Origin of the sequence: Arthrobacter sp. Soc17.1.1.1, from assembly GCF_036867195.1 — a bacterium.
In the GTDB taxonomy this organism is placed as follows: Bacteria; Actinomycetota; Actinomycetes; order Actinomycetales; family Micrococcaceae; genus Arthrobacter_D.
Window position 1 is genome coordinate 1,198,453 of record NZ_JBAJII010000001.1, and the last position, 230,686, is coordinate 1,429,138.

At 70.8% G+C, this 230,686-nt stretch carries 203 protein-coding genes, 3 tRNA genes, 6 rRNA genes and 1 riboswitch (2 of these 213 running past the window's edge); of the genes, 166 read left to right on the forward strand and 46 right to left on the reverse strand.

What is annotated here, in order from left to right; all coding sequences use genetic code 11:
* The 7 genes from V6S67_RS05395 to V6S67_RS05425 form a co-directional block, all read left to right on the forward strand.
* Nucleotides 1–267: the 3' portion of a GNAT family N-acetyltransferase gene (locus V6S67_RS05395; RefSeq protein WP_334209273.1), read on the forward strand. The gene continues 255 nt to the left of window position 1, outside the view; the window shows 267 of its 522 coding nt (coding positions 256–522); its start codon lies beyond the left edge, outside the window; its stop codon occupies nt 265–267.
* Nucleotides 268–379: 112 nt separating this feature from the next.
* A complete protein-coding gene (gene gatC / locus V6S67_RS05400; RefSeq protein WP_334209274.1) occupies nt 380–676 on the forward strand; it encodes an Asp-tRNA(Asn)/Glu-tRNA(Gln) amidotransferase subunit GatC in 297 nt (98 codons plus the stop codon).
* Between the two features lie 3 nt (nt 677–679).
* On the forward strand, nt 680–2,194 hold the full coding sequence (gene gatA / locus V6S67_RS05405; protein WP_334209275.1) for an Asp-tRNA(Asn)/Glu-tRNA(Gln) amidotransferase subunit GatA: 1,515 nt from the start codon (nt 680–682) through the stop codon (nt 2,192–2,194).
* Nucleotides 2,194–3,708, forward strand: a complete 1,515-nt coding sequence (gene gatB / locus V6S67_RS05410; protein ID WP_334209276.1) for an Asp-tRNA(Asn)/Glu-tRNA(Gln) amidotransferase subunit GatB — start codon at nt 2,194–2,196, stop codon at nt 3,706–3,708. Before gatA ends, gatB begins: the two co-directional genes overlap by 1 nt.
* Nucleotides 3,709–3,730: 22 nt before the next feature.
* Nucleotides 3,731–4,630, forward strand: coding sequence for an aminoglycoside phosphotransferase family protein (locus V6S67_RS05415; RefSeq protein ID WP_334209277.1), 900 nt, complete (start codon nt 3,731–3,733; stop codon nt 4,628–4,630).
* Nucleotides 4,631–4,778: 148 nt separating this feature from the next.
* Nucleotides 4,779–5,822 carry an L-threonine 3-dehydrogenase gene (gene tdh / locus V6S67_RS05420; RefSeq protein ID WP_334209278.1) on the forward strand — a complete coding sequence of 348 codons (1,044 nt, stop codon included), beginning with the start codon at nt 4,779–4,781 and terminating at the stop codon, nt 5,820–5,822.
* A gap of 14 nt (nt 5,823–5,836) precedes the next feature.
* Nucleotides 5,837–7,102, forward strand: a complete 1,266-nt coding sequence (locus V6S67_RS05425; RefSeq protein ID WP_334209279.1) for a glycine C-acetyltransferase — start codon at nt 5,837–5,839, stop codon at nt 7,100–7,102.
* A gap of 31 nt (nt 7,103–7,133) precedes the next feature.
* Here the strand turns inward: V6S67_RS05425 and V6S67_RS05430 are convergent, their stop codons facing one another.
* Nucleotides 7,134–7,517 (reverse strand): YchJ family protein, encoded by a 384-nt coding sequence (locus V6S67_RS05430; RefSeq protein ID WP_334209280.1) that lies wholly within the window; start codon nt 7,515–7,517, stop codon nt 7,134–7,136.
* A gap of 34 nt (nt 7,518–7,551) precedes the next feature.
* Nucleotides 7,552–8,574 (reverse strand): NADPH:quinone reductase, encoded by a 1,023-nt coding sequence (locus V6S67_RS05435; protein WP_334209281.1) that lies wholly within the window; start codon nt 8,572–8,574, stop codon nt 7,552–7,554.
* Nucleotides 8,575–8,690: 116 nt separating this feature from the next.
* On the opposite strand from V6S67_RS05435, the gene V6S67_RS05440 reads away from it, so the two are divergent.
* From V6S67_RS05440 to V6S67_RS05455, 4 genes are all read left to right on the forward strand, one after another.
* Entirely contained in the window at nt 8,691–9,788 is a 1,098-nt protein-coding gene (locus tag V6S67_RS05440; protein ID WP_334209282.1) for an NAD(P)/FAD-dependent oxidoreductase, read from the forward strand.
* Between the two features lie 183 nt (nt 9,789–9,971).
* A complete protein-coding gene (locus V6S67_RS05445) occupies nt 9,972–10,946 on the forward strand; it encodes a cation diffusion facilitator family transporter (RefSeq protein WP_334209283.1) in 975 nt (324 codons plus the stop codon).
* Between the two features lie 24 nt (nt 10,947–10,970).
* Nucleotides 10,971–11,453 carry a cation:proton antiporter regulatory subunit gene (locus tag V6S67_RS05450; protein WP_307081777.1) on the forward strand — a complete coding sequence of 161 codons (483 nt, stop codon included), beginning with the start codon at nt 10,971–10,973 and terminating at the stop codon, nt 11,451–11,453.
* Between the two features lie 7 nt (nt 11,454–11,460).
* Nucleotides 11,461–12,663 (forward strand): cation:proton antiporter, encoded by a 1,203-nt coding sequence (locus V6S67_RS05455; protein ID WP_334209284.1) that lies wholly within the window; start codon nt 11,461–11,463, stop codon nt 12,661–12,663.
* Between the two features lie 17 nt (nt 12,664–12,680).
* On the opposite strand, the gene V6S67_RS05460 is transcribed toward V6S67_RS05455, so the two are convergent.
* A complete protein-coding gene (locus V6S67_RS05460) occupies nt 12,681–13,550 on the reverse strand; it encodes a siderophore-interacting protein (protein WP_334209285.1) in 870 nt (289 codons plus the stop codon).
* 44 nt (nt 13,551–13,594) lie between these two features.
* Entirely contained in the window at nt 13,595–15,172 is a 1,578-nt protein-coding gene (gene hutH, locus V6S67_RS05465) for a histidine ammonia-lyase (protein ID WP_334209286.1), read from the reverse strand.
* A gap of 102 nt (nt 15,173–15,274) precedes the next feature.
* Here hutH and V6S67_RS05470 point away from each other — a divergent pair, with 102 nt between their 5' ends.
* The 7 genes from V6S67_RS05470 to V6S67_RS05500 all read left to right on the forward strand — a co-directional run bounded on the left by V6S67_RS05470 (nt 15,275) and on the right by V6S67_RS05500 (nt 22,802).
* Entirely contained in the window at nt 15,275–15,955 is a 681-nt protein-coding gene (locus V6S67_RS05470; RefSeq protein WP_334209287.1) for an IclR family transcriptional regulator, read from the forward strand.
* On the forward strand, nt 15,952–17,628 hold the full coding sequence (gene hutU / locus V6S67_RS05475) for a urocanate hydratase (RefSeq protein WP_334209288.1): 1,677 nt from the start codon (nt 15,952–15,954) through the stop codon (nt 17,626–17,628). The genes V6S67_RS05470 and hutU overlap by 4 nt, the downstream gene beginning before the upstream one ends.
* 26 nt (nt 17,629–17,654) lie before the next feature.
* Nucleotides 17,655–18,872 carry an allantoate amidohydrolase gene (locus V6S67_RS05480; RefSeq protein WP_334209289.1) on the forward strand — a complete coding sequence of 406 codons (1,218 nt, stop codon included), beginning with the start codon at nt 17,655–17,657 and terminating at the stop codon, nt 18,870–18,872.
* The gene (locus tag V6S67_RS05485; RefSeq protein ID WP_334209290.1) at nt 18,869–20,311 is read left to right on the forward strand and encodes a formimidoylglutamate deiminase; all 1,443 of its coding nucleotides are present in this window, start codon (nt 18,869–18,871) and stop codon (nt 20,309–20,311) included. The genes V6S67_RS05480 and V6S67_RS05485 overlap by 4 nt, the downstream gene beginning before the upstream one ends.
* Complete coding sequence (locus V6S67_RS05490) at nt 20,311–21,513, forward strand: amidohydrolase family protein (protein WP_334209291.1); 1,203 nt, start codon at nt 20,311–20,313, stop codon at nt 21,511–21,513. The genes V6S67_RS05485 and V6S67_RS05490 overlap by 1 nt, the downstream gene beginning before the upstream one ends.
* A 59-nt stretch (nt 21,514–21,572) precedes the next feature.
* Nucleotides 21,573–22,376 carry a CPBP family intramembrane glutamic endopeptidase gene (locus tag V6S67_RS05495; protein ID WP_334209292.1) on the forward strand — a complete coding sequence of 268 codons (804 nt, stop codon included), beginning with the start codon at nt 21,573–21,575 and terminating at the stop codon, nt 22,374–22,376.
* A 138-nt stretch (nt 22,377–22,514) separates the two neighbouring features.
* Entirely contained in the window at nt 22,515–22,802 is a 288-nt protein-coding gene (locus V6S67_RS05500) for a DUF1540 domain-containing protein (protein ID WP_120148181.1), read from the forward strand.
* Nucleotides 22,803–22,894: 92 nt separating this feature from the next.
* Here V6S67_RS05500 and V6S67_RS05505 read toward each other — a convergent pair whose 3' ends face one another.
* On the reverse strand, nt 22,895–23,536 hold the full coding sequence (locus V6S67_RS05505) for a VOC family protein (RefSeq protein ID WP_334209293.1): 642 nt from the start codon (nt 23,534–23,536) through the stop codon (nt 22,895–22,897).
* A gap of 149 nt (nt 23,537–23,685) precedes the next feature.
* Nucleotides 23,686–23,802, forward strand: a riboswitch (SAM riboswitch).
* Nucleotides 23,803–23,883: 81 nt separating this feature from the next.
* Between V6S67_RS05505 and V6S67_RS05510 the strand changes: the two genes are divergently transcribed.
* From V6S67_RS05510 to V6S67_RS05520, 3 genes are all read left to right on the forward strand, one after another.
* Entirely contained in the window at nt 23,884–25,200 is a 1,317-nt protein-coding gene (locus V6S67_RS05510) for a bifunctional o-acetylhomoserine/o-acetylserine sulfhydrylase (RefSeq protein ID WP_334209294.1), read from the forward strand.
* 54 nt (nt 25,201–25,254) lie between these two features.
* Nucleotides 25,255–26,394: a homoserine O-acetyltransferase MetX gene (gene metX / locus V6S67_RS05515; RefSeq protein ID WP_334211531.1), complete on the forward strand. Its 1,140-nt coding sequence runs from the start codon at nt 25,255–25,257 to the stop codon at nt 26,392–26,394.
* Between the two features lie 81 nt (nt 26,395–26,475).
* A complete protein-coding gene (locus V6S67_RS05520; RefSeq protein WP_334209295.1) occupies nt 26,476–26,718 on the forward strand; it encodes a hypothetical protein in 243 nt (80 codons plus the stop codon).
* Between the two features lie 170 nt (nt 26,719–26,888).
* Here V6S67_RS05520 and V6S67_RS05525 read toward each other — a convergent pair whose 3' ends face one another.
* Entirely contained in the window at nt 26,889–27,707 is an 819-nt protein-coding gene (locus V6S67_RS05525) for an SGNH/GDSL hydrolase family protein (protein ID WP_334211532.1), read from the reverse strand.
* A 169-nt stretch (nt 27,708–27,876) separates the two neighbouring features.
* Here V6S67_RS05525 and V6S67_RS05530 point away from each other — a divergent pair, with 169 nt between their 5' ends.
* The gene (locus V6S67_RS05530) at nt 27,877–28,557 is read left to right on the forward strand and encodes an alpha/beta hydrolase (RefSeq protein WP_334209296.1); all 681 of its coding nucleotides are present in this window, start codon (nt 27,877–27,879) and stop codon (nt 28,555–28,557) included.
* A 31-nt stretch (nt 28,558–28,588) separates the two neighbouring features.
* On the opposite strand, the gene V6S67_RS05535 is transcribed toward V6S67_RS05530, so the two are convergent.
* Nucleotides 28,589–28,819: an RNA-binding S4 domain-containing protein gene (locus V6S67_RS05535; protein WP_334209297.1), complete on the reverse strand. Its 231-nt coding sequence runs from the start codon at nt 28,817–28,819 to the stop codon at nt 28,589–28,591.
* Nucleotides 28,820–28,859: 40 nt separating this feature from the next.
* Here V6S67_RS05535 and V6S67_RS05540 point away from each other — a divergent pair, with 40 nt between their 5' ends.
* From V6S67_RS05540 to V6S67_RS05550, 3 genes are all read left to right on the forward strand, one after another.
* The gene (locus V6S67_RS05540; RefSeq protein ID WP_334209298.1) at nt 28,860–29,819 is read left to right on the forward strand and encodes a DMT family transporter; all 960 of its coding nucleotides are present in this window, start codon (nt 28,860–28,862) and stop codon (nt 29,817–29,819) included.
* Between the two features lie 193 nt (nt 29,820–30,012).
* A complete protein-coding gene (locus tag V6S67_RS05545; protein WP_307081814.1) occupies nt 30,013–31,401 on the forward strand; it encodes a glycine--tRNA ligase in 1,389 nt (462 codons plus the stop codon).
* Nucleotides 31,401–32,312 (forward strand): GNAT family N-acetyltransferase, encoded by a 912-nt coding sequence (locus tag V6S67_RS05550; protein ID WP_334209299.1) that lies wholly within the window; start codon nt 31,401–31,403, stop codon nt 32,310–32,312. Before V6S67_RS05545 ends, V6S67_RS05550 begins: the two co-directional genes overlap by 1 nt.
* A 51-nt stretch (nt 32,313–32,363) precedes the next feature.
* Here the strand turns inward: V6S67_RS05550 and V6S67_RS05555 are convergent, their stop codons facing one another.
* Nucleotides 32,364–33,179, reverse strand: a complete 816-nt coding sequence (locus V6S67_RS05555) for a lysophospholipid acyltransferase family protein (RefSeq protein ID WP_334209300.1) — start codon at nt 33,177–33,179, stop codon at nt 32,364–32,366.
* Between the two features lie 317 nt (nt 33,180–33,496).
* On the opposite strand from V6S67_RS05555, the gene V6S67_RS05560 reads away from it, so the two are divergent.
* From V6S67_RS05560 to V6S67_RS05580, 5 genes are all read left to right on the forward strand, one after another.
* Entirely contained in the window at nt 33,497–34,864 is a 1,368-nt protein-coding gene (locus V6S67_RS05560) for a YibE/F family protein (protein WP_442884705.1), read from the forward strand.
* Nucleotides 34,865–35,076: 212 nt separating this feature from the next.
* Nucleotides 35,077–36,207 (forward strand): tRNA dihydrouridine synthase DusB, encoded by a 1,131-nt coding sequence (gene dusB / locus V6S67_RS05565; RefSeq protein WP_334211534.1) that lies wholly within the window; start codon nt 35,077–35,079, stop codon nt 36,205–36,207.
* A 109-nt stretch (nt 36,208–36,316) separates the two neighbouring features.
* The gene (locus tag V6S67_RS05570) at nt 36,317–37,600 is read left to right on the forward strand and encodes a deoxyguanosinetriphosphate triphosphohydrolase (protein ID WP_334209301.1); all 1,284 of its coding nucleotides are present in this window, start codon (nt 36,317–36,319) and stop codon (nt 37,598–37,600) included.
* 114 nt (nt 37,601–37,714) lie between these two features.
* Complete coding sequence (gene dnaG / locus V6S67_RS05575) at nt 37,715–39,700, forward strand: DNA primase (RefSeq protein WP_334209302.1); 1,986 nt, start codon at nt 37,715–37,717, stop codon at nt 39,698–39,700.
* Nucleotides 39,701–39,754: 54 nt separating this feature from the next.
* Nucleotides 39,755–39,830 (forward strand) — tRNA-Asn (locus V6S67_RS05580).
* An 83-nt stretch (nt 39,831–39,913) separates the two neighbouring features.
* Here V6S67_RS05580 and V6S67_RS05585 read toward each other — a convergent pair.
* A complete protein-coding gene (locus V6S67_RS05585; protein WP_334209303.1) occupies nt 39,914–40,552 on the reverse strand; it encodes an HIRAN domain-containing protein in 639 nt (212 codons plus the stop codon).
* Between the two features lie 128 nt (nt 40,553–40,680).
* On the opposite strand from V6S67_RS05585, the gene V6S67_RS05590 reads away from it, so the two are divergent.
* Both V6S67_RS05590 and V6S67_RS05595 read left to right on the forward strand, forming a co-directional pair.
* Complete coding sequence (locus V6S67_RS05590; RefSeq protein ID WP_334209304.1) at nt 40,681–40,812, forward strand: hypothetical protein; 132 nt, start codon at nt 40,681–40,683, stop codon at nt 40,810–40,812.
* A gap of 68 nt (nt 40,813–40,880) precedes the next feature.
* Nucleotides 40,881–42,419 carry an SDR family oxidoreductase gene (locus V6S67_RS05595; RefSeq protein WP_334209305.1) on the forward strand — a complete coding sequence of 513 codons (1,539 nt, stop codon included), beginning with the start codon at nt 40,881–40,883 and terminating at the stop codon, nt 42,417–42,419.
* Between the two features lie 204 nt (nt 42,420–42,623).
* Here the strand turns inward: V6S67_RS05595 and V6S67_RS05600 are convergent, their stop codons facing one another.
* Complete coding sequence (locus V6S67_RS05600; protein WP_334209306.1) at nt 42,624–43,853, reverse strand: multidrug effflux MFS transporter; 1,230 nt, start codon at nt 43,851–43,853, stop codon at nt 42,624–42,626.
* Nucleotides 43,854–44,124: 271 nt separating this feature from the next.
* On the opposite strand from V6S67_RS05600, the gene V6S67_RS05605 reads away from it, so the two are divergent.
* The 7 genes from V6S67_RS05605 to V6S67_RS05635 all read left to right on the forward strand — a co-directional run bounded on the left by V6S67_RS05605 (nt 44,125) and on the right by V6S67_RS05635 (nt 50,929).
* Nucleotides 44,125–45,558 carry a sugar porter family MFS transporter gene (locus V6S67_RS05605; protein ID WP_334209307.1) on the forward strand — a complete coding sequence of 478 codons (1,434 nt, stop codon included), beginning with the start codon at nt 44,125–44,127 and terminating at the stop codon, nt 45,556–45,558.
* Nucleotides 45,559–45,699: 141 nt separating this feature from the next.
* Nucleotides 45,700–46,506, forward strand: a complete 807-nt coding sequence (locus tag V6S67_RS05610; protein ID WP_334209308.1) for a phage holin family protein — start codon at nt 45,700–45,702, stop codon at nt 46,504–46,506.
* A 119-nt stretch (nt 46,507–46,625) separates the two neighbouring features.
* Nucleotides 46,626–47,249: a CDP-alcohol phosphatidyltransferase family protein gene (locus V6S67_RS05615; protein WP_334209309.1), complete on the forward strand. Its 624-nt coding sequence runs from the start codon at nt 46,626–46,628 to the stop codon at nt 47,247–47,249.
* On the forward strand, nt 47,237–48,112 hold the full coding sequence (locus V6S67_RS05620; RefSeq protein WP_334209310.1) for a DMT family transporter: 876 nt from the start codon (nt 47,237–47,239) through the stop codon (nt 48,110–48,112). Before V6S67_RS05615 ends, V6S67_RS05620 begins: the two co-directional genes overlap by 13 nt.
* Nucleotides 48,113–48,159: 47 nt before the next feature.
* Nucleotides 48,160–49,395, forward strand: a complete 1,236-nt coding sequence (locus tag V6S67_RS05625; protein ID WP_334209311.1) for a glycosyltransferase — start codon at nt 48,160–48,162, stop codon at nt 49,393–49,395.
* A gap of 74 nt (nt 49,396–49,469) precedes the next feature.
* Nucleotides 49,470–49,543: transfer RNA gene (locus V6S67_RS05630), tRNA-Ile, on the forward strand.
* Nucleotides 49,544–49,738: 195 nt separating this feature from the next.
* Complete coding sequence (locus V6S67_RS05635; protein WP_334209312.1) at nt 49,739–50,929, forward strand: acyl-CoA dehydrogenase family protein; 1,191 nt, start codon at nt 49,739–49,741, stop codon at nt 50,927–50,929.
* Here V6S67_RS05635 and V6S67_RS05640 read toward each other — a convergent pair.
* Nucleotides 50,926–51,591: a murein hydrolase activator EnvC family protein gene (locus V6S67_RS05640; protein ID WP_334209313.1), complete on the reverse strand. Its 666-nt coding sequence runs from the start codon at nt 51,589–51,591 to the stop codon at nt 50,926–50,928. The two genes, V6S67_RS05635 and V6S67_RS05640, sit on opposite strands and share 4 nt — an antisense overlap.
* Nucleotides 51,592–51,960: 369 nt before the next feature.
* Between V6S67_RS05640 and rpsB the strand changes: the two genes are divergently transcribed.
* From rpsB to V6S67_RS05670, 6 genes are all read left to right on the forward strand, one after another.
* Nucleotides 51,961–52,905, forward strand: coding sequence for a 30S ribosomal protein S2 (rpsB, locus tag V6S67_RS05645; protein ID WP_334209314.1), 945 nt, complete (start codon nt 51,961–51,963; stop codon nt 52,903–52,905).
* A 134-nt stretch (nt 52,906–53,039) separates the two neighbouring features.
* Nucleotides 53,040–53,876 (forward strand): translation elongation factor Ts, encoded by an 837-nt coding sequence (tsf, locus tag V6S67_RS05650; RefSeq protein WP_334209315.1) that lies wholly within the window; start codon nt 53,040–53,042, stop codon nt 53,874–53,876.
* A gap of 173 nt (nt 53,877–54,049) precedes the next feature.
* Nucleotides 54,050–54,790 (forward strand): UMP kinase, encoded by a 741-nt coding sequence (gene pyrH, locus V6S67_RS05655; RefSeq protein ID WP_334209316.1) that lies wholly within the window; start codon nt 54,050–54,052, stop codon nt 54,788–54,790.
* Nucleotides 54,791–54,922: 132 nt separating this feature from the next.
* Complete coding sequence (gene frr, locus V6S67_RS05660) at nt 54,923–55,480, forward strand: ribosome recycling factor (protein ID WP_104050822.1); 558 nt, start codon at nt 54,923–54,925, stop codon at nt 55,478–55,480.
* Complete coding sequence (locus V6S67_RS05665) at nt 55,480–56,514, forward strand: phosphatidate cytidylyltransferase (protein WP_334209317.1); 1,035 nt, start codon at nt 55,480–55,482, stop codon at nt 56,512–56,514. Before frr ends, V6S67_RS05665 begins: the two co-directional genes overlap by 1 nt.
* A gap of 75 nt (nt 56,515–56,589) precedes the next feature.
* Nucleotides 56,590–57,165 carry a DivIVA domain-containing protein gene (locus tag V6S67_RS05670; protein WP_334209318.1) on the forward strand — a complete coding sequence of 192 codons (576 nt, stop codon included), beginning with the start codon at nt 56,590–56,592 and terminating at the stop codon, nt 57,163–57,165.
* A gap of 16 nt (nt 57,166–57,181) precedes the next feature.
* On the opposite strand, the gene V6S67_RS05675 is transcribed toward V6S67_RS05670, so the two are convergent.
* The 4 genes from V6S67_RS05675 to V6S67_RS05690 all read right to left on the reverse strand — a co-directional run bounded on the left by V6S67_RS05675 (nt 57,182) and on the right by V6S67_RS05690 (nt 61,068).
* Nucleotides 57,182–58,642: a sodium/solute symporter gene (locus V6S67_RS05675; protein WP_334211535.1), complete on the reverse strand. Its 1,461-nt coding sequence runs from the start codon at nt 58,640–58,642 to the stop codon at nt 57,182–57,184.
* Nucleotides 58,643–58,739: 97 nt separating this feature from the next.
* On the reverse strand, nt 58,740–59,126 hold the full coding sequence (locus V6S67_RS05680; protein WP_334209319.1) for a hypothetical protein: 387 nt from the start codon (nt 59,124–59,126) through the stop codon (nt 58,740–58,742).
* A gap of 18 nt (nt 59,127–59,144) precedes the next feature.
* Nucleotides 59,145–59,864 carry a LytR/AlgR family response regulator transcription factor gene (locus tag V6S67_RS05685; RefSeq protein WP_334209320.1) on the reverse strand — a complete coding sequence of 240 codons (720 nt, stop codon included), beginning with the start codon at nt 59,862–59,864 and terminating at the stop codon, nt 59,145–59,147.
* A 19-nt stretch (nt 59,865–59,883) separates the two neighbouring features.
* Nucleotides 59,884–61,068: a histidine kinase gene (locus V6S67_RS05690; RefSeq protein WP_334209321.1), complete on the reverse strand. Its 1,185-nt coding sequence runs from the start codon at nt 61,066–61,068 to the stop codon at nt 59,884–59,886.
* Nucleotides 61,069–61,290: 222 nt separating this feature from the next.
* On the opposite strand from V6S67_RS05690, the gene V6S67_RS05695 reads away from it, so the two are divergent.
* On the forward strand, nt 61,291–61,674 hold the full coding sequence (locus V6S67_RS05695; RefSeq protein ID WP_334209322.1) for a DUF485 domain-containing protein: 384 nt from the start codon (nt 61,291–61,293) through the stop codon (nt 61,672–61,674).
* A gap of 23 nt (nt 61,675–61,697) precedes the next feature.
* A complete protein-coding gene (locus tag V6S67_RS05700; protein WP_334211536.1) occupies nt 61,698–63,305 on the forward strand; it encodes a solute symporter family protein in 1,608 nt (535 codons plus the stop codon).
* An 87-nt stretch (nt 63,306–63,392) separates the two neighbouring features.
* Here the strand turns inward: V6S67_RS05700 and V6S67_RS05705 are convergent, their stop codons facing one another.
* Together V6S67_RS05705 and V6S67_RS05710 are read right to left on the reverse strand one after the other, a co-directional pair.
* Nucleotides 63,393–63,965 (reverse strand): TetR/AcrR family transcriptional regulator, encoded by a 573-nt coding sequence (locus V6S67_RS05705; protein ID WP_334209323.1) that lies wholly within the window; start codon nt 63,963–63,965, stop codon nt 63,393–63,395.
* A 76-nt stretch (nt 63,966–64,041) separates the two neighbouring features.
* The gene (locus tag V6S67_RS05710; RefSeq protein WP_334209324.1) at nt 64,042–64,518 is read right to left on the reverse strand and encodes an Lrp/AsnC family transcriptional regulator; all 477 of its coding nucleotides are present in this window, start codon (nt 64,516–64,518) and stop codon (nt 64,042–64,044) included.
* 181 nt (nt 64,519–64,699) lie between these two features.
* Here V6S67_RS05710 and pdhA point away from each other — a divergent pair, with 181 nt between their 5' ends.
* The 3 genes from pdhA to V6S67_RS05725 are packed head-to-tail and all read left to right on the forward strand — an operon-like array spanning nt 64,700 to nt 68,333.
* The gene (pdhA, locus tag V6S67_RS05715) at nt 64,700–65,857 is read left to right on the forward strand and encodes a pyruvate dehydrogenase (acetyl-transferring) E1 component subunit alpha (RefSeq protein WP_334209325.1); all 1,158 of its coding nucleotides are present in this window, start codon (nt 64,700–64,702) and stop codon (nt 65,855–65,857) included.
* On the forward strand, nt 65,857–66,891 hold the full coding sequence (locus tag V6S67_RS05720) for an alpha-ketoacid dehydrogenase subunit beta (RefSeq protein ID WP_334209326.1): 1,035 nt from the start codon (nt 65,857–65,859) through the stop codon (nt 66,889–66,891). Before pdhA ends, V6S67_RS05720 begins: the two co-directional genes overlap by 1 nt.
* Before the next feature lie 17 nt (nt 66,892–66,908).
* Nucleotides 66,909–68,333: a dihydrolipoamide acetyltransferase family protein gene (locus V6S67_RS05725; RefSeq protein WP_334211537.1), complete on the forward strand. Its 1,425-nt coding sequence runs from the start codon at nt 66,909–66,911 to the stop codon at nt 68,331–68,333.
* An 11-nt stretch (nt 68,334–68,344) separates the two neighbouring features.
* On the opposite strand, the gene V6S67_RS05730 is transcribed toward V6S67_RS05725, so the two are convergent.
* The 3 genes from V6S67_RS05730 to V6S67_RS05740 all read right to left on the reverse strand — a co-directional run bounded on the left by V6S67_RS05730 (nt 68,345) and on the right by V6S67_RS05740 (nt 70,124).
* Nucleotides 68,345–68,890, reverse strand: a complete 546-nt coding sequence (locus tag V6S67_RS05730) for an SRPBCC domain-containing protein (RefSeq protein WP_334209327.1) — start codon at nt 68,888–68,890, stop codon at nt 68,345–68,347.
* Nucleotides 68,891–68,947: 57 nt separating this feature from the next.
* Complete coding sequence (locus V6S67_RS05735) at nt 68,948–69,415, reverse strand: GNAT family N-acetyltransferase (RefSeq protein ID WP_334209328.1); 468 nt, start codon at nt 69,413–69,415, stop codon at nt 68,948–68,950.
* A 97-nt stretch (nt 69,416–69,512) separates the two neighbouring features.
* A complete protein-coding gene (locus V6S67_RS05740) occupies nt 69,513–70,124 on the reverse strand; it encodes an SACE_7040 family transcriptional regulator (protein WP_334209329.1) in 612 nt (203 codons plus the stop codon).
* Nucleotides 70,125–70,243: 119 nt separating this feature from the next.
* Between V6S67_RS05740 and V6S67_RS05745 the strand changes: the two genes are divergently transcribed.
* The 8 genes from V6S67_RS05745 to V6S67_RS05780 are packed head-to-tail and all read left to right on the forward strand — an operon-like array spanning nt 70,244 to nt 78,677.
* Entirely contained in the window at nt 70,244–71,854 is a 1,611-nt protein-coding gene (locus V6S67_RS05745) for a carboxyl transferase domain-containing protein (protein ID WP_334209330.1), read from the forward strand.
* Nucleotides 71,855–71,858: 4 nt separating this feature from the next.
* Complete coding sequence (locus V6S67_RS05750; RefSeq protein ID WP_334209331.1) at nt 71,859–74,045, forward strand: ATP-binding protein; 2,187 nt, start codon at nt 71,859–71,861, stop codon at nt 74,043–74,045.
* Nucleotides 74,042–75,214: an acyl-CoA dehydrogenase family protein gene (locus tag V6S67_RS05755; protein WP_334209332.1), complete on the forward strand. Its 1,173-nt coding sequence runs from the start codon at nt 74,042–74,044 to the stop codon at nt 75,212–75,214. Before V6S67_RS05750 ends, V6S67_RS05755 begins: the two co-directional genes overlap by 4 nt.
* A 41-nt stretch (nt 75,215–75,255) precedes the next feature.
* Nucleotides 75,256–76,038, forward strand: coding sequence for a CoA transferase subunit A (locus tag V6S67_RS05760; RefSeq protein ID WP_334209333.1), 783 nt, complete (start codon nt 75,256–75,258; stop codon nt 76,036–76,038).
* 2 nt (nt 76,039–76,040) lie between these two features.
* On the forward strand, nt 76,041–76,691 hold the full coding sequence (locus V6S67_RS05765; protein WP_334209334.1) for a CoA transferase subunit B: 651 nt from the start codon (nt 76,041–76,043) through the stop codon (nt 76,689–76,691).
* A 26-nt stretch (nt 76,692–76,717) separates the two neighbouring features.
* Nucleotides 76,718–77,269: a MaoC family dehydratase gene (locus tag V6S67_RS05770; RefSeq protein WP_334211538.1), complete on the forward strand. Its 552-nt coding sequence runs from the start codon at nt 76,718–76,720 to the stop codon at nt 77,267–77,269.
* The gene (locus V6S67_RS05775; RefSeq protein WP_334209335.1) at nt 77,266–78,090 is read left to right on the forward strand and encodes an HpcH/HpaI aldolase/citrate lyase family protein; all 825 of its coding nucleotides are present in this window, start codon (nt 77,266–77,268) and stop codon (nt 78,088–78,090) included. The genes V6S67_RS05770 and V6S67_RS05775 overlap by 4 nt, the downstream gene beginning before the upstream one ends.
* Before the next feature lie 38 nt (nt 78,091–78,128).
* Nucleotides 78,129–78,677, forward strand: coding sequence for a dihydrofolate reductase family protein (locus V6S67_RS05780; protein WP_334209336.1), 549 nt, complete (start codon nt 78,129–78,131; stop codon nt 78,675–78,677).
* A 450-nt stretch (nt 78,678–79,127) separates the two neighbouring features.
* Here the strand turns inward: V6S67_RS05780 and V6S67_RS05785 are convergent, their stop codons facing one another.
* Nucleotides 79,128–80,684 carry an HNH endonuclease signature motif containing protein gene (locus V6S67_RS05785; protein WP_334209337.1) on the reverse strand — a complete coding sequence of 519 codons (1,557 nt, stop codon included), beginning with the start codon at nt 80,682–80,684 and terminating at the stop codon, nt 79,128–79,130.
* Between the two features lie 208 nt (nt 80,685–80,892).
* On the opposite strand from V6S67_RS05785, the gene dxr reads away from it, so the two are divergent.
* From dxr to V6S67_RS05830, 9 genes are all read left to right on the forward strand, one after another.
* A complete protein-coding gene (gene dxr / locus V6S67_RS05790; RefSeq protein ID WP_334209338.1) occupies nt 80,893–82,164 on the forward strand; it encodes a 1-deoxy-D-xylulose-5-phosphate reductoisomerase in 1,272 nt (423 codons plus the stop codon).
* Nucleotides 82,161–83,504 (forward strand): M50 family metallopeptidase, encoded by a 1,344-nt coding sequence (locus V6S67_RS05795; RefSeq protein WP_334209339.1) that lies wholly within the window; start codon nt 82,161–82,163, stop codon nt 83,502–83,504. The genes dxr and V6S67_RS05795 overlap by 4 nt, the downstream gene beginning before the upstream one ends.
* Before the next feature lie 39 nt (nt 83,505–83,543).
* On the forward strand, nt 83,544–84,152 hold the full coding sequence (locus V6S67_RS05800; RefSeq protein ID WP_334209340.1) for a MarR family transcriptional regulator: 609 nt from the start codon (nt 83,544–83,546) through the stop codon (nt 84,150–84,152).
* Between the two features lie 81 nt (nt 84,153–84,233).
* Nucleotides 84,234–84,674: a hypothetical protein gene (locus tag V6S67_RS05805; protein WP_334209341.1), complete on the forward strand. Its 441-nt coding sequence runs from the start codon at nt 84,234–84,236 to the stop codon at nt 84,672–84,674.
* Nucleotides 84,675–84,692: 18 nt separating this feature from the next.
* The gene (locus tag V6S67_RS05810; RefSeq protein WP_334209342.1) at nt 84,693–84,983 is read left to right on the forward strand and encodes a YciI family protein; all 291 of its coding nucleotides are present in this window, start codon (nt 84,693–84,695) and stop codon (nt 84,981–84,983) included.
* A 98-nt stretch (nt 84,984–85,081) separates the two neighbouring features.
* The gene (ispG, locus tag V6S67_RS05815) at nt 85,082–86,248 is read left to right on the forward strand and encodes a flavodoxin-dependent (E)-4-hydroxy-3-methylbut-2-enyl-diphosphate synthase (protein WP_334211539.1); all 1,167 of its coding nucleotides are present in this window, start codon (nt 85,082–85,084) and stop codon (nt 86,246–86,248) included.
* Nucleotides 86,223–87,104 carry a GNAT family N-acetyltransferase gene (locus tag V6S67_RS05820; RefSeq protein WP_334209343.1) on the forward strand — a complete coding sequence of 294 codons (882 nt, stop codon included), beginning with the start codon at nt 86,223–86,225 and terminating at the stop codon, nt 87,102–87,104. The genes ispG and V6S67_RS05820 overlap by 26 nt, the downstream gene beginning before the upstream one ends.
* 128 nt (nt 87,105–87,232) lie before the next feature.
* Nucleotides 87,233–89,032, forward strand: coding sequence for a proline--tRNA ligase (locus V6S67_RS05825; RefSeq protein WP_334209344.1), 1,800 nt, complete (start codon nt 87,233–87,235; stop codon nt 89,030–89,032).
* Between the two features lie 8 nt (nt 89,033–89,040).
* Nucleotides 89,041–89,856, forward strand: a complete 816-nt coding sequence (locus tag V6S67_RS05830) for a sulfite exporter TauE/SafE family protein (RefSeq protein WP_334209345.1) — start codon at nt 89,041–89,043, stop codon at nt 89,854–89,856.
* Here the strand turns inward: V6S67_RS05830 and V6S67_RS05835 are convergent.
* Together V6S67_RS05835 and V6S67_RS05840 are read right to left on the reverse strand one after the other, a co-directional pair.
* A complete protein-coding gene (locus V6S67_RS05835) occupies nt 89,842–90,975 on the reverse strand; it encodes an aminoglycoside phosphotransferase family protein (protein WP_334209346.1) in 1,134 nt (377 codons plus the stop codon). The genes V6S67_RS05830 and V6S67_RS05835 overlap by 15 nt on opposite strands.
* Nucleotides 90,968–92,302 (reverse strand): DUF4439 domain-containing protein, encoded by a 1,335-nt coding sequence (locus tag V6S67_RS05840; protein ID WP_334209347.1) that lies wholly within the window; start codon nt 92,300–92,302, stop codon nt 90,968–90,970. Before V6S67_RS05840 ends, V6S67_RS05835 begins: the two co-directional genes overlap by 8 nt.
* A 105-nt stretch (nt 92,303–92,407) precedes the next feature.
* On the opposite strand from V6S67_RS05840, the gene rimP reads away from it, so the two are divergent.
* From rimP to rbfA, 5 genes are all read left to right on the forward strand, one after another.
* Nucleotides 92,408–93,037, forward strand: coding sequence for a ribosome maturation factor RimP (gene rimP, locus V6S67_RS05845; protein WP_442884853.1), 630 nt, complete (start codon nt 92,408–92,410; stop codon nt 93,035–93,037).
* Nucleotides 93,038–93,047: 10 nt separating this feature from the next.
* Nucleotides 93,048–94,037 (forward strand): transcription termination factor NusA, encoded by a 990-nt coding sequence (gene nusA, locus V6S67_RS05850; RefSeq protein ID WP_334209349.1) that lies wholly within the window; start codon nt 93,048–93,050, stop codon nt 94,035–94,037.
* A gap of 146 nt (nt 94,038–94,183) precedes the next feature.
* Nucleotides 94,184–94,507 carry a YlxR family protein gene (locus V6S67_RS05855; RefSeq protein WP_334211540.1) on the forward strand — a complete coding sequence of 108 codons (324 nt, stop codon included), beginning with the start codon at nt 94,184–94,186 and terminating at the stop codon, nt 94,505–94,507.
* 121 nt (nt 94,508–94,628) lie between these two features.
* A complete protein-coding gene (gene infB / locus V6S67_RS05860) occupies nt 94,629–97,583 on the forward strand; it encodes a translation initiation factor IF-2 (RefSeq protein WP_334209350.1) in 2,955 nt (984 codons plus the stop codon).
* 96 nt (nt 97,584–97,679) lie between these two features.
* Nucleotides 97,680–98,117 (forward strand): 30S ribosome-binding factor RbfA, encoded by a 438-nt coding sequence (rbfA, locus tag V6S67_RS05865; protein WP_334209351.1) that lies wholly within the window; start codon nt 97,680–97,682, stop codon nt 98,115–98,117.
* 79 nt (nt 98,118–98,196) lie between these two features.
* Here the strand turns inward: rbfA and V6S67_RS05870 are convergent, their stop codons facing one another.
* On the reverse strand, nt 98,197–99,372 hold the full coding sequence (locus V6S67_RS05870) for a pyridoxal phosphate-dependent aminotransferase (RefSeq protein ID WP_334209352.1): 1,176 nt from the start codon (nt 99,370–99,372) through the stop codon (nt 98,197–98,199).
* A gap of 90 nt (nt 99,373–99,462) precedes the next feature.
* On the opposite strand from V6S67_RS05870, the gene truB reads away from it, so the two are divergent.
* From truB to V6S67_RS05910, 8 genes are all read left to right on the forward strand, one after another.
* Complete coding sequence (gene truB, locus V6S67_RS05875; RefSeq protein WP_334209353.1) at nt 99,463–100,365, forward strand: tRNA pseudouridine(55) synthase TruB; 903 nt, start codon at nt 99,463–99,465, stop codon at nt 100,363–100,365.
* Nucleotides 100,366–100,367: 2 nt separating this feature from the next.
* On the forward strand, nt 100,368–100,736 hold the full coding sequence (locus V6S67_RS05880) for a hypothetical protein (RefSeq protein ID WP_334209354.1): 369 nt from the start codon (nt 100,368–100,370) through the stop codon (nt 100,734–100,736).
* A gap of 26 nt (nt 100,737–100,762) precedes the next feature.
* On the forward strand, nt 100,763–101,179 hold the full coding sequence (locus V6S67_RS05885; protein WP_334209355.1) for a hypothetical protein: 417 nt from the start codon (nt 100,763–100,765) through the stop codon (nt 101,177–101,179).
* A gap of 106 nt (nt 101,180–101,285) precedes the next feature.
* The gene (locus V6S67_RS05890) at nt 101,286–101,966 is read left to right on the forward strand and encodes a DUF4345 domain-containing protein (protein ID WP_334209356.1); all 681 of its coding nucleotides are present in this window, start codon (nt 101,286–101,288) and stop codon (nt 101,964–101,966) included.
* 163 nt (nt 101,967–102,129) lie between these two features.
* Nucleotides 102,130–103,125: a bifunctional riboflavin kinase/FAD synthetase gene (locus V6S67_RS05895; protein ID WP_334209357.1), complete on the forward strand. Its 996-nt coding sequence runs from the start codon at nt 102,130–102,132 to the stop codon at nt 103,123–103,125.
* 103 nt (nt 103,126–103,228) lie between these two features.
* The gene (rpsO, locus tag V6S67_RS05900) at nt 103,229–103,498 is read left to right on the forward strand and encodes a 30S ribosomal protein S15 (RefSeq protein WP_087072138.1); all 270 of its coding nucleotides are present in this window, start codon (nt 103,229–103,231) and stop codon (nt 103,496–103,498) included.
* A gap of 307 nt (nt 103,499–103,805) precedes the next feature.
* Complete coding sequence (locus tag V6S67_RS05905; protein WP_334209358.1) at nt 103,806–106,061, forward strand: polyribonucleotide nucleotidyltransferase; 2,256 nt, start codon at nt 103,806–103,808, stop codon at nt 106,059–106,061.
* A gap of 103 nt (nt 106,062–106,164) precedes the next feature.
* The gene (locus V6S67_RS05910; RefSeq protein ID WP_334209359.1) at nt 106,165–107,535 is read left to right on the forward strand and encodes a M16 family metallopeptidase; all 1,371 of its coding nucleotides are present in this window, start codon (nt 106,165–106,167) and stop codon (nt 107,533–107,535) included.
* On the opposite strand, the gene V6S67_RS05915 is transcribed toward V6S67_RS05910, so the two are convergent.
* Both V6S67_RS05915 and moaA read right to left on the reverse strand, forming a co-directional pair.
* Entirely contained in the window at nt 107,532–107,783 is a 252-nt protein-coding gene (locus tag V6S67_RS05915) for a MoaD/ThiS family protein (RefSeq protein ID WP_334211541.1), read from the reverse strand. The two genes, V6S67_RS05910 and V6S67_RS05915, sit on opposite strands and share 4 nt — an antisense overlap.
* Nucleotide 107,784: 1 nt before the next feature.
* Nucleotides 107,785–108,852 (reverse strand): GTP 3',8-cyclase MoaA, encoded by a 1,068-nt coding sequence (gene moaA, locus V6S67_RS05920; RefSeq protein WP_334209360.1) that lies wholly within the window; start codon nt 108,850–108,852, stop codon nt 107,785–107,787.
* Between the two features lie 135 nt (nt 108,853–108,987).
* Here moaA and V6S67_RS05925 point away from each other — a divergent pair, with 135 nt between their 5' ends.
* The 7 genes from V6S67_RS05925 to V6S67_RS05955 are packed head-to-tail and all read left to right on the forward strand — an operon-like array spanning nt 108,988 to nt 114,555.
* Nucleotides 108,988–110,547 (forward strand): molybdopterin-dependent oxidoreductase, encoded by a 1,560-nt coding sequence (locus tag V6S67_RS05925; RefSeq protein ID WP_334209361.1) that lies wholly within the window; start codon nt 108,988–108,990, stop codon nt 110,545–110,547.
* Nucleotides 110,548–110,569: 22 nt separating this feature from the next.
* Complete coding sequence (locus tag V6S67_RS05930; RefSeq protein WP_334209362.1) at nt 110,570–111,874, forward strand: molybdopterin molybdotransferase MoeA; 1,305 nt, start codon at nt 110,570–110,572, stop codon at nt 111,872–111,874.
* Nucleotides 111,875–111,900: 26 nt separating this feature from the next.
* A complete protein-coding gene (gene moaC / locus V6S67_RS05935) occupies nt 111,901–112,395 on the forward strand; it encodes a cyclic pyranopterin monophosphate synthase MoaC (protein ID WP_334209363.1) in 495 nt (164 codons plus the stop codon).
* Complete coding sequence (locus V6S67_RS05940; RefSeq protein WP_334209364.1) at nt 112,392–112,877, forward strand: MogA/MoaB family molybdenum cofactor biosynthesis protein; 486 nt, start codon at nt 112,392–112,394, stop codon at nt 112,875–112,877. The genes moaC and V6S67_RS05940 overlap by 4 nt, the downstream gene beginning before the upstream one ends.
* Nucleotides 112,864–113,301: a molybdenum cofactor biosynthesis protein MoaE gene (locus V6S67_RS05945; RefSeq protein ID WP_334209365.1), complete on the forward strand. Its 438-nt coding sequence runs from the start codon at nt 112,864–112,866 to the stop codon at nt 113,299–113,301. The genes V6S67_RS05940 and V6S67_RS05945 overlap by 14 nt, the downstream gene beginning before the upstream one ends.
* Nucleotides 113,302–113,311: 10 nt before the next feature.
* Nucleotides 113,312–114,082, forward strand: coding sequence for a 4-hydroxy-tetrahydrodipicolinate reductase (gene dapB / locus V6S67_RS05950; RefSeq protein ID WP_334209366.1), 771 nt, complete (start codon nt 113,312–113,314; stop codon nt 114,080–114,082).
* Entirely contained in the window at nt 114,079–114,555 is a 477-nt protein-coding gene (locus V6S67_RS05955; RefSeq protein ID WP_334209367.1) for a hypothetical protein, read from the forward strand. Before dapB ends, V6S67_RS05955 begins: the two co-directional genes overlap by 4 nt.
* A 50-nt stretch (nt 114,556–114,605) precedes the next feature.
* Here the strand turns inward: V6S67_RS05955 and V6S67_RS05960 are convergent, their stop codons facing one another.
* Nucleotides 114,606–115,787, reverse strand: coding sequence for a heparan-alpha-glucosaminide N-acetyltransferase domain-containing protein (locus V6S67_RS05960; protein ID WP_334209368.1), 1,182 nt, complete (start codon nt 115,785–115,787; stop codon nt 114,606–114,608).
* Between the two features lie 132 nt (nt 115,788–115,919).
* On the opposite strand from V6S67_RS05960, the gene dapA reads away from it, so the two are divergent.
* The 6 genes from dapA (at nt 115,920) to V6S67_RS05990 (ending at nt 123,193) form a co-directional block, all read left to right on the forward strand.
* Nucleotides 115,920–116,849, forward strand: coding sequence for a 4-hydroxy-tetrahydrodipicolinate synthase (gene dapA / locus V6S67_RS05965; protein WP_334209369.1), 930 nt, complete (start codon nt 115,920–115,922; stop codon nt 116,847–116,849).
* Nucleotides 116,846–118,540 (forward strand): ribonuclease J, encoded by a 1,695-nt coding sequence (locus V6S67_RS05970; RefSeq protein WP_334209370.1) that lies wholly within the window; start codon nt 116,846–116,848, stop codon nt 118,538–118,540. Before dapA ends, V6S67_RS05970 begins: the two co-directional genes overlap by 4 nt.
* 120 nt (nt 118,541–118,660) lie before the next feature.
* Nucleotides 118,661–121,537: an FtsK/SpoIIIE family DNA translocase gene (locus V6S67_RS05975; protein ID WP_334209371.1), complete on the forward strand. Its 2,877-nt coding sequence runs from the start codon at nt 118,661–118,663 to the stop codon at nt 121,535–121,537.
* A 6-nt stretch (nt 121,538–121,543) separates the two neighbouring features.
* Nucleotides 121,544–122,134, forward strand: a complete 591-nt coding sequence (pgsA, locus tag V6S67_RS05980) for a CDP-diacylglycerol--glycerol-3-phosphate 3-phosphatidyltransferase (RefSeq protein WP_334209372.1) — start codon at nt 121,544–121,546, stop codon at nt 122,132–122,134.
* Nucleotides 122,131–122,628 carry a CinA family protein gene (locus tag V6S67_RS05985; protein WP_334209373.1) on the forward strand — a complete coding sequence of 166 codons (498 nt, stop codon included), beginning with the start codon at nt 122,131–122,133 and terminating at the stop codon, nt 122,626–122,628. Before pgsA ends, V6S67_RS05985 begins: the two co-directional genes overlap by 4 nt.
* A gap of 124 nt (nt 122,629–122,752) precedes the next feature.
* Nucleotides 122,753–123,193, forward strand: a complete 441-nt coding sequence (locus V6S67_RS05990; protein ID WP_104050765.1) for a helix-turn-helix domain-containing protein — start codon at nt 122,753–122,755, stop codon at nt 123,191–123,193.
* A gap of 78 nt (nt 123,194–123,271) precedes the next feature.
* On the opposite strand, the gene V6S67_RS05995 is transcribed toward V6S67_RS05990, so the two are convergent.
* On the reverse strand, nt 123,272–123,781 hold the full coding sequence (locus V6S67_RS05995) for a MarR family winged helix-turn-helix transcriptional regulator (RefSeq protein ID WP_334209374.1): 510 nt from the start codon (nt 123,779–123,781) through the stop codon (nt 123,272–123,274).
* Nucleotides 123,782–124,003: 222 nt separating this feature from the next.
* Between V6S67_RS05995 and V6S67_RS06000 the strand changes: the two genes are divergently transcribed.
* From V6S67_RS06000 to dapF, 6 genes are all read left to right on the forward strand, one after another.
* Nucleotides 124,004–124,222: a DUF3046 domain-containing protein gene (locus V6S67_RS06000; protein ID WP_334209375.1), complete on the forward strand. Its 219-nt coding sequence runs from the start codon at nt 124,004–124,006 to the stop codon at nt 124,220–124,222.
* A gap of 211 nt (nt 124,223–124,433) precedes the next feature.
* Entirely contained in the window at nt 124,434–125,483 is a 1,050-nt protein-coding gene (gene recA, locus V6S67_RS06005; RefSeq protein ID WP_334209376.1) for a recombinase RecA, read from the forward strand.
* Between the two features lie 5 nt (nt 125,484–125,488).
* Nucleotides 125,489–126,499 (forward strand): regulatory protein RecX, encoded by a 1,011-nt coding sequence (locus tag V6S67_RS06010; RefSeq protein WP_334209377.1) that lies wholly within the window; start codon nt 125,489–125,491, stop codon nt 126,497–126,499.
* A gap of 45 nt (nt 126,500–126,544) precedes the next feature.
* Nucleotides 126,545–128,095 carry a tRNA (N6-isopentenyl adenosine(37)-C2)-methylthiotransferase MiaB gene (gene miaB / locus V6S67_RS06015; protein WP_334209378.1) on the forward strand — a complete coding sequence of 517 codons (1,551 nt, stop codon included), beginning with the start codon at nt 126,545–126,547 and terminating at the stop codon, nt 128,093–128,095.
* Nucleotides 128,092–129,036 carry a tRNA (adenosine(37)-N6)-dimethylallyltransferase MiaA gene (gene miaA, locus V6S67_RS06020; protein WP_334209379.1) on the forward strand — a complete coding sequence of 315 codons (945 nt, stop codon included), beginning with the start codon at nt 128,092–128,094 and terminating at the stop codon, nt 129,034–129,036. The genes miaB and miaA overlap by 4 nt, the downstream gene beginning before the upstream one ends.
* Nucleotides 129,033–129,989, forward strand: a complete 957-nt coding sequence (gene dapF / locus V6S67_RS06025) for a diaminopimelate epimerase (RefSeq protein WP_334209380.1) — start codon at nt 129,033–129,035, stop codon at nt 129,987–129,989. The genes miaA and dapF overlap by 4 nt, the downstream gene beginning before the upstream one ends.
* Before the next feature lie 30 nt (nt 129,990–130,019).
* Here dapF and V6S67_RS06030 read toward each other — a convergent pair whose 3' ends face one another.
* Nucleotides 130,020–130,640: a class I SAM-dependent methyltransferase gene (locus V6S67_RS06030; RefSeq protein WP_334209381.1), complete on the reverse strand. Its 621-nt coding sequence runs from the start codon at nt 130,638–130,640 to the stop codon at nt 130,020–130,022.
* 170 nt (nt 130,641–130,810) lie between these two features.
* On the opposite strand from V6S67_RS06030, the gene hflX reads away from it, so the two are divergent.
* A complete protein-coding gene (gene hflX, locus V6S67_RS06035; RefSeq protein ID WP_334209382.1) occupies nt 130,811–132,391 on the forward strand; it encodes a GTPase HflX in 1,581 nt (526 codons plus the stop codon).
* Nucleotides 132,384–134,465: an ATP-dependent DNA helicase gene (locus tag V6S67_RS06040; RefSeq protein ID WP_334209383.1), complete on the forward strand. Its 2,082-nt coding sequence runs from the start codon at nt 132,384–132,386 to the stop codon at nt 134,463–134,465. Before hflX ends, V6S67_RS06040 begins: the two co-directional genes overlap by 8 nt.
* Before the next feature lie 78 nt (nt 134,466–134,543).
* On the opposite strand, the gene lexA is transcribed toward V6S67_RS06040, so the two are convergent.
* The gene (gene lexA, locus V6S67_RS06045) at nt 134,544–135,257 is read right to left on the reverse strand and encodes a transcriptional repressor LexA (RefSeq protein ID WP_442884855.1); all 714 of its coding nucleotides are present in this window, start codon (nt 135,255–135,257) and stop codon (nt 134,544–134,546) included.
* A 377-nt stretch (nt 135,258–135,634) separates the two neighbouring features.
* Here lexA and V6S67_RS06050 point away from each other — a divergent pair, with 377 nt between their 5' ends.
* The 8 genes from V6S67_RS06050 to V6S67_RS06085 all read left to right on the forward strand — a co-directional run bounded on the left by V6S67_RS06050 (nt 135,635) and on the right by V6S67_RS06085 (nt 141,979).
* Nucleotides 135,635–136,210 (forward strand): LysM peptidoglycan-binding domain-containing protein, encoded by a 576-nt coding sequence (locus tag V6S67_RS06050; RefSeq protein ID WP_334209384.1) that lies wholly within the window; start codon nt 135,635–135,637, stop codon nt 136,208–136,210.
* Between the two features lie 79 nt (nt 136,211–136,289).
* A complete protein-coding gene (locus V6S67_RS06055; RefSeq protein WP_334209385.1) occupies nt 136,290–137,384 on the forward strand; it encodes a histidinol-phosphate transaminase in 1,095 nt (364 codons plus the stop codon).
* Nucleotides 137,385–137,530: 146 nt separating this feature from the next.
* Nucleotides 137,531–138,148 carry an imidazoleglycerol-phosphate dehydratase HisB gene (gene hisB / locus V6S67_RS06060; protein ID WP_334209386.1) on the forward strand — a complete coding sequence of 206 codons (618 nt, stop codon included), beginning with the start codon at nt 137,531–137,533 and terminating at the stop codon, nt 138,146–138,148.
* The gene (gene hisH, locus V6S67_RS06065) at nt 138,145–138,783 is read left to right on the forward strand and encodes an imidazole glycerol phosphate synthase subunit HisH (RefSeq protein ID WP_334209387.1); all 639 of its coding nucleotides are present in this window, start codon (nt 138,145–138,147) and stop codon (nt 138,781–138,783) included. The genes hisB and hisH overlap by 4 nt, the downstream gene beginning before the upstream one ends.
* Nucleotides 138,784–138,787: 4 nt before the next feature.
* Nucleotides 138,788–138,946: a hypothetical protein gene (locus V6S67_RS06070; RefSeq protein ID WP_181036957.1), complete on the forward strand. Its 159-nt coding sequence runs from the start codon at nt 138,788–138,790 to the stop codon at nt 138,944–138,946.
* Nucleotides 138,947–139,003: 57 nt separating this feature from the next.
* Nucleotides 139,004–139,756, forward strand: coding sequence for a bifunctional 1-(5-phosphoribosyl)-5-((5-phosphoribosylamino)methylideneamino)imidazole-4-carboxamide isomerase/phosphoribosylanthranilate isomerase PriA (gene priA / locus V6S67_RS06075; protein WP_334209388.1), 753 nt, complete (start codon nt 139,004–139,006; stop codon nt 139,754–139,756).
* On the forward strand, nt 139,753–140,619 hold the full coding sequence (locus tag V6S67_RS06080; protein WP_334209389.1) for an SseB family protein: 867 nt from the start codon (nt 139,753–139,755) through the stop codon (nt 140,617–140,619). Before priA ends, V6S67_RS06080 begins: the two co-directional genes overlap by 4 nt.
* A 31-nt stretch (nt 140,620–140,650) precedes the next feature.
* The gene (locus V6S67_RS06085; protein WP_334209390.1) at nt 140,651–141,979 is read left to right on the forward strand and encodes an MFS transporter; all 1,329 of its coding nucleotides are present in this window, start codon (nt 140,651–140,653) and stop codon (nt 141,977–141,979) included.
* Nucleotides 141,980–141,996: 17 nt separating this feature from the next.
* On the opposite strand, the gene V6S67_RS06090 is transcribed toward V6S67_RS06085, so the two are convergent.
* Nucleotides 141,997–142,449 carry a DUF1844 domain-containing protein gene (locus tag V6S67_RS06090; protein WP_334209391.1) on the reverse strand — a complete coding sequence of 151 codons (453 nt, stop codon included), beginning with the start codon at nt 142,447–142,449 and terminating at the stop codon, nt 141,997–141,999.
* Nucleotides 142,450–142,784: 335 nt separating this feature from the next.
* On the opposite strand from V6S67_RS06090, the gene infC reads away from it, so the two are divergent.
* The 4 genes from infC to V6S67_RS06110 all read left to right on the forward strand — a co-directional run bounded on the left by infC (nt 142,785) and on the right by V6S67_RS06110 (nt 145,661).
* Nucleotides 142,785–143,897 (forward strand): translation initiation factor IF-3, encoded by a 1,113-nt coding sequence (gene infC / locus V6S67_RS06095; RefSeq protein WP_442884710.1) that lies wholly within the window; start codon nt 142,785–142,787, stop codon nt 143,895–143,897.
* 105 nt (nt 143,898–144,002) lie between these two features.
* Nucleotides 144,003–144,197: a 50S ribosomal protein L35 gene (rpmI, locus tag V6S67_RS06100; protein ID WP_104050748.1), complete on the forward strand. Its 195-nt coding sequence runs from the start codon at nt 144,003–144,005 to the stop codon at nt 144,195–144,197.
* A gap of 87 nt (nt 144,198–144,284) precedes the next feature.
* Entirely contained in the window at nt 144,285–144,674 is a 390-nt protein-coding gene (gene rplT / locus V6S67_RS06105; protein ID WP_055772447.1) for a 50S ribosomal protein L20, read from the forward strand.
* A gap of 45 nt (nt 144,675–144,719) precedes the next feature.
* Nucleotides 144,720–145,661 carry a TrmH family RNA methyltransferase gene (locus V6S67_RS06110; RefSeq protein ID WP_334209392.1) on the forward strand — a complete coding sequence of 314 codons (942 nt, stop codon included), beginning with the start codon at nt 144,720–144,722 and terminating at the stop codon, nt 145,659–145,661.
* A 33-nt stretch (nt 145,662–145,694) separates the two neighbouring features.
* On the opposite strand, the gene V6S67_RS06115 is transcribed toward V6S67_RS06110, so the two are convergent.
* Nucleotides 145,695–146,930, reverse strand: coding sequence for an MFS transporter (locus V6S67_RS06115; RefSeq protein ID WP_334209393.1), 1,236 nt, complete (start codon nt 146,928–146,930; stop codon nt 145,695–145,697).
* Between the two features lie 109 nt (nt 146,931–147,039).
* On the opposite strand from V6S67_RS06115, the gene V6S67_RS06120 reads away from it, so the two are divergent.
* From V6S67_RS06120 to V6S67_RS06130, 3 genes are all read left to right on the forward strand, one after another.
* Nucleotides 147,040–148,428 (forward strand): glutamate--cysteine ligase, encoded by a 1,389-nt coding sequence (locus tag V6S67_RS06120; protein ID WP_334209394.1) that lies wholly within the window; start codon nt 147,040–147,042, stop codon nt 148,426–148,428.
* Between the two features lie 79 nt (nt 148,429–148,507).
* On the forward strand, nt 148,508–148,756 hold the full coding sequence (locus V6S67_RS06125; protein ID WP_334209395.1) for a hypothetical protein: 249 nt from the start codon (nt 148,508–148,510) through the stop codon (nt 148,754–148,756).
* Between the two features lie 82 nt (nt 148,757–148,838).
* Nucleotides 148,839–149,321 (forward strand): (deoxy)nucleoside triphosphate pyrophosphohydrolase, encoded by a 483-nt coding sequence (locus V6S67_RS06130; RefSeq protein ID WP_334209396.1) that lies wholly within the window; start codon nt 148,839–148,841, stop codon nt 149,319–149,321.
* Here the strand turns inward: V6S67_RS06130 and V6S67_RS06135 are convergent.
* Nucleotides 149,293–150,339: an Rv2578c family radical SAM protein gene (locus tag V6S67_RS06135; RefSeq protein ID WP_334209397.1), complete on the reverse strand. Its 1,047-nt coding sequence runs from the start codon at nt 150,337–150,339 to the stop codon at nt 149,293–149,295. The two genes, V6S67_RS06130 and V6S67_RS06135, sit on opposite strands and share 29 nt — an antisense overlap.
* A 63-nt stretch (nt 150,340–150,402) precedes the next feature.
* Here V6S67_RS06135 and pcp point away from each other — a divergent pair, with 63 nt between their 5' ends.
* Nucleotides 150,403–151,041 carry a pyroglutamyl-peptidase I gene (pcp, locus tag V6S67_RS06140; protein WP_334209398.1) on the forward strand — a complete coding sequence of 213 codons (639 nt, stop codon included), beginning with the start codon at nt 150,403–150,405 and terminating at the stop codon, nt 151,039–151,041.
* Nucleotides 151,042–151,059: 18 nt separating this feature from the next.
* Here pcp and V6S67_RS06145 read toward each other — a convergent pair whose 3' ends face one another.
* Nucleotides 151,060–151,539, reverse strand: coding sequence for an eCIS core domain-containing protein (locus V6S67_RS06145; RefSeq protein WP_334209399.1), 480 nt, complete (start codon nt 151,537–151,539; stop codon nt 151,060–151,062).
* A 204-nt stretch (nt 151,540–151,743) separates the two neighbouring features.
* Between V6S67_RS06145 and pheS the strand changes: the two genes are divergently transcribed.
* Nucleotides 151,744–152,835 (forward strand): phenylalanine--tRNA ligase subunit alpha, encoded by a 1,092-nt coding sequence (gene pheS, locus V6S67_RS06150; RefSeq protein ID WP_334209400.1) that lies wholly within the window; start codon nt 151,744–151,746, stop codon nt 152,833–152,835.
* Nucleotides 152,836–155,379 (forward strand): phenylalanine--tRNA ligase subunit beta, encoded by a 2,544-nt coding sequence (gene pheT / locus V6S67_RS06155; protein ID WP_334209401.1) that lies wholly within the window; start codon nt 152,836–152,838, stop codon nt 155,377–155,379.
* Nucleotides 155,380–155,472: 93 nt separating this feature from the next.
* On the opposite strand, the gene V6S67_RS06160 is transcribed toward pheT, so the two are convergent.
* Nucleotides 155,473–156,438, reverse strand: a complete 966-nt coding sequence (locus V6S67_RS06160; RefSeq protein WP_334209402.1) for a quinone oxidoreductase family protein — start codon at nt 156,436–156,438, stop codon at nt 155,473–155,475.
* A 124-nt stretch (nt 156,439–156,562) separates the two neighbouring features.
* Between V6S67_RS06160 and argC the strand changes: the two genes are divergently transcribed.
* The 9 genes from argC to V6S67_RS06205 all read left to right on the forward strand — a co-directional run bounded on the left by argC (nt 156,563) and on the right by V6S67_RS06205 (nt 167,514).
* Complete coding sequence (argC, locus tag V6S67_RS06165) at nt 156,563–157,594, forward strand: N-acetyl-gamma-glutamyl-phosphate reductase (RefSeq protein ID WP_334209403.1); 1,032 nt, start codon at nt 156,563–156,565, stop codon at nt 157,592–157,594.
* Nucleotides 157,591–158,760, forward strand: a complete 1,170-nt coding sequence (argJ, locus tag V6S67_RS06170) for a bifunctional glutamate N-acetyltransferase/amino-acid acetyltransferase ArgJ (RefSeq protein ID WP_334209404.1) — start codon at nt 157,591–157,593, stop codon at nt 158,758–158,760. Before argC ends, argJ begins: the two co-directional genes overlap by 4 nt.
* An 11-nt stretch (nt 158,761–158,771) precedes the next feature.
* On the forward strand, nt 158,772–159,719 hold the full coding sequence (gene argB / locus V6S67_RS06175; RefSeq protein WP_334209405.1) for an acetylglutamate kinase: 948 nt from the start codon (nt 158,772–158,774) through the stop codon (nt 159,717–159,719).
* On the forward strand, nt 159,716–161,011 hold the full coding sequence (locus V6S67_RS06180; RefSeq protein ID WP_334209406.1) for an acetylornithine transaminase: 1,296 nt from the start codon (nt 159,716–159,718) through the stop codon (nt 161,009–161,011). Before argB ends, V6S67_RS06180 begins: the two co-directional genes overlap by 4 nt.
* On the forward strand, nt 161,008–161,991 hold the full coding sequence (argF, locus tag V6S67_RS06185; RefSeq protein ID WP_334209407.1) for an ornithine carbamoyltransferase: 984 nt from the start codon (nt 161,008–161,010) through the stop codon (nt 161,989–161,991). The genes V6S67_RS06180 and argF overlap by 4 nt, the downstream gene beginning before the upstream one ends.
* Nucleotides 161,988–162,527, forward strand: a complete 540-nt coding sequence (locus V6S67_RS06190; RefSeq protein WP_334209408.1) for an arginine repressor — start codon at nt 161,988–161,990, stop codon at nt 162,525–162,527. The genes argF and V6S67_RS06190 overlap by 4 nt, the downstream gene beginning before the upstream one ends.
* 134 nt (nt 162,528–162,661) lie before the next feature.
* Nucleotides 162,662–163,864 (forward strand): argininosuccinate synthase, encoded by a 1,203-nt coding sequence (locus V6S67_RS06195; protein WP_334209409.1) that lies wholly within the window; start codon nt 162,662–162,664, stop codon nt 163,862–163,864.
* 143 nt (nt 163,865–164,007) lie between these two features.
* Complete coding sequence (gene argH / locus V6S67_RS06200; protein ID WP_334209410.1) at nt 164,008–165,426, forward strand: argininosuccinate lyase; 1,419 nt, start codon at nt 164,008–164,010, stop codon at nt 165,424–165,426.
* A 123-nt stretch (nt 165,427–165,549) separates the two neighbouring features.
* Nucleotides 165,550–167,514, forward strand: coding sequence for an ABC transporter ATP-binding protein (locus tag V6S67_RS06205; RefSeq protein WP_334209411.1), 1,965 nt, complete (start codon nt 165,550–165,552; stop codon nt 167,512–167,514).
* 4 nt (nt 167,515–167,518) lie between these two features.
* Here the strand turns inward: V6S67_RS06205 and V6S67_RS06210 are convergent, their stop codons facing one another.
* Entirely contained in the window at nt 167,519–168,064 is a 546-nt protein-coding gene (locus tag V6S67_RS06210; RefSeq protein ID WP_334209412.1) for a methylated-DNA--[protein]-cysteine S-methyltransferase, read from the reverse strand.
* A gap of 42 nt (nt 168,065–168,106) precedes the next feature.
* The gene (locus V6S67_RS06215; RefSeq protein WP_334209413.1) at nt 168,107–169,690 is read right to left on the reverse strand and encodes a DNA-3-methyladenine glycosylase 2 family protein; all 1,584 of its coding nucleotides are present in this window, start codon (nt 169,688–169,690) and stop codon (nt 168,107–168,109) included.
* Between the two features lie 91 nt (nt 169,691–169,781).
* On the opposite strand from V6S67_RS06215, the gene V6S67_RS06220 reads away from it, so the two are divergent.
* The 7 genes from V6S67_RS06220 to rrf (V6S67_RS06250) all read left to right on the forward strand — a co-directional run bounded on the left by V6S67_RS06220 (nt 169,782) and on the right by rrf (V6S67_RS06250) (nt 180,974).
* Nucleotides 169,782–170,420, forward strand: a complete 639-nt coding sequence (locus V6S67_RS06220) for a DNA-3-methyladenine glycosylase (protein ID WP_334209414.1) — start codon at nt 169,782–169,784, stop codon at nt 170,418–170,420.
* Between the two features lie 80 nt (nt 170,421–170,500).
* A complete protein-coding gene (locus tag V6S67_RS06225; RefSeq protein ID WP_334211544.1) occupies nt 170,501–171,004 on the forward strand; it encodes an adenine phosphoribosyltransferase in 504 nt (167 codons plus the stop codon).
* 47 nt (nt 171,005–171,051) lie between these two features.
* Complete coding sequence (locus V6S67_RS06230) at nt 171,052–173,304, forward strand: HelD family protein (RefSeq protein WP_334209415.1); 2,253 nt, start codon at nt 171,052–171,054, stop codon at nt 173,302–173,304.
* Between the two features lie 12 nt (nt 173,305–173,316).
* Entirely contained in the window at nt 173,317–174,639 is a 1,323-nt protein-coding gene (gene tyrS, locus V6S67_RS06235) for a tyrosine--tRNA ligase (RefSeq protein ID WP_334209416.1), read from the forward strand.
* Nucleotides 174,640–175,186: 547 nt separating this feature from the next.
* Nucleotides 175,187–176,720, forward strand: a 16S ribosomal RNA gene (locus V6S67_RS06240).
* A 657-nt stretch (nt 176,721–177,377) separates the two neighbouring features.
* A 23S ribosomal RNA gene (locus V6S67_RS06245) occupies nt 177,378–180,533 on the forward strand.
* Between the two features lie 324 nt (nt 180,534–180,857).
* Nucleotides 180,858–180,974: ribosomal RNA gene (gene rrf / locus V6S67_RS06250) — 5S ribosomal RNA — on the forward strand.
* The 16S, 23S and 5S rRNA genes sit together here, the layout of an rRNA operon.
* A gap of 539 nt (nt 180,975–181,513) precedes the next feature.
* On the opposite strand, the gene V6S67_RS06255 is transcribed toward rrf (V6S67_RS06250), so the two are convergent.
* Nucleotides 181,514–182,797, reverse strand: a complete 1,284-nt coding sequence (locus tag V6S67_RS06255; protein ID WP_334209417.1) for a cyclopropane-fatty-acyl-phospholipid synthase family protein — start codon at nt 182,795–182,797, stop codon at nt 181,514–181,516.
* A gap of 733 nt (nt 182,798–183,530) precedes the next feature.
* On the opposite strand from V6S67_RS06255, the gene V6S67_RS06260 reads away from it, so the two are divergent.
* The 13 genes from V6S67_RS06260 to V6S67_RS06320 all read left to right on the forward strand — a co-directional run bounded on the left by V6S67_RS06260 (nt 183,531) and on the right by V6S67_RS06320 (nt 200,759).
* A 16S ribosomal RNA gene (locus V6S67_RS06260) occupies nt 183,531–185,064 on the forward strand.
* Nucleotides 185,065–185,721: 657 nt separating this feature from the next.
* Nucleotides 185,722–188,877, forward strand: a 23S ribosomal RNA gene (locus tag V6S67_RS06265).
* Between the two features lie 324 nt (nt 188,878–189,201).
* A 5S ribosomal RNA gene (gene rrf, locus V6S67_RS06270) occupies nt 189,202–189,318 on the forward strand.
* A 1,249-nt stretch (nt 189,319–190,567) separates the two neighbouring features.
* A complete protein-coding gene (locus V6S67_RS06275) occupies nt 190,568–192,061 on the forward strand; it encodes a hypothetical protein (protein WP_334209418.1) in 1,494 nt (497 codons plus the stop codon).
* Complete coding sequence (locus V6S67_RS06280) at nt 192,054–193,088, forward strand: HAD-IIA family hydrolase (RefSeq protein ID WP_334209419.1); 1,035 nt, start codon at nt 192,054–192,056, stop codon at nt 193,086–193,088. The genes V6S67_RS06275 and V6S67_RS06280 overlap by 8 nt, the downstream gene beginning before the upstream one ends.
* A gap of 46 nt (nt 193,089–193,134) precedes the next feature.
* Nucleotides 193,135–193,335 carry a hypothetical protein gene (locus V6S67_RS06285; RefSeq protein ID WP_334209420.1) on the forward strand — a complete coding sequence of 67 codons (201 nt, stop codon included), beginning with the start codon at nt 193,135–193,137 and terminating at the stop codon, nt 193,333–193,335.
* Nucleotides 193,322–194,173, forward strand: coding sequence for a TlyA family RNA methyltransferase (locus V6S67_RS06290; RefSeq protein WP_334209421.1), 852 nt, complete (start codon nt 193,322–193,324; stop codon nt 194,171–194,173). The genes V6S67_RS06285 and V6S67_RS06290 overlap by 14 nt, the downstream gene beginning before the upstream one ends.
* A complete protein-coding gene (locus tag V6S67_RS06295) occupies nt 194,166–195,092 on the forward strand; it encodes an NAD kinase (RefSeq protein WP_334209422.1) in 927 nt (308 codons plus the stop codon). Before V6S67_RS06290 ends, V6S67_RS06295 begins: the two co-directional genes overlap by 8 nt.
* Nucleotides 195,089–196,816, forward strand: a complete 1,728-nt coding sequence (gene recN / locus V6S67_RS06300; protein WP_334209423.1) for a DNA repair protein RecN — start codon at nt 195,089–195,091, stop codon at nt 196,814–196,816. The genes V6S67_RS06295 and recN overlap by 4 nt, the downstream gene beginning before the upstream one ends.
* Nucleotides 196,813–198,513: a CTP synthase gene (locus V6S67_RS06305; protein ID WP_334209424.1), complete on the forward strand. Its 1,701-nt coding sequence runs from the start codon at nt 196,813–196,815 to the stop codon at nt 198,511–198,513. The genes recN and V6S67_RS06305 overlap by 4 nt, the downstream gene beginning before the upstream one ends.
* Nucleotides 198,514–198,515: 2 nt before the next feature.
* Nucleotides 198,516–199,202 (forward strand): NUDIX hydrolase, encoded by a 687-nt coding sequence (locus V6S67_RS06310; RefSeq protein ID WP_334209425.1) that lies wholly within the window; start codon nt 198,516–198,518, stop codon nt 199,200–199,202.
* Nucleotides 199,199–200,164, forward strand: a complete 966-nt coding sequence (xerD, locus tag V6S67_RS06315) for a site-specific tyrosine recombinase XerD (RefSeq protein ID WP_442884856.1) — start codon at nt 199,199–199,201, stop codon at nt 200,162–200,164. Before V6S67_RS06310 ends, xerD begins: the two co-directional genes overlap by 4 nt.
* On the forward strand, nt 200,157–200,759 hold the full coding sequence (locus V6S67_RS06320) for an 8-oxo-dGTP diphosphatase (protein WP_334209427.1): 603 nt from the start codon (nt 200,157–200,159) through the stop codon (nt 200,757–200,759). The genes xerD and V6S67_RS06320 overlap by 8 nt, the downstream gene beginning before the upstream one ends.
* A 24-nt stretch (nt 200,760–200,783) precedes the next feature.
* Here V6S67_RS06320 and V6S67_RS06325 read toward each other — a convergent pair whose 3' ends face one another.
* Genes V6S67_RS06325 through V6S67_RS06340 form a run of 4 tightly spaced genes read right to left on the reverse strand, consistent with a single transcriptional unit; the run spans nt 200,784 to nt 205,096 of the window.
* Nucleotides 200,784–201,923: a bifunctional 2-methylcitrate synthase/citrate synthase gene (locus tag V6S67_RS06325; protein ID WP_334209428.1), complete on the reverse strand. Its 1,140-nt coding sequence runs from the start codon at nt 201,921–201,923 to the stop codon at nt 200,784–200,786.
* Complete coding sequence (gene prpB, locus V6S67_RS06330) at nt 201,920–202,885, reverse strand: methylisocitrate lyase (protein ID WP_334209429.1); 966 nt, start codon at nt 202,883–202,885, stop codon at nt 201,920–201,922. The genes V6S67_RS06325 and prpB overlap by 4 nt, the downstream gene beginning before the upstream one ends.
* An 8-nt stretch (nt 202,886–202,893) precedes the next feature.
* The gene (locus V6S67_RS06335) at nt 202,894–204,414 is read right to left on the reverse strand and encodes an MmgE/PrpD family protein (protein WP_334209430.1); all 1,521 of its coding nucleotides are present in this window, start codon (nt 204,412–204,414) and stop codon (nt 202,894–202,896) included.
* Nucleotides 204,407–205,096 carry a GntR family transcriptional regulator gene (locus V6S67_RS06340; RefSeq protein WP_334209431.1) on the reverse strand — a complete coding sequence of 230 codons (690 nt, stop codon included), beginning with the start codon at nt 205,094–205,096 and terminating at the stop codon, nt 204,407–204,409. Before V6S67_RS06340 ends, V6S67_RS06335 begins: the two co-directional genes overlap by 8 nt.
* A 179-nt stretch (nt 205,097–205,275) precedes the next feature.
* Here V6S67_RS06340 and V6S67_RS06345 point away from each other — a divergent pair, with 179 nt between their 5' ends.
* A complete protein-coding gene (locus V6S67_RS06345) occupies nt 205,276–207,219 on the forward strand; it encodes an AMP-binding protein (RefSeq protein WP_334209432.1) in 1,944 nt (647 codons plus the stop codon).
* Between the two features lie 6 nt (nt 207,220–207,225).
* Here the strand turns inward: V6S67_RS06345 and V6S67_RS06350 are convergent, their stop codons facing one another.
* Nucleotides 207,226–207,945, reverse strand: coding sequence for a response regulator (locus V6S67_RS06350; RefSeq protein ID WP_334209433.1), 720 nt, complete (start codon nt 207,943–207,945; stop codon nt 207,226–207,228).
* Nucleotides 207,942–209,672 carry a sensor histidine kinase gene (locus V6S67_RS06355; protein ID WP_334209434.1) on the reverse strand — a complete coding sequence of 577 codons (1,731 nt, stop codon included), beginning with the start codon at nt 209,670–209,672 and terminating at the stop codon, nt 207,942–207,944. The genes V6S67_RS06350 and V6S67_RS06355 overlap by 4 nt, the downstream gene beginning before the upstream one ends.
* A gap of 220 nt (nt 209,673–209,892) precedes the next feature.
* Between V6S67_RS06355 and V6S67_RS06360 the strand changes: the two genes are divergently transcribed.
* The 14 genes from V6S67_RS06360 to V6S67_RS06425 all read left to right on the forward strand — a co-directional run bounded on the left by V6S67_RS06360 (nt 209,893) and on the right by V6S67_RS06425 (nt 222,268).
* Nucleotides 209,893–211,296 carry a cation:dicarboxylate symporter family transporter gene (locus V6S67_RS06360; RefSeq protein ID WP_334209435.1) on the forward strand — a complete coding sequence of 468 codons (1,404 nt, stop codon included), beginning with the start codon at nt 209,893–209,895 and terminating at the stop codon, nt 211,294–211,296.
* Between the two features lie 291 nt (nt 211,297–211,587).
* The gene (locus V6S67_RS06365) at nt 211,588–212,475 is read left to right on the forward strand and encodes a ParA family protein (RefSeq protein WP_334209436.1); all 888 of its coding nucleotides are present in this window, start codon (nt 211,588–211,590) and stop codon (nt 212,473–212,475) included.
* Nucleotides 212,476–212,510: 35 nt separating this feature from the next.
* On the forward strand, nt 212,511–213,350 hold the full coding sequence (locus tag V6S67_RS06370) for a segregation and condensation protein A (protein WP_334209437.1): 840 nt from the start codon (nt 212,511–212,513) through the stop codon (nt 213,348–213,350).
* Nucleotides 213,343–213,993 carry an SMC-Scp complex subunit ScpB gene (gene scpB, locus V6S67_RS06375; RefSeq protein WP_334209438.1) on the forward strand — a complete coding sequence of 217 codons (651 nt, stop codon included), beginning with the start codon at nt 213,343–213,345 and terminating at the stop codon, nt 213,991–213,993. Before V6S67_RS06370 ends, scpB begins: the two co-directional genes overlap by 8 nt.
* 28 nt (nt 213,994–214,021) lie before the next feature.
* Nucleotides 214,022–215,365 (forward strand): pseudouridine synthase, encoded by a 1,344-nt coding sequence (locus V6S67_RS06380; RefSeq protein WP_334209439.1) that lies wholly within the window; start codon nt 214,022–214,024, stop codon nt 215,363–215,365.
* 3 nt (nt 215,366–215,368) lie between these two features.
* Complete coding sequence (locus V6S67_RS06385) at nt 215,369–216,496, forward strand: prephenate dehydrogenase (protein WP_334209440.1); 1,128 nt, start codon at nt 215,369–215,371, stop codon at nt 216,494–216,496.
* A 26-nt stretch (nt 216,497–216,522) separates the two neighbouring features.
* Nucleotides 216,523–217,242, forward strand: a complete 720-nt coding sequence (cmk, locus tag V6S67_RS06390) for a (d)CMP kinase (protein WP_334211545.1) — start codon at nt 216,523–216,525, stop codon at nt 217,240–217,242.
* Between the two features lie 118 nt (nt 217,243–217,360).
* Entirely contained in the window at nt 217,361–218,911 is a 1,551-nt protein-coding gene (gene der, locus V6S67_RS06395) for a ribosome biogenesis GTPase Der (RefSeq protein ID WP_334209441.1), read from the forward strand.
* Nucleotides 218,912–218,987: 76 nt separating this feature from the next.
* Nucleotides 218,988–219,061 (forward strand) — tRNA-Pro (locus tag V6S67_RS06400).
* 184 nt (nt 219,062–219,245) lie between these two features.
* Nucleotides 219,246–219,632: a glycine cleavage system protein GcvH gene (gene gcvH, locus V6S67_RS06405; RefSeq protein WP_334209442.1), complete on the forward strand. Its 387-nt coding sequence runs from the start codon at nt 219,246–219,248 to the stop codon at nt 219,630–219,632.
* 108 nt (nt 219,633–219,740) lie between these two features.
* Complete coding sequence (locus tag V6S67_RS06410) at nt 219,741–220,187, forward strand: FHA domain-containing protein (protein WP_334209443.1); 447 nt, start codon at nt 219,741–219,743, stop codon at nt 220,185–220,187.
* Between the two features lie 8 nt (nt 220,188–220,195).
* The gene (ftsR, locus tag V6S67_RS06415) at nt 220,196–220,945 is read left to right on the forward strand and encodes a transcriptional regulator FtsR (RefSeq protein ID WP_334209444.1); all 750 of its coding nucleotides are present in this window, start codon (nt 220,196–220,198) and stop codon (nt 220,943–220,945) included.
* A gap of 10 nt (nt 220,946–220,955) precedes the next feature.
* The gene (locus V6S67_RS06420) at nt 220,956–221,459 is read left to right on the forward strand and encodes a bifunctional nuclease family protein (protein WP_334209445.1); all 504 of its coding nucleotides are present in this window, start codon (nt 220,956–220,958) and stop codon (nt 221,457–221,459) included.
* Between the two features lie 221 nt (nt 221,460–221,680).
* On the forward strand, nt 221,681–222,268 hold the full coding sequence (locus V6S67_RS06425; RefSeq protein WP_334209446.1) for a MerR family transcriptional regulator: 588 nt from the start codon (nt 221,681–221,683) through the stop codon (nt 222,266–222,268).
* 102 nt (nt 222,269–222,370) lie between these two features.
* Here the strand turns inward: V6S67_RS06425 and V6S67_RS06430 are convergent, their stop codons facing one another.
* Nucleotides 222,371–223,192: a ParA family protein gene (locus V6S67_RS06430; protein ID WP_334209447.1), complete on the reverse strand. Its 822-nt coding sequence runs from the start codon at nt 223,190–223,192 to the stop codon at nt 222,371–222,373.
* Between the two features lie 220 nt (nt 223,193–223,412).
* Here V6S67_RS06430 and V6S67_RS06435 point away from each other — a divergent pair, with 220 nt between their 5' ends.
* Together V6S67_RS06435 and V6S67_RS06440 are read left to right on the forward strand one after the other, a co-directional pair.
* Complete coding sequence (locus V6S67_RS06435; RefSeq protein ID WP_334209448.1) at nt 223,413–226,835, forward strand: pyruvate carboxylase; 3,423 nt, start codon at nt 223,413–223,415, stop codon at nt 226,833–226,835.
* A gap of 148 nt (nt 226,836–226,983) precedes the next feature.
* Nucleotides 226,984–228,387, forward strand: a complete 1,404-nt coding sequence (locus V6S67_RS06440; RefSeq protein WP_334209449.1) for a mycothione reductase — start codon at nt 226,984–226,986, stop codon at nt 228,385–228,387.
* Between the two features lie 41 nt (nt 228,388–228,428).
* Here V6S67_RS06440 and V6S67_RS06445 read toward each other — a convergent pair whose 3' ends face one another.
* Nucleotides 228,429–230,237: an AMP-dependent synthetase/ligase gene (locus V6S67_RS06445; RefSeq protein ID WP_334209450.1), complete on the reverse strand. Its 1,809-nt coding sequence runs from the start codon at nt 230,235–230,237 to the stop codon at nt 228,429–228,431.
* 137 nt (nt 230,238–230,374) lie between these two features.
* Here V6S67_RS06445 and V6S67_RS06450 point away from each other — a divergent pair, with 137 nt between their 5' ends.
* On the forward strand, nt 230,375–230,686 hold the start of the coding sequence (locus V6S67_RS06450) for an ROK family glucokinase (RefSeq protein WP_334209451.1). Its footprint extends 774 nt past the window's final position; the window shows 312 of its 1,086 coding nt (coding positions 1–312); the start codon lies at nt 230,375–230,377; the stop codon falls past the right edge of the window.

Here is a 230,686-nt window from a genome sequence, read left to right on the forward strand (position 1 = left end):
ATCGCCGTCGAGGGCGAGCTCGAGTTCCGCATGCTCGCGGTGGATCCGGCCGTGCAGCGGGGCGGCGTGGGCCGGGCCATGGTGGAGCGCATCATCGAGCACGCCCGCAGCCTGCCCGGCATCGAGGCCGTCAGCCTGACGAGCGGATCGGACATGGTCCGCGCGCACCGCCTCTACGAATCGATGGGCTTCGTCCGCGTCCCCGAGCGCGACTGGGAGGTCCCGAACGAGGACATCCTGCTCTGGGTCTTCCGCCTTCCGCTCTGACGCGAGGCACCGGCCGGGAGCCGCCGGCGTCGGGCCCGCCCGATGCCGGGCGCCCGCCACGCCGCCACTAGACTGGAGGCAGACACCCACCTCCGACTTCCTTGGGAGATCCATGGCTGAGATCAACCGGGACGACGTCGCGCACCTCGCGCGGCTCGCCCACATCGACATGAACGACGACGAGCTCGACCGCATGGCCGGCGAGCTCGCCGTGATCGTCGATTCCATCAAGTCCGTGAGCGAGGTGGCGGGCGACGACGTCCCCGCGACCAGTCACCCCATCCCGCTGAGCAACGTGTTCCGCGACGACGTGGTGGGCGAGACGCTCAGCAACGACGAGGCCCTCCTCGGCGCGCCCGACAACGCCGACGGCCGCTTCAAGGTGCCGGCCATCCTGGACGGGGAGTAACCCATGACCGAGATCATCCACCTCTCAGCCGACACCCTCGCGCAGAAGCTCGCGGCGAAGGAGGTCTCCGCCGTCGAGGTGACGCAGGCCCACCTCGACCGCATCGGCGCTGTGGACGGCGCCATCAACGCGTTCCTGCACGTCAACACGGACGAGGCGCTGCTCGTCGCCGCCGGGGTCGACAAGGCCCGAGCCGACGGCGACACCCTGCACCCGCTCGCCGGCGTGCCCATCGCCGTGAAGGACCTCATCGTCACCAAGGGCCAGCCCACCACGGCCGGCTCGAAGATCCTCGAGGGCTGGCAGAGCCCCTACGACGCCACCGTGGTCCGCAGGCTCCGCGCCGCGAGGATGCCGATCCTCGGCAAGACCAACCTCGACGAGTTCGCCATGGGCTCCTCCACCGAGCACTCCGCGTTCGGTCCCACCCGCAACCCCTGGGACCTCGACCGCATCCCCGGCGGTTCCGGCGGCGGGTCCGCCGCGGCCGTCGCCGCCTTCGAGGCGCCCCTGGCCCTCGGCACCGACACCGGCGGCTCCATCCGCCAGCCCGGCGCCGTCACCGGGACCGTCGGCGTGAAGCCCACCTACGGCGGTGTGTCCCGCTACGGCGCGATCGCGATGGCGTCCTCGCTCGACCAGATCGGCCCCGTCTCCCGCACCGTCCTCGACAGCGCCCTGCTGCACGAGGTCATCGGCGGGCACGACCCGCACGACTCGACGTCGCTGACCGACCCCGTCGGCGCGCTCGTCGAGGCCGCGCGCCTCGGCCAGGTCGAGGGCATGCGGATCGGCGTCATCAAGGAACTGCAGGGCGAGGGCTACCAGGCCGGCGTCCTCACGCGCTTCTCCGAGTCGCTCGAGCTGCTGCGCTCGGCGGGCGCGGAGATCGTCGAGGTCTCCTGCCCGAACTTCCGGTACGCGCTCGGCGCCTACTACCTGATCATGCCGTCGGAGGCGTCCAGCAACCTCGCCAAGTACGACGGCGTGCGCTTCGGCCTGCGTGTGGTGCCCGAGGGCACCCCGACGATCGAGCGCGTCATGGGCGCCACGCGTGCCGCCGGGTTCGGCGACGAGGTCAAGCGGCGCATCATCCTCGGCACCTACGCCCTGAGCGCCGGGTACTACGACGCGTACTACGGCTCGGCGCAGAAGGTCCGCACGCTCATCCAGCGCGACTTCGCCGCCGCGTTCGAGCAGGCCGACGTGCTCGTCTCGCCGACCGCCCCGACCACGGCGTTCAGGCTGGGGGAGAAGCTCGACGACCCGCTGGCGATGTACCTCAACGACGTCGCCACCATCCCGGCGAACCTGGCCGGCGTCCCCGGTCTGTCGCTGCCCGGCGGCCTCGCGGACGAGGACGGACTGCCGGTCGGCATCCAGCTCCTCGCCCCCGCCCGCCAGGACGCACGCCTGTACCGCGTGGGCGCCGTCCTCGAATCACTGCTCGAAGCCGGCTGGGGCGGGCCCCTGCTGGCCCAGGCCCCGGAGATCACACAGAGTGCAGGTGGGAAGTAATGACCGCAGTAACCGATGAGATCCTGACCTTCGACGAGGCGATGGAGAAGTACGATCCCGTCCTCGGGTTCGAGGTCCACGTGGAGCTCAACACGAGGACCAAGATGTTCTCCTCCGCGCCCAACGCGTTCGGGGACGTGCCCAACACCAATGTCACGCCCGTGGACCTCGGCCTGCCCGGCGTGCTGCCGGTCGTCAACGGTGTGGCCGTGGAGTCCGCGATCAAGATCGGCCTCGCGCTGAACTGCAGGATCGCCGAGAAGTGCTACTTCGCGCGGAAGAACTACTTCTACCCGGACACCCCGAAGAACTTCCAGACCTCCCAGTTCGAGGACCCGATCGCGTACGACGGGCACATCGACATCGAGCTCGCCGACGGCACCGTGTTCCGCGTCGAGATCGAGCGCGCCCACATGGAGGAGGACGCCGGCAAGCTCACGCACATGGGAGGCTCCACGGGCCGCATCCAGGGCGCCGAGTTCTCCCTCGTGGACTACAACCGCGCGGGCGTCCCCCTGATCGAGATCGTGACCAAGCCCATCGAGGGCGCCGGTTCCCGGGCCCCCGAACTGGCCAAGGCCTACGTCGCCGCGATCCGCGAGATCGTCAAGAACCTCGGCGTCTCCGACGCCCGCATGGAGCGCGGCAACGTGCGCTGCGACGCGAACGTCTCCCTCCGCCCGCACGGCCAGGAGAAGTTCGGCACCCGCACAGAGACCAAGAACGTGAACTCCCTGCGCTCGGTCGAGCACGCCGTCCGCTACGAGATCCAGCGCCACGCCGCCGTCCTCGACTCCGGCACGCCCATCATCCAGGAGACGCGCCACTGGCACGAGGACACGCGCTCGACGACGTCCGGGCGCCCCAAGTCCGACGCCGACGACTACCGCTACTTCCCCGAGCCGGACCTCGTTCCTGTCGTGACGAACGAGGCCTGGATCGAGAAGCTCCGTGCCGAGCTGCCCGAGCCGCCCGCCGAGCGCCGCAAGCGCCTCCAGGCCGACTGGGGGTACTCCGACGCCGAGTTCCGCGACGTCGTCAACGCCGGCGTCATGTCCTCCATCGAGGACACGATCGCCGCCGGTGTGAGTGCCGCCGTCGCCCGCAAGTGGTGGATGGGCGAGATCTCCCGCCGCGCGAAGCTCGCCGACGTGGAGCCCGCGGAGCTCGGCGTCACGCCCGAGCTGATCGTGGAGCTCAACGCGCTCATCGAGTCCGGCAAGATCAACGACAAGCTCTCACGCGACGTGCTCGACGGCGTCCTCGCCGGTGAGGGCACGCCCGCGGAGGTCGTGGAGCAGCGCGGCCTGGCGGTCGTGTCCGACGACGGACCCCTCCTCGAGGCGATCGACGGCGCCCTCGCGGCCCAGCCGGACGTCGCCGAGAAGATCCGCGGCGGCAAGATCCAGGCCGTCGGGGCGATCGTGGGCGGCGTCATGAAGGCGACCCGCGGGCAGGCCGACGCGGGCCGTGTCCGCGAGCTCATCCTGCAGCGCCTCGGCGTCGAGGGGTAGCGCGGGTCAACAGGGGGTTCGGATGGCGATGATGCCGGCGGCGGAGTTCGACATCGAGGCTCCGCTCGTCGCCGCGCTGCTCGCTGCGCAGATGCCCGATCTCGCGCACCTGCCCGTCCGGGCCGTCGGCGGCGGATGGGACAACACGCTCTTCCGGCTGGGCGGGCACCTCGTGGTGCGGCTGCCGCGGCGCGCCGTCGCCGACGCCCTGATGGTCGCCGAGCAGCAGTGGCTCCCGGGCCTCGCGGCGTCCCTGTCCGTGCCGACGTCGGCGCCCGTGCGGGCCGGCGTGCCGGGCTGCGGCTACCCGTGGCACTGGTCCGTGTCCCGATGGATCCACGGGGTCGGCGGCCTGACCGTCCCGCGGTCCGGGCGCTCCTCGACGGCCGTCCCGCTTGCACGGTTCCTCGCCGCGTTCCAGCGTCCAGCCCCGCCGGACGCCCCCGTGAGTCCCGTGGGCCGCGGCGGTCCGCTGGCGGCGCGTGACGACGCCGTCCGGGCGCGGCTCGCGTCGCTGCCGGCGGCCCCCGGCGGATCCGCCGCGCCGCTGCTGGAGGTCTGGGAGGAGTCCCTCGCGGCACCGGTCTGGTCCGACGCGCCGCTGTGGCTGCACGGCGACCTGCACCCGGCCAACGTGGTCCTCGCCCCGGACGGCGCGCTGGCCGGCGTCGTGGACTTCGGCGACCTGTGCGCCGGGGACCCGGCGACGGACCTCGCCGCCGCCTGGCTGCACTTCGACGCCGCCGGCCGCGCCACGTTCCGCACGGCACTCGAGGCGCTGCGCCCCACCGACGCCGCGACCTGGGCCCGCGCGCGAGGCTGGGCGGTGAGCCTGGGCAGCGCCCTCGCGGCGGCGTCGGACGATGCCCCCGCCCTCCACGCACTCGGCGTCGGGGTCCTCGGAGCGGTGCTGGAGGACTGACCGGCGCCGTCTCGCGCCCGGCCGCCCGACGGGCCCCACGCCGGCGGCCGCTGGTAGTGTTGCCCCGGGCAATATCCCGCCCTGCACTCGAACCGCCAGGCCCAGCCCACCCCGCTGGAGGACCGGGCGGCCTGGAAGGAATCGTTCAGTGAAGGCGCTGTACAAATCCGGGGCTCATCCCGGCTTCGAACTCGTGGACCGGCCCGAACCCGACGCGGGGTGGGGCGAGGTCAAGATCCGGGTCATCACCACCGGCATCTGCGGGACGGACCTCCACATCGAGAGCTGGGACGCCTGGGCGCAGGGCATGATCTCGGCCCCTCTCATCCCCGGCCACGAGTTCTACGGCGAGGTCGTGGCCCTCGGGGACGGCGTCCGCGACATCCGCATCGGCGACCGCGTCTCCGGCGAGGGGCACATCGTCTGCGGGATCTGCCGCAACTGCCGGGCCGGCCGCCGCCAGATGTGCATCCACACCTCGAGCGTCGGCGTGCAGCGCGACGGCGCGTTCGCCGAGTTCGTCGTCGTCCCCGAGACCAACGTCTGGGTGCACGACGCGACCATCACCCCCGAGCTCGGCGCCGTCTTCGACCCCTTCGGCAACGCCGTCCACACCGCGCTCAGCTTCCCTCTCGTCGGCGAGGACGTCCTCATCACCGGGGCCGGCCCCATCGGGCTCATGGCCGTCGCCGTCGCCCGCCACGCCGGGGCCCGGAAGATCGCGATCACCGACGTCTCCGCCCCGCGCCTCGAGCTCGCCCGCGGCGTGGGCGCGGACATCGCCGTCGACGTCAGCCGCATGCGCGTCGCCGACGCCCAGCGCGAGCTCGGCATGAAGGAGGGCTTCGACATCGGGATGGAGATGTCCGGCCACGCGACCGCCCTGCCCGAGATGATCGACAACATGAACCACGGCGGGAAGATCGCCATGCTCGGTCTGCCGTCCGGCCCCATCTCCATCGACTGGGGCAAGGTGGTGACGCATATGCTCACCCTCAAGGGCATCTACGGACGGGAGATGTTCGAGACCTGGTACGCGATGAGCGCCATGCTGCAGTCCAACGGGACGCTGCGCGAGGCGGTCGCGTCCGTGGTCACCGACTGCCTGCCGGCGAGCCAGTGGCAGCAGGGCTTCACAACAGCGCGCGACGGCGCCAGCGGCAAAGTGGTCCTCGACTGGACCACCTTCTAGGAAGCAGGAACACCATGTACTCAGCAGTCCGCGACCAGCTCGCCGGTGAACTCGACGACATCCGCAGCGCCGGCCTCTTCAAGCACGAACGGCGCATCTCCTCGCCGCAGTCCAGCCACATCACGGCCGGAGCGCTCGACGCCGGGGACGCCGACGTCCTCAACTTCTGCGCCAACAACTACCTCGGCCTCGCCGACCACCCGGACATCATCGCCTCGGCCAAGACCGCCCTCGACGAGCGCGGGTTCGGCATGGCCTCGGTGCGCTTCATCTGCGGCACCCAGGACCTCCATCTCGACCTCGAGCGGCGCGTCTCGCAGTTCCTCGGCACCGAGGACACCATCCTCTTCTCCTCCTGCTTCGACGCGAACGGCGGGGTCTTCGAATCCCTGCTCGGCGCGGAGGACGCCGTGATCTCGGATGCGCTGAACCACGCGTCGATCATCGACGGCATCCGCCTGTCCAAGGCCCAGCGCTTCCGCTACGCGAACCGGGACATGGCGGACCTCGAGGCGAAGCTGCAGGACGCCTCGGGGGCCCGGCGCCGCCTGATCGTCACGGACGGCGTCTTCTCCATGGACGGCTACCTCGCACCGCTCGAGGCCATCTGCGACCTCGCCGAGCGGTACGACGCGATGGTCATGGTGGACGACTCCCACGCCGTCGGCTTCATGGGCGCGACCGGCGCCGGGACCCCGGAGCACGCGGGGGTCGCGAGCCGGGTGGACATCTTCACGGGGACCTTCGGCAAGGCGCTCGGCGGGGCGTCCGGCGGGTACGTCGCCGCCCGCGCCGAGATCGTCGCCCTGCTGCGGCAGCGGGCCCGCCCGTACCTGTTCTCCAACTCCCTCGCGCCCTCCATCGTCGCCGCGACACTGACGGCACTGGACCTCGTGCAGAACAGCGGGGAGCTCCGGGAGACCCTCACCCGCAACGCGGCCCTCTTCCGCCGCCGCATGACCGAGGAGGGGTTCGACCTCCTCGAGGGCGAGCACGCGATCATCCCGGTGATGTTCGGTGATGCCGTGCTCGCCGCCCGCACCGCCGACGCCATGCTCGCGCACGGCGTCTTCGTCACCGCGTTCAGCTACCCCGTGGTGCCGAAGGGCGCCGCCCGCATCCGCGTGCAGCTCTCCGCAGCGCACACCGGGGAGGACATCGAGGCGTGCGTGCAGGCGTTCGTCGCCGCGCGTGCCGAGGTGGACGCGGGCAGTCCGGGAGCGGATGGCGGGCAGGCGTCCGACGCCGGCGCGCCGGGCGCGCACGTGGGTGGCGCGTAATCCGGTACCACCTCGCGGGTTCCTGCAGGTCCTAGGGGAGCACGTCCCCGTCGACATACATCCAGCGCCCTTCCACCCGGACGAATCGGCTGCGCTCCTGCAGCAGCCCCGACCGCCCGGCCCTCCGGAACGACGCCCGGTACTCCACCACGCCGGCGTCGTCGCGGTCGCCGCCGAGGGCCGTGTCGACGATCTGCAGGCGCCGCCACTCGACGTCCCCGTCGAGATCGACGGTATCCGGACGTGTCGATGGGTCCCACGAATCGAGCAGGTACCTCTCGAGCCCGAGAGCGAACGCCGAGAACCGTGAGCGCATCAGTGCCAACGCCGTCGACGCTGCCCCTCCCCGGTGGAGCGGCCCGCAGCATTCCCCATACGGCAGAGCGGTTCCGCAGGGGCAGTCGTCGAGCGTCATACGATTCCTCTCCTGACCGGGAAGGGTCGATCGCTCAGGAGTTCTCGTCGGAGACGCGAATGATGACCTTGCCGGTCACACCGTTCTCGACGGCGTCGTGAGCGGCGCCGGTCTCCTCGAGCGGAAACCAGGAGAGGGGGAGTCCGGCAGCCTTCCCGACAGGCAATACCCCGCTGCTCAGCGCCGCCGTGATGTCCTCCGCCGCAGCGACGAGCGCATCCTGACCCACCGTGTAGAGCAGCAGGCCCTGCCAGCGGACGTTCTTCGCGAAACTCGCGATCACGGGGGCGGTGAAGTCGTCACCATTGTTGTTCGCGTAGTACGCGATGGAGCCATGGTTGGCGATCACCTCGACGTCGAGCGCGGCGTTTTGCCCGGGGGACACCTCCACGACATGGTCGACGCCGCCTGGAGCGACCTCGCGGATGCGTTGGGCGAGGGAATCGTCGGGGTAGCGGAGAACGTGGTGGGCCCCCGCGGCGCGACCGAGCTCGGCCTTCGCGTCGCTGCTGACCGTTGCGATGACGGTTGCGCCTGCCCAGACGGCGAGTTGAATCGCTGCGTGGCCTACGGCTCCGGCGCCGCCCTGGACGAGGACTGTGCGTCCCTCGAGGGCGCCGGGAGCGAGTCGCGACGGCCCCTGCTCGTGGACGGTCAGGGCGCGGTGCGCCGTCATCGCCGGTACACCCAGGCTGGCTGCCACCTCGAGATCGACGCCGTCCGGCAGGCGGACAGCCCGTTCGGCGGGAATCACGGTGAACTCCTGGGCGGTCCCCGTCGGGCGGCCGTGAGCAGCCAGGTAGATCCATACCCGGTCGCCTACCTGCGGCTCGGTGACGCCCTCCCCGACCGCGTCGACGACTCCGGCGCCGTCCTGGTTGGGGACCACCTCGGGGAACGGGAGGTCGCCGTCGGCGCGGGCCTTCCAATCCGTGGGATTCACGCCGGAGTTGACGATGCGGACTCGCACTTCGCCCGGACCGGGCGTCGCGACGTCGCGGTCGACGAGAGAGAGAACGGAGGAGGGACCGGTGGAGGAATAGACGATTGCTTTCACGACTAGCGGGAACCGTCAGTGCCCGGACGGTATTCCCCGGGCTCGGGGTCCGCCCGATCGACGGGGAGAGCACACCGGACGCCCCGGATGGGGGAGCGCCATCCTAGGATGACGGGATGAGCCCCCTCGAGTGCGACGTCCTGATCATCGGCGGCGGGATCGCCGGCCTCTCCCTCGCGTCCACCCTCGCTCCGTTCTCGAGCGTGGTCCTCGTCGAGGCGGAGGGCACGCTCGGGTACCACACGTCGTCGCGCTCGGCCCGGCAGCTCATCCCGAGCTACGGTCCCGCACCGGTGCGGGACCTCACCCGCCGAACCCTCGACCTCCTCTCCGGCGTCCAGTCCTCCACCGGCCTGTCACTGACCGTGCCGCGGTCCTTCCTGCTCATCGGCTCCGAGGCCGACGTCGCCGCGGGGGCGAGCGACTCGATGCGCCCCGTGTCCCACGCCGAGGCCCTCGAGCTGTGCCCGCAGCTGCGCCCCGAGGCCTTCGGTGCAGCAGCCCTCGACACGGACTGTGTCGGCACCGACACGGACCTCCTCCTCGAGTACCACCGTCGCCGCGCGAGCGACGACGGCGTGATCATCCTGACGGGTGCCGAGGTGACCTCGGCCCGCTACGACGGCGCCGGGTGGAGTGTCCGGGCGGGCTACCGGCCCATCACCGCGGAGGTCGTCGTCGACGCGGCCGGAGCCTGGGCCGACGGGGTCGCGGACGTGTGCGGCGTCGCGCCGCAGGGCCTCGTCCCACTCCGGCGGACCGCGGCGATCGGCACCGCCACCCACGCTCCGCCCGTCGGGACGCCCATGGTCGCGGCCGCGGACGAGTCGTTCTACTACCGGCCCGACGCCGAGGGCGTGCTCATCTCGCCGTGCGAGGCCGAGCCCGCCGAGCCGGGTGACGCCCAACCCCACCCCGGGGACGTCGAGCGCCTCGTGGAGCACCTCGCGACGGTCGCCGACCTGGGCATCACCGGTGTCACGCGGGCCTGGACCGGCCTGCGCACCCAGCGGGCGTCGGGCCTGCCCGTGGTCGGCTTCGATCCGGGGCACCCGGGTTTCTTCTGGCTCGCCGGGCAGGGAGGCTACGGGTTCCAGACGTCGTCGGGGATCGCCGAACTGGCGACCGTCCTGCTCACGGGCGCCGACCCGGCCGACCTCGGTGCCGATCCGGGCGGCATCGCGGCGGCCGCAGCAGCACTCCGGCCCGCCTGACCGGGTGCCGCAGCAGCGCCCGGGCCCATGCGCAACCGGCGTCCCCGCGCGGCGCCACCCGGCCGCGACCTGCGATGTCTCCGTAGAGTAGGGGCAGGAGGCAGCCCCGGTTCGTGCCGGCGGCGGGCCCGGTCATCGTCGGAACACCCGCCCCCGCGGCGGTCACACGGAACGGGAAGCATCATGTCGGCACACGGAGGCAACAGGGCGATCATCGCTGCCCTCGCCGCGAACCTCACCATCGCCGCGCTCAAATTCGTGGCCTTCGCGCTCACGCGCTCGTCGTCGATGCTCGCCGAGGGCATCCACTCCGTGGCGGACTCGGGCAACCAGGTCCTCCTGCTGGTCGGCGGCAAACGGTCCAGACGCCGTGCGAGTGCCGAGCACCCCTTCGGCTACGGACGCGAGCGCTACATCTACGCCTTCATCGTGTCGATCGTCCTGTTCAGCGTCGGCGGCCTGTTCGCGCTGTACGAGGCGTACCACAAGTACCAGGACCCGCACCCGATCGAGGGCGCGTTCTGGTGGGTCCCGCTCGCGGTCCTGATCGGCGCGATCATCGCCGAGTCCTTCTCGTTCCGCACGGCCATCAGGGAGTCCAACCAGGTGCGCGGCGGCATGGGCTGGGTGCGCTTCGTCCGTACCGCCAAGTCGCCCGAGCTGCCCGTGATCCTCCTCGAGGACTTCGGTGCCCTCATCGGCCTGATGTTCGCGCTGTTCGGCGTCTCCATGACCCTGCTCACGGACAACGGCCTCTGGGACGCGGCGGGCACCGCGATGATCGGCCTGCTGCTCGTGGCCATCGCCGCCGTCCTCGCCGTCGAGACCAAGAGCCTGCTGCTCGGCGAATCCGCCTCCGCGGCGGACGTCGCGAAGATCGAGGCGGCCATCGCCGGTGACGGTTCCACCCGGATCATCCACCTCAAGACCCTGCACCTCGGCCCCGACGAACTGCTAGTCGCCGCGAAGATCTCGGTCGGCAGCCGGGAGAGCGGCGCCCGCATCGCCGCCGACATCAACGGCGCCGAACAGCGCATCCGGGCCGCCGTCCCCATCGCCACGGCCATCTATCTCGAGCCCGATCTGTTCGACGCCGGGGCTTCCTCGACGCCCTCAGCGAACGGGAGCTCCACGGCCGCCGGACGCAGCGGCCAGTAGCCGCGGCGGGTCTAGGATGGGCGCATGAACGTCATCGAAACACGCCTGCCCGGCATCGGGGTGCGGCGGGAGATCGTCACGGGCTCCGGCCGCAGGGTGGGCATCGTCGCACAGCGCGACGGCGACCTCGACCTCATCATCTCGAAGGCGAGCGACCCGGACGCCTGCGTCGCCTCCATCCCGCTCACCCCCGACGAGGCCGCGACGATCGGCAACCTGCTCGGTTCGCGGCAGCTCGTGGCGCAGCTGACGGAGGAGCACCGCGACCTGCCGGGCGTCTCCACGCGGCAGTTCCTCATCGAGCGCGGTTCGCCCTTCGACGGGCGGCCCCTCGCGGACACGCGCATGCGCTCGCGCTCCGGCGCCTCGCTCGTCGCGGTCCTCCGCTCGGGCCAGGTGCAGGCCTCGCCGACACCCGATTTCACCCTCACCGCCGGCGACCTGCTGGTGGTGGTGGGCACCTCCGAGGGCCTCGACGCCGCGGCGGACATCCTGCGCAACGGCTGAGCCGCCTGTGCACACCACGGCCCTGACCCTGATCGAACTCGGCGCCATCCTCCTCTTCCTCGGGATCCTCGGGCGGCTCGCCGGCCGGATCGGGCTCTCGCCGATCCCGCTCTACCTCATCGGGGGCCTGTTCTTCGGGCAGGGCGGGTTCATCGAACTCGAAGGCGTCCTGGAGTTCAGCGAGGTCGCCAGCGAGATCGGCGTCGTCCTGCTGCTGCTCCTGCTCGGCCTCGAGTACACGGCGAAGGAACTCGTCACCGGCCTCCGCCAGTCCTGGCTCGCCGGGATCGTGGACTTCGTCCTCAACTTCACCCCCGGCGCGCTCGTCGCCGTGATCCTCGGCTGGGGTCCGGTCGCCGCCCTCGTCATGGGCGGCGTCACCTACATCTCCTCGTCGGGGATCGCCGCGAAGGTCATCGGCGATCTCGGCCGGCTCGGCAACCGGGAGACGCCCACGGTGCTCGCGATCCTCGTCTTCGAGGACCTCGCCATGGCCGTCTACCTCCCGGTGCTCACCGCGGTCCTCGCCGGGCTCAGCTTCGCCGGCGGGCTCGGCACCGTCGGGATCTCCCTGCTCGTGGTCACGCTCGTGCTGATCGTCGCCCTGCGCTGGGGCAACGTGGTCTCCGCCATCGTGGACAGCTCCGACCGCGAGGTGTTCCTCCTGACGCTCATCGGCGCGGCCCTGCTGGTCGCGGGTCTCGCGTCCGCCCTGCAGGTCTCGGCGGCCGTGGGCGCGTTCCTGCTCGGCATCGCGATCTCGGGGGCGACGGCGGAGAACGCCGCGCGGATCCTCGAACCCCTGCGGGACCTCTTCGCGGCCATCTTCTTCGTCGTGTTCGGGCTCAGTACCGATCCCTCGTCCATCCCGCCCGTGCTCGGCGTCGCGCTGCTCCTGGCCCTGGCGACCTCCGTCACGAAGATCGCGACCGGCTGGTGGGCCGCCGGCCGGCAGGGCATCGGGCGGATGGGGCGGGCGCGTGCCGGCACGGCGCTCGTGGCGCGCGGCGAGTTCTCGATCGTCATCGCGGGGCTCGCGGTGACCTCCGGGGCCGTGCTCCCGGAGCTGGCCGCCCTGGCCACCACCTACGTCCTGCTCATGGCCGTCCTCGGACCGGTGCTGGCACGCCTCGCCGAACCGGCCATGGAACTGACCGACCGCCTGCCGAAGCGGCGCCCGCGAGCGGTCCCCGCGAACGGGAGCACCTGAGCCGCGGGCGGCCGCCCCTAGTCGTCGAGGATCTTGCCGATCGGTTCCCGCTTCTCGGCCTGGAACGTGTCCTCCTCGCGCCCGTACGCCCAGTAGCCCGAGAGCGAGACCTGCGCGCGCGCCAGCCCCCTGTCCTTGAACAGGACGTCGCGCAGCGCCTTCATGGCCCCCCGCTCGCCGTGCACGAACGCGTCGACGCGCCCCTCGGGCCACGGGCCGGCCGCGACGGCGTCGGCGAGCAGCGTCGTCGTCCCCGCCGCCTGTCCGTCGCGCAGCAGCCAGTGCAGCTCCAGGCCTGCGGGCGCGGCGAGCGGGATGATCTCGGCGACGCTGTCCACCTCGAGGTACGCGTGCCCGACGGCGGCGGGGTGCAGCGCCTCGAGACCCGCGGCGATGGCGGGCAGGGCCGAGTCGTCACCGACGAAGAGGTGCCAGTCGGCGTCCTGGTCGGGTGACCACTTGCCGGAGGGGCCCATCAGCACGAGGAGATCCCCGGGCGCGGCGGCCGCGGCCCACGGTCCGGCGATCCCGGCGTCGCCGTGCACCACGAAGTCGATGGCGAGCCGGCGGGACGCGGCGTCGAGCCAGCGGATCGTGTAGGTGCGCTTCACGGGCCGGTCGCCGGCCGGGAGTTCGTCCTTCAGGGCCGCGAGGTCGTAGGGCGGCACCAGGCCGAGGTGCGGCTTCGCGAAGAGCAGCTTGGCGTAGCGGTCCGTCGCGTCGCAGTCCTGCAGGTCCGCGAAGCCCGGTCCGCCCGCCACCACGCGCACGAGGTGCGGGCTGAGCCACTGCTTCTCGAGCACGGTGAGGACCGCCTGCGGACGCGGCGGCTTGCGGGACGGTCCGGCGGCGGGAGTCGGCAGGGGCGAGGTCAGGGGGGACGACACGGGGGCGCTTCTTTCTGCAGGGGATGAGGCAACCCTAACAACGTTCACTGGAGCGTCGCTGGGAGCGCCCCCAGCGCCGCGGCGAGGAGCGAGCCGTCGTCCACGAGGAGGCGGGCGGCCTCGATCTCGGGGGCGAGGTAGCGGTCCGTGCCCGGGCCCGCGACGTCCCGGCGCAGGCGCTGCCGGACGGCCGTGATCGGGGCGGAGCTGCGGTAACCGGTCGCGGCGCCGCCGTCGCGCATGTCGAGGCCCCTCGCGGCGGTGAGGATCTCGATGGCGAGCACCCGGGTGAGGCCGTCGACGGCGCGGCGCAGCTTGAGACCGGCGGCCCAGCCCATGGACACGTGGTCCTCCTGCATCGCGGAGGAGGGGATGGAGTCCACGGACGCAGGGTTCGCGAGGCGTTTGAGCTCGGACACGATGCCCGCCTGCGTGTACTGCGCGATCATGTGCCCGGAGTCCACGCCGGGGTCGTGGGCGAGGAAGGCATTGAGCCCGTGGCTGCGGGCCTTGTCGAGGAAGCGGTCCGTGCGGCGTTCGCTCATGGAGGCGACATCGGCGACGGCGATCGCGAGGAAGTCGAGCACGTAGCCCACCGGGGCGCCGTGGAAGTTGCCGTTCGACTCGATGCGCCCGTCCGGGGTGATCACCGGGTTGTCGATCGCGGACCCCAGCTCCACCGCGGCGACCGCCTCGGCGTGGGCGAGGGTACCGCGCGCTGCGCCGTGCACCTGGGGCGCGCACCGCAGGGAGTAGGCGTCCTGCACGCGCGTGAACCGGTGCCGGCCGGTCTCGGACGTCAGCTGTTCGCCGACGAGCGGGGATCCCGCGAGCAGTGCCCGGATGTTCGCGGCCGAGGCCACCTGCCCGGGGTGGGGCCGCAGGGCGTGCAGGTCCTCGGCGAACACGGCGTCGGTGCCGAGGAGTCCCTCGACGCTCATCGCCGCGGCGAGATCCGCCGTCGTCAGGAGCCTGCGGAGGTCGGCGGCGGCGAGGATCAGCATGCCGAGCATGCCGTCCGTCCCGTTGATGAGCGCCAGGCCCTCCTTCTCGCGGAGTTCCACGGGGGTGATCCCGGCGGCGGCGAGGGCTTCGGCGGCCGGCACGAGCTGCCCACCGGCGTCGCGGACGTCACCCTCGCCCATGAGCGCGAGCGCCACGTGCGACAGCGGTGCGAGGTCGCCCGAGCAGCCGAGCGACCCGTACTCGCCGATCACGGGGGTGATGCCCGCATTGAGGAGCGCCGCGGACGTGGAGGCGACGAGGGGACGCACGCCGGTGCGGCCCGTCGCCAGGGTCGAGAGTCGCCCGAGCATGAGGCCGCGCACCACCTCGCGGTCCACCTCGGCGCCGGAGGACGCCGCGTGGCTGCGGATGAGGCTGCGCTGGAGCTGCGTGCGCTGGTCGAGCGGGATGTGCCGGGTGGCCAGGGCGCCGAAACCGGTGGAGACGCCGTAGTGCGGGGTGCCGTCGTCGACGAGCGACTCCACCACCGTGCGGGAGGCCGCCATCGCGGCCAGGGCCTCGGGGGCGAGCTCCACGGGGGCGTCGTGACGGGTGACGGCGACGACGTCGGCGGGGGACAGGGGGCCGGTGCCGACGATCACGGGGGGCTGGGACACGGTCCGCCTCGCTTCCTGCGGTCGCGACCGCTATTGCCATTGAGTGGAAAGGACGTTTCAATAAGTGAAAGCTACAGCGGGTATTAGCGCAAGGAGGCAGATATGGCGGAATCCTCGACCCGCACCGTGGAGCGCGCACTCGTCCTCCTCGGCGCGGTCTGCGACGCCGGGTCCCTCAGCCTCGCGGACGCCGCACGGGAGGCCGGGCTGTCGGCGTCGACGGCGCTGCGCCTGCTGCGCACGCTCGAGGGCACCGGCTTCGTGCGGCGCGACCCCGTCGGCGCGTACCGGCCGGGGCTCCGCGTGGTGCAGCTCGGTGCGCAGGCCCTCGGCCACGAATCGCTCGTCTCCCTCGCCGAGCCCGCCCTCGAACGGCTCGTGCGGCAGACGGGGGAGTCGGCGTACCTGAGCGTCCCCTCGCACGACGGCGAGGGCGTCTACCTCGCGATGCGCGAGGGCACCCACTCGGTCCGCCACGCCAGCTGGGTGGGCCGCAGCATCCCGCTGGAGGGCACCGCCGTGGGCGCGGTCCTCACGGGCGGACCGCCGCCCGGCGGGTTCGTCGTCGTGCGCGACGGCATCGAGGCCGACGTCACCGCTGTCGCCGCGCCCGTCACGCCCGGGGGCCGGCCCGCAGCGGCACTCAGCGTCGTCGTCCCCAGCTACCGCATCACCGACGCCGGGGCCCGCCGCATCGGGGTGCTCGTCGCGCAGGAGGCGGCGGCGCTCATGACCCGGGCGGAGGAATCCGCCGTCGACACCACCCGAGGAGAACCAGCATGACCGGCACCCCGACGTCCCGCCACGACCCCTCCCGCTCCATCCGCGCCGCCCGCGGCACCCGTCTCACGGCGAAGAGCTGGCAGACGGAGGCTCCGCTGCGCATGCTCATGAACAATCTCGACCCCGAGGTGGCCGAGCGCCCCGAGGACCTCGTGGTCTACGGCGGCACCGGCCGCGCGGCGCGCAGCTGGGAGGCGTACGACGCGATCGTCCGCACCCTGGAGACCCTCGAGGACGACGAGACGCTCCTCGTGCAGTCCGGCAAGCCCGTCGGCGTGTTCCGCACCCATGCGTGGGCGCCGCGGGTGCTGCTCGCCAACTCCAACCTCGTGGGAGACTGGGCCACCTGGCCCGAGTTCCGCCGCCTCGAGGCCGAGGGCCTCATGATGTACGGGCAGATGACGGCGGGCTCCTGGATCTACATCGGCACGCAGGGCATCCTCCAGGGCACGTTCGAGACCTTCGCGGCGGTCGCCCGCAAGCGGTTCGGCGGCACCCTCGCCGGCACCCTGACCCTCACCGCGGGCTGCGGCGGGATGGGCGGCGCGCAGCCGCTCGCCGTCACCCTGAACGGCGGCGCCGTCCTGATCGTCGACGTCAGCGAGGCGCGCCTGCGCCGCCGCGTGGCGAAGCGCTACCTGGACACCGTCGCGGAGACGCTGGACGACGCCGTGGCGCAGGTCCTCGCCGCCAGGCGCGACAGGCGCCCCCTGTCGGTCGGCGTGGTCGGCAACGCCGCGGCGGTCTTCCCGGAGCTGCTGAGGCGCGGGCTCGACGTCGACATCGTCACCGACCAGACCTCCGCCCACGACCCGCTCAGCTACCTGCCCGAGGGCATCGCCCCCGATGAGTGGGACCGGGAGGCCACCGCCGACCCCGAGGGCTTCACCAAGAAGGCGCAGGCGTCGATGGCCCTGCACGTCGAGGCGATGGTCGGCTTCCTCGACGCTGGCGCGGAGGTCTTCGACTACGGCAACTCCATCCGTGACGAGGCCCGCACAGGCGGCTACGGGCGCGCCTTCGACATCCCCGGGTTCGTCCCCGCGTACATCCGCCCGCTCTTCTGCGAGGGCCTCGGCCCGTTCCGCTGGGTGGCGCTCTCCGGCGATCCGGCGGACATCGCCGTCACGGACGCCGCCCTCAAGGAACTGTTCCCCGACAACGGCCACCTGCACCGCTGGCTCGACGCCGCCGCGGAGCACGTGGAGTTCGAAGGCCTGCCCGCGCGCATCTGCTGGCTCGGCTACGGGGACCGCGCGAAGGCGGGCCTCCTCTTCAACCGGCTCGTCGCGGAGGGCAAGGTGTCCGCGCCCATCGTGATCGGCCGCGACCACCTGGACTCCGGCTCCGTCGCCTCGCCCTACCGCGAGACGGAGGCCATGGCGGACGGCTCCGACGCCGTCGCCGACTGGCCCCTCCTGAACGCACTGCTGAACACCTCCTCGGGCGCCACCTGGGTCTCCATCCACCACGGTGGCGGCGTCGGGATCGGCCGGTCCATCCACTCCGGGCAGGTCTCGGTGGCCGACGGCACCGAACTCGCCGCGCAGAAGCTCGAACGCCTCCTGACGAACGATCCGGGCACGGGCGTCATGCGGCACGTCGACGCCGGCTACGAGCGGGCCCGCGAGGTCGCCGCCGAGCGCGGCGTGCGCATCCCCATGGAATCCTGAGTACACGACCCGTCGGAAGGTACCCCATGCAGACCGTCTCCTCAGTGCTCGACTCCATCAGCGACGTCGGCCGGGACGCCGCCCGCGGCGGCTACTCGCGCGGTGTGTTCACCCCCGCCGAGCAGTCGCTGCGCGAGTGGTTCTCCGCCGAGGCCGCCGCGCGCGGACTGTCCGTGGAGACCGACCGGAACGGCATCCTCTGGGCCTGGTGGGACGCGACGGACAGCCGCGACGGCGCCCTCGTCACCGGCAGCCACCTCGACTCCGTGCCCGGCGGCGGAGCGTTCGACGGTCCCCTCGGCGTCGCCTCCGCGCTCGTCGCCGTCGACCTGCTGCGCAGCCGCGGCATCCAGCCCAACCGCTCCCTGGCGGTCACCGTGTTCCCGGAGGAGGAGGGCTCACGCTTCGGTGTGTCCTGCCTCGGCTCCCGCCTGCTCACCGGGACCTTGGACCCGGACCACGTCCGGACCCTCACGGACGCCGAGGGCACCACGTTCGCCGACGCCTCCCGTGCCGCGGGCCTCGACCCGGCACACCTCGGCCGGGACGAGGAGGCGATCCGGCACATCGGCGACTTCGTGGAACTGCACGTGGAGCAGGGGCGCGGGCTGATCGACCTGGACTCCGCCGTCGCCATCGGGTCCACCATGCTGGGGCACGGCCGCTGGCGCCTGTCCATCACCGGCCAGGGCAACCACGCCGGCACCACCCTCATGGCCGACCGTGCCGACCCGATGATCGCCGCTGCCCAGGTGGTGCTCGCCGCCCGGAAGGCCGCAGCCGAGCAGGACGGCGCCCGCGCTACCGTGGGACGCCTGCAGCCCGTACCCGGCGGTACCAACGTCATCGCCTCCCGCGTGGACCTCTGGCTCGACGTCCGCCACGAGGAGGACGCCGTCACGGCATCACTGATCGAGAGGATCCACGGCCAGGCCCAGAAGATCTGCGCCTTCGAGGGCTGCCGCGCCACCCTGACCGAGGAGTCGCGCAGCGGCACGGTCCACTTCGACGGGGCACTGCAGCGCACGCTCGGTCTCGCGCTCGGCCGCTCCTTCCCGGGCGCACCCACGCTGCCGACCGGGGCGGGCCATGACGCCGGCATCCTGGGGACGATCGCGCCGACCGCCATGCTGTTCGTGCGCAACCCCACGGGCATCAGCCACTCGCCCGAGGAGTTCGTCGAGCGCGACGACGCCGACGCCGGCGCCACCGCGCTCGCCGACGTCCTCGAGGACCTGCTGTGACCCAGCCCTCCGCGGCGCGCGCCGTCTGGTGCGAGCACGCCTGGCTGGGGGCCGGGGGAGTGGCGGACGCCGTCCGGGTCGAGGTCGACGACGCCGGCCTGGTGGTGGACGTGCTGCCCGGCGTCCCCGCACGGGACGGCGACGTGGTGCTGCGCGGCGTGGCCTTCCCCGGCGCCGCGAACGCCCACTCCCACGCGTTCCACCGCGCCCTGCGCGGCCGCACCCACCACCGTGGCGGGACGTTCTGGACGTGGCGGGAGACCATGTACCGCGCGGCGAACGCCCTCACCCCGGAGCTCTACGAGGAGCTCGCGACCGCCGTGTACGCCGAGATGGTGGTGGCGGGCTGGACGAGCGTCGCCGAGTTCCACTACGTCCACCACCGGACGGACGGGACCCCGTACGGGCAGGGCGACGCTGCGGGTGAGCACGGTGCGCACGCCATGGAGCTGGCCCTCGCCCGCGCGGCCGTCCGGGCCGGGATCCGGCTGACGCTGCTCGACACCTGCTACCTCGCGGGCGGCTTCGGGCTCCCTCCCGAGGAGGGGCAGCGCCGGTTCTCCGACGGGACCGCCGAGCGCTGGCTCGAACGCCTCGCCTCCCTGCGCGCCGCCGTCGCCGCGCAGTATCCGGCCCACCGGGTGGCGGTGGGGGCCGCCCTCCATTCCGTGCGCGCCGTCCCCGAGCAGGACCTCGCCGTCGTCGCGCGGCACCTGCCGGCCGACCTGCCCCTGCACGTCCACCTGTCCGAGCAGCCCGCGGAGAACGAGGAGTGCCTGCGGGCCACGGGCCGCACCCCGACCGCGCTGCTCGACCGGCACGGGCTCGTGACCGGCCGCCTGTCCGCCGTGCACGCCGCCCACGTGAGCGGGCAGGACATCGCCGTGCTCGCCGACGCCGGGGCCGTGATCGTCCTGTGCCCCACCACCGAGGCGGATCTCGCGGACGGGATCGGACCGGCCGGCGACTTCCGGGAGGCGGGCGCCAGGCTCGCCCTCGGCACCGACCAGCACGCCGTCGTCGACCCCTGGCTGGAGATGCGGGCCCTCGAGCACGGCGAGCGGCTGCGCACCGGACGGCGCGGCCACTTCGATCCGGAGTCGCTGCACGGCATCGCGGCGCTCGGAGGGGCAGCGGCGCAGGGACGTCCCGGCGCGGGCTTCGCTCCTGGCCGTGCCGCCGACCTCATGGCCGTCGATCCGCGCAGCGCGCGCACCGCCGGGTCCGACCGGGACCAGCTCGCGTACACGGCGACGGCGCAGGACGTCACGGGCGTCGTCGTCGGCGGGGTCCTCGTGGCCCGGGACGGCGTCCATACGGCGCTCGGGGCTCCGGGGCCCCTGCTGGCCGCCGCGATCGCCCGCCTCGACGACGCCGCAGCCGCCACGGACGGGCCGGGCCGCCCGGTCGCGCCCCCTACGCAGCCCCGGGAGCGCTGATGTCCGTCCTGATCACGAACATCGGCGAACTCATGACGCAGGACACCGACGGCGCGGTCCTCCGGGACGCCGCCGTCGTCCTCGAGGGGGAACGCATCAGCTGGATCGGTCCGGCCGCACACGCACCCGCGGCTGACGAGGCGTACGACGCCGGCCACCGTGCCGGCCTGCCGGGCTGGGTCGACAGCCACACGCACCTCGTGTTCGCCGGCGACCGGACGGCGGAGTTCGAGGCGCGCATGGCAGGCCAGGCGTACGCGGCCGGCGGCATCGCCGTGACCGTCGGGGCGACACGCGCCACGGGGGACTACGACCTCACGCGGCTCCTGCTCGCCCGCGTCGCGGAGGCCGCGGCGGGCGGCACCACCTACCTCGAGACGAAGACGGGCTACGGCCTGGACGTCGGGCACGAGGCCCGCAGCGCGCGGATCGCCGCCGGCGTGGTGGACGAGGTCACCTACCTCGGCGCGCACCTCGTCCCGGACGGGCAGGACGCCGACGCGTACACCGACCTCGTGGCCGGCCCCATGCTCGAGGCCGTCCTGCCCCACGTGCGCTGGGCGGACGTCTTCTGCGAGAGGGGCGCCTTCACCGTGGACCAGGCGCGGCACGTGCTGGAGGCCTGCGCCGCTGCCGGCCTCGGCCTGCGCGTGCACGGCAACCAGCTCGGACCGGGCGACGGCGTCGCGCTCGCCGTGGAGCTCGGCGCCGCCAGCGTGGACCACGCCAACCACCTGACCGACACCGACGTCGCGGCGCTCGCGGGCACCTGGTCCGGCTTCGCCGACGGAGCGGCGCCCGGCACCGTCGCGACGTGCCTGCCGGCCTGCGACCTCTCCACCCGCCAGCCGTTCCCGCCCGCGCGGAGGCTGCTCGACGCCGGCGTGCAGCTCGCCCTGGCCAGCAACTGCAACCCCGGCACGTCCTACACGAGCTCCCTGGCCTTCTGCGTCGCCACCGCCGTGCTGCAGATGGGCCTGACCGTGCACGAGGCGGTCCGCGCCGCGACGTTCGGCGGGGCCCTCGCCCTGCGCCGCCACACGGGCCACGACGCCGACGGCCGCCGCGCCGTCGGCTCGCTCGCCGTCGGGCACCGCGCCGACCTGCAGCTGCTCGACGCCCCGTCCGCCACGCACCTCGCCTACCGGCCCGGGATGCCCCTCGTGCACGCCGTCTGGAAGGCCGGCCGCCGGGTGCGCTAGGACCCCCCGCGGCCGGCGTCCGGCTGGGAATCCCCGGCGGCCGCTGCGAGGATAGCGCCATGCCTGCCGAGCCCGCCCCCACCGCGCCGACCGCCGACCGCCCCCGCCCCGACGACGCGGCGCGCAGGCGGCGCATCACGGCCGAGCTGCTGATCGTCTTCGGGCTCTCGCTCGGGCAGTCGGGGGTGTACGCCGTGGTGAACCTCGCCGAGAAGCTCACACGGGGGCCGCTCGCAGGGCAGACCACCACCCTGAACCCGGTGCTCAACGACCGGCAGTACTTCGACCTCGCCTACCAGCTCCTGGACATCCTCTTCGCGCTGGTGCCCGTGGCACTCGTCCTGTTCCTGCTCGGCGGACACGGGGTGTCGGCGTTCCGGCGCCTCGGGTTCACGTTCGAGAAACCGCTGCGCACGGTCGGCTTCGGGGTGGGCCTCGCGGTGATCATCGGCGTCGGCACCCTCGGCGTGTACGCCGGCGGCCGCGCCCTCGGCATCACCACGGCCCTCGTCCCCGCCGCCCTGGATTCCTACTGGTGGACCGTCCCGGTGCTCGTCCTGTCCGCGGTGCGGCACGCGGTGCTGGAGGAGGTCATCGTGGTGGGCTACCTGTTCATCCGCCTGCGGGAGCTCGGCTGGTCCACGCCGGCCATCGTCCTCACGAGCGCCCTGGTGCGCGGCAGCTACCACCTGTACCAGGGGTTCGGGCCGTTCATCGGGAACGTCCTGATGGGGCTGCTCTTCGCCTGGTTCTACACGCGCACCCGGAGGGTCATGCCGCTCGTGATCGCCCACGCCCTCATCGACACCGCGGGGTTCGTCGGATTCGCGCTCCTCGGGCCCGCCATCGGGATCGGCGGCTGAATAAGCCAAGCCTTGCTTTCCTTATTTGCGGACGTAAATCATGACTAAATTATCCCGGAATCGCGGTGTTACCGTGAATTCATCCAGTCAGGAGCGCACGGTTCCAGCCGGGCCGCTACGGGTGAACCAGGAGGAACGATGAGCGTCGTCACGAGTGTCTCCGAGTGCAGTGTCCACAACTGCTCGTTCAACCACGACGGCTGTACCGCCGTCGCCATCACGGTGTCCGGGAGCGAGGAGCACGCGTCCTGCGCCACCTTCATCGACACGTCGATCAGCGGCGGCCTCCCGAAGATGCTCGCGCATGTCGGCGCCTGCCAGCGTTCGGAGTGCTCCTTCAACCACGACCTGCTGTGCACCGCCCCCGCCGTGAAGGTGGGCCCCGGCGCCGAGGCGGCCGACTGCCTCACCTACACGCACGCCTGATCCACGCACAGTCCGAACGCACGAGGAAGGGACCGGACGATTCGTCCGGTCCCTTCCTCGTGCGTTCGACGCGTCGGATCGGATCGCGTCGGTCAGATCTCGACGCGGCCGTCGGCGGTCTCGAACGTCACGGACATGATGCCCGGCGTACCCCTGGGCGCGATCCACTGCACCTGCACGCCGTCGAGCGTCTCCTCGACGTCCGTGCCGAGCCATTCCGTGACGCGCTCGGAGGACCCGGCGATGGTCAGGCAGTCCAGTTTCACCGAGGCCGGTCGGGCCTTCGAGGGGTGCAGGGGCTCCGTCCCGTCGTCCCACCGCAGCAGGTAGGGGACCTGCGGGTCGGCGATGAGGCCCTTGATGCCGATCTGCTGCCAGGTGAGCTCCTGGCCGTCGGGGAACTTGCGGTTGCCGGGGACCGCGCTGCGGCCGAGGCGCTCCTCGAAGGGTCCCAGGTCGTCCACGGCCACGCACCAGCCCATCCAGCCGCCGCCCGCCTCGGACCGGGCGCGCACGGCCTGGCCGAACGGCGCCTTGTCCGACGCGGGGTGGTTGAGGACCTCGACGACCTCGAGGTACTGGCCGTTGGCCAGCGGGAAGATCATGTTCCGGGTGCCGAAGCGGGGGTGCACACCGCCCTTCACCGGCTCCATGCCGAGCCGGGCCGAGATGCGGTCGGCCGTCGCGGCAAGTCCATCGGGTTCACAGGCGTAAGAGACGTGGTCCAGGCGCATGCCGACAGTGTGGCACTAAGTGATGTACGTCTCGACTTAGGGTGTCCTTACTCCTGATCCTGCCCCTCGGAGGGGCGCTACGGGGCACACTCCTTCACGCAATGTCACACGTGTTGCCGGATCCGCCCGCATGGGTTTCCATGGATGCAGGTCATGAGTGCCAGCACGAAGCCCCGGCTTGCTGGCCGGCAACCCTCCAACCGCGGTGGGGTGCCCCGGGTGAGGACCAGGTGCGGCGCCACACCGGTGTCGCGCAAGCGCGGGCTCCTGCGGGGCCGATGCTTCCCTCGGCGGTTCCCGCCGGCAGGAGCAGCGGACGAGGAGGAGCCCCTTCGACAGGGAGCACCATGTCCAACGATTGGTCCTTTGAGACACGCCAGATCCACGCCGGCCAGGTGCCGGACCCAGCCACGGGGGCGCGTGCGCTGCCCATCTACCAGACGACGTCGTTCGTCTTCCCGAGCGCGGAGAGCGCCGCGAACCGGTTCGCGCTGACGGAGCTCGCCCCGATCTACACGCGCATCGGGAATCCCACCCAGGAGGCGGTCGAGACCAGGATCGCGAGCCTCGAGGGCGGGGTGGGGGCGCTGCTGCTCGCCTCCGGGCAGGCCGCGGAGACCTTCGCCGTCCTCAATATCGCCGAGGCCGGGGACCACATCGTGGCCAGCCCCAGCCTCTACGGCGGCACCTACAACCTCTTCAAGCACACCCTGAAGAAGTTCGGCATCGAGACCACCTTCGTGGAGGACCCGGACGACCTCGAGCAGTGGCGGGCCGCCGTCCGCCCGAACACCAAGCTGTTCTTCGGCGAGGTGGTCTCCAACCCGCGGCAGGACGTCCTCGACCTGGAGGGCATCAGCGCCGTCGCCCACGAGCACGGGCTGCCCCTGATCGTGGACAACACCCTGTCCACGCCGTACCTGATCAGGCCGATCGAATGGGGCGCGGACATCGTGGTGCACTCCGCCACGAAGTACCTCGGCGGGCACGGCACCGCGATCGCCGGCGTGATCGTCGACTCGGGGAACTTCGACTTCGCGCAGTACCCGGAGAGGTTCCCGGGCTTCAACACACCGGACGAGAGCTACCACGGACTCGTCTACGCACGCGATCTCGGGGTGGGCGGCGCGCTCGGCGCCAACCTCGCGTACATCCTGAAGGCGCGGGTGCAGCTGCTGCGCGACCTCGGGTCCGCCGTCTCGCCCTTCAACGCCTTCCTCATCGGGCAGGGGCTGGAGACGCTCAGCCTGCGCCTGGAGCGCCACGTGCAGAACGCGCAGGCGGTCGCCGAATGGCTCGAGGGGCACGACGACGTCGAGGGCGTCGCCTACGCCGGGCTCGGTTCCAGTCCCTGGTACGAGCGCGGGAAGAAGTACGGGCGCAACGGCACCGGGGCGATCGTCAGCTTCGACATCGCCGGCGGCCTGGAGGCGGGCAAGCGCTTCGTGGACGGCCTCGAGCTGCACTCCCACGTCGCCAACGTGGGCGACGTCCGCTCACTCGTCATCCATCCGGCGTCGACCACGCACAGCCAGCTCGGGGCGGAGGCGCAGCTCGCGGCCGGCGTGCGTCCGGGCCTCGTGCGGCTCGCCGTGGGCCTGGAGAACATCGACGACATCCTCGCCGACCTCGACGCGGGCTTCCGCGCCGCCAAAGGAGCCTAACCCTTCGTGACCACCTACCCTGCCGCCTACCCTGCTGCCCCGTCACACTCCGGGATCGACGGCGGACCGTCGGGAGACGGACTGCTGCGCGTCCTGCCGATCGGGCCGCTGGCCCTGGAGACCGGGGGCGAGCTGCCCGACGTCCAGCTCGCCTACGAGACCTGGGGGCGGCTGGACCCGGACGGCTCCAACGCCGTGCTCGTGCAGCACGCCCTGACGGGCAGCTCCCACGTGGCACGCGGCGCCTCGGCGGAGGACGGCTGGTGGGACGCCCTCGTGGGCCCCGGCCGCACAGTGGACACCGACCGCTACTTCGTGGTGTCCGTCAACATGCTGGGGGGCTGCTACGGGTCGACGGGCCCGGCCAGCCTCGCCCCCGACGGCACGCCCTGGGGATCGCGGTTCCCGTTCGTCACCATCCGCGACGCCGTGCGCGCCGAGGCCCTGCTCGCCGATCGGCTCGGCGTCGACCGCTGGCACTCCGTGATCGGCGGATCGATGGGCGGGGCACGCGCCCTCGAATGGGCACTGATGTACCCGCAGCGCGTGGAGCGGTGCGCCGTCATCGCCTGCACAGCCGCCAGCTCGGCCGAACAGATAGCGTTCGCCCAGGCGCAGCTGCAGGCCATCCGCCTCGATCCGGCGTACCGCGGCGGGGACTACTACGACGGACCGCAGCCGGAGGCGGGCCTCGGCCTCGCCCGGCGCATCGCGCACATCACCTACCGCTCCGAGCAGGAGCTGGAAGCGCGCTTCGGCCGCGCGGAGCAGGACGGCGAGCAGCCTCTCGGGGCCGTCCTGCCCGCCGGCCGGGGCCGCTACCAGGTGGAGAGCTACCTCGACCACCAGGCCGACAAGCTGGTGGAGCGCTTCGACGCCAACAGCTACGTGGTGCTGACCGAGGCGCTCATGAGCCACGATGCGGCGCGCGGGCGCGGCAGCCTCGACGGCGCCCTGGCTGCGGCGACGGCCCGGTTCTTCGTCGCGGCCGTGGACACCGACCGGCTGTACTTCCCCGAGCAGTCGCGGCGCCTGGCCGCCGGGCTGCCCGGCGACGTGCCCGTCCACCTGATCTCCTCGGCCGTGGGCCACGACGCCTTCCTCACGCAGATCCACCAGGTCGACGACGAGCTCCGCGCCGCCTTCTACCCGGAGGCGGATCTGTCGGTTGGGTTTCCTCCGGCAGCCACCTAGGCTGGGAGCTAAGCCTGCTTACGAAGTGGCGGGCATGTCCGGGGCATCCGCCGCGGACCCTTTCGACGCGAGGAGCTGTTCGTGGAACTGAGCACCATCGGCTGGAACCAGGAAGCACGCGACAAGATCCTGCTGGACTCCGACCGCGCCCTGCAGGGTGCGGTCCGCGAGGCCGTGGAGACCATGGGAGGGAAGTCGCGCGACGAGGTCTACGAGTTCCTCTTCCAGAAACTGCAGCCGCAGTTCGTGGACTTCAAGCCCGGGCCCGACCTCAGCGCCTGCGCCGACGCGGTGGCGAACGGCGAGGTCTCGCTCGACGCCTGACCGTCCGCAGGGCGTCGACCCCTGGCCCCCGGGACTGTGGGGAACGGCCGACCGACACTGCTCGGCGCGGCCGTTCACCGCGGTCCCGCGCCGTCATCGGGCAGCCGACCGGTCGCTGACCGGCAGCTGACCGGTCGCTGACCGGTTGCTGAGTTGCGGCCGGCCGGCGGTCAGTCTGCGGCGCCCGGCGGCATGCCCGGCCCGAAGATCGGTACGGGCTCGGGGCGCTTGGCGAGCACGCCGTCGCCCGACGACTGGTGGCGCAGCCGCCGGAGCACCCACGGCACGAAGTACTCGCGGGCCCACACGAGGTCCTCCGCCCGGGCCGCACGCCACGTCCGGGCCGGGAGGTCCTTGAGCTGGAGCGGTTCGAGCGTGTGCCGCACCGCGAGGGTGTCCAGCACCATCGCGGCGATGGTGTGGTGGCCGAGCGGCGCGAAGTGCAGGCGGTCGGAGGACCACATCTGCGGGCTCTCGAGCTGCCGCAGCGCCCACAGGTCGGCGATGACCGCCTCGTGGCGGGACGCCACCGTGCGCAGGTTCTCGTTGTAGATGGCGGTCTTCGAGCGGATGCTGCCCAGCGCCGTCTCGCGGACGTCCGGCCCCGTGAAGAGCACCACGGTGGCGCCCGTGGAGGCGAGGGTCGCGACGACGGCGTCGAGCTTCTCCGCCAGCACGTCGGGGTCACCGCCGGGCCTGAGCAGGTCGTTCCCGCCGGCCGAGATGGTCACCAGGTCGGGGTGCAGGGCCAGGGCGGGTTCCACCTGCTGGTCGATGATCTGCTGCAGCAGGCGTCCGCGGACCGCGAGATTCGCGTAGGCGAAATCGTCCTGCCCCCGGGCGAGCTCCTCCGCGACCCGGTCGGCCCAGCCGCGATTGCCGCCGATGCTCCCGGGGTTCGGGTCGCCGATGCCCTCCGTGAAGGAGTCGCCGAGGGCGGCGTAGCGGTGCCAGGGGTGCGGCTCCGAGTGGAGGGTCGGGTCGATCATCGGCCCGTTCGGGATCGGGTCGCTCGCCTCCGGCAGGGGAGTCTCTGCGCTGGGTGGGGTCACCGGGACATTGTTGCAACTGGGGCCGCGGCGCGCCAACGGATCCGGCACGCCGACCCGGTCGCCCCCGCCGCCGGGCGCCGGCACGGACCGTGCCAGAATGGGAATCATGACTGACACCGCCCGCGGCACGGCTGCACCCCCCGTCGGCTCCTGGGATCCGGTGGTCCTCTGGTCGAAGCCCGAGCCCGAGCGGGAGGGCACACCCCTGCTCCTGCTGTTCCACGGGTACATGGCCGACGAGAAGGACCTGATGGGCCTCACCGACCACCTGCCGGCCGAGTTCACCGTGGCATCGGTGCGGGCCCCCCTGGCCGCGGACCCCGGCTTCTCCTGGTTCCCGCTGGCGCGCGAGGACGACTACTCGGTGGACCGTGTGGTGGAGAGCGTCGGCGCCGTCTCCCGATGGCTGGACACCGTCCGCGGCAACCACTCGAGCGTCAGCATCCTCGGCTTCTCGCAGGGCATGGGCGTCGCGACGTCGCTGCTGCGGCACCGGCCGGCGGACTTCGCGTGCGTCGTGGGGCTCTCGGGCTTCGCCGTCCCCGCCGAGGGCCACGCCTTCTTCCGCGACGACGAGGCCGCGGCCGCGCGGACGCCGTTCTTCTGGGGGAGAGACCAGGAGGATCCCGTCATCGCGCCCGAGATGATCGAGTTCACGCACGCCTGGCTGGTGAAGCACACCACGCTGACCAAGATCCTCTACCCCAACATGTTCCACAGCATCAACCCGCAGGAGCTCATGCACGTCCGCGAGTTCCTGAGCATGACGGTCCTCGGCCGACGCTGACCGGCCGGCAGGACGCGCGGCCGACGGGGCGTCAGCCGCGCGTGATGCGTACCGTGACGCCGTTGACGCCGACGGTGTCGCCGGGGTGCAGCTGACGCCCGCGGCGCTCCTCGATCTCCCCGTTGACGTGCACCAGGCCGTTGTCGATCAGCGCCTTCGCCTCGACGCCGTCCTCGGCGAGCGACGCGAGCTTCAGCAGCTGCCCGAGCCGGATCATGTCGTCACGGATGGGGAGCTCTGCAATGGCTGCGTCGTCGGTCATGCGTCCATTCTGCCGGACGCCGCCCCACTAGGCTGGGCGGGTGTCTGATGCGCCCGCCCTTCCCCCCGCTGTCGGTTTCCCCCTCGCCCTCGCCGCAGGGCTCGCCATCCCCCTCCAGGGGAGGATCAACGGCGCACTGGGGACGGTCCTCGACGACGGCATCGCGGCGGCACTCATCAGCTTCGGCACGGGCCTGATCGTGATGATCGCCCTGACGATCGCCGTGCCCAGCGCGCGGGCGGGCGCCCGGCAGATCATCCCGTCGGTCCGCGAGCGCCGCTTCCCGCCCTACTACATCGGGGCGGGAGCCATCGGCGCGTTCTTCGTGTTCTCGCAGTCGCTGACCATCGGCATCCTCGGTGTGGCCCTGTTCACGGTGGCCGCCGTCATGGGCCAGACGCTCAGCGGCCTCCTCGTCGACAAGGCGGGTATCGGGCCGGGCGGGAAGCGCGCCGCGACGCCCATGCGGGTGATCGGCGTGGTCCTCACGGTCCTGTCCGTGGTGTGGGCCGTCTCGCCGCGCTTCGGCGCCGCGGGGGAGCTCTCGAGCTGGCTGGTGCCCGTGCTGCTGCCCGTCGCGGCCGGCGTGCTCATGAGCTTCCAGCAGGCCATGAACGGCACGGCGGCACTCCACTACGGGACGCCGCTCGCAGCCACCCTGATGAACTTCGTCGCCGGCACGGCGGTGCTGCTCACGGCCTGGCTCATCAAGGTCGCCATCGCCGGTCCCGGCAACCCGCTGCCCTCGGAGTGGTGGTACTACCTGGGCGGCCCCATGGGCTGCATCTTCATCGCGCTCGGCGCCCTGCTCGTGCGCAGCCTCGGCGTCCTGCTGACGGGACTGTGCATGATCGGCGGCCAGCTCGTCGGGTCGCTGCTGCTGGACCTCGTGGTGCCCGCGCCCGGCACGATCGTGGTGTTCGCGACGGTGGCCGGCACGCTGCTGACGCTCGTCGCGATCATCCTCACCACGCTGCCCTGGCCCCGCCGCGCCCCGTAGCCGGTCAGCGTGCTGCACGGGTCCCTCGCGCTCCCGGTCCAGGCTCAGGTTCCGGGCGCCGGGGAAAGCGGAACCGGTAGGCTTGATCCCGGAGCTTTCCGCGCCCGCACGGCGGGGCGGGCAGCCCTGCGACACGCGCCCCCCACCTGCGGACCGCACCCAGCGGCCTGCCCAGAACTGGAGAACAAACACCATGGCAGCAGCCAAGTCAGCACTCGACCCCATCATCTCGCTCGCCAAGCGGCGCGGCTTCGTGTTCCAGTCGGGGGAGATCTACGGCGGATCCCGGTCCGCCTGGGACTACGGACCGCTGGGCGCCGAGTTCAAGGAGAACATCAAGCGCCAGTGGTGGCAGACCATGGTGCGCGGCCGCGAGGACGTCGTCGGGCTCGATTCCGCCGTGATCCTGCCCCGCCAGGTCTGGGAGGCCTCGGGGCACGTGGAGGTCTTCAGCGATCCGCTGGTGGAGTGCCTCTCCTGCCACAAGCGGTACCGCGCGGACCACCTCGAGGAGGAGTACGAGGAGAAGAAGGGCCGCGCACCGGAGAACGGGCTGAAGGACGTCACGTGCGCCAACTGCGGCACGAAGGGCCAGTGGACCGAACCGCAGGAGTTCTCCGGGCTCCTGAAGACCTTCCTCGGCCCCGTGGCCTCGGAGGAGGGCATGCACTACCTGCGCCCCGAGACGGCGCAGGGCATCTTCGTGAACTTCAACAACGTGCTGACCACCGCGCGCAAGAAGCCGCCCTTCGGCATCGGCCAGATCGGCAAGAGCTTCCGCAACGAGATCACCCCGGGCAACTTCATCTTCCGCACCCGCGAGTTCGAGCAGATGGAGATGGAGTTCTTCGTCGAGCCGGGCACCGACGAGGAATGGCACCGGTATTGGATCGACCAGCGCTTCGCCTGGTACACCGACCTCGGCATCAACCCGGACAACCTGCGCCTCTTCGAGCACCCCCTCGAGAAGCTGAGCCACTACTCCAAGGGCACCACGGACATCGAGTACCGCTTCGGCTTCACCGGCTCCGAGTGGGGTGAGCTCGAAGGCATCGCCAACCGCACCGACTTCGACCTCTCCACCCACTCCAAGCACTCGGGCACCGACCTCGGCTACTTCAACCAGGCCACCAACGAGCGCTACACCCCCTACGTCATCGAGCCCGCGGCGGGCCTGACGCGCTCCTTCATGGCGTTCCTCGTCGACTCCTACACCGAGGACGAGGCACCCAACGCCAAGGGCGGCGTGGACAAGCGCACCGTCCTGAAGCTCGATCCGCGCCTCGCCCCCGTCAAGGCCGCCGTGCTGCCGCTCAGCCGCAACGAGGACCTCTCCCCGAAGGCCAAGGACCTCGCGGCGCAGCTGCGCAAGGGCTGGAACATCGACTTCGACGACGCCGGCGCCATCGGCCGCCGCTACCGCCGTCAGGACGAGATCGGCACGCCGTTCTGCATCACGGTGGACTTCGACACGCTCGAGGACCAGGCCGTGACCATCCGGGAGCGCGACACCATGGCGCAGGAGCGCGTCTCCCTCGACCAGGTGCAGGGCTACCTCGCGGCCCGCCTGATCGGCGCCTGATGGCCCTCGAGTACCGCGCCTGGCAGGAGGGCGACGACCTCGAGCTCCTCCAGCTGTGGGGCGGGCCCGAGTCGGCCGCCTCGGAGCAGTTCCGCGGCTCCTTCCGCACCCCGTCGGACGAGCCGTGGAACCGGTGCATCACCGTGGTGGACCAGGGTATCCCCGTGGCCGCGGGCTGCGTCTACGGGTCGGCCCTCCACCCCGACCGGCTCTGGTGCTACATCGAGGTCGCCGAGGACCACCGGCGCGCCGGCGTCGGCTCCACGCTGCTGACCATGCTCCAGCACGAGGCCGCCGCCTCACCGCAGGGCATCACGGCCCTGCGGTCCAAGGTGACGCCGGGCACCACCGGCGCCGCCTTCGCCGGGGCCACGGGGTTCGCCACGCTGCAGCGCTCGCGGGTCGTCGTCGTCGGACCCGGCGCCCTCGCGGCACCGGCATTCGACGACGCGGACGGCCCGCAGCTCGAGGAGGCAGCGACCGGATCGGTGGAACTGACCCGGGCGCTGGCCGCCTTCTACGAGTCCGTGCACACCTGGGACCGTGCGGAGCTCGGCCTGGGCCGCGCCCAGCAGCTGTTCCTCGCCGACACGAGCGGCGCCGGCGGGGCGATCGTGCTCCGTGACCGGCCGAAGGCCGACGGCGGGACCATCGCGGCCTTCGCGGTCAGCTACACGCAGGCCCGCACCGACGACCCCGCGGACGTCCTGCTCGGCTACGACACCACGCTCGCCCCGCAGGAGCAGCAGGCCGCCGTCGCCACCATGATCGCGATGCTCGTGCACCAGTACCCCATCCAGCTCGAGGTGGACGACTCGATGGAGGCACTCGTCGCCGTCGTTGAGCCCCTGCTCGCCACGGGCGCCGCGCGGCTCGGAGGGCCGGAGACGCTCGTCGTCGCGACGGCCTGAGCCGGGCCCGGGGCCGATGCCGGAGGGCGCCGGGCCCGGGCCGACGTCCGCTCAGCCCCGGCTGTGCCTCCCCGCCTTCCGGTCCGCCACGTCGGCCGCCTCCCGCTCGGCGTCCGTCATGGCACCGCCGCCGAGGTGGGCCGGCATCCACCAGGCGCCGGGCTCCGGGGTCACGGGGAAGTCGGCGATGCACCTGTCGATGCCCTCCTGCAGCTCCTGGCGCAGCTTCTCCGTCTCCTCGCCGACATCGAGGCCGGGCGCGTGGCGGATCGGCTCGCCGATGTGCACGCGGACGGGGGACCGCCAGGCCCGCCGCGGGGAGAACCCGTGCCCGCGGGTCAGCAGCCGGTGCGCACCCCACACGGAGACGGGGATCACCGGGACCCCGGCCTCGGCGGCGAGCCGCACCGGGCCGGTCTTGAGACCGCGCACCGTGTAGCTGCGGGACACGCCGGCCTCGGGCAGGATGGCCACGTACTCACCGGCGCGCAGCTTCGCGAGGGCGTCGTCGTACGCGTCCGCGCCCGCCATCCGGTCCGTGACCACGTGGCCGAGCCCGAAGACGAACGGGCTGACGAACCAGTGGTCCGCCGCCCGCTTGGAGATCATGTAGCGCGCCTGGATGCGGGCGTGGTTCCACAGGACCAGTTCCGCGAAGGCGAAATCGAGATAGCCGAAGTGCGTGATCGCGACCACGGCCCCGTGCCCGGGCACCGCACGGCGCGACCGGCCCGCCAGGGGGTCCGACACGGGCAGGTGCTCCGTCCCGGTGACGACGACGGGCAGGCGCAGTGCGGCGAAGGCCGCCTTGCCCGCGTAGACCACGCTCCGGTACATGCGGTCGTTCTGCCGCGGCTTCCATCCCATGCTCAGATCCTTCTTCCGGCCTTCCACGGGAGCGGGACGAACCCGCTCGTGCTGTCCACGTACTCTTTGTACCCCGGCCGGGCCCGGATACGCGGCCCGGCCCGGGGTTTTCCGCTTCCGCGGTGGGACCCGGCCGGACGGCGGCTCCTCTGCCATGTGCCGTCCCTCCCCGCCCCGCCGCGGCCCTGCGTCGTCCTGTTCCTACCCGCGCCTGCGTAGAATCGCACACGGTGCCCGGCGCACGCGCCACGTCCGTCCCCCGGCGCCGCAGCACCCCTGAGCATTGTCCTGCCACAGTCCGACACCGAGGGAAGTCCGTGGGCTCCAGCCACCTGCACTCCGCCCGCACCGATAAGGGTCCGGAGCCGTCCGCCTCCGCGCTGGCCACCCGGAAGCGGGCCACCCTGCTGCTCTCGGCCCTCCTCGTCCCCCTCGGGGTCCTCACGCTCATCGCGATGGTGCTGCTCTGGCCGAGCGGCGACCGCAGCACCCTGACCGTCGCCAGCCCCTACGCGACGGCGGAGGGCGTGAGCTTCGAGCGCGGCACGGTCCGCGAGGTCGGCCAGGCCGACTGCCCGTCGTCGCAGCCCACGGTCGACGCCGGCGGCGCGGCGCTCACCTGCACCATCGCCTACACCCAGCCCGCGGCCGGAGGGGAGGTGATCCCCGTCGAGGTCACCCCGGAGCTCGCGAAGGCCGAGGCGGTCGAGGCGGGCGACGAGATCCGCTACCTGGACCTCGCCGCGGTCATCCAGGGCGGAGCGGCGCCCTACGTCTTCGTCGACTTCGTACGGTCCGTGCCCATCGTGGCACTCGCGGTGGTGTACGCGGTCGTCGTCATCGCCGTCGCGCGCTGGCGCGGACTGCGGGCCATCCTCGGCCTCGTGGGTGCCCTCGTGGTCCTGGCGCAGTTCATCCTGCCGGGCCTCGTGGAGGGCCGGCCGCCCCTGCTCCTCGGGCTCGTGGGCTCCGTGGTGATCATGTACGGGGTGCTCTACTTCGCGCACGGTGTCTCCGCCCGGACCTCCACCGCCCTGCTCGGGACGGTCTTCGGGCTCGGGGTCACGGCGCTCCTCGCGGCCTGGGCCACGGACGCCGCCCACCTCACCGGCGTGGGGGACGAGAACGCCTACACCCTGGTCAACGCCTCCGACGAGCTGTCGATCTCGTCGATCATCCTGTGCGGCCTCATCATCTCCGGCCTCGGCGTCCTCAACGACGTGACCATCACGCAGTCCTCCTCGGTGTGGGAGCTGCACGAGCTGGCGCCGGACACGTCGGCGCGCCGGCTCTTCGCGTCCGCCATGAGGATCGGCCGCGACCACATCGCGTCCACGGTGTACACCATCGCGTTCGCCTACGCCGGGGCGGCCCTGCCCGTGCTGATCCTCGTCTCGCTGTACGACCGCGCCCTGCTCGACATCCTGACCAGCGGCGAACTCGCCGAGGAGGTGGTGCGGACGCTGGTGGGCTCGATCGGCCTCGTCCTGGCCATCCCGCTCACCACCCTCATCGCGGTGCTCGTGGTGAAGGCCGTCGGCCCGAGGGACGACGCACCGGACCCGGAGGCGGACCCGGCGCCGCCGGTCCCCGCCGCCGAGGGCGCCGGGCCGCTGGCCCCGGGCGAGCGTCTCGTGGCCCTGGGAGAGCGGCGCAGCCGCCGGCTGGCGGGGGAGGACGCGTGACGAACGCCTGGCGCAAGGCGAGCAAGGCGAAGAAGGCGAGCGGGGCCGACGGGGAGAGCAGGCGCACAGCGAACAGCGCCCCCGGATTTGCGGGCCCTTGCGACAATGGAGGGGTGACTGCAGTATCGACCCTCCCCGCTCCGTCGAGCGCTCCCGCCGCCCCTGAGACCCCCGGCGCGGCCGACGCCGCCCTCCGGCTCGACCTCCCCCCGCTGACCCTGGGCGGTATCACCGTCACCACGCCGGTGATCCTCGCGCCGATGGCGGGCATCACCAACAAGGCGTTCCGTCGCCTGTGCCGCGAGTACGGCGGCGGGCTCTACGTGTCCGAGATGGTCACCTCCCGCGCGCTCGTGGAGCGCAGCCCGGAGTCCATGCGCATCATCTCGCACGACGAGGACGAGTCGGTGCGCTCCGTGCAGCTGTACGGCGTGGACCCGAAGACCGTGGGCGCGGCGGTGCGCCTGCTCGTCGAGGAGGACCGCGCCGACCACATCGACCTCAACTTCGGCTGCCCCGTCCCCAAGGTCACCCGGAAGGGCGGGGGAGCAGCCCTGCCGTGGAAGCTCGACCTGTTCACGGGCATCGTGCAGACCGCCGTGCGGGAGGCCTCGAAGGGCGGCGTCCCGCTGACCATCAAGATGCGCAAGGGCATCGACGAGGACCACCTCACCTTCCGCGAGGCGGGCAAGATCGCCCGGGACAGCGGCGTGGCCGCCGTCGCACTCCACGGGCGCACCGCGTCCCAGTTCTACTCGGGCAAGGCGGACTGGGACGCCATCGCCGAACTGCGCGACGCCCTGCCGGACATCCCGGTGCTCGGCAACGGCGACATCTGGAGTGCCGAGGACGCCGTGCGCATGGTGCGGCAGACCGGCGTCGACGGCGTCGTCATCGGCCGCGGCTGCCAGGGGCGGCCCTGGCTCTTCGGGGACCTCATGAACGCCTTCGAGGGCAGCGCGTCCCGGCACCGCCCGGGCCTCGGGCAGGTCGCCGACACCGTCTACCGGCACGCCGAGCTCCTCGTGGAGACGTTCGGCAGCGAGATGATGGGCCTCCGCGACATCCGCAAGCACATGGCCTGGTACTTCAAGGGCTACGTCGTCGGCGGTGAGCTGCGCGCGAAGCTCGCCACCGTGCCCACGCTCGAGGTGCTCCGCGGACTCCTCGACGAACTCGACCACGACTCGCCGTACCCGGGTGAGGACGCCGAGGGCCCCCGGGGCCGTGCCGGCTCCCCGAAGCGCACGGCCCTGCCCGAGCACTGGCTCGACGGGCGCGTCCTCAACGAGGCCCAGCAGGCGGACATCGCCGCCGCCGAGGTGGACGTGTCCGGCGGCTGACCGTGATCCCCGACCAGCCCACGACCCGCGTGCACGGGTGTCCCCTCCGCCGGTCCACATCGTCCGCCGCGGCCGTGCCCGCACGCACCCGTTGCGCTAGAAAGGCATCATGAGCTTCCCCGCATCGTCCGCCGCCCGCGGCTACAGCGCCTCGGACACCGAGCGGTGGGTCGAGGAGCCGCCCAAGAGCTCCCACCGCACCGATTTCGAACGCGACCGGGCGCGCGTGCTGCACTCGTCCGCGCTGCGCCGACTCGGCGCGAAGACGCAGGTCGTGGCGCCCGACACCGACGACTTCGTCCGCACGCGCCTCACCCACTCCCTGGAGGTGGCGCAGGTGGGCCGTGAACTGGGGCGGACCCTCGGCTGCGACCCCGACATCGTGGACACCGCCTGCCTCGCCCACGACCTCGGGCACCCGCCCTTCGGGCACAACGGCGAGTCGGCGCTCAACGACATCGCGCACGGCATCGGCGGCTTCGAGGGCAACGCCCAGACGCTGCGCCTCCTGACGCGGCTCGAGCCGAAGGTCCTCGCGCCCGACGGCGGCCCCGCGGGCCTCAACCTCACCCGGGCGAGCCTCGACGCCGCGTGCAAGTACCCGTGGACGGCGGCATCGGCCCCCGTGATCAGCGGCCAGCGCACCACGAAGTTCGGCGCGTACGACGACGACCTCCCCGTCTTCGACTGGCTGCGCGACGGCGCCCCCGAGGGCCGCTCCTGCCTGGAGGCGCAGGTCATGGATCTCGCCGACGACATCTCCTACTCCGTCCACGACGTCGAGGACGCGATCGTCGCGGGGCACCTGCAGCTGAAGTGGATGGACAGCGCCGACGCCCGCGCCCGCGTGGTCGGCTACACGCAGCAGTGGTACCTCCCGGGCAGCGACCCGGCCGCCGTCGACGCCGCCCTGGCCCGGCTGGAGCGGACCCCGGTGTGGGTCCGCGAGGCGGACGGCACGCGCCGGTCCATGGCGGCGCTGAAGAACATGACGAGCCAGCTGATCGGCCGGTTCTGCCTCAGCGCCATGCAGTCCACGCGCTCCATCTACGGGCCGGACTCCCTGACCCGCTACAACGCGGAGATGGTGGTGCCCGAGGAGACCATCCTCGAGATCGCGGTCATGAAGGGCCTCGCCACCACATACGTGATGACGACCGACCACCGCCAGCCCCTCTACGAGCGCCAGCGGGAGATCCTCGCCTCGCTCGTCGCCCAGGTCCACGCCGACGGCGACCGCTACCTCGAACCGATGTTCGCCGCCGACTGGCGCGAGGCGCCCGACGACGACGCCCGCCTGCGCGTCGTCATCGACCAGGTGGCGTCGCTGACCGATGCGTCCGCGCTCGGCCTCCACGAGCGCATCGTCGGGCCCGTCCCCGCGCTCTGGTAGGCCCGGCCCGTCTTCCGTGGCGTCCGGGCGCAGGGCGCCGGGCGGGGGGAGGCGTTGGCCACATGCGCTCCCTGGCCGGTCGGGGTGTCGGTAGGGCAGGCCTAAACTGGGAGCATGGCCGGACTCATCAAGCGTGAAGACATCGATGAGGTACGCCAGCGCACGGACATCAAGGAGGTCGTCGAGGCCTACGTGACCCTGAAGTCCGCGGGCATCGGCTCGTGGAAGGGACTGTGCCCGTTCCACGACGAGCGGTCACCGTCCTTCCACGTGCGCCCCCAGATGGGCTCCTACCACTGCTTCGGCTGCGGTGAGGGCGGGGACGTCATCTCCTTCGTGCAGAAGCTGGACCACACCACCTTCAGCGAGACCGTCGAGAAGCTCGCGGCGCGCATCGGCTTCGAGCTGCATTACGAGGACGGTGGCACCGGCCCGCGGCGCGAGGACGTGGGGAAGCGGCAGCGCCTGCTCGACGCCCACAAGATCGCGGCCGAGTTCTTCCGCGACCAGCTCCTCACACAGGGCGCCGGCGCCGCGCGGCAGTTCCTGCAGGAGCGCGGCTTCGACCGGGCGGCCGCCGAGCAGTTCGGCGTCGGCTACGCGCCGCAGGGCTGGGACACGCTGCTGACCCACCTCACGGGCCGCGGGTTCACGCTCGACGAGCTGAAGCTCACGGGCATGTTCAGTGCGTCGTCGAGCAACGCCGGCCGCTTCTACGACCGTTTCCGCGGGCGCCTCATCTGGCCCATCCGCGACATCACCGGGGACACCGTCGGCTTCGGCGCGCGCAAACTCTACGAGGACGACCAGGGGCCGAAGTACCTCAACACCCCCGAGACCTCCCTCTACAAGAAGTCCCAGGTGCTCTACGGCATCGACCTCGCCAAGCGGGAGATCGCGAAGAACCGCCAGCTCGTCGTCGTCGAGGGGTACACCGACGTCATGGCCTGCCACCTCGCCGGTGTCGGCACCGCCGTCGCGACCTGCGGCACGGCGTTCGGGACGGACCACATCAAGATCGCCCGCAGGCTCCTCTCCGACGACGGCACCGGCGGCGAGGTCGTCTTCACCTTCGACGGCGACGCCGCGGGCCAGAAGGCGGCCCTGCGTGCCTTCGAGGAGGACCAGCGCTTCACCGCCCAGACCTACGTCGCCGTCGAGGCGTCCGGCGCGGATCCCTGCGAACTGCGGCAGACGCGGGGCGACGACGCCGTGCGGGAGCTCATCGCCGACCGCCGTCCGCTCTTCGAGTTCGCCATCAAGGCGTCGTTCGGGAACTTCGACCTCTCCTCGGGGGAGGGGCAGGTCAAGGCCCTCCGGCATGCGGCGCCGATCGTGGCGCAGATCCGCGACGTCTCCCTGCGGTCCACCTACACGCGGGAGCTCTCGCGGTGGCTCGGCATGCAGTACGTGGGGGAGGACCAGGTGGCGCGCGCCGTGGCTGCGGCTGCCCGCCGGGGCCCCGGGAGTGCGCCGTCGGCCGGCGGCCGCCAGCAGGGCCGCCCGAACCAGCCGGGCCACCCGAACCAGCAGGGCCAGCCGGGCCAGCAGGCCCAGCCGAATCAGCAGGGCCAGCAGGGCGGCGTCGCCGGACCGGGGGAGTCCGAGGGTTCGCCCGGGCCGTTCTTCGAGCGCCCCGACCCCCGGGATCCCATGGCCCGCATGGAGCGTGAGGCCCTCGAGGTGGTGCTGCAGCAGCCCACCACCCTCACCGCGGCGCAGTGGGAGAGCTTCTCCACGTCCCGCTTCACCGTCCCCGTGTACGAGGCGCTGCACAATGCCGTCCTCGCTGCAGGCGCGGCGGGAACCGAGCTGTCGCGCTGGGTGGAGTCGGTCCGCGAGGGCGTCCCCGACGTCCTCCGCCCGCTCGTGAGCGAACTGGCGGTGCGTCCGCTCCCGGCGAAGGACGCCGACGCCATGGTGGTCTACTGCCGCGACATCCTGAACCGGCTCACCGAACTGCGCATCACCCAGCAGAAGGCCGAGAAGCTGGGGCAGCTCCAGCGCATGGACCCCACGGCCGATCCCGTGCTCTACAACCAGTTGCAGCGCGACCTCATGGAGCTCGAGATGCAGCGGCGCCTGCTCCGCGAGGACTAGCCCGGCGCCGATTTCACTTCGCTCAGGAACCTATGTAGAGTAATACTCGCGCTTTCCTCCGTAGCTCAATTGGCAGAGCATTCGACTGTTAATCGAAGGGTTACTGGTTCAAGTCCAGTCGGAGGAGCCATTGGAAGCCCCTGACCTGCGGAGACGCAGGTCAGGGGCTTCTTCATTTCCTGCTCGACAGGCTCCGCCCGGCAGGTGCGGCACCTACTCGCGACGCAGCTGGGCGAGCAGGTGCGGGGTCGTGATGAGCACGCGCGGCGGCGAGGTCCCGGCGTGGGTGACCAGGGCGACCAGATGCTGTCCGCGATCCAGCCGTTCGGCTACCGGTCGGGCATGCTGCCGGGGGACGTGACCGAACGTCCGGGCCGGGCTGCCCGTGGTGAGTGCGACGGCGTGTGGGTCGTGCTCGTCCGGTTCCCGGCGGAGCCCCACCGGCTGTCCGGCGTGGAACGTGGAGGGCCTGGCGGTGTCCTCGTCGCCCGTCCCGACCGCGTGGAAGGCGAAGATGCCGATGTGTGGGAGTGCCTGTGTGTCCCCGTCGACGAGCCGGCCGTCCGGTGCGGCGAGGTCGAGGCCGCCGCCGGAGCCGACCAGGCGCAGCGACTGCCGGCCGTCCCCGCCGGGAACGAGCAGGGCCTCGGCCTCCGCGGCCGGCAGGTAGCGGGCCCTGTCCTCCCCGACGTGCTGCCCGGCCGCGGGATCCTGTTCCCGCCGGCCCCCGAAGTCCTCGGCGGACAGGCGCAGGGACGCCGGCACCGCCTCGTTGGCCTGCCGCAGCGCGTCGGTCCTCGCCTCGCGGTACGACGCCTCGACCCTGTACCTCAACCGGCCCCAGATCCCCATGCCGCGACTATAACCGGCACCGCCCCGCCGGTTCCCTGCGGAGGCGGATCGGGACGGGTGCAGGCGGGTCCTGGCGCCGGTCGCGCGACTGGCTACACTGAGGGCGATCGCGAACTGGGGGGCAGGGCATGCTGAAGAGACTCGCCGACTGGCTGAGGGGCGCCACCAGGTGCCTGTACTGCGCCGGACGGATACGGACCAGCCAGTCGTTCTGCTCGGGCGAACACGCTGCCGCGTACGAGGCCGAGGGCAACTGGTAGGCCGTGTCAGGAGCCGTGTCAGGGGCCGTGTCAGGGGCCGTGTCAGGGGCCGGGCGTAGGCTGTGCCCATGCAGACGGACAGCACGGACAGCAGGGACGCCACGGACGCCACCGACGCCACGGGCGGACTCATCCTGGTCACCGGATCCACGGGATACATCGGGGGCCGGCTCGTCACGAAACTCGTCGCCGACGGTCGCCGGGTCCGCGTGGTCGTCCGGTCGCCGCAGAAGCTGAAGGACGTCCCCTGGGCCGCGTCGGTCGACATCGTGCAGGGGGACCTGCAGGACGGCGACACCATGCGCCAGGCCAGCCAGGGCGTGGACACCATGTACTACCTCGTGCACTCCATGGGCTCGGGCAGGAACTTCGACGCCCGCGAGGCGGAGATCGCGTCGACGGTCTCCCGGGCCGCCACCGAGGCCGGCATCCGCCGCATCGTCTACCTCGGCGGGCTGCACCCCGACGGTGTGGAGCTCTCCACCCACATGCGCTCCCGAACCGAGGTGGGCAGGATCCTCCTCGATTCCGGCACGCCGACCATCGCCTTCCAGGCCGGGGTCGTGATCGGGTCCGGTTCCGCGTCCTTCGAGATGATCCGGCACCTCTCCGACGTCCTGCCCGTGATGCCCGCACCCAAGTGGGTCCTGAACCACATCGAGCCCATCGCCGTCCGCGACGTGATCCACTACCTCGTCGCCGCCCTCGACCTCCCCGAGGGCCTGAACCGGACCTTCGACATCGGGTCGCGCGAGGTGCTCACCTACGCCGAGATGATGAACCAGTACGCCGAGGCCGCTGGCCTCCCGCGCCGTAGGATCCTCGCCCTGCCGGTCCTCACGCCACGCCTCGCCGGCCACTGGGTCAACCTGGTCACGCCCATCCCGCGGGCCATGGCCATGCCGCTCATCGAGTCGCTGCAGCACGACGCCGTGCCGTCCGAACACGACATCGACCAGTACATCGCGATGCCGGAGGGCGGGCTGACCGGGTACCGGCGCGCCGTGGACCTCGCGCTCGGGAAGATGCGCGGGGGAGAGGTGGAGACCAGCTGGGCCGGAGCGTCGCAGCTCGCCTCCGAGGCCGATCCGCTGCCCTCGGACCCCCAGTGGGCGGGCCACACCGTCTACACGGACGTCCAGACCTACAGCTCGACGGCGTCGCCCGAGAAGCTGTGGAGCATCGTCGAGGGTATCGGCGGGGAGAACGGCTGGTACTCCTGGCCCGTGGGGTGGGCTGCCCGCGGCTGGATGGACAAGCTCGCGGGCGGTGTGGGGCTGCGCCGCGGACGGCGGGACGCGAAGGAGCTCCTGACGGGGGAGGCCCTCGACTTCTGGCGGGTGGAGGAACTGGTCCGCGGGGAGCGCCTGCGGCTCCGCGCGGAGATGAAGGTGCCCGGCCGCGCCTGGCTGGAGTTCCGTGTGGAGCCGGAGGGCTCGGGGAGCTCCTACTTCCAGCGGGCGGTCTTCTTCCCGCACGGGCTGTCGGGCAGGCTCTACTGGCTCGCCGTGCTGCCGTTCCACGGCTTCATCTTCTCGGCGATGGCACGCAACATCGCGAGGGCGGCGGAGGCACTGCCCGCCGAGTCGGAGCGCGCCGCCGCCTGAGCGGAGCCGCCCGCCCGAGCCGCCGGACCGACCGGACCCGCCGGAGCCGCCGGACCCGGGCGTCCGCCGGAGCCGCCGCCTGACCGGACTGACCGACCCGGGCGTCAGCCGGAGCCGCCGCCTGACCGGACTGACCGACCCGGGCGTCAGCCGGAGCCGCCGCCCGACCGGACCGACCGACCCGCGTGTCCGCCGGAGCCCGCGCTAGTGCAGTGCGGGCACGGTCCGCGGGCGGACCACCGTCCACAGGAACACCACGCCCAGGGCGATGCATGCGGCCATGACGAGCGCCATCGGGGTGGCGGACTCGATCCCCTCGCCCAGCAGGCCCACGAGCGGGGAGATGACGCCGGCGGTCCCGAACGTCACCGCGCCCAGCAATGACGCGGCCGTCCCCGCCTGCGCCCCGTTGTTGATGAGCGCCAGCACCTGCACGCACGGGAAGATGAAGCCCGTGGCCATGATGTAGAACCACAGGGGGATCGCCGTCCCCCAGAAGCCGAGGCCCAGCTGGTCGAAGGCCAGGATGAGCATGGCCATGACGAGCTGGACGACGGTCGCCGTCACGATCACCCACTGCGGCCCCATCCGTCGGAGTACCCGGGAGCTGATCTGCACGCCGGCCACGATGCCGAGGGAGTTGATCGCGAAGAGCAGCCCGTACTGCTGCTCGTTCAGTCCGTACGGGCCCTGGAAGAGGAACGGCGAGGCCGACAGGTAGGAGAACAGGCCGGAGAAGTTCATGCCGCCCACCAGCAGGATGCCGATGAAGATCCTGTCGCCCAGCACCGCGCGGTACCGCTGGCCGACGGTCAGCCCGGAGCTGCGGCGGTTCTCCTTCGGCAGGGTCTCGATGATGAACAGGCTCACGGCGATGATCACCAGCACGCCGTAGCAGGCGAGGAACCAGAAGATGCCCGGCCAGGGGAAGAGCAGCAGCAGCTGCGATCCGATCACCGGGGCGAAGATGGGCGCCATGCCGTTGACGAGCGCCATGTAGGAGAGCATGCGCACGAGGGTGTACCCGCCGAAGAGGTCACGGACCATGGCCATGGCCACCACGCCGCCTCCTGCCGCGCCGATGCCCTGAAGCACGCGGAACACCATGAGCGCATTGATGTCGTCGGAGGAGGCCGCACCGATCGAGGCGCCCACGTGCAGGGTGGTCGCCAGGATGAGGGGCAGGCGGCGGCCGATCTTGTCGCTGAGCGGGCCGACGAGCAGCTGCCCGGCCGCGAAGCCGATGATGGTGCCCGTGAGCGTCAGCTGCACGGCGGCCTCGGAGACGCCGAGGTCCGACTGCAGCGCGGGGAACGCCGGGAGGTACAGATCGATCGTGAACGGGCCGAGGGCCGTGAGGGTGCCGAGGATGAAGACGTAGATGATCTTCTCGCGACGGGAGAGGGTGTCGCCGGGGTGGGTGAGGGTACTCAAGATGCGGCCTAACAGAGCGGGCTGGGACGGGGACGGAGCGGCATCGACCGCGGCGGCCCGGCGACGGCGGCGGAGCGGCTTCCACGGAGCAACCGGTGAGTCACGGGGGACAATATGGTTGCTAGGGCGAATCAATGGTGCTTTCATCCTAGGGCCCCCGTCAACCCTCGGCGCCCACGGCAAACCCCGGGCGGCCGCGGATCGGAGCTGCTAAGCATGCTTCGGACTGACGTAGGGTGATGGGACACGGAACGAGCAGGGAGAACGGCATATGAGTGGGAACGGCACCGAGCCCGAGGCAGAGCAGTCACCGAAGCACCTGGCGCGGGTCATCGGGATCACCGTCGCAGCCGCCGTCGGAGGCCTATTGTTCGGGTTCGACACCGCCGTCATCAACGGAGCGGTCGATTCCATCCAGGGCGAGTTCGACCTGAGCCCGAGCGTCCTCGGCTTCACCGTCGCCATCACCCTGCTGGGCTGCGCGGCGGGTGCGTGGTTCGCCGGCGGGCTGGCCGACCGGTGGGGCCGCAAGAAGGTCATGGTCGCGGCCGCGTTCCTGTTCGCCATCAACTCCGCGGGGTCGGCCTACGCCTTCTCCGAGTGGGACCTCATGGCCTGGCGGCTCGTCGGCGGCCTCGCCATCGGCATCGCCTCCGTGATCGTCCCCGGCTACATCGCGGAGATCGCACCGTCCAGGTGGCGCGGCGGCCTCGCATCCGTGCAGCAGCTGGCCATCACGGTCGGCATCTTCGCCGCCCTCCTGTCCGATGCGTCCCTCGCCAATGCCGCCGGGGGCGCCGACGGCGAGCTCTGGTGGGGCCTGGCCGCGTGGCGCTGGATGCTCCTGGTGGGCGTGGCGCCCGCCGTCGTCTACGGGATCCTCGCGCTCGTGATCCCGGAGTCCCCGCAGTTCCTCATCCGGGCCGGCCGCGACGCCGAGGCCACGCGCGTGCTCTCCCGCGTCTCGGGCGTCCGGGACACCGAGGGCAAGATCGGACAGATCCGGGAGAGCTTCGAGCGGGAGGACCGTGCGAGCTACCGCGACCTGCGCGGACCCGCCTTCGGACTGCAGCCCATCCTGTGGGTCGGCATGGCGATCGCCGCGCTGCAGCAGCTCGTCGGCATCAACGCGATCTTCTACTACTCCACCACCCTGTGGAAGTCGGTGGGCTTCAGCGAGAGCGATTCCTTCACGACGTCGGTGATCACCTCGGTCATCAATGTGGCCATGACCTTCGTCGCCATCTTCTTCGTCGACCGCGTGGGGCGCCGCCGGCTGCTCCTCATCGGGTCCGTCGGCATGACCGTCGGCCTGCTCGCCGCGACGCTCGCCTTCCTGCAGGCGCAGGGCACGGGGGAGGAGATCACCCTGCCAGGCGCATGGGGTCCCATCGCGCTCGTCGGCGCGAACCTCTTCGTCATCTTCTTCGCCGCCACCTGGGGTCCCGTCATGTGGGTGACCCTGGGCGAGATGTTCCCCAACCGCATCCGGTCGATCGCCCTCGGCGTGGCCACGATGGTGAACTGGGTGTTCAACTTCATCGTCACCCTGACGTTCCCGTGGGTCAGCGAGAACTTCGGCCTCTGGATCATGTACGCGGCGTTCACGATCTTCGCCGTCCTGTCCTTCGTCTTCGTCCGCACCCGTCTCCCCGAGTTCGCGGGCAAGGACCTCGAGGACAACGCGGAGCTCTCCACCGCGTGAGGCGCCCGCGCACTACTCCATCCGGACCGTCCATGGCCCCCGGAGGCGCTGCGCCCGCGGCGCGGAAACCGGGTGGGCGCCCGGTGGTAATTTTGGTTCAGCCAATGTCCAGCAACAAACTCACGAATGGAGGCAGGGCCTATGAACAGCTCGGCTAGTACGCGCGGCAAGCGGTCCACGGGCTCGCTGTCGCTGGTGGGACTCGTCAGGCTCCTGGCGCGCCTGACGCCGCGCCAGATCAGCGACGAATTCTCGATCGCCGTCGAGCAGATGAAGCAGAAGGGGATCAAGGCCGGCATCGCCGCCGCCTTCCTCGTCGTCGCGCTGGTCTTCGTGCTGTTCTTCGCCGTGGCCCTCGTCGTCGCAGCCATCATGGGGCTCGCCGAGCTCATGCCGGCCTGGCTGGCGGCGCTGCTGGTCGCCCTGCTCTTCCTCGTGATCGCCGGCGTCCTCGCGCTGATCGGTGTCTCGCGCCTCAAGAAGCAGCTCCCCCTGGTCCCCGAGGACGCCATCCGTGGCATCCGGTACGACCTCGGCGTGCTGAAGGAGGGCCGCAGCTTCGACCCGGCAACACTCGACGTCAAGAAGCCGAAGCCGGACAAGGACCGCAAGGACGACGCGAAGGACGCCAAACCCAAGGAGCCCACGCCGTCGTACGAGGAGCTGCGGAACCGTTCCGGCGAGCGCCGCACGCATATCGCGGAGGCCCGCGATTCCCTCGGGTCCCGCGCGGACGTCAGGTCGCGGCTGGGCAAGGCCCGGCACCGCTCGGCGCAGGGCGGCTCGCAGCCGGCCGGCTCGAAGGACGGCGAGCGGGTGGCCGCGGTCGCCGTCCGGCGCGACGTGCCCCTGAACACGACCCTCGCCGACCGGTGGAAGCCGCTGAGCGTCCTCGCCGCGTCCGTCGCCGCGATGCTCGTGATGCTGCGCAGGCTGCTCAGCAAGTAGGACCGTGGTCCGTCGGCAGCCCAGGCGGCCGCTCGCCCGTCATCCATCCCCGCACGCCGTTGCGGGCGGGACGGGGGAGCGGCCGCCTGCCTGCATAATGGGGTGGGGAGGCACGGGTGATGAGATCGATCGGCGCGGGAGCACGGACCGGCAGCGGGGGCACTGAGCTCGCGACGGCGTGGACCCTGCCGAACCTCATCACGATCGTCCGGTTCCTCGGCGTCCCCCTCTTCGTCTGGTTCGTCATGCAGCAGCGGTACGGGGCAGCGGTCCTCGTGCTCGTGGTGGTCGGCTCCACCGACTGGGTGGACGGCTTCGTCGCCCGCAGGCTCCAGCAGGTGTCGACGGTGGGGAAGTGGCTCGACCCGCTCGCCGACCGCACGGCCATGATCGTGGTGGCCGTCGTCTTCGTCGTCGACGGTATCGCGCCGGCCTGGTTCGTCTGGACCATCGTGGTCCCGGACATCATCCTCATCATCAACGCGCTCGTCCTCTTCCGCGGCCCCCTGCACCTGCCCGTCATCATGGTCGGCAAGATCCGGACCGCGCTGCTGCTCGTCGGGGCGCCGCTGCTCCTGCTGCACCGGGTGGAGGGCTTCGGCCAGGACTGGATCCTCCTCGTCGCCCAGGGGGTGCTCGCGGCCGGGTGCGTCCTGCACCTCATCGCGTTCTCCGCCTACTTCAGGGCGGCACACCTCAGGTACCGGCTGGAGCGGGCCGAGCAGCAGTCGTGCCCGTCCTAGCCATCGGGCTGGCGCTGCTCGGCGCCGTCTTCCTCGCGTTCGGAGCGCAGCGCCAGGGCAGCGCCGTGCGTGCGAACACCGGCGGGCTGTCCCTCTCCTCGTCCGGCTTCACGCGCCTCCTCGCCAACCCCCGCTGGCTGTTCGGGCTCTTCCTGCTCGGCGCCGGGATGGCACTGAACGTGGTGGCGCTGTCGCTGGCGAGCCTGACGGTGGTGCAGCCCATCGGCGCGATCGCCCTGGTGATCACCACGATCGTCAACTCGCGCGACCAGGGCATCCGGATCAACCGTCCCACCGTCGCGGCCATCACCGCGTGCGTCGCGGGCAGCGCGCTGTTCGTGCTCCTCGCGGTGAACGTCACCCGTGAGAACCACGCCGTCGACCCCGCCCAGGAACTCTCCGTGGTGCTCCTGCTCGGTGCCGCCGTCGTGGTGTTCGGCTCCCTGGCCGTCGTCGGGCGGCACCGCCTCAACGCCTTCGCGTACATCCTCGGAGCCGGCGTCCTCTTCGGTTTCGTGGCCGTCCTCACGAAGATCGTCGCGGGCCACCTGCTGGACCCGAACGGCCGGTTCCTGCTGAACGTGCCCGTCCTGACCCTGGTGGCCCTGGTCGCGGCCGCCGGCCTCGGGTCGTGGTTCGTGCAGAGCGCCTACGCCACGGGACCGCCGGATCTCGTCATCGCCGGTCTGACGGTCATCGACCCCATCGTCGGCATCGCGGTGGGCATCACCATCCTCGACGAGCTCCAGCCCGCTGTCCGGACCGTGACGGCGCTGGGCATGGGCGCCGCGGCGCTCGTTGCTATTGTGGGGGTGGTCGCCCTGTCGCGCCATCATCCCGATGTCGTGAAGCGGCAGCGCTGACCCACCTGCTCCAGTTCCGTCCAGCACACCGACGTAGGGATCCTCGCGTGAGCCACCCGGCTGATTCAAAGCCCCTGACCATCCTGATCGCCGCGGACACCTATCCGCCCAACGTGAACGGGGCGGCCCAGTTCGGGTACCGGCTGGCGAAGGGCATGAACGGGCGCGGCCACGACGTCCACGTCCTCGCTCCCCGGTCCTCCAACGGCAGGAGCTTCACGGAGCCCGGCGGCGACTGGACGGTGCACCGCCTCCGCTCGCACAGCGTGCCGACCCACGATTACTGGCGCATCTGCTACCCCTGGGAAATCCGGCGCGACATCAGCCTGCTGTTCGACCGGGTGCAGCCCGACGTCGTGCACATCCAGTGCCACTACATGGTGGGGGAGTACACGCTCTACGAGGCGGTGCGGCGCGGCATCCGCGTGGTGGCCACCAACCACTTCATGCCCGAGAACCTCAACCCCTTCCTGCCGTTCCCCGAATGGTTCAAGAAGGTCATCGCCCGGAACTCCTGGAAGGACATGGGCAAGGTGATGGGAAAGGCCGCCGCCGTCACCACCCCCACGCCCCTCGCGGCCAAGGCCATGCGGGACCACGCCTTCCTGACCGAGGTGCTGCCCGTGTCCAACGGGATCGATTCCGCCGCGTACGAGGTGCAGCCCGGTGAGGTCGTCGAGCCCCACGAGCACCCCACGGTCCTGTTCGTCGGTCGGCTGGCCGAGGAGAAGCACGTGGACGTGCTCATCGACGCGGTGGCCAGGACGCCGGAGCACCTGCGCGTCCACCTCGAGATCGTCGGAGGCGGCGAGGTGAAGCCGGCCCTGCAGGCCCAGGCCGCGCGCCTCGGCATCGCGGACCGGGTCACCTTCCGCGGGCTGATCGACGACGACGAACTGCGCAGGAGCTACATCCGCGCCTCCCTGTTCTGCCAGCCCGGCACCGCCGAGCTCCAGTCGCTCGTCACGCTCGAGGCGATGTCCGCCTCGACGCCGGTGCTGCTGGCCAACGCCATGGCGCTGCCGCACCTGGTGTCCGACGGCGAGAACGGCTACCTGTTCACGCCGGGCGACGCCGAGGAGCTCGGCTCCCGGATCACCCAGATCCTCGAGCTGTCGCGTGAGGACCAGCAGAGGATGGGCGCGGCCAGCCGCGCGATGGTGGGGCGGCACGACATCACCACGACCCTCGAGACCTTCGAGGGCCTGTACTACGGGACGCTCTCACCGAGCGACGTCGCCGCCGGCCGCGCCTCCGTCCCGGCCGGCGGAGCGGCCGGATAGGGCCGCATACAATGGGACCTGCGCCGGCGGCCGGGTGGATCCCGCGGCCGGTGCATCCGGGGCGAAGGCCCCGCGGGGCTGTAGCTCAGCTGGTTAGAGCAGCGGACTCATAATCCGTTTGTCCTGGGTTCAAGCCCCAGCAGCCCTACTGCACGCCATCGGACCGCGTCACCTCCTCGAGGTGGCGCGGTCCTGCTGTTGGGGGGGCGCTCCTCCAGGCCCCTACTGGCGCCCTAAGTTACTGGCGGGTAACATGTTGTCCGGAGCGCTGGAAGCATCCGCCCCATGGCCCGCCCGTTCGAGTGAGATTCCGGTCGCCGACGACCGGAGCGAAGGAATTCCGATGAGCAAGACGTCGATCGATGTGAACAACCTGCCCTACGCCGACGGCGACTTCTACGCCTTCGAGGAACTCCTGTCCGACAAGGAGCGCTCCCGGCTCGAGGAGCTCCGCTCCTGGCTCACCCGCGAGGTCCGCCCGAACGCCGTCGAGTGGTGGAACAAGGGCGTCTTCCCCCAGGACCTGATCCCGAAGCTCGCCGAGCTCGACCCCATGAGCCCTGTCCGCCGCCAGGGCTACTCGAACCTCTTCGCCGGCATCATGCATGCCGAGTTCACCCGGGCGGACACCTCGATCGCCACGTTCATGGGCGTGCACGACGGCCTCTTTACGGGCTCGATCGAGGCACTCGCGTCGAAGGAGCAGCAGGAGGAGTGGCTGCCGGACATCTACGCGATGAAGAAGATCGGGGCGTTCGGCCTCACCGAGCCGCTCGGCGGATCCGACGTGGCCGGCGGCACGCGGACCACCGCGCGACGCGACGGGAACTCGTGGGTCCTCAACGGCGCCAAGCGCTGGATCGGCAACGCCACCTTCTCCGACTGGGTGGTCGTCTACGCGAGGGACCTCGAGGACAACCAGGTGAAGGGGTTCCTCGTGGACACCGCCACCCCGGGCTTCTCGTCGACGAAGATCGAGAACAAGATCGCCCTGCGCACCGTGGAGAACGCGGACATCGTCCTCGACGACGTGGTCGTGTCCGACGACTTCCACCTCAAGGGCGCCAACAGTTTCCGTGACACCAACAAGGTCCTGAAGGTCACCCGCCTCGCCGTCGGGTGGCAGGCCGTGGGCCAGCAGCTCGCGGCGTTCGACGTCGCCCGCCGCTACGCCGTGGAGCGCGAGCAGTTCGGCCGGCCGATCGCCAGCTTCCAGCTCGTCCAGCAGCAGCTCGTCCAGATCCTCGGCAACGCGATGAGCTCCATGGGCATGATGGTGCGCCTGTCCCAGCTCGAGGACGCGGGCAAGGCCAAGGATGAGCAGTCAGCCCTCGCCAAGGCCTTCACCACGGCGCGCATGCGCGAGAGCGTCGCCGCTGGACGCAACATCCTCGGCGGCAACGGGATCGTCGCCGACTACGAGATGGCGAAGATCTTCTCGGACGCCGAGGCCGTGTACTCCTACGAGGGCACGCAGGAGATCAACACGCTCGTGGCCGGCAGGTCGATCACGGGAATCGCCGCCTTCGTCTAGCCCCCGGCCCCCGCGCCTGTGGCGTCGAGCGGCAGCAGGACCGACGGGCGCCGGTCCGTCACGAACGACAGCGGGTCCACGTACTCGCCGTCCACGCGCACTCCCCAGTGGAGGCAGCCCCCGCAGTGGCCACGCGGGGGACCGGGGCCGACGCCGTCGAGCGTGGCCACCGCCTGCCCGCCACTGACGCGCTGACCCTTCACCAGGTCGGTGGTGACCGGTTCGAAGCTGCTGACCCGCCCGCCTCCGTGGTCGATCGACAGCACGCCCCGGTCCACCACAGTGCCCGCGAAGGACACGACGCCGTCCGCCGGGCTCAGCACGGCGGCGGGCGCCGCGCCGGCCAGGTCCACGCCGCGGTGCCCCCGCTGCCACGGACGCGGAGGCTTCTCGAAGGGGCGGAGGACCGCAGGGGCGGGCGTCAGCGGCCAGGTCCACTCCGGCACGAACGCCGGACTCCGGCCGGGCTCCTGCCCCGCCGACCCACCGGCCCCCGCGACGAGCACGACGGCGGCCAGGACGGCGGCCAGGACGACGCCCAGGACGGCCGGGACGACGGAGTGCAGGACATCCCGGAGCGCACCGCGACCTGCCGTGGAACCACCGCCCGGGTGCCCCGGACGAGCGGGGGAGGGCGGCACCGGCGGGTTGGACGTACGCATGCTGCCATCCTGTCGCTGCCGCGCGCGGCGGAGCGCGCGGGCGGGGCTATGTGGACAAGGGTCCGGCGGATCCTGCACCACCCCTGTAGTACACTTGACCGAGCAGTCTGCTGCTCCCTACCACCCGGTGCCCCTGGCGCCGGCACGGGCCGGGAACCCCAGGCTGACTACGCGTGCCCGCGATCCGGTGTTCCCGAAGAACGCCGGAGTGCCCTCCCCGCGGTCCGGTGAGAACCGGTACGGGAGGGGATGTCACGATGACGACCAGGCACCAGGACGTACCGGCCACCCCGGCCGGTACCGAGACAACCGTCAACAAGCTTCAGGCGGCGCACTGCGCCCGAGCCGAAGCTGAAAGAAAGGCAGAACATGCCAGTCGTAACCATGCGCCAGCTGCTCGACAGCGGCGTCCACTTCGGTCACCAGACCCGCCGTTGGAACCCGAAGATGAAGCGCTTCATCTTCACCGAGCGCAACGGCATCTACATCATCGATCTCCAGCAGTCGCTGGGCTACATCGACCGCGCGCACGAGTTCGTCAAGGCCACCGTCGCCCACGGCGGGACCGTCCTCTTCGTCGGTACGAAGAAGCAGGCCCAGGAAGCGATCGCCGACCAGGCGACGCGCGTCGGCCAGCCCTACGTCAACCAGCGCTGGCTCGGTGGCATGCTCACCAACTTCCAGACGGTCTCCAAGCGCATTCAGCGCATGAAGGAACTCGAAGAGATCGACTTCGACGACGTCGCCGGCTCGGGCCACACGAAGAAGGAGCTCCTGCTCCTCAAGCGTGAGCTCACCAAGCTGCAGAGCAACCTCGGCGGTATCCGCAACCTGACCAAGGCGCCCTCGGTCGTCTGGGTCGTCGATACCAAGAAGGAACACCTCGCCATCGACGAGGCGAAGAAGCTGGGCATCCCCGTCGTCGCGATCCTCGACACCAACTGCGATCCCGACGAGGTCGACTTCCCGATCCCGGGCAACGACGACGCCATCCGCGCCGTCAACCTGCTCACCCGCGTCATCGCGGACGCCGTGGCCGAGGGCCTCATCGCCCGCCACAACCGCTCCGGCAACAACGACGCGGCAGCAGCCGAGGAGCCCATGGCCGAGTGGGAGCGCGAGCTGCTCCAGGGCAACGCCGACGCCGCGACCGCTCCCGAGGCGGCCGCAGCACCCGAGGCCGGGACCGCCGCCCCCGAGGCAGCAGCCCCCGCCGCCGACGAAGCCCCTGCAGGCCTGCAGGCGCCGATCGCCGAGGAAGTCCCCGAAGCAGTGGCTCCCGTCACCGAAGCCGCAGCAGACGACACCAAGTAGTTCCCGGTGCGTAAGGGGTGTGGGTGAAACCACGCCCCTTACGCATGTTCCGCGGATGTTCATCGCGGACGTCCGTACCGCGGGCCCCGGCCCGCGGATGCTTGTCGTAGATCCACATCAACTTAGGAGTTCGTATGGCAAATTTCACTGCCGCTGACATCAAGGCCCTGCGCGAGCGCACGGGCGCCGGCATGATGGACGTCAAGAAGGCCCTCGACGAAGCCAACGGCGACGCCGACAAGGCCCTCGAACTGATCCGCATCAAGGGCCTCAAGGGTGCGACGAAGCGCGAAGGCCGTTCGACGGCCGAGGGCCTCGTGGCAGCACGCGTCGACGGCACCGTCGGCGTCATGGTCGAGGTCAACTGCGAGACCGACTTCGTCGCGAAGGCCGGCCCCTTCATCGACTTCTCCAACAAGGTGCTCGCCGCGGCCATCGAGTCCGGTGCCTCCGACGTCGAGAGCCTCCTGGCGTTCGAGCTCGAGGGCAAGCCCGTCTCCGAGCACGTCATCGAAGCCGGCGCGCTGCTCGGCGAGAAGGTCGACGTCCGTCGCATCGCCCGCGTCGAGGGCCAGATCGTCGACGCGTACCTGCACAAGACGTCCAAGGACCTCCCCGCGCAGGTCGGCGTGCTCTTCGCCGTCGAGGGTTCCGGTGACACCGCCGTCGAGGCCGCACACGACGTGGCCGTGCACATCGCCGCGTACTCGCCCACCTACCTGACCCGCGAGGACGTCCCCGCCGAGCTCGTCGAGTCGGAGCGCCGCATCGCCGACGAGACCGCACGCGCCGAGGGCAAGCCCGAGCAGGCCCTGGCGAAGATCGTCGAGGGACGCCTCACCGGCTTCTTCAAGGAGGGTGTCCTGCTCGACCAGGCCTTCGCGAAGGACGCCAAGAAGTCCGTCGCCACGGTCCTCAACGATGCAGGCGCCAAGGCCACGGCCTTCGCCCGCTTCCGCGTCGGGGCCTAGGCCCGGACCCGTTCCGTAGCACGAAGGAGGGCGGCCGCCTGCCAGGTGGCCGCCCTTTCCTGTGCCGGGGAGGCGCGCCGTATCCTGTAACGGGTCCGGCAACATCCCCACCGCTCGCACCCCCGGCCGTCCGCTCCGGACCGGCCCCCAGTTCTATGCCCGGGAGGCACCTCATGGACACCACTTCGACTGTTGCGACGGATGGTACCGGGCGCCGGCGCCGGGTCCTCCTCAAGCTCTCCGGCGAGGTGTTCGGCGGCGGCAAGCTGGGCGTCGACCCCGAGACCGTCCGCTCCGTGTCGAAGCAGATCGCAGCGACGGTCGATGACGTGGAGGTGGCCATCGTGGTCGGGGGCGGGAACTTCTTCCGCGGCGCCGAACTCTCGCAGAGCGGCATGGACCGCTCGCGCGCCGACTACATGGGCATGCTCGGCACCGTCATGAACTGCCTGGCGCTGCAGGACTTCCTCGAGCAGGCGGGTGTCGAGACGCGCGTGCAGAGCGCCATCACGATGGGGCAGGTGGCCGAGGCGTACATCCCGCGGCGCGCCATCCGCCACCTCGAGAAGGGGCGCGTGGTCATCTTCGGTGCCGGCGCGGGCCTGCCGTACTTCTCGACCGACACCGTCGCCGCGCAGCGCGCCCTCGAGGTGCACGCGGACGAGGTCCTCATGGCCAAGAGCGGCGTGGACGGCGTCTACACCGCCGACCCCCACAAGGACCCGACGGCGGAGAAACTCGACACGCTCTCCTACGACGAGGCCCTGCGCCGCGACATCCGCGTCATGGATCAGACCGCCATGACCATGTGCAAGGACAACAACCTGACCATGGTGGTGTTCGGCATGGAGGGCGAAGGCAACGTCACGCGGGCCATCCGCGGCGAGAAGCTCGGGACCGTCGTCACGGCCTAGCGGTCCGCCCGGCCGGTCGCGACGGGCTGGGCAACGCGGCCCCGCCCTCGCCCGGACGGGGCACCCCCTTGAACTAGGATTGAACACTGGAACGGTTGCCGTGCAGCCGACTGCGGAGCGAAGGAGCACATTGTGATCGAAGAGACCTTGCTGGAAGCCACCGACAAGATGGACAAGGCCGTGGAGGTTGCAAAGGACGATTTCGCGACGGTCCGCACGGGCCGCGCCAACGCGTCCCTGTTCTCGAAGGTGGTGGTGATGTACTACGGCGCTCCCACCCCGCTGCAGCAGCTGGCCTCGTTCCAGAACCCGGAGGCGCGGACGCTGCTCATCACGCCGTTCGACCGCACGGCGCTGAACGACATCGAACGCGCCCTGCGCGACTCCGACCTCGGCGCGAACCCCTCCAACGACGGCAACGTGATCCGCGTGGTCCTGCCCGAGCTGACGCAGGAGCGGCGCAAGGAATACGTGAAGCTCGTGAAGACCAAGGCGGAGGACGCGAAGATCTCCGTCCGCAACATCCGCCGCAAGGCGAAGGACGGCATCGACAAGGCCGTCAAGGACGGCGACGCCGGCGAGGACGAGGGCTCACGGGCCGAGAAGGAGCTCGACGCCCTGACGAAGTCCCGCGTGGACCTCATCGACGAGCTGCTGAAGCGCAAGGAAGCGGAGCTGCTCGAGGTCTGATGGCTGACCACGATCCTCCCGGCGTCGGACCGGCGACCGGGCCCGAGACCGGGACAGACGCCGGGACGGACGCCGGACCACACAACGGCCGCGTCGCCGTCGCACCCGGCGGCACGCCCGCCGCGCCGGAGCCCGGCTCCCGCAGGGCACTGCGTGCCGCTCGCCTCCCGGGCCACAGGCTGCTCCGCCGCCGGCGCCGGCCCAGGACCCCCGGGCAGGCATCACGCGCGGGACGCAACCTGCCGGCCGCGATCGGCGTCGGGGCGGCGCTCCTGATCCCCACCCTGGTGGGCCTGCTGTTCTTCCCGGTGGTCTTCGTCGGCATCGTCACCCTCTTCGCCCTCGTCGGTGTGTGGGAGACCTGCCGCGCCCTCGAACTCCGACGCATCCACGCGCCGCTCGCGCCCACCCTCGCCGGGACGCTCGTGCTCCCGTTCGCCGCCTACTTCGGCGGCGGCGAGGGGCTCGCCGCAGCCACCGTGCTGTCCGTCCTCGCCCTGTTCGTCTGGCGCACCATCGATCCCGCCCCCGACGCCGGCAAGAGCCTCATGGCCGGGACGTTCACGCTGCTGTGGGTGCCGTTCATGCTGAGCTTCGCGATGATCCTCATGCGCGCGGAGGGCGGCTTCCTCGTCATCGCCACGCTCCTGCTGCTCGTCGTCGCCAACGACACGTTCGGGTACCTGATCGGTGCCTTCTTCGGCAAGCACGCGATGGCGCCCAAGATCAGCCCCAAGAAATCGTGGGAGGGCTTCGGCGGGTCCATCGGCGGCGCGCTCGTCGTCGGCGGGCTCTGCTCCGTCTTCCTCATGGGACGGCCCCTCTGGGTGGGCCTCGTGCTCGCCGTCGTCATCGTCGCCTCGGCGACCGCCGGGGACCTCGCAGAGTCGATGATCAAGCGGGAACTCGGCGTCAAGGACATGGGCAACCTGCTGCCCGGCCACGGCGGGGTGATGGACCGCCTCGACTCGATCGTCTTCGCCTCCCCGATGGCGTACCTGCTGTCGGCTACATTGGTTCCGGGCTTGCTGTAACCGCAGGTCAGAGGGCATGCCGGGGTTGCCGGGGCCCGGTCTCACGAGGGTTTGATCACGAAGGACAGAAATACGATGCATGTCGCTCGCCCGGGCAGCTCTCCGTTCGCGCGCGTCGGACGCACCGAGTTCGGCTACAACACGCGCCAGGTGGACCGGTTCCTGACGAAGGCCCGCGGGTACTACAACGCGGACGACCCGGACAGCGCCATCACCAGCAAGGACGTCCGCGCCATGGCGTTCGATCCGGCCAGGGGCGGGTACGAACCGCAGGCCGTGGACGCCGCGCTGGACCGCCTCGAGGACGTCTTCGCGCTGCGGGAGCGCGACCACCTCATCCGGACGCAGGGCGAGGACGCGTGGCTGCGGCAGGTCGGCCGGTCGGCCGCCGTCCTGCGCAAGCGGCTCCACCGCCCGGCGGGGGAGCGGTTCCGGCGCCCCACGACGAAGGACGCCCCCAGCTACGACGTCGAGGACGTCGACCGGCTGTGCGACGAACTACTGCGCTACCTGGAGCACGAGGTCCCGCTGAGCGTCGACGTGGTGCGCCGCGCGGTGTTCCGGGAGGCCCGGGGAGCCGACGGGTACGAGGAGAACCAGGTGGACGTGTTCCTGGACCGCGTGGTGGAACTCATGGCGGGCATCGACTGACGCACCGCCGGCGGCCCTACCGCGGTTCGGGGGTGTGCAGCCGCGCGAGGACGCGCGACGTCGACGCAGGCCGCCGTCCCGCCGTCGCCCGCGAGACCAGCACCATGGTGAGGAACGCCGTCGGGACGGTCCACAGGGCCGGCTGACTCAGCCACACCCACTGCTCGCCCGCGCCCGTCAGTGCCGCCGCCGCGATCGCCCCGCCGCACGAGAGGGCGCCGGCGAGCATGCCCGCGATGGCACCGGCGTCCGTGAGGCCCCGCCACCAGATGCCGAGGAGCAGCAGCGGGCAGATGGTCGAGGCCGTGAAGGCGAAGACGGAGCCCACGCTCCCGGCCAGCGCGAGGCTGTCGGTCAGCAGCGCGATGCCGAGCGGGACTGCCGCGGACAGGAGGGCCGCCGCCCGGAAGCCGCGGACGCTGCCCTGGAAGAACTCCTGGCTGACCACCCCGGCGAGCGACACCACGAGGCCGCTCGTCGTGGACAGGAACGCGGCGAAGGCCCCGGCGGTCACGAGGGCGGACAGGACGTCACCGCTCACCCCGCCGAGGATGCGCCCGGGCAGCAGCAGCACCGTCGCATCCGCCGCACCCGCGGCCGCCAGTTCGGGGGTGTGGATGCGGCCGAGGATCCCGTAGACGGTGGGGAACAGGTAGAACACCGACAGGAGCCCGAGCACGATCAGCGTGGTCCGGCGCGCCGAGGCGCCGTCCGGGTTCGTGTAGAAGCGGACGAGGACGTGCGGCAGGCCGAGCGTGCCGAACAGGAGCGCGATGACGAGCGAGATGGTGCCGTACAGCGGGGCGTCCGCCGTGGTGTCCAGGTCCGCGGTGAACGCGCTGCCGCCGCCGGTGACCGGCAGGCCGGCGTCGCCGAGGCGGACGAGCATGAAGACCACCGGGACGGCGAGGGCCGTCAGCTTGAGCCAGTACTGGAACGCCTGCACGAATGTGATGGAGCGCATGCCGCCGGTCACCACGCTTAGGCACACCACCACCACGACGGCGAGCGGTCCGGCCCACGCTGGCAGGCCCGTGGTGACCCGGACGGTCAGGGCCGCGCCGTGCAGCTGCGGCACGATGTACAGCCAGCCGATCACGACGACGAGCAGGCTGGTCACGCGGCGCACGAGCAGGGAGTCGAGCCTCGCCTGGGCGAAGTCGGGGATGGTGTACGCGCCCGAGCGGCGCAGCGGCGCGGCGACGAACAGCAGCAGCATGAGGTAGCCGGCCGTGTAGCCGATCGGGAACCACAGGGCGTCCACGCCGGAGATGAGGATGAGCCCGGCCACGCCGAGGAAGCTGGCCGCGGAGAGGTACTCGCCGCCGATGGCGGAGGCGTTCCACCACGGGCGCACGGTCCGGGACGCCACGTAGAAGTCGCCGGTGGTCCGCGAGATGCGCAGCCCGTAGATGCCGATGAGCACGGTGCTGAGCGCCACGAGGACGAGGGCCGTGTAGCCGATGGCGGGGCTCAGCCGCAGGAGGTCGTCGTCGAGCACCGACGTCATGCCGTCAGCCATCCACCCGGTCATCCACTCGGTCATCCACCCGGTCATCCACCCGGTCGTCCCCTCAGTCATCGTCGACGAGGTCCTGGAAGCGCCGCTCGTTGCGGGTCGCGCTGCGCACGTAGAGGACGGCGCAGCCGATGACGAGGGGGTAGATGCCGAGGCCGAGGAGCAGCCACGGCACGGGCACGGTGAGGACCGTGACGCCGTCGATGGCGGGGAACAGCGCGAGCAGCACCGGGATGCCGATGAGGATGACGAGGAAACCGGCCGCGACCACGAGCGCCAGACGCAGCTGCGACCTGATGAGGGACGCGACGAACAGCTGCCCCACCTCCGACTGCTCGGCCATCTCGCGGGCCACGGGGAAGGACGCCCCGGTGGCCCGGGCGGCCGTCCTCGGCGCCGTGACCCGCACCCGGCGCGGCGCTGCGGGCTGTTCCTCCGTCATCCCTGGATCCGGCGGCCGTCAGTGGCTCGGGCGGAGGCGCGTGGCCTCGAGCTTCTCGCGCACGTCGGGGAGGTGCCGGCGGCTGACCGGCAGTTCGGCGTCACCCACGAACAGGCTCGCGCGGCCCGCGCCGATCCGGACCTGCCGCACCTGGTCCATGGAGACGAGGTAGGAGCGGTGCGTGCGCAGGAACCCGGCCTCGGCCCACTGGCGCTCGAGGTCGTTCAGGGGGATGCGGATGAGGTAGCTCGCCTCGGCGGTGTGCAGGCGCGCGTAGTCGCCCTGGGCCTGGACGTACAGGACGTCGTCGCGCCGGATCATCCGGCTCACGCCGCCCTGGTCCACGGTGATGACCTCCGGTGCCGTGCCGGAGCCCTCGGCGAGCTCGCAGACCCTGCGGACGGTCTCCGCGAGCCGCGCGGTCCGCACGGGCTTCAGAAGGTAGTCGACGGCGCGCAGGTCGAACGCCTCGAGGGCGCGGTCCTCGTCCGCGGTGACGAAGACGACGGCGGGCGGGCGGGCGTACCGGGAGACCACACGGGCGATGTCGAGCCCGGAGAGGGCCGGCATGTGGATGTCGAGGAAGAGGGCGTCGACGCTGTGCAGCTCGAGGGCCCGGAGCACGTCCGCCCCGCTGGAGGCCCGGTGGATGGTCCCGATCCGGGCGTCCTTGCCGAGCAGGAAGGCCAGCTCCTCGACTGCAGGGAGCTCATCGTCGGCGATGATGACATTGACCATGGGTTACAGGTTACGCGTCCTACGCCTGGTGCTCGGGCTGCGACTTGGGCACGCGCAGGGTGATGAGCGTGCCGGCGCCGGGCGCGGTGTCGATGATGAGGCCGTGGTCGTCCCCGTACACCTGGCGGAGGCGGGAGTCGACGTTCCGCAGGCCCACGTGGACGCCCTCGGTGTGGCCCGCGAGGACCGAGCGCAGGTGGTCCGGGTCGATCCCCACGCCGTCGTCCTCGATGGTCACCTCCGCGAACGGCCCCACGTCGTGCGCGGTGATGGTGATGTTCCCGACGCCGTCCTTCGAGTCCAGCCCGTGGCGCACCGCGTTCTCGACGAGGGGCTGGAGGCTGAGGAACGGGATGACGGTGCTGAGGACCTCGGGGCCGATCTCGAGGCTGACGCGGAGGCGGTCGCCGAACCGCGCGCGTTCGAGCAGGAGGTAGCGGTCGATGCTGCGCAGCTCCTCGGCCACGGTGGTGAAGTCGCCGTGGCGGCGGAACGAGTAGCGGGTGAAGTCCGCGAACTCGACCACCAGTTCCCTGGCCCGCTGCGGATCGGTGTTGATGAAGGACGCGATCGCGTTCAGCGAGTTGTAGATGAAGTGCGGGCTGATCTGCGCGCGCAGCGCCCGGACCTCGGCCTCGGCCAGGAGGCGGCGCGACGCGTCCAGTTCCGCCAGCTCCACCTGCGTGGACACCCACCCGGCGAGTTCGTTGGTGGCGCGGACGAGGCCGGCGTTGACGTCGCCCGCGAACGCGCCCACCGTGCCCACCACGCGGTCGTCCACGCGGATGGGGGAGAGCACGAGCTCGCCGAGATCCGGGCCGAGCGCCTCGAGGCGCTGCCGGCGGACGATCTGCGTGCGCCCGCTCTCGAGGACCTGCCGCACGAGCGGCATCACGTCCGGCGGGGTGCCGCGCCCGCCCTCCCACGCGAGCACGCCGGCGGCGTCGCTGATCATCAGCACGTCGCAGCGCAGCAGGCCGCGCAGGTGCCGGCTTGCGCGGGAGGCGCCCGCCGGCGTCAGGCCCTCCCGCAGGTGCTCCGAGGCGAGGGCCGCCGTGTGGAGCGTGGCGTACGTGGCGCGGTCGGCGTCGGACCCGAGGTCGCGGTACGAGCGGGACAGCCGGAAGCCGAGCGACGCCACGACGGCGAGGGTGATCACGGCCACGGCACACACCAGGGCGGTGTCGACGGCGGCGCTGAACATGGGCCCAGCGTATCGTCCGGCCGCCGGCCTGACCGACCCGTCCGTCGTGCGCGGTGACCGTTCGGCGCACCCGGCTGCGCACTCGGCGACGCGCGGCGCGGTGCGGGTGGCCTCCTCCTCCGCCGTGCCGCACAGTGATGGGAGTCACACCGGCGTGCCCTCCTGCGCGGCCGTCCCTGCCGTAACGCGCCCGGGTGACTCCCAAGAGAAGAAGGAGGAACCATGGGTTCGCACCCAGCAGAGCCGGACGCCGGTTCCGGTGCTGCCGTCGACTTCACCGACGTCCAGCAGACCGAGCAGTTCAAGGAACTGCGCAAGCGCCACCGCAGTTTCGTGTTCCCCATGGCAGTGTTCTTCCTGCTCTGGTACTTCGCCTACGTGCTGCTGGCCGACTACGCGCACGAGTTCATGGCCACGCCGGTCTTCGGCAACATCAACATCGGCATCATCCTCGGGCTGCTGCAGTTCGTCAGCACCTTCGCCATCACCATGTGGTACGTCAGCTACGCCAACCGGCGCCTCGACCCGATCGCCGCAGAGCTGCGGCACGAGCTCGAGGAAGCCGCACCCGAGGCCTTCATCGACCCCGCAGGAGGAACCAAGTGACCGCTCCCACTGCGGCCGTCCGCGTGCCGCTCCAGACCGCAGAGGTGACGACGGTGGGTTCGCCGCTGCTCAACATCGCCATCTTCGGCCTGTTCGTCGCGATCACCCTCGTGATCGTGCTGCGCGCCAGCCGCAACAACAAGACGGCGGCCGACTACTACGCAGCCGGACGCTCCTTCACCGGCGGGCAGAACGGCACCGCCATCGCGGGCGACTACCTGTCCGCGGCGTCGTTCCTCGGCATCGTGGGCGCCATCGCGATCAACGGCTACGACGGCTTCCTCTACTCGATCGGCTTCCTCGTCGCCTGGCTGGTGGCCCTGCTCCTCGTCGCCGAGCTGCTGCGCAACACCGGCAAGTTCACCATGGCCGACGTGCTGTCCTTCCGCCTCAAGCAGCGGCCGGTCCGGATCGCCGCGGCCATCACCACGCTCGCCGTCTGCTTCTTCTACCTGCTCGCGCAGATGGCCGGCGCGGGCGGGCTCGTCTCGCTCCTGCTCGGCATCAACGACCGCCTGGGCCAGTCCGTGGTCATCACGGTGGTCGGCGTCCTCATGATCATGTACGTGCTGATCGGCGGCATGAAGGGCACCACCTGGGTGCAGATCATCAAGGCGTGCCTGCTGATCGCGGGCGCGTTCATCATGACGGTCTGGGTCCTGGCCCTGCACGGCTTCAACCTGTCCACCCTGCTCGGCGCAGCCATCGAGACCTCCGGCAACGCCGCCATCACTAGCCCGGGCCTGCAGTACGGCCTCAGCGCCATCACGCGCCTGGACTTCCTGTCGCTGGCGCTCGCCCTGGTCCTCGGCACCGCGGCCCTGCCGCACGTGCTCATGCGCTTCTACACCGTGCCCACGGCGAAGGAGGCGCGCCGCTCGGTGGTCTGGGCCATCTGGCTCATCGGTGCGTTCTACCTGTTCACCCTCGTCCTCGGCTACGGCGCGAGCGCCCTCATCGGCGCCGAGCGCATCGCGGCCGCTCCCGGCGGCGTCAACTCGGCGGCCCCGCTCCTGGCCTACGAGCTCGGCGGGTCGATCCTGCTCGGCCTCATCTCCGCCGTCGCGTTCGCCACGATCCTCGCGGTCGTCGCGGGGCTCACCATCACGGCGGCCGCCTCGTTCGCGCACGACATCTACGCGAGCGTCATCCGGCGCGGCAAGGTGGACCCCGACGGCGAGGTCAAGGTCGCACGGCGCACCGTCGTCGTGATCGGCCTGCTCTCGATCCTCGGCGGCATCGGCGCGCAGGGCCAGAACGTCGCGTTCCTCGTGGCGCTCGCCTTCGCGGTGGCGGCCAGCGCCAATCTGCCGACCATCCTCTACTCCCTGTTCTGGCGGCGGTTCAACACGCAGGGAGCCATCTGGAGCATGTACGGCGGGCTCGGCTCGGCCATCCTGCTGATCGCGCTCTCGCCGGTCGTCTCCGGCGGTGAGAAGTCGATGATCCAGAGCGCCGACTTCTCCCTGTTCCCGCTGAGCAACCCGGGCATCGTGTCCATCCCGCTGGCGTTCTTCCTCGGCTGGCTGGGCACCATTCTGTCCCGCACGAAGGAGGATCCGATGAAGCAGGCCGAGATGGAGGTCCGCTCGCTCACCGGTGTCGGCGCCGAGAAGGCCACCGACCACTGACGGTCCCCCTACCGCTCGAGGCCGTCCCACCTGTCGGTGGGGCGGCCTCGTCCGTCTGCGGGTCGGGGCTCGAGGGGAGTGGGGCGTTCAGGGTTCGAGGAGTCGGAGGACCGCGGCGAGGGTTGACGGCATGCTCACGGTGGGGTCGTAGAGCCACTGCAGCTGGATGCCGTCGAAGGTCGCGATGATGATGCGCGCGGCGTCCTCCGGGTCGATGTCGGAGCGGACCTCACCCCGCTCCTGCGCACGCGCGATGTCCCCGGCGGTCGCCGCCACCACCCACGCATAGCGGTCCCGGAAGTAGTCGCGGGCGGCGTGGCCGGGCCGGGTGGCCGTCGCGGAGGCCACGGCGAAGAGGGCGGTCAGCCCGGGCTGCTGCGCGTTCCGCTCCGCCACGCGCGGCAGGTCGGCGAGCGACGCGGCCGTCCTGCTGTGCTCGGTGTGCTGGTCGTCGCGGTCGGCGAGGACGGCCGTGAGCAGGTCCTGCTTGCCGGTGAAGTAGTGGAACAGGGTCGCCTCCCGGATGCCGGCGCGTTCGGCCACGAGCTTCAGGGTGGTGCCGTCGAAGCCTTCCGCGGCGAAGACCTCCGCGGCGACGGCGAGCAGCTCGCGTCTGCGCTCGACGCCCTTGGCATAGGATCCCCGCGCCCGTCTGTCCATGCGACGAGTGTAGGGCGGTCGTGTACGGGACCGGGCGGGGCCGGGCGGTCGCGTACGGGACCGGGCGGTGCGGCGGTCAGGCCGGTGGGCGTGGCCCGCGGGCGAGCAGCGGCTCCACCCGGAACGGGATGAGCTCGCCCATCGCGAGCGAGGTGTCGCAGCGCTCCACGCCGTCGCAGGCGAGGATCTTGCCGTTGATGCGGAACAGATCCTCGGCGTCGACCGCGACCACCCGGACGAGGATGTCCGCCTGGCCCGTCACGCCGAACGCCTCCACCACCTCGGGCACGGCGCCGATGCTGCGGGTGATCGCGGCGAGTTTCTGCTGCTGCACGTGGACGTGGATGAAGGCCGTCAGCGGGTAGCCCAGCGACACCGTGTTGATCCGCCGCTCGAAGGAGAGGAACACGCTCTTCTTCTCGAGCTGGGCCATCCTCGCCTGCACCGTGTTCCGGGACAGGCCCAGCTTCTGGGCGAGGGCGACGACGGTGCGCCGCGGGTCCTTGGCCATGGCCTGCAGCAGGCGGGTGTCGGTGAGGTCGAGGGGTTGCATAGTGCGCAACGCTAACACGGCGGGGTGGGCCGCAATAGTGCACTCTGCTCAATGGATGAGCGAACGGTTGTGCCTCTTGCCCCCTGTGAGTAGGGTCACATTCACTCCGGGTAAAGGCGCCCGGAGCCCTCCACACGACCGATCGATGGAGGGTTGCCTGCGAGTACGAAGGTTGCGTGCAATGACCCAGGATGGCTCCTCACCGGACCAGGCGAGCGGCACGGTGCACCCCGGCCCCTCCCGTCCCGGCGCCGACGAGCTCGTGCAGCTCGTCGATCCCCACGGCGTCCGCCACCCCCACGGACACTACGACGACCTCGTGGCCGACGTCGACGGCCCCGCCCTGCGGAAGCTCTACGAGGACATGGTGGTGGTACGGCGCATCGACGCCGAGGCCACCGCGCTGCAGCGCCAGGGGGAGCTCGCGCTCTGGCCCCCGCTCCTCGGCCAGGAGGCCGCGCAGATCGGGTCCGGCCGGGCCCTGCGAGCCGACGACTTCGTGTTCTCCAGCTACCGCGAGAACGCCGTGGCCTACTGCCGCGGCGTGGACCTCGCCGATCTCCTCCGGGTATGGCGCGGCAATGCCTCCTCGGGCTGGGACCCGTACACCGTCAACATGGCGACCCCGCAGGTCATCATCGGTGCGCAGACCCTGCACGCCACCGGCTATGCGATGGGCATCCTCAACGACGGCGCCGACGCCGTCGCCGTCACCTACTTCGGTGACGGCGCCACGAGCCAGGGCGACGTCAACGAGGCCATGGTCTTCGCGGCGAGCTACCAGGCGCCGGTGGTGTTCTTCTGCCAGAACAACCACTGGGCCATCTCCGAGCCGGTGGGGCTGCAGGCGCACGTGCCGATCGCCCGCCGCGCACCCGGATTCGGCATCCCGTCCGTGCGCGTCGACGGCAACGACGTCCTGGCCTGCCTCGCCGTGACGCGCGAGGCCCTCGCCCGGGCACGCTCGGGCGGCGGACCCACCTTCATCGAGGCGGTCACCTACCGCATGGGACCCCACACGACGGCGGACGACCCCACGCGCTACCGCGACGCGAACGAACTCGAGGACTGGGCGGCCCGGGACCCGCTGGCGCGGCTCGCGACCCTGCTGGACTCGCTCGGCCTGCTCGACGCCGACTACACCGACTCTGTGAAGGCGAAGGCCGACGCCGTCGCCGCCGAGCTGCGCGAGGGCTGCCTCTCGATGCCGGAACCGGCACCCTCGGACGTCTTCCGGCACGTGTACAGCGAGCCGAATTCCTGGCTGGACCGCCAGCAGGACCACTACGAGCGGTACCTAACCTCCTTCGCCCAGGCCCCCCAGGAAGGATCCCGCTGATGTCCACGATGACGTTCGGCCGCGCGATCAACGCCGGCCTCCGCCGCGCCATGGACGAGGACCCCAGGGTGGTCCTCATGGGGGAGGACATCGGCAAGCTCGGTGGTGTCTTCCGCATCACGGACGGCCTGCAGAAGGACTTCGGTGCGCACCGTGTCCTCGACACCCCGCTGGCCGAGGCCGCCATCATGGGCACCGCCGTCGGCATTGCCTACCGCGGGTACCGTCCCGTGGTGGAGATCCAGTTCGACGGCTTCATCTACCCGGCCTTCGACCAGATCGTGTGCCAGGTCGCCAAGCTGCACTACCGGACCCAGGGTGCCGTGAGGATGCCCCTCACCATCCGGGTGCCCTTCGGTGGCGGCATCGGGTCACCGGAGCACCACTCCGAATCGCCCGAGGCCTACTTCACGCACACCTCCGGCCTGCGGGTGATCAGCGTCTCCAACCCGCAGGACGCCTACACGATGATCCAGCAGGCCATCCGGTGCGACGACCCCGTCCTGTACTTCGAGCCCAAGCGCCGCTACCACGTCAAGGGCGAGGTGGACGAGGCGTCCGATCCGGCGTCGTCGGACATGGGGGCCGCCCGCGTGGTCACCGAGGGCACCGACGTCACGCTCGTGACGTACGGCCCGCTCGTCCCCACGGCCCGCGACGCCGCGATCGCCGCGTCCGACGACGGCATCTCGATCGAGGTGATCGACCTCCGGTCCCTCGCGCCGATCGACTTCGCGACCGTCGAGGCGTCGGTGCGGAAGACCGGCCGGCTCGTCGTCACCCACGAGGCCGCGCAGTCCGGGGGCCTGGGCGCCGAGATCGCCGCGAGTATCACGGAGCGGTGCTTCGACCACCTCGAGCACGCCCCGGTCCGCGTCACGGGCTTCGACATCCCGTACCCGTACTCCAAGCTCGAGTTCCACCACCTGCCGGACCTCGACAGGATCCTCGACGGCGTGGACCGCGTCATGCGCCGGCCGAACTCCCTGAGCGGACTCGACGCGCCGTCCACCACCGAAGGAGCAGCACAGTGACGGCGACGTCGTCGACCATCGTCCGGGAGTTCCTCCTGCCCGACCTCGGGGAGGGCCTCACGGAGTCGGAGATCGTCCAGTGGCACATCGCCGAGGGCGACACCGTCGAACTGAACCAGATCATCGCCGACGTCGAGACCGCCAAGGCCGTCGTCGAGCTGCCCTCGCCCTACGCCGGCGTCGTCGTACGCCTGCACGAGCCCGCCGGCACCACGGTCGACGTGGGAGCGCCGATCGTCTCCTTCGCCGTCACGTCCGAGACCTCGGGGCAGGTCACGGAGCAGGTCACGGGACAGGTCACGGGGGAGGCGGAGGTGCCCTCCGATCCCGCGGTCCGCGAGGAGCAGCCCGCGAAGCGCGAGCCGAACCTCGTGGGCTACGGAGCCGCGGTGGAGAAGGGCGGGCGTCCGCAGCGCCGGCACCGCGTCCTGACCTCGGCCCTGACCGTGGCGGCGGCTCCGCCAGGTCCCGTCCCTGCCGAGCGGCCGCGGTCCACCGCGGCGGCTCCTCCGGCATCTCCTCCGGCATCTCCTGGTCCCGTCCCCGCCGAGCGGCCGCGGTCCACCCCTCCGGTCCGGAAGCTCGCCCGCGACCTCGGCATCCCGCTCGACGGCCTCACGGGGACCGGCCCGGGCTCGCTCATCACCCGGGCCGACGTCCTCGCCGCCCTCGCGGGCACGACGGGTCACCCCGTGGCGCCGGACGCGGCCGCGGCCGCGAGTCCGGCCGTCACGGTCCCGGGCGGCCAGACGCGGATCCCGATCAAGGGTGTGCGCAAGCACACCGCGGCGGCGATGGTGGCGAGTGCCTTCACGGCGCCGCACGTCACCGAGTTCCTCACCATCGACGTCACACCCACCATGGACCTGCTGGCCGAGCTGAAGCAGAGCCGCGCGTTCGAGGGCACCCGGATCACACCGCTCGCGGTCGTCGCGAAGGCCGTGTGCATCGCCGTCGCCAGGAACCCGACCCTCAACTCGTTCTGGGACGAGCAGGCGCAGGAGATCGTCCAGTACGCGGACGTGAATCTCGGGATCGCGGCCGCCACGCCGCGCGGACTGCTGGTCCCCACCATCAAGGCCGCCCAGTCCCTGGCGCTGGTGGACCTCGCCCGGGCCCTCGGCACGCTGGCGGAGACCGCACGCGCCGGGAAGACCACGCCGGCCGACCTGGCCGGGGGGACCCTGTCGATCACCAACATCGGGGTCTTCGGGATCGACGCCGGCACGCCCATCCTCAATCCGGGGGAGGCCGCCATCCTCGCCGTCGGGGCCATCCGCAGCATGCCGTGGGAGTACCAGGGGGCTGTCGCCCTGCGGTCGGTCCTGACGCTCAGCCTCTCCTTCGACCACCGGCTGGTCGACGGTGAGCAGGGGTCGCGCTTCCTCGCGGACGTGGGCACCATCCTCCGCAACCCCGCGATGGTCCTGGCGATGGTGTAGCGGACGGGGCCTCACCCGAAGAGGGCGCGGTACCCGTCCGAGCGCCCGAGGTAGGGCTCCCACGCGATCGATCCGGGGTCTCCGCCACCGACGGCGGCTTCGAGGCGATCGAGGTAGTAGTCCCACCCGGGGCCGACGTCGGCCGCCATGGCTGCTCCCACCGCCCCGTCGGGGAGCACCTGCGTGAAGACCAGCGTCGTCCCGTCGCCGGCGGATCCCGCGAGCTCGAGGGTGTGCTGCCAGGCCACGCGCGGGCCGGATCCATCGGCGGAGAAGGGGGCGGCGTCGCGGCTGCGGACCGCGAAGCGGCGGGGCGGTTCGCAGGCCTCCACGAGGTAGACCTCCTCGGGGACGTCGTCGCCCTCGGCCGTCATGCGGAACCGCACCTCGCCGGAGGACGGATCGCCGCTCCACGTGCCGATCCAGCGCTGCATGCGCACCGGGTCCGTGCAGGCCGCCCAGACGTCGGCGGGCGGGGCGGCCAGCGAGCGGGTGAAGACCAGGTGCCCGACGCCGTCGCGCGTCTCGCGATGACCGAGCGGGGTGGGAGTTCCCATGGCGTGTCCTCCTGCAGATCGGTTCCGTGTCCGGCGCTCTCGGTGGAGCCCGGGGGGCTAGGCCAGTTCGAGGATGAGTTCCTTCACCACGGCGCCGCGGGACGGCGCGAAGCCCTGGGTCTCGCCGACCTGCTGGAACCCCCAGCGCTCGAGGATCCGGATGGAGCTCACGTTGTCGGCGACGGCGCGCGCCCGGATCGGCCGGGCGGTGACCTCGGCGAGGAACTGCCCCACGGCAGCCGTCGTGATGCCCTGGCCCCACCGGGAGCGGTCGATCCAGTAGCTGATCTCCGGGGTGTCGGCGTCGTGGTAGGCGAGGATGCTGCCCACCACCTCGCCGTCGGAGAGGATGGTGCGCACCGTGATCCTGCCGTCGTTGAGGATGTCCTGCCAGTGGTGGTCGAACACACCGCGGTCGGAGGGGTTCTTCGCGCCGAACGCGGCCATGTGGTTGGCCCCGGGGTCGAGCTGGTGCGAGAAGAACGCGTCGAGGTCGGGTGCTTCAACGGGACGTAGCGTGATCACAGCGGCACTTTCAGTCGGTGGAGGGGCCGGGCGGGCTGCGCGGCCGGAACTTCTCGTGGGATCAGCGTACTAGCCGCCCCGGCACGTCCCGGGAGCCTCACACCGTCAGTGCCGCCCAGGCCATGTCCTGCAGCAGGTCCCGGAGCGCAGCCAGCTCGCGGGGCGAGGTGCTGCTGCGCGTGGTGTGCGGCGTCGAGTTGATGAGCCCGAAGACGGCGTGGACCTTGCGCCGCAGCAGCGACCGCTCCGTCTCGGGCAGGTGGCGTGCCAGTTCGTCCACCCACACCTGGACGTAGCCGCGCTGCAGTGACCGGACGGTGCGTTCGTCATCGTGGGGGAGGGAGCCGAGATCGCGGTCCTGGACGCGGATGACGTCCGCGTTGCTCAGCGCGAACTCCACCTGGAAGCGGATCAGCCCGCGCAGCGCCTCCTCCGGTGAGGCCGCCGCCTCGGCCACGGCGCGCCCGCCCTCGAGCAGGTCCTCGCTGACCCCCGTGAGCAGGGCCGCGAGGACCGAGGGCTTGCCGGGGAAGTGCCGGTAGACCGCCGGGCCGCTGACGCCCGCCGCCGCGCCGAGGTCCTCGATGGAGACGCCGTTGTACCCGCGGTCCGCGAACAGCTGGGCCGCGGCGTCCAGCAGCGCCGCCCGCCGGCTGGCCTTCGCGATGCTCCGGCCGGTCACGCGCTCCTCGGTGGGCAGTGCGTCCATGGGGGTCCTTGTCGTCGGCCGGGGAATTCGTCCCCTCATTGTCATGGACAACCGGGTTAATGACCACTAACCTGAATCCGGTTAGCGATTGCTAACTGAACTGTGCGAGGAAGTAGTCGATGGAGACCCTGGCTTCGAAGGTCGACCCGCTCTCACCGGCGTTCTCGGCGAACGCCGAGGCCCAGGCGGAGCTCGTCGGCAACCTCCGCCGTCGCCTCGCCGCGGCCGCGCTCGGCGGACCCGAGCGCTCCCGTGAGCGGCATGTCGCCCGCGGCAAGCTCCTGCCCCGCGAGCGCATCGACCAGCTGCTCGACGACGGCAGCCCCTTCCTCGAGATCGCCCCGCTCGCGGCGAACGGCATGTACGACGACGAGTGCCCGGGCGCGGGCGTGATCGCCGGGATCGGTCTCGTGCACGGCCGCCACGTCCTCGTGATCTCCAACGACGCGACCGTCAAGGGCGGCACCTACTACCCGATGACGGTGAAGAAGCACCTCCGGGCGCAGGAGATCGCCCTCGAGAACCGCCTGCCGTGCGTGTACCTCGTGGACTCCGGTGGGGCGTTCCTGCCCCGGCAGGACGACGTCTTCCCCGACCGCAACCACTTCGGCCGCATCTTCTACAACCAGGCCACCATGTCGGCGGCCAAGATCCCGCAGATCGCCGCCGTCCTCGGCAGCTGCACGGCCGGCGGTGCGTACGTGCCGGCCATGAGCGACGAGACCGTGATCGTCCGCAACCAGGGCACCATCTTCCTCGGCGGGCCACCCCTCGTGAAGGCAGCCATCGGCGAGGTGGTCACGGCGGAGGAGCTCGGCGGAGGCGACGTCCACTCCCGCGTCTCCGGCGTCACGGACCACCTCGCGGAGAACGACCAGCACGCCCTCGAGATCGTCCGCGACATCATCGCCACCCTGCCGCCCGCGGCGCCGGCGGTGCCCACGCCGGTGGCACCCGTCCCCGAGCCCGTGGTGTCCGAGGACGAGCTCTACGGCGCCGTGCCGACGGACGTGAACGCCTCCTACGACGCCCGCGAGATCATCGCCCGCCTCGTCGACGGCTCGCAGTTCCACGAGTTCAAGCGCGAGTACGGCACCACGCTGGTCACCGGCTTCGCGAGCATCCACGGGCACCGCGTGGGGATCGTGGCCAACAACGGCGTACTGTTCAGCGAATCCGCGCTCAAGGGAGCCCACTTCATCGAGCTCTGCGACCAGCGCGGCGTGCCCCTGGTCTTCCTGCAGAACCTCTCCGGGTTCATGGTTGGCAAGGACTACGAGGCCGGGGGCATCGCGAAGAACGGCGCCAAGATGGTCACCGCCGTCGCCACGGCCCGCGTGCCCAAGCTGACCGTCGTCGTCGGCGGGTCCTTCGGCGCCGGCAACTACTCCATGTGCGGGCGCGCCTTCTCACCCCGTTTCCTGTGGATGTGGCCGGCCGCCCGCATCTCGGTCATGGGCGGCAACCAGGCGTCGTCGGTCCTCGCCACCGTCAAGCGCGACCAGCTCGAAGCGCGCGGGCAGCAGTGGCCGCTCGAGGACGAGGAGGCGTTCCGTGCCCCGATCCGCGACCAGTACGAGGCGCAGGGCAACCCCTATTACTCGACGGCGCGCCTGTGGGACGACGGCGTGATCGACCCGGCCGACACCCGCACCGTGCTCGGCCTCGCGCTCGAGGTCTGCGCCAATGCGCCCCTGCCCGACACCTCCTTCGGCCTCTTCCGGATGTGACCCCATGACCTCCATTCCCACCTCCAGCCCCACCTCGAGCCCGATCGCCGGCCCGATCACCGGCCCGACCGCCGGCCCGACCTCCAGCCCGATCGCCGGCCCGACCTCCAGCCCGATCGCCGGCCCCGCCTCGAGCCCGATCTCAGGCCACGCCCCCTCCACGGCCGACTGGCCGTTCGACACCGTCCTCGTCGCCAACCGCGGCGAGATCGCGAGCCGCGTGATCCGCTCCGTGCGCGCCCTGGGATTGTGCTCCGTCGCCGTGTACAGCGACGCCGACGCGGGAGCGCGGCACGTCCTCGAGGCCGACATCGCGGTCCGGATCGGCGCGGCCGCGCCGTCCGAGAGCTACCTGTCCATCCCCGCCGTCCTCGAGGCCTGCCGCCGCACGGGCGCGGGCGCGGTGCACCCCGGCTACGGGTTCCTCAGCGAGAACGCCGCCTTCGCCGACGCCCTGCAGGACGCGGGGATCGTGTTCATCGGCCCGTCCGTCCACGCCCTGGACGTCATGGGCGACAAGATCCGCTCGAAGAACCACGTGGTCCGCTCCGGCGTCCCCGTGGTGCCCGGCATCGCCGAACCGGGCCTGTCCGACGCCGACCTGCTGCGCGCGGCCGGCGACGTCGGGTTCCCGCTGCTCATCAAGCCCTCCGCCGGGGGCGGCGGCAAGGGCATGCACGCCGTCCACCGCGCCGAGGACCTCCCCGAGGTGCTGACCACGGCTCGCCGCGTCGCGGCCCGCGCGTTCGGCGACGACACCCTGTTCCTCGAGCGCCTGATCCCACGGCCGCGCCACATCGAGGTGCAGGTCCTCGCCGACGGCCACGGCACCGTGATCCACCTCGGCGAGCGCGAGTGCTCCCTGCAGCGCCGGCACCAGAAGGTCATCGAGGAGGCGCCGTCGGCCCTCCTCGACGCGGCGACACGCAGCCGGATCGGCGAGGCCGCGTGCGCCGCGGCCCGCAGCGTCGACTACACCGGCGCCGGCACCGTCGAGTTCCTCGTCTCCGACACCGCGCCGGACGAGTTCTTCTTCATGGAGATGAACACGCGCCTGCAGGTCGAGCACCCCGTCACGGAACTCGTCACCGGCATCGACCTCGTGGAGTGGCAGATCCGCGTCGCCGCGGGGGAGCGGCTCCCGTTCACGCAGGACGACGTCGTCCTCACCGGCCACGCCGTCGAGGCCCGCGTGTACGCCGAGGACCCCGAGGCCGGCTTCCTGCCGTCCACCGGGACCGTCGTGGCGCTCGCCGAACCCGCGGGGGAGGGCATCCGCGTGGACAGCTCCCTCCTGCCCCGCGGCACCGTCTCGTCGTCGTACGACCCGATGCTCGCGAAGGTCATCGCGTGGGGTGCTGACCGGCGCGAGGCGCTCGACCGCCTCGACGCGGCCCTTGCCGCCACGGTGGTGCTCGGCGTGGACACCAACATCGAGTACCTCCGCCTGCTCGTCAACGACGACGACGTGCGGGCCGCGCGCCTCGACACGACCCTGATCGAGCGCAGGCTCCCGGAGCTGGCCTTCCGCCGCGTGGGCGCCGAGGACCTCGCGCTCGCCGCCGTCCTGCTCCTCGAGGCCGAGCCGGCCGTCCCGGGAGGCTCGCCCTGGCACCGGGGGGACGGCTTCCGGCTCGGGACGCCCCGGCCGCGCGCCGTGACGCTCGAGGCCCGGGGCACGTCCGCCACCGTCCGGCTGCTCCGGACCGGACGCGGCTGGGAGGCCGAGGTCGGGGGTACGGCCGTCATGGTCTCCGTCGACGGCGGCGGAGCGACCATCGACGGCCTGCGCTCCCGCCGGCGGTACGCCGTCGACGGGGACACCGTCTGGCTGGGTGACGCCGGCTGGTCGGCCCGCCTACGCCGGCCGGGCCGCCGCGAACTGCTCGACGCCGCCCTGTCCAGCATCACGCGCGAGGAGGGGGCCGCCGACCCGCTGGTCCGCAGCCCCATGCCGGGCACCGTGGTGTCCGTGTCCGTCGAGGACGGCGCCACGGTCGAGGCGGGGGACGTCCTCGTCGCCGTCGAGGCCATGAAGATGGAACACCAGCTCACCGCCGCCCTGTCCGGCGTCGTCCGCCTGTCCCTGAAGCCCGGCGACCTCGTCCGCGCCCAGCAGATCCTCGCCACCATCGAGGCCGCCCCCGAGGGCGGCCCGGCACCTATCCCCACGGAAGGGAACGCAGCATGAATTTCGAACTGAGCGAGGAGTACCAGGACCTCGTCGACACCGTCCGCGAATTCGCCGACGAGGTCGTGGCCCCGGTCTCCGCCAAGCACGACGCCGAGCACAGCTTCCCCTACGAGGTGGTCAAGCAGATGGGCGACATGGGCCTGTTCGGCCTGCCGTTCCCCGAGCAGTACGGGGGCATGGATGGTGACTACTTCGCGCTCTGCCTGGCACTCGAGCAGCTGGCCCGCGTGGACCAGTCGGTGGCCATCACCCTCGAGGCCGGGGTGTCCCTCGGGGCCATGCCGATCTACCGGTTCGGCACCGAGGAGCAGAAGCAGCAGTGGCTGCCCTCCCTCGCCGCCGGCCAGGCGCTCGGTGGCTTCGGCCTCACCGAGTCCGAGGCGGGATCCGACGCGTCCGGGACGAAGACGACGGCGGTCTTCGAGGAGGGTGCCAACGGGCCCGAGTGGGTGATCAACGGGACGAAGGAGTTCATCACGAACTCGGGCACCGACATCACCTCCCTCGTGACCGTCACCGCCGTGACCGGGACCTCCGAGCGGCCGGACGGCACGGTGAAGAAGGAGATCTCCACGATCCTCGTGCCCTCGGACACCCCCGGCTTCACCGCCGAGAAGGCCTACAACAAGGTGGGCTGGAACGCGTCGGACACGCACCCGCTGACCCTGCGCGACGTCCGCGTCCCCGAGGCGAACCTGCTCGGCATGCGCGGCCGCGGCTACGCCAACTTCCTGCAGATCCTCGACGAGGGGCGCATCGCCATCGCGGCGCTCGCCACCGGTGCGGCGCAGGGCTGCGTGGAGCAGTCCATCAAGTACGCCGGCGAGCGCATGGCGTTCGGCAGCACCATCGGTGCCTACCAGTCCATCCAGTTCAAGATCGCCCGCATGCAGGTCCGCGCCCACACCGCGCGGCTGGCCTACTACGACGCCGCGTCGCGGATGCTGGCCGGCAAGCCGTTCAAGACGCAGGCCTCCATCGCGAAGCTCGTGGCAGGCGAGGCCGCCATGGACAACGCGCGCGACGCCACGCAGATCTTCGGCGGCTACGGTTTCATCAACGAGTTCGTGGTGTCCAGGCACTACCGTGACTCGAAGATCCTCGAGATCGGCGAGGGGACCACGGAGGTCCAGCTCATGCTGATCGCGCGGGAACTCGGCCTCTAGGTCCACCCGGCCGACGGCAGCGGTGACACGAAGGAGAAGCAGTGATCAACAAAGTGGTCAGCAGTGCGGCGGAGGCCGTGGCGGACATCCCCGACGGAGCGTCGCTCGCCGTCGGCGGCTTCGGCCTGTGCGGAATCCCGGTGTCGCTCATCGGGGCCCTGCACGAGCAGGGCACGGCGGAGCTGGAGACGGTGAGCAACAACTGCGGCGTGGACGACTGGGGCCTCGGCATCCTGCTGTCCGACCACCGCATCCGCCGCACGGTCAGCTCCTACGTGGGCGAGAACAAGGAGTTCGCGCGCCAGTACCTGAGCGGTGAGCTCGAGGTGGAGCTCACGCCGCAGGGCACGCTGGCCGAGAAGCTCCGCGCGGGCGGGGCGGGCATCCCCGCCTTCTACACGACGGCGGGCGTCGGCACCCAGGTGAGCGAGGGCGGCCTGCCGCAGCGCTACGACGCCGAGGGGAACGTCACCGTCGCGTCGGCGGCGAAGGAGGTGCGCTCCTTCGACGGCGTCGACTACGTCCTGGAGGAATCGCTCCGCCCGGACTTCGCGCTGGTGCACGCCTGGAAGGGCGACCGGCACGGCAACCTCGTGTTCCACGCGACCGCGATGAACTTCAACCCACTGTGCGCCCAGGCCGGGAGGATCACCATCGCCGAGGTCGAGGAGCTCGTCGAGCCCGGCGAGCTCGACCCCGGGCAGATCCACACGCCCGGCATCTTCGTCCAGCGCGTCGTCGTCGCCCCCGACGCGCAGAAGCGCGTCGAGAAGCGCACCGTCTCGCTGGCTGCACCCGCCGCGTCCGCGTCCGAAGGAGCATGAACATGGCACTCACCCGCAACGAACTGGCGGCCCGTGTCGCCCAGGAGCTCGAGAACGGCCAGTACGTCAATCTCGGCATCGGCATGCCCACGCTCATCCCCAACTACATCCCCGACGGCGTCGAGGTGGTGCTGCACTCCGAGAACGGGATCCTCGGCGTGGGCCCGTACCCGGCGGAGGACGCCGTGGACCCCGATCTCATCAATGCGGGGAAGGAGACCGTCACGGCGAACGCCGGGGCTGCGTTCTTCGACTCGGCGTCCTCGTTCGGCATGATCCGCGGCGGGCACGTCGACGTCGCCGTGCTCGGGGCCATGGAGGTCGCGCGGAACGGCGACCTGGCGAACTGGATGGTGCCCGGCAAGATGGTCAAGGGGATGGGCGGCGCCATGGACCTCGTGTTCGGGGCCAAGCGCGTCATCGTCATGATGGAGCACGTGGACCGCGCCGGCCGACCCAAGATCGTCGAGGCCTGCTCGCTGCCGCTGACCGGCAAGGGCTGCGTGGACCGGATCATCACCGACCTCGCGGTGATCGACGTCGAACCCGACGGCCTCGTGCTGCGCGAGACCGCCCCGGGCGTGAGCGCGGACGACGTCGTCGCCGCCACCGGTGCGACGCTGCGGATCGAGCTACCGGAAGCCGCGGCGTGAGCGGAGCGGACACCGCGGGTCAGGACATCGCGGGCCAGGAGGTCGCGGGCCACGGCACCGCACCGGCGGAGCGCTCCGTGATCGAGCAGCGCGGGCTCTACGTGGACGAGCTCACCGTCGGCGCCGTGTACGCGCACCGGCCGGGCCGCACCCTCACGGAGGCGGACAACGTCCTGTTCACCACGCTGACCATGAACACGCAGGCCCTGCACCTCGACGCGGCGTGGTCGGCGGAGCAGCCGTTCGGGCAGCGCCTCGTGAACTCGATGCTGACCCTCGCCACGCTCGTGGGCCAGTCCGTCTCGCAGCTCACGCAGGGCACCATCGTGGCGCAGCTCGGCCTCACCGACATCGTGTTCCCGAAGCCGCTCTTCCACGGTGACACCCTGTACACCGAGACGGAGATCACCGCGGTCAGGCCGTCGTCCTCCCGTCCGGGGCAGGGCATCGTGACCATGGCCCACACGGGGAGGAACCAGCACGGCGAGGTCGTGGCGACGGCGAGCCGCAGCGTCCTCATGTGGTCCTCGGCGGGCCAGCAGGCGGCACAGCACTCGGCTCGGCAGGGGCAGGCATGAACGGCATCGTGCCGGGCCCGGCCCTGCTCTTCTGCCCGGCGGACCGGCCGGAGCGCTACGCGAAAGCTGCGGACCGCGCCGACACCGTCATCCTCGACCTCGAGGACGCCGTCGCGCCGGCCGCGAAACCCTCGGCCCGCGCCGCGCTCGCCGCGTCGGACCTCTCCCCGGACACCACGGTGGTGCGCCTCAACGCCGTCGGGACACCGGACTTCGTCGCCGACTGTGACGCCGTCCGCCGTACTGCCTACCGCACGGTCATGCTCGCCAAGACGGAATCGCCCGACGACGTCGACGCCGTCCGGGCCGCCCTCGGTGACGTGGACGTCATCGCGCTGTGCGAGACCGCGCGGGGCGTCGTCAACGCCGTGGACATCGCCCGGGCCGACGGCGTCACCGCTCTCATGTGGGGAGCCGAGGATCTCGTGGCGTCCCTCGGCGGGACCTCGAGCAGGACGTCGACCGGTACCTACCGCGCGGTGGCCCTCCACGCGCGCTCGCAGGTGCTCCTCGCGGCCGGTGCCGCGGGTCGCGCGGCCATCGACGCCGTCTACGTGGACATCGCCGACCTGGCAGGCCTTGCAGCGGAGGCCGACGACGCCGCCGCGTCGGGTTTCGCCGCCAAGGCGTCCATCCACCCGGGTCAGGTGGCCGCGATCCGTGCCGCCTTCGCCCCCGGTGCGGACGAGGTGGAGCACGCGCGTGCCCTGCTCGCGGCCGCCGAGCACGAGCGCGGCGTCTTCTCGTACGAGGGGCGCATGGTGGACGAGCCGATCCTCCGGCATGCCCGCAGCGTCCTGGACAGGGCGCGGCGCAGCTGAGGGGTTGTGCCCGGCGTCGATTTCCGTACGCTGGGGCGATGCAGCCGCTGAGGTACTCCATCAACATCACCCTGGACGGGTGCTGCGACCACCGTGCGGGTGGGACGGACGAGGAGCTGCACCGGCATGCCGTGCAGAATCTCGAGCGGGCCGATGCGCTCCTGTTCGGGCGGGTGACCTACCAGATGATGGAGACCGCGTTCCGCGGTCCGGCCCATGCAGAGGCAGAGCCCGCCTGGACCGAGCCCTTCGCGCGGACGATCGACGCGGCGAAGAAGTACGTGGTGTCCAGCACCCTGGAGCGTGTCGACTGGAACGCCGAGCTGCTGCGAGGTGAGCTGGCAGGGGCGGTGCTGGAGCTCAAGCGCGCAGCAGGCAGGGGACTGTTCACGGGAGGGGTCACGCTCCCGCTGGCCCTGGCCGAGCTCGGCCTGATCGACGAGTACGAGTTCGTGGTGCACCCCCGGATCGCGGGCCATGGGCCCACGCTCTTCGCCGGCCTCCCGCAGTACCTGGACCTCCGCCTGGTGGACCGGCAGGAGTTCGGCTCCGGCGCGGTAGCGCTGCGGTACGAGCCGCGGACCTAGCCGGTGCAAGCCGGTGCAAGCTGTCCGGCGCTCGCCGGGCAGTCGCACCGCCGGGCAGTCGCACCGCCGGGCAGTCGCACCGCCGGGCAGTCGCACCGCCGGGCAGTCGCACCGTCGCACCGTTGCACCGTTGCACCGTTGCACCGTTGCACCGTTGCACCGTTGCACCGTTGCACCGTCGCACCGTCGCACCGTCGCACCGTCGTGCAGCCGCACCGTCGCACCGTCGTGCAGCCGCACCGTCGCACCGTCGTGCAGCCGCGCAGTTGCACGCCAGGCACGCTGCGGCTGATCCGGTGCCCGATCGTAGCCGACCGCAGCCGCACACCCGAGCGCCGACCGCGGCTGATCTGATGTGCTGCCCGGCGCGCGCTTCCCGGTCGATCCCGCCGGATGTTCTGGTCCGGTGCTCGCTCGGCACGCCCCTGCCGTGCGGCCGACCCGCATCGCTCAGAAGGGCGGCAGGGCCTCGGACCCGGCTTCCCCGTCCGCAGGCCGTCCGACGTCGACGCCCTGCAGGACCCGGGCCGTCGCTGACGTACCCGGCTCGCCGGGCGGCGGCTCCGGCGGTGTGGTGTAGGTACGGCCACCCGGTGACAGCCAGGTCAGGCCACCGCCGGAATCGGGACTCGGAGTCCAGTCCGTCCGGTGCTTCAGCATGTGGTGTCGTTTGCAGGCGGGGAAGAGGTCGTCCGGGCCGGTCGCTCCGTCGTCGGCCCAGGCGAGCAGGTGATCGAGGTCGCAGCGACTGGCAGGACGTGAGCAGCCGTAGAAGCTGCAGGTGCTGTTCCGGAGCCGGATCCAGGTCCTGAGGTCCTCGCTCGGGCGGTACCGGGTCCTGTCCAGGCCGAGGACGGCGCCGGTGAAGGGATGGGTGAGCAGGCGCAGCCACGAGGTGGCGCCCGCGGCCAGCGTCCGGGCCGCGTCGGCCGGGATGGGACCGTAGCCCTCCAGCTCGGCCGGCTCGTCGGTGAGTCCCATGAGCGAGAACACCGGGACCGTGACGACGATCTTCGCCGCGGCGGACCGTGGGAACCGGCCCTGTCCGCTCTCGGCGCTGCTTCCACAACGGCAGCCCGCGCCGGAGCCCGGAGCCGTTCGGGTGCTTTCGCCGGTGCTTCCGCCGGTGCCGAGCAGCAGGTCCGCCAGGACATCGGCCCGCAACTGGGGCAGCGTCCGCGGATCGTCCGCTGCGCGGAGACTCCGTGCGGCGGCATCCACGGTGGTGTGCAGGGCGAGCGCCTGCTCCGCCGGGAGGTAGGCGTTAAGCCACGCCATCCCGTCCTGATCCGGCTCGAACACGACGCGCCGGTCCGCTGCAGCTCTCACCGTCCGGGCGGTCAGCGTCTCCGGATGCAGCTTCTCCCTCAGCCGCCGGCACCGCGCCGTCAGCTTGGGCCGGTTCAGCTCGCCGGCCGTCCCGAGGATGTCCGCCTCGAAGGCATGCACGGCCTCGTCGGGAAGGGTGCGGGACTGCTCCACGATGACGGACGCCCGTGCGGGGCAGATCCTGCCGGTCTCGAGGGCCGTCAGGGTGCTCGTCAGCTCACCCGTCAGGGTCAGCGACTCCGAGACCAGCCGGGCGGCCGCTCCCTCGGACAGCTTCAGGAGTGCCGCGGTCTCCACGACCGTCTCCGTGAACGCGAGGGACGACGACCGGCCCGACCAGGTCTGGTGGCCGCGATCGCTGAACGTGTGGACCTTCGTGATCAAGCGGGCCCGCTGGGCGGCTGCCCAGGACGCAAGGCGCTCGGCCGCGCGCAGCAGCTCGAGCGTGTCATCGAGGCGGGAGGGAGCGGCGATCATCGGCGCGTCCTGCAGGCGGGCCACCAGCCCGGACGGCGAGGCCTCCTCGATGAGCGCTCGCCGATAGCTGTCGGTCCCTTCGTCCTCGGTGCCGAGGTCCTCCAGTGGACCGAGGATCTCGTCGACCGCATCCGCGGGCCATCCCCAGGTCGCCTCGTCGTAGGCGTCCTCGAGGGCCAGCAGCGCCGATCCGGTGGACATGCCCCATTCCATCACCCGGCACCGACACTATCGGTGCCTGTCAGGGGGGTGGAAAGGGGCGTCCAGTGCCCACCCTGCGCGCTGCGCAGGCGGCTACGCACCGCCTGATCCGCCCCTTCGAACCCGCAGTGTCGGACCCTGGCCCGATCAGTGCCCACCGCCGGACGCCGAGGGCATGCCGGCCCCTACTCTGCGGGATACTGGGGCCATGGATTTCAGCAACCCCACCCGGGAGCACCGGCGCGTCTCCATCCTCGGCTCCACCGGCTCGATCGGCACGCAAGCACTCGACGTGATCGCCGCGGCGCCCGATCGCTTCAGCGTCGCCGGCCTCAGTGCGGGCGGGCGGAACCTGGACCTCCTCGCGCGCCAGGCCGTCGCCGTCCTCGCGCCCGCCGTCGGTGTCGCCTCCGCCACGGAGGCCGAGCTCGAGCACGCCATCGGAGCCGCCGCCGACGCCGCCGGTGTCTCGGGCTACGCGCCGGAGCTCTTCGCCGGTGCTGATGCCGCGGCGCGCGTCGCCGCCTGGCCCGACGCCGACGTCGTCCTCAACGGCATCACCGGGTCCATCGGCCTCGAGCCGACCCTCGCCGCGCTCGCCGCCGGGCACCTGCTCGCGCTCGCCAACAAGGAGTCGCTGATCGCCGGGGGAGCCCTCGTGCGGGCAGCAGCCGCGCCGGGACAACTGGTGCCGGTCGACTCGGAGCACTCGGCCATCGCCCAGGCCCTGCGCGGGGGCACGGCGGACGAGGTGGACCGCCTCGTCCTCACCGCCTCGGGCGGGCCCTTCCGCGGCCTGACGCGCTCCCAGCTGCGCAACGTCACCCCGGCCCAGGCCGTCGCCCACCCCACCTGGGACATGGGCCGCGTCATCAGCACCAACTCCGCGTCCATGGTCAACAAGGCCCTCGAGGTCATCGAGGCCCACCTGCTCTTCGACATCCCGCTGGACCGGATCGACGTCGTCGTCCACCCACAGTCCGTGATCCACTCCATGGTCCAGTTCGTCGACGGCTCCACGCTGGCGCAGGCCTCGCCACCGGACATGCGCCTCCCGATCGCCCTCGGCATGGGCTGGCCGTTCCGGGTGCCGGGATCGGCCAGGGCGTGCGACTGGCGCCGCCCCGCGGAGTGGAACTTCGAACCACTGGACGAGGAGGCGTTCCCGGCCATCACCCTCGCCAAGCGGGCCGCCGCCGAGGGAGGCACGCGCATGGCCGTGTTCAACGCGGCGAACGAGGAGGCCGTCGAGGCCTTTCACAGGGGGGCCATAGGTTTCCCTGACATCGTGGACACGGTCTCCGCCGTCGTGGACGACCAGCGTGCACTGGACGCCGCCGGCGACGGGAGGCACCTCACCCTCGCTGCAGTCCTCGAGGCCGAGCGCTGGGCACGCACGAGTGCCCGGGCCCGTTGTGGCCTCGGGGAGTCGCTGCCCGGAACGGCAGCCGCATCGGAGATCCAGAAGGAAGAGCTGTGACTGTTCTGTTGTTCATCGTCGGGGTGCTCGTCGTCGTCGTCGGGATCGCCGCCTCGATCGCCCTGCACGAGGTGGGGCACCTCGTGCCCGCGAAACTGTTCCGCGTCCGCGTCACGCAGTACATGGTGGGCTTCGGGCCCACCGTCTGGTCGCGTCGGCGCGGCGAGACCGAGTACGGGCTGAAGGCGATCCCTGCCGGCGGGTACGTCTCGATGGTGGGCATGTTCCCGCCCGCCGCGAGCGGCGACGCCGCCGTGCGTCAGTCCAGCACCGGCGTCTTCCAGCAGCTCACCAACGACGCGCGGCAGGCCGCGGCGGAGCAGCTGCAGCCGGGCGACGAGGACCGCGTCTTCTACAAGCTGCCCATCTGGAAGCGCATCATCATCATGATGGGCGGTCCGCTGATGAACCTCCTGATCGGCACGGTGCTGTTCGCCGTCCTCCTCATGGGCTTCGGCACCGCCCAGCCCACCACGACGATCGCCTCCGTCTCCGAGTGCGTGGTCCCCGCGAGCCAGCAGGCCGAGACCGGACAGACGGAGTGCGGCGCGGACGACCCGGCCGCACCGGCGTACGAGGCGGGCCTCCTGCCCGGCGACCGCGTGGTCGCCTTCGACGGCCGGGACGTCACGGGCTGGGACGAGCTCTCCGGCTGGATCAGGGACGCAGCCGGCCGCGAGGTCGCCATCAGCTACGTGCGCGACGGCGAGACCATCGACTCCACCATCACCCCGCTGCTCACCGAACGGCCCGTCATCACCGCGGACGGCACGGCCGAGGTCGACGACGAGGGCGCCACCGTCACCCAGGAGGTGGGCTTCATCGGCGTCGGATCGACGCAGGAGCTCGTGCCGCAGCCCGCGGGCGCCGTGCTTCCCGCCGTCGGCGACTCGCTGGCCCGCGTGGCCGGGGTGGTCCTGAATCTCCCGCAGCGCGTCGTCGAGGTGGGGCAGGCCGCCTTCTCGGACGCACCGCGCGATCCCGAGGGGCCCATCAGCGTGGTGGGCGTCGGCCGGATCGCGGGGGAGATCTCCGCGATGGAGGAGATCCCCGTCGAGTCGCGCGCCGCGACGCTGATCGGGCTGGTGGCCGGTGTGAACCTGGCGCTGTTCGTGTTCAACCTCATCCCGCTCCTCCCGCTCGACGGCGGCCACGTCGCAGGGGCGCTCTGGGAGGGCCTCAGGCGCACCGCGGCCCGCCTGTTTGGACGCCCGGATCCCGGACCGTTCGACATGGCCAGGCTCCTGCCGCTCACCTACGCCGTCGCGATCCTGCTGATGGGCATGGGCGTCCTGCTGATCTACGCCGACATCGTGAAGCCCGTGGATCTGTTCGGCTGATCGGTTGTAAATCAGATTTCAACCTCATACGGTTGATGAATGTTCGTCCTCACGATCGACCAGGCCGGAAGCCGCAGCACGACCGACCGCATCCCGGACCTGCTGGACCTCCTGGCCCCGATCCCCACCGCCCTGCCCTGGGAGCGCTCGGTCGGGGACGAGGCGCAGGGCGCCCTGACCCGCGCCGGTGACGTCGTCGATGCCGTCCTGCTCTGCCTGCGCTCCGGGGGCTGGTACGTCGGCATCGGCATCGGCGGCGTGGAGGAGCCGTTCCCGCGCTCCCCGCGCGAGGCCCGCGGGTCCGCCTTCGTGGCCGCCCGGCGCGCCGTCGAGCGCGCCAAGAAGACGGGGGAGCGGGCGCCCCTGGCCGTCGAGGCCCCCGACGGCGGAGCCCGTGCGGCGGCGGAGGCGGAGGGCGTGCTCGCGCTGCTCGGGCGGCACGTCCTCGGACGCTCGGAGGCGGAGTGGCGCATCCTCGATCTCCTGCGGCCCGGCGAGCGCGGTACCCAGACGGCCGTCGCCCGCACGCTCGGCATCAGCCCGCAGGCCGTGAGCAAGGCCGCCGCCCGGGCAGCCTGGCACGAGGAACACGCCGTCCGGCCCGCGGCGGCGAGGCTGCTGGCCTGGGCCGACGCAGGCGCCACGTAGGCCGCGTCGGCAGGAGGCGCGTGCCTGGGGGTGCGGTGCGGTAGACATGGAGCAGATGCCGGTGGATGAGGAGGAGGTTCGGTGGACGCACTGTGGATCGTGGCGGCGCTGGTGGTGGCGGGCGGCGTCGGCCTGCCCGTGACGATGCTCGTGCTGCGCCTCGCACGCTCCGTGGACACCGCGGAACGGCGCCGGGAGGAACTGCCCGAACCCGCGGACCAGCCGCAGCTCGATCTCCCCGAACCGCCCGCCCAGCCCCCGCAGGCACCCGTGGACGCCCTGCCGCCCGGGGTGCTCCGGGGCGGACTCGTCATCGGCGTGCTCGAGCGCCTCGCGGTGACCGTCGCCATCCTGGGCGGCCAGCCCGTCGCCATCGCCTACGTGGTGGCCGTGAAGGCCCTCGGCCGCTACGCCGAGCTGAAGGAGACACCGGCCGCGTCGGAGCGCTTCATCATCGGCACACTGACCTCCCTGCTGTGGGCCGCGGGTGTCGCGACCCTCGTCAAGGTGTACCTGCTGTAACTCACGTAGGGTGACCCCATGAGCATCTTCGCCGTCGAGTACGTGTACAACCCCGACCACGACGACCTCCGCGCACAGCACCGACCCGCACACCGGCAATGGCTCGAGGAGCTCGTCGGCCAGGGCCGTGTCCTCGCATCCGGTCCCTTCGCCGACGGCAGCGGAGCGCTCCTGCTGTTCAGCTCGGAGAGCGAGTCGGACCTCAGCCGGCTGGTCGGCCAGGACCCCTTCGCCGTCGCGGGAGCGATCTCGGCGGTGAAGACCACCGAATGGAAACCCATCATCGGGGCGTTCCGCGACCACGTGTGACGTGCATCGCCACCGCGCCCCGGACCGCCGGGGCGGGTGGATAATGAAAAAACGAACTCGTCAGACGCGCGGTCAAGACCGCCAGCATGGAGGAACCATTGACCTCGGTCAACCTAGGAATGCCCGCAGCGCCGCCGCCGGTCCTCGCGCCCCGGCGCAAGACCCGCCAGATCAAGGTCGGCTCGGTGGGTGTCGGGTCGGACTCGCCGATCAGCATCCAGTCGATGACCACGACGCCGACCACGGACATCAACGCGACGCTCCAGCAGATCGCCGAGCTGACGGCCACGGGCTGCGACATCGTCCGCGTGGCCTGCCCCTCGGCCGATGACGCCGCGGCCCTGCCGATCATCGCGAGGAAGTCGCAGATCCCGGTCATCGCCGACATCCACTTCCAGCCGAAGTACGTGTTCGCGGCGATCGACGCCGGGTGCGCGGCGGTCCGCGTGAACCCGGGCAACATCCGCAAGTTCGACGACCAGGTCAAGCAGATCGCCGATGCTGCGAAGGCCGCCGGCACCTCGATCCGCATCGGCGTCAACGCCGGCTCCCTCGACCCGCGCCTCATGCAGAAGTACGGCAAGGCCACGCCCGAGGCGCTCGTCGAGTCCGCGGTCTGGGAGGCGTCCCTCTTCGAGGAGCACGACTTCCACGACTTCAAGATCTCCGTGAAGCACAACGACCCGGTGATCATGGTGCGTGCCTACGAGCTCCTGGCCGAGCGTGGCGACTGGCCCCTGCACCTCGGGGTCACCGAGGCGGGGCCCTCCTTCCAGGGCACCATCAAGTCCGCCACGGCCTTCGGCGCCCTGCTCTCCAAGGGCATCGGCGACACCATCCGCGTGTCCCTCTCCGCCCCGCCGGTCGAGGAGATCAAGGTCGGCAACCAGATCCTGCAGTCGCTCAACCTCCGTCCCCGCAAGCTCGAGATCGTCTCCTGCCCCTCCTGCGGCAGGGCGCAGGTCGATGTCTACACGCTCGCCGAGGAGGTCACCGCCGGCCTCGAGGGCATGGAGGTGCCGCTGCGGGTGGCCGTCATGGGCTGCGTCGTGAACGGACCGGGCGAGGCACGCGAGGCCGATCTCGGCGTCGCGTCCGGCAACGGCAAGGGACAGATCTTCGTGCGGGGCGAGGTCATCAAGACCGTGCCCGAGGACCAGATCGTGGAGACGCTCATCGAGGAAGCCATGCGGCTCGCAGAGGAGATGGGTGAGTCCGATGGCGAAACTGCTGGCCAGGGTGGCCCCATGGTTACCGTCAGCTAGGTCGCAGCCCGACCCCGAGGGACCCTGGTCCTTCCGCGTCCTCGGCGAGGAGGACACGCGGGACCTCTGGACCATCGTCAACGACGATCCCGTGGCCAATGTGTTCGTGGCCTCCCACCTCGAGTCGATGGGCAGCGCCGCGCCGTCCTTCTCGGGCGGGGAGATCATCGGCATGTTCCGCCACCACGAGCTGCGCGCCGCCTGCTGGGCGGGCGTCAACCTCGTGCCGGTCGGGGTGACGGACGAGACCGGCGCCATCTTCGGTGACCACCTCGGGCGCTCCGGGCGTTCCTTCTCGTCGATCTTCGGCCTCTCCGAGGGCGTGATGGACCTGTGGTCCACCTTCGAGGACTACAGCGCCGAACCGTTCGACGTCCGCCCCACGCAGCCGCTCATGGCCATCGATGCGGACCCCCTGATCGCTCCCGCGGCCGATCTCCGCTTCACGCGGCCCGACGAGCTCGACCGGCTGCTGCCCGCGTGCGCGGCCATGTTCGAGGAGGAGGTGGGCTACTCGCCGTTCATCGGCGGGTCGGAGCACTACCGCCGCCGCGTGGCCTCGCTCATCGGCCGCAAGCACTCCCTGGCGGCCTTCGACGACGCCGGCCAGGTGATCTTCAAGGCCGAGCTCGGCACGGTGTCCTCCCAGGCCGTGCAGGTGCAGGGCGTCTGGATGAATCCGGAGCATCGCGGCAGGGGACTGAGCGCGGCGTACATGGCCGGCGTCGTCGTCGCCGCCCGCGCCCTGGCGCCCACGGTGAGCCTCTACGTGAACTCCTACAACGCCCGCGCCATCGCCGCGTACAAGCGCGTGGGCTTCGACCAGGTGGACACCTTCGCGACCATCCTCTTCTGAGGACCCGCGCCGGCCGGGCACGGCGGCGCCGACCCGCTAGATTGGTACCTGTTGTCTCCCGCCGGACGGCGGGAGCGTGAACGGCAGCGCACGATCCCGGTGCGCGATAGAAACGAACGGACACCCGCGTGGTCTTACGACTCTCGACCCTTTTCCTCCGCACCCTGCGGGAAGACCCAGCCGACGCCGAAGTCGCGAGCCACCGCCTGCTGGTGCGCGCCGGCTACATCCGGCGCGCGGCGCCCGGCATCTACAGCTGGCTGCCGCTGGGGCTGAAGGTCCTCGCCCGGGTCGAGGCGATCATCCGCGAGGAGATGGAGGCCATCGGCGCCCAGGAGGTCCACTTCCCCGCGCTGCTGCCCAAGGAGCCCTACGAGGCGACGAACCGGTGGACCGAGTACGGCGACGGCATCTTCCGCCTCACGGACCGCAAGGGCGCCGACTACCTCCTCGCGCCCACGCACGAGGAGATGTTCACGCTGCTCGTGAAGGACCTGTACACCTCGTACAAGGACCTGCCCGTGAGCCTGTTCCAGATCCAGACCAAGTACCGCGACGAGGCGCGGCCCCGCGCGGGCCTGCTCCGCGGCCGCGAGTTCATCATGAAGGACTCCTACTCCTTCGACATCGACGACGAGGGCCTCGAGGCGAGCTACCAGCTGCACCGCGGCGCCTACCTGCGCATCTTCGAGCGCCTCGGCCTCGAGGTGGTCCCCGTGACCGCGACCGCCGGCGCCATGGGCGGGTCGAAGAGCGAGGAGTTCCTCCACCCGACGGCCATCGGCGAGGACACCTTCGTGCGCTCCGCCGGCGGCTACACCGCCAACGTGGAGGCCGTCACCACGGTGGTGCCCGAGGCGATCGACTTCACGGGTGCCCCCGCGGCGGAGGTCCGTGACACCCCGGACACCCCGACCATCGGCACCCTCGTGGACCACGCCAACGCCGCAGCGGCGCGGGCCGACCGCGCGTGGACCGCAGCGGACACGCTCAAGAACGTCGTTCTCGCGGCCGTGCTGCCCACCGGCGAACGCGAGATCGTCGTCGTCGGCGTACCCGGCGACCGCACCGTGGACCTCAAGCGCATCGAGGCGAACATCGCCGGCCACCTCGAGACGGGCGGCGAAGTGGCCGTGGAGGCCGCCGGCGAGGAGGACCTCAGGAAGCACCCGGGCCTCGTGAAGGGCTACATCGGCCCCGGGCTCACGCCCGACGCCGCCGTGCTCGGTCTCGAGGGCTCCACCGGCCTGCGCTACCTCGTGGACCCCCGCGTGGTCAGCGGCACCTCCTGGATCACGGGCGCCAACGAGCAGGGCCGGCACGTCTTCGGGCTCGTGGCCGGTCGCGACTTCACCTGGGACGGGATCATCGAGGCCGTCGAGGTGCGCGAGGGCGACGAGGCACCCGACGGATCGGGACCGCTCATCGCCGCCCGCGGCATCGAGATGGGCCACATCTTCCAGCTCGGCCGCAAGTACGCGGACGCTCTGGGGCTCAAGGTCCTGGACCGGAACGGCAAGCTCGCCACCGTGACCATGGGCTCGTACGGGGTCGGCGTGACCCGCGCCATCGCTGCCCTCGCCGAGTCCAACCACGACGACCGCGGCATCGTCTGGCCGCGCAACGTCGCGCCCGCCGACGTGCACATCGTCGCGACCGGCAAGGGTGCCGAGGTGTTCGAGGCGGCCGAGAAGCTCGCCGGCGAACTGGAGGCGGCCGGACTGACCGTGCTCTACGACGACCGCCCCAAGGTCTCCCCGGGCGTCAAGTTCGGCGACGCCGAGCTCATCGGCGTGCCCACCATCGTCGTCGTCGGCCGGGGTCTCGCGGACGGCGTCCTCGAGGTCAAGGACCGCCGCACGGGCGAGGCGCAGGACGTCGCCGTCGGCGAGGCCGTCGCGCTGCTGCGCGAGCTCACCGCGCACTAGGCCGCGCGGTGTCCGGGCTCGAGGAACTGCACCTCGCCACGATCCTGCTGGTCCTCGTCGCGGGATTCGCCGCGGGCTGGGTGGACGCCGTCGTCGGGGGAGGAGGGTTGCTGCAGCTGCCCGCCCTCCTCCTCGTACCCGGCATCACGCCCGTGGAGGCCCTCGCGACCAACAAGCTGGGCTCCATCTTCGGCACGACGACGAGCGCCGTCACGTACTACCGCCGCGCCCACCCGGACCTGCGCACCGCCCTGCCCATGGCGGGGATCGCCCTTGTGGGGAGCTTCGGCGGCGCGATCCTCGCCGCGTCGCTGCCGTCGTCGGTGTTCAAGCCGATCATCGTCGTGGCGCTCGTCGCCGTCGCGGTGTTCACGGCCCTCAGGCCCTCGGTGGGGACGCTCACGCAGCTGCGGCACCAGGGGGCACGGCACTACGGGACGGCCGGCGCGATCGGCCTCGTGATCGGCTTCTACGACGGGCTGATCGGCCCCGGCACCGGGTCCTTCCTTATCATCGCGATGGTCACGCTGCTCGGGTACAACTTCCTCGGCGCGAGCGCGAAGGCGAAGATCGTGAACATGGCCACCAACTTCGGGGCGCTCATGTTCTTCCTCCCCAACGGGTCCATCCTCTGGGGCCTCGGACTCCTGCTCGGCGTCGCGAACATGGCCGGCGGCTACACAGGGTCCCGCATGGCCATCAGCCAGGGGAGCAGGTTCATCCGCGTGGTGTTCCTCGCCGTCGTCGGGGCGCTGATCCTCAAGCTCGGCTGGGACGTATGGGTGGAGAACGTCAGGCCGCTCCTCGGCCTACAGGACGGGTAGCCCGCTGACCGGCGGCAGGCCGTCCAGCGTCCTGCCCAGGACCGAGCTCGCCACCCAGAGCGAGCGCTGCGCGTCGCCGGTCAGGCCCTGCCCGAGGTAAAACAGCGCGTTCCGCACCTCCCGGACCACCGTCCAGCCGTGGGCCAGCTCCGCATCCAGCCCCGCGGCGACGGCCAGCGCCGTGCCGTGCGCCCGGAGGTGCCCGGCGGGATCGCGTGCGTCGAGCTCGTCGAGGCGGTTCCACAGCATCGGCGCCACCGCGTACTCCGCGTCCCCGAGCACGGGTTTCGGGTCGATCGCCGTGAAGTGCAGCAGCTGCCCGGGCGACGACGGCAGCAGGTTCGCGTAGTGCAGGTCGGCATGCACGAGCACATCGTGGTCGGACCTCCTGCCCACGGCGCCGCGTGACTGGCACACCTCGAGGGCGGACTCCATGAGCCACCGCGGGAACGGCTCCCCGAGCTCGTCCCACCGCGCGGGCAGCGTGTCCGTCCACTCCTCGGCCGCCGCGGCCAGATGCGGGATGGCCGCCCACGCCGCGCTGTCACCGGGCCGTATCGACAGCTGCCGCACCACGGCGCCCCACGGGCCGGGCGTCGCGTCGAGGGGCACGTCGTGCAGCGACGAGTCGCCGTCGAGGCGTTCGAGCAGCAGCGCGAAGTCCGGGCGCGACGCCGCCAGCAGCCGCACGGCGCCCGTCCCGTCCCACAGCGCCAGGGCGTCGGGTTCCGGGAGGGCCTCGTCGTGCGGGACGGTGAGCTTGAGGACGCACCGCTGCGTCGTCGTCCCGGTGCGCCGGACGACCGGGACGACGACCGCGCACCGTCCTGCCCACACGGGCTGCCCGGGAGCGAGGTCCACATCGAGGTCCCAGGCCGCGAGCCGGTCGGTCAGCAGCTCCCGCCAGTCCCGCAGCCACCGGGCCCCACCGGTGATCGTCCGTGCGCTGCCCACGAGGCGTGGCGGCAGCTCGGGAAGCACCCCGTGGGCGTCGGCAGAGTGTGCAGTGTCGGGGGTGTCGGGGGTGTCGGGGGCGTCGGCAGAGTGTGCAGTATCGGGGGTGTCGCTGACCGGCTGCCGGTCGTGCCCGTCCGGCATCACGCCCGGTCCGCTAGTCATCGGCAGGCTCCTCGGGCTCCGCCGGCTCGTCCGGTGCGGTGGCGCCGGCCGCGCCGTCCTCCAGCCCGGGGAAGGCTCCGAGGGGTGTGCCCGCGTCGAGGCTACGCTGCGCGGCCGCGTTGAAGGCGGCGACGGCCCAGGCACGGGCGTCGGGCCCGACCGCAGGGATCAACCCCGCGTACAGCGCGGCATGCTCCTGCTCGAGGTGGCGCAGGGCCGCTGCCGGGTCCGCGCGGAAGTCCGGCTTGATCGCGAAACCGGCCGGTGCCGGGGCTGCCGGGGCGCACAGGTCCTCGAGGCGTCGGGCGGCGTCGTTGGCTGCCGCCCCGTGCAGCGACGACCGGGCGAGCAGGGCCGGCGCCTCGGGAAGCAGCGCCGCGGCGACCTCGTACCCGAAGCGTGCCTGGTCCTCCGCGGTCTTCGCACTGAGCAGGGCCTTCCGGTCGGGCTCAGGCCCGCGGGGCGTCCCGGCGCAGTCGGTGGGACCGGACGCAGTGGAGGGATCGGCGGGAGAGGACGGGCCGGACGGGCCGGCGGGGCCGGAGGGACCCGTGTCCGGAGCGGAGGGGGCCACGGGGGTTGCTGGGGCCGGGGCCACGGCGGCGAAGAGTCCCCTCGAGCCGGCCAGGTCCCCGGGCGGGACGGCATCGGCGGGCGGCAGGCCGGCATCGGCACCGAGGAGCGCACCGAGCAGCACCGCGTGCCGCCACTGGTTGGCCCCCGCCGACGCGAGCACGCGGGCCGGACCGGGCTCGGCGCCCACGGCGTCGCTCAGGCTGCGCAGGGCACTGTCCCGGAGCAGCGCGAGCACGCCAGCCGCGTCGGCCGGTGGGGGAGCGGGGACCGGCGGATTAGAAGGTTCTGACGGATCGGAGGGACCGGAGGCATCGCTGGAACCGGAAGCATCAGTGGAACCCGAGGAATCGGTGGCACCGGGCGAGGCATTCGGCGACGTGGGATCCGATGAGGTGGATCCTTCCGGAGGTTCCGTGGAGCGCGGCAGGGCGACTGCCTCCGCCTGTGCCGCCAGATCAGCGGCCACGGCCAGCAGGGCATCGGCGAGCGCCGGGTCCGCCGCCGCAGCCTCCCGGGCATCCTCGGCCAGTGCACGGTACCGCCCCTCGGCGTCGAGCTGTGTCCGCTCGGCGGCGGAGTAGACCGGGGCCTGCGGCTCGGCGGGAGTCACGCCCACGCCGACGCCGACCACCAGGAGGACCACGAGGAAGAGGCCGACGAGCCTCGCAGCGGCCCGGGCCCATCGCCCGGCAGCGGAGGCCGTGGTGCCGTCACGCCCTTGCTCTCTGCCCGTATCCGCCTGCCTGCTCACAGTTTCCGATGATCCCACGGCGGTCCGCCATTCACCCGGTCATACACCCGGCGTCCCGGAATGTCGGTACTCTTGGGAGACAACATCATCGAGTGGGAGGCAGCCATGGCGGTCCGGTCCGGGAACGAAAAACATGCCTCGACCCGCAAATCCGCCGTGGAGGCGGAACTGCAGGTTGAAGCACAGCGCCTGCGGACCAGGCTGCAGCCCGTCGTGGAGGAGCACAACCTCTACCTCGAGGACGTCGAGGTGAGGGTCGCCGGCTCGCACCGCACGGTACACGTGGTCGTCGACCTGCCCGAGGACGCGACGGGGAGCGTGGGACTCGATGTGATCTCCGCCATCTCCTCGGACCTGTCCGAGGCCATGGACAGCGATCCCGAGGACGACGACCGCCCCTACAACCTCGAGATCTCCTCGCCCGGCGTATCACGCCCCCTCACGGAGCCGCGGCACTGGCGCCGCAACGTGGGACGCATGGTCGAGGTCAAGCCGGTGACCGGCGACGTCGTCGTCGGGCGCCTTCAGGACGTCACCGCCGCGGGGATCCGGCTGATCCCCCAGCTGCCGGTCAAGAAGGGCATGAAGCCCAAACAGGGCGATCCACTCGCCCTCGAGTTTTCCAGGATCCGCAAGGGGACCGTCCAGGTCGAATTCGCGCATCTTGAGGATGAACACCACGATGACAGCGAGGGTGCCGAACCGGATGACACCGGCGCCGTGCACCCCGCGTAAGGAGACCCACATGGACATTGATATGAGCGCATTGAGGCTGCTCGAGCGCGAACGCGAGATCCCGCTGGACAAGCTGATCCCCACGATCGAGCAGGCACTGCTCATCGCATACCACCGCACGCCCGGCGCCCACGAGACGGCGCGGGCCGAACTGGACCGCCGCAACGGCCACGTCACCATCTGGGCCACGGAGAAGGACGACGACGGCGAGACCGTCGGCGAGTTCGACGACACCCCCGGCGGGTTCGGTCGTATCGCGGCGAGCACAGCGCGCCAGATCATCCTGCAGCGCCTGCGCGACGCCGAGGACGAGAACATCCTCGGGGAGTTCCGCGGCAAGGAGGGCGAACTCGTCGCCGGCATGATCCAGCAGGGCACCAACCCGCACATGATCCAGGTGAACCTGGGCTCCGTCGAGGCCGTGCTGCCGCCCCCAGAGCAGGTCCCGGGCGAGAAGTACCTCCACGGCACGAGGCTGCGCGCGTTCGTCGTCGACGTGCACCGCGGCATGAAGGGCCCCTCGATCACGCTGTCCCGCTCGCACCCGGGACTCGTGCGGAAGCTCTTCGAACTCGAGGTCCCCGAGATCGCCGACAAGACGGTCGAGATCGTGGCCCTCGCCCGCGAGGCCGGCCACCGCACGAAGATCGCGGTCAAGGCGAACGTGCCCGGCGTCAACGCCAAGGGTGCCTGCATCGGCGAGATGGGCACGCGTGTCCGCGCCGTCATGAACGAGCTGAACGACGAGAAGATCGACATCGTCGACTACAACGACGACGCCGCCTCCTTCATCGCCAGCTCGCTCTCGCCGTCGCGCGTCACGTCGGTGACCATCACGGACGAGGCCACGCGGTCCGCGCGCGTCGTCGTGCCCGACTACCAGCTCTCGCTCGCGATCGGCAAGGAAGGCCAGAACGCGCGCCTCGCCGCGAAGCTCACCGGCTGGCGGATCGACATCGTCTCCGACGCCGCCAAGCCCGCCCAGGCGGCCAAGGCGTAGCCGCACGGTCTGTCGGCGGGGCCGGAAGGGGTAGAATAGACGTGACTGCTGTGGAGTCGTGCCCGGAAGACTCCGCCCATCGAGGAAGTATCGGTGAGCGGGAGTCCGGGCAGCACCCGGAAGGCCACCATCCGCTACGCACCTGCGTGGGATGCCGCCGGCGGGACCGCCAGTCGAACGTGATGCGGGTTGTCGCACAACCGATCGACGGGATCAAGGTCGCCGTGGTCGACGAGCGGCGCCGGCTATCCGGACGGGGCGCCTGGCTGCACCCCGACCCGGCATGCTTGGAAACGGCCGTCAAGCGGAAAGCCTTTCACCGGGCCTTCCGCGGGCCGGTGGACACTGCCCGACTGGCAGAGGGCTTCCAGGCATCCCTGGAGCGTCGAGACACGCGCTCCGATTCATCACCGTCCTCCCTGAAAGCGGGTCAGTACCCTCATGGAAACCCGATGAGTACCCAGCGATGAGTGCGCAACGATGACTTTTTCGTTGCGCTCTGCAATCGATCGTCCAGGCGCCCCGGCGGCTGGGATCAGCAGGAAATAGACGGTTCGTGCCTGGCTCGGTGCGGACCGAGACAGGAGAAATGTGGCCAAGGTCCGCGTACACGAGCTCGCGAAAGAGCTCGGTATCACCTCGAAAGACGCAGTGGCTAAACTGCAGGAACTGGGCGAATTCGTCCGTTCAGCCTCATCCACCATCGAGGCCCCCGTCGTGAAGAAGCTTCGCGGCGCATACCCCGGCGCCGGCGGCACCAAGCCCGCCGCCGCTCCCGCACCCTCACGCCCCGCGGCCCCCGCGCCGTCGGGCCCGAAGCCGGGCGCTGCCCAGGCAGTCCCCGAGGCACCCGCCCCGGCCGCTCCCGCAGCACCCGCCCCGTCCGAAGCGCCCGCAGCTCCGGCTGCTCCGGCCGCTCCGGCCGCCCCGCAGGCATCCCCGTTCTCGAACGGTTCCGGTCCGGCGGAGACGCCTGCTCCGGCAGCTGCCGAGAACACCCCCGCGCCTGCCCAGCAGGACACCCAGGCCGGTCCGACGCCGGGAGCGCGCCCTGCGCCCCGACCGGCGACCCCGCCCGCCGCCCCCGCGGCAGGTACCCGGCCCTCGGGAGCCCGTCCCGGTGGCGCACCCCGCCCCGGCAACAACCCCTTCGCCCCCTCACAGGGCATGGGGTCGCGCCGCGGCGACAGCGACCGTGGAGCGGACCGCACCTCGGAGCGCCCGCCGCGTCCGGGGAACAACCCGTTCGCGCCGTCCCAGGGCATGCCCCGCCCCGGTCGTCGTGACGACGCCGGGACCGGCGGACCCCGCCCGGCCGCAGGTGCGGGCGGACCCCGTCCCGCCGCAGGTGCGGGCGGACCCCGCCCGGCCGCTGGTGCGGGTGGACCCCGCCCGGGTGCACCGCGCCCCGGCGCTCCCCGTCCCGGTGCCCCCGGCTCGCGTCCCACACCCGGGATGATGCCCAACCGCACCGAGCGCCCCGCAGCCCCCGGCCGCGGAGCCCCCGGCGCAGGTGCCGGTCCGCGCCGCGGACCCGGCGGAGCACCGAACAGCCCCAGCGGCGCACCCGCCGGCGGCGGCTTCGGCAAGGGCACCCGCGGACGCGGCGGCACTGCCGGCGCCTTCGGCAAGGGTGGAGCCGGCCGCGGCAAGCAGCGCAAGTCGAAGCGCGCGAAGCGGCAGGAACTGGAGCAGATGTCGGCTCCTTCGCTGGGCGGCGTGAGCGTACCCCGCGGAGACGGCAACACCATCGTCCGCCTGCGTCGCGGCTCGTCTATCACGGACTTCGCCGACAAGATCGAGGCGAACCCCGCCGCACTGGTCACCGTGCTGTTCCACCTCGGTGAGATGGCAACGGCCACGCAGTCGCTCGACGAGGACACCTTCGAGGTGCTCGGTACCGAGCTCGGCTACAAGATCCAGGTCGTCTCACCCGAGGACGAGGAGCGCGAGCTCCTCAGCAGCTTCGACATCGACTTCGATGCCGAGCTCGAGGCCGAGGGCGACGAGGATCTCGAGGTCCGTCCTCCGGTCGTCACCGTCATGGGCCACGTCGACCACGGTAAGACCCGACTGCTCGACGCGATCCGCAACACCAAGGTCGTGGAGGGCGAGCACGGCGGCATCACCCAGCACATCGGTGCCTACCAGATCCAGCACGTCCACGAGGACAGCACGCGCGCCATCACCTTCATCGACACCCCGGGCCACGAGGCGTTCACCGCCATGCGTGCCCGAGGCGCGAAGGTCACGGACATCGCGGTGCTCGTCGTCGCCGCGGACGACGGCGTCATGCCGCAGACCGTGGAGGCGCTGAACCACGCCCAGGCGGCCAACGTGCCGATCGTCGTGGCCGTGAACAAGATGGACAAGGAAGGCGCGAACCCCGACAAGGTCAAGGGCCAGCTCACCGAGTACGGCCTGGTCCCCGAGGAATACGGTGGCGACACCATGTTCGTCCACGTGTCGGCGCTCCAGGGCATGGGCATCGACGAGCTCCTCGAGGCCGTCCTGCTCACCGCGGACGCCGCGCTGGACATGCGGGCCAACCCGAACAAGGACGCCCGCGGTATCGCGATCGAGGCGAACCTCGACCGCGGTCGCGGTGCCGTGGCCACGGTGCTCGTGCAGTCCGGAACGCTGCACGTCGGCGACACGATCGTCGCCGGTACGGCCCACGGCCGTGTGCGAGCGATGTTCGACGAGAACGGCGACGTCGTCACCACGGCGGGACCCTCGCGTCCCGTGCAGGTCCTCGGCCTGTCCAACGTGCCCCGTGCCGGTGACACGTTCTTCGTCACCGACGACGAGCGCACCGGACGCCAGATCGCCGAGAAGCGTGAAGCGGCGGACCGCAACGCGGCCCTCGCCAAGCGCCGCAAGCGCATCAGCCTCGAGGACTTCGACCAGGCCGTCGCCGAGGGCAAGGTCGACACCCTCAACCTCATCCTCAAGGGTGACGTGTCGGGTGCCGTCGAGGCCCTGGAGGACTCGCTGCTCAAGATCGACGTCGGAGAAGGCGTGCAGCTGCGCGTCATCCACCGCGGCGTCGGTGCCATCACGCAGAACGACGTCAACCTGGCCACGGTCGACAACGCGATCATCATCGGCTTCAACGTGAAGCCGGCCGAGCGCGTCGCGGACCTCGCCGAGCGTGAGGGCGTCGACATGCGCTTCTACTCGGTGATCTACGCGGCGATCGACGATATCGAGCTCGCCCTCAAGGGCATGCTCAAGCCGGAGTACGAGGAGGTGCAGCTCGGAACCGCAGAGGTCCGCGAGGTGTTCCGTTCCTCGAAGTTCGGCAACATCGCCGGCTCGATCGTCCGGTCGGGCATCATCCGCCGCAACACGAGGGCGCGCGTGCTCCGCGACGGCAAGGTCATCGGGGACAACCTCTCCGTGGACTCGCTCAAGCGGTTCAAGGACGACGCCACCGAGGTCCGTACGGACTTCGAGTGCGGTATCGGCCTCGGGTCGTTCAACGACGTCAAGGAAGGCGACATCATCGAGACCTTCGAGATGCGGGAGAAGCCCCGCGTCTAGCACGTCGGTCTGCGCAGGCGTCCCGGTTCTCCGGGGCGCCTGCGCCATTCGTACCGGGCCCGGAAGGGTCCCCCCAGTCCAGTAGGAGTATCAGCAATGGCAGATCCGGCCCGCGCCGCGCGGCTCGCGCAGCGCATCAAAGTCATCGTCGCCGAGGCGCTCCGGCGCCGCGTGAAGGACCCGCGGCTGGAGGCGGTCACCATCACGGATGCCCGCGTGACCAACGATCTCCAGCACGCCACCCTGTACTACACGGTGCTGGGCGACGCCGAGGAGCAGCAGGCCACCCGCACGGCGCTCGAGTCCGCGCGCGGCGTGCTGCGCTCGGAGGTCGGCAAGAACATCACCGCGCGTCTGACGCCGACGCTCGAGTTCGTGCCCGACGAGGTGCCGGTCAACGCCAGCCACCTCGAGGAGCTGCTGCAGAAGGCCCGCGAGCGCGACGCCGAAGTGGCGGCGATCGCCCAAGGCGCCGACTTCGCGGGAGACGCGGACCCGTACCGCACGTCGGAGGACGACGAGGCGGGACGCTAGTCAGCCCGCGCGGGCACCGCACGGAAAGGCAGCCGGCCCTCGGGGGCGGCTGCCTTTCGCGTTCCCGGACCGGGCCGGGTCAGGCGGGAGGGGACGGGAACCGCGAGAGCCCCTCGACGAGTTCCTCCGTCCCGCCGCAGAGCGCGATCCTGACCCACCCCTCGCCCATCGCGCCGAACGCCGTGCCGGGGGCCACAGCGACACCCCGCTCGGCCAGGAAACGGCGGGTCCAGCCGCGCACGTCCCCGCCCGTCGCGTGGGACAGATCCGCCCACAGGTAGAACGCCCCGCGCGCGTCGAGGTAGCCGATGCCCAGGGCGTCGAGGACGGCCGTCGCCGCGTCCCGGTTGTGGCGGTAGTGCTCCAGGGCCGTGGACACATAGTCCTGCGGCCCGGTGATCGCGGCCAGGGCCGCGTACTGCGACGACGCCGCCACGCAGGAGACCGTGGCCTCCATGACGTTGCTGAGCAGCTGCTCCATGCCCGGCGGCGTGACGAGCGCGCCGATGCGCAGCCCGGTCAGGCCGTAGGTCTTGGACAGCGTCAGGGAGGTGACCACCCGCGCCTCGCGCGCCTCCGGCACGGCCTCGGGGCCGCCCGCGTCGAACCGCGCGGGGCTGACGTGCGGCACGTCGTACGTGAAGGCCTCGTAGCACTCGTCCGAGATGATCCACAGGTCGTTCCGGTGCGCGAAACGGACGAGCTCCCGCGTGAGGTCGTGGTCGAACACCGAGCCGAGCGGGTTGGACGGCGAGTTCAGCATGAGCACGCGGGTGCGCGGGGTGACGAGCCGCTGCAGGTCCTCGATGCGGGGCTGGAAGCCGTGGTGCGGCACGAGGGGGTAGGGCACGGGGACGCCGCCCAGCAGGCCGACCGTCATGGTGAACGTCGGGTAGCCGGGGTCCGGGATCAGGACCTCGTCGCCCGACCCGATGAGGGTGCTGAGGGCCAGGTGCAGGCCCTGCTGCGCGCCGGCCACGACGAAGACGCGGGAGGGGTCCTCCGCCACGCCGGACAGGCGCGAGAACCGCTCGGCGAACGCGGCCCGCACCGGGGCGAGCCCCGCGTTGGGCGTGTAGTTCGTGTCGTCGCGGTCGAGCGCGGCCATGCCCGCCTCGAGCACGTGCCGTGCCACGGGGAACCCGGGTTCGCCGATGCTGAGGACGATGGAGTCGGGCGTCGCCCACGCCAGCTGCGTGATCTCGCGGATCTGGTTGACCGGGACGTTGACCACACGGGACGGAGCGGAAGGCATAGGCAGGATCGTATCGCGCACCCAGGGCACCGGCGTCGGGGGCGCGGGACCGCGCAGCCGCGGGCCGGACGGGCCCATATACTGGGAGGCGTGAATTCCGGGCAGGTCCACTCAGGGCTGATCATCGTGGACAAGCCTCAGGGCTGGACCAGTCATGACGTCGTGGGCCGCCTCCGCCGGCTCGCCGGGACCCGGAAGGTGGGGCACGCCGGGACCCTCGATCCGATGGCCACCGGCGTCCTCGTGATCGGGATCAACCGGGCCACCCGCCTGCTCACCTTCATCGTGGGGACGTCGAAGACGTACACCGCCACCATCCGCCTCGGCCAGTCGACCCTCACGGACGACGCCGAGGGCGAGGTCACGGGCGGCAGCATCGCCGCCGCCGTCACCGAGGAGGACATCCGCGCCGCGGTGGCCGCCCTCACGGGCGACATCCAGCAGGTGCCGAGCAGCGTGAGCGCCATCAAGGTCAAGGGGGAGAGGTCCTACGCCCGCGTGCGCGCCGGCGAGGACGTGGACCTGCCCGCACGCCCCGTGACCGTCCACCGCTTCGACGTCCACGCCGTCCGCAGGGTCAGCAACGGACGGCTGCAGGACCTCGACGTCACGGTCGACTGCAGTTCCGGCACCTACATCCGCGCCCTCGCCCGCGACCTGGGGGACGCGCTCGGCGTCGGCGGGCACCTGACGGCCCTGCGCCGCACGAAGGTCGGCCCGTACTCGATCGAGCAGGCCCGCACGCTGGACGAGCTCGCGCAGGACCTGGAGGTCCTCCCGCTCGACGACGCCGGCCGCGCCCTGTTCCCGGTCCGGGAGCTGACGGACGCCGAGGCCGCCGACGTCTCCCACGGCCGGCGGATCGGGCCCAGCAGCGAGACCGACGCGCCCGTCGCCGCGTTCGCCCCGGACGGCACCCTCGTGGCGCTGCTGGAGAACCGCGGCGGGGCCGCCCGGACCACGCTGGTGTTCGCGCCGGGCGGGCAGGACTAGCCGTGGATCCCTTCCTCCTCGTCGGATCGCTGGTGTGCGTGCTGGCCGCCCTCCTGTGCATCGGCGCCGCCCTGCTGCGGCAGCCCCCCAACGACATCACCATCCTGTCCGTCGCGGCCGTCGAACTCTTCCTGCTGGCCTACGCGGTCGGCGCGGTGATCCGGCAGCTCACGGGAGACCCCGTGCTGGGGGAGGCCTGGGAGTTCTGGGGCTACCTCCTCACGGCGCTCCTGGTGCCGGTCGGGGCGTTCTGGTGGGCGATCCTCGAGAAGACGCGGTGGAGCAACTACGTGCTCGCGGCGGCGGGGCTGACGGTCTTCGTCATGCTCGTCCGCATGGAGCAGATCTGGGACGGGGTGGCGGGACTGTGACGGAGCGGGGACAGAGGCCGGACGGCGTGGCGGACGTCGAGGGATCGAGCCGGGCCGGCGGGCCCGGGCGGCTCCTGGTCGCCGTGTACGGGGTGTTCGCCCTCGCGGCGACGGCGCGCGCGGCCTTCCAGATCGCGACGAAGTTCGGCGAGGCGCCGCTCGCGTACCTGCTCTCGGCGGTCGCAGCCGTGGTGTACGTCGTGGCGACGGTGTCCCTCGCCCGGCCGGGTGCGCGCGCCTACCGGGTGTCGGTCGTGGCCGTCACCACTGAGCTCGTGGGCGTGGTCACCGTCGGACTCCTCAGCGTGTTCGACGCCGAGGCCTTCCCCCACGAGACGGTCTGGTCCGCCTTCGGCCGGGGCTACGGCTTCGTGCCCCTCGTCCTGCCGATCCTCGGACTCGTCTGGCTGCGCCGGAACCGACCCGGCCGCGCCACCGCCTGACCGGCGTCGCCCACCGTCGGCATCCACCGCGATCCGCCCCCGACGGCGGGCGGCACCGTGAGAGTATGGCCGGAGAGCATCATCCGGCCCGCCCCCAGGGAGTGACATGACCAGCAACAGCCCCGAGCACGAGAACCCGACGGCTTCCGGCGGGCGGCCCGTGGGACCGGACGCCCGGCCGCGGCAGGGGGCCGGGACCGGAGCGGCGCCCACCTCCAGTCCTGCCTCCGCATCCTCCACCCCCGCTTCCACCCCGGCCGGCACGTCCTCCACGGCCCCCACGACCTCCACGCCCGCGAAGGGTGGCACCACCCCGGCCAGGGGTGGCACCGCCCCCGCCAAGGGGAAGAAGCCCGGCAAGGGCTCGGGCGAGGACTGGAACGTCTTCCGGACCGTCGTCGTGCTGGTGGGCCTCGTGCTCGCCGCGTTCGGCGCCTACTACCTGATCCTCGGGACCGCGGGACTGCCCGACACCGAGGCCAGCCCCGCGAACCCCACGCTCGAGAGCCAGTTCAGGTTCTTCTCGGCCATGATGGTCGGCGTGGGCGCCGCCTTCATCACCATCGCCATCAAGTTCCAGTGGGCCAACATGCTCTGGCTCGTGTGCCTCATGGTCTTCATCGGCGGGATCGGCCGGGTGCTGTCCTGGGCCTTCTCCGGCACACCCAACTACGTCCTGATCATCCTCATGGTCGTGGAACTGGCGTTCCCCCCGGCCCTGCTCGTGTGGCACAAGTACATCGCGAAGACCAGCGACCTCCGCAGGGAGTTCGCGCAGCGCGGCTGACCCCGCGTCCCTCCGCCCGCTGACCGCCGCGCACGGCGCCCCCGCCCGTGCGCCCGGAGCGATGCCGTCCGCGGCAGGGCTTTCGGCCATAATGGGAGAGGCGATTCCCCCCGCCGGAGTTCATCCGCGGCCCCGGGGATCAGCCGGATCCCGAAGGAGATGCGTGTACTACTGGAGAGACCTGGACAGCGTGCCCCGGGAGTTCGGGCCCTCCGTCCTGACGCTCGGCAACTTCGACGGCGTGCACCGGGGCCACCAGCGCGTCCTGCAGCAGGTCGTCGAGGCGGCACGGCAGCGTTCCGCGGCCGCTGTCGTCGTGTCCTTCGACCCGCACCCCGCCCAGGTGCACCGCCCCGACGCGGCCCCCGAACTGATCATGGGCCTCGAGGACCGCGTGGCCACCCTCGCCGAGACCGGCATCGACGCGCTGCTCATGATGCACTACACCCTCGAGCTGGCCTCCAACACCCCCGAGGAGTTCGTGGAGCGGGTGTTCGTGCGGACCCTGAAGGCCAAGGCCGTGGTGATCGGGCACGACGTCCGGTTCGGGCGCGGCAACAGCGGCGACCTCGACACGATGCGCGCGCTCGGCCGGAAGCTCGGCTTCGAGGTCATCACCATCGACGACTTCGGCGCGAGCTTCCCCATGGACGCCACGGACGCCGACGGCGACCGCCGCTGCTCGTCCACCTGGGTGCGGGAGGCCCTGGAGGCCGGCGAGGTGGGGACGGCGGCGCGTGTGCTCGGCCGATCCCACCGCATGCGCGGCGACGTGGTGCACGGGGCGGCGCGCGGACGGGAGCTCGGCTACCCGACCGCGAACCTCGCCGCGTCCGCCCAGGGCTACATCCCCGCCGACGGCATCTACGCCGGCTGGCTGATCGACGAGGCGGGCACGCGGTGGCCGGCGGCCATCTCCGTGGGCTCGAACCCGACGTTCGACGGCGTCGACCGGCAGGTCGAGGCGCACGTCATCAACAGGCCGCCTGAGCGCGTGCAGGATTTCGACCTGTACGGGCAGGCCGTCGTCGTCGAGTTCGTCGAACGCCTGCGCGGGCAGGTCGCCTACACCGGGCCCGAGGCGCTCATCGAGCAGATGAAGCTCGACGTCGAGAACGCGCGCGGCCTGCTTTCGACAGAACCCCAGCCCAGACGCTAAACTGGTCAAAGATCCGGCTGCAGTCCGTGGTGGCTGGATTTTTCTGTGTCGTCGTGCAAGCGATGCTCAGCACTTGTTCACGGTACAACTCTAGGAGTTACTCGTGGCCCTTGACGCCGCCATCAAGCAGGAAATCATCAAGGAATACGCCCTGGCCGAAGGTGACACCGGTTCACCCGAGGTGCAGATCGCGATGCTTTCCCGTCGTATCCTCGACCTGACCGAGCACCTGAAGATGCACAAGCACGACCACCACACGCGTCGTGGCCTGCTGCTTCTCGTGGGTCGCCGCCGTCGCCTGCTGGACTACCTGCGGGACACCGACATCACGCGCTACCGTTCGCTCATCGAGCGCCTGGGTCTGCGTCGATAAGTAGCATCGGAAGGCGGCACCTTCTCTCCGGAGAGGGCGTCGCCTTCTCTCGCTGACGGGCATCGTCCGTCGGCGGATCGCAGGACAGCAGTACGGCAGGAACAGCACCACCAGCAGCAAAGACCGCACAACAGGGGTCAACCGGCACCGCGCATTCGCGGTCCTCGGTAGTGGTCCCCGGAAAGCATCGAGACGATGCCGCTCCGTGGATCTCGATCGAAGACCGGATGCTGTGGACCGTCCAGCGGGGACGGGACCACGACGGGTGCCGATTGCCTCCGATACCTGAGAAACGGAGGTGACTCTCTTGGAGGGTCCCGAAATCCAGTTCGCCGAAGCAGTGATCGACAACGGTCGCTTCGGAACACGCACCGTCCGCTTCGAGACCGGGCGTCTCGCCCAGCAGGCCGCCGGCTCCGCCATGGTCTACATCGACGAGGACACCGCCCTGCTCTCGGCCACGACCGCGGGCAAGCAGCCGCGCGAAGGGTTCGACTTCTTCCCCCTGACGGTCGACGTCGAGGAGCGCATGTACGCCGCGGGCCGCATCCCGGGCTCGTTCTTCCGTCGCGAGGGCCGCCCCTCCACCGAGGCCATCCTCGCGTGCCGCCTCATGGACCGCCCGCTGCGCCCCGCGTTCGTCAAGGGACTCCGCAACGAGGTCCAGGTCGTCGTGACCGTCCTCGCGATCAACCCTGACGTCCGCTACGACGTCGTCGCCATCAACGCGGCCTCGATGTCCACCCAGCTGTCCGGCCTGCCCTTCTCGGGCCCGATCGGCGGCGTCCGCGTGGCCCTCGTGTCCGACGGCAGCGGTTCCGACCAGTGGATCGCCTTCCCGAAGCACTCCGAGCTCGAGAACTCCGTCTTCGACATGGTCGTCGCCGGACGCATCGCCGGTGACGACGTCGCCATCATGATGGTCGAGGCCGAGGCCACCGACAACTCGTGGACCCTCATCAAGGAGAACGGCGCCACCGCCCCCACCGAGGAGATCGTCGCCGACGGCCTCGAGGCGGCGAAGCCCTTCATCCGCGCGCTGTGCGAGGCGCAGGCCGACCTCGCGGCGCGTGCCGCAAAGCCGACCGTCGAGTTCCCGATCTTCCTCGACTACCAGGACGACGTGTACGAGGCGATCGAGGCCGCAGGCTCCGAGAAGCTCGCCCAGGTCTTCCAGATCGCCGACAAGCAGGAGCGCAACACCGCCACCGACGCGCTCAAGGCCGAGCTCATGGACGCCCTCGGCGCCCAGTTCGAGGGACGCGAGAAGGAGCTGTCCGCAGCCTTCCGCTCGCTCAACAAGGCCGTGGTCCGCCAGCGCATCCTCAAGGACCAGGTCCGCATCGACGGCCGCGGCCTGAGCGACATCCGCAAGCTCACCGCCGAGGTCGAGGTCCTGCCGCGCGTGCACGGCTCCGCGATCTTCGAGCGCGGCGAGACCCAGATCATGGGCGTCACAACGCTGAACATGCTCAAGATGGAGCAGCAGATCGACTCGCTGTCGCCCGTCACGCGCAAGCGCTACATGCACAACTACAACTTCCCGCCCTACTCCACCGGCGAGACCGGCCGCGTCGGTTCGCCGAAGCGCCGCGAGATCGGCCACGGAGCCCTGGCAGAGCGCGCCCTCGTGCCCGTCCTGCCGACCCGCGAGGAGTTCCCCTACGCGATCCGCCAGGTGTCCGAGGCGCTGAGCTCCAACGGCTCGACGTCGATGGGCTCCGTGTGCGCCTCGACGCTGTCGCTGCTCAACGCCGGTGTGCCCCTCCGGGCGCCGGTCGCCGGCATCGCCATGGGCCTCGTGTCCGACGTCGTCGACGGCCAGACGCGCTACGCGGCGCTGACCGACATCCTGGGAGCCGAGGACGCCTTCGGCGACATGGACTTCAAGGTCGCCGGTACGTCCGAGTTCGTCACCGCGATCCAGCTGGACACCAAGCTCGACGGCATCCCCGCGTCGGTGCTGGCCGCCGCGCTGAAGCAGGCCCGCGAGGCACGCCTGCACATCCTCGGTGTGCTGCAGGCCGCGATCGACGCACCGGACGAGCTCTCCGAGTTCGCGCCGCGCATCATCTCGGTCAAGATCCCCGTGGACAAGATCGGCGAGGTCATCGGCCCCAAGGGCAAGATGATCAACCAGATCCAGGAGGACACGGGAGCCGACATCTCGATCGAGGACGACGGCACCGTGCTGATCGGCGCCACGAACGGCGAGTCGGCCGAGGCCGCCCGCGCCGCCGTGAATGCCATCGCCAACCCGCAGGTCCCCGAGATCGGTGAGCGCTACCTGGGCACGGTCGTCAAGACCACGACCTTCGGCGCCTTCGTGTCGCTGACCCCGGGCAAGGACGGCCTGCTGCACATCTCCGAGCTGCGCAAGCTCGCCGGCGGCAAGCGCGTCGACAACGTCGACGAGATCGTGTCCGTGGGCCAGAAGGTCCAGGTCGAGATCACGAAGGTGGACGATCGCGGAAAGCTCTCGCTCTCGCCCGTCGTCGCCGACGAGCAGCCGACCGAGGACGCCGGGATCGAGATCCCCCTCGCCGAGGGCGACGACGACTAGTCCGTCCAGAGCAGCCCACGGCCCGCGGCCCCGGCACCGACCGAACGACTCGGTCGGTGCCGGGGCCGTCGGCCTTTCCCCCCGAACTCCCAGAAAGACCAGGATGCCCCTGTCCTCCGTAGTGTCCCTTCCCCTGCTGCCGACGCCCCGTGCGGGCGCCGACGGCCTCGATCCCACCTTCGTGGCCGGGGATCCGGGCGGCAACGTCGTGCGGCGCAGCGTGCTGCCCGGCGGGGTGCGCGTGCTCACCGAGGCCATGCCTGGCCAGCGGTCCGCGACCATCGGCTTCTGGGTGGGCGTCGGCTCCCGCGACGAGGCCGACGGCGAGCACGGCAGCACCCACTTCCTCGAACACCTGCTCTTCAAGGGCACCACCCGCCGCTCCGCCATGGACATCGCGTCGGCCTTCGACGAGGTGGGCGGTGAGTCGAACGCGGCCACCGCGAAGGAGAACACCTGCTACTACGCGCGGGTGCTCGACTCCGACCTGCCCATGGCCATCGATGTCATCGCGGACATGGTGACCTCGGCCGTGCTGGACCCGGAGGAGCTCGAGCAGGAACGCGACGTGATCCTCGAGGAGATCGCGATGGACAGCGACGACCCGGCGGACGTCGCCCACGAGCGGTTCGTCGAGCTGGTGCTGGGGGACCACCCCCTCGGCCGCCCGATCGGCGGGACCCCCGAGGCCATCCGGGCCGTCCCGCGGGACTCCGTCCTCGCGCACTACCGGCGCTACTACACGCCCGGCGAACTCGTGGTCACCGCCGCGGGCGGCCTGGACCACGACGTCGTGTGCCGGCTCGTGCAGGAAGCGCTCGAGACCGCCGGCTGGGCGCTCGACGAGGGCGCCCTGCCCGTGGCACGCCGCTCCACCGCCGTCGCCCCGGTGACGGGGGAGACCGGCACGCACGTGATCCGCCGGGCCGTGGAACAGTCGAACATCCTCATCGGCTGCCCCTCCCTCACCGCGACGGACGAGCGCCGGTTCGCCATGAGCGTGCTGAACGCCGTCCTCGGCGGCGGGATGTCCTCCCGCCTGTTCCAGGAGATCCGGGAGAAGCGCGGCCTCGTCTACTCCACCTACTCCTTCTCGGCCGCCTACGCCGACGCCGGGTACTTCGGCATGTACGCCGGGTGCTCACCCGCCAAGACCGGGCAGGTCATCGAGCTGCTCGGGGCGGAGCTGGACCGGCTGGCGGCCGACGGCATCGACGCGGAGGAGCTCCGCAAGGCCGTCGGGCAGCTCTCGGGCGGGCTCGTCATGGCCCTGGAGGACAGCAGTTCCCGGATGTCCCGCCTGGGACGCTCGGAACTGGTCTCGGGGGAGTTCGTCGACATGGACACGTCGCTCGACCGCATCCGGTCCGTCACCGCCGAGGAGGTGCAGTCGCTCGCGCGTGAGCTGGCCGCCGCGCCGCGCACCACGGTCGTCGTCGGGCCGTTCGACTCCGCGGCGGACTTCGCGCGCTAGCCGCCGGCGAACGGCGGCAGGACGTCGAGCACGTCGTCGTCCTGCAGCACCGTCGCGGGATCGCGCAGCGCCACCTCGTTGAGGAGGAAGCTGCTGCGGTCCAGGACCTTCGCGAGCGACGGCCCCGCCGTCGCCGCGGGGCGTGCGCGCAGGTCCGCGAGGACGGCGGAGAGCGTGCGGCCGCCCGGCAGGCGCTCCTCGTCGACGCCGGTCGCGGCGCGGGCCGCACCGAAGTACCGCACCAGCATGTCAGCCACCGATGGCGCTCATCGACCGGTCGGGCTGCACGAAGTCGTCGGAGCCGAGGCCCGTGTGGTCCATGCCGTGCGCGCGTGGCTTCAGCCACATGGCCTCCCGCCACCGCTCGGCGACGGCGTCGTCGTCGGCCCCGGAGCGCAGGAGCCCGCGCAGGTCCGTCTCCTCGCGGGAGAACAGGCAGCTCATCACCTTGCCCTCCGCGGTGACGCGGGTACGGCGGCAGTCGGCGCAGAAGGGCTCCGTGACGGACGCGATGATCCCCACGATCCCGAGGACGGTGTCGGGGTCCTCCTTCGCCCGGACCTCCCACCGCTCGGCGGGGGCGCCGTCGCGGGTGCGGGGATCCGGCGTGAGGACGAAGCGCGTCTCGACGAGTGCGCGCATCTCGGCGGCCGTCACCATGCCCTCCTTCGTCCAGCCGTGGTCGGCGTCCAGGGGCATCTGCTCGATGAAGCGCAGCTCGAAGCCGCGGGCCACCGCCCACGCCACGAGGTCCGGGGCCTCGTGGTCGTTGATGCCGCGCATGAGCACGGCGTTGATCTTCACGAGGCCCAGACCGGCGTCGGCGGCCGCCTCGATTCCCTTCAGCACCCGGTCGAGGAACGGCCGGCGCGTCAGTTGCGCGAACGTCTCCGGGTGCAGCGAGTCCATGGAGACGTTGATGCGGGTCAGCCCGGCGTCCTTCAGCTGCACGGCGCGCCGGTCCAGGCCCAGGGCGTTCGTCGTCATGGAGATGGGCAGGTCGGCGTGGTCGGCGCGGATGTCCCGGATGATGTCGAGGAGGTCGGCGCGCACGAGGGGCTCACCACCCGTCAGGCGCAGCTCCCGGATGCCGAGCCGGTCGACGCCGATGCCCACCAGGCGCACGATCTCCGCGCGGGTGAGGACCTGGTCCTTCTGCAGCCAGTTGAGCCCCTCCGCGGGCATGCAGTACGTGCAGCGCAGATTGCACTTGTCCGTGAGGGACAGGCGCATGTCCGTGGCGCGTCGGCCGTGGATGTCGAGGAGCCCCTGCGCGGCCCCGCGGGCGTCGCGCGGCATCCCGAGGTGAACTCCCATGGGACGAGCGTACGCCTTCCGGCTCCGCGGCCCTACCGCGCGGACAGGGAAACGGACAGGGAACCAGCCCGCGCCCGCGGTCGTGTAAGGGATGGTCCTTTTCGGCGGCGCACCGTCGGGACCGGAAAGGCAGCAATGATCCGACGCCGCACCTGGGCAGCACTCTCCGGAGCCCTCGCGGTCGGTCTCGGTGTGATCGGCGGCGAACTGGCCGCCGCTGCCCTGAGCCCCTCGGTGACCCCGGTCAGCGCCGTGGGCTCCGCCGTGATCGACCTCCTGCCGTCCGGTGTCAAGGACTGGGCGATCGCCTGGTTCGGCACGGCGGACAAGGCCGTCCTCCTCACCGTCATCGCCGCGGCGATCGCGGTCCTCGCGTCCGCGGCCGGTGTCCTCGAGGACCGCCGGCCGTACGCGGGGCGCGCCGTCGTCGTGGGGTTCGGCGTCCTCGGCGCCCTTGCCGTCGCCTCGCGGCCGCAGTCGTCCCTCGTGTCGTTCGCCGCGCCCGTCCTCGCCGTGGTGCTCGCGGTGCTCGTGCTCGACGCCCTCGTGCGGGCGCTCGGCACCTGGGCCCGCACCTTCGACGGCGACGGCGGCGGCGCCGACCCGCGTCCGGCCCGCCGCCGGTTCCTCCAGGGAGCATCGGGGGCAGCCGTCGTCGCGGTGGCCACGGGCGCGGTGGCGGCCGGCGTGCGCTCCTCGCAGTCGGCCGTGGCCGGGCAGCGGGCCGCCGTGCGGCTCCCCGCGCCCGCGGCCGCCGGCACGCCGCCCCCGGCGGGGTCGGTCATCCCCGCCGGCGCCGCACTGGAGGTCGAGGGCATCACCGGCCTCGTGACACCGTCGGAGGACTTCTACCGGATCGACACGGCCCTCGTGGTGCCGGTCGTCGACCCGGCGCAGTGGTCCCTGAGGGTCACCGGGCTCGTGGACCGCGAGATCGAGCTCACCTTCGACGAGCTCCTCGCCCTGCCCCTGGTGGAGCGCCACATCACGCTCGCCTGTGTCTCCAACACCGTCGGCGGGGACCTCACCGGCAACGCCCGCTGGCTCGGCTGGCCGGTCCGGGAGCTCCTGGCCCGCGCAGGCGTGCAGCCGGGAGCGGACATGGTCCTGTCGCGGAGCGTCGACGGGTTCACCGCCGGAACGCCGCTCGAGGCGCTGACGGACGCGCGGGACTCCCTCCTGGCGGTCGGCATGAACGGCGAGCCCCTGCCCGTGGAGCACGGCTTCCCGGTGCGCCTCGTGGTGCCGGGCCTCTACGGCTTCGTGTCGGCGACGAAGTGGGTGAGCGAGCTGAAGGTCACCCGCTTCGCCGACGACAGCGCCTACTGGTCCACGCGCGGGTGGTCCGAGCGCGGTCCCGTCAAGACGTCGTCCCGCATCGACGTGCCGCGTGCCAACGCCCGCGTGCCGGCGGGCGACGTCGTCGTCGGGGGAGTGGCCTGGGCGCAGCACACGGGCGTGGAGGCCGTCGAGGTGAGGGTCGACGGCGGCCCGTGGGAGCGCGCGACGCTCGCGACGGCCATCTCCGCCGACACCTGGTGCCAGTACCGCGCCACGCTGCAGCTGGAGGCGGGCACGCACACCCTGCAGGCGCGGGCCCTGGACCGTGCGGGAGGCGTCCAGTCGGAGGCCTCCGTGGCGCCCGCGCCTGACGGTGCCGAGGGCCTGCACACGGTAACGTTCACGGTGACCTAGACCGGATCCGCGGAGGGCTGTCATGAGAAGAACCGTCGCCGAACACCGGTCCGCCGTCGCCGGCCTCCTGCGCTGGAGCAGCGGCTACGACGGCTCCGCCCCGGAGGTCCTCCCGCTCGTCGAGGCGCAGGGCCGCGCCCTGGCCGAGGACCTCCGGGCACCCGTGAGCCTGCCGCCGTTCGACAACTCGCAGATGGACGGGTACGCGGTGCACGCCGACGACCTCGGGGACACCGCAGCCCTCCTCGTCGCCGACGCCATCCCCGCCGGTTCGGTGCCGCCGCCCCTGCAGCCGGGCACGGCCGCGCCCATCATGACGGGCGCCATGCTGCCCGACGGCGCGGCCGCCGTCGTGCCCATCGAACGCGCCGACCCGGCGCAGTTCCACTCCCCGGCGGAGCGGGCCGCCGGGCCGGTCACCGTCCGGCTGCCCGGGGACGCCGCGCCGGGCCTGTTCGTCCGGCGGGCCGGCAGCGACATCGCCGAGGGGGCCACGGCCCTGCCGGCGGGCACGCTGCTCGGCCCCGCCCAGCTGGGCCTCCTCGCCGCCTGCGGCGTCGGCACGGTGCGCGTGCGCCCCCGCTTCCGCGTGCTGCTGCTCTCCACGGGCGACGAGGTCGCCGAACCCGGCACGCCGCTGGCTCCCGGCGCGATCTACGACGCCAACTCCACCCTCCTCGAGGCGGCCCTGCGCGAGGCCGGAGCCCTGGTCACCCGCCACCGGCTGCTCGGCGACGATCCCGCCGTGCTGCAGGAGGCGTTCGCGGCGATCCCAGCGGGCAGCACCCACCTCGTGCTCAGCACGGGCGGGATCAGCCAGGGCGCCTACGAGGTGGTCAGGCAGGCGCTGGCGGACAGCGCCGTCGAGTTCTCCTCGGTGGCCCTGCAGCCGGGCGGCCCGCAGGCCCACGGCACCCTCTCGGGCATCCCGTTCCTCGGCTTCCCCGGCAACCCCGTGAGCGCCCTCGTCTCGTTCGAGATGTTCCTCCGCCCCGCCCTCCACCAGCTGACCGGCTCCCCGGCCCCGCGCCCCGTGCTCGACGCCGTCCTCGTCGACGGCCTCGACAGTCCCGCCGCCAAGCACCAGGTGCGCCGCGGGCTCTACCGGGACGGGAAGGTGGCCCTCGTGGGCGGGCCCGACTCCCACCTCCTGCACGCCCTCGCCGCCTCCAACTGCCTCGTCCACGTGCCCGCCGGGGTCACGGCCCTGGCGGCGGGGGACGCCGTCGAGGTCACGCTCACCGGCCCCGTGCCCACGGACCCCTTCGCCGTCGAGGACGTCCTCGTGCTGGAGGACGCCGCGACCGATGCCGCCGGCACTGGTTGAATGGTCTCCGCAGAAAGGATCCATCCATGAGCACGCACCCGCCCGGCCCGCCGTCCGCCGGCCTGTCCCACGTCCGCGCCGACGGCACCGCCCACATGGTCGATGTCTCCGGCAAGCAGGCCACCGTCCGCGAGGCCGTCGCCGAAGCCGTCCTCGAGACCCGGGCCGACGTCGTCGCGCTCATCGCGGAGGGGGACCTGCCGAAGGGCGACGCCCTCGCCGTCGCGCGGATCGCCGGCATCATGGCCGCCAAGCAGACCTCGTCGCTGATCCCGCTGTGCCACCCGCTGCCGCTCTCGAAGGTCACCGTGGACTTCGAGCCCGCCGGCGGACGTGTCAGGATCAGCGCGCTCGTCCGGACGACCGCGCTCACCGGGGTGGAGATGGAGGCCCTCACGGCCGCGTCCGTCGCGGCCCTCACCCTGTACGACATGATCAAGGCCGTGGACCGGCACGCCGTCATCAACGGCACCCGCGTGCTCTCCAAGTCCGGCGGGAAGAGCGGGGACTGGACCGTATGACGACGCTGCGCACCGCCGCCGTGGTCATCGCCTCGACCCGCGCCGCCGCCGGCACCTACGAGGACGAGTGCGGGCCCGCCATCGCCGACTGGCTCTACCGGCACGGCTTCGCCGTCGCCGACGCCGTCGTGGTGCCCGACGGCGAGGCCGTGGGAGCCGCGATCGGCGCGGCGCTCGAGGCCCGCCCGGCCGTCCTCATCACGAGCGGCGGCACCGGGCTCAGCCCCGACGACGCCACCCCCGAGCAAACGGCCCCCTACCTGACCCGCAGCCTGCCCGGTGTCATGGAGGCGATCCGACGCGCCGGCGCGGAGGCGGTCCCCACCGCGGCCCTCAGCCGCGGCCTCGCCGGCACCGCGGGGTCCACCTTCGTGATCAACCTGCCCGGGTCGCCCGGCGGCGTGCGCGACGGGCTCGCCGTGCTCGCACCGCTCATCGACCACATCTGCTCCCAGCTGGAGGGCCACCATGACCACCGGTGAAGTCGTGCATGCCGCCGTCGCCGCCACCCCGATCACCCCGGAGGAGGCCCACGCCGGCGTCGACTCCCCGTCCTGCGGGGCCGTCGTCGGGTTCAGCGGCGTGGTCCGGGACCACGACGGCGGGCGTTCCGTCACGTCCCTGAGCTACTCCGCGCACCCGAGCGCTGCGCGGGTCATCCGCGAGGTCGCCGAGGAGATCGCCGCCCGCCACGACGGCGTCCGCATCTGGGTGGCGCACCGCATCGGGCCCCTCGCCATCGGGGACCAGGCGCTCGTCGCCGCCGTCGGTGCCGCACACCGGGGGGAGGCGTTCCGGGCGTGCTCGGACCTCGTGGACCTCGTGAAGGAGCGCGTCCCCATCTGGAAGGAGCAGTTCTTCACGGACGGGACCGTGGAGTGGGTCGGCGCAGGGGCTGAACAGTAGGGTTGACCGCATGACCGAACACCTGCCCGTCGCCGTCCTCGGAGCCCGGGGCCGCATGGGCTCCGAGGCCGTCCGCGCCGTCGAGGCGGCACCCGACCTCGAACTCGTCGCGGCCCTCGGCAGCAGCGACCCGCTCGATTCCCTCGTGTCCGCCGGGGCGCGCGTCGTCGTCGACCTGACCGTGCCCGACGCCACGTTCGACAACGTCGCCTTCGCCGTGGAACACGGCATGCACGCCGTGGTCGGGACCACGGGCTGGTCCGCGGAACGGCTCGGACGCCTCCGGTCCCTGCTGGCGGCCTCGCCCGCCACGGGGGTCCTGATCGCCCCGAACTTCGCCCTCGGGTCCGTGCTCGCCACGGCGTTCGCCGCCACCGCGGCCCGCTACTTCGAGTCGGTCGAGATCGTGGAGCTGCACCACCCGGACAAGGTGGACGCCCCCTCGGGCACCGCCGTCCGGACCGCGCAGCTCATGGCCGACGCCCGGGCCGCCGCCGGCGTCCCGACCGGACCCGACGCCACGCGCGACACGCTCGACGGCGCCCGCGGGGCCACGGTCGACGGCATCGCCGTGCACTCCGTGCGCCTCCGCGGGCTCACCGCGCACCAGGAGGTGCTGCTCGGCGGCCCGGGGGAGCAGCTGACCATCCGGCACGACTCCTACGACCGCGCGTCCTTCATGCCCGGGGTCCTCCTCGGGATCCGGTCCGTGGCCGACCACCCCGGCTTGACGGTCGGCCTCGACGGCTACCTCGACCTGCAGGCCGGCGGGAGCCGGTGACCGTGCTGGAGTTCTACCGGAAGTACAAGGTCCGGCTCGGCGTCCTGCTCATCACGGCCCTGCTCGTCTTCTGGCTCGCCGTGGCCTTCCAGCGCAGCTTCCTGCTCCTTAGCGACCCGGAGCCGGTGGCGAAGGCCATCGGTGCCGGCTACCTCCTGCTGCCCTGCATCGGCGCGTGGGCGCTGATCCGCGAGCTGCTCTTCGGCGCGCAGACTCAGCGCATGGCGCGGCAGCTGGAGGGCGAGGGCGGGCTCCCCGTCGACGACCTGCCGAGGACGCCCTCCGGCCGGATCGTGCGCTCCGCCGCGGACGAGGCGTTCCCCGCGTACCAGGCCGAGGTCGAGGCCGATCCCGGGAACTGGCGCAGCTGGTTCCGGCTCTCGTGCGCCTACGACGCCGCCGGCGACCGCAAGCGGGCGCGCAAGGCGATGCGCGATGCCGCGAAGCTGTACCGGCAGGACGCAGCGGCCTAGCTGCAGGTCGAGCGGGAGCTCGAGCGGTACGGGTACGTCCTGCGGGACCTCTAGCGCCGCACCTCCGCTCGGCCCTCGCGCGCCGCGTTCGCGGCCCCGGAGGCGAGGAGCTCCAGCGGGCCGCGCGAGTGCACGCGCTGGAACAGGACGCCGATCGCCACCGCGACGACCACCTGCGCCCAGAACAGCTGCACCGGGTCGGGCAGGGGCACCAGCTGGTCCGCCCAGCTCATCACGCAGACGTGGAGCGTGTAGAGCGTCAGCGTCATGGCACCCGGCGCCGAGAGGGGCAGGAGCGCCTGCCGGAACCGCCGCGTCAGCAGGAGGCACACCGCGATGACGGCCGCGGCGGACCCGGCCACGTGCACCAGGTCCAGGGTGGTGCCCGAGTGGGGTGCGCTGACGGCCAGCCACCACCAGGACCCCGACTGCTCCACACCCGCGAGTCCGACGTCGAGCATCGCCTCGAGCGGGTAGCGGCTGCCCTCGGGTGTCGCGAGGAGCGCGGCGAGTCCGCCCCCGGGCCCCAGCAGCTGGGCGCTCACGAACCGCGCGCCGACCGCGGCGACGATCCCCGCCCCGAGCAGGGCCAGCTGCACGCCCAGCCGGGAGAGGTCCAGCCGCCCGATGAGCATGCCGACGAGGAGGAAGCCGAGCCACTGCAGCACCGGGTAGTAGCCGGTCAGGAAGGCGTCCGCGGCCAGCGTCCGCGGCTCGAGGAAGTGCTCGAAGAGCGGGTTGCCGCCGACCGACGACGGCGCGACGCCCTCCGTCACGACCGGGCGCAGCAGGTACGCCGCGACGGGCGCCAGGAGCACCCAGCCCGCGGCCCACGCCGCGAGCGGCCGGACCCGGAGGCCCGTGAAGGGCAGGGCGACGAGGAAGAGCACGCCGTAGTGGAACAGGATGATCGCGATGTTCGTCTCCACCCCGCCGAGGACGAGGCCGATCAGCGCGATGATCACGGCCCGCACGGCGATGCCCGTCCGGTCCGCGGACAGCAGCCGGTCGCGGTGCGGCGAGCGGCCTCCCGTCAGGAGGGCCAGGCCGATGCCGGCGACGACGGCGAACAGCCCCGAGGCGCGGCCGGAGAAGACCTGCGCCGTCCAGGTGGCATCGATGGTGCCCGGCGCGTAGAGCGGCAGGACGTGGGTGCTCATCATGCCGAAGAGGGCCACGCCGCGGGCGGCGTCGATCCCGGTCAGCCGCCGGGGAGCGGACGTCGTGTGCATCCCGCCATGGTCCCACAGGCACCCCCGGTGGTCCTGTGCGCGCCGCATGCATGCCGTGTGCCCGCAGGCGCCCCCAGGCGCCCCCGGGTACCCGTCCCACCCGGCACCGCGCGAGCGGGTAACGTTTTCCCCATGGTCGACACCCCCTCGCGCACGCTCCCGTTCGGTTCCCTCGTCACGGCGATGGTCACGCCCTTCACCGCCGACGGCGCCGTGGACTTCGACGCCACCGCCGCCCTCGCCGCCCGCCTGGTCGACGACGGCTGCGACGGCCTCGTGGTGTCGGGCACCACGGGGGAGACGTCCACGCTGGAGGACTCCGAGAAGGAGGACCTCTACCGTGTGGTCGCCGAGACGGTGGGAGACCGGGCGCGCGTCATCGCGGGCACCGGAACGAACCACACCTCGCACTCCGTCGAGATGGCGCGGCGCGCCGAACGGGCGGGCGCCCACGCGCAGCTCGTCGTCACGCCCTACTACAACAAGCCCACCCAGGCCGGTGTGCTGGCCCACTTCGAGGCCGTCGCCGCGGCCAGCGACCTGCCGGTCATGGTCTACGACATCCCCGGCCGCTCCGGGATCCCCATCACCACCGAGACGATGCTGCGGCTCGCCGAGAACCCGAGGATCGGCGCCCTGAAGGACGCGAAGGCGGACTTCGCCGCCATCACCCGGGTCCTCGCCTCCACCGACCTCGACGTCTACTCCGGCGACGACGGCCTCACCCTGCCGTGGATGGCCGCGGGAGCCGTCGGCGTCGTCAGCGTCACGGCGCACGTCGCCACACGGGCCTTCCGGGCCCTGGTGGACGCAGCGGCCGCCGGCGACTTCGCGGAGGCCCGCCGGGTCCACTTCGAGCTCGACCCCGTGATCCGCGCGGTGATGACGCACATCCCGGGCGCGGTCTCCGCGAAGGAGATCCTGCACCGGCGGGGCGTGCTGCCGAACGCCGTCGTGCGCCTGCCCCTCGTCGGACCCGAGCCCCACGAACTCGAGGCGGTCCTCGCCGATCTCGCCGGCACCGGCTGGGACCCGGCGTCCGCCCGGGAGCCGCGCGCATGAGCGACACCCCTCCCGCCCTGCTGCCGGCCCTCCCGCCGCCGCTCGAGCCGGGCACCCTCCGGGTGGTGCCGCTCGGCGGCCTCGGGGAGATCGGCCGGAACATGGCCGTCTTCGAGATCGGCGGCAAGCTCCTGATCGTCGACTGCGGGGTGCTGTTCCCCGAGGAGAACCAGCCCGGCGTCGACCTGATCCTGCCCGACTTCTCCTACTTCGAGGACCGGCTCGACGACGTCGTCGGCCTCGTCCTCACGCACGGGCACGAGGACCACATCGGGGCGGTCCCGTACCTGCTGCGACTCAAGGCCGACATCCCGGTCATCGGCTCCCAGCTGACCCTCGCCCTCGTCGAGGCGAAGCTGCAGGAGCACCGCATCCGCCCGTACACGCTCACGGTGTCGGAGGGGCAGATCGAGCAGCTCGGCCCCTTCGAGTGCGAGTTCGTCGCCGTCAACCACTCCATCCCGGACGCCCTGGCCGTGTTCCTCCGCACCGAGGCGGGCACCGTCCTGCACACGGGCGACTTCAAGATGGACCAGCTGCCCCTCGACGGCCGCATCACGGACCTGCGGGCCTTCGCCCGCCTCGGCGAGGAGGGCGTGGACCTGTTCATGGTCGACTCCACGAACGCCGACGTCCCGGGCTTCACGACGGCCGAACGCGAGATCGGCCCCGTGCTGGAGAACCTGTTCGGGCAGGTGCGCAAGCGCATCATCGTCGCCTCGTTCTCCTCCCACGTGCACCGCGTGCAGCAGGTCCTCGACGCCGCCCACGCCCACGGCCGCTTCGTCTGCTTCGCCGGCCGGTCGATGGTGCGGAACATGGCCATCGCGGAGAAGCTCGGCTACCTCCGGGTGCCGGACGGCATCCTCGTGGACATCAAGAACGTGGACGACCTGCCCGACGACCGCGTGGTCCTCATGTCGACCGGCTCCCAGGGCGAACCCATGGCCGCGCTGTCCCGGATGGCCAACGGCGACCACCGCATCACGGTGGGGGAGGGCGACACCGTGATCCTCGCGTCCTCGCTGATCCCCGGCAACGAGAACGCGGTGTACCGCGTGATCAACGGACTCCTGAAGCTCGGCGCCGACGTGATCCACAAGGGCAACGCGAAGGTGCACGTGTCCGGCCACGCCGCGGCCGGCGAACTGCTCTACTGCTACAACATCCTCCGCCCGCGGAACGTCATGCCCGTGCACGGCGAGACACGCCACCTCATCGCGAACGGCAGGCTGGCGCAGCAGACCGGCGTGCCGGCGTCGAACGTCCTGCTGACGGAGGACGGCTCCGTGATCGATCTCGTGGACGGCACCGCCCGCATCGTCGGAGCCGTCGAGTGCGGCTACGTCTACGTGGACGGCTCCAGCGTCGGCGAGATCACGGACGCCGACCTCAAGGACCGCCGCATCCTCGGCGAGGAGGGCTTCATCTCGATCATCACGGTCGTCAACCGCACCACGGGCAAGATCGTCTCCGGGCCGGACATCCACGCGCGGGGGTTCGCCGAGGACGAGTCCGTCTTCGACGAGATCAGGCCGAGGATCAGCGCCGCCCTCGAGGACGCCGTGACGAACACCACCGAGCACACCACGTACCAGCTCCAGCAGGTCGTCCGGCGGACCGTCGGCACCTGGGTCAACCGGCGCTACCGCAGGCGCCCCATGATCATCCCGGTGGTCCTGGAGGCCTGACCCGGGCACGCTGCCGGTCGGTGACCGGCCGCCGGCCGGCGCGTCCCCGGCCGGTTCCGCCGTCCCGGCGGGCGGCCGGGATCCGCCGGTTCGGCGACGCCGTCCGGTACCGTGGAGTGCATGGCCACTCGAACCTCCCCTGCCCCGCGGGGCCAGCAGCAGACCCGCAGCAGGGGAGCGTCCGCCGCTGCCGGGACCTCCCGCGGCAAGGCGCCCGCGAAGGGCGCCACCCGCGCCCCGGCGAAGACCCGGCAGGTGCCCGTCGCCCCCGAGCCGCGGCAGGACGACCGCCCCGCCCTCCCCGTGCGCGCCGTCCAGGCCGCGTGGATGGGTGCGGCCGGCGTCGTCGGAGCCGGCGTCCGGGCCTTCGGCCACACGGTGAACCCCGAGCGGGACATCCGGCGTGACGGGTCCGGCCTGTTCCTGCTCCTGCTCGCCCTCGCCGTCGCGGCCGTCGAGTGGTGGGCCCTCGGCGGGACGCCCGCGGACATCGTGCACGCCGCAGCCGGAGGCACCTTCGGCTGGATGGCCCTGCTCGTGCCCTTCCTGCTCGGCATCGGCGCGGTCCGCCTGTTCCGGTATCCGGAGCGCCACCGCGCCAACAACCGCATCAGCATCGGCCTGCTCGTCATCCTCTTCGCCGGCTCCGGGATCGCCCACCTCGTCGGCGGGCAGCCGGGGCTCTCGGACGGGCTGGACGCCCTCTGGCGCGCGGGCGGCGTCGTGGGCTTCCTCGTCGCCGGGCCCCTCAGCAGCGTCCTGACGGCATGGCCGGTCGGCCTGCTGCTCGGTGCAGCCATCTTCCTCGGCCTGCTGATCGTCACCGCGACGCCCTTCCGCCACATCCCCGCCCGCCTGCGCACGCTCTACGAGCACCTGATGGGCCAGGACCCCGACGACGCCCGGCACATGCGCGACGACGGCCACGACCAGAGCTACCTCTACGAGGCGCACGGCGCCACGGCGAAGCCGGAGCCGAAGAAGCGCAAGCGCCTGTTCGGCAAGGAGAAGACGGACGCGCCCTTCGACGCCGAGCACGGGGAGCACGGTCCGGACGCCGACGGCTACGTGGGCGACGAGGCCTTCGAGCGCGCCGTCATCGAGGACGAGGAGCGCCGCGCCCGCGAGGCCGAGGCCGCCGTCCCGCCCGGTGTCCGCCGCCCGACGAAGCAGGAACTCGCCGCCGAGGAGCTCAAGCGGTCGCAGGCGAGCCGCGTGCCGCCCATGGAGGCCCCGGAACGGGCACCGGAGGGCGCCACCGAGGCCATCGACGTGGTCCCCGCCGCGAAGGCGATCATCGTCCCCTCCACGCCGGTGCAGCCGCAGGTCCCGCCGACGCCGATCCCGCAGCGCACCGAGCAGCTGCAGCTCGCCGGCGACGTCGCCTACACGCTGCCGCCGTCGGACTACCTCCCGGCCGGCACCCCGCCGAAGGAGCGCTCCGAGGCCAACGACGCCGTCGTCGCCGCGCTCACGCACACGCTGGACCAGTTCAACGTGGACGCGAAGGTCACCGGCTTCTCGCGCGGCCCGACGGTCACGCGCTACGAGATCGAACTCGCGCCGGGCACGAAGGTGGAGCGGGTCACGGCCCTGTCGAAGAACATCTCCTACGCCGTCGCCAGCTCCGACGTGCGCATCCTCTCGCCCATCCCCGGCAAGTCGGCCATCGGCATCGAGATCCCCAACACGGACCGCGAGACGGTGTCCCTGGGCGACGTGCTGCGCTCCGGCAACGCCCGCAAGACCGACCACCCGATGGTCATGGGCGTCGGCAAGGACGTCGAGGGCGGGTTCGTCGTCGCGAACCTCGCCAAGATGCCGCACCTCCTCGTCGCCGGCGCGACCGGCGCGGGCAAGTCCTCCTTCGTGAACTCGATGATCACCTCCATCCTCATGCGGTCCACACCCGACGAGGTGCGCATGGTCATGGTGGACCCCAAGCGCGTGGAGCTGACGGCCTACGAGGGCGTCCCGCACCTCATCACGCCGATCATCACGAACCCGAAGAAGGCCGCCGAGGCGCTGCAGTGGGTGGTCCGCGAGATGGACACGCGCTACGACGACCTCGCGAACTACGGCTACAAGCACATCGACGACTTCAACAAGGCGGTCCGGAACGGCAAGGTGGTCCCGCCCGAGGGCTCCAAGCGCGTGGTCCGTCCCTACCCGTACCTCCTGGTCATCGTGGACGAGCTCGCCGACCTCATGATGGTGGCGCCCCGCGACGTCGAGGACTCGATCGTGAGGATCACGCAGCTCGCGCGCGCCGCCGGCATCCACCTCGTCCTCGCGACCCAGCGGCCGTCGGTGGACGTCGTCACGGGCCTCATCAAGGCGAACGTGCCGTCGCGCATGGCCTTCGCGACGTCCTCCGTCACGGACTCCCGCGTGGTCCTCGACCAGCCCGGCGCCGAGAAGCTGATCGGCCAGGGCGACGCCCTGTTCCTGCCGATGGGCGCCTCCAAGCCCATGCGCGTGCAGGGGGCCTGGGTCACCGAGTCCGAGATCCACCGCGTCGTGGAGCACGTGAAGGGCCAGCTGCAGGCTACCTACCGCGAGGACGTCGCCGTCGAGGCGCCGAAGAAGCAGATCGACGACGACATCGGGGACGACCTCGAGGTGCTGCTGCAGGCCACCGAGCTCGTCGTCACCACCCAGTTCGGCTCCACCTCGATGCTGCAGCGCAAGCTCCGCGTGGGCTTCGCGAAGGCGGGACGGCTCATGGACCTCCTCGAGTCACGCGGCGTCGTCGGACCGTCGGAGGGCTCCAAGGCCCGCGACGTCCTCGTCAAGCCGGACGACCTCGAGCCGGTCCTCGCCGCGATGCGCGGGGACGAGCCGCCGGCCGCGCCCCGCCCCGCCCCGGGGCCCGTGGACCTCGTGGCCGAGGACCTCGCCTCGCGGCCGCAGGCCGTCGACTATTACGACGGCGACGCCTCCGGCGGATCCGACGACGACGGCGGCGAGGACGCCTGGAACCTGACCGGCAGGTAGCCTGACATGGTGAACAGCTCCCCGAGCCCGGCGGTGCCGGTCCTGAACATCGCGAACGTCCTCACCGTCCTGCGGATCGTGCTCGTCCCGTTCTTCATCTGGTTCCTCCTGCTCGACGACGGGCAGGCCGGACTGTTCCGCTGGCTCGCGGTCCTCACCTTCGTGGTCGCGATCTACACGGACAAGCTGGACGGCGACCTGGCGCGCAGCCGCGGGCTCATCACCGACTTCGGCAAGATCGCCGATCCCATCGCCGACAAGCTCCTCATCGGGTCCGCGCTCGTGCTGCTCTCCGCGCTGGGGGAGCTCTGGTCGTGGGTGACGATCGTCATCCTCGTCCGTGAGCTCGGCATCACGCTCCTGCGCTTCGCGGTCATCCGGTACGGCGTGATGCCCGCCTCCCGCGGCGGCAAGCTGAAGACCGTCGTCCAGACCGTCGCCATCCTGCTCTTCCTGCTGCCGCTGCAGGCCCTGCTGGGCGAATGGGCGTGGTGGCTCTCCGCCTCGGTCATGGCGGCCGCCGTCGTCATCACCGTGGTGACCGGCGTGGACTACGTCGTCCAGGCAGTCCGCCTCCGGGCGGGCGCCCGGAGGTGAGCGGCGCGCAGCTCGCGTCCGACGTCGTCGCCCTCGCCACCCGGCTGGGCCTCACCGTGGCGACGGCCGAATCCCTCACCGCCGGGATGGTCGCCGCGGCCATCGCGGAGGTGCCCGGCGCCTCGTCCGTCCTGCAGGGCGGCATAGTGGCCTACCAGGTATCCGTCAAGCAGAACCTCCTGGGCGTCGACGCCCGGCTCCTCGCCGAAGCGGGCGCCGTCGATCCGCGCGTCGCCGAGGCGATGGCACGCGGGGCGCGGGAGGCCCTCGCGGCCGACATCGGCGTCGCGACCACCGGCGTCGCCGGGCCCGCCGCGCACGAGGGCAAGCCCGTGGGCACCGTGTTTACGGCGATCTCGTCGTCCTCGGGCGCGGAAGCGTTCGAGCACCACTTCTCCGGCGGCCGCGACGAGATCCGCAGCGCCTCCCGCGACGCCGCGCTCTCGGAGCTCCTCGGGGCCCTGTCCAGGGGAACAAACCGTGCGTGGGGGTAGTTATAAACAGTGCCTGCCGTTGATAGGGTGGGCGACTTAGGCTCAAGCAGTACGGGCAGGTCATCATCACGGTGCAGACGTCCGTCCGGACGGTGCCCATTCATGAGGGAGCAAGGCGATACAGATGGCAAAGCAACCCGTATCCGTAAACGGCGTGGTCCGTTGGCGTGATGTGGGGTTGGCAGATGATGCACAACGCAAGCCTAAGGAGCGCAAGATGGTAGTTCTTCGCCATGAGATCGGCGACGTCCTGCGTGACGTCCGTCAGCGCCAGGGCCGTACCCTGCGAGAGGTGTCGCACAGTGCGAGGGTCTCCCTCGGATACCTCAGCGAGGTTGAGCGTGGCCAGAAGGAAGCATCCTCTGAACTCCTCTCATCGATCTGCAGCGCACTCGAGGTGCCCCTTTCCTCGATGCTGCGGGAAGTCAGCGACCGACTGGCAGTAGCAGAAGGCGTCTCCATCCCGGACACCATCCCGCAGGAATTCTCCCGGGAGTTCGGGGACGACCTCACCGACGAACTGAACGACGACTTCCGTCGGGGACTCGCGGCCACGAACCGCTGATTCCCCGCACGACCCACAAGGAAGGCCCGTCCCCGAGGGGACGGGCCTTCCTGCCGTCCGGTACCGGACGGCCGTCCGCTACCAGTTGTCCTTGGTGTAGGTGTTGTTCAGCTGGGCGATCAGCGTGCCGAGGCGCGTCAGGTCGTCCACGTCCCAGTCCTCCATGAGCTGGTGGAACGCCTGCTTGCGCGCGGACTGCGCCGCCACGAGCTGACGCGTGCCGGCCTCCGTCAGCGAGATGGCCTGCGCACGGCCGTCGAGCGGATCCGCCTCCTTCTGCACCAGCCCGAGGTGCTCGAGCATCGCGATCTGGCGGCTCACGGACGGCTTCCCGACGCCCACGCTGGCGGCGATGTCCGTGAGGCGCATGGAGCCCTCGCGCTGGAGGATCACGAGGAGCCCGTACGCCGCCGGCTCCATGTCGGGGTGCACGCGGCGGGCCACCTTGTAGGAGTTGGACCGCGCGCGGCGCCACAGCATGCTGAGCTGCTGCTCCAGGGCCTCGATGGCCGCATCGGTGTCGGCATCGTCCCCGGGGTACGCGGCGAGGCCCGGCTCGGTGTCTGTGGTGCTCGGCTTCGCGTTCATGGGGCAATTGTAGGGTGACGCGTCCGCGGGGCACCATGCGGCGGGACGGTGCTTTCGGCCGCCCGGGCTCCCTGGTCCGGCCGCCGGCCGACGGGACGGCCGCCCCGGCGCCCGCGCGCGGCGGCGGAGCGCGCAGAATGGAGGAGACGTGGACGGCGGTAGGCGCGGACGCGGCGGCCGGCGGCGGCGGAGCGAAGAGACGACGAGAGCAGGGAACGGCACATGCGGTTGAGCGACTTCTGGCGGTTGATGGACGACGAATTCGGGGCGGGGTACTCGAGGACGCTCGCCCGGGACCTGGTCGTCGACCGACTGGGCGACAGGACGGCGGTGGAGGCCCTCGCCGCGGGCACCGAACCGAAGACGGTCTGGGAGGCGGTGTGCCGCATCCAGGACGTGCCGCGGGAGCGCTGGCTCGGCCGCGACATCAAGCCACGGTGACCGCCGGCAGCGCGTCCCCGGACCGGGCTCGAGGGACACGCGCGGGGCGGTGGATAATCGAATATCTGTTCGGATCGCGATATGATGATCGTGGCGGTGGCCCGCTCCTGTGCACATACCGGCGGCTCCACCTCAAACTGTCGGCGCAGGCCCATACAGTCGTACCGAACACGTAAACAGGCCAGTTGGCCATGAAAAACCGAGGTGAAGAATGGCCGCTCCAGACCGCGAGAAAGCCCTCGAAGCTGCTCTCGCCCAGATCGACAAGCAGTACGGCAAGGGATCCGTCATGCGTCTCGGAGACGAGACCCGTGCCCCCATCGAAACCATCTCCACGAGCTCCATCGCCCTGGACGTCGCCCTCGGCATCGGTGGACTGCCGCGCGGCAGGGTCGTCGAGATCTACGGCCCGGAATCCTCCGGCAAGACCACCGTCGCGCTCCACGCCGTCGCCAGCGCCCAGCGCAACGGCGGCATCGCGGCCTTCATCGACGCAGAGCACGCGCTCGACCCCGAGTACGCGAAGAAGCTCGGCGTGGACACCGACGCACTCCTCGTCTCGCAGCCGGACACCGGCGAGCAGGCGCTGGAGATCATGGACATGCTGATCGGCTCGGGATCGATCGACATCATCGTCATCGACTCCGTCGCAGCCCTCGTCCCGCGCGCCGAGATCGAGGGCGAGATGGGTGACAGCCACGTGGGTCTGCAGGCCCGCCTGATGAGCCAGGCGCTCCGGAAGATCACCGGGCGTCTGAGCCAGACCAAGACCACCGCCATCTTCATCAACCAGCTGCGCGAGAAGATCGGTGTCTTCTTCGGGAGCCCCGAGACCACCACGGGCGGCAAGGCGCTGAAGTTCTACGCGTCGGTCCGTATCGATGTGCGGCGCATCGAGACCCTGAAGGAAGGCGTGAACCCGGTGGGTAACCGGACCCGCGCGAAGATCGTCAAGAACAAGATGGCCCCGCCGTTCAAGCAGGCCGAGTTCGACATCCTCTACGGTCACGGCATCTCCCGCGAGGGCGGCCTGATCGACGTGGGCGTCGAGAACAACCTGGTCAAGAAGTCCGGCGCCTGGTTCACCTACGACGGTGACCAGCTGGGCCAGGGCAAGGAGAACGCCCGGAAGTTCCTCAAGGACAACCCTGACCTCGCGGACGAGCTCGAGCAGAAGATCAGGGTCAAGCTGGGCATCGGGGTGCAGCCCGCGGCCGATGAGGCCGAGGCTCCCAAGCTCAAGGCCGTCAGCGGCGAGTAGGCCCGGTGCCGTCCGATACCGGAGCGGACCCGGTCGAGTGGGGGGCCTCGTCCGGGCTGTTCGGTGCGGACGGCTCCGATCCTGCCGCTGATCCTCCCGATGCCGCGGAACCCCGGCGCCCGTCGTTCGGGCGCCGGGGTTCCTCGCTATCCTCCTCGTCCTCCTCGTCCTCCTTCGGGCGCCGGGGTTCCGCCCTGTCCTCCTCGTCGTCCTCCTCGTCCTTCGGGAGTCGACGTTCAGGCGGGGGGCAGCGGAAGACCCGTTCGGGTGGCCGGCCCAGCGGCTCCCGCCGTGAACCGTCGGACGACCCGTTCGGACCGGTCGTCGGCTCGTCCGCCGATGCCCCGCCGGTGGAGTACGCGCCGGAGGCCCCGGGTGACGACACGGCGCCGGTCGATACCGGGCACGGCTCGGAGAGCCCGGAAAGCTCGGACGGCCGCCGGTCGGGTGGCCGCTCGGGCGGCCGGCCGTCCCGGGGCGGCCGCACCGGGGCCGGGAGGCCCGACGCGCCGGTCGCCGAGAAGAGTGACGAGGAGTGGACGTCGGAAGCCAGGTCCGTCCTGCTGCGCCAGCTGGCCCTCGGCGCCAGGAGCCGCCACCAGCTCGACCAGAAGCTCGCCGAGCGGTCCGTCCCGCCCGCCGTCGCCGCCTCCCTCCTCGACCGGTTCGAGGAGGTGCAGCTGATCGACGATGCCGAGTTCGCCCGGATGTGGGTACGGACGCGGACCGCCGCGAAGGCGCTCTCCCGCTCCTCCCTGCGCCGGGAACTCGCCGAGAAGGGTATCGACGGGGAGCTGGCCGAGGACGCCCTGCTGCAGCTCTCCGACGAGGACGAACACGAGCAGGCGCGCGACGTGGTCCGCCGCAGGCTCCGCCGGAACGCCGACCTGTCGGACCGCGCCGTCCGGGAGAAGGAGGTGCGGCGCCTCGTCGGGATCCTCGCACGCAAGGGCTACAGCCCGGGGACCGCCTTCTCCCTCGTCAAGGGCGTCCTCGCCGAGGCGGACAGCGACTGACCCGCGATTGTGGACGTCCGCGCCGCCCGCCGTACGCTGGATGACGTGAGCATCACAGTCCCGGGTCCAGCCAGCGCGACCACCAGTGAGACCGGCGGCACCCCCTCCGTCCCCGACCGGCGCACCTACGAGGTACGCACCTTCGGCTGCCAGATGAACGTGCACGACTCCGAGCGCATCTCCGGCCTGCTCGAGGACTCCGGCCTCGTCCGGGTGCAGCAGGGTCAGGCGGACGTTGTCGTCTTCAACACCTGCGCCGTGCGCGAGAACGCCGACAACAAGCTGTACGGCAATCTCGGCATCCTCAAGGCCGTGAAGGAGGCCCGCCCCGACCTGCAGATCGCCGTCGGTGGCTGCCTCGCCCAGAAGGACCGCGAGACCATCCTCCGCCGGGCGCCCTGGGTGGACGCCGTCTTCGGCACCCATAACATCGGCGCGCTGCCCGCCCTGCTGCAGCGCGCCCGGCACAACCAGGACGCCCAGCTCGAGATCCTCGAGTCCCTCGACGTCTTCCCGTCCACGCTGCCCACCAGGCGCGAATCGGTCTACGCCGGCTGGGTGTCCATCTCCGTCGGCTGCAATAACACCTGTACCTTCTGCATCGTCCCGTCCCTGCGGGGCAAGGAGCGCGACCGGCGGCCGGGGGAGATCCTCGCGGAGATCGAGGCCCTCGTGGCCGACGGCGCCGTCGAGGTCACGCTGCTCGGTCAGAACGTCAACTCCTACGGTGTCGAGTTCGGGGACCGCGGGGCCTTCGCGAAGCTGCTGCGCGCCTGCGGGTCCATCGAGGGACTCGAACGCGTCCGCTTCACGAGCCCCCACCCCGCAGCCTTCACCGACGACGTCATCGATGCCATGGCCGAGACGCCGAACGTGATGCCGCAGCTGCACATGCCCCTGCAGTCCGGGTCGGACACCGTGCTGAAGGCGATGCGGCGGTCCTACCGGTCCGCACGCTTCCTCGGCATCCTCGACCGTGTCCGCGACCGGATGCCGCACGCTGCCATCTCCACGGACATCATCGTCGGGTTCCCCGGCGAGACGGAGGAGGACTTCCAGGCGACCCTCGACGTCGTCGAGCAGTCACGCTTCGCCACCGCCTTCACGTTCCAGTACTCCAAGCGCCCGGGCACCCCGGCGGCCGATCTCGCCGACCAGCTGCCGAAGGCCGTGGTGCAGGAACGCTTCGAGCGGCTCACCGCCCTGCAGGACCGCATCGCCCGCGAGGAGAACGCGCGCCAGGTCGGCGCGACCGTGGAGGTGCTCGTCACCGACCAGCAGGGCCGGAAGGGCTCCGAGACCCACCGGCTCACCGGCCGTGCACGCGATCAGCGCCTCGTGCACTTCTCCGTCCCGGCAGGCGCCGAGGCCCCCCGTCCGGGTGACTTCGTGACGCTTCCCGTCACCGAGGCCGCCTCGTTCCACCTGCTCTCCGATCCGTCGCCCGCGCAGTACTCGCTCCGCCGGTCGCGCGCCGGCGACGCCTGGGACCGGAGCCAGGCAGACTCGTGCGGGGTCCCCGCGGCATCGGACGGCGCCCCCCGCGCGGTCTCCCTCGGGATGCCGTCCCTGCCCGTCCGCGCGAGCGCCCCTTGACCCTTCCGGTCGGCCGCCCGGCCGTCCTCCCGGTCGTCGCGGTGGTCGGTCCGACGGGCTCGGGGAAGTCCGACCTGGGCGTCGCCCTGGCGCAGCGCCTCGGCGGCGAGGTGGTGAATGCCGACGCCCTCCAGTTCTACCGGGGGATGGACATCGGCACGGCGAAGCTGCCCCGCGAGGAGCGTCACGGCGTCGAGCACCACCTGCTGGACGTCCTCGACGTCACCGAGGAGGCCAGCGTCGCCGCCTACCAGGAGGACGCCCGCCGGATCATCGACGGTATCCGCGAGCGCGGCAGGGTCCCCGTCCTGGTCGGCGGGTCGGGCCTCTACGTGCGGGCCGCCCTCGATCGCCTGGAGTTCCCTCCCACCGACGCGGGGGTCCGCGCGCGGCTCGAGGCGGACCTCGCCGCAGGAGGCAGCGCGGCATTGCGGGCGCGTCTGCGCGCCGTCGATCCCCTCTCGGCCGATCGGATCGACGACGACCGCCGCCTCGTGCGGGCGCTCGAGGTGCACGAGCTCAGCGGGCGACCCTTCAGCGCCTTCATGCCGCGGCGCGAGTACCACCGGCCGGCGGTGCAGATCGGCCTCGCGGTCGACCGGGAGGTGCTGCGGGCGCGCCTGGCCGAGCGGGTCCATGGGATGGTGCGGGCAGGTCTCGCCGACGAGGTCCGACGGCTCGCCGCGGCGGGCCTCCGCGACGGGAGGACGGCGTCGCGCGCCCTGGGGTACGGGCAGTTCCTCCGGGTCCTCGACGGGACCCTGACGGAAGCGGAGGCCGTGGAGGACACCATCGCCGCGACCCGCCGCTTCGCCCGCCGCCAGCTCACCTGGTTCCGCGGCGACCCGCGCGTCGCCTGGCTCGACTGGCAGGCGCCGGACCTGGCGGAGGCAGCCACCGCGCTCGTCGCCCGCGCCGCGGCACCTATCCTAGAAGGGTGACTGACTTCCCCGGCGAGACGCCCACGCACCCCGCACCGCAGCCCTCGGGGCTCCCCTTCACGAAGGGCCACGGGACGGGCAACGACTTCATCCTGACGCTCGACCCCGACGGCGACGCACCGGTCCACCCGGCATTCGTCGCCGCCGCGTGCGACCGCCACCGGGGGATCGGCGCCGACGGCTACATCCGGGCCGTCCGCTCCGCCGCGCTGCCCGAGGGACGCGCCCTGCTGCAGACGGAACCGCGCGCCGAGTGGTTCATGGACTACCGCAACGGCGACGGGTCGGTGTCGGAGATGTGTGGCAACGGGGTCAGGGTCTTCGCGCACTTCCTCCTCGCGAAGGGTGTCGCCGAGCTCCCCGCGGGCGGCGAACTGGCCATCGGCACCCGTGCGGGCGTGAAGCGCGTGACGCGGTCCGGGGACGGCTACGCCGTGGACATGGGGCCCTGGGAGTTCATCTTCCCGGACGCGGCCGTGGCGCGCGGCATGGACTCCCTCGTCTCCATCGGAGGGCTCGACGTCGACCGGCCCGCCCTGTCCATCAGCATGGGCAATCCCCATACCGTCGTCGCGCTGGCCGAACAGGCGGAGCTGGACCGGACGGAGCTGCACCGCCCTCCCGCCGTCCAGCCCGTGCCGCCGGAGGGCACCAACGTCGAACTCGTCGTCCCGGCGGATCCGCTCGTGGGGGCCGACGGCGTCGGACGCCTCACCATGCGCGTGCACGAGCGGGGCGTCGGCGAGACGCAGTCCTGCGGTACGGGCGCCTGCGCCGCCGCGGCCGGCACCCGGTTCTGGGCGGGCGAGGGCGCCCCGGCCCAGTGGCTCGTGTCCGTGCCCGGGGGAGTCGTCGGCGTGACCTTCTTCGCCGGTCCCGACAGCCGTGAGCACGTGCAGCTCAGCGGACCCGCCGTCCTCGTGGCCGACGGCGTGCTGCTGCCCGCAGGCTGAGCCCGCGGCACGACAGGCCGCCGGCCGACCTCACGCGGGCCGCCGCACCTCCAGGATGCGGAACGACTTCGACGTCTCCGCACGGCGCACCGCGAAGCCCGGGGGCAGCTCCTCGGCCAGCCACCGCTGCAGGGAGTCGGCGCCCAGGTTCTTCTGCACCACGAGCCAGGCGCTCCCGCCCGGGGCGAGGCGCGGCAGCCAGCGCAGCAGCAGGGCGTGCAGTTCCTGCTTCCCGATGCGGATCGGCGGGTTGGACCAGATGGTGTCGAACTCGAGGCCCGGGTCCACGGCGTCGGGCGTGGTGGCCGTGACATTGCCGAGCCCCAGCCGCCGGGCGTTCTCCGTGGTCAGCGCGATGCACCGCTCGTTGACGTCGACGGCCAGGACCTCGGCGTGGGGTGCCCTCAGGGCCAGGGTGAGGGCGATCGGGCCCCAGCCGCAGCCCACGTCGAGCAGGCGCCGCCCCTCGGGATCGGGGACGGTGTCCAGGAGGATCGCGGTGCCCTTGTCCACGCCGTCCGGACTGAAGAGGCCCGACGACGTCACGAGGTCCCGTCGCTCGCCCGCCAGGACGACCGAAAGGGGCCTCCGCGTGTCCGGTCCTGCCGGCCGGGCGCTGAAATAGTGCTGCGGCTCCTGCTGTGAATCCATGGGGGAAAGCCTAGTGGCACGCACACGGCGACCCCCACCCGGCTCCGCGTCCCTGCCGTCGTCCACACCTGGTCACCGGTCGGGCGCCTCAACGGTTTCGCCGGGGGAGAATCCGATGGAACGCCCCGGAGGACAGCCGTAGAATCGACAGACAGCCACCTAGGGAGAACATGACCGAGAACCACGGACATTCCACCGGAGCCGACATGGGCCCCGAGGAGATCCAAGCCGTCATCGACCGCATCCTGGCAAGCGACGAAGCTGCCGCGGCGAAGGCGAAGAAGGGGACGAAACCGGGGGCCACCAGCGCACCCGCCGAGACCAACTGGCGCTCGCGCGCCCTCGCCCTGTCGGGCGACGACGAACGGTCGGACGCCGACGGGGACCAGCAGGACCTGGCCGAACGCCGAGCCCTCCGCCGCGTCGCGGGGCTCTCGACCGAACTCGAGGACGTCACCGAGGTCGAGTACCGGCAGCTGAGGCTCGAGCGCGTCGTCCTCGCCGGTCTGTGGAGCGAGGGGACCGCGCAGGACGCCGAGAACTCGCTGCAGGAACTCGCGGCCCTCGCCGAGACGGCGGGCTCCGAGGTGCTCGACGGCATCGTGCAGCGCCGGCTGAAGCCGGACCCCGGCACCTTCCTCGGCTCCGGCAAGGCACAGGAGCTCAAGGGCATCGTGCAGGCGACCGGTGCCGATACCGTCATCGTCGACAGCGAGCTCTCGCCGTCCCAGCGACGCGGCCTCGAGGACATCGTCAAGGTCAAGGTCATCGACCGCACCGCATTGATCCTCGACATCTTCGCCCAGCACGCCAAGAGCCGCGAGGGCAAGGCCCAGGTGGAGCTCGCGCAGCTCGAGTACCTGCTGCCGCGCCTCCGGGGCTGGGGCGAGTCGATGTCCCGCCAGGCCGGTGGGCAGGTCGGCAGCGCGAGCGCCGGCATGGGCTCGCGTGGACCCGGTGAGACGAAGATCGAACTCGACCGCCGGAAGATCCGCACCCGCATGGCGAAGCTGCGCCGCGAGATCGCCGCCATGAAGCCCGCGCGCGAGACGAAGCGGTCCAACCGGCGGCGCAACCAGGTGCCCTCCGTCGCGATCGCCGGGTACACCAACGCCGGGAAGTCGTCCCTGCTGAACCGCCTCACCGACGCGGGCGTGCTCGTGCAGAACGCGCTGTTCGCGACCCTCGATCCCACGGTGCGCAGGGCGGAGACCCCCGACGGCATCGGGTACACGCTCGCCGACACCGTGGGCTTCGTCCGCTCGCTGCCGACCCAGCTGGTCGAGGCGTTCCGCTCGACCCTCGAGGAGGTGGCCGACTCCGACCTGATCCTCCACGTGGTCGACGCCTCGCACCCGGACCCGGAGGGGCAGATCGCGGCCGTCCGTGCCGTGCTCACCGAGATCGACGCCCGCAAGGTGCCCGAGATCATCGTGTTCAACAAGGCGGATGCCGCCGACCCGTTCGTCATCGAGCGGCTGCGGCAGCGCGAGCCGCGCTCCGTCGTCGTGTCCGCCCGCACGGGTGCCGGGATCACCGAGCTCCGGCAGCTCATCAGCACGAACATCCCCCGCCCCGGGGTCAAGATGGACCTGCTGGTGCCCTACGAGCAGGGACAGGTCCTCAGCCGGCTGCACGAGGAGGACGTCGAGATCCTCGGCCTCGAGCACGTCGACGAGGGGACACGCCTCGAGGTCATGGTCCGCGAGGGCCTGGCCGCCGATCTGGAGCCGTATCTGCAGCATGAGTGACAGCACGCCGTCCGGCGCCGCCGTCGTGGCGCCGGACCCGGCGCGCCACACCGCCGAGGCCCGGCAGGCACTCGAGCTGCTCGACGCCGCCGTAGGGGCCATGGGCGGTGAGATGCGCGCCGGCCAGCACGAGATGGTGCGGCAGGTCAGCGAGGCCATCCGCTCCGGCGACCACCTGCTCGTGCAGGCCGGCACCGGCACGGGCAAGTCGCTCGCCTATCTCGTCCCGCTCATCGCGCACGCCATGGACAGCGACCGCCCGTCGGTCGTGTCCACGGCGACGCTCGCCCTGCAGGCGCAGATCGTGGGCCGGGACCTGCCGCGCCTGCTCGACGCGGTGCGGCCCGCCCTCGCGCGTCCCGTCGACGTCGCGCTGCTCAAGGGCCGCTCGAACTACGTCTGCCTCCACAAGACCGGCGGTGGCTTCCCCGAGGAGGACGCCCCGGATGCCCTCTTCAGTCTCGGGGAGGACGCCACCCCGCACCCCGCCCCCGCGCCGGGCGGCGGCGGTCCCTCCTCCGCCCTCGGCCGTGAGGTGGTGAGGCTCCGTGAGTGGGCGGACAAGACCTCCACCGGTGACCGCGACGACCTCGTGCCCGGCGTGAGCGACCGCGCGTGGCGCCAGGTGTCCGTGTCCAGCATGGAGTGCGTCGGTGCCGCCCGCTGTCCCATGGCGCAGGAGTGCTTCAGCGAGAAGGCGCGCGCAGCGGCCGCGGACGCCGACATCATCATCACCAACCACGCCATGCTCGCCATCAGTGCGTTCGAAGGCCTCGCCGTGCTGCCCGAGTACGACGTCGTCGTGATCGACGAAGCCCACGAGCTGCACGACCGCGTCACCGGGGCGGTGTCCGGGCAGCTGTCCGCCTCGATGGTCGGCGCGGCCGCCACGGCGCTGCGCCGCCACGCCTCGATCGGCACCAGCGGACTCGACACCGCGGCGTCCGCCTTCGAGGCGGCGTCGGAACTCGTCCCCTCCGGGCTCCTGCCCGGCGGCCTGCCGGAGGACCTCGAGCAGTCGCTGGAGCAGGTCCGCGACGCGGCACGGGCCGCGCTGTCCGACACGAAGACCGACGGCAAGTCCGAGGCCGACGCCGACGGCGGCCGGCAGGTGGCCCGCTCGCGCGCCACCCTGGTCTTCGACCTCGCGGAGCGGATCCTCGCGGCCTCTACCGCCGGCGAGGTGGTGTGGGCGTCCCGCCCCAGCACGTTCACGCCCGGCTCCGGCTATGCCCAGCCGGACGAGACCGCGCCGGCCACGCTCAACGTCGCGCCGCTGTCCGTCGCGGCACGCCTGCGGGAGGGACTGTTCGAGGACCACACCGTGATCCTCACCTCCGCGACGCTCGCCATCGGCTCCGAGTTCGGCCCCGTCGCCGGGTCGCTGGGACTCAGCGGACCGGGTGCGCCGGCGTGGACCGGCGTCGACGTCGGCAGCCCGTTCGACTACCCGCGGCAGGGCGTGCTGTACGTGGCGAAGGACCTGCCGAAACCGGAACGGGGAACCTCCGCTGCGCAGCTCGAGGAGCTGCTGGCGCTCCTGAAGGCCTCCCGCGGGGGTGCGCTCGGGCTGTTCTCCTCACGGCGCGCCGCCGAGGAGGCGGCCGAGGCGCTGCGGCCGCAGGTCGACTTCGAGATCCTCTGCCAGGGCGAGTCCTCGCTCAGCGGCCTCGTGGACAGGTTCGCGGCCGAACCGGACACCTGCCTGTTCGGCACGATGTCCCTGTGGCAGGGTGTCGACGTGCCCGGCGCCTCCTGCCGCCTCGTGGTGATCGACCGCATCCCGTTCCCGCGGCCCGACGACCCCCTGATGACCGCGCGCACGCGGGCGGTCGCACGGAACGGCGGCAACGGCTTCATGAGCGTCTCGGCCACCCACGCAGCGGTGCGGCTCGCGCAGGGGGCGGGGCGGCTCATCCGTTCGGCGGGGGACCGGGGCGTCGTCGCCGTGCTCGACAGCCGCCTCGCCACGGCCCGCTACGGCGGCTTCCTCCGCGCAGCGCTGCCGCCGTTCTGGGCGACGACCGACAGGGCCACTGTCACCGGGATCCTCGAACGGCTCTCCGCCCGCTGACACGCCTGCCCCGCGGTACGCGGAGGGCGCCGCAGTCGGGGACTGCGGCGCCCTCCGCGCACCGGTGGAAGCGGGCTGCTAGAGCGCGCGCATCACCGAGACGACCTTGCCCATGATGCTGGCGTGGTCGCCGAGGATGGGCTCGTAGCGCGTGTTCTGGGGCAGGAGCCAGGTGTGGCCGTCGCGCTGGCGGAACGTCTTCACGGTGGCTTCGTCGTCGAGCAGCGCCGCGACGATGTCGCCGTTCTGGGCGCTCTGCTGCTTGCGGACCACTACCCAGTCGCCGTCGCAGATCGCGGCGTCGACCATCGAGTCCCCGGAGACCCGCAGCATGAAGAGCTCGCCGTGGCCCACGAGCTGCCGGGGGAGGGGCATGACGTCCTCCACCACCTGGTCCGCGAGGATGGGCCCGCCCGCTGCGATGCGGCCCACGAGCGGCACCAGCGCCGTGTCCACCGCGACGCGGTGCTCGGCGGAGGTCTTCCGCTCCGCCGATCCGTCCGCGCCGGCCGGCGCTTCCGGCGGCAGCGTGAGCGGGAGCAGGACCTCCATGGCCCGGGGGCGCTTGGGGTCGCGCCGGAGATAGCCGAGCCGCTCCAGCTGCGACAGCTGGTGCGTCACGCTCGAGAGGCTCGCGAGGCCCACCGTGTCGCCGATCTCGCGCATCGACGGCGGGTACCCCTTGTCCGCGATCGAACGCTGGATGGTCTCGAGGATCGTCAGCTGGCGCGCCGTCAGCCCCTTGGACACCGAACGGCCGCGGGGACGGCCGCGACCGGCCGAGATGGGCACGGCGTCCGCCGGCACCGTGTTCGAATCCGGCCGGTCCGTCCGTGTTGGTTCCGCCACTGTTGCGCCTTTCGCCCTGGACTGGAGATCCCGTTGTGCCCGCCTGCCGCCCCCCGCCTGCGCGGGAAACGGTTCTGTCAGTGGCGGGTGATTGCCTGAGGTATGTCGACGCCGTTCCTGCCGCTCCGTAGCAGCCGGTGACGTCGATGCCCTGCCCTGTTCACGCTAGGGCAGACGGTGGGGCTTTTCAAACATATGTTCGAGCGAGTCTCGACAACGGTCGTCCCTCAGTGCTAGAAATAGGCTCAGATAAATTAGAACACGCGTTCGAAACAGGAGTCCAGCCCTGATCGGCTATTCGAAGGGAAAGAGGCTAGGCAATGGCTGAAGCACCCGCACTGCACGGCAGCACGGCGCTATGGGCGCCGACCCCCACCCGCGGCGGGGGACGCCTGCGTCTCGTCCGCCCCACGGCATCGGAGTTCCCCGCGTCGATCCGTCCGCGTGTCCCCCGACCGTCCCGCAGGACGACGACGTCCACCACCTCCTCCACCTCGAACTCTCCCTACGCCTTCCTCCAGCCCCGTCCCTCCACGCAGCCCGACGGCTCAGTACAGCCCCGTACCTCCACGCAGCGGAGTGCGGAGCGCCCCCTGACCCTGACGCGGCGCGGCCGGTTCGTCCTGGTCGGCCTGCCGATCGCGCTGGGAGTGGCGGCCCTCATCCTGCTCGGCGCCTTCCTCACCTCGCAGGCGCAGGCCGGCGAGTCGCTGCCCGCGCCGTCGTCGACGGTCGAGGTGAGTGTCGCTGCGGGGGAGTCCCTCTGGGACCTCGCCGTCCGGTACGCACCGGAGCGCGATCCCCGTGACGTCGTCGCGGAGATGGTCGAACTCAACGACCTGCGCGGCTCCGTCGTGCAGGCCGGGCAGACCGTCGCGATCCCCGCGGACGGCTAGGCATGCAGCACACTGCGGCGGTGATCGTCGCCGGCCTGCTCCGTTCGCCGCTGCAGCCCGCATCGCTTAAACTCGTGAGGTGCCCTCATCCGTCGACGCCCTCGCAAACCTCCCGCTGCGTGACGACCTCGTGGGGCTGCACCCCTACGGTGCACCCCAGCTGGACGTCCCGATCCTCCTGAACGTCAACGAGAACACCCACGGCGTCCCCGACGACGTGCATGCAGCCATCGTGGCGGCCGTCGCCCGGGCCACGCAGGGGCTGAACCGGTACCCGGACCGTGAATTCACCGAACTGCGGAAGAACCTCGCCGACTACCTCGGCCACGGTCTCACCCCCGACCAGCTCTGGGCGGCCAACGGCTCCAATGAGGTCCTGCAGCAGGTCCTCCAGGCCTTCGGCGGACCGGGGCGGACCGCGATCGGTTTCCCTCCCACCTATTCCATGTACCCGCTGCTGGCCAGCGGCACGGGCACCCGCTACGTCACGGCGGAGCGCGGGGCCGCCTACGCCATGACCCCCGAGGCCACCGCCCGGGCGGTCCGCGGGTCCGGCGCCAACATCGTCTTCCTGTGCTCGCCGAACAACCCCACCGGCACCGCCCTGGGACTCGACGTCATCGAGGCCGCCTACGACGCCGGCGAGGCCGCCCGCGCCATCATCATCGTCGACGAGGCGTACGGGGAGTTCGCCCAGCAGGGCACGCTGAGCGCGCTCACGCTCCTGCCCGGGCGCCCGCGGCTGCTCGTGTCCCGCACCATGAGCAAGGCCTTCGCCCTGGCCGGAGCCCGGATCGGCTACCTCGCGGCCGCGCCCGAGGTCACCGATGCCCTGCGGCTGGTGCGCCTGCCGTACCACCTGTCCGCCATCACGCAGGCTGCGGCGAACGCCGCGCTCACGCACGCCGACACGCTGCTGTCCAACGTCGAGGCGATCAAGGTGCAGCGGGACCGCATCGTGAGGGAGCTGGAGCGGCTCGGACTGTCTCCGGCACCGTCGGATGCGAACTTCGTGTTCTTCTCCGGTCTCGAGGATCCGCACCGCGTCTGGGAGGGACTGCTGGAGGCCGGAGTCCTCATCCGCGACGTCGGCATCCCGGGGTCCCTGCGGGTCACGGCGGGAACAGAACACGAGACCACCGTGTTCCTCTCGGCGTTGACGAAGCTGCTGTAGTCCGCTCCGGCCCTCTCTGGCCCGCGGGCGCAGGTCGCGCACGCGAGTCTCCTAGACTTGGGGGTGGTCCTGCACCGTGCATCGCCCCCACCCACCGCCGAACCCCGATCAGTGCCGGATGCCCGGCAGCGCACAGAAGGAATGCCATGACAGTTGATGCCGCCCGCGGCCGCACGGCCCGGATCGAACGCGTCACGAGCGAGTCCAGCGTCGTCGTCGAGCTCGACCTCGACGGCACCGGGGTGTCCTCGATCGACACCACGGTGCCCTTCTACGACCACATGCTCACCGCGCTGTCGAAGCACTCGCTGATCGACCTCGCCATCACGTCCTCCGGGGACACGCACATCGACGTCCACCACACCGTCGAGGACACCGCGATCGCCATCGGCGAGGCCCTGCGCATCGCCCTCGGCACGAAGGCCGGCATCCGCCGCTTCGGTGAGGCGACCGTCCCGCTGGACGAAGCCCTCGCGAACGCCGTGGTCGACATCTCGGGACGCCCGTACCTCGTGCACGGCGGGGAACCGGCGGGTCAGGAGTACCACCTCATCGGCGGCCACTTCACGGGATCGCTCACCCGGCACGTGCTGGAGGCCATCGCGCTGCACGCGCAGATCTGCCTGCACGTCACCGTCCTCGGCGGCCGCGACCCGCACCACATCGTCGAGGCCCAGTTCAAGGCCCTCGCCCGGGCTCTCCGCGCCGCCGTGGAACCCGATCCCCGGGTCGAGGGCATCCCCTCCACGAAGGGAGCGCTGTGAGCCCCCGTACCGTCACTGTGCTCGACTACGGCTCCGGCAACGTCCGCTCCGTGGTCCGCGCCCTCGAACACGTGGGAGCCGAGGTCGTCCTCAGCGCCAAGCCCGACGACGTCCTCACCGCCGACGGCCTGCTCGTTCCGGGCGTCGGCGCGTTCGCCGCCGTCATGAAGGGACTCAAGGACGTCGACGCGCTGCGCATGATCGGCCGCCGCGTCGCCGGCGGCCGCCCGGTCCTCGGGATCTGCGTCGGGCTCCAGGTGCTCTTCGACGAGGGCGTGGAACACGGCGTGCGCACGCCGGGCATGGGCGAATGGCCCGGTACGGTCGAGCGGCTGAAGGCCGACGTCGTCCCGCACATGGGCTGGAACACCGTCCAGGCCCCCGCGGACACCGTCCTGTTCGACGGCATCGGGGACGAGCGCTTCTACTTCGTGCACTCCTACGGCGTCCAGGACTGGTCCTTCGACGTCACCCAGCCCGCCATGAAGCCTCCGCAGGTCACCTGGTCCCACCACGGCGGGCCCTTCATCGCCGCGGTCGAGAACGGCCCGCTCAGCGCCACGCAGTTCCACCCCGAGAAGTCGGGCGACGCCGGAGCGCAGCTGCTGCGGAACTGGATCGAGGGCCTGCGGTGAACCGATGCTGAGCCTGGTGCTCATGGGAGCCGCCGGGCTCCTCATCGGCGGCGCCTACTCCCTGCGCAGCCAGGACTTCCCGCGCTGGGTGTGGATCGCCTTCCTCGCGCTGGCGGGCCTCTCGCTCGTCGCCGCCTACCTCTTCACCCTCCCCGGCGACTAGCCGGACCCCCCACCCGACCCGTCCCGCGGACCTCCGCAGCCCGCACGAAAGCAGATCATGAGCCCCTTCGCCGAACAGCCCACGCTCGAACTCCTCCCCGCCGTCGACGTCGCCGACGGGCAGGCCGTCCGCCTGGTCCAGGGTGAGGCCGGCAGCGAGACCGGCTACGGCGACCCGCTCGACGCCGCCCTCGCCTGGCAGGAGGCCGGCGCGGAGTGGGTCCACCTCGTCGACCTGGACGCCGCCTTCGGCCGGGGCTCCAACCAGCCCCTGCTCGAGCGCGTGGTGAAGCACCTCGACATCAAGGTGGAGCTCTCCGGCGGCATCCGGGACGACGCCTCCCTCGACGCCGCGCTCGAGCTCGGCGCCACGCGCGTGAACCTCGGGACGGCCGCCCTCGAGAACCCCGAGTGGACCGAACTCGCCATCGCCCGGTACGGCGACGCCGTGGCCGTCGGACTCGACGTGCGCGGCACCACGCTCGCGGCACGCGGCTGGACGGAGGACGGCGGTGACCTCTGGGAGGTCCTGCAGCGCCTCGAGGACGCCGGCTGCGCACGCTACGTCGTGACGGACGTGACCAAGGACGGGACGCTGAAGGGCCCGAACCTCGCCCTGCTCGAGCAGGTCCTGGCCAGGACCACGCGTCCGGTCGTGGCATCCGGCGGGATCTCGAGCCTGGACGACATCGCGGCCCTCCGCGACCTCGTGCCGCACGGGCTCGAGGGCGCCATCGTCGGCAAGGCCCTCTACGCCGGTGCCTTCACCCTGCCGCAGGCACTGGACGTGGCAGGGCTGCCGGCCGCGTGAGCCGGAGGGAGCTCCCCGCCCACATCGCGGCCGCACTCGCGGGCAACACCGCGGACTCCGCGGGCCGGGCGTGGGCCGGCCGGGACCTGTCCGGTCCCGACAACCCGCTGCACGCCTTCGACGACGACGACGGCTCCGCCGACCACGCACTCACCGCCGCCGTGGCGGGGCTCCTGGGAGCCTCCGAGGGCGCGGTGGACCAGCCCGGGCCGCGCGAACGGGCGGTCTTCGCGGCCCTCACCACCGCACGCGTATTCATCCCCATCGTCGCCCGGCTCGGCCAGGAGGCGGAGGGCGTCGCAGGCCTGGCGGCCGACAAGGAAGCCGAGATGGCGCTCGTCACGCTGACCGCGCCGGACGGGCGGAAGGCCCTGCCGGTCTTCTCCTCGACCGCGGCGCTGACGCGGTGGCACGCGGAGGCGAGGCCCGTGGCGGCCTACGCCGCGCGGGCCGCCCTGGCCGCCGCGGCGGAGGACGCCGAACTGATGGTCCTCGACCCGGGAGGCGAGGTGACCGTCGTCCTCCGGCGCCCTGCCGTGTGGGCCCTCGCCCGGCAGATCGGCTGGACACCCTCCTACGAGGACGCCGATCTGGCCTCGCTCGTCGCGACGGCTGCGGGAGCGGTGCCGGACATCCTCTCCGTGGCCCTCCGGCCCGCCGCCGGCGTCCTCGCACGGGCCGCCGACGGTAGCATTGCTTCCGGCGGAGGGCCCGGACCGGAACTGCGGATGGACCTGCGACTCCGCGGCGGGCTGGCCCCGCAGGAGGTGCACGACGTCGTCGCCGCCTTCCGGGCGACGCTCCTGGGCCTCGACGCCTTCGTGGAACGCGTCGACTCGCTCGACATCAAACTCACCCGCTGACGCAGCGCCGTCGGCCAGGAAAGACAGAACCGTGAACTTCGCCGTCTACCGCGACCTGCTGCGGATCCGCTCCGTGCGGACGCTGCTGATCATCGGGATGATCGCCCGCTTCCCCCACTCCGCGGCAGGCGTGCTGCTGACCCTGCACGTGGTGCAGACCCTTGACCGGGGCTACGCGGAGGCGGGCGCCGTGGCGGCCGTGGTCACCATCGGCATCGCCGTGGGTGCCCCCTGGCGGGGCCGGCGGATCGACGACGTGGGGCTGCGCAGGGCGCTCATCCCCTCGGTGGTCGCCGAGGCGATCGTCTGGTCGGTCGCGCCGCACCTGTCCTACCAGTGGCTGCTCGTCGCGGCCCTGATCGGCGGACTCTTCACCCTCCCGGCCTTCTCGGTGATCCGCCAGGCACTCGGCGTCCTGGTGGACGGTGACCGCCGCCGCACGGCCTTCACCCTCGATGCGATCTCCACGGAGGTGGTCTTCATGGCGGGGCCCGCGGTCGGCGTCGTCCTCGCCACGCAGGTGTCCTCCGTGCTCGGCCTCACCCTCGTCGGTATCGCCGCGGCGTCGGCCGGGCTCTTCCTCATGTGGGTCGACCCTCCGACGCGGTCCGAGCAGCTGCACGACGCCGCCCGCGTCACCGGACCCATCACCGAACCCGTCACCGGGCCCGTCCCGGCTCCCGGGCCGGCCGTGCTCGGAGGGGCCCCGGCCGACCTCGTGGGGTACCGGGACACGACGGCGGGGCGCCGGCCGTCGATGCTGCGCAGGGGAGTGCGCCGCGCGTTCCCCTGGCTGACGGGGCCGCTCGTCCTGGTCATGGTGATCGCCGCGGGCGCCGGACTGGCGCTCTCGGGCTCCGAGGTCGGCATCGTCGCGGCCCTCGAGCTCGCCGGGAAGGAGGGGCAGCTGGGGCTCGTGTTCGTGGCGTGGTGCGCGGCGTCGGTCGTCGGCGGCCTCCTCTACGGAGCACTGCACCGGCCGGTCCCGCCGTCGCTGCTGCTGCTCGGCATGGGACTGCTGACGCTGCCCATGGGGTTCGCCCAGGACACGCTGTCACTGGCACTGCTGTCCATCCCACCGGGCCTGCTGTGCGCACCGGTCCTCTCCGCCGCCTCGGAGAAGGTCGCCGACCTCGTCGCGGAGGACCGGCGGGGGGAGGCCATGGGCTGGTACGGGTCCGCGCTGACCTCCGGCGTGGCGCTCGGGGCGCCCGTCGCCGGGCTGCTCATCGACGCGACCGGGCCGTGGGGCGGCTTCACCGCCGTGTCCGTGGTCTCCGCGGCCATCGGCGCCGTCGGCTACCTCGCCGGCCGCCGGAGCCTTCGGTCCCCGGCGGCCTCGGGGCAGCCCGCGCGGTAGCGGGCTGCCGGGAGGCGCTAGTTGACCGGGCCGGTGTACTTCTCGCCCGGACCCTGACCTGGCGGGTCGGGGATGATCGACGCCTCCCGGAAGGCGAGCTGCAGGGAGCGCAGCCCGTCGCGCAGCGGTCCGGCGTGCTGGGAGCCGATCTCCGGCGCCGCGGCCGTCACGAAGCCGGCGAGGGCGGTGATGAGTTTGCGTGCCTCGTCGAGGTCCTTGAGCTGCTCGGCGTTCTCCTCGTGGCCGAGGCCGCACTTCACGGCCGCGGCACTCATGAGGTGGACCGCGGAGGTGACGATGACCTCCACGGCGGCCACCTCGGAGATGTCCCTCATCTGCCGGCGGACGTCCTGCTCGGCGTCGTCCTGCGTGTCGGGGCCCTGCTCCTGCTCGTCCGCGAAGCTGCGGCGGGTCACCGGTGCGGGCACGTCGTCGGGGGCGGGCTGCGGATTGTCGTGTGGGGTGTCCATACTGGTAAGCTTGGCATAGACCAACCGGTCGCCGTTACTTGCTGTGCTCCCTCCGGGGGCGGCGGGTGGTGGCCGGGACGCAAGCGGAGTCCTCTCCCACCCGCGTTTGCCTGGTGCGACCGATCGTCGCATTGCAGGTAGCCGGGTCACCTGGTCGGTTCTGCCGTCGCGCAGGAGGCTTCTGCCTCCCCGACCGTGCATGACCGGTTACCGAGGCCTTCGATTGCGCGTGCAATGGAAGGCCTTCTTTCGTCTGCAGGCGGTTTCAGCTTGAGCATCCACAGGAGTGACACATCAGCGAGCCAAGAATCAACGATCGTATCCGCGTTCCCGAGGTGCGGTTGGTCGGACCTGCCGGCGAACAGGTAGGAATCGTCCGTATCGAGGACGCACTCCGACTTGCCGCCGAGTCCGACCTGGATCTTGTCGAGGTAGCACCGCAGGCCAAGCCGCCGGTCGCCAAGCTCATGGATTTTGGCAAATACAAGTACGAGGCGGCCGTCAAGGCCCGCGAGGCGCGGAAGAACCAGACCAACACGGTCCTGAAGGAGATCCGGTTCCGCCTCAAGATCGACACGCACGACTACGAGACCAAGCGCGGCCACGCCATCCGCTTCCTCGGCGCCGGCGACAAGGTCAAGGCCATGATCCAGTTCCGCGGACGTGAGCAGCAGCGCCCCGAGATGGGTATCCGCCTGCTGCAGAAGTTCGCCGAGGACGTCGCCGAGGTCGGCGTGGTCGAGTCGTCGCCGCGCATCGACGGACGCAACATGGTCATGGTCATCGGTCCCACCAAGAACAAGGCCGAGGCGAAGGCGGAAGCGCGCCGCGCCACGCAGCGCGCCGAGGCGAAGGCGGCGAACGAGGCCGCCAGGAACGGTGAGGCCCCGCCGCGCGTCGATACCTCCGGTGCCGACAACGCGCCGCTGACGCAGTCCCTCGCGGACCTGCTGCCCGAGGGCTACGAGATCAGGAGTACGCCCGAGCCCGTCGAGGCACCGCGGACGGACGCTCCCGAGGCACCCGCCCAGGGCGCACCCGCGGCGGAGGCGACGGGCACGACGCCGGCACAGCCCGTGCAGGCACCGAAGGCGGAGCAGGCTCCGGCAGCACCGGCCCGCACCTCGTCGGCCCCGCGGTCGACGGCGCCGCGTCCGGCCACGGAGCGCCCTGCCACGTCCCGGCCCGCATCGGCCCCGCGCCCCGCGGCGTCCCGCCCCGCCGCGGCTGCCCCGGCACCGAGGTCGGCTCCGGCCGCCCCGGCACCGAGGCCGGCAGCAGCGGCCCCCAAGCCCGCCGCGTCGGCACCGAAGCCGTCCGCGGCAGCCAAGCCCTCGGCCATGCCGAAGCCCGGAGCGCCGAAGCCGTCGGCGACCCCTAAGCCCACCGGCAGGACGGCTCCCTCCAAGAGCCCGACCAGCCGGCCCAAGCCCGGGAGCACGGACTAGGCCTCCAGGCCGGTCCTGACGGGCTCGTTCCACAACCAGCAGGCATCGTCACGGTGCCGAACTCCGGGCGCACACGCCCCGGCTACCAGAAGGAGATCGGTCCCCATGCCGAAGATGAAGACCCACAGCGGCGCCAAGAAGCGCTTCAAGCTGACCGGAAGCGGAAAGCTCAAGCGCCAGCAGGCCAACCGCCGCCACTACCTTGAGCACAAGTCCTCGACCGTGACGCGCCGCCTCGCGAGCGACCAGATCGTCTCGAAGGCCGACACCAAGACCATCAAGAAGATGCTGGGCATCTAACCACCTATCCACCCCGGGGAAAGCGCACGCACGGACCGTGCGGCGCTGCGGCTGCGGCCGTCACCGAAGAACAAAAGGAGTACGCACGTGGCACGTGTGAAGCGGGCAGTCAATGCCCACAAGAAGCGTCGGGTCATCCTCGAGCGCGCCAAGGGCTACCGCGGACAGCGTTCGCGCCTGTACCGCAAGGCCAAGGAGCAGCTGCTCCACTCGTTCGTCTACAGCTACGGCGACCGCCGCAAGCGCAAGGGTGACTTCCGTCGCCTCTGGATCCAGCGCATCAACGCTGCCTCCCGCGCCAACGGCCTGACCTACAACCGCCTGATCCAGGGCCTCAAGGCCGCCGAGATCCAGGTGGACCGCCGGATGCTCGCCGACCTCGCCGTCACGGACGGAGCCGCCTTCGCCGCGCTCGTCCAGATCGCGAAGAACGCCCTGCCGGCCGACACGTCGGCCCCGCTCAAGGCCTCGGCCTAGGCACATCGGCTGGAGCGGGCCCTGCGGCCCGCCCACCGGACAACGATGACTGACGACGGACGCCCCCAGGCGCCACTGATGACCAACACCCAGGCTGATCGGGTGAAGGACGTGGCACGCCTGGCCGGGCGTCCGTCGCGTCTCCGGCGCCGCGAGTTCCTCGCCGAAGGGCCTCAGGCCGTGCGGGAGGCGCTGCGCCTCCACCTCGAGCGGCGTGGGGCGGGCAGGGACGACGTCGTCGTCGCTGCCTATGCCACGCCGGAGGCACTTGAGCGGCACGCCGACATCGCGGCGCTGCTCGCGCGTGACGGCGCGCCCGTGCTCCGGCAGGCCACACCGGAGGTCCTCGCGGCGATGTCCTCCACCGTGACGCCGCAGGGCTTCGTGGCGGTCTGCCGGTTCGTCGACGTCCCGCTCGAGGACGTCCTCGCCGCCGGACCGCGGCTCGTGGCCGTGCTGGTCGAGGTGCGTGACCCGGGCAACGCGGGCACCATCATCCGCGCGGCCGATTCCGCCGGCGCTGGCGCCGTCATCCTGACCGGCGCGAGCGTGGATCCCTACAACCCGAAGACGGTGCGCTCCACCGTCGGTTCGCTGTTCCACCTGCCGCTCGTCCTCGGCGTGGAGCTCGACGGGCTGACCGACCGCCTGAAGGGCGGCGGGATGACCGTCCTCGCCGCCGACGGGTACGGCGCCGTGAATCTCGACGACCTGCAGGACGCAAGTGCTGCCCGCGCCGTGGGCGGACCGCTCCCGGAGCGCGCCGGGTCCGAAGCCGGCGCGGTCGGTCCGGCCGGCACCGTCCGCCTGGAGGGTCCGACCGCGTGGCTCTTCGGCAACGAGGCGCAGGGTCTGCCGCCCGCGGTGACCGCGGACGCCGATGCGAGGGTCGCCGTGCCTGTCTACGGGAACGCGGAATCGCTCAACGTCGGCACCGCCGCCACGGTCTGCCTCTACGCCTCGGCGCGCGCGCAGCGCACCGGCTAGCGCCCGGCCGACCGCCGGGACCGGTGTGCCGCCTCAGGCCACGGGGACGGACCGGCGCTGCGTCCCCGCACCCCGCCGCCGGTCCATCCTGCCGCTGGCGAGGGCCACCCCGAGGCCCAGCACAGCGAGGCCCGCACCCACGAGGGCCGGCGCCGTGAAGCCCCAGCCGGCCGTGATGACGGCGCCCCCGAGCGCCGCCCCGAGCGCATTCGCCAGGTTCAGCGAGGAATGGTTCATCGACGAGGCGAGGGAGGGCGCTCCGGGGGAGACGTCCAGCAGGCGCGCCTGCAGGGGTGGGATCAGGGTGGAGCCGGTCGCCCCGACGAGGAAGACGAAGAGGCATGCCGACCAGGGCGTGCCGGCCGCGAGCGGGAAGACCAGCAGGACCACGGCGATGGCGGTCATCGACCCGTAGATGCTCCCCATGATCGACCGGTCCGCCAGCCGTCCGCCGAGGATGTTTCCGACCACCATGCCGACCCCGTACAGCGCGACGACGAACGGCAGGAGGGAGGCGCCCAGCCCGGCCACCTCGGTCATCACCGGGGCGATGTAGGAGTAGACGGCGAAGAACCCGCCGAAACCCACGATCCCGATGAGCAGTGTCATCCACAGCTGCGGGCGGCGCAGCGCTCCGAGTTCACCCCGGATGCTCGCCCCGGGCCGCACCGGGAGAGCGGGGACGAACACCCTGATGAGCACCAGCGTGGCCGCACCGATCAGCCCCACCAGCAGGAACATGGACCGCCAGCCGAACTGCTGGCCCATCCAGGTCGCGAAGGGCACCCCGACGACGTTCGCGATGCTGAGCCCGAGCATCACCATCGAGATGGCGCGCCCGCGCCTGGCGGGATCGGCAAGGGACGCGGCGATGACAGCGGCCACACCGAAGTAGGCGCCGTGCGGCAGCCCGGACAGGAACCGGGAGGCCAGCATCCACCCGAAGCCCGAGGCGAAGAACGAGGAGAGGTTGGCCAGGGTGATGACCAGCGCGAGGGCGAGGGCGACCGAGCGCTGCGGTCTCTTGGCGCCGAGCGTGGCGAGGACCGGCGCGCCGACGACGACGCCGAGCGCGTAGGCCGAGATGACCTGACCGCCACGCTCGTAGTCGACGCCGAGATCGGCGCGCATCTGCTCGAGCAGACCCATGATGGTGAACTCGGTGGTCCCGAGGGCGAACCCTCCCACGGCCAGCGCCCCGATGGCCAGGGCCAGTGGGCGGCCCGCGAGCCGCTGGGAGGGCGTCGGGGATGGAACGGGGGCAGTCATGGGTGTCCTTGCGGCGTGTTCGTTCGTGAAGGGGGAGGGTCGCCGCCCTCCCAGATGCAGGGGGGACACGCGGCGACGCGGACGCCGTCGTCTCCGTCAAGCCTAGGCGATGACCACATCGGCCCGGAAAGTCAACAGGATGCGGCGCCGCGACGACATCGCCGACGGGATTGCTGCGGCGTCGTCGGCGGTCCTACGGTGGATGGACGACAACGTGGTTCAGCAGCGGCCCGACGATCGTTCCGCTGAGGAGACCCGCCATGCCCACCCTTCCCCGCCCACTGCAGCAGGCGCCGACGTGCTCCGCCCCGACCGGCGGGGTGCGCCCGTGAGGACCTTCGGTGTGGAGGAGGAGTTCCTCCTCGTCCACGCCGAGGACGGCCGTCCGGCACCCCTGGGCCAGGAGGCCTTCCGCCTGTGCCACGACGAGCGGCTGACCTGCGAGATCAAGCAGGAGCAGATCGAGACGGGTACCCACCCCTACGACGACGTGAACTACCTCGCCATGGACATCGCGCGGTGCCGTGCCCTCGCCGACGAGACGGCGCGGCGGGTGGGCGCCCGGGCCGTGGCCCTCGCCACCTCGCCCCAGCCCGCGCGCCCGATCGCCTCGCCGGGTACGCGCTACGAGCAGATACAGGACAGGTTCGCACTGACCGCGAGCGAGCAGCTGACCTGCGGCTGCCATGTCCACGTCAGCGTCGCGGACGACGAGGAGGGCGTCGCCGTCCTCGACCGCATCCGCGCCTGGCTGCCGGTACTCCTCGCGCTCTCGGGCAACTCGCCCTTCTGGAACGGGACGGACACCGGGTACGCCAGCTACCGGTCCCAGGCGTGGAGCCGCTGGCCCATGACCGGGCCGTGCGACATCTTCGGCACGCCCGAGCGGTACCACGCGACCGTCGCCGGACTGCTCGACACGGCGGTGCCGGTGGACCTCGCCCAGATCTACTTCGACGCCCGCCTGAGCCACCACCACCCCACCGTCGAGGTGCGCGTCACTGATGTGTGCCTGTACTCGGACGACGCCGTCCTGATCGCCCTGCTGACGCGGGGACTGGTCGAGACGGCCGCACGTGAGTGGCGCGCCGGCGTCGCCCCGCTCGCCGTGCCCACGGCCATGCTGAGGATGGCGTCCTGGCGCGCAGGCAGGTTCGGCCTGGACGGGAAGCTGCTGCACCCGCTCACCGGGAAGCCGCAGGACGCCGGCGCCGTGGCGCTGGCGCTGCTGCGCCACGTCGGGCCGGCCCTCCGCGACCAGGGCGACGCGGAGATCGCCGAATCGCTGCTGCGCCAGCTCCTGGCGCGCGGTACCGGGGCCCGGCGCCAACGAGCGGCACTGCTGCGCCGAGGCAGCCTCGAGGACGTCGTCTCGGAGGCCCTCCGGATCACCCATCTCGCGCGGGGCGGGATCGCGGACCATCACGAGGCGGCACCCCGGCCCGCGCACAGGATCCTCGCCAGGGCCACGGGTCGAGGACGCACGACAATTTCATGACGGGCCCGGCAGGGCCGCCACGGGCTGCCCTGCCGGGACCACCCGCCGCAAGCCAACCACCGAACGATCGGAGTGCATCATGGGCTGGACGCCGAACTCCTTCCAACTGCCGCAGAGCGAGCACCTGCGGGAGGACATCAACCTCCCCCAGGAACCCGAGAGCGAGAGCGCCGCGGAGTTCTCCGAGGAGACGTACACCTCCACCGAACTCAACGCGGGTCAGCAGGTCCCCGGCCTGAGCCCGCACGGCGAGTACCGCCGCGGCGACAACCCCGAACACCGGACGGCACCCACCGGGGACGGGCTCGCCTCCCCCGAGGAGAGCTGAGGAGAGCTGAGGACCGGACCGGACCGGACCACCTGGCGTACCGCGTGCCGCGGTGGCCCGGTGGCCTGGATAGACTCGGCCGGTGACGCACCCTGCAGAGACGGAACTCCGCCAGATCGTCGGAGCCGCCGTCGTCGACTCCCTCCAGCACCCCACCCGGCTCCTCGTCGCCCGCAGGACGGCGCCCCCGCAGTTCGCCGGGATGTGGGAGTTCCCCGGAGGCAAGGTGGAGCCCGGCGAGACCTGCGAGGCGGCGCTGCTGCGTGAACTCCGCGAGGAACTGGGCATCGAGGCGCGGCTCGGCCCCGAGATCGGCGGCCCGGGTCCGCAGGGCTGGCCGCTCCACGCCACGGCGGCGATGCGCGTGTGGCTCGCCGAGACGGAGGCCGGTGAAGCGGCGCCCCTGCAGGACCACGACGAACTGCGCTGGGTGGCACTCCACCCCGCCCGCGACCTCGACGCCCTGCCGTGGATCCCGGCCGACCGGCCCATCCTCGCTGCGCTGCGGGCCGTGACGGACCGCCTGTCGGGTGCGGCTAGAACAGCGCCGCCTGGACCGGCGTAACCGCGGGCCGGGCGTCGACCGGTTCCTGCTGTCCTGCGGGCGAGAGGTTGCGGAAGAACCCGGCGCCGGCCGTCAGCCCGTGCTTCCCGCGGAACAGACGGATCCTGCCGGACAGCCAGTCCCGGTACTCCTTGGAGGCATAGCTCCCGCCGCGGTAGAGCTCCTCGTAGCGTGGAACCAGACGCGGGTGGTGGGTTGCCAGCCACTGCATGAACCACTCCCGTGAGCCCGGCCGCAGATGCAGGGGACCCGCGGTCACCCCCGTGGCCCCCGCCGCTGCCAGCGCCCCGAAGAGGCGGTCCAGCGACTCGTCGCCGTCCGAGAGCCAGGGCAGGACCGGCATGGCCAGGACGCCGCACGGCAGGCCCGCCTCCCGCAGGCGGGAGATCAGGGCCAGGCGTGCCTTCGGGGCCGGGGTGCCGGGTTCGATCGCCTCGGCGAGGACCGGGTCCACGAGCGCGAGGGAGATGCCCATGCCGACCGGGACCGACCGCGCCGCAGCCTTCAGCAGCGGCAGGTCGCGTGCCAGGAGCGTGCCCTTGGTGAGGATCGAGAAGGGCGTCCCCGAGTCCGCGAGCGCCCCGATGATCCCCGGCATGAGCCGGTAGCGGCCCTCCGCGCGCTGGTACGGGTCGGTGTTCGTTCCCAGGGCCACGTGCTCGCGCTCCCAGGAGGGGCGCGCGAGCTCGCGGGTGAGCACCTCGACGGCGTTGATCTTGACCACCAGCTGCGCATCGAAGTCGAGGCCCGTATCCAGGTCCAGATAGCTGTGCGTCTTGCGGGCGAAGCAGTAGACACAGGCGTGGGAGCAGCCCCGGAACGGGTTGATGGTCCAGGAGAACGGCATCGACGACGTCGGGGGGACCCTGTTGAGGATCGACCGGGCGGCCACCTCGTGGAAGGTGATGCCCGCGAACTCGGGTGTCTGCACGCTGCGGACCAGTCCGGCCAACGGCAGCAGGGCCGGTGCCGACGGCGCGACGCCGTCCACTGTCACTGTCTGCCCTTCCCACCGCATGCCCCCAGTAGAACACGTGTACTAATTCTGCGCCACCGCCCGAGCCTGACCTAGGCTGGGGGCATGATCCTCCTGACCGGCTTCGAACCCTTCGGGGGAGAACCGTCCAACCCGTCCTGGCTCGCCGCCGAGCGGGCGGCGCTGCTCCTGCGGGAGCAGGGGAGGGACGCCGTGGCCGTCGAGCTCCCCTGCGTCTTCGGGCAGAGCCTCGACGCGCTGGAGGCCGCACTGGTCCGTTTCCGCCCCGACATCGTGGTGTGCGCGGGGCAGGCGGGCGGGCGGAGCCGCGTCTCGGTGGAACGCGTCGGCATCAACGTCGACGACGCCCGGATCGGCGACAACGCCGGACGGCAGCCCATCGACGAACCGGTGGTGCCCGGTGGTCCCGCGGCGTACTTCTCCTCGCTGCCCATCAAGGCGTGCCGCGAGGCGGTGGCGGCCCTCGGCATCCCGGTGGAGGTCTCGCAGACGGCCGGGACGTACGTCTGCAATCACGTCTTCTACGGGCTCATGCACCTGCTCGCCCGGCGGGAGAACTCCCGCGGGGGCTTCGTCCACGTCCCGTTCTCCACCGAGCAGGGCGAGGCGCACGGGCAGCCGGGACTCGCGATCGACCTCATGGCCGAGGCCCTCGCGACCATCGCGACGACGGCGGCGGACACGGGGGCCGACCTGCGGGCCACCGCGGGCGCCGAGCACTGAGCGGGGGCAGCCCTGCCCTCACCGTCGCCGCGCGCTCCTCGCGCTCCTCGCGAGGGCGGCGACCGAGGCCCGGACCGTCCCGGCGAGCGGCCGGACGGGACGCTCGCGGTAGCCGCCGTCGGACAGTCCCGCTCCGCGTTCGAAGGGGTTGCGCGAGGCCGGGTCACCGGTGCGCAGGAGCGAATAGCCTGCCGCCGCGAGATAGGCGGGCAGGAAGGGGAGCCCGAGGCACGCGGCGTACTGGCGGGTGTGCCGCGCCTCGTGCTCGAGCAGCCGGGTGAAGCCCGCAGGGGCGTGGCGCGGTACGGTCCCCCGGAGGAGCACCACGCTGCCCACCGTGAAGGCCCGTGCCTTCGGGAGGCGCCGCCGGTAGCCCTCGGCGAGCAGGATCCCGCCGGGTCCGGCGGAGACCCGGCAGCCGGAGAGGACGGCGACCGCGAGACCGCACGGTGTCGACAGGTTGATCCAGTTGAGCAGCGGTACGAGCCTCCGGTCCATGCGGTCATCGTACGCGCGGCGGACCGCGCCCCCGCCCCGAGGGCGGGGACGATCGCCGGACGTTGCGGCGGCGTCGAACCGGTCGCCTAGACTTGACACGCCGGTGCGCGCTCGCTGCGAGCCGGCCTTTTCCTGTTCCCGCCAGAGGCGCGGCCCGCTCCGGCAGGCCGCCCGCCGTCCGAGAGTGCAAGGTAAGCCACCCCCATGTCCGAAACCCCAGAGCACACCGGGCCCGACGGCCCCGATGCCCCCGAGGCTCGCGTCCCCGATCCGCTGGACGCCTCGTCGGTCGCCGCGGCCGTGGACGCCGCGCTCGCCGCCATCGCGGCGGCCGCAGACCTCGACGGGCTGAAGGGGGTGCGGATCGCGCACACCGGCGAGAAGTCGCCGCTGAGCCTCGCCAACCGGGGGATCGGCGCCCTGCCCAAGGACCAAAAGTCCGCCGCCGGCAAGAACATCGGCCCGGCCCGCGGCCGGATCAACCAGGCGCTCGCCGCCCGCACCGTGGAGCTCGAAGCCGAGCGTGACGCGCGGATCCTCATCGAGGAGGCCGTCGACGTCACCGCGGCCCCGCGCCGTCGCCGGACGGGAGCGCGGCATCCGCTGTCGACGCTGCAGGAGCGGGTCAGCGACGTCTTCGTCGGCATGGGCTGGGAGATCGCCGAGGGGCCCGAGCTCGAGTCGGAGTGGTTCAACTTCGACGCCCTGAACTTCAAGCCGGACCACCCGGCCCGCGAGATGCAGGACACCTTCTTCGTGGAGCCCCCGGAGGCCCACCTGGTGCTGCGCACGCACACGTCGCCGGTCCAGGTGCGCTCCATGCTCGAGCGCGAGCTGCCCATCTACGTCCTGTGCCCGGGCAAGGTGTTCCGCACGGACGAACTCGACGCCACCCACACGCCCGTGTTCCACCAGTTCGAGGGCCTCGCCATCGACAAGGGCCTCACCATGGCCGACCTCGTGGGCACGCTGGAGCACTTCACGCAGCAGCTGTTCGGCGACGACGCCCGGGTGCGGCTGCGCCCCAACTACTTCCCCTTCACCGAACCGAGCGCGGAACTGGACATCTGGCACCCCGGTGCCAAGGGCGGCCCACGCTGGATCGAGTGGGGCGGCTGCGGCATGGTCAACCCCAACGTCCTCCGCGCCACCGGGATCGACCCGGACGTCTACTCCGGCTTCGCCTTCGGCATGGGGATCGAGCGGGCCCTCATGTTCCGCAACGAGGTCGGCGACATGCACGACATGATCGAGGGCGACGTACGTTTCAGCGAACACTTCGGGATGGAGATCTAGGTGAGAATCCCACTGTCATGGCTGCGCGAATACGCAGCCGTCCCCGCGGACGCGACCGCGGAAGAGGTCATGGCCGAGCTCGTCAAGGTGGGGCTGGAGGAGGAGGACGTCCACCGTCCCACCGACGGGCTGAGCGGCCCGATCGTCGTGGGCCAGGTGCTCAGCGTCGTCAAGGAGCCCCAGTCCAACGGCAAGACCATCAACTGGTGCCAGGTCCGCGTGGTACCGGAGGGCACCGAGCAGACGCTCACGGGCGACGGCATCGACCCCTCCGGCGTGCAGGGCATCGTCTGCGGCGCCCACAACTTCGTCGAGGGTGACAAGGTCGTGGTGACACTGCCCGGCGCCGTCCTGCCCGGCGACTTCCGCATCAGCCCCCGCAAGACCTACGGCCACGTGTCCGCGGGCATGATCGCGTCGGTGCGTGAGCTCGGGATCGGCGACGACCACGACGGCATCCTGGTGCTCTCCACCCTGGGGCTCGACCCCGAGGTGGGCACCGACGCCATGGAACTGCTCGGCCTGTACGACGAGGCCGCGGAGATCAACGTGACCCCCGACCGCGGGTACTGCTTCTCCATCCGCGGCGTCGCCCGCGAGTACGCGCATGCCACCGGGACGGCGTTCACCGATCCGGCCGGTACCGTCGTCGTGCCTCCCGCCGCCGGCCCCGGGTACCCGGTGCGCCTCGAGGACGCGGCGCCCATCTACGGCACGCCGGGGTGTGACCGCTTCGTGGTGCGGACGGTGCGCGGCGTCGACCCGACGCGGCCCACGCCCCCCTGGCTGTCCGCGCGCCTGCGCCTCGCCGGGATCCGCTCCATCTCCCTCGTGGTCGACATCTCCAACTACGTGATGCTGGAGCTCGGCCAGCCGCTGCACTTCTACGACCTCGACAAGCTGTCGGGCGACATCGTGGTACGGCGCGCCGGTGCGGGGGAGACCCTCCGCACCCTCGACGACAGGGAGCGCACGCTCGACCCCGAGGACCTCCTCATCACCGACGCGTCCGGGCCGATCGGCATCGCGGGCGTGATGGGCGGCGCCTCCACCGAGGTGTCCGACGGCACCCGCAACGTGCTCATCGAGTCCGCCCACTTCGACGACGTCAGCATCGGACGCTCGCGTCGCCGCCACCGGCTCCCGTCCGAGGCGTCCAAGCGCTTCGAGCGCGGCGTCGACTGGCGAATCGCGGACATCGCCGCGCAGCGAGCCGTCGGACTCCTCCTCGACCTCGCCGGCGGCACCGTGGACGAGGCCGCGACCGACGTCGGGCAGGAGCCCGCGCCGCGCGTCATCGACCTCGCCGCCGATTTCCCGGCGCGCCTGGTCGGACGTGCCTTCACCGACGAGGAGATCACCGGGACGCTCACCGACCTCGGGGCCGCCGTGGAGGCGACCGACGGCGGCTACCGGGTCACCGCGCCCAGCTGGCGCACCGACCTCGAGACGCGCGAGGACCTGACCGAGGAGATCATCCGCCTCGTCGGCTACGACACGATCCCGTCGACCCTGCCCGTCGCGCCGCCCGGTCGCGGGCTGACGCGTGTCCAGCAGCAGCGCCGCCGGCTCCTCAACGCGCTGGCGGCGGCCGGCCTCACCGAGGTGCTGTCCTACCCGTTCGTCGGGGCACGCGCCAACGCCGTCTTCGGCAGCCCGGAGGAGGGCGCCGACGTGCCGTCGGTGAAGCTCGCCAACCCGCTCAGCGCGGAACGCGGCTACCTCCGCCGGTCGCTCCTGCCGGGCCTCGTCGAGCTGGCGAAGCGGAACCACTCGCGCGGGTTCCGCGATCTGGCGCTGTTCGAGTCCGGCGCGGTCTTCCTGCCGGCCGGGCCCCTGGGGACGGAGTCCATCCCGCCGCTGGGCGTCAGGCCCGACGACGGCGTGCTCGACGCCCTCTACGCCGGGATCCCCGACCAGCCGCAGACCGTCGCCGCGCTGTTCACCGGCCACGAGACCGCCCCCTCGGCCGGGGTCGCAACGCGCGCCTGGGACTGGGCCGATGCCGTCGACGTGGTGCAGCTGATGGCTCAGGTCACCGGCGTCGACGTCGTGGTCCGGCAGGGGAGCCACCAGGCGTTCCATCCGGGCCGGACCGCGGAGATCTCGCTGCGCAGCGGTGAGGTGCTCGGCTACGCGGGCGAGCTCCACCCGAAGCTGATCGCGGCCGAGGACCTCCCGGCACGCACGGTCGCGCTCGAGGTGGACGTCGACCTGCTGTTCGAGGCCGCCGCCGACGTCATCGTCGCGCGGCCGCTGTCCACGTATCCGCCGGCCACGCAGGACGTCGCGCTCGTGGTGGACGCCGCCGTGGTCGCGGGCGACGTGCTCGAGACACTGCGCGAGGGCGCCGGCGAGCTGCTCGAGGACGTCAGCCTGTTCGACGTCTACACGGGACAGGGCATCGGGGAGGGCCGGAAGTCGCTGGCCTTCGCCCTGCGGTTCCGGGCGCCGGACCGCACGCTGACCGCGGAGGAGGCGAGTGCCGCACGTGATGCCGCCGTGGCCCTCGCCGCCGACCGGTTCGGTGCCGTGCAGCGCTGATCTCCTGCGTGGAGGCCCGTCCCGTGCAGAGGGGCGGGCCTCCCCGGCTGGAGCACCACGCAGACGCAGGTGGAGGCATCCCTGCCGGAACGCTCAGGGGATCAGCAGGACCTTGCCGGTGGTCCGCCGCGCCTGGAGGTCCTCGTGGGCGCGGGCCGCGTCGGCCAGTGCGTACCGTGCGCCGATCCTCACGTCGAGCTGACCCGCCGCGACGGCGCCGAACAGCTCCTCCGACCGCCAGCGCCGCTCCTCGGGGGTGAGCAGGTAGTGGGCGAGCGTCGGCCGCGTCACGAAGAGCGAGCCCCCGCTGTTCAGGCGCTGCAGGTCCACCGGCGGTACCGCCCCGGACGCGGCACCGAAGAGGACCATCGTGCCGCGGATGCGCAGCGAGCGCAGCGATTCGTCGAAGGTGGCCTTCCCGACCCCGTCGAACACGACATCCACCCCGGTGCCGCCGGTCGAGGTCCTCACCGCGTCGGCGAAGCCTTCGTACCGCAGCACCTCGTCGGCGCCGGCGCCCCGCGCCAGATCCTCCTTCTCGGCGGTGGACACGGTAGTGATCACCCGGGCGCCCCTGGCCTTGAGCAGCTGGATCAGTAGCAGACCCACGCCACCGGCGCCGGCATGCACGAGGACGGTGTGTCCGGACCGGACGGGGAACGTCGAGGTGATGAGGTAGTGCGCCGTCATGCCCTGCAGGGGGAGGGCGGCCGCGGTCTCGAGGTCCACGCCGTCGGGTACGGGCAGTGCACGATCGGCGTCCACGAGGGCGTACTCCGCGTAGGTGTTCCTGCCTTCGGCGAACGCCACCCGGTCACCCGCCTCGAAGTCCGTTACGCCCTCGCCCAGCGCCTCCACGGTCCCCGCCGCCTCGGCTCCGGGGGTGAATGGATGCTCGACGGCGTAGACGCCGCTCCGCTGGTAGGTCTCGATGAAGTTGACCCCGGCGGCCGCCACCTTCACGAGGAGCTGGCCGGGGGCGGGTTCCGGGCGTTCGACGGTTGCGAGGGTGAGGACGTCCGGACCGCCGGGTGCGGTGACGACGATGGCTGAGGGCATGATGGTTCCCTTTCGGTGGCGTTCCCTCATGCTATTCCCGGGCGGACCGACGGTGCGCTGATCGCCACCCACTGCCTGCATAACTATGTGAAGTAACGCATGGAGTTGCTGTAGGATCGACTCCATGACGTTCACAGCAGCTGTTTCCGGCGCCAGCGGCTACGCCGGGGGCGAGCTCCTGCGCCTCCTCGCCAACCACCCCGACATCGAGGTCGGGGCGATCACCGCCCACAGCAATGCCGGGTCCCGCCTCGGTGAGCTGCAGCCCCACCTGCACTCCCTCGCCGACCGCGTGCTGCAGGACACCACGCCCGAGGTCCTCGCGGGGCACGACGTCGTCTTCCTCGCCCTGCCGCACGGCACGAGCGCGGAGCTCGCTGCGCAGCTGTCACCCGACACCCTGGTCATCGATGCCGGCGCGGACCACCGGCTGCAGGATCCCGCCGCGTGGGAGAAGTTCTACGGTTCCGTCCATGCCGGCAGCTGGCCGTACGGGCTGCCGGAGCTCCCGGGCTGCCGGAGCGACCTCTTGGGGGCCCGACGCATCGCCGTGCCGGGCTGCTATCCCACGAGCGTGCTGCTCGCCCTGACCCCCGGTTTCGTCGCCGGTCTCCTGGAGCCGGACGACGTCGTCATCGTCTCCGCCTCCGGCACCTCCGGCGCAGGTAAGGCGGCCAAGCCGAACCTGATCGGCTCCGAGGTCATGGGCGGCATGAGCCCCTACGGCGTCGGCGGCGGCCACCGGCACACCCCCGAGATGGAGCAGGGACTCAGTCTCGCGGCCGGCGAGCGCGTCTCGCTGTCGTTCACGCCGACCCTCGCACCGATGGCCCGCGGCATCCTCACGACGGCGACCGCACGTGTGAAGCCCGGCATCGGGTACGCGCAGCTGAGGAACGCATGGGAAGCCGCCTACGCGGACGAACCGTTCGTGCGGGTGCTCCCGGAGGGCCAGTGGCCCTCGACGAAGTCGGTGCTCGGCAGCAACCACGCCGCCCTGCAGCTCGCCTTCGACGAGCATGCCGGCCGCGTGATCGTCAGCAGCGTCATTGACAACCTCACCAAGGGGACCGCCGGCGGCGCCGTGCAGTCCATGAACATCGCCCTCGGACTCGATGAGACCGCGGGCCTGACCATCCAGGGGATCGCACCGTGAGCATCACCTATCCGGGCGGGTTCCGCGCCGCAGGCGTCGCAGCCGGCCTCAAGAGCACCGGCAAGCCCGACGTCGCCCTCGTGGTCAATGACGGGCCGCTGCACAACGCCGCGGCGGTCTTCACCTCGAACCGCGTGGCGGCCGCCCCCGTCCTGTGGTCGCGCCAGGTCGTGTCCGACGGACGCGTCGACGCCGTCGTGCTCAACTCGGGGGGCGCCAATGCGTGCACCGGGCCGGAGGGGTTCCAGAACACCCACCGGACGGCGGAGGTCACCGCCGAACTGCTCGGCGTCTCCGCGACCGACGTGTTCGTGTGCTCCACCGGCCTCATCGGTGAACAGCTCCCGATGGACAGGCTCCTCCCCGGGGTGACGGAGGCCGCCGGGTCGCTCGGCAGGGGAGGCGGGCCCACCGCGGCCGAGGCGATCATGACCACGGACACCGTGTCCAAGGAGGCGCGTTACCCGGCCACCGCCGACTCCCCGAGCGAGGGGTACGCCATCGGCGGCATGGCCAAGGGCGCCGGCATGCTCGCGCCGGGACTCGCCACCATGCTCGTGGTCCTGACGACGGACGCCGCCCTGGACGCCGCAGCCCTCGACGCGGCCCTCCACGACGCCACCCGCGTGAGCTTCGACCGGACCGACGCGGACGGCTGCATGTCCACGAACGACACCGTGGTGCTGCTCGCCTCCGGCGCCGCCGGCGTCGCCCCCGACCAGGCGCAGTTCACGGCCGCGCTCACGCAGGTCTGCCTCGACCTCGCCGCACAGCTGATCCACGACGCCGAGGGTGCGAGCCACACCATCGCCGTGACCACGGTCAATGCGGCCAGCGAGCGCGACGCCGAGGTGGTCAGCCGCGCCGTCGCCCGCTCCAACCTCTTCAAGACGGCGATCTTCGGCAACGACCCGAACTGGGGACGCGTCCTCGCCGCCGTCGGCACGACGGACGCCGCGTTCGAACCCGACCGGCTGAACGTGTCCATGAACGGCGTGCAGATCTGCCGCAACGGCGGCATCGGGGAGTCCCGCGATCTCGTGGACCTCACCGCGCACGACGTCACGGTCGAGATCGACCTCGCCGCCGGGCCCGCGAGCGCCACGATCTGGACCAACGACCTCACGCACGAGTACGTGCACGAGAACTCCGCGTACTCGAGCTGACGGGAGCCACCATGAACGGCACGCCCCACACCTCCACGCTCCAGGCCCAGGACAAGGCCGCGACGCTGATGGAGGCCCTGCCCTGGATCCAGCGCTTCGCCGGGACCACGATGGTCATCAAGTACGGCGGCAACGCCATGGTGGACGACGCCATGCGGCGCGCCTTCGCCGAGGACATCGTCTTCCTGCACCACGTCGGCATCCGTCCCGTCGTGGTGCACGGGGGAGGACCGCAGATCAACGCGATGCTGGAGCGCCTCGGGATCGAGTCCGAGTTCAAGGGCGGGCTGCGCGTCACGACCCCCGAGGCCATGGACGTGGTGCGGATGGTCCTCACCGGCCAGGTCGGCCGTGAACTCGTGGGCCTCATCAACTCGCACGGACCCTACGCCGTCGGCCTGTCGGGGGAGGACGGCGGCCTGCTCCGCGCCGTCCGCACCGGCACCGTCGTCGACGGCGAGCCCGTGGACCTCGGGCTGGTCGGCGAGGTGACCGCCGTGCACCCGGGCGCCATCCTCGACATCCTGCAGGCCGGCCGCATCCCGGTCATCTCGACCGTCGCCCCCGAGTACGACGGCGACGGCGAGGCGACGCAGCAGGTGCTCAACGTCAACGCCGACTCCGCGGCCGCCGCGCTCGCCGCAGCCCTCGGCGCGTCGAAGCTCGTGATCCTCACCGACGTCGAGGGCCTCTACGCCGCCTGGCCGGACCGCGGCTCCCTCATCTCCTCCCTCTCCACGACGCAGCTGCGCGAGCTCCTGCCGGGCCTGGAATCGGGCATGATCCCGAAGATGAAGGCCTGCCTCCAGGCCGTCGAGTCCGGCGTCGAGCGCGCGCACATCGTCGACGGGCGCCTGGCCCACTCCATGCTGCTGGAGATCTTCACCACCGCGGGCATCGGTACGCAGGTCGTACCGGACGCCGCCGCCGTCATCGACACCCCGGGAGCGCCCTCGTGAACGACACCGCGACAACCCCGACCCCTCCGGGCGCGGCGACAGACGGGACCGGGCGCGCCGCCGACGCGCTCACGGGTGCCGCGTCCGGCGCGGACTGGCTCGCCCGGTACACCGGGTCGCTGATGGGCGTGTTCGGCACGCCGCAGCGCGTCCTCGTGCGCGGTGCGGGCTGCACGGTGTGGGACGCCGACGGCAACGAGTACCTCGACCTCCTCGCGGGGATCGCGGTGAACGCCCTCGGCCACGCGCACCCGTTCGTCACGTCCGTCATCTCGAGCCAGCTGGCGACCCTCGGCCACATCTCCAACTTCTTCACGAGCCCCACGCAGGTGGCGCTCGCCGAGAAGCTGCTGGAGCTCTCCCAGGCACCGGCCGGATCCCGCGTCTTCTTCACCAACTCCGGGGCCGAGGCCCTCGAGGCGGCCATGAAGCTGGCGCGCCGCAACAGCACGCCTGCGCGCCACCGGATCCTGGCCCTCGACGGAGCCTTCCACGGCAGGACCATGGGCGCTCTCGCGCTCACCTCCAAGAAGGCCTACCGCGAACCGTTCGAACCGCTGCCCGGCGGCGTCGAGCACATCCCGTTCGACGACGTCGACGCCCTGCGCACCGCCATGGACGGGTCCGTGGCGGCCCTCGTGATCGAACCCATCCAGGGGGAGGCGGGAGTCCGCCCGCTCTCCCCGGAGTACCTCCGCGCCGCACGGGACCTCACCCGCGAGCACGGTGCCCTGCTGATCCTCGACGAGGTCCAGTCCGGGATCGCCCGGACGGGCCGCTGGTTCGCCCACCAGTGGGTGGACGGCGTCGTGCCGGATGCCATGACCCTCGCCAAGGGCCTCGGCGGCGGCTTCCCCGTCGGCGCGCTCGTCACGTTCGGCGAGGACGTCTCGACGCTGATCTCCGCGGGCCAGCACGGCACCACGTTCGGCGGCAACCCGGTGGCGACGGCGGCAGGGCTCGCGACCCTCCACACGCTCGAATCGTCGGCCGCGCTGCAGCACGTGGCCGACGTCGGCGCCTACCTGCGGGAGCACCTCGCCGGCGTGCACGGCGTCACCTCCGTGCGCGGGGAGGGGCTGCTCATCGGGTTCGATCTCGACGGCGCCCACGCACCGGCGGCGGTGCAGGCCGCGCTCGCCGCAGGATTCATCATCAACGCGACCGGTCCGGGCACCATCCGCCTCGCCCCGCCGCTGATCCTCACGCGGGAGCAGGCCGCGACGTTCATCGACGCCCTGCCCTCGATCCTCACGACCGCCCGCACGACTGCCCGGGAGGCAATCTCATGACGCGCCACTTCCTCGTCGACACGGATCTCTCGCCCGCCGAGCAGGCCGAGGTGCTCGACCTCGCCGCCGAGCTGAAGTCGAAGCCGTACTCCCACGCGCCCTTCGCCGGGGAGGGGGCGGGACGGAAGACCGTCGCGGTGATCTTCGACAAGACCTCCACCCGCACCCGGGTCTCCTTCGCCGCGGGGATCGCCGACCTCGGCGGGGTGCCGCTCATCATCGGGGCGGGCGACTCCCAGCTCGGGCACAAGGAATCCATCACGGACACGGCGAAGGTGCTCGAGCGGATGGTCGCCACGATCGTCTGGCGCACCTACGCCCAGGCGGGCCTCGAGGAGATGGCCGCGGCATCGAGCGTCCCGGTCATCAACGCCCTGTCCGACGACTACCACCCCTGCCAGCTGCTCGCTGACCTCCTGACCATCCGCGAGCACAAGGGCACCCTCGCCGGACTGACCATGACCTACCTCGGGGACAGCGCCAACAACATGGCCAACTCCTACCTGCTCGCCGGCGCCACGGCCGGCATGCACGTCCGGGTCGCCGGGCCCGACGGCTACCTGCCCGACGCCGCGGTGGTGGCCGCCGCCGAGCAGCGCGCCGCGCAGACCGGCGGTTCCGTCCTCGTGACCACGGACGCAGCCGCCGCTCTCGCGGGCGCGGACGTCGTGGCGACGGACACCTGGGTGTCCATGGGCCAGGAGGACGAGAAGGCCGCGCGGCAGGACCTCTTCCGGGCGTACGCGGTCGACGCGGCGGCCATGGCGCAGGCCGCTCCCGACGCCGTCGTGCTCCACTGCCTGCCCGCCTACCGGGGGTACGAGATCAGTGCGGACGTCATCGACGGCCCGCAGTCCCTGGTCTGGGACGAGGCCGAGAACCGGCTGCACGCGCAGAAGGCCCTCATGGCGTGGCTCGTGGCGAAGTCGGTGACCCCGGGGACCCCGGGGACCCCGGAGTCACCGGGGACGCGGTCGTGACCGTGCAGCGCGATTCGGCCCGACCCACCACGAAGACGGCGCGGCACGCCCGCATCACGGACCTGCTGACGGCGCAGTCCGTGCGCTCGCAGGTCGAGCTCGCCACTCTCCTCGCGGCCGAGGGCGTGCAGGTGAACCAGGGGACGCTGTCACGGGACCTCGTGGAACTCGGCGTCGTGCGCGTGCGGGGGGCCGACGGCGCCCTGGTCTACGCGGTCCCGGTGGAGGGCGGCGGGCGCCACGTGCAGAGCGCCGTCTCCCAGGAGCTCCTCGATGCACGGCTGGCGAAACTGTGCACCGAACTGCTCGTGACCGCCGAGGCCTCGGGCAACATCGTCATCCTGCGCACCCCGCCGGGAGCGGCGAACTTCCTCGCCCTGGCCATCGACCACTCCGTGATGCCCTCGATCCTCGGCACCATCGCGGGCGACGACACCGTGATGCTCGTGAGCCGCGACCCGGACGGCGGAGCGGCCGTCGCCGAGCGGTTCCTCGGGCTCGCCCGGGAGCCGCAGGGCCCCGCCGACCCCTCCTGACCCCACCCGGCCGTCCCGCAGGGACCGGCCCAGCGCCGGCCGTGCCCGGCATGACACCCTGAACACCTACAGACCACCTACAGACCACCCACAGACCACGGGCACCCGCCCGGACAATCGAAGGAGCATCTCCCGTGACAGAACGCATCGTCCTCGCCTACTCCGGCGGACTCGACACCTCCGTCGCCATCGGCTGGATCGCCGAAGCAACCGGGGCCGAGGTCATCGCCGTGGCCGTCGACGTCGGGCAGGGCGGCGAGTCCCTCGAGACCATCCGCCAGCGCGCGCTCGGCTGCGGTGCGGTCGAGGCGTACGTGGCCGACGCCCGCGAGGAGTTCGCCACCGACTACTGCATGCCCGCCCTGAAGACCAACGCCCTCTACATGGACGCGTATCCGCTGGTCTCGGCCCTGTCGCGGCCCGTCATCGTCAAGCACCTCGTCGCCGCGGCGCGGGAGTTCGGCGCCACGACCGTGTCCCACGGCTGCACGGGCAAGGGCAACGACCAGGTGCGGTTCGAGGTGGGCATCCAGACCCTCGGCCCGGACCTGAAGTGCATCGCGCCCGTCCGGGACCTCGCCCTCACCCGCGACAAGGCGATCGCCTTCGCCGAGGAGAAGGGCCTGCCGATCGAGACCACCAAGAAGAACCCGTTCTCCATCGACCAGAACGTGTGGGGCCGCGCGGTCGAGACGGGTTTCCTCGAGGACATCTGGAACGGTCCCACCAAGGACGTCTACGACTACACGGCGTCGCCCGAGTTCCCGCCCGCCGCGGACGAGGTGACCATCTCCTTCAGGGAGGGCATCCCCGTGGCGATCGACGGCCACGCCGTCACACCGCTGCAGGCCATCGAGGAGCTCAACCGCCGCGCCGGCGCGCAGGGCATCGGCCGCATCGACATCGTCGAGGACCGCCTCGTCGGGATCAAGAGCCGCGAGATCTACGAGGCCCCCGGTGCCATGGCCCTCATCGCCGCGCACCGCGAACTCGAGAACGTGACGATCGAGCGCGAGCAGGCACGCTTCAAGAAGACCGTCGACCAGCGCTGGACCGAACTGGTGTACGACGGCCAGTGGTTCTCCCCGCTGAAGCGCTCGCTCGACACCTTCGTCGACGACACCCAGAAGTACGTCACCGGCGACATCCGCATGGACCTCCACGGCGGCCGCGCGACCGTCACGGGTCGCCGGTCCGACGTCGCCCTGTACGACTTCAACCTCGCCACGTACGACTCCGGCGACACCTTCGACCAGTCGATGGCCCGCGGCTTCATCGAGATCTTCGGGCTGTCCTCCAAGGTCGCCTCGAGCCGGGACCAGCGGGCGGGCGCCTGATGGCTCCAGCGCAGGACGGCGGGCGCCCGGTGCGCCCGGTGGGCCCACGAGCGCAGGGGTCCCCGGCCGAGCGAAGCGAGGTCGGGGTGCGCCCGGTGGGCCCACGAGCGCAGGGGTCCCCGGCCGAGCGAAGCGAGGTCGGGGTGCGCCCGGGGACCAACGAGGGGTCGCTGTGGGGCGGGCGGTTCGCCGGCGGCCCCGCGGACGCCCTCGCCGCCCTGAGCAAGTCGACGCACTTCGACTGGCGGCTCGCAACGTACGACATCGAGGGATCCCGTGCCCACGCGCGCGTGCTCCACCGGGCGGGCCTGCTCGACGACGCCGAACTCGCCGGCATGATCGACGCCCTCGACCGGCTGGACACCGACGTGCGGTCCGGCGCCTACCTGCCGGCCGAGACCGACGAGGACGTGCACGGCTCGCTCGAGCGCGGCCTGATCGAGCGCGCTGGCCCGGCCCTCGGCGGCAAGCTGCGCGCCGGCCGGTCGCGCAACGACCAGGTGGCGACGCTGGGACGCATGTACCTGCGAGACCACGCCCGCATCATCGCCGGCGGCGTCCTCGCGACCATCGGCGCGCTCGTCGACCAGGCGGAGGCGCACCTCGAGGTGGCGATGCCCGGCCGCACGCACCTGCAGCACGCCCAGCCCGTGCTGCTGAGCCACCACCTCCTGGCCCACGCGTGGGCGCTGCTGCGCGACGTGCAGCGCCTGCAGGACTGGGACCGGCGCGCCGGCGTCTCGCCCTACGGCTCCGGCGCCCTGGCCGGGTCGTCGCTGGGCCTCGACCCCGAGGCCGTCGCCGCCGACCTCGGCTTCTTCTCCGCCACGCACAACTCCATCGACGGCACCGCCGCGCGGGACGTGTACGCGGAGTTCGCGTGGGTGACGGCCATGATCGGCGTCGACCTCTCCCGCGTGAGCGAGGAGATCATCCTCTGGGCCACGAAGGAGTTCTCCTTCGTCACGCTCGACGACGCCTACTCCACGGGCTCGTCGATCATGCCGCAGAAGAAGAACCCCGACGTCGCAGAGCTCGCGCGCGGCAAGGCGGGCCGGCTGATCGGGGACCTGACCGGACTGCTCGCGACGCTCAAGGGCTTGCCCCTTGCGTACAACCGCGACCTGCAGGAGGACAAGGAGCCCGTGTTCGACGCCGTCGACACACTGGAGGTCCTCCTGCCGGCGGTGTCCGGCATGATCGCGACGCTCGTCTTCAACACCGGGCGCATGACGGCGCTCGCCCCCCAGGGATTCGCCCTGGCCACGGACATCGCCGAGTGGCTCGTCCGGCAGGGCGTCCCGTTCCGCGAGGCGCACGAGCTCTCGGGAGCCGCCGTGCGGGTCGCCGAGCAGCGCGGCGTCGAGCTGTGGGACCTGACGGACGAGGAGTTCGCGGGAATCTCCGCGCACCTCACGCCTGCCGTCCGCGAGGTCCTGACGGTCGAGGGTTCCCTGGCCAGCCGCGACGCGCAGGGCGGCACGGCCCCCGCCGCCGTGCGGCGCCAGCTCGCCGTGCTGCGCGGAGAGCTCGACGACGTCACGGGGTACGCGGGTCCGTGACCCGAGCGGCGTGGCTCCCGCCCGGAGCCACGCCGCCCCGGGCGTCCGGGTGGTCCCGATGCCCCGCTACGCCGGCCGCGAAAGTCCTTTGACACGCCCCCGCCCCCGGCGCAGTGTGAGTCCATGCAGCCCACCGACCAGCGCGCGACGCTCCGCGAGTTCTTCCCCTACCTGCGGGGGCACGTCCGCGTGCTCGTGGTGGTCGCCGCCGTCTCCCTGATCTCGACCGGCCTCGCGATCGCCCAGCCCCTCATGGTCCAGCAACTCGTCAACGCCGTCTCTGCCGGCCGTGCCGCCACGATGTTCATCTGGCTGCTCGTGGCCATCACCCTCGGCGGCGCGGTGTTCGGTGCCGCCCAGTCCTACCTCCTGCAGCGGACCGCGGAATCGGTGGTCCTCGGGGTCCGCCGGTCCCTGGTCGGCCGGCTGCTGGCCCTGCCGATCCGCGAGTTCGACCGGCGCAGGGTCGGCGACCTCATGTCGCGCGTCGGGTCCGACACCACACTGATGCGCAGCGTCATCACCTCGGGGCTGTTCGAGATCGTGTCCTCGGTGCTGATGTTCTTCGCCGCCGTCGTCCTGATGGTGCTCATCGATCCGCTGCTGTTCGGCATCACCCTGGCCGCCGTCCTCCTCGGCGCGGGAGGCGTGCTGTTCCTGGGCCGGCTCATCCGCAAGCGCAGCCGGGACGTGCAGGACGCCGTCGGGTCCATGACCGCGGCCGTCGAGCGGGGCCTCTCGGGGATCCGCACCATCAAGGCCTCCGTGGCCGAGGAGCGCGAGGCCGCCGTGATCGACGTCGAGGCCACGATGGCCTACCGGGCGGGTATCGCGATGGCCCGGCTCCAGGCGGCGGTCCAGCCCATCATGTCGATCTGCATCCAGGGTGCCTTCATCGTGGTGCTCGCCGTCGGCGGTATCCGCGTCGCTGCGGGGGAGCTGCTGCTCGGCGACCTCATCGCGTTCATCCTCTACCTGTTCCTGCTCGTGATGCCCATCGGCTCCGCCATGAGCGCCTTCGTGCAGATCCAGTCCGGGCTGGCCGCGCTGGACCGCATCCAGGAGATCGCGCGGCTCGAGCCCGAGCGGACGGACGAGGAGCAGCCGCTCCCGGCGGGGCCCGCCGTGCCTGCCGGGGCGGTCCCGGCGCCCCAGCCCCCGCCGCGCGCACCGGCTGCCGCGGCGAGCGCGAGGGGCACGATCGAGCTCCGCGATGTCAGCTTCCGCTACACCGCGACGGACGCGTCCACCGGCGGAACGGCCGCAGCAGGGGGAGCCGCGGGTCAGGCGGCAGGTCAGGCGGCGGGTCAGGCGGCGGGTCAGGCGGCAGGGCGGGACGGCCGGCAGGGACCCGTGTCGCCCGATCCGCTGGAGGAACTGGACCCCTTCGAGGGCGAACCCCTCGTCCTCGACGGTGTCAGCTTCTCCGTCCCCGCGGGCAGCAGGACGGCACTGGTCGGGCCGTCGGGCGCCGGCAAGTCCACCGTGCTCGCACTCCTCGAACGGTTCTACGAGCCGACGGACGGCAGGATCATCGTCGACGGCACCGATCTGTCCCGGATCCCGCGGTCCGAGCTCCGCTCCCGCATCGGCCTCGTGGAACAGGAGGCCCCCGTGCTCAGCGGGACGCTCGCGGACAACCTGCGGCTGGCCGCTCCGCAGGCGAGCGACGACCAGCTCCGGCGCGTCCTCGCCGCCGTGGGCCTCGACGAGCTCGGGGAGCGGTCGGACGACGGCCTCGACCTCAACCTGGGGGAGGACGGCATCCGCCTGTCCGGTGGACAGCGGCAGCGCCTGGCCTGGGCGCGGGTGATCCTCGCGGACCGGCCCGTCCTGCTGATGGACGAGCCGACGTCCGCCGTCGACTCCCGCACCGAGCAGCTCCTCCAGCGGACGCTGGGGGAGGCCTCGCGGAACCGGACGGTCGTCGTGGTGGCCCACCGACTGTCGACCATCGCGGACTTCGACCAGATCGTCGTGCTCGACCAGGGGCGCGTGGAGGCCGTCGGCACGCACGAGGAGCTCCTCGGGAGCAGCGAGCTCTACCGCGACATGGCAGCCCGCCAGCGCCTCGTGGCGCACGCCTGAGCGATCAGACCAGGGGAGCGCGCCCGGCCTCGCGGTCGAGCAGGCGCTGCTTCACCGGCAGCCCCCACCGGAACCCGCCGAGCGTCCCGTCCGTGCGGATGATCCTGTGGCACGGGACGAAGAGCGCTGCGGCGTTCCGGGCGCAGGCGGCCGCGGCGGCCCGGACGGCGGCGGGGTTGCCGGCACGCTCGGCGTACTGGAGGTAGGTGACCGGCGCCCCCGGTCGGACGGCGCGGAGCACCTCCCAGGCATGCACCCGGAACGGTCCCGAGGCCTGGCGCACCCGCACCGTCCCGATCGCGTCGAAGTCGCCGTCGTAGTAGCGGGAGACGGCGTCGAGGATCGGACGGACCGAGGAAGCGGCAGGATCGAAGGCCGCCGCCCGGATGCTCGGGTGGATCTGCCCCGTCAGCTCGGAGGCGAGCTCCGTCCACCCGGAGGCGAGCACCGTGCCCTCCGCCTCGATCACGGTGAAGGGGCCGTCGGGCGTACCGACGGTCGTGGTGGTGGTGCCGCGCAGCGCGGTCGGGGGAGTGAGGATGGCGGTCATGGTGGGGATCCCTTCGGTGGTCACAGGATAGGCGGGGCAGGGTCAGGCGACGACATCGGGCGGTTCTCCGCCGGTCCTGCCGGCGCTCCTGCCGGCGCTCCGCAGGGCGGCGCGCCAGAGGTGGAGGGTCGCGTACGAGCGCCAGGGGCGCACCGTTGCCATCGCGTCATCGAGAGACGGAGCGGGCGACGGTGCGGGAGCCGGTGCGGGAGCCGGCAGGGCGTCGGGCCCGACGGCTCCCCGGGCCACGAGACGCCAGCCCGCGTGCACGGCGGCGTCGGTCGGCAGGTGCGTGTCGGGATGGCCGAGGACGCGCATGGTGACGTAGTCCGCAGTCCATGGATCCACTCCGGGCAGCTGCAGCAGGTCGGCGCGCAGCGTCTCCGGTCGCGCTCCCACGCCCACCTCGAGCGCGCCCGACACCAGGAGGCGCGCCGCCGTCCGCAGGACGTCGTTTCGGCGGAGCGGCCCGCGCAGCAGCGGTCCGGGCGCGTCCGCGAGCTCCTGGGCGGACGGGAACATCCTCGACAGGCCGGTGCCGGGGACGTCGACGGAAGGGCCGATCCGGGCGAGGCGGCCGAGGGCTGCCGTGGCCGACGTGGCCGATGCGGCCGCCTGACGGCCGACGATCGCCCGGACGAGGATCTCGTGGGGGTCCACCGCACCGGGAAGACGGAGACCGGGGGTGTCGGCTGCGAGGCGACCGAAGACGGCGCTCCGGGCGAGGGCGGCATCGATGGCCACGGGGTCGGCGTCGAGGTCGAAGAGCCGCCGGATCCGGCTCAGCAGCGCCGGCAGGTCACCCAGTCCGGCCACCGAGACCGTCACCGGTAGTGCGGCCTGCCCGGTGCCGCGCGCCACCGCGGGGTCCGCTCTGAACCAGGCGGGGCCGGCGGGCAGGCGCAGCAGCCTCTCGTACCCCGCATCGGTCGCCTGTTCGACACCGGCCACGGCGCGCGCGGCGAGGAACCGGAAGATCCCGTTGTCGTACGGCAGCCGCGTAGGCAGGAACAGAAGGAGGCGCACGGGGCCGCCGGGCGCGGCATCCCGTGCGGGGGCGTCCTGCGGCTGCCGCGACGCGTCCCTCAGCTGTCCCGGTGTGAGGTCGAAGACCTGCTGGACGGTGTCGTTGAACTGGCGGATGCTCCCGAAGCCGGCCGCGAACGCCACGTCGGAGAAGCGCAGCGTCGAGGCGGTCAGCAGCGTCCTCGCGGTCTGTGCGCGGTGCGCGCGGGCGAGGGCCAGCGCGCCCGCTCCGAGCTCGTCCTTCAGGATGCGGTTGAGGTGGCGCGCCGAGTACCCGAGCCGCGCTGCGAGGCCCGCGACGCCCGACCTGTCCACCTCGCCGTCGGCGATGAGCCTCATGGCGCGGGCGGCGGCGTCGCTGCGGAGATTCCACTCCGGGTCGCCGGGCACCGCCTCCGGCAGGCACCGCTTGCAGGCGCGGTAGCCGGCCTCGTGCGCGGCGGCGGACGTGCGGTAGAAGGTGACGTTGGAGGGCTTCGGCGTGCGCGCCGGACACGAGGGGCGGCAATAGATGCCGGTGCTCGAGACGGCGGTGACGAACTGTCCGTCGAAGCGCACGTCGCGGGCGTCGATCGCCCGGTACTGCTGCCAGAAGTCCATGCCGTCATCCTTCCACCCGCCGGCAGCGCCTACTAGCGGGTTTCGGACACGACGGCGGGAACGTCCCTCCCGGGCTTGCTACGGTCGACGGGTGGAACAGAGCGGGGCGGCAGACGTACGTGCGAGGCTGGGCGGCAGCGCCCTCGACGTCGCCCCCTGGCTTCTCGGCGCACACCTGACCCACACGGACGACGACGGCCCGGTGACCGTCCGCGTCACCGAGGTGGAGGCCTACCTCGGCCCCGACGACCCGGGCTCGCACGCGTTCCGGGGGAAGACGGCACGGAACGCCACCATGTTCGGCCCGGCCGGCCACCTCTACGTCTACTTCACCTACGGCATGCACTACTGCGCGAACGTCGTGTGCGGCACCGAGGGGTGGGCCACGGGCCTGCTGCTCCGCGCGGGGGAGATCACCGAGGGCAGGGACCTCGCCCGCGAGCGGCGCTCGCGGCCCGCCACGGACCTCGACCTCGCGCGCGGCCCGGCCCGGCTCGCGCAGGCGCTGGGCCTAGATCGCCGGTCCGACGGCGCCGACGTCCTCGCGCACCCCTTCCGGCTCGTCCTGCCGGAGTCACCTCCCTCGGACGTCGGCCGTGGCCCCCGCGTCGGGGTGAGCGGTGTCGGCGGGACCGGGGAGTATCCGTGGCGTTTCTGGTTGCCCGGGGACCCGACCGTCTCGCGCTACCGTCCCGGCAAGCCCCCCGCAGCACGTAGTGTTGATCCGTGACAATCAGCGGAGCGGACGCCGGCAGCACCCCGGGGACCACAGCAGGACCAGCCGGACCCGCAGCGGATGCGGCGGGCGCGATCGACCGCCTGTGCGCCGTCGTCCCCGACTTCCCGTCGCCGGGCATCATGTTCCGCGACCTCACCCCCGTCTTCTCGGATGCCGAGGCCTTCCGGACCGTCGTCGACGCCGTCTCCGCACCGTTCGCCGGGACGTTCGACGCGGTCGCCGGCGTGGAGGCCCGCGGCTTCCTCCTCGCCGCCGCCGTCGCCTACGCGACCGGTACCGGCGTCGTCACCGTCCGCAAGGCGGGCAAGCTGCCCCGCGCCGTGTACAGCGAGTCCTACGACCTCGAATACGGGCAGGCGACGCTCGAGATCCACCAGTCCGACCTCCCCGCCGGGGCGCGCGTCCTGGTGCTCGACGACGTCCTGGCCACGGGTGGAACGCTCGTCGCCGCCTGTGCGTTGCTCGAAAGGGCCGGAGCCGCCGTCGTCGGCTGCGGAGTGGTCCTCGAACTGGGCGGGCTGGGCGGCCGGGACACCCTGGCAGGCCGCACCGTCCACGCGCTGAAGACCGTGTAGCGACGCGCTAGACTTGACGGTCCGTCTTTGAAGGAAGGTAGTGTCCGATGCACGAGACGCCCCATGCCAGGGCCGAGCTGGACCATGAGCGCCGCTACGTCGACGGGCTGTATCGCCGCCTCGACGAACTCCGCGCGGAGAAGGTCGAGCAGCTCGCCGAGGTCCGGCGCACGCAGGCGGCGGGCTCCCACCAGAACCGGTCGGAGCGGGACGCCTTCGCCACGATGTACGAGGACCGCCTCGCCCAGCTGAACGCCGTCGACGACCGCCTCGTGTTCGGCCGCCTGGACCTCGACAGCGGCGAGGAACGGTACATCGGGCGCATCGGCCTCTCGGACGACGACCTCCGGCAGCTCATGGTGGACTGGCGCGCACCCGAGGCGGGCACCTTCTACCAGGCCACCGCCTTCGAGCGCATGGGCGTCCGGCGCCGGCGCCATCTCATCCTGTCGCGGCGCGACGTCGTCGCCATCGAGGACGACGTCCTCGACGCGGACCTCCTCGGCGACGACGCCTCCCTGCAGGGCGAGGGCGCACTGCTCGCGGCGCTGAACTCGCGCCGCACCGGACAGATGTCCGACATCGTCGGTACCATCCAGGCCGAGCAGGACCGCATCATCCGGGCACCGCTCCCCGGGGTCACCGTGGTGCAGGGCGGCCCGGGGACCGGCAAGACGGCCGTGGCCCTCCACCGCGCCGCCTACCTCCTCTACACCCACCGCGACCGGCTGAAGTCGGCCGGCGTCCTCCTCGTCGGACCGACGGACGCCTTCATGAAGTACATCGAACGCGTGCTGCCGTCCCTCGGTGAGACCGGCGTGGTCATGGCCGGTATCGGCACCCTGATGCCGGGCGTGACGACGGTCCAGGAGGTGAGCGACGAGGTAGCGGCCATCAAGGGCCGCCTGCAGATGGCCGAGGTCCTCCGGGCCGCCGTCGCCAACCGGGAGCGTGTGCCGGCGGAGAACAAGCGGCTCAACGTCGAGGGGACCATGCTCACGCTCACCCCCCGGCAGGTGGCCCGAGCGCGCGACCGTGCGCGGGCGACCGGCAAGCCGCACAACGAAGCGCGCGTCACGTTCGTCAAGATCCTCCTCCGCGAGCTCACCGAGCAGCTGCTGGACAAGCTCGAGGAGTCGTCGGGCGGCGGGAACAATGCCGACCGCTCCTATCTCGCCGAGGACGTCCGCAGCTCGCGCGACGTGAGGATCGCGCTCAACCTCGCCTGGATGCCGCTCACCCCGCAGAAGCTCGTCTCCGAGCTGTTCGCCCGCCCCGGGCTGCTCCGTGCGGCGGCCCCCTCCTTCACGGACGCCGAGGTGGCCGCCCTGACGCGGCCGGCCGACGCCCCCTGGACCGAGGCGGATGTCCCCCTCCTCGACGAGGCCGCGGAGCTCCTGGGAGAACTGGACGCCTCGGCCGGACGGGACACCTCGGCCCGGGAGCAGGAGCAGAAGCGCGACCTCGCCAACGCCGAACGCGCCCTCGAGAACGTCAACGCCTCGCTCGAGGACGCCGGCGTGGACGGCGTGCTCACGGCGGAGGATCTCGCGCAGCACAACGCCGTGACCGCCACCCGCCTGTCCGCGGCGGAACGAGCCTCCGGCGACCGCACCTGGGCCTACGGACACATCGTGGTGGACGAGGCGCAGGAGCTCTCGCCCATGCAGTGGCGCCTCCTGATGCGTCGGTGCCCGCTGAAGTCGTTCACGATCGTCGGCGACATCGCCCAGACGAGCTCGGCGGCAGGGTCCAGGTCCTGGCAGCAGGCGCTCGAGCCGTTCGTGGGGGAGCGCTGGCAGCTGGAGGAGCTGACGGTCAACTACCGCACCCCCTCGCAGATCGCGGAGGCCGCGGTCCGGATGGCCAATGCCGCCGGCCTGGTCGTCTCCGCCCCGAAGGCGGTCCGTGAAGGTCGCTTCCCGCCCGTCCTCGACACCGTCCCGGATCTCCTGCCCGCCCTCGTGGAGGCGATGCCGGAGGAGCTGGCCGCGATCGACGGCGGGCTGCTCGCCGTCATCGCTCCCGAACACCTGGTGCACGATGTCCGCTCCGCCCTGCACCCGGTCTACGGCAGCCGCGTGGGGACGGGAGCCGGCGGGCCGGGCCAGGACATCGTGGTCATCGGACCCCGCGAGTCGAAGGGCCTGGAGTTCGACGGCGTCGTCATCCTCGAACCGCAGGAGATGCTCGACTCGGCGACGGCCCGGGTGGGCGATCTCTACGTCGCCATGACCCGCCCCACGCAGCGGCTCCGCGTCATCTCGAGCGGTCGGATTCCTGCCGGTATCGCCGGCTGATAATTTGGAGGGGTGTCCCAGCGAACAGAAACCCCGGTCAGTGGCCTCGACAGCCAGCGCAACGATCCGTCCTTCGACGGCGTGTACGACGAGCTCGTGTGGCGGGGCCTGGTCTATGTGTCCACCGACGAGGCCGAGCTGAGGGAACTGCTGGCCGGTGCGCCGATCACGTTCTACTGCGGCTTCGACCCGACGGCCCCGAGCCTGCACCTGGGCAACCTCGTCCAGCTCCTCACGATGCGCCGGCTGCAGCTGGCCGGTCACCGGCCCCTGGGCCTGGTCGGCGGGTCCACCGGTCTCGTCGGTGATCCCCGGCCCACGGCCGAGCGCACCATGAACACCAAGGAGACCGTCGCCGAGTGGGTCGGCTCCCTCCAGGGGCAGGTGCAGAGGTTCCTCGACTTCGAGGGCGGGAACGCCGCGCGGATGGTCAACAACCTCGACTGGACCGGGCCGATGAGCGTCATCGACTTCCTGCGCGACGTCGGCAAGTACTTCCGCGTGGGCACGATGATCAAGAAGGAGACCGTCGCCAAGCGGCTGAACTCCGACGAGGGCATCAGCTACACCGAGTTCAGCTACCAGATCCTGCAGGGCATGGACTTCCTCCAGCTGTTCCGCGACTACGGCTGCGTGCTGCAGACCGGCGGCTCCGACCAGTGGGGCAATCTCACCAGTGGCACGGACCTGGTGCGCAAGGTGGAGGGTACGAGCGTCCACGCCATCGGCACGCCGCTGATCACGAACTCGGACGGCACGAAGTTCGGCAAGAGCGAGGGCAACGCCATCTGGCTCGATGCCGCGATGACCAGCCCGTACGCGATGTTCCAGTTCTGGCTCAACACCTCTGACGCCGACGTGGCCGAACGGCTGCGGATCTTCACCTTCCGCACCCGCGCCGAGATCGAGGAGCTGGAGCGGGCGACGGCTGAGCGGCCGCACGAGCGGGCGGCGCAGCGCGCGCTGGCCTACGACGTCACCTCCCTGGTGCACGGCGTCGACGCGACCGAGAAGGTCATCGCCGCATCGGCCGCGCTCTTCGGACAGGGGGACCTCACGGCACTGGACCTCCCCACCCTCGAGGCCGCGACCGCGGAACTAAAATCCGTCGTCGTCACGAAGGAGGCCCTGGGGATCATCGACCTGCTGGTCGCCTCCGGTCTCTCGGCGAGCAACTCGGCCGCACGACGGACGGTGGCCGAAGGCGGTGCGTACGTGAACAACGCGAAGATCGCCGATGCGGACCACACCATGGACAGCGCGGATCTCCTCCACGGCCGGTACCTGCTCGTCCGCAGGGGCAAGCGCAATCTGGCCATGGTCGACGTCGGCTGACAGGTCGTCCCTCGGGGCCGGCATCCTCCTCCGGAGGGTGCCGGCCCTTCGCGTCCCACGACCCTGTGGGGTGCGGGTGTGGGTGGATTTGGTGTTGGGGTGGGGGGTCTCGTATAGTTATGGAGTTGCCCCGGTGAGGGCGGCAAACCCCCTTGCAGAGTTGAAGTTGTTTCAGCGTGTGCGGTGCATGTCGTTGGGATGGGCTTCTGGTTTGTTGTCGGTTGTGTGGGTCTGTTGGTGGGTCGTGGTTCGTCTTTCGGGGCGGAGGAGCGGTTCGGGACGGATTTGCGGGATCGGTTCGGTGGGGGTAAGCTTGTGAAGTTGCTTCGGAGCGAGGACATGACGGTTTGGTTGTGTTTGGTGCCGGTAGCTCCTGTTGTTTGAGAACTCAATAGTGTGCCAAGTTTGTTGATACCGATTGTTTTTTGATTGGTTGAATTTGCTGGTTGCCGCACCCCGTGTGGTGGCTGGTTTTTTTGGCTGGTTTCGAATTTTGTGCAGCATGGTTCCCCGTTTTCCCGGGGTTCGGTGTTGTGTCTGTGAATCATTTACGGAGAGTTTGATCCTGGCTCAGGATGAACGCTGGCGGCGTGCTTAACACATGCAAGTCGAACGATGAAGCCAGCTTGCTGGTGGATTAGTGGCGAACGGGTGAGTAACACGTGAGTAACCTGCCCTTGACTCTGGGATAAGCCTGGGAAACCGGGTCTAATACTGGATACGACCTTCCCACGCATGTGGTGTTGGTGGAAAGCTTTTGTGGTTTTGGATGGACTCGCGGCCTATCAGCTTGTTGGTGGGGTAATGGCCTACCAAGGCGACGACGGGTAGCCGGCCTGAGAGGGTGACCGGCCACACTGGGACTGAGACACGGCCCAGACTCCTACGGGAGGCAGCAGTGGGGAATATTGCACAATGGGCGCAAGCCTGATGCAGCGACGCCGCGTGAGGGATGAAGGCCTTCGGGTTGTAAACCTCTTTCAGTAGGGAAGAAGCTGATCTTTTGGGTTGGTGACGGTACCTGCAGAAGAAGCGCCGGCTAACTACGTGCCAGCAGCCGCGGTAATACGTAGGGCGCAAGCGTTATCCGGAATTATTGGGCGTAAAGAGCTCGTAGGCGGTTTGTCGCGTCTGCCGTGAAAGTCCGGGGCTTAACCCCGGATCTGCGGTGGGTACGGGCAGACTAGAGTGCAGTAGGGGAGACTGGAATTCCTGGTGTAGCGGTGAAATGCGCAGATATCAGGAGGAACACCGATGGCGAAGGCAGGTCTCTGGGCTGTAACTGACGCTGAGGAGCGAAAGCATGGGGAGCGAACAGGATTAGATACCCTGGTAGTCCATGCCGTAAACGTTGGGCACTAGGTGTGGGGGACATTCCACGTTTTCCGCGCCGTAGCTAACGCATTAAGTGCCCCGCCTGGGGAGTACGGCCGCAAGGCTAAAACTCAAAGGAATTGACGGGGGCCCGCACAAGCGGCGGAGCATGCGGATTAATTCGATGCAACGCGAAGAACCTTACCAAGGCTTGACATGAACCGGAATGATGCAGAGATGTGTCAGCCACTTGTGGCCGGTTTACAGGTGGTGCATGGTTGTCGTCAGCTCGTGTCGTGAGATGTTGGGTTAAGTCCCGCAACGAGCGCAACCCTCGTTCCATGTTGCCAGCGGGTTATGCCGGGGACTCATGGGAGACTGCCGGGGTCAACTCGGAGGAAGGTGGGGACGACGTCAAATCATCATGCCCCTTATGTCTTGGGCTTCACGCATGCTACAATGGCCGGTACAAAGGGTTGCGATACTGTGAGGTGGAGCTAATCCCAAAAAGCCGGTCTCAGTTCGGATTGAGGTCTGCAACTCGACCTCATGAAGTTGGAGTCGCTAGTAATCGCAGATCAGCAACGCTGCGGTGAATACGTTCCCGGGCCTTGTACACACCGCCCGTCAAGTCACGAAAGTTGGTAACACCCGAAGCCGGTGGCCTAACCCCTTGTGGGAGGGAGCCGTCGAAGGTGGGACCGGCGATTGGGACTAAGTCGTAACAAGGTAGCCGTACCGGAAGGTGCGGCTGGATCACCTCCTTTCTAAGGAGCGCCTCGAATCTTTCGTCCTCGTCCACTGTGGTGGGGGTGGGGTTCGCAGGAGTCAGCCCATAGCGCGGGCGTTTGTTCCGCGATGGGTGCTCATGGGTGGAATATCAATGAATAGGTGTCGTCGCTGGTGTTGGCCGGCTCGAGTACGCCTGGTGGCCTGTGTCGTGTGTCCTGTCTGTCTTCCTGTGTGGGAGGTGGTGGGGTGTGCGGTGTGGGGTGCGGGGTTGGAATGGGCGGGTTGATGTTTCTGGTGGCGGGTATCGTTTGGCACACTGTTGGGTCCTGAGATAACAGGGCCCTTTCGATCGTGGTTGTCGTCTCTGTCCGGTGCGGGTTGTGCTGGGTGTTCGTGGTGTCTGTGTGGTCTGTCCTTTGCGGGGTGGGGTGCGCGGCTGGTGCGGGTGTCCTGGTGGGATCCGGTGTCCGGGGGTTCGGTGATCGTTGGTTGGGGGGGTTTGGTTGTTTCTGGTTTCCCGCGCATGCTCTGTCCGTGTCCCGTGAGTGGGGGTGGGTGGGGGTGTGACGGGGTTGTTGGTTGAGAACTGCATAGTGGACGCGAGCATCTTAAAAAGAAGCAATTTCTATGAATAATCTGGTTTCGGACGTATGTCCGGTGCCTGGTTTTCTCGATATGTTTTTGATCTTAGTGGTCAAGTTTTTAAGGGCACACGGTGGATGCCTTGGCATCAGGAGCCGAAGAAGGACGTGGGAATCTGCGATAAGCCTGGGGGAGTTGATAACCGAACTTTGATCCCAGGATGTCCGAATGGGGAAACCCCGCCCGGCGCGCGAGTGACCGGGTGACCCGTATCTGAACACATAGGGTACGTGGAGGGAACGTGGGGAAGTGAAACATCTCAGTACCCACAGGAAGAGAAAACAATAGTGATTCCGTTAGTAGTGGCGAGCGAACGCGGAACAGGCTAAACCAGTGGTGTGTGATAGCCGGCGGGCGTTGCATCACTGGGGTTGTGGGACTTTCCGTTCCAGTTCTGCCGGACTGGTGAAATGAGTGCGTGCGTATAGGTGAACGGGTTTGAAAGCCCGGCCGGAGAGGGTGTAAGTCCCGTAACCGTAATGCGTGACGCCGTTTGGAGAGGATCCCAAGTAGCACGGGGCCCGAGAAATCCCGTGCGAATCTGCCAGGACCACCTGGTAAGCCTAAATACTCCCTGATGACCGATAGCGGACCAGTACCGTGAGGGAAAGGTGAAAAGTACCCCGGGAGGGGAGTGAAACAGTACCTGAAACCGTGTGCCTACAAACCGTCGGAGCAGACTTGTTTCTGTGACGGCGTGCCTTTTGAAGAATGAGCCTGCGAGTTAGTGTTACGTCGCGAGGTTAACCCGTGTGGGGAAGCCGTAGCGAAAGCGAGTCTGAATAGGGCGAGTAAGTGGCGTGATCTAGACCCGAAGCGAAGTGATCTACCCATGGCCAGGTTGAAGCGACGGTAAGACGTCGTGGAGGACCGAACCCACTTCAGTTGAAAATGGAGGGGATGAGCTGTGGGTAGGGGTGAAAGGCCAATCAAACTTCGTGATAGCTGGTTCTCCCCGAAATGCATTTAGGTGCAGCGTTGCGTGTTTCTTATCGGAGGTAGAGCTACTGGATGGCTAATGGGCCCTACAAGGTTACTGACGTCAGCCAAACTCCGAATGCCGGTAAGTGAGAGCGCAGCAGTGAGACTGTGGGGGATAAGCTTCATAGTCGAGAGGGAAACAGCCCAGACCACCAACTAAGGCCCCTAAGCGTGTGCTAAGTGGGAAAGGATGTGGAGTTGCCCAGACAACCAGGAGGTTGGCTTAGAAGCAGCCACCCTTGAAAGAGTGCGTAATAGCTCACTGGTCAAGTGATTCCGCGCCGACAATGTAGCGGGGCTCAAGTACACCGCCGAAGTTGTGGCATTCACATAGATCCCAAGCCGGAGACTTGTTCTCCTGGTTCAAGGATGTGGATGGGTAGGGGAGCGTCGTGTGGGCGGTGAAGTCGCGGTGTAAACCAGCGGTGGAGCCTACACGAGTGAGAATGCAGGCATGAGTAGCGAAAGACGGGTGAGAAACCCGTCCGCCGAATGATCAAGGGTTCCAGGGTCAAGCTAATCTGCCCTGGGTAAGTCGGGACCTAAGGCGAGGCCGACAGGCGTAGTCGATGGACAACGGGTTGATATTCCCGTACCGGCGAAGAACCGCCAATACTGATCGAGGGATACTAACCGCCAGAAGCATGACCGCCCACCCTTGTGGTGACGTGGTTTTTTGTGGATCGCGGGACCTGATCTCGGGAGGTAAGCGTATTAACAGGTGTGACGCAGGAAGGTAGCCGAGCCGGGCGATGGTAGTCCCGGTCTAAGGATGTAGGGCGAACCATAGGCAAATCCGTGGTTCTGGTTTAGATACCGTGCTTGAGATCTGATGGGACCCCCGTCAAGGGGGGATTCGGTGATCCTATGCTGCCGAGAAAAGCATCGGCGCGAGGTTCTAGCCGCCCGTACCCCAAACCGACACAGGTGATCAGGTAGAGAATACTAAGGCGATCGAGAGAATTATGGTTAAGGAACTCGGCAAAATGCCCCCGTAACTTCGGGAGAAGGGGGGCCCCAACTGTGAAGGCGACTAGCTCGCCGGAGCGGATCGGGGCCGCAGAGACCAGGGGGAAGCGACTGTTTACTAAAAACACAGGTCCGTGCGAAGTCGCAAGACGATGTATACGGACTGACTCCTGCCCGGTGCTGGAAGGTTAAGAGGACCGGTTAGTTTCACGCTTGCGTGGGACGAAGCTGGGAATTTAAGCCCCAGTAAACGGCGGTGGTAACTATAACCATCCTAAGGTAGCGAAATTCCTTGTCGGGTAAGTTCCGACCTGCACGAATGGAGTAACGACTTCCCCGCTGTCTCAACCATAAACTCGGCGAAATTGCAGTACGAGTAAAGATGCTCGTTACGCGCAGCAGGACGGAAAGACCCCGAGACCTTCACTATAGTTTGGTATTGGTGTTCGGTGTGGCTTGTGTAGGATAGGTGGGAGACTGTGAAGCGTGGACGCCAGTTCACGTGGAGTCATCGTTGAAATACCACTCTGGTCACTCTGGATATCTAACTTCGGCCCGTAATCCGGGTCAGGGACAGTGCCTGATGGGTAGTTTAACTGGGGCGGTTGCCTCCTAAAAAGTAACGGAGGCGCCCAAAGGTTCCCTCAGCCTGGTTGGCAATCAGGTGGCGAGTGTAAGTGCACAAGGGAGCTTGACTGTGAGAGAGACATCTCAAGCAGGGACGAAAGTCGGGACTAGTGATCCGGCGGCACATTGTGGAATGGCCGTCGCTCAACGGATAAAAGGTACCTCGGGGATAACAGGCTGATCTTGCCCAAGAGTCCATATCGACGGCATGGTTTGGCACCTCGATGTCGGCTCGTCGCATCCTGGGGCTGGAGTAGGTCCCAAGGGTTGGGCTGTTCGCCCATTAAAGCGGTACGCGAGCTGGGTTTAGAACGTCGTGAGACAGTTCGGTCCCTATCCGCTGCGCGCGCAGGAAATTTGAGAAGGGCTGTCCTTAGTACGAGAGGACCGGGACGGACGAACCTCTGGTGTGTCAGTTGTACTGCCAAGTGCACCGCTGATTAGCTACGTTCGGATGGGATAACCGCTGAAAGCATCTAAGCGGGAAGCCTGCTTCAAGATGAGATTTCCATACACCTCGAGTGTGAGAGGCCCCCAGCCAGACCACTGGGTTGATAGGCCGGACGTGGAAGCAGGGACTAACGACCTGTGAAGCTGACCGGTACTAATAAGCCGATAACTTACACCACACACCCACCCCCACCGATGGGAGGACGGGCTGTGACACCAGGGACCCAGGCAACTGGACACCCGGCGCCACACCCACCACCAGCGGTGACACACGGGGAGGGTGAAGATCACATGCTACGCGTCCACTATGCGGTTCCCAACCAACAACAGGAACCACCTCATAACTGAATACATCCACAACTGGAGACATCCAGCACACCGCACAAACCCCTCCAAGGCACCACGCCCCACAGGGTTACGTGCGGGAGCGATGTAACCCCACAGATTTACCACCCGATCCGAACCCCCCTGGGGGCGCCCGGACCGGGACCGGTAGCAAGGGTTACGGCGGTCATAGCGTGGGGGAAACGCCCGGTCCCATTCCGAACCCGGAAGCTAAGACCCACAGCGCCGATGGTACTGCACCCGAGAGAGTGTGGGAGAGTAGGACACCGCCGGACAACCATTACAGGAAACGAGGCCCCACCACCGGTGGGGCCTCGACCCCTTTAACCACCCCCAACACCCCACCCAGGCCAGCGGGCACTCCAAGCACCCAGGCACGTGCTCGCGACGACGTCGTCATCTCCGCTCGTGACTGTGGCAGGGTCCGTCTACGCCCGCCGTGAATTCATACACCCAGGTGTGCATACCGTTGCTCAGCGGCTTCTAGGACGTCCGCTTCAACGGAAGTGGACCGGCCGATATGGCCTCAGCCGTGTATCCAGTGTCCGGAGGGCTCAGCACTGTCGTCGTCGAGTGCGAGGCGCTCGGCGGACAGCCGGCCAGAGCGCCGCTATCGAGACCTACCTCGGGTTTCCGCAGAGCCTCGGCGGCTCCGATCTGACGCAGCGGACTTCGCTCCGGGGAGGGGATCGGTGACACCGGTGCAGGTCTTCCTCGGCCGGTGGTGAAGCGGCTCTCGAGGCGGGCTCCACGACGAAGGACGTCGGTAGAGGGACCGGGCGCAGTCCCGATATAGGCCGCGCGTTCATTACTTCTACACCCACTCCCTCCGCCGCAAGGGAGGTTCCTCCCCTCCAGGGCGCTGCACCAGCACCTGGTTCACGCCGTTCAGCCCCCGCTCGAAGCCGAGCGCGCTCGATGCCATGTACAGGCGCCACACCCGAGCCCGTCCCTCGCTCGTAAGCCTTACCGCCTCGTCCCAGTTCTGCTCGAGGTTGTCCACCCAGGCCCGGAGCGTCAGTCCGTAGTGCCGGCGCAGTGCTTCGACGTCGAGCACCTCCAGGCCTGCTGATTCGAGCGCGCCGATCATGACGGTGAGGCTGAGCATTTCCCCGTCGGGAAAGACGTAGCGGGGGATGAAGGAGTCCGGATCCGGTGGCATCTCGCCGGCGTTCCAGGAGATCGCGTGATTGAGGAGGCGTCCGCCGGGGCGCAGCAGGCTGTACAGGCGGGACGCGTAGTCGCCGATCTGCTCGCGGCCGACGTGTTCGGCCATGCCGATGGAGCTGATCGCATCGAACGGGGTGTCGTGGACATCGCGGTAGTCCTGGACCCTGATCTCGATGCGGTCGGTGAGGCCGGCGCCCGACACCCGCTCCCGCGCGAGATCCGCCTGCTCTCTCGAGAGGGTGACACCGATGACGTCCACCCCGTAGTTCTGCGCTGCGTGCAGCGCGAAACTTCCCCACCCGCAGCCGACGTCCAGCACCCGCATGCCGGGACGAAGACCGAGTTTGCGGCAGACCAGGTCAAGCTTCGCCTCCTGGGATGCGTCCAGGCCGATCGTCCCGTCCTCCCACACGGCGCAGGAGTAGACCATGGACGGCCCCAGCACCAGCGCATAGAACTCGTTCCCGACGTCGTAGTGATGCGAAACCGCCGCGGCGTCACGTTCCTTGGTGTGCTTCCGGCCGGATCTCGCCACATCCATCTCTTCGGGCGGCGGCGCAGGCGGCGGCCCCACTGCTCCGATCCGGATGGCCGTCCGGATGAGCCTGATGCGTTCACTCACTGTGGGAGGGCGGAACGCCTTCAGCTCGGCGAACTTGCCCACCGAGCTGAGCGCCGAGAAGCTCTCGAAGAGGTCGCCGGGTCCGTCGATCTCGCCTGCGACGTACGCGCGGCTCAGCCCGAGCTGATTCGGTGCCCAGAGCATGCGCCGGAGCCCCCGCCGGGAACGGAACTCGATCACCGGTGCATCGCGCGGCCCCGCTTCCGAGCCGTCCCAGGCCTGGAGCCTCAGTGGTATCTCTTCGGTGCCCAGGATGATCCCCAACGCTTCGGCCAACCGCGGCGCCACTCCCTTGTGCCTGCTCATGCCCCCTGTCTACTACGACTTGCCCCCGTGAACCAGAGCACGGCCGGCCGCCACCGTTCGGGGCCGACCCGGACTCTCGCGGATACCGACCACGAAGCCCATCCCGGGAAGGTGCTCGGATGGAGGATGACTCCCGGAATCGCCGCTGTCACCGCTGTCACCGCTGTCGCCGTTGTCGCCGGTCCGGCGCTGCAAGGCGGAGGGGACCGTGGGCCGGCGCCAGGATCGGTGGGGCCGACGACCCCGTGGGGTGGGGTGCGGGTGTGGGTGGATTTGGTGTTGGGGTGGGGGGTCTCGTATAGTTATGGAGTTGCCCCGGTGAGGGCGGCAAACCCCCCTTGCAGAGTTGAAGTTGTTTCAGCGTGTGCGGTGCATGTCGTTGGGATGGGCTTCTGGTTTGTTGTCGGTTGTGTGGGTCTGTTGGTGGGTCGTGGTTCGTCTTTCGGGGCGGAGGAGCGGTTCGGGACGGATTTGCGGGATCGGTTCGGTGGGGGTAAGCTTGTGAAGTTGCTTCGGAGCGAGGACATGACGGTTTGGTTGTGTTTGGTGCCGGTAGCTCCTGTTGTTTGAGAACTCAATAGTGTGCCAAGTTTGTTGATACCGATTGTTTTTTGATTGGTTGAATTTGCTGGTTGCCGCACCCCGTGTGGTGGCTGGTTTTTTTGGCTGGTTTCGAATTTTGTGCAGCATGGTTCCCCGTTTTCCCGGGGTTCGGTGTTGTGTCTGTGAATCATTTACGGAGAGTTTGATCCTGGCTCAGGATGAACGCTGGCGGCGTGCTTAACACATGCAAGTCGAACGATGAAGCCAGCTTGCTGGTGGATTAGTGGCGAACGGGTGAGTAACACGTGAGTAACCTGCCCTTGACTCTGGGATAAGCCTGGGAAACCGGGTCTAATACTGGATACGACCTTCCCACGCATGTGGTGTTGGTGGAAAGCTTTTGTGGTTTTGGATGGACTCGCGGCCTATCAGCTTGTTGGTGGGGTAATGGCCTACCAAGGCGACGACGGGTAGCCGGCCTGAGAGGGTGACCGGCCACACTGGGACTGAGACACGGCCCAGACTCCTACGGGAGGCAGCAGTGGGGAATATTGCACAATGGGCGCAAGCCTGATGCAGCGACGCCGCGTGAGGGATGAAGGCCTTCGGGTTGTAAACCTCTTTCAGTAGGGAAGAAGCTGATCTTTTGGGTTGGTGACGGTACCTGCAGAAGAAGCGCCGGCTAACTACGTGCCAGCAGCCGCGGTAATACGTAGGGCGCAAGCGTTATCCGGAATTATTGGGCGTAAAGAGCTCGTAGGCGGTTTGTCGCGTCTGCCGTGAAAGTCCGGGGCTTAACCCCGGATCTGCGGTGGGTACGGGCAGACTAGAGTGCAGTAGGGGAGACTGGAATTCCTGGTGTAGCGGTGAAATGCGCAGATATCAGGAGGAACACCGATGGCGAAGGCAGGTCTCTGGGCTGTAACTGACGCTGAGGAGCGAAAGCATGGGGAGCGAACAGGATTAGATACCCTGGTAGTCCATGCCGTAAACGTTGGGCACTAGGTGTGGGGGACATTCCACGTTTTCCGCGCCGTAGCTAACGCATTAAGTGCCCCGCCTGGGGAGTACGGCCGCAAGGCTAAAACTCAAAGGAATTGACGGGGGCCCGCACAAGCGGCGGAGCATGCGGATTAATTCGATGCAACGCGAAGAACCTTACCAAGGCTTGACATGAACCGGAATGATGCAGAGATGTGTCAGCCACTTGTGGCCGGTTTACAGGTGGTGCATGGTTGTCGTCAGCTCGTGTCGTGAGATGTTGGGTTAAGTCCCGCAACGAGCGCAACCCTCGTTCCATGTTGCCAGCGGGTTATGCCGGGGACTCATGGGAGACTGCCGGGGTCAACTCGGAGGAAGGTGGGGACGACGTCAAATCATCATGCCCCTTATGTCTTGGGCTTCACGCATGCTACAATGGCCGGTACAAAGGGTTGCGATACTGTGAGGTGGAGCTAATCCCAAAAAGCCGGTCTCAGTTCGGATTGAGGTCTGCAACTCGACCTCATGAAGTTGGAGTCGCTAGTAATCGCAGATCAGCAACGCTGCGGTGAATACGTTCCCGGGCCTTGTACACACCGCCCGTCAAGTCACGAAAGTTGGTAACACCCGAAGCCGGTGGCCTAACCCCTTGTGGGAGGGAGCCGTCGAAGGTGGGACCGGCGATTGGGACTAAGTCGTAACAAGGTAGCCGTACCGGAAGGTGCGGCTGGATCACCTCCTTTCTAAGGAGCGCCTCGAATCTTTCGTCCTCGTCCACTGTGGTGGGGGTGGGGTTCGCAGGAGTCAGCCCATAGCGCGGGCGTTTGTTCCGCGATGGGTGCTCATGGGTGGAATATCAATGAATAGGTGTCGTCGCTGGTGTTGGCCGGCTCGAGTACGCCTGGTGGCCTGTGTCGTGTGTCCTGTCTGTCTTCCTGTGTGGGAGGTGGTGGGGTGTGCGGTGTGGGGTGCGGGGTTGGAATGGGCGGGTTGATGTTTCTGGTGGCGGGTATCGTTTGGCACACTGTTGGGTCCTGAGATAACAGGGCCCTTTCGATCGTGGTTGTCGTCTCTGTCCGGTGCGGGTTGTGCTGGGTGTTCGTGGTGTCTGTGTGGTCTGTCCTTTGCGGGGTGGGGTGCGCGGCTGGTGCGGGTGTCCTGGTGGGATCCGGTGTCCGGGGGTTCGGTGATCGTTGGTTGGGGGGGTTTGGTTGTTTCTGGTTTCCCGCGCATGCTCTGTCCGTGTCCCGTGAGTGGGGGTGGGTGGGGGTGTGACGGGGTTGTTGGTTGAGAACTGCATAGTGGACGCGAGCATCTTAAAAAGAAGCAATTTCTATGAATAATCTGGTTTCGGACGTATGTCCGGTGCCTGGTTTTCTCGATATGTTTTTGATCTTAGTGGTCAAGTTTTTAAGGGCACACGGTGGATGCCTTGGCATCAGGAGCCGAAGAAGGACGTGGGAATCTGCGATAAGCCTGGGGGAGTTGATAACCGAACTTTGATCCCAGGATGTCCGAATGGGGAAACCCCGCCCGGCGCGCGAGTGACCGGGTGACCCGTATCTGAACACATAGGGTACGTGGAGGGAACGTGGGGAAGTGAAACATCTCAGTACCCACAGGAAGAGAAAACAATAGTGATTCCGTTAGTAGTGGCGAGCGAACGCGGAACAGGCTAAACCAGTGGTGTGTGATAGCCGGCGGGCGTTGCATCACTGGGGTTGTGGGACTTTCCGTTCCAGTTCTGCCGGACTGGTGAAATGAGTGCGTGCGTATAGGTGAACGGGTTTGAAAGCCCGGCCGGAGAGGGTGTAAGTCCCGTAACCGTAATGCGTGACGCCGTTTGGAGAGGATCCCAAGTAGCACGGGGCCCGAGAAATCCCGTGCGAATCTGCCAGGACCACCTGGTAAGCCTAAATACTCCCTGATGACCGATAGCGGACCAGTACCGTGAGGGAAAGGTGAAAAGTACCCCGGGAGGGGAGTGAAACAGTACCTGAAACCGTGTGCCTACAAACCGTCGGAGCAGACTTGTTTCTGTGACGGCGTGCCTTTTGAAGAATGAGCCTGCGAGTTAGTGTTACGTCGCGAGGTTAACCCGTGTGGGGAAGCCGTAGCGAAAGCGAGTCTGAATAGGGCGAGTAAGTGGCGTGATCTAGACCCGAAGCGAAGTGATCTACCCATGGCCAGGTTGAAGCGACGGTAAGACGTCGTGGAGGACCGAACCCACTTCAGTTGAAAATGGAGGGGATGAGCTGTGGGTAGGGGTGAAAGGCCAATCAAACTTCGTGATAGCTGGTTCTCCCCGAAATGCATTTAGGTGCAGCGTTGCGTGTTTCTTATCGGAGGTAGAGCTACTGGATGGCTAATGGGCCCTACAAGGTTACTGACGTCAGCCAAACTCCGAATGCCGGTAAGTGAGAGCGCAGCAGTGAGACTGTGGGGGATAAGCTTCATAGTCGAGAGGGAAACAGCCCAGACCACCAACTAAGGCCCCTAAGCGTGTGCTAAGTGGGAAAGGATGTGGAGTTGCCCAGACAACCAGGAGGTTGGCTTAGAAGCAGCCACCCTTGAAAGAGTGCGTAATAGCTCACTGGTCAAGTGATTCCGCGCCGACAATGTAGCGGGGCTCAAGTACACCGCCGAAGTTGTGGCATTCACATAGATCCCAAGCCGGAGACTTGTTCTCCTGGTTCAAGGATGTGGATGGGTAGGGGAGCGTCGTGTGGGCGGTGAAGTCGCGGTGTAAACCAGCGGTGGAGCCTACACGAGTGAGAATGCAGGCATGAGTAGCGAAAGACGGGTGAGAAACCCGTCCGCCGAATGATCAAGGGTTCCAGGGTCAAGCTAATCTGCCCTGGGTAAGTCGGGACCTAAGGCGAGGCCGACAGGCGTAGTCGATGGACAACGGGTTGATATTCCCGTACCGGCGAAGAACCGCCAATACTGATCGAGGGATACTAACCGCCAGAAGCATGACCGCCCACCCTTGTGGTGACGTGGTTTTTTGTGGATCGCGGGACCTGATCTCGGGAGGTAAGCGTATTAACAGGTGTGACGCAGGAAGGTAGCCGAGCCGGGCGATGGTAGTCCCGGTCTAAGGATGTAGGGCGAACCATAGGCAAATCCGTGGTTCTGGTTTAGATACCGTGCTTGAGATCTGATGGGACCCCCGTCAAGGGGGGATTCGGTGATCCTATGCTGCCGAGAAAAGCATCGGCGCGAGGTTCTAGCCGCCCGTACCCCAAACCGACACAGGTGATCAGGTAGAGAATACTAAGGCGATCGAGAGAATTATGGTTAAGGAACTCGGCAAAATGCCCCCGTAACTTCGGGAGAAGGGGGGCCCCAACTGTGAAGGCGACTAGCTCGCCGGAGCGGATCGGGGCCGCAGAGACCAGGGGGAAGCGACTGTTTACTAAAAACACAGGTCCGTGCGAAGTCGCAAGACGATGTATACGGACTGACTCCTGCCCGGTGCTGGAAGGTTAAGAGGACCGGTTAGTTTCACGCTTGCGTGGGACGAAGCTGGGAATTTAAGCCCCAGTAAACGGCGGTGGTAACTATAACCATCCTAAGGTAGCGAAATTCCTTGTCGGGTAAGTTCCGACCTGCACGAATGGAGTAACGACTTCCCCGCTGTCTCAACCATAAACTCGGCGAAATTGCAGTACGAGTAAAGATGCTCGTTACGCGCAGCAGGACGGAAAGACCCCGAGACCTTCACTATAGTTTGGTATTGGTGTTCGGTGTGGCTTGTGTAGGATAGGTGGGAGACTGTGAAGCGTGGACGCCAGTTCACGTGGAGTCATCGTTGAAATACCACTCTGGTCACTCTGGATATCTAACTTCGGCCCGTAATCCGGGTCAGGGACAGTGCCTGATGGGTAGTTTAACTGGGGCGGTTGCCTCCTAAAAAGTAACGGAGGCGCCCAAAGGTTCCCTCAGCCTGGTTGGCAATCAGGTGGCGAGTGTAAGTGCACAAGGGAGCTTGACTGTGAGAGAGACATCTCAAGCAGGGACGAAAGTCGGGACTAGTGATCCGGCGGCACATTGTGGAATGGCCGTCGCTCAACGGATAAAAGGTACCTCGGGGATAACAGGCTGATCTTGCCCAAGAGTCCATATCGACGGCATGGTTTGGCACCTCGATGTCGGCTCGTCGCATCCTGGGGCTGGAGTAGGTCCCAAGGGTTGGGCTGTTCGCCCATTAAAGCGGTACGCGAGCTGGGTTTAGAACGTCGTGAGACAGTTCGGTCCCTATCCGCTGCGCGCGCAGGAAATTTGAGAAGGGCTGTCCTTAGTACGAGAGGACCGGGACGGACGAACCTCTGGTGTGTCAGTTGTACTGCCAAGTGCACCGCTGATTAGCTACGTTCGGATGGGATAACCGCTGAAAGCATCTAAGCGGGAAGCCTGCTTCAAGATGAGATTTCCATACACCTCGAGTGTGAGAGGCCCCCAGCCAGACCACTGGGTTGATAGGCCGGACGTGGAAGCAGGGACTAACGACCTGTGAAGCTGACCGGTACTAATAAGCCGATAACTTACACCACACACCCACCCCCACCGATGGGAGGACGGGCTGTGACACCAGGGACCCAGGCAACTGGACACCCGGCGCCACACCCACCACCAGCGGTGACACACGGGGAGGGTGAAGATCACATGCTACGCGTCCACTATGCGGTTCCCAACCAACAACAGGAACCACCTCATAACTGAATACATCCACAACTGGAGACATCCAGCACACCGCACAAACCCCTCCAAGGCACCACGCCCCACAGGGTTACGTGCGGGAGCGATGTAACCCCACAGATTTACCACCCGATCCGAACCCCCCTGGGGGCGCCCGGACCGGGACCGGTAGCAAGGGTTACGGCGGTCATAGCGTGGGGGAAACGCCCGGTCCCATTCCGAACCCGGAAGCTAAGACCCACAGCGCCGATGGTACTGCACCCGAGAGAGTGTGGGAGAGTAGGACACCGCCGGACAACCATTACAGGAAACGAGGCCCCACCACCGGTGGGGCCTCGACCCCTTTAACCACCCCCAACACACCCACCCGGCACGAGCTCGCGACGATACCGGGCCGCGGCGAAGGGTAGAGCTCTGCATCACATCTTCGGCAACCACCCGTGTGGATGAAGGTCCGGTCCGGGCTTCGTGGTTCCATAGATGGGTAGGACCCACAGCAAAATAGAGACCCGCCGGCGCTTCTTCGCCGGCACCTGACGAGAGGACCGCGCTGCCATGGCTGAGCAGGAGCACACCGCCGGACGAGACGGGGAGTCCCGCCAGCCGGGGGGCGCGAACCGCGGAGATCAGGGTGGGTCGGGTCGGGCAGGCCGTCACTCCTGGGGTTCGAAGTCGGGTGGACACCGCACGCCTTCCTCGTCGGATGGTGCGGACCACGACCGCCGCACCGGGCCGCGTGCCTCCTCCGGTCAGGACAGGTCGGACCGCGGTACTCCTCGCGACGATCGGCGGGGTGCGCGCCCGGAAGGTGGCTCGCGAGGCTCCGGCGGCGGGCGGCCTTCAGGCGGGCGGCCTGCATGGAAAGGCCAGTCGGGCACTGACCGTCCGGGTCGCACCGGCGGTGCCTCCGAACGCGGTGCCCAGGGCGCCGGCCGCGACAGGCCGGCGTACGGACGCGACGACAGGCCGGCGTACGACCGCGGTCCACGGGCGAACCAGGAACGCGGTGGTACCTATGGCCAGCGCGACGAGCGCCCGAGGCGGGACACTGATCGCCCGGGCCGGAGCTCGGACCGCCCCCAGGGAACATCCGAGGGGGGCAGGAACGCACAGCTGCGAGGTGCTGCGTCCCGTGGAGGGTCGGCCGCCGGCTCTGCAGCGGACAAGCACTCCCGGTACCCGGGTCGCGGTGGAGCTGCTGCGGAGCGCACGACGGGTGGTGCAGACAAGCCCTGGAAGTCCCGCACCTCCTCCGACGCGCGCGCCGGCAGTGCCCGTCGCGCGGGCGGACGCACCGACTCCTATCGCCGTCCCGGGGATCGCGAGGACCCTCGGGGCGGAGGGCCCCGCGCGGAGGATCGCCGCGGGCCCCGGACGGACGACGCCTCATCAGCGCCCCGTCCGCACAACGCACGCGATCTCCGCAGCGCCAATCGTCCTGATCGTGAGCGTTCCCCGGAGATCGACGAGGATGTCAAGGGCGACGAGCTGGACCGGGTCACCCGCGCCCAGGTCCGCAATCTCGAGGAGCGCAGCGCTCTGTGGGTGGCCAAACACCTCGTCATGGCGGGGCGGCTCGTCGACGACGACCCCGAACTGGCCTTCCAGCATGCGCTGGCTGCAAGCCGCCGCGGCGGACGTCTCGCGGCCGTACGTGAGGCCGTGGGCGTGACCGCCTACGCTGCAGGGCACTACGGCGAGGCTCTCCGCGAATTCAGGACGTTCCGGCGTATCAGCGGCTCGAACGTGCACCTGCCGGTCATGGCCGACTGCGAGCGGGGGCTCGGGCGTCCGGACAGGGCGCTGGACCTCGCGCGCAGTGAGGAAGCGGCGTCGCTGGACGCCGCAGGCAAGGCCGAGCTCGCAATGGTCGTCTCGGGCGCGCGGACGGATCTGGGTCAGCTCGACGCGGCCGTCGCGGCCCTCGAGATCCCGCAGCTGGACCTGCAGCGGGCGTTCTCCTTCAGTCCGCGGCTCTTCCGTGCCTACGCCGATGCGCTCGACGCCGTCGGGCGCACGAGTGAATCCGGCACGTGGCGGCGCCAGGCCGGTGTGGCCGAGCGTGCGCTCGGACTCGACGACGAGCTGGAACCGGACATCATCGATCTCGGCGAGGACGACGAACCGGCACCCGTGCCGGTCCCACGCGTCGCCGACGTCCTCGGCTCTCCGGCCTCCGCCGGTGCCGGTGAGGGCACCGGGGCCACGGAGACCGCCGAGGGCTCTGAGGACGCAGGTGACGGATCCGGCGCGGCAGGAGGACATGCAGCGGGCGAAGAAGCCAGTGCAGCCGACAGTGCAGCCGACGACGGCGACACCGGGATCGAAGGCGGCAGCAGTGACGCCGCAGATGGTGCCAAGCCTGCGTCCGAGCCTGCGGTCGAGGACGATGTCGAGCCAGGGACGGACCACGACGTCGAGGTCGGGACGGGTGCGGACAGCGCGCCATCGGGCGTGCAGATGCCCATCCCGGTCGACGGCCTCTCCTCCGATAGCGGCTCCTCCGACGAGGAGGACGACCTGGTTCGGCACGACGACCCGACGGAGAAGGGGGCCGGAACCACCTCGGCTGCAGCTCCTTCGTCCGCAGCGCCCGGCGCCGCTGACGAGGCCAATGACGAGGCCGCTGACGAGGCCGCTGACGAGGCCGCTGACGAGGCCGCTGACGAGGCCGCTGACGAGGCGGCTCACGAGACCAAGGTGACGGTCGATGCCGTGCCCGTCGGCGACACCGCGGCGCCGGTCGAGGCCCTCCAGACCGAGATGCTCTTCAGCATGGACGACTCCGGAACCGCCGACATCGTCGACGCCGCCGACACCGTGCAGCAGGCCCGAGGATCAGCGCCGGCCCCCGCCGTCCAGTTCTCGGAGCCCGAGACGATCACGGACGCGGATACGGAGACAGCTACGGACAGGGAGGCGTCGGACGCGGCATCGGGGGCGGCGTCCGAGGACGGTCGGGAGACGAAGGCGGCTGCGCCGAAGCGGAAGCGCGCCACCAAGCCCGCGGTGACCCAGGACGACGGCGTCGATGACTGAGCACGCCACGACCACTGAACCCACCGCCGGGCGCCCCGTTGCCCCGCGCCTGATCGACGGCTACGACGGCGTCCTGAGCGACCTCGACGGCGTGGTCTACGCGGGGCCGCACGCGATCGACGGCGCGAGGGATGCCCTCGAGCGCCTCGCGGGCGAGGGCAAGAGCCTCGCCTACGTCACGAACAACGCGTCGCGGTCCTCCGAGCAGGTCGCGGCTCACCTGCGCGAGCTCGGCGCCCCGGCCACGGCCGAGCAGGTCTTCGGCTCCGCGCAGGCCGGCGCCGAACTGCTGGCCGGCCAGGTGGCACCAGGGTCGACGGTGCTCGTCGTGGGGAGCGAGACCCTTGCCGACGCCGTCCGGGCGCAGGGACTCGCCGTCGTCGCCTCCGCCGACGACGGGCCGGATGCCGTCATCCAGGGCTTCGCCCCCACGGTCGGCTGGAAGGACCTCGCCGAGGCCGCCTACGCCGTCGCCGCCGGGGCCACCTGGGTCGCCACGAACACCGACATGTCCATCCCGCAGGAGCGGGGCATCGCCCCCGGGAACGGCACCCTCGTGGCCGCCGTGGCCGCTGCGACGGGTAAGTCGCCGTCGATCGCGGGCAAGCCCGGGGCCGCGCTGTTCGAGACAGCGGCCCGCCACTCCGGCGTCGACCGCGCCCTCGTGGTCGGCGACCGGCTCGACACCGACATCCTCGGCGGCAACCGTGCGGGCATGGCGACGGCCCTCGTCCTCACGGGGGTCGACACCGTCCGTACCGCCCTCGCTGCGCACGTGACCGAGCGACCGGTCTACCTCATCGGCTCCCTCACCGACCTCTACGCGGAGTACCCGGCCATCACGGTCGAGGACGGGTCCTACGCGTGCCGCGGGGCGACAGCCCGGGTGTCGGGTTCCCGGGTGACCGTCACCGGTCGCGAGGACGACCTCGACAGCTGGCGGGCGGCCTGCGCCGCCTGGTGGGCCGCGCACCCGGACACGGCGCCGGAGTCCCCTCCCGAGGTGGGCTTCGAAACCGCTGGCTAGGCTGGAGGGACACACGATCGACACGGGAGACGAGAGGACGGCGACGGTGCAGGACACCACCGAGGCTCCGGCCGGCAGCAGCACGGGGGACACGCAGGTCGACGCGGTCCTGTCGGCGCTCGACCGGCTCGCGGATCTCCCCGTGACCGGGCATGCCGAGGTCTACCTCGACGTGCTCGAGCGCCTCGACGGCGAGTTGAACCCCGAGGGGAGACTCCGACGGACGGGAGCACATGGCTCGCCTTGACCAGGAACTCGTGACGCGCGGGCTCGCGCGGTCGCGATCCCACGCCGCCCAGCTGATCGCGGCGGGACGCGTGCGGCGTGAGGGCGTCGTCGCGCTGAAACCCTCGGCGCCGATCCTCCCGGCGGACACCCTGCTCGTCGAGGAACGGGGCGAGGAGTACGTCAGCCGCGCCGGCACCAAGCTCGACGGCGCGCTGCGCGCCTTCCCGGCAGTGGACCCGGCCGGCAGGCGCTGCCTCGACGCCGGCGCCTCGACGGGCGGATTCACCGATGTGCTCCTGCGGCGCGGGGCGCGCGAGGTCGCCGCTGTCGACGTCGGGCACGGCCAGCTCGTGCAGCAGCTGCGCGACGATCCGCGCGTGCACGTCTTCGAGGGCATGAACGTCCGCCACCTCGACCCCTCGGCGATCGGTGGCCCGGCGGAGCTCACCGTCGCCGACCTGTCCTTCATCTCCCTCCGCCTGGTCCTGGACGCGCTGGCCGGCGCCACCGTTCCCGGCGGGGAGCTGCTCCTGATGGTGAAGCCCCAGTTCGAGGTGGGCCGCAGCGGACTCAACCGCCTCGGAGTCGTGACCTCGCCCGAGTCCCGCCGCCGCGCCGTCGCCGGCGTGGTGCGCAGCGCGCTTGCTGGCGGCCTGCTGGTCGCCGGGATCGCGAAGAGCGGTCTGCCCGGGCAGGACGGCAACGTGGAGTACTTCGTGTGGATAAAGGTGCCCGCCGACGGTTTGGTGCCTAGGATCGAGGGGGAGCTGGACCGGTTGACCGACCAGGCACTGAACGCGCTCTTCCCACCGCCCGGCACGGCCCGCCCCATAGATCAGACGGAGCTCGATGAGTAGACGAATCCTGGTTCTTGCGCACACCGGCCGCAGGAACGCGATGATCGCCGCGCAGGAAGCGTGCACACGCCTCCACGACCTCGGGCTGCAGCCCGTCATGCGGCCCGAGGAGCTCGCCGACCTGCAGGGGGAGTACGGGGCCCTCGTGGCCCCGGCCGAGGCGCTCGGCGACGGCGTGGACTTCGGCGACGTCGAACTCGTCATGGTCCTCGGCGGCGACGGCACCATCCTGCGGGCCGCCGAACTGGTGCGGGAGGCGGACATACCCCTCCTGGGCGTCAACCTGGGGCACGTGGGCTTCCTGGCGGAGAGCGAGCGTGCCGATCTCGAGGAGACGGTGCGGTGGGTCGCGGACCGCAGCTACACCGTGGAGGAGAGGACCACCATCGAGGTGGTCGTGTGGCACGGCGACACGATGCTCGGGCAGAGCTGGGCGCTCAACGAGGTGGCCGTCGAGAAGGCGGACCGTGAGCGCATGATCGAGGTGGTCATGGAGGTGGACGGCCGTCCCGTGAGTTCCTTCGGCTGCGACGGCGTGGTCCTCGCCACGCCCACCGGCTCCACCGCGTACGCCTTCTCCGCAGGTGGACCGATCGTCTGGCCGGAGGTCGAGGCGCTCCTCATGGTGCCCATCAGTGCCCACGCACTCTTCGCGAAGCCGCTCGTGGTCGCGCCCACGTCGGTCCTCGCGGTCGAACTCCTGACCCGCACCGATGCCGCCGGCGTGATGTGGTGCGACGGACGCCGCAGCATCCACCTGCCGCCCGGCGCCCGTGTGGAGGTACAGCGGTCGGAGCGCCCCGTCCGGCTGGCCCGCACACGGCAGACACCGTTCTCGGAACGGCTCGTCCGCAAGTTCGAACTACCCATCCAGGGCTGGCGCGGCCCCCTGAAGCACCAGGACGGACCCCAGCGATGATCGAGGAGATGCGGATCCGCGACCTCGGCGTCATCACCGACGCCACCCTCAGCCTCGGGCCGGGCCTGACCGTCGTGACCGGTGAGACCGGCGCGGGCAAGACCATGGTCATCACCGCGCTCGGCCTGCTGCGGGGGGCGCGGTCGGACGCCGGTGCCGTCCGCCTGAACGCGAAATCCGCCTCCGCCGAGGCCGTGCTGCGGCTCGAGCCGGGCAGCCCGGCCGCCCTGCGGGCCGCCGAGGCGGGAGCCGAGTTGGAGGAGCACGACGGCGTCGTCGACCTGATCCTCGCCCGCACCGTGACGAGCGAGGGCCGCAGCCGCGCGTACGTCGGCGGCCGCGCGGCCCCCGTGGGCGTCCTCGCCGAGCTGGGGGACGAGCTCGTCGTCGTCCACGGGCAGTCCGACCAGCTGCGGCTCAAGGGCGCTCCCGCGCAGCGGCAGGCCCTGGACAAGTTCGGCGGAAAGCCCCTCGAGGAGGCCCTCCATGGCTACGAGGACGCGTTCCGACGGTGGCGCGACGCCGTCGCCGAGCGCGACCGGCTGAGGAGCGAGGCCCGTGAGCGGCTCCGTGAGGCCGAGGGCCTGGAAGCGGCCCTGACCGAGATCGGCGACCTCGACCCGCAGCCCGGGGAGGACGCGGCCCTGAAGGCGGAATCGATGCGCCTCGGGAATCTGGAGGAGTTGCGCACCGCCGCCCTCGTGGCCCATCAGGCGCTCGTGTCCGAGGACATCGGAGCGAGTGCCGACGCCGTGTCGCTGGTCGACGAGGCGAAGCGCCAGCTCGAGGCGGTCGCCGAGCACGACGCCGACCTCGGGAAGCTCGCCGAGCGGCTCGCGGAGGTCGGGTACCTCCTGGCGGACATCTCCGCGGAACTGGCCGGCTACGGGACGGCGCTGGACTCCGAGGGCGCGGGGCGGCTCGAGGAGGTCGAGTCGCGCCGCGCCGCGCTGTCCGTGCTGACCCGGAAGTACGCCCCGACCATCGACGAGGTCCTCGTCTGGCAGGAGGACGCCGTCAAGCGCCTGCTCGAGCTGAGCGGCGACTCGTCGCGGGTGGAGGAGCTCGACGACGTCATCACGGCCCTCGACGGCGAGGTGCACGGCCTCGCGGCGGCCCTGTCGGCGCTGAGGAGGGCGGCGTCGGAGAACCTCGCCGAGAAGGTCAGCGACGAGCTCACGGCCCTGGCCATGCCCGACGCGCAGCTCCTCATCGAGGTGACGCCGTCCGAGTCGCTGACCGTCCACGGGGCCGACGAGATCGCGTTCAACCTGCAGCCGCACCCAGGGTCCGCGCCGCGTGCCCTGGGCAAGGGGGCATCGGGCGGAGAGCTCTCCCGCGTGATGCTGGCCATCGAGGTGGTCCTCGCGGCCGTCGACCCCGTGCCCACCTTCGTGTTCGACGAGGTGGACGCCGGGGTGGGAGGAAAGGCCGCCGTCGAGATCGGACGCCGGCTCGCGATGCTGGCCGAACACGTCCAGGTCATCGTCGTGACCCACCTGCCCCAGGTGGCCGCCTTCGCCGCGCGTCACATCCGCGTCACGAAGAACGTCTCCCGCGACGGCGACGGGGGAGGCGTCACGGCGAGCGACGTCGAGGTCCTGCCCGACGACGAGCGGGTGCGCGAGCTCGCCCGCATGCTCGCCGGCCAGGAGGACTCGGCCTCCGCCCGCGCCCACGCCGAGGAACTCCTCGCCGATGCCGCCCGCACAACTGCTCGGTGATAGGCTTGAACTCCGTGGCGCAGCAAATAAACTCCCGGTTCCTGAAATCCGCAACGACCAAGCACATCTTCGTGACTGGCGGCGTGGCCTCCTCTCTCGGCAAGGGACTGACGGCATCCAGCCTGGGTCACCTCCTGAGGGCGCGCGGCCTCTCCGTGACCATGCAGAAGCTCGATCCCTACCTCAACGTGGATCCCGGCACGATGAACCCGTTCCAGCACGGCGAGGTCTTCGTGACCGACGACGGCGCCGAGACGGACCTCGACATCGGCCACTACGAGCGGTTCCTCGACGAGAACCTCGACGGGTCGGCGAACGTCACGACCGGTCAGGTGTACTCGACGGTCATCGCCAAGGAGCGCCGCGGTGAGTACCTCGGTGACACCGTGCAGGTCATCCCGCACATCACGGACGAGATCAAGCGCCGCATGCGCCTGCCGGCCGAGGCGACGCCCGGCAAGAAGGCGCCCGACGTCATCATCACCGAGATCGGCGGCACCGTCGGCGACATCGAGTCGCAACCGTTCCTCGAGTCCGCCCGGCAGGTCCGCCAGGACGTCGGCCGGAACAACGTCTTCTTCCTCCACGTCTCCCTCGTGCCGTACATCGGTCCGTCGCAGGAACTGAAGACCAAGCCCACCCAGCACTCGGTCGCCATGCTGCGCTCCATCGGCATCCAGCCCGACGCCATCGTGATCCGCTCCGACCGCGAGGTGCCGGCGGCGATGCGCGAGAAGATCGGCCGCATGTGCGACGTGGACCTCGACGCCGTGGTCAACGCGGCCGACGCCCCGAGCATCTACGACATCCCGAAGACCCTCCACGCCCAGGGCCTCGACGCGTACATCGTCCAGGCGCTCGACCTGAAGTTCAAGGACGTCAACTGGACCAAGTGGAACAAGCTGCTCGAGGCCGTCCACAACCCGAAGCACCAGGTCGAGGTGGCCCTCGTGGGCAAGTACATCGACCTCCCCGACGCCTACCTCTCCGTGACCGAGGCGCTCCGCGCGGGCGGCTTCGCGAACAAGGCCAAGGTCACCATCAAGTGGGTGCCGTCCGACGAGTGCCAGACACCGGAGGGCGCGAAGAAGGCCCTGGCCGGTGTTGACGCGATCTGCATCCCCGGCGGCTTCGGCATCCGGGGCCTCGAGGGCAAGCTCGGCGCGCTGACCTACGCCCGCGAGAACGGCGTCCCCACCCTCGGCCTGTGCCTCGGGCTGCAGTGCATGGTCATCGAGTACGCCCGGAACGTCGTGGGCCTCGAGGGCGCATCCTCGAGCGAGTTCGAGCCGGACACGCAGTACCCCGTCATCGCGACCATGGCGGAGCAGCTCCACATCGTCGCCGGCGAGGGCGACATGGGCGGCACCATGCGCCTGGGCCGCTGGGAGGCGAAGCTCCAGGAGGGCTCCGTCATCGCGGGGACCTACGGGAAGACCACCGTGTTCGAACGGCACCGCCACCGCTACGAGGTGAACAACGAGTTCCGCGACCAGATCGCCGAGGCCGGCCTCGTGTTCTCCGGGACGACGACGGACGGACAGCTCGTCGAGTTCGCCGAACTGCCGAAGGACGTGCACCCGTACTACGTCTCCACGCAGGCCCACCCCGAACTGAGCTCACGCCCCACGCGCCCGCACCCGCTGTTCGCGGGCCTCGTCAAGGCGGCGCTCGAGCGCCGCGGCGCGAAGGTCTGAGCATGGGCCTGCCCGGGCCGGGAGGCGCCGCGTTCAGCGACGAGCAGAGCCCGCGCCGGCTCCTCGGGGCCACCACGGTCTACGAGGGGCGGGTATGGGACGTCGTCAGTGAGCAGTTCAGCCTGACCGACGCCGGTGAGGCGATCACGCGCGACTTCATCCGGCATCCCGGGGCGGTCGCCGTGCTGGTGCTCGACGACGACGGGCAGGTCCTCCTGCTGCGCCAGTACCGCCACCCGGTGCGGATGGCGCTCTGGGAGATCCCCGCCGGGCTCCTCGACGAGGACGGCGAGGAGTTCGTGGACGCCGCCGCGCGCGAACTCGCCGAGGAGGCGGACCTCACCGCGCGCGAGTGGCATGTGCTCGTCGACCTGTTCCTGTCCCCGGGTTCGTCCTCCGAAGCCCTCCGCGTGTACCTGGCGCGGGGGATCGGGGACGTCCCCGAGGCAGACCGGCACACGCGCACCCACGAGGAGGCCGAGATCGAACTGCGGTGGGTGGACCTGGACTCCGCCGTCGACGCGGTGCTCGAGGGACGCATCCACAGCCCGTCCGCGGTCGCCGCGATCCTCGCGGCCCGCGTGGCGCGTGAGAACGGGTTCGCCGACCTGCGGCCCGCCACGACGCCCTGGCCCGAGCACCCGAGCCAGCACGCGACGTGGCCCCACGGTGCCGTGCTCGAGGGCTGACGTCCGTGCCGGAGCCGGCGCCCGCCGACGGGCCGCTGACGTCCCTCATCAGGGACTACCTGCAGCACATGTCCGTGGAGCGTGGCCTGTCCGTGAACACCCTCTCGGCCTACCGGCGTGACCTCCGGCGCTACGAGGCGTTCCTCGACGCACGCGGGATCCGCGCGGTCCCCGCGATCACCCGCCACGACGTCTCCGCCTTCGCGCAGGCCGTCGCCTCCGGGGAGGACGGACTCTCGCCGCTGAGCCCCCGCTCGGCGGCCCGTACGGTCGTCGCCGTCCGGGGCCTGCACCGGTTCTGGGCGCTCGAGGGGATCACCGAGGGCGATCCGGCCCGGGACGTCCATCCGCCGATGACCGGGCAGCGGCTCCCGAAGGCGATCCCGGTCGCGGACGTGGTGCGCATCCTCGACGCCGTCGACACCTCCACGGCGTCCGGGCAGCGCGACCGGGCGCTGCTCGAGTTCCTGTACTCCACCGGCGCGCGCATCAGCGAGGCCGTGGGCCTCGACGTCGACGACGTCTCCGTGAGCGGGGCGCTCGACGGGCCGGCGGTCGTGCGGCTGACCGGGAAGGGCTCGAAGGAGCGCCTGGTCCCGGTGGGCTCGTACGCCGCGCGGGCCGTCGACGCCTACCTCGTCCAGGGCCGCCCGGGTCTGGCGGCGAAGGGCAAGGGCAGCCCGGCCCTCTTCCTCAATGCGCGTGGCGGTCGCCTCAGCCGCCAGAGCGCCTGGACCATCCTGAAGACCGCCACCGAGCGGGCCGAGGTGAAACGGGACGTCTCTCCGCACACGCTGCGGCACTCCTTCGCCACCCACCTGCTCGAGGGCGGGGCGGACGTCCGTGTGGTGCAGGAACTCCTGGGGCACGCGTCGGTGACGACCACCCAGGTGTACACGCTCGTCACCGCAGACACCCTGCGCGAGGTCTATGCAGCGGCACACCCCCGGGCCCGTGCCTGAGCCGGCGGAGCAGGCGTCGGGAGAGCCGGCGGAAAAGCCGGCGGAACAGCCGGCCGGGGTCCCGTCCGGACAGGAGCGGCCCGGCGAGTGGCTGACCGTCGATGGCGTGGCCTACCGCTGCGTGGTGCTGTGCCTGCTGTTCAGGACCGCCGCCCGTGCGGACGGCACGTCCCGGGAGGTGCTGCTCGGCCTGAAGCGCACCGGCTTCGGGACCGGCCGCGTGGTGGCGCTCGGCGGCAAGATCGACGGGCGGGAGTCCGCCCGGGAGGCCGCGGTGCGGGAGGTCCGCGAGGAGAGCGGGATAGACCTCCGGCCCGAGGACGTGCTCTGTGCCGGCCGGATCACGTGGTCCTTCCCGGCCCGGCCGGCGTGGAACATGGCGGCGTTCCTGTTCACGGCCGGGGCCGGTGCCGCGACGCCGGTGCCCAGCGAGGAGATCGAGCCCCGCTGGTACCCCGTCGACGCGATCCCCTGGGACGGCATGTGGCAGGACGCCCCGCACTGGGTGCCGCACCTGCTCGAGGGTCGCACCGTCGACGCCGCCATCGTCATGGACACGGACAACGAGGGCGTGGCCCGCGCCGTCGTGCGCTGACCCGCCCCGCGCGGCGAGGGGAGGTCAGCCCACGTGCCGCTCGTCCGGGCCGTCGTACAGGCTGAGGGGGCGGATGAGCGAGTTCGACGCCGCCTGCTCCATGATGTGCGCCGTCCAGCCCGTGATGCGCGCTGCGATGAAGAGCGGCGTGAACATCTCGGTGTCGAAGCCCATGAGGTGGTAGGTGGGGCCTGCGGGGTAGTCGAGGTTGGGCTTGATGCCCTTGGCCTCGTCCATCGCCGTCTCGAGGCCGGTATACAGGCCGAGGATCTCCCCCCGCCCGTAGTACTCGATCATCGCGTCGAGCGCGGACTTCATGGTGGGGACGCGCGAGTCGCCGTTCTTGTACACGCGGTGTCCGAAGCCCATGACCTTCTTCTTCGCGGCGAGGGCGTCCTCCATCCAGGCCTTCGCCCGGGCGGCGGCCTCCTCGCGGGTCTCGTCCTCCCGGATGCCGATCTCCTCGAACGTGTGCATGACGGCCTCGTTCGCGCCGCCGTGGAGCGCTCCCTTGAGCGCGCCGATCGCCCCGGTCACCGCGGAGTGCAGATCGGAGAGGGTCGACGTGATCACGCGCGCCGTGAAGGTCGAGGCGTTGAAGGAGTGCTCCGCGTACAGGACCATCGACACGTCGAACGCGTGGACCACCTCCGCGGGCGCCTCCTCCCCGAAGGTCATCCACAGGAAGTTGGCGGAGTAGCCGAGGTCCTCGCGGGGCTCGACGCGCGCCTGCCCGCGGCGGCGCCGCTGGTCGTAGGCGACGACGGCGGGGAAGGCCGCGAAGAGGGCCGCCGCCTTCTCCCGGTTCGCCTCGGGCGCGTTGTCGCCGGCCAGCGGGTGGCAGGCTCCCAGCACCGACACCGCGGTGCGCGCCACGTCCATGGGGTGCGCGGTCAGCGGCAGGAGGTCGATGGCCGCGACGACCGTGTCCGGGAGGGACCGGTGTGCCCGCTCGAAGGCGTCGAAGCGCGCGCGCTGGTCGGCGTCGGGCAGCTCGCCGTTCCACAGGAGGTAGGCGATCTCCTCGACGTCGCGGTGGCCGGCCAGTTCCTGCACCGGGTACCCCCGGTAGAGCAGGGAATTGGTGTCCGGATTGACCTTCGAGATGGCGGTGGTGTCCACCACGACCCCTGCGAGCCCCTTGTGGATCTCCGGTTCTGTCACGGCTGCTCCTTCTCTGCGTTCGGTGCGGGTGCGGGTGCTGATGCGGGTGGGCGTGTGCGGACGCCGTCCGGCACCTCGAAGTTGAACACGGAGGAGTCGAAGCGGTTGTACCCCTCGTAGTCCACCAGGTCGTAGAGCCGGCTGCGCGTCTGCATGTCGCCCACGACGCCCTCCTGCGTGCCGTGGGCCCTGATCGAGTCCAGCGTACGCTCGGCGGCGCCCATCGCACTGCGCAGCAGGGTCACCGGGTAGATGACCAGGGTGACGCCCACCTCCTGGAGCTGGTCGGCCGTGAACAGCGAGCTCTTGCCGAACTCCGTCATGTTGGCGAGGATCGGCACGTCGACGGCCTCGCGGATGGCCCGGAACTCGTCGAGGCTGCGCATGGCCTCGGGGAAGATGGCGTCCGCCCCGGCGTCGACGAGCGCGCGGGAGCGGTCCTGCGTGGCCTCGAGGGTGTCCGTGCCGCGGATGTCGGTGCGGGCCATGATGAGGAAGTTCGGGTCGCGGCGGGCGTCGGCGGCGGCGCGGATGCGCTTGACGGCCGTCTCCAGGTCGACGACGTTCTTCCCGTCCAGGTGGCCGCACCGCTTCGGGTTGAACTGGTCCTCGATGTGGCAGCCGGCGAGGCCTGCGTTCTCGAGTTCCTGCACGCTGCGGGCCACGTTCATGGGTTCGCCGAAGCCCGTGTCGGCGTCGACGATGCACGGCAGGTCCGTCATGCGTGCGATCTGCCCGGCGCGGTGCGCCACCTCCGTCAGGGTGGTCAGGCCGATGTCCGGCAGGCCGAGGTCGGCGGCGATCACGGCGCCGGAGATGTACACGCCGTCGAAGCCCTTGTCGCCGATCAGGCGGGCGGACAGGGGGTTGAAGGCCCCGGGGAACTGCTGCAGGCTGCCGGAGGCCAGCCCGTCCCGGAGGTCCCGGCGCTTCTGCTCGGGGGTGATGCTCGAGTACAGCACGGCGCCTCCTACAGCAGTCCCTGCGGCGCGCCGGCCGCGTCGACGAGACCGGGGCGGGCCACGATGTTCAGCTGTCCCAGCGATCCGGCCGGCAGGTCGGGCAGCTGCCCGACGGCGGCGAGGAAACGCTCGAGCTCCGCGTCCTCGACGATGCCCGCCGCGAGCATGCGCAGCTTGGCGACGTAGTCGGCGCGGGCGAACGGCCGGGCGCCGAGCGGGTGGGCGTCGGCGACGGCGATCTCGTCGGTGATCACGGTGCCGTCCGTGAGGGTGATCTCCACCCGGCCGCCGAACGCCTTCTCCGCGATGTCCAGGGAGTGGTAGCGGCGCGTCCACTCGGGGTCCTCGAGCGTGGTCACCTTGTGCCACAGCGCGACGGTGTCCGGGCGTGCCGCGCGGTCGGGCGCGTAGGAATCCTCGTGGTGCCAGCGGCCGTCCTGGAGCGCCACGGTGAAGATGTACGGGATGGAGTGGTCGAGGGTCTCCCGTGAGGCCGCGGGGTCGTACTTCTGCGGGTCGTTGGCGCCGGAGCCGATGACGTAGTGCGTGTGGTGGGAGGTGTGGATGACCACGGAGGCGACGTTGTCCGGATCCGTGGCCTCGGGGTGCGTCCCGTGCAGGCGGCGGGCGAGGTCGATCCAGGCCTGGGCCTGGTACTCGGCCGAGTGCTCCTTGGTATAGGTGTCGAGGATGGCGCGCTTCGGTTCGCCCTGCGCCGGGAGCGGCACCTCGTAGGCCGCGTCCGGCCCGTCGAGGAGCCAGGCGATCACGCCGTCCTCGCCCTCGTAGATGGGTGTGGGGGACGTCTGCCCGCGCATGGCACGGTCCACGGCCTCGACGGCCATCTTCCCGGCGAAGGCCGGGGCGTGCGCCTTCCACGTGGAGATCTCGCCCTTGCGCGACTGGCGGGTCGCCGTCGTCGTGTGCAGTGCCTGGCCGACGGCATGGAAGACGACGTCCGGGTCCAGGTTCAGGAGGGTGCCGATACCCGCCGCTGCGGACGGCCCGAGGTGCGCCACGTGGTCGATCTTGTGCTCGTGGAGGCAGATGGCCTTCACGAGGTCCACCTGGATCTCGTAGCCGGTGGCCAGCGCGCGGACGAGGTCCCTGCCCGAGGCGCCCGTGTGCTGGGCCGCGGCGAGGATGGGCGGGATGTTGTCGCCGGGGTGCGAGTAGTCCGCGGCGAGGAACGTGTCGTGGTAGTCGAGTTCGCGCACGGCGACGCCGTTGGCCCACGCCGCCCACTCGGCCGAGACGGGGGAGTCGACGCCGAACACCGCGGCGCCCGCTCCGTGTGCGGAGACCGGGTGGCTGAGCGCCTGCGCCCGGGCGGCGACGACGGGCGCCCGCGTCAGCGACGCGATGGCCACGGACGCGTTGTCGATGATCCGGTTGATGACCATGTCCGTCACCTCGGGCGTCACCTCGACGGGATCGGCGGCGACCTGCGCGATCTTCCAGGCGAGCTGCCCGGTGCGGGGGAGGTTCTCCTCGCTGCGGTGGACGCGGACGGGATGGAGTTCAACCATGGTGTTCCTCTCGGTGGTGCAGGGCTGGTTCAGTCGGTGGCCGCGGGTCCCCGGTGGGGGAGAGCAGGTGCTGCAGGCTGTGGTGGAGATGGACCCGCATGGACGCCTCGGCGAGGTCGGCGTTGCCGGCGGCCAGCGCCCGGGCGATCTGCTCGTGTTCCCGGGCCGAGGCGAGGAGCCGCGCCGGGTTGTCCTGGGCGAGGCGGCGGGCCCGGGCGAGGTGTGTGCGGATCGGCTTCTGCGCCTGCAGCAGGTACCGGTTCCCGGCGGCGTCGTCGATGCACTCGTCGAGCCGGGCGACGAGCGCGTAGTAGGCGTCCCGGTCGCCGTCGCCGTCCCCGAGGAGCCGGCCGGCACGGGCGAACTCGTCGGCGAGCGCGATGAAGACGGTCCGGTCGCCGCGCACGGCCGCGAGGCGCACCGCGGCGCATTCGAGCGGCAGGCGGACCTCGAACACGTCGGTGACCGCTGCGAGGGAGATGGCGGAGACGACGACGCCGCGGCCGGCATGCGGTGCGGCGAGCCCCTCGGCGACGAGCCGGGAGAGCGCCTCACGCAGGGGGGTGCGTGAGACGCCGAGCCGCGCGGACTGCTCCACCTCCGCCAGCACGTCACCGGGGGAGAGGCGCCACTCCACGATGTCGGCCCGGAGCAGGGCATAGGCGCGATCGCTGGCCCGCATCCCCGCCCCCTTCCACGTCCTGGTTCCGGCCCGGCATGAGCTGGTACCGACCCCAATGTATGCAAAGCCGGGCTCCTGTACAAGAAATCGCCGACAGCCACCCTGAAAGGCGCCCTCTCTGTATACACGAGGCAATGAGGAATACTGATCCTCACGATTCCGCGCGACGAAGGGCGATCATGGCCGCAGAACACGATGCCGGACCCGGGGCGCTCCCCGGACAGGACTACCGCCGGCTGCACGCCGGCAGTCTCGCTGACCCGGAGCGCTTCTGGCTCGACGCTGCGGGCTCCGTCGACTGGACGACCCCGCCCGAGGTCGCCGTGGACGGCTCGGCCGCCCCGCTGTACCGGTGGTTCCCCGGCGCGTCGCTCAACACGAGCTACAACGCCCTCGACCGCCACGTCGAGGCCGGCCGGGGCGGTCAGGCGGCCCTCGTGTACGACTCCGCGATGCTCGGCACCTCCCGCACCCTCACCTACGCCGAACTCCGGGACGAGGTCGCCGTGTTCGCCGGGGTGCTCGCAGCTCTCGGCGTCGGCAAGGGCGACAGGGTCCTCATCTACCTTCCGATGATCCCCGAGGCCGCCGTGGCCATGCTCGCCTGCGCCCGGATCGGCGCGATCCACTCCGTGGTCTTCGGTGGCTTCGCCGCCACCGAGCTGGCCGCCCGCATCCGGGACGCCCGACCCTCGGCGATCGTGACGGCGGACGGCGGGATCGAACCCGCCCGGCGCGTCGAGTACCTCCCGGCCGTGCAGCAGGCGCTCGCGCTCGCCGACAGCGCGGCGACGCCGGTGGTGGTGAAGGCGCGCGCGGGGTTCGGCCACGGTGTCGCGGAGTACCGGGAGGCCGGGACGCGCTGGCTGGACTGGGATGAGGCCGCCGCCGCGGCAGAGGCCGTCCCGCCCGTCGAGGTGGCAGCGACCGACCCGCTCTACATCCTCTACACCTCCGGCACCACCGGTTCCCCGAAGGGAGTGGTGCGCGACAACGGCGGGCACGCCGTCGCGCTGACCTGGTCCATGCGGGCGATCTTCGGCGCGGGTCCGGGGGACACGATGCTGACGGCGTCCGACGTCGGCTGGGTGGTGGGCCACTCCTACATCGTCTACGGGCCACTGCTGGCCGGCGCCACGACCGTCCTGTACGAGGGCAAGCCCGTGGGCACCCCCGACGCCGGCGTCTTCGGGCGCCTGGTCGAACAGCACCGCGTCACGGTGCTGTTCACCGCGCCCACCGCGCTCCGCACCGTGCGGCGGGCGGACCCCACCGGTGCGGCCGTGCGGTCCCACGACCTGTCCTCGCTCCGGACGCTCTTCTCGGCCGGGGAGCGGCTCGACACCGGCACCTCGGCGTGGATCGGCGACGTCCTCGGCGTGCCCGTCGTGGACAACTGGTGGCAGACGGAGACCGGGTGGCCCATCTGCGCCAACCCCCGCGGGCTGGGCGGTGTCCCGCTGAAGGCCGGCTCGCCGTCGCTGCCCTCGCCCGGGTTCGACGTCGCCGTCCTCGACACCGGCGGGTCCCCGGTGCCGGCCGGGACCGAGGGGAGCATCGCCCTGCGCCTCCCGCTGCCGCCCGGCACCCTGACCACGCTGTGGGGCAGCGACGAGCGCTACCGGAACGCCTATCTCGGGGACTTCGAGGGCTTCTACACGAGCGGCGACTCCGGCTACCTGGACGAGGACGGCTACCTGTTCGTCATGGGGCGTACGGACGACGTCATCAACGTGGCCGGCCACCGGCTCTCGACCGGCGCGATCGAGCAGGTGATCGCACAGCATCCGGCCGTGGCCGAGTGCGCCGTCCTCGGCCTGCCGGATCCCGTGAAGGGACAGCGCGCCGGAGCCTACGTGGTCCTGAAGGCGGGCGCCGCCGTCGACCCGGTGGCGCTCGAGGCCGAACTGGCGGCGATGGTGCGCCGCAGCATCGGGCCCGTGGCCGATGTCCGGAGCGCCGTCGTCGTGGACGCGCTGCCGAAGACGCGCTCCGGCAAGATCCTCCGGAAGACGATGCGCCAGATGGCGGCGGGCGACGCCTACGCGGTGCCCTCCACCATCGAGGACCCCTCGGTGCTCGAGGCCCTGGAGCCCCTGCTGCGCCCGCCGGCGGAGGGGTGACGCGGGTCAGCGGTCCGCCGCGTTGCGCTCCCAGCTGTACTCGAACTCCGGGCGCCCCCGGGTGCCGTACCGGGGTGTGCGCAGGACCGACTGCTGGTCGGCGAGGTATTCGAGATAGCGGCGCGCGGTGACCCGGGAGATGGACAGGGCCTCCGACACCTCGACGGCGGAGGTGGGTGCGGAGAGCTCCCTGAGGAGCCGGGACACCGCGCGCAGCGTCTCCGGGGAGAGTCCCTTCGGCAGCGCGGCCGCCGTGGCCGGACGCAGGGACGCGAAGGCGGAGTCGACCTCCGCCTGCGTGGTGGTAGAGGCCTGCTCCACGAGGTTCCGGCGGAACTCGCGGTAGGCGCCGAGCTTGTCGCTGAACGCCGCGTAGGTGAACGGCTTGATGAGGTACTGCACGATCCCGGACGAGATGGCCGAGCGCACCACCTGCAGGTCCCGTACGGCGGTGATGACGACGATGTCCACCGGCAGGCCGAGGCCGCGGACGCGGCGCACGATGTCCAGCCCGTGCGCGTCCGGCAGATTCATGTCCAGCAGCATGAGGTCCACGGCGGGAGCCCGTCCCTGACCGTCCCCGGCGAGGCGCAGGAACGCCGCGAGTTCGGCTCCGCTCCGTGCGATCCCGGCGAGTTCGAAGCCCTCCAGCCTCCGCACGTACTCCGCGTGGGCATCCGCGGCCACGGGGTCGTCCTCCACGACGAGGACGCGGATGGCGCTCACGCCCTGCCCCCGCCGTCGGCGCCCTGCGGCACGGCCGGACCGCTGCCGGCGGCGCCCGGAGAGCGTCCCGCGGCGGCGCCGGGAGTCCCGGGAGTCCCGGGACCTCCGGCGCCGCCGGGCAGGGGGAGGAGCACCGAAAACCGCGCACCGCCGTCGTCGCCGTCCGTCACCTCGATCGACCCGCCGAAACGCTCCACCGCCTGCCGGACGAGGGCGAGCCCGATCCCGCGGTCCGCGCCCCCCGCCGTGCCCGGGGCCTTGGTGCTGTAGCCGAACGCGAACACCCTGGCCTTCTCGGAGTCGGGCAGCCCGTTGCCGCTGTCCTCCACGACGATCTCCAGGCCGGGCACGGCGTCGCCTGTCCGCCGAACGGTGAGCACCACGCGGGGTTCCCCGGAGGAGGCGGCCTCGTCGAACGCGTTGTCGAGGAGGTTGCCGATGATCGTGACGAGGTCCACCGGGTTGAGCGCACCGGCCCGGGCGTCCGGGGCGATGTCGGTGATCAGCTCGATCCCGCGCTCGTTGGCCTGCGCCGCCTTGCCCACCAGCAGGGCCGCGATGAACGGCTCGTCGACGGCCTGGACCACCTCGTCCGTCAGGCGCTGCGACTGCTGCAGGTCCCGCGTGGCGAACTCCAGTGCATCCGCGCTCCGGCCGAGCTCCACCAGCGACACGATGGTGTGCAGACGGTTGGCATGCTCGTGGGTCTGCGAGCGCAGCGCGTCGGTGAGCGTGCGCATGGTCTGGACCTGCCCCGTGAGCGCCTCGATGTCGGTGTGGTCGCGCAGGGTCGTCACGGTGCCCAGCGCCGCCTGCTCGTGTGTCCCCCGACCCGCGGGGGTCGGCCGGACCGCAGGTTCCTGATCGACCACCAGCACGCGGGTGGCCGTGAGGTGCACCTCGTCGTGGGCCCGACGGCCCGACACGAGGAGCTCGCGCAGCGACGGTGGCACGGCCAGGCCCGACGCCGGGACCGGCTCCTGCGTGCCGTCCAGTCCGAGGAGGCGGGCGGCCTGGTCGTTGTAGAGCACGAGGCGCCCGTCGGCGTCCGTCAGCAGCAGACCCTCCCGGACGGAGTGGAGGACGGCGTCGTGGAACACGAAGGTGCGCGACAGTTCCGCCGGCCCCATGCCCAGCGTGGCCGTCTGCAGGCGCCGGCTCAGCAGGAACGAGGCGAGGGCGCCGAGCGCCAGGGCGCCGAGCGCGACGAGCGCGACGAGGGGGAGCTGCGCGTTGCGGGCGATGGCGGCCCGGTCCACGGTGATGCCGGAGGCGACCATCGCGCGGACCGTCCCGTCACCGTCGACCACCGGGACGATCGAGCGGATCGACGGCCCCAGGGTCCCCGCGTACGTCTCGGTGTGCGTCCGGCCGGCCAGGGCCTCGGCGACCGAGCCGATGTACGGCCTGCCGATCTGCTCGGGGTTGCGATGCGTGAACCGGGTACGGTCCGTGCCCATGATGGTGATGAAGTCCACGCCCAGGCGGTCCATCACCTCGACGGCGTAGGGCTGCAGGGTCGCGGAGGGGTCGGGTCCCTCCACCGCGTCCAGGACGGCCGGATCCAGTGCGATGGCGGTGGACACGGCGACCATGCGCTCGCCCGCGGCGTCATTGACGCCACGGGCGGCATCCGCGTAGAGGATCACGGACAGCGACGCCGAGAGCACCAGGACGAACAGGAGCTGGGCCAGGAAGACCTGTCGGGCGAGACTCCATCGACTCACGCGGCGATCCTGCTCCTTCCGACGTCTCCAGGCGGGCGGCGCCCGGCACATCCTGCGGGGCGCGCCGACCACGACCAGTATGAACTCAATCGTGATGCCGGTCACTCCCGCTGTCATGATGGAGCCAACCGAACAACACTACGCTCCCTGGTCAGACCCCCCGACGAAGAACGACCTTCGCGGCCGGCGCCCCCGGGCAGCGGACACCAAGGGAGACACCATGGCCATCGCATCGTCGCGGTCCGACTCAGGGCCAGCACAGCCCCGCAAGAGGGTCGACAGGACCCACTTCCTCTACATCGCGGTCATCGTCGCCGTCGTCCTCGGCGCGATCCTCGGGCTCACCGCACCCGAGTTCGCCAAGGCGCTCAAGCCGCTCGGGACCGGTTTCATCAACCTCATCAAGATGATGATCGCCCCGATCATCTTCTGCACCATCGTGCTGGGCGTCGGGTCCATCGCGAAGGCGGCCACGGTGGGCAAGGTCGGCGGCCTCGCGCTCGCCTACTTCATGATCATGTCGACCTTCGCGCTCGCCATCGGCCTCGTGGTCGGCAACCTCATCAACCCGGGCGAAGGCCTGGACATCTCGTCGTCGACGTACGAACTCCCCGCCACCGCCGAGGGCGCACCCGAGGGCACCGTCGGCTTCCTCCTGAGCATCATCCCGACCACGCTGCTGTCCGCCCTGACGGGCCCCAGCATCCTGCAGACACTGTTCGTCGCGCTGCTCGTCGGCTTCGCACTGCAGAAGATGGGCTCCGCCGGCACGCCGGTCCTCCGCGGCATCGGCCACATCCAGGCGCTCGTGTTCCGCATCCTCATCATGATCATGTGGCTCGCCCCGATCGGTGCCTTCGGCGCCATCGCAGCGGTCGTCGGGGAGACCGGCGTGCAGGCGATCGTCAGCATGGCGACGCTCATGATCGCGTTCTACATCACCTGTGCCCTGTTCATCGTGGTCATCCTCGGCGGGCTCCTGAAGATCGTGACCGGCGTCAACATCTTCAAGCTGATGAAGTACCTGGGCCGGGAGTACCTGCTGATCTTCAGCACCTCCTCCTCCGAGGCCGCGCTGCCCCGCCTGATCGCGAAGATGGAGCACGTCGGTGTCTCCAGGCCCGTCGTCGGCGTGACCGTCCCTACGGGCTACTCCTTCAACCTCGACGGCACCGCGATCTACCTCACCATGGCGGCCCTCTTCGTCGCGGAGGCACTCGGCAAGCCGCTGGCCCTCGGTGAGCAGATCTCCCTGCTGGTCTTCATGATCATCGCCTCGAAGGGCGCCGCAGGCGTCACGGGTGCCGGTCTGGCGACCCTCGCCGGCGGCCTGCAGTCCCACCGCCCCGACCTGGTCGACGGCGTCGGCCTGATCGTCGGCATCGACCGTTTCATGTCCGAGGCACGTGCACTGACGAACTTCACCGGGAACGCCGTGGCCACGGTGCTCATAGGCACCTGGACCAGGGAGATCGACCGGGCCCGCGTCGACGAGGTCCTCGAGGGACGCCTTCCCTTCGACGAGGCCACGATGACCACGGATCACCGCTTCGAGAACGACGACGTCGAGGCCGGTGCCGAGGCGACGACCGACGCCGCGGTGCGCGGGACCAGCGCCCGCTGACGCGCCGACCCCTGAAAGCCCCTGCGACGGCGGCGCCCGGATCCCATCCGGCCGCCGCCGTCGTCGTACAGGACGGCGTCCGGCGCCCGGCGCCGATGCCCACCGGTGCCCACCGCTCACCACCGATCCGGGAACGTTCTACCTCAGGTCGAGGTTCAAGGCTCGACGGCCGCCGGGCATCCGCCTTCGCGACCGTCGGGGCAGGCGTTGTACCGTTGACTAGAAGAAAAGCCGCTCGGACGCCGATTCTCGACCGGCCGCACCGAATCTGATGGAAGCGTGGAGACATTCGTGAGTAGTGAACAGGGTTCCACAACTCTGCCCAGCGCAGTGGACGCGGGATTCGGTCCTACCGGCCGCCCTGTGACGGAGTTCCCTGAACCCAGGATCCTCGAATCGCACGGCCCCGCGCGGGTCATCGCGATGGTCAACCAGAAGGGCGGGGTCGGCAAGACGACCTCGACCATCAACCTCGGGGCCGCGCTCGCCGAGGCCGGCCGCAAGGTCCTCCTGGTGGACTTCGACCCGCAGGGCGCGCTCTCCGCGGGCCTCGGCACGAACCCGCACGAGCTCGACGTGACGGTCTACAACGTGCTGATGGACCGCAAGGTCTCCATCCAGGACGCCATCCGGCACACCGCGATCGAGAACATCGACCTGCTGCCGGCCAACATCGACCTGTCCGCCGCCGAGGTGCAGCTGGTCAACGAGGTGGCGCGCGAGCAGGTCCTCGACCGCGCGCTGCGGAAGGTCTCGGACGACTACGACGTCATCCTCATCGACTGCCAGCCCTCCCTCGGCCTCCTCACCGTGAACGCCCTCACGGCGGCGCACGGCGTCATCATCCCGCTCATCTGCGAGTTCTTCGCCCTCCGTGCGGTCGCGCTGCTGGTCGAGACGATCGAGAAGGTCCAGGACCGCCTCAACCCGCGCCTCCAGATCGACGGCGTGCTCGCGACCATGTACGACGCGCGGACCCTGCACAGCCGCGAGGTGATCGCACGCCTCGTGGAGGCCTTCGGCGACAAGGTCTTCGAGACCGTCATCAAGCGCACCATCAAGTTCGCCGACGCGACCGTGGCCGCCGAGCCCATCACGTCCTACGCCGCGAACCACTCCGGCGCGGACGCCTACCGCAGCCTCGCGAAGGAGCTCATCAGCAGGGGCGGAGCGCCCTAGTGCCCGCTCCCTCCGGGGCCGAGCGGTACCCGTAGGTGGAGGCCCGGACGGTCTTCGAGGTGCAGCTGACGAACTTCAGCGGACCCTTCGACCTGCTGCTGAACCTCATCTCCCGGCGCGAGCTCGACATCACGGAGATCGCCCTGGCGCAGGTGACCGACGAGTTCATCGCGCACATCCGCCGGATCCAGGCCGCGGAGGGAGAATGGCGGCTCGACGAGGCCAGTGAGTTCCTCGTCGTCGCCGCGACGCTCCTGGACCTGAAGGCCGCACGGCTCCTGCCGGCCGGTTCCGTGGAGGACGAGGAGGACATCGCCCTCCTCGAGGCCCGGGACCTCCTGTTCGCCCGGCTCCTGCAGTACCGGGCCTTCAAGGAGATGGCGCGGCAGCTCGCGGCGCGCCTCGAGGAGGAGGACGCATGGTACGCGCGCGACGTGCCGCTGGAGCCGCAGTTCACGCGACTGCTGCCCGACCTCGTCTGGAAGCACTCGCCCCAGGACCTCGCGGCACTCGCCGCGAAGGTGCTCGCACCCCGCCAGGAGCAGCCGGCGCAGGTGGCGACCGGGCACCTGCATGCGCCGCCCGTCAGCGTCCGTGACCAGGCGCTGGTGGTCCAGGACCTGCTCCGGACCAGGGGGCCGCTGTCCTTCCAGGAGCTCACGGAGGACGCCGGATCGCGGATGGTGCTCGTGGTGCGGTTCCTGGCCCTGCTCGAGCTGTTCCGGGACGGCGCCGTCTCCTTCGACCAGCCCGCGCCGCTGTCCGACCTGCTCGTCAGCTGGAGCGCAGGCGACGGGCCGTGGACGGTCGACCTGCCGGACGACGTCGAGCGCTCCACCGACCTCGTGCACAGCGAAGGAGCACACCATGGATGAACCCAGCGTCGAGGAGCCGACAGGGGACCGGCCGCCGGGCGATTCCCTCGAGGCACTGCCGGGAGGACTCCGCGGCGCCGTCGAGGCGATCCTCATGGTCACCGACCGGCCCGTGACCGACACCCAGCTGGCGGCGGCCCTCGACCGGCCCGCGGAAGAGGTGCACGCCGTCCTCGTGGGACTGCAGCGCGAGTACGACGGCTATACTGACTCAGGCGTCCGGAGCGCTGAACCCGCGTCCCCGCGTGGTTTCGAACTGCGGGACATCGCCGGTGGATGGCGCATCTACTCGCGGAAGCACTTCGCCTCCGTCGTCGCCGAGTTCGTGCTGGACGGCCAGTCCGCGCGACTGTCGCAGGCGGCACTCGAGACGCTGACGGTCATCGCGTACCGCCAGCCCGTGTCCCGTGCCCGGGTCTCCGCCATCCGGGGCGTCACCGTCGACTCCGTGGTCCGTACCCTGCTCCAGCGCGGCCTCGTTGTCGAGATGGAGACCGATCCGGAGACCGGAGCGGTGCTGTATGGGACCAGCTCCCTGTTTCTGGAAAGATTGGGATTGGGCAGCGTCGACGAACTGCCCCGGATCGCTCCCCACCTGCCAGGCCTCGAAAGCCTCGGGGAGTATGACGAAACGACGTACTGAGCACGACCTACACGAAGGACTTCTCTCCATGACACAGCCGCCAGGATCCGGTTCCGGACGCAATACGCCGCGCCGCGGCGGATCGACCGGCCGCCCATCCGACGCTGCCCGCGGCCGGGGGACCTCATCCCGCGGCGGATCCGGGCAGGGCGGCGCAGGACGATCCGGCGAGGGCCGCTCCTTCGGCGAGCGGGGCGAGCGGACCGGCGGCTCGGGACGATCCGGCGAGGGCCGCACCTTCGCCGACCGTGGTGAGCGGGGCGAGCGCGGTGACCGCACCGGCGGCCGTCCCGGAGCTCCCCGCGGTGCCTCCGACCGGGGCCGCGAGGGCGGCCGGTCCTCGGAGGGTCGTCCGGCCGCGGCCGGAGACCGTCGGGAATCAGCCGACGGACGCGCCCGCGCGGCCGCAGGCCGGCCCTCGGCCGGGACACCGTCCGGCAGGTTCGCCGCCAAGGCGGGCGGCCGGGCCGGCGGGAAGCCCGGTGCGGCACCCGGACGCTCCGGCGGACAGGGCGGGCGGTCGAAGCCCGCGGGCGCCAAGGCCTTCGGGCGCGAGCGCTTCGGCCAGGACCTCGGCCCCGTGCGCGCAGCCAAGCCGAAGCGCTCCAGCCGTCCGGCCGACGAGATCGACGTCCACAACCCCGAGGGCGTGCGCCTGCAGAAGATCATGGCCCTCGCCGGGGTCGCCTCGCGCCGCGTGTGCGAGGAGATGATCCTCGACGGGCGCGTGGAGGTCGACGGCACCGTCGTGACCGAACTCGGCGTCCGCGTGGACCCCGCGCAGGCGGCCATCCACGTGGACGGCATCCGGCTGCAGCTCAACGAGCACCTCAAGTACTACGTCTTCAACAAGCCCCGCGGTGTCGTCTCCACCATGGAGGACCCGGAGGGCCGCCGCTGCATCAGCGACTTCCTGAAGAACAAGGACAAGAGCGAGCGACTCTTCCACGTGGGACGGCTCGACGCCGAGACGGAGGGCCTGCTCCTGCTCACCAACGACGGCGAGCTCACCAACCGGCTGACGCACCCGTCCTACGAGGTACCCAAGACCTACCTCGTGCAGGTCCGCGGGCCCATGGCGCAGGGCGTCGGCGCGCAGATGAAGGAGGGCATCGAGCTCGAGGACGGACTCGCGCAGGTCGATTCCTTCAAGCTCGTCGACTCCACCCCCGGCCACATCCTCGTCGAGGTGGTCCTGCACTCCGGGCGCAACCGGATCGTCCGCCGCCTGTTCGACGCCGTCGGCCACCCCGTCGAGCGCCTCGTACGCACCCAGGTGGGCCCGATCCGCATCGGGGACCAGCGCCAGGGCAGCATCCGCGTGCTCGGGCGCCAGGAGATCGGGCACCTGCTCGCATCGGTGGGCCTCTAGCCGATGACGCAGCGCACGGAACAGGGCACGCACCTCACGGGCCCCGTCCTCGTCCTGGGGGCGGGCCTGCTGGGGGCCAGCATCGGGCTGGGCCTGCGGGCACGCGGGCTCGACGTCCTCCTGTCCGACAGCTCGCCCTCCACCGAGGCGGTCGCCCGTGACATCGGTGCCGGGCGGCTCCTCACCGACGCTCAGGCCGCGGGGGAGCGGGTGACCCCTGAACTCGTGGTCGTCGCGACCCCTCCCGACGTCACGGCCCGCGTGGTCGCCGAGGCCCTGCTGGAGTACCCCGACGCCGTCGTCGTGGACATCTGCAGCGTCAAGGAGGCCATCCTCCGCGAGCTCCTCGCCACGCCCGGCGTGGACGCGCACGTGTCCCGCTACGTGGGCACCCACCCCATGGCGGGCCGTGAGAAGTCCGGTCCGGTCGCTGCACGCGCCGAGCTGTTCACCGGTGCACCCTGGGTGCTCTGCGCGCACGACGGCAGCGCCCCCGAGGCGGTCCTCCGCGCCGAGTCGCTCGCCGTCGATCTCGGCGCCGTGCCCGCCCGGATGTCCGTCGAGGACCACGACGAGGCCGTCGCCCTGATCTCGCACCTGCCGCAGGTCGTGTCGTCGCTCGTCGCGAGCCGGCTGCAGGACTCCCCGGCCCACGCGCTCTCGCTCGCCGGGAACGGCCTCCGTGACGTCACGCGCATCGCGGCCAGCGACCCCCGCCTCTGGGTGCAGATCCTGTCCGCCAACGCGGGCCGGCTCGTCGAGATCCTCTACGGCGTGCGCGATGACCTCAACCGGCTGATCGGCACCCTCGAGGACCCGACCGCCGGGGGCGCTCGGCTCGACATGGCACAGCTGATGTCCGAGGGGAACTCCGGCCAGGCCCGCGTGCCCGGCAAGCACGGCACCCCGCCGAACTCCTTCGCCCGGCTCACGGTGCTCGTCGACGACGTGCCGGGGCAGATCGCGAAGCTCCTGACCGAGATCGGCCACACGGGCATCAACGTCGAGGACTTCAGGCTCGAACACTCACCGGGCCGCGAGGTGGGCCTCGCGGAACTCTCGGTGCTGCCCGGCAGGCGGCAGGAATTGACGGAGTCCCTCACCCGGCGGGGCTGGAAGGTAGTGCAGTGACGCAGGCTTCAGCAGAGACCACGCAGATCCACACGGCGGGGGAGCCGGCGTCGTCGAGCCCCCTCTCGGGGTTCCGCCTCGGCAAGTCCCTCGTGGTCGCCATCGACGGACCCTCCGGTTCCGGCAAGTCGAGTGTGAGCCGGGAGGTCGCGCGCCGCCTCCGGGCCGCCTATCTCGACACCGGCGCGATGTACCGGGCGGTGACGCTGCACTGCATCGCCACGGGCATCGACCTGCACGACGGCGCTGCCGTGGAGGCCGCCGCACGCGACATCGAGCTCTTCATCAGTACCAGCCCAGACCGCGAGACGGTCACGGTCGCGGGCGACGACGTCACCGCCGCGATCCGCGAACCCGAGGTCTCCTCCACGGTGAGCGCGGTCGCCACGACCCTGGGTGCCCGCGCGGAACTCATCCGGCGCCAGCGTGCCCTCATCGCCGGTGCCGGCCACCGCATCGTCGCCGAAGGACGCGACATCACCACCGTCGTCGCCCCCGACGCCGAGGTGCGCATCCTCCTCACCGCCAGCGAGGAGGCGCGGCTGCGCCGCCGCGGCGACCAGCTCGGCGGCACCCAGTCCGACGCCCAGCTCCGACGCCAGGTCACCGAGCGGGACGCCAGGGACTCCGCGGTCGTGAACTTCCAGCAGGCGGCGGACGGCGTCGTCACGCTCGACTCCTCCGACCTGGACTTCGAGCAGACCGTGACGGCGGTCCTCGGCATCGTGCGCACCGTGGCGCACTAGCCGGACCGGGACACCCGGCGCACCCAGCAGTTCCAGCAGTTCCAGCACGCGCAGCATTCCGGGCCCCGCGCCCACCAGGCCCGCCGTCGGGAGACGGCCCCAACCAAAGGACAGAACAATGAGCGAGAACCTTTCGCCGGACGCACCCGAGAACGGCTCGGGGGAGGACTTCGAGCCCACGGGCGAGGACCAGGTCAGCGAGCTGCTGGAAGGCCTCGACGACGCCGAGGCCGAGCAGCGTGCCGCCTCCCTCCGCGCGGGCCTGGAGGACTACGAGCTCGACGAGGAGGACGCCGCGCTCCTCGCCCGGCAGGACGAGGACTTCGACGAGGAGGCCGAGGGCCGCCTCAACCCCGTGCTCGCGATCGTCGGCCGCCCGAACGTCGGCAAGTCCACCCTCGTGAACAGGATCCTCGGACGCCGCGAGGCCGTCGTCGAGGACACGCCCGGCGTCACGCGCGACCGCGTGTCCTACCCGGCGCAGTGGTCCGGCCGGAACTTCACCCTCGTGGACACCGGCGGCTGGGAGCAGGACGCCAAGGGCATCGCCGCGCGGGTCGCCGACCAGGCGGAGATCGCCGTCGACATGGCCGACGCCGTGCTGTTCGTCGTCGACGCGACGGTCGGTGCCACCGCCACCGACGAGGCCGTGGTGCGGATGCTGCGCCGCAAGAAGCGGCCCGTCATCCTCGTCGCCAACAAGGTGGACGACATCCAGAACGAGGCGGACGCCGCCGCGCTGTGGGGGCTCGGTTTCGGCCAGCCCTGGCCCGTCTCGGCCCTGCACGGCCGCGGCACCGCGGACATGCTCGACCAGGTCAACGAGATCCTCCCCGAGTTCTCCGAGCACGGCGGGATCGAACGGTCCGGCGGACCGCGCCGCGTCGCGCTGATCGGACGCCCCAACGTGGGCAAGTCCTCCCTGCTCAACAAGCTCGCAGGGTCCGAGCGCGTCGTCGTCGACCCGCTGGCCGGCACCACGCGCGACCCGGTGGACGAGATGATCGAGCTCGGCGGCCGCACCTGGCGCTTCGTCGACACGGCGGGCATCCGCCGCCGCGTGCACATGCAGCAGGGCGCCGACTTCTATGCCTCGCTGCGCACCCAGTCGGCGCTCGAGAAGGCGGAGGTCGCCGTCGTGCTCCTCGCCGTCGACGAGGTGCTGAGCGAGCAGGACATCCGCATCCTGAACCTCGCCATCGAATCCGGCCGTGCGATCGTGCTGGCGTTCAACAAGTGGGACCTGCTCGACGACGAGCGCCGCCGCTATCTCGAGCGCGAGATCGAGCAGGACCTCGCGCACGTGGAGTGGGCGCCCCGCGTGAACATCTCGGCGCTCACCGGCTGGCACAAGGACCGCCTGGTGCCGGCGCTCGACGTCGCGCTGGAGTCCTGGGACCGCCGCATCCCCACGGGCCGCCTCAACGCGTTCCTCGGCGAACTCGTGGCCGCGCACCCGCACCCCGTGCGCGGCGGGAAGCAGCCGCGCATCCTCTTCGGCACCCAGGCCTCCAGCCGCCCGCCGAGGTTCGTGCTGTTCACCACCGGGTTCCTCGACCCCGGTTACCGCCGCTTCATCACGCGCCGCCTGCGGGAGACCTTCGGCTTCGAGGGCACGCCCATCGAGGTCAGCATGCGCGTCCGCGAGAAGCGGAGCCGGAAGCGCTGATGCCCCCGCGTGTGCGGTCCCGCCCGGAGAATGCTGTACAGTTATCCGAGTGGTTTGGCCCGCACAGCGGGCCGATCGGGATGTGGCGCAGCTTGGTAGCGCACTTGACTGGGGGTCAAGGGGTCGCAGGTTCAAATCCTGTCATCCCGACACTGCAGGGCCCGTTCCCACCGGCTTTCCGCCGGCGGGGACGGGCTTTTCGCATTCCCGGGGGAGGTGGTCCGGGGACCATGAGAGGCGCGTCACGGCGGAGCCCGCATATGCCTATACTCGACCAGTACCCGTACCGGACGGCCCCTGGCGCCGCCGACGATCGCGCGTTCGAAAGGCAACCATGAGCAACATCCCCGATGGCCTGTACTACACCGCGGAGCACGAGTGGGTCAGCGAGCCCGCCGTCGACGGCACGGTGCGCGTCGGTATCACCGACTTCGCCCAGGACGCCCTCGGCGACGTGGTCTACGTGCAGATGCCCGAGGAGGGCACGGGCGTGACCGGCGCCGACGTGATCGGCGAGGTCGAGTCCACCAAGAGCGTCAGCGACATCTACGCGCCCGTCACGGGGGAGGTCGTCGCCCGCAACGAGGCGCTCGACGACGATCCCTCGCTCATCAACTCCGACCCGTACGGCGAGGGCTGGCTGCTCGAGATCAAGGTCTCGGATCCGTCCGTGGTGCAGGGTCTGCTGAGTTCAGCCGACTACTCCCAGCAGGTAGGCTAGTCCTACCGGCAGCGGGGGCGCGGTTCACAGCAGGTCCGCCGTGCCGCAGTAGGGGAGGAAGGTCCGATGGCCAACGTGAACAGTGGCGTGAATGGGGAAGAGCCGAATATGACGTCTCCTGAGACAACGACGATCGGGCTGCCGCCGCAAGTGGCCCTGAGCGACCTGGAGCGTCACCTGACGCGGGAGGAGCAAGCGTCCGTCGCCGCGCTCCCCGCCGGGTCCGCGCTGCTGATCGCGCACTCGGGACCGAACGCGGGTGCACGTTTCCTCCTCGACGAGGACGTGACGAAGGCCGGACGCCACCCCAACGCCGACATCTTCCTGGACGACGTGACGGTCTCCCGCCAGCACGCCGAGTTCCGCCGGACGCCGAACGGGTTCATGGTGGTGGACACGCGCAGCCTCAACGGCACGTACGTGAACAACGACCGCGTGGACAGTGTCACGCTGCGCAACGGCAACGAGGTGCAGATCGGCAAGTTCCGGCTCACCTTCTACGCCGCCCGCACCGTGCCCGGCCAGTCCGACCAGCACACGACAGCACAGGCCTAGCCCGCTCCATGCCAGCCTCCCACCCCGCCCGCCGTCCGGCCGGCGTCGCTCCAGGTCTTTCCCCCACCGGTGTCCTCACCATCGGCGAGGTCCTGCGCGAACTGGCGGGGGAGTTCCCGCAGGTCACGGCGTCGAAGATCCGCTTCCTCGAGGAGAAGGGCCTCATCTCGCCGCAGCGGACCCGCGCCGGGTACCGCAAGTACGCGGCGCACGACGTCGAGCGGCTGCGCTTCGTCCTGGCCCTGCAGCGCGACCAGTACCTGCCCCTGAAGGTCATCAAGGACTACGTCGACGCCATCGACCGGGGCGAGCGTCCGGAATCGCTGCCGGGCGGGATGACGCTCGCGCCCCGCGTCGTCTCCGACCAGCTCTCCCGAGAGCTGAGCTCCCACGGCCGTCGGCTCACCGCCGAGACCCTCGCCGCGGAGGCGGGAGCGCCGCGCCGGCTCGTCGACGACCTCGTGAGCTTCGGCCTGATCACCGCCGTCGAGAACCGGTTCGACGAGCACGCGCTCAAGATCACGAAGGCCTGCGTCCAGCTGGAGGCCCACGGCATCGAACCCCGCCACCTGCGGCCCTTCCGCGCCGCGGCGGACCGCGAGCTCGGGCTGGTCGAACGCGTCGTCGCGCCGGTCGCGTCCCGCAAGGACGTCGCCTCGAAGGCACGCGCGGCGGAGACGGCGCGGGAGATCAGCGAATTGTGCCTGGGGCTCCACAGCGCCCTCGTCCACAGCCACATAGCCCGAATGGACAGTTAGGCGGCTTCCCGTGATCGAAGTAGAAGTGGTGGGCGTGCGGATCGAACTGCCGTCCAACCAGCCGCTGGTCCTCCTGCGCGAAGCCGCCGGGGAACGCCACCTGCCCATCTGGATCGGAGCGCCCGAGGCCAGCGCGATCGCCTTCGTGCAGCAGGGTATCGTGCCGCCGCGCCCCATGACGCATGACCTCCTGGTCGACGTCGTCGCAGCGGCCGGCAAGCAGATCACGGAGGTGCGCATCACCTCCGTGGAGGACACCGTCTACCACGCGCAGCTGGTGTTCAGTGACGGCGTGACGGTCAGTTCGAGGGCCTCCGACGCCCTGGCCGTGGCCCTGCGCGTACCGTGCCCCATCTACTGCGCGGAGGAGGTCCTGGCCGTCGCGGGCGTGGAGATCGCCGACGCGGACGCCGAGGACGCGGAGCAGGGCGACACCGAGGAGACGGCCGAGAAGGAGGTCCTCCAGTTCAGGGAGTTCCTCGCCGACGTGGAGCCCGAGGACTTCGAACGCTGACGCCTCGGGGCGAGCCCGCTCGTGCCGCGCCGATCGGCGGGCCGCGGGCGACACGCCGAAGCTTGCGGGGCAGCATCTTTGACCTCGACCCTCGCGCGATCTAACGTCGAAGAATACAGTTCCCGTTGCGTGTGTGGGGGGCTCGGGGCACACTTGAGTGCACATCCTGAGGTTCCGCCCCGTTGAGCAAACTCCCCGGGAACCCTACGAGGAGGCAGCACGTGAGTCCGAAGGGTGACGCCGGCAAGGCAGCCAGCCCGCCAGGCGCTGGCGTCCCGGCAAGCGCCCAGGGCTTACTGTTCACGGAAGACCTCCCCGTCCTCGACGAGGACGCCGGGTACCGCGGCCCCACGGCCTGCAAGGCCGCCGGCATCACGTACCGCCAGCTCGACTACTGGGCCCGCACCGGGCTCGTGGAGCCCGCCGTGCGGGGAGCCTCCGGCTCCGGTACGCACCGCCTCTACGGCTTCCGCGACATCCTCGTCCTCAAGGTCGTGAAGCGACTCCTCGACACCGGTGTCTCCCTGCAGCAGATCCGCACCGCGGTGGAGCACCTCCGCGAGCGCGGCGTCGAGGACCTCGCCCAGATCACCCTCATGAGCGACGGCGCGAGCGTCTACGAGTGCACGTCGGCGGACGAGGTCATCGACCTCGTCCAGGGCGGGCAGGGCGTCTTCGGGATCGCGGTCGGCCGGGTGTGGCGCGAGGTCGAGGGCAGCCTCGCCGCCCTGCCGAGCGAGCACGCCACCGATCAGGACTTCCCCGGCGACGAGCTCAGCAAGCGCCGCGCCACCCGCAAGATCAGCTGATCCCGACGTGTGCCGGGGCCTCCCGGTGGGCGCCGCCCGCCAGGATCAGGTCCCGGCCGGCACGCCTCGCCGGCGGCCGTGCCGGCGCCCCCCGACCCGCTGTCAGCGCCTCGCGGCGCGGCTGCGCAGGCGGCCCGAATCCGTCACGCTCCTGAGCAGTTCGTCGAAGTAGCCCGCTGCCTGCTGCGCGGGCTCGCCGGGCCAGTGATGCACCGAGTAGGCAGCGCCCTGGATCTGCTGCCAGTTGGCCTGCTCGGGGATGGTCGGGCTGAGCAGCAGGTCCCCGAACATCTGCTGCATCTCACCGAGGCGGAACGCGTGCTCGTGCGACGCCGACCGCACGCGGTTCGCCACGATACCGGCCGTCTGCAGCTCGGGCGCGAACTCCCGGCGGAACAGCTCGAGTGCACGCATGGTCCGCTCCGTCCCCGCCACGGAGAACAGGCTGGGTTCGGCGACGAGCAGCACACGGTTGCTCGCCGTCCAGGCCATCCTGGTCAGGCCGTTGAGCGAGGGCGGGCAGTCGATCAGGACCAGACCGTACCCGCCGACGCGGGACAGGAGCCGGGACAGCCGCTGCTGGTCACGACGCCCGAGGTCGGGCCTGTCGTAGATGCCGGAGTAGGCGGATCCCATGGCGACGTCGAGGGTACGCGCAGCACCGGCCGCCTTCGCGGCGGTGGACACCCAGCCGCTGGGGACGGTGTTCGCCGCGAGATCGCCACGCCGGGCGTTCTTCAGGAGACGCCCGATGTCCGTCTGTCCCGACGGCCGCACCCCGAGCCCCGTGGTGGCGTCGGCATGGGGGTCCAGGTCCACCACGAGGGTGGGGATGCCCGCTGCCAGTGCGGCCGAGGCCAGCCCCAGGGTGACCGACGTCTTGCCCACGCCGCCTTTGAGACTGCTGATGCTCACTACCTGCACGTGTTGGACCTCTACCTCACTCTGGCTGCCGCCGGGGCGCGGCTGAATTCCCCGACCAATCATAGGGTGACGCGGCCATCGGCCCGGGACGGGGCCGCCCGCCCGCCGGCGGCAGGGGTGGCGCCCGATCCGGTCCGGGTGGAACCCGTGGACGGGAAGGAGCAGCCGGGTAGGATCAGTCCAGCGTGCAGGACCCGACCCGCAAGGATGCAGGAGTGCGATGTTCTCGAAGATTCTGGTAGCCAACCGTGGTGAGATCGCGATCCGGGCCTTCCGGGCCGGGTACGAGGTGGGCGCGAAGACCGTCGCCGTGTTCCCGCAGGAGGACCGCAACTCCATCCACCGTCAGAAGGCGGACGAGGCGTACCTGATCGGGGAGGAGGGCCACCCCGTCCGCGCGTACCTGGACATCGAGGAGATCATCCGGGTGGCGACCGAGGCCGGCTGCGATGCCATCTATCCCGGGTACGGGTTCCTGTCCGAGAACCCCGGCCTCGCCCGCGCCGCAGCCGAGGCCGGCATCACCTTCGTGGGACCGCCGGCCGACGTCCTCGAGCTCGCCGGCAACAAGGTCAAGGCCCTCGACGCCGCCCGCGAGGCGGGCATCCCGGTGCTGGCCTCCTCACGCCCGAGCGCGGACGTGGCGGAGCTGATCGCCGCAGCGGACGAGATCGGCTTCCCCGTCTTCGCGAAGGCCGTGGCCGGCGGCGGCGGGCGCGGCATGCGCCGCGTCGACACGCGGGAGGCGCTGCCGGAGGCACTCGAGGCGGCGATGCGCGAGGCCGAGTCCGCGTTCGGGGACCCGACCATGTTCCTGGAGCAGGCCGTCCTGCGGCCCCGGCACATCGAGGTGCAGATCCTCGCGGACGCGTCGGGCAACGTCATGCACCTGTTCGAGCGGGACTGCTCGCTGCAGCGCCGCCACCAGAAGGTCATCGAGATCGCCCCCGCGCCCAACCTCGACGAGGGCATCCGGCAGGCACTGCACCGGGACGCGGTCAAGTTCGCGACGGCGCTGGGGTACGTCAACGCCGGCACGGTCGAGTTCCTCGTGGACACGGTCGGGGAGCGGGCCGGCCAGCACGTCTTCATCGAGATGAACCCGCGCATCCAGGTCGAGCACACGGTCACCGAGGAGGTCACCGACGTCGACCTCGTCCAGGCGCAGCTGCGCATCGCGGCCGGGGAGTCCCTGGCGGATCTCGGCCTGTCCCAGGACACGGTGTACCTGCGGGGGGCCGCCCTGCAGTCGAGGATCACCACGGAGGACCCGGCCAACGGGTTCCGCCCCGACGTCGGACGGATCTCGGCCTACCGGTCCGCCGGTGGCGCGGGTGTCCGGCTCGACGGCGGCACCGTGTACGCGGGTGCGGAGATCAGTCCGCACTTCGACTCGATGCTGGTCAAGCTCACCTGCAGGGGCCGTGACTACCCGACCGCGGTCGCGCGGGCACGCCGGGCGCTGGCCGAGTTCCGGGTCCGCGGCGTCTCCACGAACATCTCCTTCCTGCAGGCGGTCCTCGACGACCCGGACTTCATCGCGGGGAACGTGGCGACGTCGTTCATCGACGAACGCCCCGAACTGCTCACCGCGCGCATCCCGGCCGACCGCGGCACGAAACTGCTGACCTGGCTCGCGGACGTGACCGTCAACCAGCCCAACGGCGCCCGCCCGGCGCACCTCGACCCGCGGGAGAAACTGCCCGCGATCGAGGAACAGGAGGCGGACGGCGGCCCGGCCCCGGTGATACCCGGGAGCCGCCAGCGCCTGCTGGAGCTCGGGCCGGAGGGCTTCGCGCGGGCGCTGCGGGAACAGACCGCCGTCGCCGTCACGGACACCACGTTCCGCGACGCACACCAGTCGCTGCTCGCCACGCGGGTGCGGACCCGGGACCTCGTGGCCGCCGGCGCGTCCGTGTCCCGGCTGACGCCGGAACTCCTCTCGGTCGAGGCCTGGGGAGGAGCGACGTACGACGTCGCCCTGCGCTTCCTCGGGGAGGACCCGTGGGCGCGCCTGGACGCGCTGCGCCGCGAGGTGCCGAACATCTGCCTGCAGATGCTGCTCCGCGGACGCAACACCGTCGGCTACACCCCGTACCCGGAAGCGGTGACGGCGGCATTCGTCAAGGAGGCTGCGGCCTCGGGGATCGACATCTTCCGGATCTTCGACGCCCTCAACGACGTCACGCAGATGGAGCCGGCCATCCGGGCCGTCCGGGACACCGGGACCGCGGTCGCCGAGGTGGCGCTGTGCTACACGGCGGACATGCTGGACCCGGCCGAGACCCTCTACACCCTGGACTACTACCTGGAGCTGGCCCAGCGGATCGTGGACGCCGGCGCCCACATCCTCGCGATCAAGGACATGGCGGGCCTGCTCCGCCCGGCTGCGGCGGCGAAGCTCGTGACCGCCCTGCGGGACCGCTTCGAGGTGCCCGTGCACCTGCACACCCACGACACCGCGGGCGGGCAGCTGGCGACCCTGCTGGCCGCCGTGGACGCCGGCGTCGACGCCGTCGACGTCGCCAGTGCCGCCCTGGCCGGCACCACCAGCCAGCCGTCGGCCTCCGCCCTCGTCGCGGCCCTGGCCCACACCCCGCGTGACACGGGCCTGGACCTGGGCAACGTGTGCGCGCTCGAGCCCTACTGGGAGGCCGTGCGGCGCATGTACGCCCCGTTTGAGTCCGGCCTGCCCGGGCCCACGGGCCGGGTGTACCGGCACGAGATCCCCGGCGGGCAGCTCTCCAATCTCCGCCAGCAGGCCATCGCCCTCGGCCTCGGCGAGCGGTTCGAGGCCATCGAGGACATGTACACCGCGGCGGACCGGATCCTCGGCCGGCTCGTGAAGGTCACCCCGTCCTCCAAGGTCGTCGGCGACCTGGCCCTGGCCCTCGTGGGCCGCGACGCGGACCCGGCCGAGTTCGAGGAGAACCCGCAGGAATTCGACATCCCCGACTCCGTCATCGGGTTCCTCAACGGGGAGCTCGGCAACCCGCCCGGCGGATGGCCCGAACCGTTCCGCACCAAAGCCCTGAAGGGCCGGGAACTCAAGCCGCGCGACGTCGAGCTCAGCTCCGACGACGAGGCGAAGCTCGCCGGGACGCCCGCGGAGCGCCGGAACGCGCTGAACACCCTCCTGTTCGCCGGGCCGACGAAGGACTTCCGGGCCACCCGCGACACCTACGGCGACGTGTCCCTCCTCGGCACGGCCGACTACCTCTACGGGCTGCAGCCCGGCACGGAGCACGTCATCGAACTCGAGAAGGGCGTCCGGCTGATCGCCACCCTCGAAGCGGTGTCCGAGCCGGACGAGAAGGGGATGCGCACCGTGATGTGCACCCTCAACGGGCAGATGCGGCCCGTGAGCGTCCGCGACAAGTCCATCACGAGCGACGTGAAGGCGGCCGAGAAGGCCGACCCCGGCACCCCCGGGCACATCGCGGCGCCCTTCGCCGGATCCGTCTCCGTCACGCGGGCGGAGGGGGACACCGTGGCCGCCGGCGACACCGTCGCCACGATCGAGGCCATGAAGATGGAGGCCAACATCACCACGCCCGTCGCCGGTACCGTCCAGCGCGTCGCCTTCACCGGCGCAGCACCAGCCCAGGGCGGTGACCTCCTCCTCGTGATCACGGCGTCGTGAACCGCGGACCCCGAGCTGCGGGTGCCCGGATGCCGAGCCACACCGGCAGGCTGGACCACGGCGCCGGGAAGCAGCCGGACAGCTCCGACCCCGCGAGGCAGCTCGTGCAGAACCGGTACAGCATCCGGGCGCGGCTACACTGCGGGATGTGACCCACTACGACCTCGCGATCATCGGCTCCGGCTCAGGCAACACCCTCGTCTCGCCGGAATGGGACGACCGGCAGGTGGTACTCGTCGAGGGCGGCACGTTCGGCGGGACCTGCCTCAACGTCGGCTGCATCCCCACGAAGATGTACGTGTACCCGGCCGGACTGGCATCAGCGGCGGGGGAGTCGGCCCGGCTCGGCGTGGACCTGTCCCTGGAGGGTGTGCGCTGGAAGGACATCCGGGACCGCATCTTCACCCGGATCGACGCGATCTCCGCCGGCGGCAGGGCCTACCGCGCCGAGGAGCTCGCCAACGTGACCCTCATCGAGGAGCACGTTCGCCTCACGGGGGAGAAGTCCTTCCGTACCGCCTCGGGCGACGACGTCACCGCCGACCAGCTGGTGATCGCCACCGGCTCGCGGGCCGTCCGGCCCCCGATCCCCGGCATCGACCTGCCGCAGGTGCACACCTCCGACACCGTCATGCGGCTCGACGAGCTGCCCGCACGGCTCCTGATCATCGGCGGCGGCTACATCGCCGCCGAATTCGCGCACGTGTTCGGGGCCTTCGGTACCCGGGTCACCCTCGCGGTCCGCTCCGCGGGGATGCTGCGCGGCCTCGACGAGACCGTCTCCGACGCGTTCACCGAGCAGGCCGCACGCCGGTGGGACCTCCGGCAGCACACCGAGGTTGTGCGGATCACCGCCAACGACGACGGCAGCGTCACCGCTCGACTGATCGGGCCCGCGGGGCCGGAGGACCTCGAGGTCGACGCCGTGCTCGTCGCGATCGGGCGCACACCAACCACCGATACCCTCGGTGCGGCCGAGGCGGGCCTCGACCTGCACCACGACGGCCGCCTCGTGGTCGACGAGTACCAGCGGGTGCTGCGCGGCGGCCGGCCCGTGACCGGCCTCTGGTCGCTCGGTGACGTGAGCAGCGACTACCAGCTGAAGCACGTGGCGAACCACGAGGCGAAGGTCGTGGCCCACAACCTGCTGCATCCCGAGGCGCTCCGCGCCGCCGACCACCAGTTCGTGCCCGCCGCCGTGTTCTCCTCGCCGCAGGTGGCCTCGGTCGGCATGACCGAGGAGCAGGCACTCGGCCACGCGGACGCCACCGGCACCCCGATCGTGACCGCGGTGCAGCACTACGGGTCGACGGCGTACGGGTGGGCGATGGAGGACACGCAGGGGTTCGTCAAGCTCATCGCCGAGCAGCAGACCGGGCGCATCCTCGGCGCCCACATCCTCGGCCACGAGGCGTCGATGATCATCCAGCCGGTCATCCAGGCCATGTCCTTCGGCCTCGACGCGCAGACGATGGCCCGCGGGCAGTACTGGATCCATCCGGCGCTCACCGAGGTGCTGGAGAACGCGCTGCTCAGCCTGAAGACGGGCTAGGGGCGATCCGGGGCGCCGACGGGCGCCCCGGCCCGGGGCGCCTAGACCTTGGCCGAGGAGTAGATCGACTCCACGATCTCCGCGTAGTCCCTGAGGACCTGGGCGCGCTTGATCTTCAGCGACGGCGTGAGGTGGCCCGTGGTCTCGGTGAAGTCCGTGGGGACCACCCGGAAGACCTTGATGGCCTCCGCACGGGAGACGGTGGTGTTGGCCGTGTCGACGAGCTCCTGGATCTCGGCGAGCACCAGCGGGTGGTCCGCCGCCTCCGCCGTCGTGGTCCCCGCCGGCAGCTGGTGCCGTTCGAGCCACCCGGGCAGTGCCTCCTCGTCGAGGGTGATCAGCGCGGAGATGAAGGGCCGCTGGTCGCCGACGACGACACACTGCGAGACCAGCGCATTGGCACGGATGGCGTCCTCGAGCAGCGCGGGGATGACGTTCTTCCCGCTGGCCGTGACGATGATCTCCTTCTTCCGGCCCGTGATGCGCAGGAAGCCGTCGTCGTCGAGCTCGCCGATGTCGCCGGTGCGGAACCAGCCGTCCACGAAGGCTTCCTCGGTGAGGTCGGGGCGGTTGAAGTAGCCCTTCATGACGCACACGCCCCGGGTGAGGATCTCGCCGTCGTCGGCGATCTTCACCGCATTGCCGGGCAGCGGAGCGCCCACGGTGCCGATCTTGATCCGCTTCGGCGTGTTGACCGTGATGGGGGCCGTTGTCTCCGTCAGGCCGTAGCCCTCGAGCACCATGAGCCCGATGCCGTGGAAGAAGTGGCCGAGCCGGTCCCCGAGGGGCGCGCCGCCGGAGACGGCGTGCTGCACGCGGCCCCCCATCGCGGTGCGGATCTTGCCGTAGAGCAGCCGGTCGAACACGGCGTGCTTGACCTTGAGGCCGAGCGGGATCTTCCCGGCCTGCTCCGCCTTCGACCAGGCGATGGCGACGTCCGCGCCCGCGTGGAAGATCCTGCCCTTGCCGCCGTCCTCGGCCTTCAGCATCGAGTTGTTGTACACCTTCTCGAAGACGCGCGGGACGGCGAGGATGAAGGTCGGCTTGTAGCTCTGCAGGTCCGGCAGCAGGTTCTTCACGTCGGGGGTGTGGGCCACGGTGGCGCCGGCTGCGACGCACAGCACCGAGATGAAGCGGGCGAACACGTGGGCGAGGGGCAGGAACATGATGGTCTGCCCGCCCTCGCGGGCGACCTCCGGAAGGGCCGCGGCCGCGTTCTCGGACAGCTCGACGAAGTTGCCGTGCGTCAGCTCGCACCCCTTGGGCTTGCCCGTGGTGCCCGAGGTGTAGATGATCGTGGCGACGTCGTCGAGGCCCGCGTAGGCGCGACGGTCGGCGAGGGTCTGCTCGGCGGTGCCCGCACCGGCCGTGCGGAGTGTGTCGAGTCCGTCGCCGTCGAACTGCCACACGTGGCGCAGGGACCCGATGCCCTCGAGCGCCACGGCCTCGCGCACCACGTTCTCGTGGCGGGCGGATTCGACGAACGCCCCGACAGCGCCCGAATCGCTGAGGATCCAGGCCACCTGGGCGGGGGAGGAGGTCTCGTACACCGGGACGGAGACGGCGCCCGCGAACCAGATCGCGAAGTCCGCCAGGGACCACTCGTAGCGCGTGCGGGCCATGATGGCCACGCGGTCCCCGGGCTGGACGCCGGAGCTGATCAGTCCCTTCGCGATGTCCTCGACCTGGCGCCGGAACTCGGTGGCGGAGATGTCCTCCCACTCGCCGGTCGCGCCCTTGACCGCGAACAGGGCGGGATTGGACGGCTTCGCCGCCTGCCGCACCACGAGGTCCGTCGTATTGGTCTGGCGGGGGACGTCCACGAGGACGGGAACGCTGATGTCGCGCACGATAGCTCCTTCGATATCACCTCGACCGTGAGGTCGTTTCAGCCTATAGGTTCGGTCCACCGAATGACTGTCCAGTACTGTACGAATCGGTAACGGTGGCGAGCGAGTGCGCCCCGACAGGACGGAGGAGGGACCGCATGCCGATCATTCCCGACCCGGCCGGCCGACGCACCCGACGCCCGCGTACCGACACCTGGCACGCGGGTCGCGGTACGCCGCCGACCGGGCGCACGGCCCGCACCACCTTCGCCAACCCGGCGCGCCGCGGTCTCTCCGTGGGCGTGGACATCGGCGGTACGAAGGTCGCGGCGGGCGTGGTGGACGTCCACGGCAGGATCCTCGCCGAGGCGCGCAGGGCGACCCCCGGCCAGGACCCCCGCGCCGTGGAGGCGGTCATCACCGAGCTCGTCCGCGAGCTGTCGCGGGACTTCCGCATCCGGTCGGTGGGG

Bases quoted from the DNA above. Each gene is read 5' to 3' on its own strand.
- gatC (WP_334209274.1), top strand. From the start codon at position 380: ATGGCTGAGATCAACCGGGACGACGTCGCGCACCTCGCGCGGCTCGCC.
- gatA (WP_334209275.1), top strand. From the start codon at position 680: ATGACCGAGATCATCCACCTCTCAGCCGACACCCTCGCGCAGAAGCTC.
- gatB (WP_334209276.1), top strand. From the start codon at position 2,194: ATGACCGCAGTAACCGATGAGATCCTGACCTTCGACGAGGCGATGGAG.
- V6S67_RS05415 (WP_334209277.1), top strand. From the start codon at position 3,731: ATGGCGATGATGCCGGCGGCGGAGTTCGACATCGAGGCTCCGCTCGTC.
- V6S67_RS05425 (WP_334209279.1), top strand. From the start codon at position 5,837: ATGTACTCAGCAGTCCGCGACCAGCTCGCCGGTGAACTCGACGACATC.
- V6S67_RS05430 (WP_334209280.1), bottom strand. From the start codon at position 7,517: ATGACGCTCGACGACTGCCCCTGCGGAACCGCTCTGCCGTATGGGGAA.
- V6S67_RS05440 (WP_334209282.1), top strand. From the start codon at position 8,691: ATGAGCCCCCTCGAGTGCGACGTCCTGATCATCGGCGGCGGGATCGCC.
- V6S67_RS05445 (WP_334209283.1), top strand. From the start codon at position 9,972: ATGTCGGCACACGGAGGCAACAGGGCGATCATCGCTGCCCTCGCCGCG.
- V6S67_RS05450 (WP_307081777.1), top strand. From the start codon at position 10,971: ATGAACGTCATCGAAACACGCCTGCCCGGCATCGGGGTGCGGCGGGAG.
- V6S67_RS05470 (WP_334209287.1), top strand. From the start codon at position 15,275: ATGGCGGAATCCTCGACCCGCACCGTGGAGCGCGCACTCGTCCTCCTC.
- hutU (WP_334209288.1), top strand. From the start codon at position 15,952: ATGACCGGCACCCCGACGTCCCGCCACGACCCCTCCCGCTCCATCCGC.
- V6S67_RS05480 (WP_334209289.1), top strand. From the start codon at position 17,655: ATGCAGACCGTCTCCTCAGTGCTCGACTCCATCAGCGACGTCGGCCGG.
- V6S67_RS05490 (WP_334209291.1), top strand. From the start codon at position 20,311: ATGTCCGTCCTGATCACGAACATCGGCGAACTCATGACGCAGGACACC.
- V6S67_RS05495 (WP_334209292.1), top strand. From the start codon at position 21,573: ATGCCTGCCGAGCCCGCCCCCACCGCGCCGACCGCCGACCGCCCCCGC.
- V6S67_RS05500 (WP_120148181.1), top strand. From the start codon at position 22,515: ATGAGCGTCGTCACGAGTGTCTCCGAGTGCAGTGTCCACAACTGCTCG.
- V6S67_RS05505 (WP_334209293.1), bottom strand. From the start codon at position 23,536: ATGCGCCTGGACCACGTCTCTTACGCCTGTGAACCCGATGGACTTGCC.
- V6S67_RS05510 (WP_334209294.1), top strand. From the start codon at position 23,884: ATGTCCAACGATTGGTCCTTTGAGACACGCCAGATCCACGCCGGCCAG.
- V6S67_RS05525 (WP_334211532.1), bottom strand. From the start codon at position 27,707: ATGATCGACCCGACCCTCCACTCGGAGCCGCACCCCTGGCACCGCTAC.
- V6S67_RS05530 (WP_334209296.1), top strand. From the start codon at position 27,877: ATGACTGACACCGCCCGCGGCACGGCTGCACCCCCCGTCGGCTCCTGG.
- V6S67_RS05535 (WP_334209297.1), bottom strand. From the start codon at position 28,819: ATGACCGACGACGCAGCCATTGCAGAGCTCCCCATCCGTGACGACATG.
- V6S67_RS05545 (WP_307081814.1), top strand. From the start codon at position 30,013: ATGGCAGCAGCCAAGTCAGCACTCGACCCCATCATCTCGCTCGCCAAG.
- V6S67_RS05550 (WP_334209299.1), top strand. From the start codon at position 31,401: ATGGCCCTCGAGTACCGCGCCTGGCAGGAGGGCGACGACCTCGAGCTC.
- V6S67_RS05555 (WP_334209300.1), bottom strand. From the start codon at position 33,179: ATGGGATGGAAGCCGCGGCAGAACGACCGCATGTACCGGAGCGTGGTC.
- V6S67_RS05570 (WP_334209301.1), top strand. From the start codon at position 36,317: ATGAGCTTCCCCGCATCGTCCGCCGCCCGCGGCTACAGCGCCTCGGAC.
- dnaG (WP_334209302.1), top strand. From the start codon at position 37,715: ATGGCCGGACTCATCAAGCGTGAAGACATCGATGAGGTACGCCAGCGC.
- V6S67_RS05585 (WP_334209303.1), bottom strand. From the start codon at position 40,552: ATGGGGATCTGGGGCCGGTTGAGGTACAGGGTCGAGGCGTCGTACCGC.
- V6S67_RS05590 (WP_334209304.1), top strand. From the start codon at position 40,681: ATGCTGAAGAGACTCGCCGACTGGCTGAGGGGCGCCACCAGGTGCCTG.
- V6S67_RS05595 (WP_334209305.1), top strand. From the start codon at position 40,881: ATGCAGACGGACAGCACGGACAGCAGGGACGCCACGGACGCCACCGAC.
- V6S67_RS05605 (WP_334209307.1), top strand. From the start codon at position 44,125: ATGAGTGGGAACGGCACCGAGCCCGAGGCAGAGCAGTCACCGAAGCAC.
- V6S67_RS05610 (WP_334209308.1), top strand. From the start codon at position 45,700: ATGAACAGCTCGGCTAGTACGCGCGGCAAGCGGTCCACGGGCTCGCTG.
- V6S67_RS05615 (WP_334209309.1), top strand. From the start codon at position 46,626: ATGAGATCGATCGGCGCGGGAGCACGGACCGGCAGCGGGGGCACTGAG.
- V6S67_RS05635 (WP_334209312.1), top strand. From the start codon at position 49,739: ATGAGCAAGACGTCGATCGATGTGAACAACCTGCCCTACGCCGACGGC.
- V6S67_RS05640 (WP_334209313.1), bottom strand. From the start codon at position 51,591: ATGCGTACGTCCAACCCGCCGGTGCCGCCCTCCCCCGCTCGTCCGGGG.
- rpsB (WP_334209314.1), top strand. From the start codon at position 51,961: ATGCCAGTCGTAACCATGCGCCAGCTGCTCGACAGCGGCGTCCACTTC.
- tsf (WP_334209315.1), top strand. From the start codon at position 53,040: ATGGCAAATTTCACTGCCGCTGACATCAAGGCCCTGCGCGAGCGCACG.
- pyrH (WP_334209316.1), top strand. From the start codon at position 54,050: ATGGACACCACTTCGACTGTTGCGACGGATGGTACCGGGCGCCGGCGC.
- V6S67_RS05665 (WP_334209317.1), top strand. From the start codon at position 55,480: ATGGCTGACCACGATCCTCCCGGCGTCGGACCGGCGACCGGGCCCGAG.
- V6S67_RS05670 (WP_334209318.1), top strand. From the start codon at position 56,590: ATGCATGTCGCTCGCCCGGGCAGCTCTCCGTTCGCGCGCGTCGGACGC.
- V6S67_RS05680 (WP_334209319.1), bottom strand. From the start codon at position 59,126: ATGACGGAGGAACAGCCCGCAGCGCCGCGCCGGGTGCGGGTCACGGCG.
- V6S67_RS05685 (WP_334209320.1), bottom strand. From the start codon at position 59,864: ATGGTCAATGTCATCATCGCCGACGATGAGCTCCCTGCAGTCGAGGAG.
- V6S67_RS05690 (WP_334209321.1), bottom strand. From the start codon at position 61,068: ATGTTCAGCGCCGCCGTCGACACCGCCCTGGTGTGTGCCGTGGCCGTG.
- V6S67_RS05695 (WP_334209322.1), top strand. From the start codon at position 61,291: ATGGGTTCGCACCCAGCAGAGCCGGACGCCGGTTCCGGTGCTGCCGTC.
- V6S67_RS05705 (WP_334209323.1), bottom strand. From the start codon at position 63,965: ATGGACAGACGGGCGCGGGGATCCTATGCCAAGGGCGTCGAGCGCAGA.
- V6S67_RS05710 (WP_334209324.1), bottom strand. From the start codon at position 64,518: ATGCAACCCCTCGACCTCACCGACACCCGCCTGCTGCAGGCCATGGCC.
- pdhA (WP_334209325.1), top strand. From the start codon at position 64,700: ATGACCCAGGATGGCTCCTCACCGGACCAGGCGAGCGGCACGGTGCAC.
- V6S67_RS05720 (WP_334209326.1), top strand. From the start codon at position 65,857: ATGTCCACGATGACGTTCGGCCGCGCGATCAACGCCGGCCTCCGCCGC.
- V6S67_RS05730 (WP_334209327.1), bottom strand. From the start codon at position 68,890: ATGGGAACTCCCACCCCGCTCGGTCATCGCGAGACGCGCGACGGCGTC.
- V6S67_RS05740 (WP_334209329.1), bottom strand. From the start codon at position 70,124: ATGGACGCACTGCCCACCGAGGAGCGCGTGACCGGCCGGAGCATCGCG.
- V6S67_RS05745 (WP_334209330.1), top strand. From the start codon at position 70,244: ATGGAGACCCTGGCTTCGAAGGTCGACCCGCTCTCACCGGCGTTCTCG.
- V6S67_RS05750 (WP_334209331.1), top strand. From the start codon at position 71,859: ATGACCTCCATTCCCACCTCCAGCCCCACCTCGAGCCCGATCGCCGGC.
- V6S67_RS05755 (WP_334209332.1), top strand. From the start codon at position 74,042: ATGAATTTCGAACTGAGCGAGGAGTACCAGGACCTCGTCGACACCGTC.
- V6S67_RS05765 (WP_334209334.1), top strand. From the start codon at position 76,041: ATGGCACTCACCCGCAACGAACTGGCGGCCCGTGTCGCCCAGGAGCTC.
- V6S67_RS05775 (WP_334209335.1), top strand. From the start codon at position 77,266: ATGAACGGCATCGTGCCGGGCCCGGCCCTGCTCTTCTGCCCGGCGGAC.
- V6S67_RS05780 (WP_334209336.1), top strand. From the start codon at position 78,129: ATGCAGCCGCTGAGGTACTCCATCAACATCACCCTGGACGGGTGCTGC.
- V6S67_RS05785 (WP_334209337.1), bottom strand. From the start codon at position 80,684: ATGTCCACCGGATCGGCGCTGCTGGCCCTCGAGGACGCCTACGACGAG.
- dxr (WP_334209338.1), top strand. From the start codon at position 80,893: ATGGATTTCAGCAACCCCACCCGGGAGCACCGGCGCGTCTCCATCCTC.
- V6S67_RS05800 (WP_334209340.1), top strand. From the start codon at position 83,544: ATGTTCGTCCTCACGATCGACCAGGCCGGAAGCCGCAGCACGACCGAC.
- V6S67_RS05810 (WP_334209342.1), top strand. From the start codon at position 84,693: ATGAGCATCTTCGCCGTCGAGTACGTGTACAACCCCGACCACGACGAC.
- V6S67_RS05835 (WP_334209346.1), bottom strand. From the start codon at position 90,975: ATGACTAGCGGACCGGGCGTGATGCCGGACGGGCACGACCGGCAGCCG.
- rimP (WP_442884853.1), top strand. From the start codon at position 92,408: ATGGCGGTCCGGTCCGGGAACGAAAAACATGCCTCGACCCGCAAATCC.
- nusA (WP_334209349.1), top strand. From the start codon at position 93,048: ATGGACATTGATATGAGCGCATTGAGGCTGCTCGAGCGCGAACGCGAG.
- rbfA (WP_334209351.1), top strand. From the start codon at position 97,680: ATGGCAGATCCGGCCCGCGCCGCGCGGCTCGCGCAGCGCATCAAAGTC.
- V6S67_RS05870 (WP_334209352.1), bottom strand. From the start codon at position 99,372: ATGCCTTCCGCTCCGTCCCGTGTGGTCAACGTCCCGGTCAACCAGATC.
- V6S67_RS05890 (WP_334209356.1), top strand. From the start codon at position 101,286: ATGACCAGCAACAGCCCCGAGCACGAGAACCCGACGGCTTCCGGCGGG.
- V6S67_RS05910 (WP_334209359.1), top strand. From the start codon at position 106,165: ATGCCCCTGTCCTCCGTAGTGTCCCTTCCCCTGCTGCCGACGCCCCGT.
- V6S67_RS05915 (WP_334211541.1), bottom strand. From the start codon at position 107,783: ATGCTGGTGCGGTACTTCGGTGCGGCCCGCGCCGCGACCGGCGTCGAC.
- moaA (WP_334209360.1), bottom strand. From the start codon at position 108,852: ATGGGAGTTCACCTCGGGATGCCGCGCGACGCCCGCGGGGCCGCGCAG.
- V6S67_RS05925 (WP_334209361.1), top strand. From the start codon at position 108,988: ATGATCCGACGCCGCACCTGGGCAGCACTCTCCGGAGCCCTCGCGGTC.
- V6S67_RS05930 (WP_334209362.1), top strand. From the start codon at position 110,570: ATGAGAAGAACCGTCGCCGAACACCGGTCCGCCGTCGCCGGCCTCCTG.
- moaC (WP_334209363.1), top strand. From the start codon at position 111,901: ATGAGCACGCACCCGCCCGGCCCGCCGTCCGCCGGCCTGTCCCACGTC.
- V6S67_RS05940 (WP_334209364.1), top strand. From the start codon at position 112,392: ATGACGACGCTGCGCACCGCCGCCGTGGTCATCGCCTCGACCCGCGCC.
- V6S67_RS05945 (WP_334209365.1), top strand. From the start codon at position 112,864: ATGACCACCGGTGAAGTCGTGCATGCCGCCGTCGCCGCCACCCCGATC.
- dapB (WP_334209366.1), top strand. From the start codon at position 113,312: ATGACCGAACACCTGCCCGTCGCCGTCCTCGGAGCCCGGGGCCGCATG.
- V6S67_RS05960 (WP_334209368.1), bottom strand. From the start codon at position 115,787: ATGCACACGACGTCCGCTCCCCGGCGGCTGACCGGGATCGACGCCGCC.
- dapA (WP_334209369.1), top strand. From the start codon at position 115,920: ATGGTCGACACCCCCTCGCGCACGCTCCCGTTCGGTTCCCTCGTCACG.
- V6S67_RS05970 (WP_334209370.1), top strand. From the start codon at position 116,846: ATGAGCGACACCCCTCCCGCCCTGCTGCCGGCCCTCCCGCCGCCGCTC.
- V6S67_RS05975 (WP_334209371.1), top strand. From the start codon at position 118,661: ATGGCCACTCGAACCTCCCCTGCCCCGCGGGGCCAGCAGCAGACCCGC.
- pgsA (WP_334209372.1), top strand. From the start codon at position 121,544: ATGGTGAACAGCTCCCCGAGCCCGGCGGTGCCGGTCCTGAACATCGCG.
- V6S67_RS05990 (WP_104050765.1), top strand. From the start codon at position 122,753: ATGGCAAAGCAACCCGTATCCGTAAACGGCGTGGTCCGTTGGCGTGAT.
- V6S67_RS05995 (WP_334209374.1), bottom strand. From the start codon at position 123,781: ATGAACGCGAAGCCGAGCACCACAGACACCGAGCCGGGCCTCGCCGCG.
- V6S67_RS06000 (WP_334209375.1), top strand. From the start codon at position 124,004: ATGCGGTTGAGCGACTTCTGGCGGTTGATGGACGACGAATTCGGGGCG.
- recA (WP_334209376.1), top strand. From the start codon at position 124,434: ATGGCCGCTCCAGACCGCGAGAAAGCCCTCGAAGCTGCTCTCGCCCAG.
- V6S67_RS06030 (WP_334209381.1), bottom strand. From the start codon at position 130,640: ATGGATTCACAGCAGGAGCCGCAGCACTATTTCAGCGCCCGGCCGGCA.
- hflX (WP_334209382.1), top strand. From the start codon at position 130,811: ATGACCGAGAACCACGGACATTCCACCGGAGCCGACATGGGCCCCGAG.
- V6S67_RS06040 (WP_334209383.1), top strand. From the start codon at position 132,384: ATGAGTGACAGCACGCCGTCCGGCGCCGCCGTCGTGGCGCCGGACCCG.
- V6S67_RS06050 (WP_334209384.1), top strand. From the start codon at position 135,635: ATGGCTGAAGCACCCGCACTGCACGGCAGCACGGCGCTATGGGCGCCG.
- hisB (WP_334209386.1), top strand. From the start codon at position 137,531: ATGACAGTTGATGCCGCCCGCGGCCGCACGGCCCGGATCGAACGCGTC.
- V6S67_RS06070 (WP_181036957.1), top strand. From the start codon at position 138,788: ATGCTGAGCCTGGTGCTCATGGGAGCCGCCGGGCTCCTCATCGGCGGC.
- priA (WP_334209388.1), top strand. From the start codon at position 139,004: ATGAGCCCCTTCGCCGAACAGCCCACGCTCGAACTCCTCCCCGCCGTC.
- V6S67_RS06090 (WP_334209391.1), bottom strand. From the start codon at position 142,449: ATGGACACCCCACACGACAATCCGCAGCCCGCCCCCGACGACGTGCCC.
- rpmI (WP_104050748.1), top strand. From the start codon at position 144,003: ATGCCGAAGATGAAGACCCACAGCGGCGCCAAGAAGCGCTTCAAGCTG.
- V6S67_RS06110 (WP_334209392.1), top strand. From the start codon at position 144,720: ATGACTGACGACGGACGCCCCCAGGCGCCACTGATGACCAACACCCAG.
- V6S67_RS06115 (WP_334209393.1), bottom strand. From the start codon at position 146,930: ATGACTGCCCCCGTTCCATCCCCGACGCCCTCCCAGCGGCTCGCGGGC.
- V6S67_RS06120 (WP_334209394.1), top strand. From the start codon at position 147,040: ATGACCACATCGGCCCGGAAAGTCAACAGGATGCGGCGCCGCGACGAC.
- V6S67_RS06125 (WP_334209395.1), top strand. From the start codon at position 148,508: ATGGGCTGGACGCCGAACTCCTTCCAACTGCCGCAGAGCGAGCACCTG.
- V6S67_RS06135 (WP_334209397.1), bottom strand. From the start codon at position 150,339: ATGCGGTGGGAAGGGCAGACAGTGACAGTGGACGGCGTCGCGCCGTCG.
- pcp (WP_334209398.1), top strand. From the start codon at position 150,403: ATGATCCTCCTGACCGGCTTCGAACCCTTCGGGGGAGAACCGTCCAAC.
- V6S67_RS06145 (WP_334209399.1), bottom strand. From the start codon at position 151,539: ATGGACCGGAGGCTCGTACCGCTGCTCAACTGGATCAACCTGTCGACA.
- pheS (WP_334209400.1), top strand. From the start codon at position 151,744: ATGTCCGAAACCCCAGAGCACACCGGGCCCGACGGCCCCGATGCCCCC.
- V6S67_RS06160 (WP_334209402.1), bottom strand. From the start codon at position 156,438: ATGCCCTCAGCCATCGTCGTCACCGCACCCGGCGGTCCGGACGTCCTC.
- argC (WP_334209403.1), top strand. From the start codon at position 156,563: ATGACGTTCACAGCAGCTGTTTCCGGCGCCAGCGGCTACGCCGGGGGC.
- argB (WP_334209405.1), top strand. From the start codon at position 158,772: ATGAACGGCACGCCCCACACCTCCACGCTCCAGGCCCAGGACAAGGCC.
- argF (WP_334209407.1), top strand. From the start codon at position 161,008: ATGACGCGCCACTTCCTCGTCGACACGGATCTCTCGCCCGCCGAGCAG.
- V6S67_RS06205 (WP_334209411.1), top strand. From the start codon at position 165,550: ATGCAGCCCACCGACCAGCGCGCGACGCTCCGCGAGTTCTTCCCCTAC.
- V6S67_RS06210 (WP_334209412.1), bottom strand. From the start codon at position 168,064: ATGACCGCCATCCTCACTCCCCCGACCGCGCTGCGCGGCACCACCACC.
- V6S67_RS06215 (WP_334209413.1), bottom strand. From the start codon at position 169,690: ATGGACTTCTGGCAGCAGTACCGGGCGATCGACGCCCGCGACGTGCGC.
- V6S67_RS06230 (WP_334209415.1), top strand. From the start codon at position 171,052: ATGCACGAGACGCCCCATGCCAGGGCCGAGCTGGACCATGAGCGCCGC.
- V6S67_RS06255 (WP_334209417.1), bottom strand. From the start codon at position 182,797: ATGAGCAGGCACAAGGGAGTGGCGCCGCGGTTGGCCGAAGCGTTGGGG.
- V6S67_RS06280 (WP_334209419.1), top strand. From the start codon at position 192,054: ATGACTGAGCACGCCACGACCACTGAACCCACCGCCGGGCGCCCCGTT.
- V6S67_RS06290 (WP_334209421.1), top strand. From the start codon at position 193,322: ATGGCTCGCCTTGACCAGGAACTCGTGACGCGCGGGCTCGCGCGGTCG.
- V6S67_RS06295 (WP_334209422.1), top strand. From the start codon at position 194,166: ATGAGTAGACGAATCCTGGTTCTTGCGCACACCGGCCGCAGGAACGCG.
- recN (WP_334209423.1), top strand. From the start codon at position 195,089: ATGATCGAGGAGATGCGGATCCGCGACCTCGGCGTCATCACCGACGCC.
- V6S67_RS06310 (WP_334209425.1), top strand. From the start codon at position 198,516: ATGGGCCTGCCCGGGCCGGGAGGCGCCGCGTTCAGCGACGAGCAGAGC.
- V6S67_RS06335 (WP_334209430.1), bottom strand. From the start codon at position 204,414: ATGGTTGAACTCCATCCCGTCCGCGTCCACCGCAGCGAGGAGAACCTC.
- V6S67_RS06340 (WP_334209431.1), bottom strand. From the start codon at position 205,096: ATGCGGGCCAGCGATCGCGCCTATGCCCTGCTCCGGGCCGACATCGTG.
- V6S67_RS06345 (WP_334209432.1), top strand. From the start codon at position 205,276: ATGGCCGCAGAACACGATGCCGGACCCGGGGCGCTCCCCGGACAGGAC.
- V6S67_RS06360 (WP_334209435.1), top strand. From the start codon at position 209,893: ATGGCCATCGCATCGTCGCGGTCCGACTCAGGGCCAGCACAGCCCCGC.
- scpB (WP_334209438.1), top strand. From the start codon at position 213,343: ATGGATGAACCCAGCGTCGAGGAGCCGACAGGGGACCGGCCGCCGGGC.
- V6S67_RS06380 (WP_334209439.1), top strand. From the start codon at position 214,022: ATGACACAGCCGCCAGGATCCGGTTCCGGACGCAATACGCCGCGCCGC.
- V6S67_RS06385 (WP_334209440.1), top strand. From the start codon at position 215,369: ATGACGCAGCGCACGGAACAGGGCACGCACCTCACGGGCCCCGTCCTC.
- der (WP_334209441.1), top strand. From the start codon at position 217,361: ATGAGCGAGAACCTTTCGCCGGACGCACCCGAGAACGGCTCGGGGGAG.
- gcvH (WP_334209442.1), top strand. From the start codon at position 219,246: ATGAGCAACATCCCCGATGGCCTGTACTACACCGCGGAGCACGAGTGG.
- V6S67_RS06410 (WP_334209443.1), top strand. From the start codon at position 219,741: ATGACGTCTCCTGAGACAACGACGATCGGGCTGCCGCCGCAAGTGGCC.
- ftsR (WP_334209444.1), top strand. From the start codon at position 220,196: ATGCCAGCCTCCCACCCCGCCCGCCGTCCGGCCGGCGTCGCTCCAGGT.
- V6S67_RS06435 (WP_334209448.1), top strand. From the start codon at position 223,413: ATGTTCTCGAAGATTCTGGTAGCCAACCGTGGTGAGATCGCGATCCGG.